The organism is Nocardia sp. bgisy134, assembly GCF_057708325.1.
On sequence record NZ_JBYIRW010000004.1, the window covers coordinates 114,874 to 342,159 of the forward strand.

The 227,286-nt window shown below is 68.1% G+C and carries 213 protein-coding genes and 7 pseudogenes (2 of these 220 cut by a window edge); 107 read left to right on the forward strand and 113 right to left on the reverse strand.

Annotated features, from left to right (window positions below; translation table 11 throughout):
- Positions 1–405, reverse strand: partial view of a 23S ribosomal RNA methyltransferase Erm gene (gene erm, locus AC3ERS_RS09425; RefSeq protein ID WP_431965618.1) — the start only. 408 nt of this gene lie to the left of the window's left edge; only the first 405 of its 813 coding nucleotides appear in the window; the start codon lies at positions 403–405; its stop codon lies beyond the left edge, outside the window.
- Positions 406–750: 345 nt separating this feature from the next.
- Between erm and ybiA the strand changes: the two genes are divergently transcribed.
- Positions 751–1,320, forward strand: a complete 570-nt coding sequence (gene ybiA, locus AC3ERS_RS09430; protein ID WP_431965620.1) for a riboflavin biosynthesis intermediates N-glycosidase — start codon at positions 751–753, stop codon at positions 1,318–1,320.
- On the opposite strand, the gene AC3ERS_RS09435 is transcribed toward ybiA, so the two are convergent.
- The gene (locus AC3ERS_RS09435; protein WP_431965622.1) at positions 1,314–2,462 is read right to left on the reverse strand and encodes a hypothetical protein; all 1,149 of its coding nucleotides are present in this window, start codon (positions 2,460–2,462) and stop codon (positions 1,314–1,316) included. The genes ybiA and AC3ERS_RS09435 overlap by 7 nt on opposite strands.
- 425 nt (positions 2,463–2,887) lie before the next feature.
- Between AC3ERS_RS09435 and AC3ERS_RS09440 the strand changes: the two genes are divergently transcribed.
- Together AC3ERS_RS09440 and AC3ERS_RS09445 are read left to right on the forward strand one after the other, a co-directional pair.
- Positions 2,888–3,967 (forward strand): NAD(P)H-dependent amine dehydrogenase family protein, encoded by a 1,080-nt coding sequence (locus AC3ERS_RS09440; RefSeq protein ID WP_431965624.1) that lies wholly within the window; start codon positions 2,888–2,890, stop codon positions 3,965–3,967.
- Positions 3,964–4,446, forward strand: a complete 483-nt coding sequence (locus AC3ERS_RS09445) for a carboxymuconolactone decarboxylase family protein (RefSeq protein ID WP_431965626.1) — start codon at positions 3,964–3,966, stop codon at positions 4,444–4,446. The genes AC3ERS_RS09440 and AC3ERS_RS09445 overlap by 4 nt, the downstream gene beginning before the upstream one ends.
- A 7-nt stretch (positions 4,447–4,453) precedes the next feature.
- Here AC3ERS_RS09445 and AC3ERS_RS09450 read toward each other — a convergent pair whose 3' ends face one another.
- The 5 genes from AC3ERS_RS09450 to AC3ERS_RS09470 all read right to left on the reverse strand — a co-directional run bounded on the left by AC3ERS_RS09450 (position 4,454) and on the right by AC3ERS_RS09470 (position 9,595).
- Positions 4,454–5,146, reverse strand: coding sequence for a hypothetical protein (locus AC3ERS_RS09450; RefSeq protein ID WP_431965628.1), 693 nt, complete (start codon positions 5,144–5,146; stop codon positions 4,454–4,456).
- A gap of 145 nt (positions 5,147–5,291) precedes the next feature.
- A complete protein-coding gene (locus AC3ERS_RS09455; protein ID WP_431965630.1) occupies positions 5,292–6,164 on the reverse strand; it encodes an SGNH/GDSL hydrolase family protein in 873 nt (290 codons plus the stop codon).
- A 112-nt stretch (positions 6,165–6,276) separates the two neighbouring features.
- On the reverse strand, positions 6,277–7,473 hold the full coding sequence (locus AC3ERS_RS09460; RefSeq protein WP_431965632.1) for an IS4 family transposase: 1,197 nt from the start codon (positions 7,471–7,473) through the stop codon (positions 6,277–6,279).
- A 120-nt stretch (positions 7,474–7,593) separates the two neighbouring features.
- Positions 7,594–9,147 carry an amino acid permease gene (locus tag AC3ERS_RS09465; protein WP_431965634.1) on the reverse strand — a complete coding sequence of 518 codons (1,554 nt, stop codon included), beginning with the start codon at positions 9,145–9,147 and terminating at the stop codon, positions 7,594–7,596.
- 118 nt (positions 9,148–9,265) lie between these two features.
- The gene (locus AC3ERS_RS09470) at positions 9,266–9,595 is read right to left on the reverse strand and encodes a hypothetical protein (protein WP_431965636.1); all 330 of its coding nucleotides are present in this window, start codon (positions 9,593–9,595) and stop codon (positions 9,266–9,268) included.
- Positions 9,596–9,830: 235 nt separating this feature from the next.
- Between AC3ERS_RS09470 and AC3ERS_RS09475 the strand changes: the two genes are divergently transcribed.
- Complete coding sequence (locus AC3ERS_RS09475) at positions 9,831–11,204, forward strand: FAD-dependent oxidoreductase (RefSeq protein ID WP_431965638.1); 1,374 nt, start codon at positions 9,831–9,833, stop codon at positions 11,202–11,204.
- Positions 11,205–11,210: 6 nt separating this feature from the next.
- Here the strand turns inward: AC3ERS_RS09475 and AC3ERS_RS09480 are convergent, their stop codons facing one another.
- Positions 11,211–11,624, reverse strand: coding sequence for a nitroreductase/quinone reductase family protein (locus tag AC3ERS_RS09480; RefSeq protein WP_431965640.1), 414 nt, complete (start codon positions 11,622–11,624; stop codon positions 11,211–11,213).
- 67 nt (positions 11,625–11,691) lie between these two features.
- The gene (locus AC3ERS_RS09485; RefSeq protein ID WP_431965642.1) at positions 11,692–12,081 is read right to left on the reverse strand and encodes an ankyrin repeat domain-containing protein; all 390 of its coding nucleotides are present in this window, start codon (positions 12,079–12,081) and stop codon (positions 11,692–11,694) included.
- Positions 12,082–12,176: 95 nt separating this feature from the next.
- On the opposite strand from AC3ERS_RS09485, the gene AC3ERS_RS09490 reads away from it, so the two are divergent.
- Positions 12,177–12,410, forward strand: coding sequence for a hypothetical protein (locus AC3ERS_RS09490; protein ID WP_431965644.1), 234 nt, complete (start codon positions 12,177–12,179; stop codon positions 12,408–12,410).
- A 57-nt stretch (positions 12,411–12,467) separates the two neighbouring features.
- Here the strand turns inward: AC3ERS_RS09490 and AC3ERS_RS09495 are convergent, their stop codons facing one another.
- Both AC3ERS_RS09495 and AC3ERS_RS09500 read right to left on the reverse strand, forming a co-directional pair.
- Positions 12,468–13,094, reverse strand: coding sequence for a UdgX family uracil-DNA binding protein (locus AC3ERS_RS09495; protein WP_431965646.1), 627 nt, complete (start codon positions 13,092–13,094; stop codon positions 12,468–12,470).
- 29 nt (positions 13,095–13,123) lie between these two features.
- Positions 13,124–14,287: a glutamate--cysteine ligase 2 gene (locus AC3ERS_RS09500; protein WP_431965648.1), complete on the reverse strand. Its 1,164-nt coding sequence runs from the start codon at positions 14,285–14,287 to the stop codon at positions 13,124–13,126.
- Between the two features lie 139 nt (positions 14,288–14,426).
- Here AC3ERS_RS09500 and AC3ERS_RS09505 point away from each other — a divergent pair, with 139 nt between their 5' ends.
- The gene (locus AC3ERS_RS09505; protein ID WP_431965650.1) at positions 14,427–17,330 is read left to right on the forward strand and encodes a UPF0182 family protein; all 2,904 of its coding nucleotides are present in this window, start codon (positions 14,427–14,429) and stop codon (positions 17,328–17,330) included.
- 34 nt (positions 17,331–17,364) lie between these two features.
- Here AC3ERS_RS09505 and AC3ERS_RS09510 read toward each other — a convergent pair whose 3' ends face one another.
- Positions 17,365–18,477 carry a CapA family protein gene (locus AC3ERS_RS09510; RefSeq protein WP_431965652.1) on the reverse strand — a complete coding sequence of 371 codons (1,113 nt, stop codon included), beginning with the start codon at positions 18,475–18,477 and terminating at the stop codon, positions 17,365–17,367.
- A gap of 39 nt (positions 18,478–18,516) precedes the next feature.
- Between AC3ERS_RS09510 and AC3ERS_RS09515 the strand changes: the two genes are divergently transcribed.
- The gene (locus tag AC3ERS_RS09515) at positions 18,517–19,275 is read left to right on the forward strand and encodes a Mut7-C RNAse domain-containing protein (protein WP_431965654.1); all 759 of its coding nucleotides are present in this window, start codon (positions 18,517–18,519) and stop codon (positions 19,273–19,275) included.
- 2 nt (positions 19,276–19,277) lie between these two features.
- On the opposite strand, the gene AC3ERS_RS09520 is transcribed toward AC3ERS_RS09515, so the two are convergent.
- From AC3ERS_RS09520 to AC3ERS_RS09540, 5 genes are all read right to left on the reverse strand, one after another.
- The gene (locus tag AC3ERS_RS09520; RefSeq protein ID WP_431965656.1) at positions 19,278–19,721 is read right to left on the reverse strand and encodes a nuclear transport factor 2 family protein; all 444 of its coding nucleotides are present in this window, start codon (positions 19,719–19,721) and stop codon (positions 19,278–19,280) included.
- Positions 19,722–19,898: 177 nt separating this feature from the next.
- Complete coding sequence (locus AC3ERS_RS09525) at positions 19,899–20,600, reverse strand: TetR/AcrR family transcriptional regulator (protein WP_431965658.1); 702 nt, start codon at positions 20,598–20,600, stop codon at positions 19,899–19,901.
- Positions 20,601–20,699: 99 nt separating this feature from the next.
- Complete coding sequence (locus AC3ERS_RS09530) at positions 20,700–22,295, reverse strand: GMC oxidoreductase (RefSeq protein WP_431965660.1); 1,596 nt, start codon at positions 22,293–22,295, stop codon at positions 20,700–20,702.
- A gap of 87 nt (positions 22,296–22,382) precedes the next feature.
- Positions 22,383–23,666, reverse strand: a complete 1,284-nt coding sequence (locus tag AC3ERS_RS09535; protein WP_431966159.1) for a lipase family protein — start codon at positions 23,664–23,666, stop codon at positions 22,383–22,385.
- Positions 23,667–23,970: 304 nt separating this feature from the next.
- Entirely contained in the window at positions 23,971–24,114 is a 144-nt protein-coding gene (locus AC3ERS_RS09540) for a hypothetical protein (RefSeq protein WP_431965662.1), read from the reverse strand.
- Positions 24,115–24,282: 168 nt separating this feature from the next.
- On the opposite strand from AC3ERS_RS09540, the gene AC3ERS_RS09545 reads away from it, so the two are divergent.
- Positions 24,283–24,951, forward strand: a complete 669-nt coding sequence (locus AC3ERS_RS09545) for a cyclase family protein (RefSeq protein ID WP_431965664.1) — start codon at positions 24,283–24,285, stop codon at positions 24,949–24,951.
- 31 nt (positions 24,952–24,982) lie between these two features.
- Here the strand turns inward: AC3ERS_RS09545 and AC3ERS_RS09550 are convergent, their stop codons facing one another.
- Both AC3ERS_RS09550 and AC3ERS_RS09555 read right to left on the reverse strand, forming a co-directional pair.
- On the reverse strand, positions 24,983–25,306 hold the full coding sequence (locus tag AC3ERS_RS09550; RefSeq protein ID WP_431965666.1) for a hypothetical protein: 324 nt from the start codon (positions 25,304–25,306) through the stop codon (positions 24,983–24,985).
- 32 nt (positions 25,307–25,338) lie between these two features.
- Entirely contained in the window at positions 25,339–27,105 is a 1,767-nt protein-coding gene (locus AC3ERS_RS09555; RefSeq protein WP_431965668.1) for an FAD-dependent monooxygenase, read from the reverse strand.
- Between the two features lie 397 nt (positions 27,106–27,502).
- Between AC3ERS_RS09555 and AC3ERS_RS09560 the strand changes: the two genes are divergently transcribed.
- Positions 27,503–28,150, forward strand: coding sequence for a response regulator transcription factor (locus AC3ERS_RS09560; protein WP_431965670.1), 648 nt, complete (start codon positions 27,503–27,505; stop codon positions 28,148–28,150).
- 228 nt (positions 28,151–28,378) lie between these two features.
- Here the strand turns inward: AC3ERS_RS09560 and AC3ERS_RS09565 are convergent, their stop codons facing one another.
- The 4 genes from AC3ERS_RS09565 to AC3ERS_RS09580 form a co-directional block, all read right to left on the reverse strand.
- Positions 28,379–28,666, reverse strand: coding sequence for a hypothetical protein (locus tag AC3ERS_RS09565; RefSeq protein ID WP_431965672.1), 288 nt, complete (start codon positions 28,664–28,666; stop codon positions 28,379–28,381).
- A gap of 244 nt (positions 28,667–28,910) precedes the next feature.
- On the reverse strand, positions 28,911–29,870 hold the full coding sequence (locus tag AC3ERS_RS09570) for an Acg family FMN-binding oxidoreductase (RefSeq protein WP_431965674.1): 960 nt from the start codon (positions 29,868–29,870) through the stop codon (positions 28,911–28,913).
- 180 nt (positions 29,871–30,050) lie between these two features.
- Positions 30,051–30,953: a DUF302 domain-containing protein gene (locus AC3ERS_RS09575; RefSeq protein WP_431965676.1), complete on the reverse strand. Its 903-nt coding sequence runs from the start codon at positions 30,951–30,953 to the stop codon at positions 30,051–30,053.
- An 18-nt stretch (positions 30,954–30,971) separates the two neighbouring features.
- Complete coding sequence (locus tag AC3ERS_RS09580; protein ID WP_431965678.1) at positions 30,972–31,496, reverse strand: flavodoxin family protein; 525 nt, start codon at positions 31,494–31,496, stop codon at positions 30,972–30,974.
- A 534-nt stretch (positions 31,497–32,030) separates the two neighbouring features.
- On the opposite strand from AC3ERS_RS09580, the gene AC3ERS_RS09585 reads away from it, so the two are divergent.
- Both AC3ERS_RS09585 and AC3ERS_RS09590 read left to right on the forward strand, forming a co-directional pair.
- Positions 32,031–32,498, forward strand: a complete 468-nt coding sequence (locus AC3ERS_RS09585; protein WP_431965680.1) for a CBS domain-containing protein — start codon at positions 32,031–32,033, stop codon at positions 32,496–32,498.
- A gap of 740 nt (positions 32,499–33,238) precedes the next feature.
- A complete protein-coding gene (locus AC3ERS_RS09590) occupies positions 33,239–33,955 on the forward strand; it encodes a metal-dependent hydrolase (protein ID WP_431965682.1) in 717 nt (238 codons plus the stop codon).
- Positions 33,956–34,102: 147 nt separating this feature from the next.
- Here AC3ERS_RS09590 and AC3ERS_RS09595 read toward each other — a convergent pair whose 3' ends face one another.
- The gene (locus tag AC3ERS_RS09595) at positions 34,103–34,555 is read right to left on the reverse strand and encodes a MarR family winged helix-turn-helix transcriptional regulator (protein ID WP_431966161.1); all 453 of its coding nucleotides are present in this window, start codon (positions 34,553–34,555) and stop codon (positions 34,103–34,105) included.
- A gap of 210 nt (positions 34,556–34,765) precedes the next feature.
- On the opposite strand from AC3ERS_RS09595, the gene AC3ERS_RS09600 reads away from it, so the two are divergent.
- Positions 34,766–35,770 carry an SMP-30/gluconolactonase/LRE family protein gene (locus AC3ERS_RS09600; protein WP_431965684.1) on the forward strand — a complete coding sequence of 335 codons (1,005 nt, stop codon included), beginning with the start codon at positions 34,766–34,768 and terminating at the stop codon, positions 35,768–35,770.
- A 45-nt stretch (positions 35,771–35,815) separates the two neighbouring features.
- Positions 35,816–37,066: a lipase family alpha/beta hydrolase gene (locus AC3ERS_RS09605; RefSeq protein WP_431965686.1), complete on the forward strand. Its 1,251-nt coding sequence runs from the start codon at positions 35,816–35,818 to the stop codon at positions 37,064–37,066.
- Positions 37,067–37,073: 7 nt separating this feature from the next.
- Here AC3ERS_RS09605 and AC3ERS_RS09610 read toward each other — a convergent pair whose 3' ends face one another.
- Positions 37,074–38,165 (reverse strand): hypothetical protein, encoded by a 1,092-nt coding sequence (locus tag AC3ERS_RS09610; protein ID WP_431965688.1) that lies wholly within the window; start codon positions 38,163–38,165, stop codon positions 37,074–37,076.
- Between the two features lie 94 nt (positions 38,166–38,259).
- On the opposite strand from AC3ERS_RS09610, the gene AC3ERS_RS09615 reads away from it, so the two are divergent.
- The gene (locus AC3ERS_RS09615; RefSeq protein WP_431965690.1) at positions 38,260–39,057 is read left to right on the forward strand and encodes a HugZ family pyridoxamine 5'-phosphate oxidase; all 798 of its coding nucleotides are present in this window, start codon (positions 38,260–38,262) and stop codon (positions 39,055–39,057) included.
- Between the two features lie 460 nt (positions 39,058–39,517).
- Here the strand turns inward: AC3ERS_RS09615 and AC3ERS_RS09620 are convergent, their stop codons facing one another.
- On the reverse strand, positions 39,518–40,132 hold the full coding sequence (locus tag AC3ERS_RS09620; RefSeq protein WP_431965693.1) for a TetR family transcriptional regulator: 615 nt from the start codon (positions 40,130–40,132) through the stop codon (positions 39,518–39,520).
- Between the two features lie 137 nt (positions 40,133–40,269).
- Here AC3ERS_RS09620 and AC3ERS_RS09625 point away from each other — a divergent pair, with 137 nt between their 5' ends.
- Both AC3ERS_RS09625 and AC3ERS_RS09630 read left to right on the forward strand, forming a co-directional pair.
- Positions 40,270–41,145 (forward strand): TIGR03619 family F420-dependent LLM class oxidoreductase, encoded by an 876-nt coding sequence (locus tag AC3ERS_RS09625; RefSeq protein ID WP_431965695.1) that lies wholly within the window; start codon positions 40,270–40,272, stop codon positions 41,143–41,145.
- 18 nt (positions 41,146–41,163) lie between these two features.
- Complete coding sequence (locus AC3ERS_RS09630; protein WP_431965697.1) at positions 41,164–42,009, forward strand: fructosamine kinase family protein; 846 nt, start codon at positions 41,164–41,166, stop codon at positions 42,007–42,009.
- A gap of 11 nt (positions 42,010–42,020) precedes the next feature.
- On the opposite strand, the gene AC3ERS_RS09635 is transcribed toward AC3ERS_RS09630, so the two are convergent.
- The 3 genes from AC3ERS_RS09635 to AC3ERS_RS09645 all read right to left on the reverse strand — a co-directional run bounded on the left by AC3ERS_RS09635 (position 42,021) and on the right by AC3ERS_RS09645 (position 44,281).
- Positions 42,021–42,800: a helix-turn-helix domain-containing protein gene (locus AC3ERS_RS09635; RefSeq protein WP_431965699.1), complete on the reverse strand. Its 780-nt coding sequence runs from the start codon at positions 42,798–42,800 to the stop codon at positions 42,021–42,023.
- Positions 42,801–42,869: 69 nt separating this feature from the next.
- On the reverse strand, positions 42,870–43,229 hold the full coding sequence (locus AC3ERS_RS09640; protein WP_431965701.1) for an RsbRD N-terminal domain-containing protein: 360 nt from the start codon (positions 43,227–43,229) through the stop codon (positions 42,870–42,872).
- Positions 43,230–43,585: 356 nt separating this feature from the next.
- On the reverse strand, positions 43,586–44,281 hold the full coding sequence (locus AC3ERS_RS09645) for a S1 family peptidase (protein WP_431965703.1): 696 nt from the start codon (positions 44,279–44,281) through the stop codon (positions 43,586–43,588).
- 181 nt (positions 44,282–44,462) lie between these two features.
- Between AC3ERS_RS09645 and AC3ERS_RS09650 the strand changes: the two genes are divergently transcribed.
- On the forward strand, positions 44,463–46,049 hold the full coding sequence (locus tag AC3ERS_RS09650; protein ID WP_431965705.1) for a serine hydrolase: 1,587 nt from the start codon (positions 44,463–44,465) through the stop codon (positions 46,047–46,049).
- Positions 46,050–46,056: 7 nt separating this feature from the next.
- Here the strand turns inward: AC3ERS_RS09650 and AC3ERS_RS09655 are convergent, their stop codons facing one another.
- Entirely contained in the window at positions 46,057–46,566 is a 510-nt protein-coding gene (locus tag AC3ERS_RS09655) for a mycothiol transferase (RefSeq protein WP_431965707.1), read from the reverse strand.
- A gap of 182 nt (positions 46,567–46,748) precedes the next feature.
- Here AC3ERS_RS09655 and AC3ERS_RS09660 point away from each other — a divergent pair, with 182 nt between their 5' ends.
- Positions 46,749–47,108 carry a hypothetical protein gene (locus tag AC3ERS_RS09660; protein ID WP_431965709.1) on the forward strand — a complete coding sequence of 120 codons (360 nt, stop codon included), beginning with the start codon at positions 46,749–46,751 and terminating at the stop codon, positions 47,106–47,108.
- Positions 47,109–47,182: 74 nt separating this feature from the next.
- Here the strand turns inward: AC3ERS_RS09660 and AC3ERS_RS09665 are convergent, their stop codons facing one another.
- A complete protein-coding gene (locus tag AC3ERS_RS09665; protein WP_157119503.1) occupies positions 47,183–47,344 on the reverse strand; it encodes a hypothetical protein in 162 nt (53 codons plus the stop codon).
- A 196-nt stretch (positions 47,345–47,540) separates the two neighbouring features.
- Here AC3ERS_RS09665 and AC3ERS_RS09670 point away from each other — a divergent pair, with 196 nt between their 5' ends.
- The 5 genes and pseudogenes from AC3ERS_RS09670 to AC3ERS_RS09690 all read left to right on the forward strand — a co-directional run bounded on the left by AC3ERS_RS09670 (position 47,541) and on the right by AC3ERS_RS09690 (position 50,361).
- A complete protein-coding gene (locus AC3ERS_RS09670; RefSeq protein ID WP_431965711.1) occupies positions 47,541–48,365 on the forward strand; it encodes a DUF72 domain-containing protein in 825 nt (274 codons plus the stop codon).
- A 48-nt stretch (positions 48,366–48,413) separates the two neighbouring features.
- Positions 48,414–48,662 (forward strand): annotated as a pseudogene (locus tag AC3ERS_RS09675) (DMT family transporter); the annotation flags it as partial.
- A gap of 6 nt (positions 48,663–48,668) precedes the next feature.
- Positions 48,669–49,013 (forward strand): DMT family transporter, encoded by a 345-nt coding sequence (locus AC3ERS_RS09680; RefSeq protein ID WP_431965713.1) that lies wholly within the window; start codon positions 48,669–48,671, stop codon positions 49,011–49,013.
- 54 nt (positions 49,014–49,067) lie between these two features.
- Entirely contained in the window at positions 49,068–49,829 is a 762-nt protein-coding gene (locus AC3ERS_RS09685) for an enoyl-CoA hydratase/isomerase family protein (protein ID WP_431965715.1), read from the forward strand.
- Between the two features lie 25 nt (positions 49,830–49,854).
- Positions 49,855–50,361: an SLOG cluster 4 domain-containing protein gene (locus AC3ERS_RS09690; protein WP_431965717.1), complete on the forward strand. Its 507-nt coding sequence runs from the start codon at positions 49,855–49,857 to the stop codon at positions 50,359–50,361.
- Between the two features lie 2 nt (positions 50,362–50,363).
- On the opposite strand, the gene AC3ERS_RS09695 is transcribed toward AC3ERS_RS09690, so the two are convergent.
- The 3 genes from AC3ERS_RS09695 to AC3ERS_RS09705 all read right to left on the reverse strand — a co-directional run bounded on the left by AC3ERS_RS09695 (position 50,364) and on the right by AC3ERS_RS09705 (position 54,084).
- A complete protein-coding gene (locus tag AC3ERS_RS09695; protein ID WP_431965719.1) occupies positions 50,364–52,217 on the reverse strand; it encodes a DUF4153 domain-containing protein in 1,854 nt (617 codons plus the stop codon).
- A gap of 92 nt (positions 52,218–52,309) precedes the next feature.
- Positions 52,310–53,242 carry a HAMP domain-containing sensor histidine kinase gene (locus AC3ERS_RS09700; RefSeq protein ID WP_431966163.1) on the reverse strand — a complete coding sequence of 311 codons (933 nt, stop codon included), beginning with the start codon at positions 53,240–53,242 and terminating at the stop codon, positions 52,310–52,312.
- Positions 53,243–53,367: 125 nt separating this feature from the next.
- Complete coding sequence (locus tag AC3ERS_RS09705) at positions 53,368–54,084, reverse strand: response regulator (RefSeq protein ID WP_431965721.1); 717 nt, start codon at positions 54,082–54,084, stop codon at positions 53,368–53,370.
- A gap of 251 nt (positions 54,085–54,335) precedes the next feature.
- Between AC3ERS_RS09705 and AC3ERS_RS09710 the strand changes: the two genes are divergently transcribed.
- From AC3ERS_RS09710 to AC3ERS_RS09725, 4 genes are all read left to right on the forward strand, one after another.
- Entirely contained in the window at positions 54,336–54,533 is a 198-nt protein-coding gene (locus AC3ERS_RS09710; RefSeq protein ID WP_431965723.1) for a hypothetical protein, read from the forward strand.
- A gap of 175 nt (positions 54,534–54,708) precedes the next feature.
- Positions 54,709–55,320, forward strand: coding sequence for a nucleoside deaminase (locus tag AC3ERS_RS09715; RefSeq protein ID WP_431965725.1), 612 nt, complete (start codon positions 54,709–54,711; stop codon positions 55,318–55,320).
- Between the two features lie 378 nt (positions 55,321–55,698).
- Positions 55,699–57,099, forward strand: a complete 1,401-nt coding sequence (locus tag AC3ERS_RS09720; RefSeq protein ID WP_431965727.1) for an FAD-binding oxidoreductase — start codon at positions 55,699–55,701, stop codon at positions 57,097–57,099.
- A gap of 59 nt (positions 57,100–57,158) precedes the next feature.
- On the forward strand, positions 57,159–57,839 hold the full coding sequence (locus AC3ERS_RS09725; protein WP_431965729.1) for a S1 family peptidase: 681 nt from the start codon (positions 57,159–57,161) through the stop codon (positions 57,837–57,839).
- Positions 57,840–57,879: 40 nt separating this feature from the next.
- Here the strand turns inward: AC3ERS_RS09725 and AC3ERS_RS09730 are convergent, their stop codons facing one another.
- Positions 57,880–58,665, reverse strand: a complete 786-nt coding sequence (locus AC3ERS_RS09730; RefSeq protein WP_431965731.1) for a helix-turn-helix domain-containing protein — start codon at positions 58,663–58,665, stop codon at positions 57,880–57,882.
- A 441-nt stretch (positions 58,666–59,106) separates the two neighbouring features.
- Here AC3ERS_RS09730 and AC3ERS_RS09735 point away from each other — a divergent pair, with 441 nt between their 5' ends.
- From AC3ERS_RS09735 to AC3ERS_RS09755, 5 genes are all read left to right on the forward strand, one after another.
- Entirely contained in the window at positions 59,107–59,928 is an 822-nt protein-coding gene (locus AC3ERS_RS09735) for a hypothetical protein (protein WP_431965733.1), read from the forward strand.
- 62 nt (positions 59,929–59,990) lie between these two features.
- Positions 59,991–60,773 carry an SGNH/GDSL hydrolase family protein gene (locus AC3ERS_RS09740; RefSeq protein WP_431965735.1) on the forward strand — a complete coding sequence of 261 codons (783 nt, stop codon included), beginning with the start codon at positions 59,991–59,993 and terminating at the stop codon, positions 60,771–60,773.
- Between the two features lie 136 nt (positions 60,774–60,909).
- Positions 60,910–61,437 carry a hypothetical protein gene (locus tag AC3ERS_RS09745; protein ID WP_431965737.1) on the forward strand — a complete coding sequence of 176 codons (528 nt, stop codon included), beginning with the start codon at positions 60,910–60,912 and terminating at the stop codon, positions 61,435–61,437.
- A gap of 420 nt (positions 61,438–61,857) precedes the next feature.
- Positions 61,858–62,427, forward strand: a complete 570-nt coding sequence (locus AC3ERS_RS09750; RefSeq protein WP_431965739.1) for a copper chaperone PCu(A)C — start codon at positions 61,858–61,860, stop codon at positions 62,425–62,427.
- The gene (locus AC3ERS_RS09755) at positions 62,420–63,619 is read left to right on the forward strand and encodes a Dyp-type peroxidase (RefSeq protein ID WP_431965741.1); all 1,200 of its coding nucleotides are present in this window, start codon (positions 62,420–62,422) and stop codon (positions 63,617–63,619) included. Before AC3ERS_RS09750 ends, AC3ERS_RS09755 begins: the two co-directional genes overlap by 8 nt.
- Before the next feature lie 50 nt (positions 63,620–63,669).
- On the opposite strand, the gene AC3ERS_RS09760 is transcribed toward AC3ERS_RS09755, so the two are convergent.
- The 5 genes from AC3ERS_RS09760 to AC3ERS_RS09780 all read right to left on the reverse strand — a co-directional run bounded on the left by AC3ERS_RS09760 (position 63,670) and on the right by AC3ERS_RS09780 (position 68,732).
- On the reverse strand, positions 63,670–64,020 hold the full coding sequence (locus tag AC3ERS_RS09760) for a hypothetical protein (RefSeq protein WP_431965743.1): 351 nt from the start codon (positions 64,018–64,020) through the stop codon (positions 63,670–63,672).
- 323 nt (positions 64,021–64,343) lie between these two features.
- The gene (locus AC3ERS_RS09765) at positions 64,344–66,545 is read right to left on the reverse strand and encodes a serine/threonine-protein kinase (RefSeq protein WP_431965745.1); all 2,202 of its coding nucleotides are present in this window, start codon (positions 66,543–66,545) and stop codon (positions 64,344–64,346) included.
- A 339-nt stretch (positions 66,546–66,884) separates the two neighbouring features.
- Positions 66,885–67,286, reverse strand: coding sequence for a nitroreductase/quinone reductase family protein (locus tag AC3ERS_RS09770; protein ID WP_431966165.1), 402 nt, complete (start codon positions 67,284–67,286; stop codon positions 66,885–66,887).
- Positions 67,287–67,628: 342 nt separating this feature from the next.
- The gene (locus tag AC3ERS_RS09775; RefSeq protein ID WP_431965747.1) at positions 67,629–68,024 is read right to left on the reverse strand and encodes a VOC family protein; all 396 of its coding nucleotides are present in this window, start codon (positions 68,022–68,024) and stop codon (positions 67,629–67,631) included.
- A 405-nt stretch (positions 68,025–68,429) separates the two neighbouring features.
- Entirely contained in the window at positions 68,430–68,732 is a 303-nt protein-coding gene (locus tag AC3ERS_RS09780; RefSeq protein WP_431965749.1) for a GlcG/HbpS family heme-binding protein, read from the reverse strand.
- Positions 68,733–68,960: 228 nt separating this feature from the next.
- On the opposite strand from AC3ERS_RS09780, the gene AC3ERS_RS09785 reads away from it, so the two are divergent.
- The gene (locus tag AC3ERS_RS09785) at positions 68,961–69,575 is read left to right on the forward strand and encodes a TetR/AcrR family transcriptional regulator (protein WP_431965751.1); all 615 of its coding nucleotides are present in this window, start codon (positions 68,961–68,963) and stop codon (positions 69,573–69,575) included.
- Positions 69,576–69,786: 211 nt separating this feature from the next.
- Here AC3ERS_RS09785 and AC3ERS_RS09790 read toward each other — a convergent pair whose 3' ends face one another.
- Entirely contained in the window at positions 69,787–70,107 is a 321-nt protein-coding gene (locus AC3ERS_RS09790; protein ID WP_431965753.1) for a hypothetical protein, read from the reverse strand.
- Positions 70,108–70,248: 141 nt separating this feature from the next.
- Between AC3ERS_RS09790 and AC3ERS_RS09795 the strand changes: the two genes are divergently transcribed.
- Together AC3ERS_RS09795 and AC3ERS_RS09800 are read left to right on the forward strand one after the other, a co-directional pair.
- On the forward strand, positions 70,249–71,190 hold the full coding sequence (locus tag AC3ERS_RS09795) for an ATP-binding cassette domain-containing protein (RefSeq protein WP_431965755.1): 942 nt from the start codon (positions 70,249–70,251) through the stop codon (positions 71,188–71,190).
- A complete protein-coding gene (locus AC3ERS_RS09800; RefSeq protein WP_431965757.1) occupies positions 71,187–71,936 on the forward strand; it encodes an ABC transporter permease in 750 nt (249 codons plus the stop codon). The genes AC3ERS_RS09795 and AC3ERS_RS09800 overlap by 4 nt, the downstream gene beginning before the upstream one ends.
- Here the strand turns inward: AC3ERS_RS09800 and AC3ERS_RS09805 are convergent.
- Entirely contained in the window at positions 71,920–75,114 is a 3,195-nt protein-coding gene (locus AC3ERS_RS09805; RefSeq protein WP_431965760.1) for an ATP-binding protein, read from the reverse strand. The genes AC3ERS_RS09800 and AC3ERS_RS09805 overlap by 17 nt on opposite strands.
- Before the next feature lie 151 nt (positions 75,115–75,265).
- Between AC3ERS_RS09805 and AC3ERS_RS09810 the strand changes: the two genes are divergently transcribed.
- The gene (locus AC3ERS_RS09810; protein ID WP_431965762.1) at positions 75,266–76,486 is read left to right on the forward strand and encodes a cytochrome P450; all 1,221 of its coding nucleotides are present in this window, start codon (positions 75,266–75,268) and stop codon (positions 76,484–76,486) included.
- A 5-nt stretch (positions 76,487–76,491) separates the two neighbouring features.
- Positions 76,492–76,686, forward strand: coding sequence for a ferredoxin (locus AC3ERS_RS09815; protein WP_431965764.1), 195 nt, complete (start codon positions 76,492–76,494; stop codon positions 76,684–76,686).
- Positions 76,687–76,886: 200 nt separating this feature from the next.
- Here AC3ERS_RS09815 and AC3ERS_RS09820 read toward each other — a convergent pair whose 3' ends face one another.
- The 4 genes from AC3ERS_RS09820 to sigJ all read right to left on the reverse strand — a co-directional run bounded on the left by AC3ERS_RS09820 (position 76,887) and on the right by sigJ (position 80,486).
- A complete protein-coding gene (locus AC3ERS_RS09820; RefSeq protein ID WP_431965766.1) occupies positions 76,887–77,480 on the reverse strand; it encodes a GNAT family N-acetyltransferase in 594 nt (197 codons plus the stop codon).
- Between the two features lie 87 nt (positions 77,481–77,567).
- On the reverse strand, positions 77,568–77,966 hold the full coding sequence (locus AC3ERS_RS09825) for a GtrA family protein (protein WP_431966167.1): 399 nt from the start codon (positions 77,964–77,966) through the stop codon (positions 77,568–77,570).
- A 309-nt stretch (positions 77,967–78,275) separates the two neighbouring features.
- Positions 78,276–79,463 carry an NAD(P)/FAD-dependent oxidoreductase gene (locus AC3ERS_RS09830; protein ID WP_431965768.1) on the reverse strand — a complete coding sequence of 396 codons (1,188 nt, stop codon included), beginning with the start codon at positions 79,461–79,463 and terminating at the stop codon, positions 78,276–78,278.
- Between the two features lie 81 nt (positions 79,464–79,544).
- Positions 79,545–80,486 carry an RNA polymerase sigma factor SigJ gene (gene sigJ / locus AC3ERS_RS09835; protein ID WP_431965770.1) on the reverse strand — a complete coding sequence of 314 codons (942 nt, stop codon included), beginning with the start codon at positions 80,484–80,486 and terminating at the stop codon, positions 79,545–79,547.
- A 91-nt stretch (positions 80,487–80,577) separates the two neighbouring features.
- Between sigJ and AC3ERS_RS09840 the strand changes: the two are divergent.
- A pseudogene (locus AC3ERS_RS09840) lies at positions 80,578–80,721 on the forward strand (helix-turn-helix domain-containing protein); the annotation flags it as partial.
- A gap of 303 nt (positions 80,722–81,024) precedes the next feature.
- Positions 81,025–81,195, forward strand: a complete 171-nt coding sequence (locus AC3ERS_RS09845; protein ID WP_431965772.1) for a hypothetical protein — start codon at positions 81,025–81,027, stop codon at positions 81,193–81,195.
- Positions 81,196–81,680: 485 nt separating this feature from the next.
- Here the strand turns inward: AC3ERS_RS09845 and AC3ERS_RS09850 are convergent, their stop codons facing one another.
- Entirely contained in the window at positions 81,681–82,406 is a 726-nt protein-coding gene (locus AC3ERS_RS09850) for a TetR/AcrR family transcriptional regulator (RefSeq protein ID WP_431965774.1), read from the reverse strand.
- Positions 82,407–82,559: 153 nt separating this feature from the next.
- On the opposite strand from AC3ERS_RS09850, the gene AC3ERS_RS09855 reads away from it, so the two are divergent.
- Positions 82,560–83,477: an NAD-dependent epimerase/dehydratase family protein gene (locus AC3ERS_RS09855; RefSeq protein ID WP_431965776.1), complete on the forward strand. Its 918-nt coding sequence runs from the start codon at positions 82,560–82,562 to the stop codon at positions 83,475–83,477.
- 79 nt (positions 83,478–83,556) lie between these two features.
- Here AC3ERS_RS09855 and AC3ERS_RS09860 read toward each other — a convergent pair.
- Both AC3ERS_RS09860 and AC3ERS_RS09865 read right to left on the reverse strand, forming a co-directional pair.
- A pseudogene (locus tag AC3ERS_RS09860) lies at positions 83,557–83,780 on the reverse strand (glycosyltransferase family 39 protein); the annotation flags it as partial.
- A 50-nt stretch (positions 83,781–83,830) separates the two neighbouring features.
- Positions 83,831–84,490, reverse strand: a pseudogene (locus AC3ERS_RS09865) (carotenoid oxygenase family protein); the annotation flags it as partial.
- Between AC3ERS_RS09865 and AC3ERS_RS09870 the strand changes: the two are divergent.
- Together AC3ERS_RS09870 and AC3ERS_RS09875 are read left to right on the forward strand one after the other, a co-directional pair.
- Positions 84,377–85,174 (forward strand): TetR/AcrR family transcriptional regulator, encoded by a 798-nt coding sequence (locus AC3ERS_RS09870; RefSeq protein WP_431965778.1) that lies wholly within the window; start codon positions 84,377–84,379, stop codon positions 85,172–85,174. The pseudogene AC3ERS_RS09865 and the gene AC3ERS_RS09870 sit on opposite strands and share 114 nt — an antisense overlap.
- A 403-nt stretch (positions 85,175–85,577) precedes the next feature.
- Positions 85,578–86,549: an NAD(P)-dependent alcohol dehydrogenase gene (locus AC3ERS_RS09875; RefSeq protein ID WP_431965780.1), complete on the forward strand. Its 972-nt coding sequence runs from the start codon at positions 85,578–85,580 to the stop codon at positions 86,547–86,549.
- Here the strand turns inward: AC3ERS_RS09875 and AC3ERS_RS09880 are convergent.
- A complete protein-coding gene (locus AC3ERS_RS09880) occupies positions 86,539–87,495 on the reverse strand; it encodes a phytoene/squalene synthase family protein (RefSeq protein WP_431965782.1) in 957 nt (318 codons plus the stop codon). The genes AC3ERS_RS09875 and AC3ERS_RS09880 overlap by 11 nt on opposite strands.
- A gap of 12 nt (positions 87,496–87,507) precedes the next feature.
- Positions 87,508–87,699: a hypothetical protein gene (locus AC3ERS_RS09885; protein WP_431965784.1), complete on the reverse strand. Its 192-nt coding sequence runs from the start codon at positions 87,697–87,699 to the stop codon at positions 87,508–87,510.
- A 345-nt stretch (positions 87,700–88,044) separates the two neighbouring features.
- On the opposite strand from AC3ERS_RS09885, the gene AC3ERS_RS09890 reads away from it, so the two are divergent.
- Positions 88,045–89,535 (forward strand): SDR family oxidoreductase, encoded by a 1,491-nt coding sequence (locus AC3ERS_RS09890; RefSeq protein ID WP_431965786.1) that lies wholly within the window; start codon positions 88,045–88,047, stop codon positions 89,533–89,535.
- A 142-nt stretch (positions 89,536–89,677) separates the two neighbouring features.
- Positions 89,678–90,523, forward strand: coding sequence for an alpha/beta fold hydrolase (locus AC3ERS_RS09895; protein ID WP_431965788.1), 846 nt, complete (start codon positions 89,678–89,680; stop codon positions 90,521–90,523).
- A 163-nt stretch (positions 90,524–90,686) separates the two neighbouring features.
- Here AC3ERS_RS09895 and AC3ERS_RS09900 read toward each other — a convergent pair whose 3' ends face one another.
- On the reverse strand, positions 90,687–92,009 hold the full coding sequence (locus tag AC3ERS_RS09900) for a phosphoribosyltransferase family protein (protein WP_431965790.1): 1,323 nt from the start codon (positions 92,007–92,009) through the stop codon (positions 90,687–90,689).
- Positions 92,010–92,233: 224 nt separating this feature from the next.
- On the opposite strand from AC3ERS_RS09900, the gene AC3ERS_RS09905 reads away from it, so the two are divergent.
- Positions 92,234–93,640: a wax ester/triacylglycerol synthase domain-containing protein gene (locus tag AC3ERS_RS09905; RefSeq protein ID WP_431965792.1), complete on the forward strand. Its 1,407-nt coding sequence runs from the start codon at positions 92,234–92,236 to the stop codon at positions 93,638–93,640.
- A 35-nt stretch (positions 93,641–93,675) separates the two neighbouring features.
- On the opposite strand, the gene otsB is transcribed toward AC3ERS_RS09905, so the two are convergent.
- The 6 genes and pseudogenes from otsB to AC3ERS_RS09935 form a co-directional block, all read right to left on the reverse strand.
- Positions 93,676–97,644, reverse strand: coding sequence for a trehalose-phosphatase (gene otsB / locus AC3ERS_RS09910; protein WP_431965794.1), 3,969 nt, complete (start codon positions 97,642–97,644; stop codon positions 93,676–93,678).
- 86 nt (positions 97,645–97,730) lie between these two features.
- Positions 97,731–97,850, reverse strand: a pseudogene (locus tag AC3ERS_RS09915) (hypothetical protein); the annotation flags it as partial.
- A 187-nt stretch (positions 97,851–98,037) separates the two neighbouring features.
- Positions 98,038–99,648, reverse strand: a complete 1,611-nt coding sequence (locus AC3ERS_RS09920; RefSeq protein ID WP_431965796.1) for an ABC transporter permease — start codon at positions 99,646–99,648, stop codon at positions 98,038–98,040.
- Positions 99,645–100,562, reverse strand: a complete 918-nt coding sequence (locus AC3ERS_RS09925; RefSeq protein WP_431965799.1) for an ABC transporter ATP-binding protein — start codon at positions 100,560–100,562, stop codon at positions 99,645–99,647. The genes AC3ERS_RS09920 and AC3ERS_RS09925 overlap by 4 nt, the downstream gene beginning before the upstream one ends.
- Before the next feature lie 69 nt (positions 100,563–100,631).
- Entirely contained in the window at positions 100,632–102,449 is a 1,818-nt protein-coding gene (locus AC3ERS_RS09930; protein WP_431965801.1) for a sensor histidine kinase, read from the reverse strand.
- Positions 102,450–102,627: 178 nt separating this feature from the next.
- Positions 102,628–103,533, reverse strand: coding sequence for a universal stress protein (locus tag AC3ERS_RS09935; RefSeq protein WP_431965803.1), 906 nt, complete (start codon positions 103,531–103,533; stop codon positions 102,628–102,630).
- 300 nt (positions 103,534–103,833) lie between these two features.
- On the opposite strand from AC3ERS_RS09935, the gene AC3ERS_RS09940 reads away from it, so the two are divergent.
- The 3 genes from AC3ERS_RS09940 (at position 103,834) to AC3ERS_RS09950 (ending at position 106,384) form a co-directional block, all read left to right on the forward strand.
- Positions 103,834–104,277, forward strand: coding sequence for a pyridoxamine 5'-phosphate oxidase family protein (locus AC3ERS_RS09940; RefSeq protein ID WP_431966169.1), 444 nt, complete (start codon positions 103,834–103,836; stop codon positions 104,275–104,277).
- A gap of 12 nt (positions 104,278–104,289) precedes the next feature.
- The gene (locus AC3ERS_RS09945; protein WP_431965805.1) at positions 104,290–105,210 is read left to right on the forward strand and encodes a universal stress protein; all 921 of its coding nucleotides are present in this window, start codon (positions 104,290–104,292) and stop codon (positions 105,208–105,210) included.
- A 295-nt stretch (positions 105,211–105,505) separates the two neighbouring features.
- Positions 105,506–106,384 (forward strand): universal stress protein, encoded by an 879-nt coding sequence (locus tag AC3ERS_RS09950; protein WP_431965807.1) that lies wholly within the window; start codon positions 105,506–105,508, stop codon positions 106,382–106,384.
- Positions 106,385–106,399: 15 nt separating this feature from the next.
- Here the strand turns inward: AC3ERS_RS09950 and AC3ERS_RS09955 are convergent, their stop codons facing one another.
- The 3 genes from AC3ERS_RS09955 to AC3ERS_RS09965 form a co-directional block, all read right to left on the reverse strand.
- Positions 106,400–107,299: a universal stress protein gene (locus AC3ERS_RS09955; RefSeq protein ID WP_431965809.1), complete on the reverse strand. Its 900-nt coding sequence runs from the start codon at positions 107,297–107,299 to the stop codon at positions 106,400–106,402.
- 266 nt (positions 107,300–107,565) lie between these two features.
- Complete coding sequence (locus AC3ERS_RS09960; RefSeq protein WP_431965811.1) at positions 107,566–108,789, reverse strand: globin domain-containing protein; 1,224 nt, start codon at positions 108,787–108,789, stop codon at positions 107,566–107,568.
- Position 108,790: 1 nt separating this feature from the next.
- A complete protein-coding gene (locus tag AC3ERS_RS09965) occupies positions 108,791–109,264 on the reverse strand; it encodes an RrF2 family transcriptional regulator (RefSeq protein WP_431965813.1) in 474 nt (157 codons plus the stop codon).
- Between the two features lie 131 nt (positions 109,265–109,395).
- On the opposite strand from AC3ERS_RS09965, the gene AC3ERS_RS09970 reads away from it, so the two are divergent.
- Positions 109,396–110,736, forward strand: a complete 1,341-nt coding sequence (locus AC3ERS_RS09970; protein WP_431965815.1) for a wax ester/triacylglycerol synthase family O-acyltransferase — start codon at positions 109,396–109,398, stop codon at positions 110,734–110,736.
- 67 nt (positions 110,737–110,803) lie between these two features.
- On the opposite strand, the gene AC3ERS_RS09975 is transcribed toward AC3ERS_RS09970, so the two are convergent.
- Positions 110,804–111,094 carry a PLP-dependent aminotransferase family protein gene (locus AC3ERS_RS09975; RefSeq protein WP_431965817.1) on the reverse strand — a complete coding sequence of 97 codons (291 nt, stop codon included), beginning with the start codon at positions 111,092–111,094 and terminating at the stop codon, positions 110,804–110,806.
- 59 nt (positions 111,095–111,153) lie between these two features.
- Here AC3ERS_RS09975 and AC3ERS_RS09980 point away from each other — a divergent pair.
- Together AC3ERS_RS09980 and AC3ERS_RS09985 are read left to right on the forward strand one after the other, a co-directional pair.
- A pseudogene (locus AC3ERS_RS09980) lies at positions 111,154–111,402 on the forward strand (hotdog family protein); the annotation flags it as partial.
- A 172-nt stretch (positions 111,403–111,574) separates the two neighbouring features.
- Positions 111,575–112,054 (forward strand): GNAT family N-acetyltransferase, encoded by a 480-nt coding sequence (locus AC3ERS_RS09985; protein WP_431965819.1) that lies wholly within the window; start codon positions 111,575–111,577, stop codon positions 112,052–112,054.
- On the opposite strand, the gene AC3ERS_RS09990 is transcribed toward AC3ERS_RS09985, so the two are convergent.
- A complete protein-coding gene (locus AC3ERS_RS09990; protein WP_431965821.1) occupies positions 112,030–113,079 on the reverse strand; it encodes an Acg family FMN-binding oxidoreductase in 1,050 nt (349 codons plus the stop codon). The two genes, AC3ERS_RS09985 and AC3ERS_RS09990, sit on opposite strands and share 25 nt — an antisense overlap.
- Positions 113,080–113,376: 297 nt before the next feature.
- Between AC3ERS_RS09990 and AC3ERS_RS09995 the strand changes: the two genes are divergently transcribed.
- Entirely contained in the window at positions 113,377–113,805 is a 429-nt protein-coding gene (locus tag AC3ERS_RS09995; protein ID WP_431965823.1) for a pyridoxamine 5'-phosphate oxidase family protein, read from the forward strand.
- A 64-nt stretch (positions 113,806–113,869) separates the two neighbouring features.
- On the opposite strand, the gene AC3ERS_RS10000 is transcribed toward AC3ERS_RS09995, so the two are convergent.
- Entirely contained in the window at positions 113,870–114,829 is a 960-nt protein-coding gene (locus AC3ERS_RS10000; RefSeq protein WP_431965825.1) for an acyl-ACP desaturase, read from the reverse strand.
- A gap of 9 nt (positions 114,830–114,838) precedes the next feature.
- Positions 114,839–115,285 (reverse strand): sigma 54 modulation/S30EA ribosomal C-terminal domain-containing protein, encoded by a 447-nt coding sequence (locus AC3ERS_RS10005; RefSeq protein WP_431965827.1) that lies wholly within the window; start codon positions 115,283–115,285, stop codon positions 114,839–114,841.
- Positions 115,286–115,541: 256 nt separating this feature from the next.
- Between AC3ERS_RS10005 and AC3ERS_RS10010 the strand changes: the two genes are divergently transcribed.
- The 3 genes from AC3ERS_RS10010 (at position 115,542) to AC3ERS_RS10020 (ending at position 118,764) form a co-directional block, all read left to right on the forward strand.
- Positions 115,542–116,015 carry a nuclear transport factor 2 family protein gene (locus AC3ERS_RS10010; RefSeq protein WP_431965829.1) on the forward strand — a complete coding sequence of 158 codons (474 nt, stop codon included), beginning with the start codon at positions 115,542–115,544 and terminating at the stop codon, positions 116,013–116,015.
- A gap of 131 nt (positions 116,016–116,146) precedes the next feature.
- Positions 116,147–116,326 carry a hypothetical protein gene (locus AC3ERS_RS10015; protein ID WP_431965831.1) on the forward strand — a complete coding sequence of 60 codons (180 nt, stop codon included), beginning with the start codon at positions 116,147–116,149 and terminating at the stop codon, positions 116,324–116,326.
- Between the two features lie 221 nt (positions 116,327–116,547).
- Positions 116,548–118,764, forward strand: coding sequence for a molybdopterin oxidoreductase family protein (locus AC3ERS_RS10020; RefSeq protein WP_431965833.1), 2,217 nt, complete (start codon positions 116,548–116,550; stop codon positions 118,762–118,764).
- A 123-nt stretch (positions 118,765–118,887) separates the two neighbouring features.
- Here the strand turns inward: AC3ERS_RS10020 and AC3ERS_RS10025 are convergent, their stop codons facing one another.
- On the reverse strand, positions 118,888–120,090 hold the full coding sequence (locus AC3ERS_RS10025) for a lipid-transfer protein (RefSeq protein WP_431965835.1): 1,203 nt from the start codon (positions 120,088–120,090) through the stop codon (positions 118,888–118,890).
- Positions 120,083–120,529, reverse strand: a complete 447-nt coding sequence (locus AC3ERS_RS10030; RefSeq protein ID WP_431965837.1) for a Zn-ribbon domain-containing OB-fold protein — start codon at positions 120,527–120,529, stop codon at positions 120,083–120,085. The genes AC3ERS_RS10025 and AC3ERS_RS10030 overlap by 8 nt, the downstream gene beginning before the upstream one ends.
- 130 nt (positions 120,530–120,659) lie before the next feature.
- On the opposite strand from AC3ERS_RS10030, the gene AC3ERS_RS10035 reads away from it, so the two are divergent.
- The gene (locus tag AC3ERS_RS10035; protein ID WP_431965839.1) at positions 120,660–121,454 is read left to right on the forward strand and encodes a GTP-binding protein; all 795 of its coding nucleotides are present in this window, start codon (positions 120,660–120,662) and stop codon (positions 121,452–121,454) included.
- A gap of 49 nt (positions 121,455–121,503) precedes the next feature.
- Here the strand turns inward: AC3ERS_RS10035 and AC3ERS_RS10040 are convergent, their stop codons facing one another.
- Together AC3ERS_RS10040 and AC3ERS_RS10045 are read right to left on the reverse strand one after the other, a co-directional pair.
- Positions 121,504–123,738: a molybdopterin-dependent oxidoreductase gene (locus AC3ERS_RS10040; protein WP_431966171.1), complete on the reverse strand. Its 2,235-nt coding sequence runs from the start codon at positions 123,736–123,738 to the stop codon at positions 121,504–121,506.
- A 35-nt stretch (positions 123,739–123,773) separates the two neighbouring features.
- Complete coding sequence (locus AC3ERS_RS10045; RefSeq protein WP_431965841.1) at positions 123,774–124,748, reverse strand: enoyl-CoA hydratase/isomerase family protein; 975 nt, start codon at positions 124,746–124,748, stop codon at positions 123,774–123,776.
- Positions 124,749–124,948: 200 nt separating this feature from the next.
- On the opposite strand from AC3ERS_RS10045, the gene AC3ERS_RS10050 reads away from it, so the two are divergent.
- Positions 124,949–125,452 (forward strand): GNAT family N-acetyltransferase, encoded by a 504-nt coding sequence (locus AC3ERS_RS10050; protein WP_431965843.1) that lies wholly within the window; start codon positions 124,949–124,951, stop codon positions 125,450–125,452.
- A gap of 129 nt (positions 125,453–125,581) precedes the next feature.
- Here AC3ERS_RS10050 and AC3ERS_RS10055 read toward each other — a convergent pair whose 3' ends face one another.
- From AC3ERS_RS10055 to AC3ERS_RS10065, 3 genes are all read right to left on the reverse strand, one after another.
- Complete coding sequence (locus AC3ERS_RS10055; protein ID WP_431965845.1) at positions 125,582–126,373, reverse strand: SDR family NAD(P)-dependent oxidoreductase; 792 nt, start codon at positions 126,371–126,373, stop codon at positions 125,582–125,584.
- A 137-nt stretch (positions 126,374–126,510) separates the two neighbouring features.
- A complete protein-coding gene (locus AC3ERS_RS10060) occupies positions 126,511–127,116 on the reverse strand; it encodes a TetR/AcrR family transcriptional regulator (protein WP_431965847.1) in 606 nt (201 codons plus the stop codon).
- A 56-nt stretch (positions 127,117–127,172) separates the two neighbouring features.
- Positions 127,173–128,063, reverse strand: a complete 891-nt coding sequence (locus tag AC3ERS_RS10065) for an alpha/beta fold hydrolase (protein WP_431965849.1) — start codon at positions 128,061–128,063, stop codon at positions 127,173–127,175.
- Between the two features lie 117 nt (positions 128,064–128,180).
- Between AC3ERS_RS10065 and AC3ERS_RS10070 the strand changes: the two genes are divergently transcribed.
- The gene (locus tag AC3ERS_RS10070) at positions 128,181–130,034 is read left to right on the forward strand and encodes a Na+/H+ antiporter (RefSeq protein ID WP_431965851.1); all 1,854 of its coding nucleotides are present in this window, start codon (positions 128,181–128,183) and stop codon (positions 130,032–130,034) included.
- Here the strand turns inward: AC3ERS_RS10070 and AC3ERS_RS10075 are convergent.
- Positions 130,010–130,597: a TetR/AcrR family transcriptional regulator gene (locus tag AC3ERS_RS10075; protein WP_431965853.1), complete on the reverse strand. Its 588-nt coding sequence runs from the start codon at positions 130,595–130,597 to the stop codon at positions 130,010–130,012. The genes AC3ERS_RS10070 and AC3ERS_RS10075 overlap by 25 nt on opposite strands.
- Positions 130,598–130,799: 202 nt before the next feature.
- Here AC3ERS_RS10075 and AC3ERS_RS10080 point away from each other — a divergent pair, with 202 nt between their 5' ends.
- Both AC3ERS_RS10080 and AC3ERS_RS10085 read left to right on the forward strand, forming a co-directional pair.
- The gene (locus AC3ERS_RS10080; RefSeq protein WP_431965855.1) at positions 130,800–131,438 is read left to right on the forward strand and encodes a TetR/AcrR family transcriptional regulator; all 639 of its coding nucleotides are present in this window, start codon (positions 130,800–130,802) and stop codon (positions 131,436–131,438) included.
- A 31-nt stretch (positions 131,439–131,469) separates the two neighbouring features.
- Positions 131,470–132,123, forward strand: a complete 654-nt coding sequence (locus AC3ERS_RS10085) for an enoyl-CoA hydratase-related protein (RefSeq protein WP_431965857.1) — start codon at positions 131,470–131,472, stop codon at positions 132,121–132,123.
- Positions 132,124–132,383: 260 nt separating this feature from the next.
- Here the strand turns inward: AC3ERS_RS10085 and AC3ERS_RS10090 are convergent, their stop codons facing one another.
- Positions 132,384–133,070 carry a TetR/AcrR family transcriptional regulator gene (locus AC3ERS_RS10090; protein WP_431965859.1) on the reverse strand — a complete coding sequence of 229 codons (687 nt, stop codon included), beginning with the start codon at positions 133,068–133,070 and terminating at the stop codon, positions 132,384–132,386.
- A gap of 237 nt (positions 133,071–133,307) precedes the next feature.
- Here AC3ERS_RS10090 and AC3ERS_RS10095 point away from each other — a divergent pair, with 237 nt between their 5' ends.
- The 4 genes from AC3ERS_RS10095 to AC3ERS_RS10110 all read left to right on the forward strand — a co-directional run bounded on the left by AC3ERS_RS10095 (position 133,308) and on the right by AC3ERS_RS10110 (position 136,427).
- Positions 133,308–133,796, forward strand: a complete 489-nt coding sequence (locus AC3ERS_RS10095; protein WP_435593239.1) for a DUF6841 family protein — start codon at positions 133,308–133,310, stop codon at positions 133,794–133,796.
- The gene (locus tag AC3ERS_RS10100) at positions 133,789–134,694 is read left to right on the forward strand and encodes an alpha/beta hydrolase (RefSeq protein ID WP_431965863.1); all 906 of its coding nucleotides are present in this window, start codon (positions 133,789–133,791) and stop codon (positions 134,692–134,694) included. Before AC3ERS_RS10095 ends, AC3ERS_RS10100 begins: the two co-directional genes overlap by 8 nt.
- 104 nt (positions 134,695–134,798) lie before the next feature.
- Entirely contained in the window at positions 134,799–135,527 is a 729-nt protein-coding gene (locus tag AC3ERS_RS10105) for an alpha/beta fold hydrolase (protein ID WP_431965865.1), read from the forward strand.
- 48 nt (positions 135,528–135,575) lie between these two features.
- Complete coding sequence (locus tag AC3ERS_RS10110; protein WP_431965867.1) at positions 135,576–136,427, forward strand: MBL fold metallo-hydrolase; 852 nt, start codon at positions 135,576–135,578, stop codon at positions 136,425–136,427.
- Between the two features lie 152 nt (positions 136,428–136,579).
- Here the strand turns inward: AC3ERS_RS10110 and AC3ERS_RS10115 are convergent, their stop codons facing one another.
- Both AC3ERS_RS10115 and AC3ERS_RS10120 read right to left on the reverse strand, forming a co-directional pair.
- Positions 136,580–137,308, reverse strand: a complete 729-nt coding sequence (locus AC3ERS_RS10115; RefSeq protein ID WP_431965869.1) for a dienelactone hydrolase family protein — start codon at positions 137,306–137,308, stop codon at positions 136,580–136,582.
- A 151-nt stretch (positions 137,309–137,459) separates the two neighbouring features.
- The gene (locus AC3ERS_RS10120) at positions 137,460–138,134 is read right to left on the reverse strand and encodes a histidine phosphatase family protein (protein WP_431965871.1); all 675 of its coding nucleotides are present in this window, start codon (positions 138,132–138,134) and stop codon (positions 137,460–137,462) included.
- A gap of 202 nt (positions 138,135–138,336) precedes the next feature.
- On the opposite strand from AC3ERS_RS10120, the gene AC3ERS_RS10125 reads away from it, so the two are divergent.
- Positions 138,337–139,176, forward strand: a complete 840-nt coding sequence (locus AC3ERS_RS10125) for an SDR family NAD(P)-dependent oxidoreductase (RefSeq protein WP_431965873.1) — start codon at positions 138,337–138,339, stop codon at positions 139,174–139,176.
- A gap of 23 nt (positions 139,177–139,199) precedes the next feature.
- Here AC3ERS_RS10125 and AC3ERS_RS10130 read toward each other — a convergent pair whose 3' ends face one another.
- Entirely contained in the window at positions 139,200–140,924 is a 1,725-nt protein-coding gene (locus AC3ERS_RS10130; protein ID WP_431965875.1) for an aminotransferase class V-fold PLP-dependent enzyme, read from the reverse strand.
- Between the two features lie 148 nt (positions 140,925–141,072).
- Between AC3ERS_RS10130 and ligD the strand changes: the two genes are divergently transcribed.
- Together ligD and AC3ERS_RS10140 are read left to right on the forward strand one after the other, a co-directional pair.
- Positions 141,073–142,041, forward strand: coding sequence for a non-homologous end-joining DNA ligase (gene ligD / locus AC3ERS_RS10135; protein ID WP_431965877.1), 969 nt, complete (start codon positions 141,073–141,075; stop codon positions 142,039–142,041).
- Between the two features lie 59 nt (positions 142,042–142,100).
- Positions 142,101–142,952, forward strand: coding sequence for an SDR family NAD(P)-dependent oxidoreductase (locus AC3ERS_RS10140; RefSeq protein WP_431965879.1), 852 nt, complete (start codon positions 142,101–142,103; stop codon positions 142,950–142,952).
- A gap of 271 nt (positions 142,953–143,223) precedes the next feature.
- On the opposite strand, the gene AC3ERS_RS10145 is transcribed toward AC3ERS_RS10140, so the two are convergent.
- Positions 143,224–143,721 carry a DnaJ family domain-containing protein gene (locus AC3ERS_RS10145; RefSeq protein WP_431965881.1) on the reverse strand — a complete coding sequence of 166 codons (498 nt, stop codon included), beginning with the start codon at positions 143,719–143,721 and terminating at the stop codon, positions 143,224–143,226.
- A gap of 146 nt (positions 143,722–143,867) precedes the next feature.
- On the opposite strand from AC3ERS_RS10145, the gene fadD11 reads away from it, so the two are divergent.
- The 3 genes from fadD11 to AC3ERS_RS10160 all read left to right on the forward strand — a co-directional run bounded on the left by fadD11 (position 143,868) and on the right by AC3ERS_RS10160 (position 148,216).
- On the forward strand, positions 143,868–145,685 hold the full coding sequence (gene fadD11, locus AC3ERS_RS10150; RefSeq protein ID WP_431966173.1) for a fatty acid--CoA ligase FadD11: 1,818 nt from the start codon (positions 143,868–143,870) through the stop codon (positions 145,683–145,685).
- A gap of 130 nt (positions 145,686–145,815) precedes the next feature.
- Positions 145,816–146,871: a multicopper oxidase domain-containing protein gene (locus AC3ERS_RS10155; protein ID WP_431965883.1), complete on the forward strand. Its 1,056-nt coding sequence runs from the start codon at positions 145,816–145,818 to the stop codon at positions 146,869–146,871.
- 73 nt (positions 146,872–146,944) lie between these two features.
- Complete coding sequence (locus AC3ERS_RS10160) at positions 146,945–148,216, forward strand: ZIP family metal transporter (RefSeq protein ID WP_431965885.1); 1,272 nt, start codon at positions 146,945–146,947, stop codon at positions 148,214–148,216.
- Positions 148,217–148,344: 128 nt separating this feature from the next.
- On the opposite strand, the gene AC3ERS_RS10165 is transcribed toward AC3ERS_RS10160, so the two are convergent.
- The 4 genes and pseudogenes from AC3ERS_RS10165 to AC3ERS_RS10180 all read right to left on the reverse strand — a co-directional run bounded on the left by AC3ERS_RS10165 (position 148,345) and on the right by AC3ERS_RS10180 (position 152,253).
- A complete protein-coding gene (locus AC3ERS_RS10165) occupies positions 148,345–149,418 on the reverse strand; it encodes an MBL fold metallo-hydrolase (protein WP_431965887.1) in 1,074 nt (357 codons plus the stop codon).
- A gap of 134 nt (positions 149,419–149,552) precedes the next feature.
- Positions 149,553–149,648 (reverse strand): annotated as a pseudogene (locus tag AC3ERS_RS10170) (hypothetical protein); the annotation flags it as partial.
- 96 nt (positions 149,649–149,744) lie between these two features.
- Positions 149,745–150,983 carry a cysteine--1-D-myo-inosityl 2-amino-2-deoxy-alpha-D-glucopyranoside ligase gene (gene mshC / locus AC3ERS_RS10175; protein ID WP_431965889.1) on the reverse strand — a complete coding sequence of 413 codons (1,239 nt, stop codon included), beginning with the start codon at positions 150,981–150,983 and terminating at the stop codon, positions 149,745–149,747.
- Positions 150,984–151,233: 250 nt separating this feature from the next.
- Positions 151,234–152,253: an aldo/keto reductase gene (locus tag AC3ERS_RS10180; RefSeq protein ID WP_431965892.1), complete on the reverse strand. Its 1,020-nt coding sequence runs from the start codon at positions 152,251–152,253 to the stop codon at positions 151,234–151,236.
- Between the two features lie 69 nt (positions 152,254–152,322).
- On the opposite strand from AC3ERS_RS10180, the gene AC3ERS_RS10185 reads away from it, so the two are divergent.
- Entirely contained in the window at positions 152,323–153,189 is an 867-nt protein-coding gene (locus AC3ERS_RS10185; protein ID WP_431965894.1) for an LLM class flavin-dependent oxidoreductase, read from the forward strand.
- 144 nt (positions 153,190–153,333) lie between these two features.
- Here the strand turns inward: AC3ERS_RS10185 and AC3ERS_RS10190 are convergent, their stop codons facing one another.
- The 4 genes from AC3ERS_RS10190 to AC3ERS_RS10205 form a co-directional block, all read right to left on the reverse strand.
- Positions 153,334–154,140: an SCO1664 family protein gene (locus AC3ERS_RS10190; protein ID WP_431965896.1), complete on the reverse strand. Its 807-nt coding sequence runs from the start codon at positions 154,138–154,140 to the stop codon at positions 153,334–153,336.
- A gap of 3 nt (positions 154,141–154,143) precedes the next feature.
- Positions 154,144–154,728 (reverse strand): DUF3090 domain-containing protein, encoded by a 585-nt coding sequence (locus tag AC3ERS_RS10195; RefSeq protein ID WP_067783416.1) that lies wholly within the window; start codon positions 154,726–154,728, stop codon positions 154,144–154,146.
- A gap of 83 nt (positions 154,729–154,811) precedes the next feature.
- Positions 154,812–155,558, reverse strand: coding sequence for a histidine phosphatase family protein (locus AC3ERS_RS10200; RefSeq protein ID WP_431965899.1), 747 nt, complete (start codon positions 155,556–155,558; stop codon positions 154,812–154,814).
- Positions 155,559–155,661: 103 nt separating this feature from the next.
- The gene (locus AC3ERS_RS10205; protein WP_431965901.1) at positions 155,662–156,717 is read right to left on the reverse strand and encodes an undecaprenyl-diphosphate phosphatase; all 1,056 of its coding nucleotides are present in this window, start codon (positions 156,715–156,717) and stop codon (positions 155,662–155,664) included.
- A 128-nt stretch (positions 156,718–156,845) separates the two neighbouring features.
- On the opposite strand from AC3ERS_RS10205, the gene AC3ERS_RS10210 reads away from it, so the two are divergent.
- From AC3ERS_RS10210 to AC3ERS_RS10225, 4 genes are all read left to right on the forward strand, one after another.
- Positions 156,846–157,811 carry an aldo/keto reductase gene (locus AC3ERS_RS10210; protein WP_431965903.1) on the forward strand — a complete coding sequence of 322 codons (966 nt, stop codon included), beginning with the start codon at positions 156,846–156,848 and terminating at the stop codon, positions 157,809–157,811.
- A gap of 86 nt (positions 157,812–157,897) precedes the next feature.
- Positions 157,898–158,938: a heme/hemin ABC transporter substrate-binding protein gene (locus AC3ERS_RS10215; protein WP_431965905.1), complete on the forward strand. Its 1,041-nt coding sequence runs from the start codon at positions 157,898–157,900 to the stop codon at positions 158,936–158,938.
- Positions 158,939–159,088: 150 nt separating this feature from the next.
- The gene (locus AC3ERS_RS10220) at positions 159,089–160,252 is read left to right on the forward strand and encodes a FecCD family ABC transporter permease (protein WP_431965907.1); all 1,164 of its coding nucleotides are present in this window, start codon (positions 159,089–159,091) and stop codon (positions 160,250–160,252) included.
- 289 nt (positions 160,253–160,541) lie between these two features.
- Positions 160,542–161,405, forward strand: a complete 864-nt coding sequence (locus AC3ERS_RS10225) for a heme ABC transporter ATP-binding protein (protein WP_431965909.1) — start codon at positions 160,542–160,544, stop codon at positions 161,403–161,405.
- A gap of 28 nt (positions 161,406–161,433) precedes the next feature.
- On the opposite strand, the gene AC3ERS_RS10230 is transcribed toward AC3ERS_RS10225, so the two are convergent.
- The 3 genes from AC3ERS_RS10230 to AC3ERS_RS10240 are packed head-to-tail and all read right to left on the reverse strand — an operon-like array spanning position 161,434 to position 164,443.
- Positions 161,434–163,527, reverse strand: a complete 2,094-nt coding sequence (locus AC3ERS_RS10230; RefSeq protein ID WP_431965911.1) for an MMPL family transporter — start codon at positions 163,525–163,527, stop codon at positions 161,434–161,436.
- A gap of 16 nt (positions 163,528–163,543) precedes the next feature.
- On the reverse strand, positions 163,544–164,080 hold the full coding sequence (locus tag AC3ERS_RS10235) for a WKL family lipoprotein (RefSeq protein ID WP_431965913.1): 537 nt from the start codon (positions 164,078–164,080) through the stop codon (positions 163,544–163,546).
- Between the two features lie 6 nt (positions 164,081–164,086).
- On the reverse strand, positions 164,087–164,443 hold the full coding sequence (locus AC3ERS_RS10240) for a hypothetical protein (protein ID WP_431965915.1): 357 nt from the start codon (positions 164,441–164,443) through the stop codon (positions 164,087–164,089).
- Positions 164,444–164,591: 148 nt separating this feature from the next.
- Between AC3ERS_RS10240 and AC3ERS_RS10245 the strand changes: the two genes are divergently transcribed.
- The 3 genes from AC3ERS_RS10245 to AC3ERS_RS10255 are packed head-to-tail and all read left to right on the forward strand — an operon-like array spanning position 164,592 to position 166,959.
- On the forward strand, positions 164,592–165,629 hold the full coding sequence (locus AC3ERS_RS10245) for a YncE family protein (RefSeq protein ID WP_431965917.1): 1,038 nt from the start codon (positions 164,592–164,594) through the stop codon (positions 165,627–165,629).
- Positions 165,629–165,877 (forward strand): DUF5703 family protein, encoded by a 249-nt coding sequence (locus tag AC3ERS_RS10250; RefSeq protein ID WP_067783446.1) that lies wholly within the window; start codon positions 165,629–165,631, stop codon positions 165,875–165,877. The genes AC3ERS_RS10245 and AC3ERS_RS10250 overlap by 1 nt, the downstream gene beginning before the upstream one ends.
- A gap of 5 nt (positions 165,878–165,882) precedes the next feature.
- Positions 165,883–166,959, forward strand: a complete 1,077-nt coding sequence (locus tag AC3ERS_RS10255) for a quinone-dependent dihydroorotate dehydrogenase (protein WP_431965919.1) — start codon at positions 165,883–165,885, stop codon at positions 166,957–166,959.
- 13 nt (positions 166,960–166,972) lie between these two features.
- Here AC3ERS_RS10255 and AC3ERS_RS10260 read toward each other — a convergent pair whose 3' ends face one another.
- Both AC3ERS_RS10260 and AC3ERS_RS10265 read right to left on the reverse strand, forming a co-directional pair.
- A complete protein-coding gene (locus AC3ERS_RS10260) occupies positions 166,973–167,371 on the reverse strand; it encodes a hypothetical protein (RefSeq protein WP_431965921.1) in 399 nt (132 codons plus the stop codon).
- A 14-nt stretch (positions 167,372–167,385) separates the two neighbouring features.
- On the reverse strand, positions 167,386–167,652 hold the full coding sequence (locus AC3ERS_RS10265; protein WP_357457543.1) for a hypothetical protein: 267 nt from the start codon (positions 167,650–167,652) through the stop codon (positions 167,386–167,388).
- 459 nt (positions 167,653–168,111) lie between these two features.
- Between AC3ERS_RS10265 and AC3ERS_RS10270 the strand changes: the two genes are divergently transcribed.
- The 4 genes from AC3ERS_RS10270 (at position 168,112) to AC3ERS_RS10285 (ending at position 173,228) form a co-directional block, all read left to right on the forward strand.
- Positions 168,112–169,596, forward strand: coding sequence for a PfkB family carbohydrate kinase (locus AC3ERS_RS10270; RefSeq protein WP_431965924.1), 1,485 nt, complete (start codon positions 168,112–168,114; stop codon positions 169,594–169,596).
- A 209-nt stretch (positions 169,597–169,805) separates the two neighbouring features.
- On the forward strand, positions 169,806–170,441 hold the full coding sequence (locus AC3ERS_RS10275) for a GTP cyclohydrolase II (protein ID WP_431965926.1): 636 nt from the start codon (positions 169,806–169,808) through the stop codon (positions 170,439–170,441).
- A gap of 174 nt (positions 170,442–170,615) precedes the next feature.
- Positions 170,616–171,233, forward strand: a complete 618-nt coding sequence (locus tag AC3ERS_RS10280; RefSeq protein WP_431965928.1) for a GTP cyclohydrolase II — start codon at positions 170,616–170,618, stop codon at positions 171,231–171,233.
- Between the two features lie 162 nt (positions 171,234–171,395).
- Positions 171,396–173,228: an AMP-dependent synthetase/ligase gene (locus AC3ERS_RS10285; RefSeq protein WP_431965930.1), complete on the forward strand. Its 1,833-nt coding sequence runs from the start codon at positions 171,396–171,398 to the stop codon at positions 173,226–173,228.
- A gap of 66 nt (positions 173,229–173,294) precedes the next feature.
- Here AC3ERS_RS10285 and AC3ERS_RS10290 read toward each other — a convergent pair whose 3' ends face one another.
- A complete protein-coding gene (locus AC3ERS_RS10290) occupies positions 173,295–173,819 on the reverse strand; it encodes a YbhB/YbcL family Raf kinase inhibitor-like protein (protein WP_431965932.1) in 525 nt (174 codons plus the stop codon).
- Between the two features lie 46 nt (positions 173,820–173,865).
- A complete protein-coding gene (locus AC3ERS_RS10295; RefSeq protein WP_431965934.1) occupies positions 173,866–175,227 on the reverse strand; it encodes a M20/M25/M40 family metallo-hydrolase in 1,362 nt (453 codons plus the stop codon).
- A 322-nt stretch (positions 175,228–175,549) separates the two neighbouring features.
- Between AC3ERS_RS10295 and AC3ERS_RS10300 the strand changes: the two genes are divergently transcribed.
- Together AC3ERS_RS10300 and AC3ERS_RS10305 are read left to right on the forward strand one after the other, a co-directional pair.
- A complete protein-coding gene (locus tag AC3ERS_RS10300; protein ID WP_431965936.1) occupies positions 175,550–176,059 on the forward strand; it encodes a CD225/dispanin family protein in 510 nt (169 codons plus the stop codon).
- On the forward strand, positions 176,056–176,478 hold the full coding sequence (locus tag AC3ERS_RS10305; protein WP_431965938.1) for a DUF2752 domain-containing protein: 423 nt from the start codon (positions 176,056–176,058) through the stop codon (positions 176,476–176,478). The genes AC3ERS_RS10300 and AC3ERS_RS10305 overlap by 4 nt, the downstream gene beginning before the upstream one ends.
- A 2-nt stretch (positions 176,479–176,480) precedes the next feature.
- Here AC3ERS_RS10305 and AC3ERS_RS10310 read toward each other — a convergent pair whose 3' ends face one another.
- Positions 176,481–178,007 carry a cytochrome P450 gene (locus AC3ERS_RS10310; protein ID WP_431965940.1) on the reverse strand — a complete coding sequence of 509 codons (1,527 nt, stop codon included), beginning with the start codon at positions 178,005–178,007 and terminating at the stop codon, positions 176,481–176,483.
- Positions 178,008–178,272: 265 nt separating this feature from the next.
- Between AC3ERS_RS10310 and AC3ERS_RS10315 the strand changes: the two genes are divergently transcribed.
- From AC3ERS_RS10315 to AC3ERS_RS10325, 3 genes are read left to right on the forward strand one after another with little or no spacing between them, the layout of a single operon-like run.
- Positions 178,273–178,902, forward strand: coding sequence for a GNAT family N-acetyltransferase (locus AC3ERS_RS10315; protein ID WP_431965942.1), 630 nt, complete (start codon positions 178,273–178,275; stop codon positions 178,900–178,902).
- Positions 178,903–178,915: 13 nt separating this feature from the next.
- The gene (locus AC3ERS_RS10320; protein WP_431965944.1) at positions 178,916–185,662 is read left to right on the forward strand and encodes an SDR family NAD(P)-dependent oxidoreductase; all 6,747 of its coding nucleotides are present in this window, start codon (positions 178,916–178,918) and stop codon (positions 185,660–185,662) included.
- Positions 185,659–187,077, forward strand: a complete 1,419-nt coding sequence (locus AC3ERS_RS10325) for an aminotransferase class I/II-fold pyridoxal phosphate-dependent enzyme (RefSeq protein ID WP_431965946.1) — start codon at positions 185,659–185,661, stop codon at positions 187,075–187,077. Before AC3ERS_RS10320 ends, AC3ERS_RS10325 begins: the two co-directional genes overlap by 4 nt.
- Before the next feature lie 2 nt (positions 187,078–187,079).
- On the opposite strand, the gene AC3ERS_RS10330 is transcribed toward AC3ERS_RS10325, so the two are convergent.
- Positions 187,080–187,460, reverse strand: coding sequence for a DoxX family protein (locus tag AC3ERS_RS10330; RefSeq protein ID WP_431966187.1), 381 nt, complete (start codon positions 187,458–187,460; stop codon positions 187,080–187,082).
- Between AC3ERS_RS10330 and AC3ERS_RS10335 the strand changes: the two genes are divergently transcribed.
- Positions 187,383–187,709 carry a helix-turn-helix domain-containing protein gene (locus AC3ERS_RS10335; RefSeq protein ID WP_431965948.1) on the forward strand — a complete coding sequence of 109 codons (327 nt, stop codon included), beginning with the start codon at positions 187,383–187,385 and terminating at the stop codon, positions 187,707–187,709. The two genes, AC3ERS_RS10330 and AC3ERS_RS10335, sit on opposite strands and share 78 nt — an antisense overlap.
- Positions 187,710–187,712: 3 nt before the next feature.
- Here AC3ERS_RS10335 and AC3ERS_RS10340 read toward each other — a convergent pair whose 3' ends face one another.
- The 3 genes from AC3ERS_RS10340 to AC3ERS_RS10350 all read right to left on the reverse strand — a co-directional run bounded on the left by AC3ERS_RS10340 (position 187,713) and on the right by AC3ERS_RS10350 (position 189,567).
- Positions 187,713–188,045 carry a hypothetical protein gene (locus tag AC3ERS_RS10340; protein ID WP_431965950.1) on the reverse strand — a complete coding sequence of 111 codons (333 nt, stop codon included), beginning with the start codon at positions 188,043–188,045 and terminating at the stop codon, positions 187,713–187,715.
- Positions 188,046–188,617: 572 nt separating this feature from the next.
- Positions 188,618–188,929 carry a DUF3303 domain-containing protein gene (locus tag AC3ERS_RS10345; protein WP_431965952.1) on the reverse strand — a complete coding sequence of 104 codons (312 nt, stop codon included), beginning with the start codon at positions 188,927–188,929 and terminating at the stop codon, positions 188,618–188,620.
- A gap of 206 nt (positions 188,930–189,135) precedes the next feature.
- Positions 189,136–189,567, reverse strand: coding sequence for a T6SS immunity protein Tdi1 domain-containing protein (locus AC3ERS_RS10350; RefSeq protein WP_431965954.1), 432 nt, complete (start codon positions 189,565–189,567; stop codon positions 189,136–189,138).
- Positions 189,568–189,692: 125 nt separating this feature from the next.
- On the opposite strand from AC3ERS_RS10350, the gene AC3ERS_RS10355 reads away from it, so the two are divergent.
- Positions 189,693–190,316, forward strand: a complete 624-nt coding sequence (locus tag AC3ERS_RS10355) for a TetR/AcrR family transcriptional regulator (protein WP_431965956.1) — start codon at positions 189,693–189,695, stop codon at positions 190,314–190,316.
- A 40-nt stretch (positions 190,317–190,356) separates the two neighbouring features.
- Positions 190,357–191,919 (forward strand): FAD-dependent monooxygenase, encoded by a 1,563-nt coding sequence (locus AC3ERS_RS10360; protein ID WP_431965958.1) that lies wholly within the window; start codon positions 190,357–190,359, stop codon positions 191,917–191,919.
- A 619-nt stretch (positions 191,920–192,538) separates the two neighbouring features.
- On the opposite strand, the gene AC3ERS_RS10365 is transcribed toward AC3ERS_RS10360, so the two are convergent.
- Entirely contained in the window at positions 192,539–192,928 is a 390-nt protein-coding gene (locus tag AC3ERS_RS10365; RefSeq protein WP_431965960.1) for a winged helix-turn-helix transcriptional regulator, read from the reverse strand.
- 77 nt (positions 192,929–193,005) lie between these two features.
- Here AC3ERS_RS10365 and AC3ERS_RS10370 point away from each other — a divergent pair, with 77 nt between their 5' ends.
- From AC3ERS_RS10370 to AC3ERS_RS10425, 12 genes are all read left to right on the forward strand, one after another.
- Complete coding sequence (locus tag AC3ERS_RS10370) at positions 193,006–193,974, forward strand: NADP-dependent oxidoreductase (protein ID WP_431965962.1); 969 nt, start codon at positions 193,006–193,008, stop codon at positions 193,972–193,974.
- A 473-nt stretch (positions 193,975–194,447) separates the two neighbouring features.
- Positions 194,448–195,032, forward strand: a complete 585-nt coding sequence (locus tag AC3ERS_RS10375; protein WP_488186840.1) for a hypothetical protein — start codon at positions 194,448–194,450, stop codon at positions 195,030–195,032.
- Positions 195,033–195,037: 5 nt separating this feature from the next.
- Entirely contained in the window at positions 195,038–196,240 is a 1,203-nt protein-coding gene (locus tag AC3ERS_RS10380; protein WP_431965966.1) for an SRPBCC family protein, read from the forward strand.
- Positions 196,237–196,635, forward strand: coding sequence for a gas vesicle protein GvpJ (gene gvpJ, locus AC3ERS_RS10385; protein WP_431965968.1), 399 nt, complete (start codon positions 196,237–196,239; stop codon positions 196,633–196,635). The genes AC3ERS_RS10380 and gvpJ overlap by 4 nt, the downstream gene beginning before the upstream one ends.
- Positions 196,635–197,426 carry a GvpL/GvpF family gas vesicle protein gene (locus AC3ERS_RS10390; protein ID WP_431965970.1) on the forward strand — a complete coding sequence of 264 codons (792 nt, stop codon included), beginning with the start codon at positions 196,635–196,637 and terminating at the stop codon, positions 197,424–197,426. Before gvpJ ends, AC3ERS_RS10390 begins: the two co-directional genes overlap by 1 nt.
- 3 nt (positions 197,427–197,429) lie before the next feature.
- Positions 197,430–197,687 carry a gas vesicle protein GvpG gene (locus AC3ERS_RS10395; RefSeq protein ID WP_431965972.1) on the forward strand — a complete coding sequence of 86 codons (258 nt, stop codon included), beginning with the start codon at positions 197,430–197,432 and terminating at the stop codon, positions 197,685–197,687.
- Positions 197,688–197,692: 5 nt separating this feature from the next.
- Positions 197,693–198,028 carry a gas vesicle protein GvpO gene (gene gvpO / locus AC3ERS_RS10400; RefSeq protein WP_431965974.1) on the forward strand — a complete coding sequence of 112 codons (336 nt, stop codon included), beginning with the start codon at positions 197,693–197,695 and terminating at the stop codon, positions 198,026–198,028.
- Complete coding sequence (locus tag AC3ERS_RS10405; RefSeq protein WP_431965976.1) at positions 198,025–198,417, forward strand: gas vesicle protein; 393 nt, start codon at positions 198,025–198,027, stop codon at positions 198,415–198,417. Before gvpO ends, AC3ERS_RS10405 begins: the two co-directional genes overlap by 4 nt.
- Positions 198,410–199,201 (forward strand): GvpL/GvpF family gas vesicle protein, encoded by a 792-nt coding sequence (locus tag AC3ERS_RS10410; RefSeq protein WP_431965978.1) that lies wholly within the window; start codon positions 198,410–198,412, stop codon positions 199,199–199,201. Before AC3ERS_RS10405 ends, AC3ERS_RS10410 begins: the two co-directional genes overlap by 8 nt.
- Positions 199,198–199,413, forward strand: coding sequence for a gas vesicle protein (locus tag AC3ERS_RS10415; protein WP_431965980.1), 216 nt, complete (start codon positions 199,198–199,200; stop codon positions 199,411–199,413). Before AC3ERS_RS10410 ends, AC3ERS_RS10415 begins: the two co-directional genes overlap by 4 nt.
- Entirely contained in the window at positions 199,406–199,699 is a 294-nt protein-coding gene (locus AC3ERS_RS10420) for a gas vesicle protein K (RefSeq protein ID WP_431965982.1), read from the forward strand. Before AC3ERS_RS10415 ends, AC3ERS_RS10420 begins: the two co-directional genes overlap by 8 nt.
- Positions 199,700–200,212 (forward strand): methyltransferase, encoded by a 513-nt coding sequence (locus AC3ERS_RS10425; RefSeq protein ID WP_431965984.1) that lies wholly within the window; start codon positions 199,700–199,702, stop codon positions 200,210–200,212. It begins immediately after the preceding gene.
- 262 nt (positions 200,213–200,474) lie between these two features.
- On the opposite strand, the gene AC3ERS_RS10430 is transcribed toward AC3ERS_RS10425, so the two are convergent.
- The 4 genes from AC3ERS_RS10430 to AC3ERS_RS10445 all read right to left on the reverse strand — a co-directional run bounded on the left by AC3ERS_RS10430 (position 200,475) and on the right by AC3ERS_RS10445 (position 210,984).
- Positions 200,475–201,545 (reverse strand): serine hydrolase, encoded by a 1,071-nt coding sequence (locus tag AC3ERS_RS10430; protein ID WP_431965986.1) that lies wholly within the window; start codon positions 201,543–201,545, stop codon positions 200,475–200,477.
- A 10-nt stretch (positions 201,546–201,555) separates the two neighbouring features.
- Positions 201,556–206,055, reverse strand: a complete 4,500-nt coding sequence (locus AC3ERS_RS10435) for a hypothetical protein (protein ID WP_431965988.1) — start codon at positions 206,053–206,055, stop codon at positions 201,556–201,558.
- Positions 206,056–206,058: 3 nt separating this feature from the next.
- On the reverse strand, positions 206,059–209,298 hold the full coding sequence (locus AC3ERS_RS10440) for a hypothetical protein (protein ID WP_431965990.1): 3,240 nt from the start codon (positions 209,296–209,298) through the stop codon (positions 206,059–206,061).
- A gap of 1,068 nt (positions 209,299–210,366) precedes the next feature.
- On the reverse strand, positions 210,367–210,984 hold the full coding sequence (locus AC3ERS_RS10445) for a TetR/AcrR family transcriptional regulator (RefSeq protein ID WP_431965992.1): 618 nt from the start codon (positions 210,982–210,984) through the stop codon (positions 210,367–210,369).
- Positions 210,985–211,046: 62 nt separating this feature from the next.
- Between AC3ERS_RS10445 and AC3ERS_RS10450 the strand changes: the two genes are divergently transcribed.
- Positions 211,047–211,931 (forward strand): SDR family NAD(P)-dependent oxidoreductase, encoded by an 885-nt coding sequence (locus AC3ERS_RS10450; RefSeq protein WP_431965994.1) that lies wholly within the window; start codon positions 211,047–211,049, stop codon positions 211,929–211,931.
- Here the strand turns inward: AC3ERS_RS10450 and AC3ERS_RS10455 are convergent.
- Positions 211,928–213,505, reverse strand: coding sequence for a serine/threonine-protein kinase (locus tag AC3ERS_RS10455; protein WP_431965996.1), 1,578 nt, complete (start codon positions 213,503–213,505; stop codon positions 211,928–211,930). The two genes, AC3ERS_RS10450 and AC3ERS_RS10455, sit on opposite strands and share 4 nt — an antisense overlap.
- A gap of 106 nt (positions 213,506–213,611) precedes the next feature.
- Positions 213,612–213,929 carry a pentapeptide repeat-containing protein gene (locus tag AC3ERS_RS10460; protein ID WP_431965998.1) on the reverse strand — a complete coding sequence of 106 codons (318 nt, stop codon included), beginning with the start codon at positions 213,927–213,929 and terminating at the stop codon, positions 213,612–213,614.
- Between AC3ERS_RS10460 and AC3ERS_RS10465 the strand changes: the two genes are divergently transcribed.
- A complete protein-coding gene (locus tag AC3ERS_RS10465) occupies positions 213,845–214,816 on the forward strand; it encodes a hypothetical protein (protein ID WP_431966189.1) in 972 nt (323 codons plus the stop codon). The two genes, AC3ERS_RS10460 and AC3ERS_RS10465, sit on opposite strands and share 85 nt — an antisense overlap.
- A gap of 179 nt (positions 214,817–214,995) precedes the next feature.
- Here the strand turns inward: AC3ERS_RS10465 and AC3ERS_RS10470 are convergent, their stop codons facing one another.
- From AC3ERS_RS10470 to AC3ERS_RS10480, 3 genes are all read right to left on the reverse strand, one after another.
- Complete coding sequence (locus AC3ERS_RS10470; RefSeq protein ID WP_431966000.1) at positions 214,996–216,141, reverse strand: PIN domain-containing protein; 1,146 nt, start codon at positions 216,139–216,141, stop codon at positions 214,996–214,998.
- 397 nt (positions 216,142–216,538) lie between these two features.
- Complete coding sequence (locus tag AC3ERS_RS10475; RefSeq protein ID WP_431966175.1) at positions 216,539–217,000, reverse strand: DoxX family protein; 462 nt, start codon at positions 216,998–217,000, stop codon at positions 216,539–216,541.
- 324 nt (positions 217,001–217,324) lie between these two features.
- Positions 217,325–218,446 (reverse strand): PucR family transcriptional regulator, encoded by a 1,122-nt coding sequence (locus AC3ERS_RS10480; RefSeq protein WP_431966002.1) that lies wholly within the window; start codon positions 218,444–218,446, stop codon positions 217,325–217,327.
- A gap of 187 nt (positions 218,447–218,633) precedes the next feature.
- Between AC3ERS_RS10480 and AC3ERS_RS10485 the strand changes: the two genes are divergently transcribed.
- Complete coding sequence (locus AC3ERS_RS10485; RefSeq protein WP_431966004.1) at positions 218,634–219,011, forward strand: nuclear transport factor 2 family protein; 378 nt, start codon at positions 218,634–218,636, stop codon at positions 219,009–219,011.
- Positions 219,012–219,474: 463 nt separating this feature from the next.
- Here AC3ERS_RS10485 and AC3ERS_RS10490 read toward each other — a convergent pair whose 3' ends face one another.
- The 4 genes from AC3ERS_RS10490 to AC3ERS_RS10505 form a co-directional block, all read right to left on the reverse strand.
- Entirely contained in the window at positions 219,475–220,077 is a 603-nt protein-coding gene (locus AC3ERS_RS10490; RefSeq protein ID WP_431966006.1) for a hypothetical protein, read from the reverse strand.
- A gap of 206 nt (positions 220,078–220,283) precedes the next feature.
- Positions 220,284–221,180, reverse strand: a complete 897-nt coding sequence (locus tag AC3ERS_RS10495) for an SGNH/GDSL hydrolase family protein (protein ID WP_431966008.1) — start codon at positions 221,178–221,180, stop codon at positions 220,284–220,286.
- A 307-nt stretch (positions 221,181–221,487) separates the two neighbouring features.
- Positions 221,488–222,552: a magnesium and cobalt transport protein CorA gene (locus AC3ERS_RS10500; protein WP_431966177.1), complete on the reverse strand. Its 1,065-nt coding sequence runs from the start codon at positions 222,550–222,552 to the stop codon at positions 221,488–221,490.
- Between the two features lie 177 nt (positions 222,553–222,729).
- Complete coding sequence (locus tag AC3ERS_RS10505) at positions 222,730–223,899, reverse strand: acyl-CoA dehydrogenase family protein (protein ID WP_431966010.1); 1,170 nt, start codon at positions 223,897–223,899, stop codon at positions 222,730–222,732.
- An 83-nt stretch (positions 223,900–223,982) separates the two neighbouring features.
- On the opposite strand from AC3ERS_RS10505, the gene AC3ERS_RS10510 reads away from it, so the two are divergent.
- Positions 223,983–225,110, forward strand: coding sequence for a CaiB/BaiF CoA transferase family protein (locus tag AC3ERS_RS10510; RefSeq protein WP_431966012.1), 1,128 nt, complete (start codon positions 223,983–223,985; stop codon positions 225,108–225,110).
- 42 nt (positions 225,111–225,152) lie between these two features.
- Positions 225,153–225,842 carry a GntR family transcriptional regulator gene (locus AC3ERS_RS10515; RefSeq protein ID WP_431966014.1) on the forward strand — a complete coding sequence of 230 codons (690 nt, stop codon included), beginning with the start codon at positions 225,153–225,155 and terminating at the stop codon, positions 225,840–225,842.
- A gap of 161 nt (positions 225,843–226,003) precedes the next feature.
- Here the strand turns inward: AC3ERS_RS10515 and AC3ERS_RS10520 are convergent, their stop codons facing one another.
- Positions 226,004–227,286 carry the 3' portion of a PucR family transcriptional regulator gene (locus AC3ERS_RS10520; RefSeq protein ID WP_431966016.1) on the reverse strand. 217 nt of this gene lie beyond the right edge of the window, so 1,283 of the gene's 1,500 nt are visible here — the last part of the coding sequence; its start codon lies off the right edge, out of view — the gene reads right to left on this strand; the stop codon is at positions 226,004–226,006.

Consider the following 227,286-nt stretch of genomic DNA (forward strand, 5'->3'; position numbering starts at 1 on the left):
GTGTCGCGCGGCCAGACACCAGCGAACGATGTCGGTTGTGCTGGCGAACGGGATGTTGGCGACGACCGCGAACGGCTCACGCGGCGCGGTCACCGCCCGGAAATCCGCCTGGAAACAGCGGACCCTGGCGTCGCCCGTGTAACGCTTGCGCAGCAGCGCCGCATAGTGCGGGTCGATCTCGTAGGCCAGCACGCGACCGGCCGCGTCGGCCAGCTGACGGGTCAACATGCCCGAGCCGGGGCCGATCTCGAGCACGAGGTCTTCGGCGCCGATACCCGACGCGCGCACCAGCAGGCGCGCGGTGCCCGCGTCGGCGAGGAAGTTCTGGCTCAGCCGCTTGCGCGGGCCGATGCCGGGGTGGTCGCGCGCGTCGCGGGCGCGCGGCAGGGAACGATTGCGGGACATGGGTGTCCTCCGAACGGAGTGGCCGAATCAGGAAAAGGTGATTCGCCCGGACCCATGCCAGGGCACATGCGACAGACCGCCGAGTGCGGTCGTCGGGCGGCGCGATCAGCGCCGAGAGAGCCGGATCAGAGTGATACCGGAGCGGTGCGGTCCGCTGGCAAGGCCCAGGCCTCCGCGCGCAGCCGGATGAAGTACGCGCCGACCGCGCACGCTCCGTTGATGCCTGGACCTCCCATGGCCGCCAACCTACCGAGCCGCCCGGACCCGATGCCACTTCTTTTTCCGGCGCCCCGGGTCTCGATTAATCGGAGGCGTTGGCCGTGCCGGTCGGGCAGACTCGCGGCCATGCGTTCGGTCGAGGATCTGATCCGTTTCAAAGCGGCGGGTGGCGCCGTGAAGTATCTGCCGTTCTGGGGCCATCGTCCGCAGGCCGACGGCAGTGTCGGCAAGGGCTGCTTCAGTCAGTGGTGGCCCGCGCCGTTCGAGGCGCACGGCGCATTGTTCCCGACGGCCGAGCACTACATGATGTGGCGCAAGGCGCTGCTGTTCGGCGACGCCGAGACCGCGGCGAGAGTGCTCACCGTCGAGCACCCCAAGCAGGCGAAGGACCTGGGCCGCCTGGTGCACGGCTTCGACGAGAAGCGCTGGGAAGCCGAGCGTTTCGAGATCGTCGTCGCCGGAAATCTGGCGAAGTTCGGCAGCAACGACGATCTGCGCCGATTCCTGCTCGGCACCCGCGACCGCGTGCTCGTCGAGGCCAGCCCGGTGGACCGGATCTGGGGAATCGGGTTGGCCGCCGATCACCCCGATTTCGCGGAGCCGACGCGCTGGCGTGGAGCCAACCTGCTCGGTTTCGCGCTGATGCGGGTGCGAGAGGAGTTGCGGGAAAGGGACGAGCCGAGCGCGGTTCAGTAGGGGCCGACGGCCTGACCGGCTTCGGCGGCTCGCTCTTCGGCCGCGCGGGCGCGCCACATTCGGGCTTCCGCATGATCCCCTCGCCGGTCGAGCAGTTCGGCGAGCCCGGCCATCGCGCGCAGGTCCCGCAGTTCGGCGGATGTGCGCCACCAGCCTTCGGCCGCGACGAGATCACCGCGCCGGAACAGCACGACGCCGAGATCGTAGCCCGCGCCGGGATGCCCGGCCTGGGCCGCCTGCGCCCAGAGTCCGCACGCCTGGTCTTCCTCGCCGCGGCCGAACATGGCGACCCCGAGATCGTAGAGCGCGCCGCGATATCCGGTCTCGGCTCCGCGTTCGGTGGGCAGTCGGCGCTCGTCGGAGTCGCCGAGCGGATCGGCCGTGGCCACGGTGGACCCGGGTGTTTCCGGTACGGCCGTCGGCGAATGCCGGTTTGTCGCAGTGTTTTCCATGTCCTCGACGTGCGCTGGTGCGGCGATGGTTCTCCTCGGCGTGGTGGTCGCGGAGGACGACGTCGCGGCGTATCCGGCCGGCGTGCCGTTGGGATACGGCACGGAGCTCGGAGTCACGGCGGCCGGCATTTCGGTGTTCGTAATTGTTTCTGCCACAGGTTCTTTCGGTGTTTCGACAACGGGGGCGGCCGTGGTACCCAGACCGACGACCAAATTGGCGAAGTTGGGCGGCCCCTCGCCGACGCTGCACCACAGCGCGATCCGGCCGTCCGGGGTGTCTTCGACGAGGATGCCGTAGTTGCCCATCCACGAGCGCTGCACGCCGGAGCGGTCCACCCAGACCGGCGTGAGCGTGAACAGCGCGTCGGGTCCGGTCGGCACGAGCGTCACGGTGGTGCCGCGGGCAAGCGCGTCGCTCCACAGGTCGATGCCTTCGAGCTTGCGCCCTTCGAGGTCGATGTACCCGTCGATCACGGAAAGGCCCATGCCGTGGCCGCGCAGTCCGGCGGGCGGCGCCGCGGACAGCAGCGTCATGCTGAGCAGGGTGGTGGCGTGCCCGAACCGCTCGGTGTACATCGGGTAGACCATGCTGCCGTTCCAGCGAATCGGATCGGCGCTCCGATAGCGCGCGGCGAGAGGTGGGTCGGTGGCCGAATTCTGGGCATGCCACTGCGAATACGGCTCGTTCATGTGCTGGCGTCCCGCCTTTCCGCCGGATGCTCGTCCTCATCTGCGCCTCACGGCGGGCTATACCGTACTAGCCGAGACCACCGTCGGCGGCCCAATCCGGCGCCGATCGGCCCTCGCGCGCAGGACTGTTACGAAGATGAGTTCTTTGCCCGCTCCGGAGGCGATTTCGCGGCGTGGCACGCGGCGCCGGATCCTTCCCGAAACCGGGCGCGATACGAGAGAAGTGCGTGTAACTTCAGGTTACATGTAACCTCGGGTTGCAGATAATGTTCTTCCGATTTCGAAGATGCCGAGCGGCTGACGCGCCATCATCGGGCGCTTGATGGTCCTCACGGTACCCCAAGCACACCGATCCCGCCCACCGAAAGTGAGCTCGATCTCGCGAACCGGCGGACACCGAACCAAGCGCTTGCTACGCTCGCGCGATGATCCCCACGATCGTCTGGGGCACCGGCAATGTCGGCCGCGCCGCCATTCGTGCCGTCGACGCCCACCCGGCGCTGGAACTGTCCGGCGTGCTCGTCCACGATCCCGCCAAGGTCGGGCGCGACGCGGGCGCGCTCGCCGATCTCGACCGCGAACTGGCCGTCACCGCCACCGACGACATCGATGCGGTGCTCGCCGGCCGCCCCCGCGCAGTCGTCTACGCCGCCTCGGGCGACGTTCGGCCCGGCGACGCCCTCGCCGACATCGTGCGTGCCATCCGCGCGGGCGCTGTCGTCGTCACCCCGGCGCTCTACGCCCTCTACGACCCGCGCAGCGCGCCAACGGAATTGCGCGATCCGGTGCTGGCCGCCATCACCGAGGGCGGCGGGTCGCTGTTCGTCTCGGGCGTCGACCCCGGCTGGGGCAACGACGTGCTGCCTCTGCTGGTCAGCGGACTCGCGAGCACGGTGGACGTGGTGCGCTGCCAGGAGATCTTCGACTACACCACCTACGACCAGCCCGACTCGGTCCGCTACCTCGTCGGCATGGGCCAGCCGATGGACTACCAGCCGCCGATGCTCGCCCCGACGGTGCCGACCATGGTGTGGGGCGGGCAGATTCGGCTGATGGCCCGCGCTCTCGGAGTGGAACTCGACGAGATCCGCGAGACCCTGGACCGGCGCGCGCTGGAGACCACCGTGCAGACGGCGAAGATGGGCGAGTTCGCGGAGGGCACCCAGGGCGCGGTGCGTTTCGAAGTGCAGGGCATCGTCGGCGGCGAACCGCGCATCGTCATCGAGCACGTGACCCGCATCCACGCCTCCTGCGCACCCGACTGGCCCGCGCCGCCCGACGGCGACGGCGCCCACCGGGTGATCATCGAGGGCCGCCCGCGCATCGAGGTGACGGTCGAGGCCGCCGACGAGGGCGGCAATCGCTCCGCAGGAGGCAACGCCACCGCGGTGGGCAGGCTGGTCGGCGCGATCGACTGGCTCGTCGCCGCGGAACCAGGACTCTACGACGCACTCGACGTCCCGCTGCGCCCAGCGGTCGGCAAACTCGGAAGGAAACACCCATGATCGTCGACATCCCCGAGGGCAAGGATCCCATCGGCTACGTGTGGGGCGAGATGGTCCCCGGCATCGGCATCGCCGCGTCCGGCTTCTCGCTCGCGGTATACGAGCACAGCACGCTGGGCCTGCGCGAGTTCGAGGCGGCCCGGCTGCGCATCGCCCAGATCAACGGGTGCATCTTCTGTCTGGACTGGCGCACCGAGCGCGACGGCGTCAAGGTCGAGGAGGAATTCGCCGACGCGGTGACCGACTGGCGCACCACCGACGCTTTCGACGACCGCACCCGCCTGGCCGCCGAGTACGCCGAACGCTACGCTACCGACCACCACAATCTGGACGAGGAATTCTGGGTGCGGATGAAGGCTCACTACAGCCAGACCGAAATCGTGGAGCTCAGCATGAGCATCGGTTCCTGGCTCGCGTTCGGGCGGCTGAATCACGTACTCGGCCTGGACACCGCCTGCGTGCTGCCCGGCCACTCCTGATTCCGGTCTATTTCCCTTCCCGAATCCACTCCACGCGGTCCAGCGTCGACCAATCGTCGTTGGCCCATTCCCAGATCAGCTGCGCGACAAGGCGTGGATCGGAGAACACCGCGGCGAAGAAATGGTCGGTGTGGGCGCTGTCGTGGATTTCCAGGGTGTAACTGGTCGGCGCGTCACGGTAGGTCTGGATGAAAGTCTCCCGGTCGGCGGTGCGGCTGGCGATCAGAAACGGCGTCGAAGCGAGTTCGGCGAGCTTCGGAATCCACGAGAACACTTGGCTTTTCGTCATCGAGCGATAGTTGCGTTCGCCGCCGATATCGACATCGACGACGCGGAATTCCGGCGCCGGAGTGAGGGTGCGCTGGAGCCCGTCGTACAGCTCGTAGTCGAAACCCGTGATCAGATCCTCGAGCAGCTGCCGGACCGGACCTGCCGCGTAGTCCACCGCCGACCCCCTGCTCCGCCGACGATCCAGATCGTCGGCGGCGGTGACACGGACCGCGGCGCCCGCCGCCTCGATCCGTATGGCGGCGTGCCGCCGCGCGGCCGGGATCGCCGCATTCCACGCCACCAACCCGGCGAGCACGACGATCCGTAGATCGTCGTCGACGGGCCGCCCCTGTTGTGACCGGAAATAGGACGGCACTTCGACCGCCGATGCGACGACCCCCGCGGGTACGACGACGTACTCGTAACTCACCCAACCAAACTAGCCGCGCCGCGCCGCCGATGCACCCTGGCGAATATGTGAAATACACGGAGCCACAAACTTTTACGCGATCCTTAGCGCTGCGGAAAGTTCGCTCGTCGAATCGCTAACAATTGGCAACGGCGGCGCGGTCTTGTCAGCCGCCGATCGCGGCCAATGCCTGTTCGGCCATCTTCTGCATGCCGAGCGCGTTCGGGTGGATCGGCACGAAGTTCGTACCCCACACGGCGGGTTCGACCCAGCGGGTGCCGATGGGCTTGCAGGCGTCGTGGCCGACGGAATTCTGCATGCTGACGAAGGTGGTGCCCGTCTCGTCGGCGGCGCGCTTGACGACACCGTTGAGGGTGTCCTCGATGTTGTTGATGTAGGGGACGTCGCCCTTGGCGATCGGCATCGTCAGGAAGCAGTTGCTGTTGTCCGCGGGCATGACCTGGGGGTACGCCAGAATGACGACCTTCGCGGACGGCGCCTTGGCGTGGATGTCCACGAGCGCCTTCTTCACGTCGGGGTAGGTCTTGTTCAGGATGTCGTTGGTGAACTTGTCGCCGTAAAGGGTCTCGCAGGGGTTGCCGAAGCCGGCGGTCCCGGTCCCTGCGGTGATGCAGGAGGAGATCACCTTGATCAGGGTGTCGTTGTTGTTTCCGCCGATGGTCAGGGTGACGAGCTTGGTGTCCTTGGTGACGGCATCGAGCTGCGGGATCAAGCTGGGATATTGCTTCCCGTAGAAGTCCTGGGTCTTGGCGTTGGCGCAAGTGACGTCGGTGAACGCCTCGATGCCGAGGGCATCGGCGATGAGGTTCGGGTAATTGCGGGTGGTCCGCGCGCACACCGGGGTGACGGTGGGATCGGTCGGAAGGATCCCCGATCCCGCGCTGTAGCTGTCGCCCATGGCGACGTAGGGGCTCAGGCTCGGAGCGGCCTGGGCCGGGGCGGCCGCAGCGAGGGCGAGACCCGCGGTGATTGCCGTAGCGAACGCAGCAGCGATCCGCGTGCGAACGTCCTTGACCATGTAAAACTCCTGCATCAGACACTCTCGGTTACCGATCGGTAACGATTTGGCGGAGGAACTGTGACACGGCGCACACAGCATGTGCAACTGGCATCACGAGAGGTCTGTTTACTTAATCGGCGCTGCGGTGCGGCGAGCTTCCCGGAAGGGGGCTACCGAATGACAGCCCGGCTGGGTCGTCACCGGAATCGGTTGCCGCCGAACGCATCAGGCTGCAGATCGCGTAGTGGACGCACAGGTGGCCGTAGACCTCCTGGATCACGCCGTCGGGCGTCTTCGACCGCAACACCCCACCGCGGCCGTGCTGGTCGGTCTCGAGCCTGTCGAACGCGGTCTCGATCTCCTGTCGCTGCGCATACAACCGGGCCAGCTCGTTCGCGGGTGCCGTCTCGGGATCGGTGATGGTGGTCAGCAGTCGGTGAATTCGCTCCTCGTCGGCGTCGGCCGTGGTGCCCGCGACCTTGATGACGCGCACGGCGATCCCGTCGATGTCGTCGTGGCGCGTCCTCGTTCCGGGATACACATGGGAAGCGAAAGATCCATCTGGATAACGTTTTTCGACAGGAAGTACAGAATCGGACGGCATTCGCCACAGCAGGTCCGCGCCGGAGGACCAGCACAGGTCCCACAGGCGGTCACCGAAGAAGGCGCGGTCGGCCAGCAGCAGCATTCCCGGGCGCAGCGATCGCACCACCGATTCGGCCAGGGCCTGCACGCGATGCTCGCAGGTTCCCAGCGCGACATCGACGATCGCGTGCGAACCGCACTCGACCAGCCCGAGGACCCGCACCCGAGGGAACGTCCCGCCCCGGCCATCCCGAAAAGACGGCGGCCGTCCGAAGTGCTCGATATTCGCGTTACTGGCGGGCGCGTCCATGGTTGATTCGTGGATGCTCATCAGCCGCCAGGACCGGTAGGAACTTCCCGGAACCCGCGCCTCGGACAGCGGCACCGCCACCTTCTCGTACACCGCGCGCAGCGGTTCCGAGCCGAGGCGCTTACGGGCCTGGAACAGGGCAGCCTTCGTCGGGATCGTCGACTGGTGGGGCCATATGGACGCCCACTCGAGCCCGGACACGAGCTTGCGCATCACGTCCTCGTATGAGCAGGACGGGAACAGCGCCAGCGCGAGCACGTAGTAGACCACCACCCGAGCGGGCAGCAATCGGTTCCGGCGCTCGACCCGTCCGCGCTCGATCAGCACCTCGTCGACCACCTCGGGGGTGAAAACCCTGGTCAACACGCCCAACGCGAGGTGATCGGACAACCGCTGATCGGTCGCCAGCTGCACCCATCCCGCACGCGGCACAGCTGCGAAAATACCGACAAGTCGGTTCTAAGTAAACAGAATCGACGTCAAGATTGTGTCTCATCCAGTGTGGCCGACGATCGGCGACGGCGGCGCGGGTGCGACCCGCGCCGCCGCGCGTCAGGCGACGACGGGTGCCGCGTCGCCGGTCGGATCGGTGGGTTCACCGACCGTGCGCTTGGGCCCGGTGAACCAGCGGCGGGCCGAGGCGAACCACCAGATGGCGATCGCGCCGACCACGCCGACCAAGGTCAGTGGCGCGTAATTCACCGTGGTCCACGTGAATTCGCTGTTCCACGGATAACCTCGGTCGTCGGTGGGCAGGATGAACAGCACACTGATCGCCGCGATCCAGAGCAACGCGACGATCCCGACGGGCCGATACCACGTCCCGAGCTGCCACGGGCCGGTCTGGAATCGCGCACCGTGCCGCTGTCGCAGCAGAATCGGAATCCCGTAGGCGATGTAGAGGCCGATGGTGGCCACCGAGGTCGCCGCGGCGTAGGCCGTCGGCGCGTTCGCCGCGGGCACCAGCATCGAGGGAATCAGCAAGACGAACGCGAAGAACGAGATGAACAGCACCGCGTGCACCGGCACCTTCTTCGCCGAGAGCGTCGACCAGTAGGCCGAACCCGGCACCGCGCCGTCGCGGGAGAACGCGAACAGCATCCGCGAGGCGGAAGTCACCGAGGCGTATCCGCAGAACAGTTGCGCGACGGCCGCGATGATCAGCAGCAGACCCGACCAGAACGAGTCGAGCGAATTCTCCAGAATGTAGATCACCGGATAGCCGCTGTTCTGCGCCGGATCCAGCGCGTCGTTCAGATTCGGAATGGCGAAGGTGACGGCCATGATGAGCAGATAGCCCGCGACCGCGGAGACCAGAATGGTGTTGATGATGCCCTTCGCCGCCGCGCGCGCCGCGTCGTGGGTTTCCTCGGACATGTGCGCGGAGGCGTCGTAGCCGGTGAACGTGTACTGCGCGTGCAGCAGGCCGAGCAGGAAACTGAACGCGACGCCGCCGAAGCCGACGGCGCTGTTGTCCACGGTCTCGGTGAACACGAAACCGGCGCTCTGATGGTTCTTCGCGCCGAAACCGAGCACCAGTACGAAGATCGCGACGCCGCCGACGTGCCACCACGCCGAGATATTGTTGATCACCGCCGACAGGTGCGGGCCGACCGCGTTCAGCACCGCGTGCAGCACCAGGATCACCGCGAAGACCAGGAAGATCGCCGTACGGTCGGTGCCGATATCGATGCCGATCACGTTCAACACGACGGTGGTGAAGATCGCGGCGCCGTAATCGATGGCGGCGGTCACCGCGATCTGGCCGATCAGATTGAACCAGCCGGTGAACCACCCCCACACCGGGCCACCCAATTCCGCGGCCCACCAGTACAGGCCGCCGGAGGTGGGGTAGGCCGAGGCCAGTTCGGCCATGGCCAGACCGACGAACAGCACCATGATCGACACCAGCGGCCATCCCCAGGCCATGGTGATCGGGCCGCCGTTCGCCAATCCGATACCGTAACTGGCCAATCCGCCGGTCAGAATGGACACGATGGTGAAACTGATGGCGAAGTTGGAGAATCCGGACCAGGATCGCGCGAGATCCTGTTTGTAACCGAGTTCGGCGAGCCTGCGTTCGTCGTCAGACGGGGTTTCGGTCATGATCGCTCCCGAAGTGAAAACGCTGCCCTCATACAGCGTTTGCCAGAAGCTCAGTGTGAAGTAAACCCGGGTCGTTCACAGTGCAAACGGATGACCGCGGCGTAAACCGGCATTCGGCTCAGCGGGCCGGATCGCCACCCGCACGCGCGCACTCATCGGTGGTCCGGTGTTCCCAGCCGAGCTTCGCCGCCGGGACCGGGCACGGACCGTCCGGCTCGCCGCCGCCGGGAGAACGCACCGGAACCAATCCCGCGACGGAGGCGACGATGCCCACCGCCGCAAGCACCAGACCGAGATCGACGAGTCTGCGGTCCCAGCGCGCAGCCGGATCGGTGTGCGCGGCAAGCGGATTCGCCAGCCGCCAGCTCGCGGCCAAAACGAAAGCGACCGCGGCGAACACCAGCAGCGGGATTCCCACGCCCGCGAGCAGTACCCGTGCGCCGTCCATCGACCTTCACCCCTGTTTCGTCCGGGCGAATCCGGACGACCCGCGGCGACCCCCGGCGGCGGCCGTCCCGCGGACGACCCCGCCCCCAGCGACGGGCAACCTATCGCACCCGTATCCGGCCCGCAAGCCGCGGCGGCCCGCCACGTAGCGTGACCGTAGTGAGCGAACGGAGTGAGCGAACCATGTGCCAGCGCGCTTCGCGCATGCCCGAGCCGAGCGTCAGCGAGGCGCAGGCATGAGCGAACGTCTGGTCGTCATCGGCGCGGACGCGACAGGTATGTCGGCGGCCTCCCAGGCCCGCCGCATGGCCGGTCCGCGCGAGCTGGAGATCGTCGTGTTCGAGCGCGGCGGCTTCACCTCCTATTCCGCGTGCGGGATCCCGTACTGGGTGGGCGGTCTGGTCGCCGAACGCGACGCCCTCATCGCGCGCACCGCCGCCGAACATCGCGCCCGCGATATCGATCTGCGCCTGCACACCGAGGTGCTCGAGATCGATGTGGCCGAGCGACGGGTTCGCGTCCGTGACCTCGGGTCCGGCGACGAATCGTGGACCGGCTACGACAAACTCGTGATCGCCACCGGCGCACGCCCGATCCGTCCCGCGCTGCCCGGCATCGACGCCGCCGGTGTGCACGGTGTGCAGACCCTCGACGACGGGCAGGCGCTGATCGACACGCTCACCTCCATCGAGGGCAAGCGGGCCGTCGTGGTCGGGGCGGGCTACATCGGCGTGGAGATGGCGGAGGCGCTGATCCATCGCGGGTACGAGGTGACGGTGCTCGATCGCGGCGCCGAACCGATGTCGACGCTGGATCCGGACATGGGCGCGCTGGTCCGAACGGCCATGTGCGGGTTGGGCATCGAGATCGTCGGCGAAGCGGAGGTCACCGCGATCCGGACCGACGAGGCGGGCCGCGTCCGCGCCGTCGCCACCGCCGAGGGCGACTATCCCGCCGACGTGGTGGTGCTCGGCATCGGCGTGCGGCCCGAGACCACGCTGGCTCGCGTGGCGGGTCTGCCGCTCGGCGAGCACGGCGGGCTGCTCACCGATCTGTCGATGCGGGTGCGCGGCCACGAGAACATCTGGGCGGGCGGCGACTGCGTGGAGGTGCTCGACCTGATCTCCGGCCGCAGCCGCCACATCCCGCTCGGCACCCACGCGAACAAGCACGGCCAGATCATCGGCGCGAGCATCGGCGGGGGATACGCGACCTTCCCCGGCGTGGTCGGCACCGCTGTCAGCAAGGTCTGCGATCTCGAGGTGGCCAGGACCGGGCTGCGCGAAAAGGACGCGCGGGCGGCGGGATTGCAGTACGTGACCGTCACCGTCGAGTCGACCAGCCGCGCGGGCTACTACCCCGACGCCGCGCCGATGACCGTGAAGATGCTGGCCGAACGCCGCACCGGGCGATTGCTCGGCGTGCAGATCGTCGGCCGCGAGGGTGCGGGCAAGCGGGTCGACATCGCCGCGGTCGCGCTCACCGCCCGGATGACCGTCGAAGAGATGACCGCCCTCGATCTCGGCTACGCGCCGCCCTACTCGCCGGTGTGGGATCCGGTGCTGGTGGCGGCGCGCAAGGCCGTGTCGGAGGTGCGGCGGCGCGGCTGAGCCGGGTCAGGCCGCGCTGCGCCGGACGCCGACTATCGGGATAACGCGGGTGGTCTTGCGGCGGTACTCGCCGAAGGCGGGCATGAGCTCCACCATCCGGTCGTAGAGTTCGTCGCGTTCGGGTCCGGTGACGAACTCGGCGGCGGCGCGGAACTTTTCGGTGCCGACCTCGATGGTGAGCTCCGGCGTCGCCCGCAGGTTGTGATACCAGGCGGGATGGCGATCGGCGCCGCCGTTGGACGCGACGAGCACCATCCGGTCGCCGTCGGGCAGATAGACCAGGGGATTGGTGATCTGCCGTCCGGACTTGGCGCCGGTGGTGGTGATCAGCACCATGTTGGTCCTGCCCTCGAACATGCCGCCGACGCGCCCGCCGTTGGCGCGGAATTCCTCGATCACCTGTGCGTTGAAGTCGCTCATCTCGTTCCTGTCCGGTCGCGGTTGCTCCACGGCCAACCTCGGGCCGGCCGTGGAAATTCCGCCCGGCTCAGTCGAGCGCGTCGAGTAGCTCAGTCTTGCCGAACATGGTCGCCGCGTCCCTCGCCGACGGTGTGCCCGCGTCCGGATCGGCTCCCGCGGCGACGAGCAGGCGGACGATCTCGTCCTCGCCTTTGAACACGGCGCCCGCCAGCGGTGTCTGGCCCTTGTCGTTGGCGCGGTTGGGGTCGGCGCCGCGTACCAGCAGTACCGCGACCGCGTCGCGGTGACCGTGGTAGCTGGCGAGCATGACCAGGCTGTCGCCGTGGTCGTTGGTGAGGTCCGCGGGTACTCCGGCGTCGACGTGAGCGGCCAGCGCGTCGGCGTCGCCGTGACGCGCCAGGTCGAAGACCTTGCTCGCCGATTCGATCACTTTGTCCGCATCGGAATCGTGGCTCACCAGCCCTTCCTACCAGGTTCCCGGTTTCGCCGGGCCGACGTCGGGTACCGCGCCAGCAGATCACGCCGTACCACGACAACCAGGAGGTGAGCTCGATGCCGGTATGCGACACCTGCGGCAACGATTACGACAAGACGTTCACGGTCACCAGGAACGGCTCGTCGGCGACGTTCGACAGCTTCGAATGCGCGGTCACCGCGCTGGCGCCGACCTGCGAGCACTGCTCGTGCCGGATTCTCGGTCACGGCGTGCAGGCCGGCGAGCGGATCTTCTGCTGTGCGCACTGCGCGCGGGTGGCGGGTATCAAGGAACTCGTCGATCACGCCTGAGGCGAGCGCGTTTCCTGAAGCGGGTCGAGCGTCGGGCCGAGCGTGGACGATCCGCGCTCAGCCCGCGCCGATCGCGGCGCGCACCGCCCGCAGATCCGCGACGAAGCCTTCGTAGGCCTTCGCGCGGTCGGGTGCGCGCAGCACCGCCGAAGGATGCACCGTGGCGACGACTCGATAGTCGTCGGCGAACACCACTTGGCCGCGTTCCTCGCTCACCTTGAACGAGGAACCCAGCACCGCTTTGGCCGCGACCGCGCCCAGGCAGACCACGAGCTCCGGCCGCACCGCGTCCAGCTCGGCGGTGAGCCACGGCGTGCACGCGACCACCTCGGTGCGCCCGGGCGTCTTGTGGATGCGCCGCTTGCCGCGCTCCTCGAACTTGAAGTGCTTGACCGCGTTGGTCACATAGACGGTGTCGCGAGCGATGCCGACCTCGTCCAGCGCCTTGTCCAGCAGACGCCCGGCGGGGCCGACGAAGGGGTGTCCTTCGATGTCCTCCCGGTCGCCTGGTTGTTCACCCACCACGACGACGGACGCGGTCGCGGGACCTTCGCCGAAAACGGTCTGGGTCGCGTCGCGATACAGCAGGCAACCGTGGCAGCCGCACGAGGCCGCGCGCAGCGTGTCCAAGTCCGCGCCTTCGGGGACGAATTCCTCGGCGCCCGGCACTTTTCGGGTAGCCATCAACGGCTCCCTCCGCCGACGATCGGCAATTACCTGAGCGGGCTACCCGCGCCTGCCTCGCCGAAACCGAGCGGCGGCTCCTCGGGCAGCGCACAGCCCTCCAGGGTGGCCTCGGACAGTTCGGCGATCACCGCGGCGACGTCGTCACCACCGGCACGGAAGGCGCGCAGCTGACGCATCGCGCCGTTGCCGCGCTCGAGCACCGCGGCGATGGTGTCGGCGACGAACTCGCGATCGCCGAGTTCCTTCAGGGCGGGTTCGACGTGTTCCACCAGTTCCGCCAGCAGGTCGCGGGCCGGCAGCACGCGCCCGTCCATCGGCGCGACCGCGTCGCCGTCGATGCCGCTTCTCGCCGCCTTCCAATAGGCCGCGCGCAGCATCTCCGCCGCGACGGCCGGTGCCGTCCTGCCCTCGTCCAGCGACTGGCGCGCCATCATCACCGTCGCGCGCACCAGGGTGGCGAGCAGCGTCGTCTCGGCCACCGTCGCGGGCACATCGCTGACCCGGATCTCCACGGTCGGATAGGTGATCGACCGGCGCACGTCCCAATAGACCATCCGCTCGTCGAGCATGATGCCGCTGGACAGCATCATCGCGACCAGGTCGTCGTAGTCGTCCGCGCAACGGAAGTACGGCGGCGGTCCCGCACTCGGCCAGCGTCGCCACAGAATGTTGCGCCAGCTCTTGTACCCGGTCTCCGCGCCGCGATAGATCGCCGAATTGGCGGTGAGCGCGAGAAACAGCGGCAGCCACGGCCGCAGGTAGTTGCTCACCTGCACGGCGGTCTCACGATCGGGCACGGCCACGTGCACGTGGCAGCCGCACAGTCCCTGCTCTTGGGCGAGCATCCCGAAGCCGTCGGCGATGCGGCGGTAGCGCGGGGTGTCGGTGACGGGGTAGTGCAGCGGAATCGTCGGCGGGATCGCCACGGCGAGCAGGCGGGCGTCGTTCATCTCGGCGCAGGAGGCGACGCCGCGGCGCAGATCGCGCAGTTGCTGTGCGAGATCGCCGGTGCGGGTGTGCACGCCGGTGTTCGTCTCGATCTGACAGCGCGTCAGCTCCAGCTGTAGGTCGAGCCCGAGGTCCCCGGCGGTCCGAGCGACCGCGTCGTTCTTGGCGGTGGGCGCCCCTGTGCGTGGATCAGCGAGGAGGAATTCCTCCTCGACTCCGACCGTAGACGAGTCCACGTCCATGTGGGTAGGTTACCGCGCTGACCTGAGCTTACGTATCGAGCTCCTGCTATTTCGCACGTCGGCCCCGGTAGAATCGGACCAGTCGGTCACGCGTCGGCCGTGCACCCCTTCGGCCTGCGCAGCCACGGGAGAGTGGGATATGAGCGCACGCGACGGCCTCGGTCTGCGGCGGTTGCCGCGCGGCATTCGGGTACTGGTGATCACCGCCGCGCTGTTCGTCGCGACGTTGCTGATCCTCCCGCGATTGGTCGGGGTCTACGTCAACTGGCTGTGGTTCGGCGAAGTCGGATTCCGCGGCGTCTGGCTCACCGTGTTGCTCACCCGGCTGTCGCTGTTCGTCATCGTCGGGCTGCTCATCGGCGGCGCCCTCTTCGGGGCCATGTGGCTCGCGTTCCGCTCCCGGCCGCTCGTCGTACCGGCCTCCGAGGAGGAAGACGTTCTCCGTCCGTACCGCGACATGGTGCTCCGGCGGCCACGGCTGTTCGGCGTCGGGATCGCCGCCGCGCTGGGGATTCTGTGCGGTCTCATCGGACAATCCGGCTGGGTGACGGTTCAACTGTTCCTGCACGGCGGATCCTTCGGCATCACGGATCCCCAATTCGGCCACGACATCGGCTTTTACGTCTTCGACCTGCCCTTCTACCGGTTGCTGCTGAACTGGTTGTTCGTCGCCACCGTCCTCGCGTTCCTGGCTTGCCTCGCGGCGCACTACCTGTTCGGGGGACTGCGGTTGTCGGGAAGCTCTCCAGGGCTGACCCACCCGGCCCGCGTCCAACTCGCGGTGCTCGCAGGCACATTCGTCACGTTGAAAGCGGCCGCCTACTGGCTCGACCGCTACTCGCTGCTCTCGACCCGCAGCAAGGAACCCACCTTCGCCGGCCCCGGCTACACCGATATCAACGCGGTGCTCCCCGCCCGGCTCATTCTCTTCGCGATCGCCGTCATCTGCGCCGCGGCGGTCTTCGCCGCCGTGGTGGTCCGCGACCTGCGCATCCCGGCGATGGCCGCGGCGCTGCTGCTGTTGTCCTCGATCCTGGTGGGCGCGGTCTGGCCGCTGGCCGTCGAGCAACTCTCGGTGCGCCCGAATGCCGCCGATATGGAGCGCGTCTACATCGAACGCAACATCACGGCCACCAGGCAGGCGTACGGAATCGGCAGCGACCATGTCGAATACAAGGACTATCCCGGGATCGGCACCAAACCGCCGCCGGAGGTGCCCGCGGATGTGACGACGATCGCCAACGCCCGCCTGCTCGACCCGAACGTGCTCTCGCGCACTTTCACCCAGCAACAACAGCTGAAGAACTTCTACAGCTTCCCCGCGCATCTGGACCTGGATCGGTATCCCATCGAGGGACAGTTGCGCGACTACGTGGTGGCCGCCCGCGAGCTCACACCGACCGCGCTGAGCGGCAACCAGCGGCACTGGGTCAATCGGCACACCGTCTACACCCACGGCAACGGGTTCGTCGCGGCGCCGGCCAATCGCGTCAACGCCGCGGTCCGCGAGGCGGCGGGCGACGCCGCGAGCAGCAACAGCGGGTACCCGATCTACACCGTGAGCGACATCGCCTCGCAATCCTCCGGGCACCAGGTGATTCCGGTGGATCAGCCGCGCATCTATTTCGGTGAAGTGATCGCCCAGGACGATCCCGACTACGCCATCGTCGGCGGCGGCACCGAATCCCGCGAGTACGACACCGATACGACCAAGTACACCTACACCGGCGCGGGCGGGGTGCCGATCGGGAACTGGTTCAACCGCTTGGCATTCGCACTCACCTACAGCGAGCGAAACATCGTCTTCTCCAAGGCGATCGGTTCCGGATCGAAGATCATCTTCAATCGGGATCCGCGCCATCGCGTCGAACTGGTCGCGCCGTGGCTGACCACCGACCACAACCCCTATCCCGCCGTCGTGAACGGCCGGATCGTCTGGATCGTGGACGCGTACACCACGATCGACGGCTACCCCTACGCCAAGCACACCTCCCTCGAGGCCCTCGAGCCGGGCGAGCAGCCCGGCACGGGATCGCATCGGGATATCTCCTATCTGCGGAACTCGATCAAGGCCACCGTCGACGCCTACGACGGCACGGTCACCCTCTACCAGGTCGATCAGCACGACCCGGTCCTCGCCGCGTGGATGAAGGTGTTCCCCGGTACGGTCGAACCCGAGTCGTCGATCAGCCCGGAACTGCGGGCCCACTTCCGTTATCCGGAGGACCAATTCGAGGTGCAGCGCGAGATGCTGGCCAAGTACCACGTGGACGAACCGCGAGAGTTCTTCACCACCAACGCTTTCTGGTCGGTGCCCAGCGATCCGACCGTCGAGGCCAATCCGCACCAGCCCCCGTTCTACGTCCTCGCCGGTGATGCCGACACCGCCAGGCCGACGTTCCGGCTCGCCACCGCGATGGTCGGGTTCAACAGGGAGTTCCTGTCCGCCTACGTCTCCGCCGATTCCGATCCGCAGAACTATGGCAAGATCACCGTTTTGCAGCTGCCCACCGACAGCATCACCCAGGGCCCGCAGCAGATCCAGAACTCGATGATCTCCGACACCAGGGTGGCGTCCGAGCGGACGTTGCTGGAGCGATCGAACCGGATCCAGTACGGCAACCTGCTGACGCTGCCGATCGCCGACGGCGGTGTGCTCTACGTCGAACCGCTGTTCACCGAACGGATCTCGACGACGCCGGACGGATCGACGTTCCCGCAGCTGGCGCGGGTGCTGGTCAGCTACCGCGAGCCCGGCACCGGCGGCGTGCTCGTCGGCTACGCGCCGACCATCGCCGAGGCGCTCGACCAGGTGTTCGGCCCCGCGACCGGCAGGCTGGCCACTGCGCCCGGCGGCGGGCCGGGGGCGCCGCCGCCGCCTGGCCAGCATCCGTCACCGGCGCCGTCGCCGCCACCTCCGCAGGCCCCGCCGCCGGTGGATCAGGCGAAGATCGCCGAACTCAACGCGCAGATCGACGCCATGCGCGAGGCGCTGAATCGTCTTCAGCAGCAGCTCAACGAGCTCGGTATTCCCGGTCGATAGTCGTTGTCCCCGAAGGCGTTCACCGCGTCGATCCTCAGTGATACGCCGCCGGATACACCACCGGAAGGTCGTCGGGCCGCGCGGCGACGCGGGTGTCGAATCCGCGGCTGATGTCCGCCATCGTGTCGCACAGCCAACGGGATTCGTCGTATCCGGCCGATTGGAGGCGCATGTTCCGCATCCGCAGCGGAATCAGGCGCACCTCGATCTCGGAATCCACCGTGACGAGGAACAACAGCCGAAGATCGGTGCGGTATCGCGCATGGCCCCCGATGCCTTCGTAGTCGTCGACGACGTCGCCGCACCCGTACAGAATCGGTTTGCCGCGGTAGAACTCGATCGGCCGCGGATGGTGTGCCGAATGCCCGTGCACCACATCGACTCCCGCATCGATCAACCGATGCGCGAAGCGTCGTTCGCTCGGTGTCACCCGGTAGCCCCAATTGGGTCCCCAGTGGATGGAGACGATCGCGACGTCCTGTGGGCGGGTGTACGCCGTCACCGTCTCCGCGATCTCGTCGGTCGCGGCGAGGCTCGGGGCGTCGCCGACCCGCCACAGTCCCGGCCGGTCGTGCTGCGCCGCCCAATATTCCGGAACCCCGCTCGATCCCGCGGCGACCGACACGATCACCGCCCGTCGCCTGTCGTCGAGTTCGGCTGTCGCGGGGGCACGGGCGCCGTCGAGATCCTCGCCGGCTCCGGCGTGGTCGACGCGAGCGGCATCGAGCGTGCGGAGGGTGTCGGTGAGTCCGCGCACGCCGAAATCCAGCACGTGGTTGTTGGCCAGCGCGCAGACGACCGGCGCGATGACGGTCAGCACCGGCACGTTGCGCGGGTTCATCCGATAGTGGATGCCTTTGGCGGGAGCGAACGTCCCGCCCGCGGTGATCGCGGTTTCCAGATTGATCAATCGCACGTCGGCCAGCGCGAGAAACGGCAGGGCGTCACCCCACGGCGCGCGGAAGTCCACGGGACGGGTGAGCGGGCCGTTGGCATTCTCGGCCAGCTGCACATACGTTCGCGCGTCCTCGACGAATCGTTCGCGCAGCGCCGGGTCGCCGGGATGCGGCAGGACCTGATCCATCCCGCGGCCCAGCATGACGTCGCCGCCGAGTAGCACCGTCGGCATACCACCATTGTCGATCACCGATCGGTCGCGCGCCTCGACCGGGACGACAATGGTCCTATGACCGCCGGTGTCGAACTGCGCGTGTACGCCGAGCTGAACGATTTCCTGCCCCCGGACGTCCGGTTCACGGCGCAGCGGCGGCCGATGCGTCCGCATCAGACCGTGAAAGACATCGTGGAGGCCGCGGGCATCCCGCACACCGAGGTCGATCTGTTGCTGGTGAACGGCGCGTCGGTCGGCTTCGGCCACCACCCGTGCCCCGGCGATCGGCTCGCCGCGTACCCGATGTTCGAAACGCTGGACGTCGGGCCACTGACTCGGGTGCGCGCCCGCCCGCTGCGCGATCCGCGCTTCGTCGTCGACGTCAATCTGGGCGGGCTCGCGCGGCTGCTGCGGCTGCTGGGAATGGACGTCCGCTGCGAATGGGACGCCGAGGACGCCGTGCTGGCCGAGATCGCGGCCGCCGAGCACCGGATCCTGCTGACTCGCGACCGCGGACTGCTCGAACGCCGCAATGTCACCCACGGTGTGTTCGTGCACGCGGACCGTCCGTTCGAGCAGGTCGTCGAGGTGATCCGCCGTCTCGACCTGACCGGTCGGCTCGCGCCGTTCAGTCGCTGTGTGCGCTGCGGCGGCGTCGTCACCGATGTGGCCAAGGACGACGTCATCGATCGGATCCCGCCGCTGACCCGCCGCTACTACGACGACTTCCGGCGATGCGCGCAGTGCGGCCGCGTCTACTGGGCGGGCTCGCATCAGCGGCGGCTCGACGACCTGGTCGCCCGCGTTCGCGCCGCGACCGGGTCACCGCGCTGAGGTCAGAGACCCTTCTCCTGGCCCGCGAGGAACATGTAGCTCTTCTCCTCGACGCGCCGCCGAATGCGCCACCGCCCCTCGACGCGGGCGAAGGTGTCGAGGTACCACAGCCCGCACAGCATCAGGCTCTGCGCGCCGTTCTCGCCCGCGACGAGCATCGGGTTGTGGCACATGGTGCGCGCGGTCGCGGTGTCGCCGTCCACCGTGATGGAGGAATTGCCGACCATGTGCTGGAAAGCGGGGAAATTCGGGAGGACGTCGGCCAGGAATTTCTTGGTCGAGGCCAGATCGCCCGCCGGTCCGCCCATCGCGGTGTAGTCGATGTGCGCGTCGGCGGTGAAGATCTCGTCGAGCAGATCCCACTGCCGAGTGTCGACCGCGTGCGAATACCGGACCATCAGATCCTCGATCTCGAGCCGATCCGAAATCTCCTGCAACGACAGCATGGGTGCCTCCGAAGGTGCGACGGCGGGGCCTCGCCCCACCCTAGAACACGTTCCTATCTCCTGGACCGGTCCGCGCGCTGCCGTTCGTCGGAAATACCGGACCACACGGAGCCACGCGAGCGTCACCTCGCCCCACCCGCTAAACCATCCGCGCGGGCCTCATCGAGCCGTGACGCGCTACGGCTGGTCCGTGGCGACCGGGTCGTGCGGTGCCTGCTCGCCGGTGTCGGGGCCGGGGGAGTAGGGCGAGACGATCGCGGGACTCCAGGTGAAAGGTGCTGTGTCGGCGGTGAGCGGGCGTCCGGCGGCCGCCGCGAAAGGCTCGTTGTTCCCCGTCATCCGGGTGATCGTGCGTTCGAGCGCCGGGAGGATCTCGGTGATCTCGAGATCGTCGTGCGCGAAACGGCCGACCAGGGCGTAGACCATATTGCTCAGCACGAGCCCGACGTCGGCGATGTAGTCGGCGTCGATGCCCGCGAACAGGGTGCTCGCGGCGGGCAGGACGGCGTCGAAGCCCTGGGTGTCGAGTCGCTGGCCGCCGGGTCCGGAGCGCGCGCGGTAGTAGGCCACCAGCATCCGGGGATTGTCCTCCCACGGCTCGAACACGTACCGGACCATCCGCACCAGACCGTCGGCCAGCGACTCGTTCTCACGCGGCGGCGCCATCTCGGTGTAGATGTTGGCGGCCATCCACTGTTCGACCGCGGCCAGGATCAGCTCGTCCCGGGTCGGATACAGCTTGTAGACCGTGGCCAGCGAGACGTGCGCCTGTTTCGCGACAGCGCGCAACTGGACCGCGTCGTAGCCGTCGGAATCGAGCAGCGACAACACGGTGTCGATGATCTTCGTTGCTGGATCGCTCTCGCCTGTCCTGGCCACCTCGCTACGGTAATCCAGGGCGCCGGTGCGTCCCGGCATCTCGCGAGTGCGCCGAGGCCGCCGCCCCCCTCCACAGTGCGGCGGCATCGGCGCATCGCGTCAGATACGTGTACCCACGTCGCGGGCGACGAGGTTGTCCAAGGCCCGTTCGGCGACCGCCGCGATGGTCATCGAGGGATTGCAGGCGGCGGTGCTGCCGGGCATCAGCGCACCGTCGAGCACGTAGAGCCCCGGTTGGTCGTGGACCCGGCCGTCCAGGTCGCACACCGCGCCCATGCTCGCCCCGCCCAGCGGATGCCAGGTCGAGGGGAACAGGGCGTTGGTGTCCAGCAGGACGCCGCCGGGTCCGGCGATCTCGTGGACGGCCGGACCGATGTGGTTGTCCTGGATGCCGCGGTCACCGTCCTCCGGCCAGTGCAGTATCGCGTCGTCGCGCGCCGCGTCGTAGCCGAACGCGCCGCGCCCGTCGCTGACGCCGTAGCCGACCATCATGGTGCTGGCGACGTCGAGCGACAGCGGCGGGATGGACGCCTGGATCACGGTGTAGGCGGCCCGTGGATCGGCCCAGTTCTTGCTGCCGTAGATCACCGGGCCGCCTTGCGGCGCACCGAATCCCGAGGCGGGATCGGCCCACACGTAGATGCGGTCGGCGTTGGTGCCCCAGCCTTGGCCGAGGCCGTCGGGCAGGTCGGGGATCAGGCCCTTGGCGCCTGCGCGCACCAGCAATCGGGTGGTGTTCAGGCTTCCGGCGGCCATGATCAACGCACCGGTGGTGAGGACCTTGTGCTCGACCACGGCGCCGGTGGTGTCCAGGTGTTGCACGTGCACGATCCAGCGACCGTCGGGTCCGCGTTCGACGTCGGTCACCTCGTGCAGTGTCTCGACCCGCACCAGCCCGGTGGCTTCGGCGGCGGCGATGTAGGTGACGTCGACGGAATGCTTGCCGCCGTTGTTGACGCCCATCGCTCCATCGCCGTTGGTGTAGGACGCCTTCATCTCCCCGCGCAGTTCGGCCAGCGCGAAATCCCAGTCGATCGGCATCGGGATCTTCGACAGCGGCATCCCGGCCGCACGCACCCGGTCGGCGAAAATCCTTGCTGCCCGGTAATTCTCGGTCGCGATCAATTCGTCCGGCGCTTCGGCCAAACCGAGCATCCGTGCCACCCTCGGGTAGTGCACCTGGTTCATGGTGGCCCAGTCCAGCTCTTGCGGAAAATGCGCGTCGAACACGTGCTCGGCGGGTTGCAGCGACATGCCCTGGTAGACCAGCGACCCGCCACCGACTCCCGCGGCGCACAGCGCCGTCATGTTCACGCCGGGCACCGCCTCCACCAGACCGGTGTAGGGCTCGAACGCGAGAGGCTTGCCGAACAGGTTCGGGCTCGACCTGCACCACAGCAACCGTTTGTCCGGCGCGGAGGCGCGGGGAAAGGTCTCCGCGTTCGGCCCGGTGGGCCAGCGCAGGCCGCGCTCGAGCACCGTCACCGGCACGCCTGCTTGCGCCAGGCGCAGTGCGCTGACTCCGCCGCCGAACCCGGAACCGACCACGACGACGCGGTGCTCTTCATAGGTCAGCGGAACGCTGTTGACCCGCGCGGCGACCGGAGCGGGCACCCCGATCGAACGAGCGCCGAACAGTACGGCGCCCGCTGCGGCGGCGCCGGTCAACATCGACCGGCGCGAGATTGCTTTCATGACAGGACCTTCGGGGTGATCGTCGGCCACCGCGCGGTTCGGCGGCGGCCCGTTGGCGTGCGCCGCGTCGTTGCGGCGCACGGGGATTCAGTCGAGGGTGCAGCCGACGACCGGTTTGCCCGCGAGGCGATCGAGGAGGTAGGTGATCGCGTTGTCGGGGCCGAAGCCGTCGATCAGTTCCGGTCCGAAGTGGTTGGGGATCGTGGCGCCGGAGAAGATCGGCGGCAGATCGTTGGTGCGGAAGGTGACGGTGGCCCCGTTGGCGCACCAGTCTTCGGCGAGGCGGCGGGCCTGGTTGTAGGGGACGGTGTCGTCGTTGAGGCCGCTGGTGATCAGTACCGGTGTGGTGGGCGTCAGGGTGCCGACGCGGAGTTCGCTCAGCGCGCGCGCCGCCTCGGGAATCGCGTGCAGATGTTCGGTGAGAGATCGGCCGTCGATCGTCAGCGAGCTGGTCTGCAGGAAGGGGTGGTGGGTGATGACGTCGCCGATACACGAGGTGCTGAGCGTGTCCAGCATGGCGCGTCCGGCGGGACTGGTCACCCGGTCGACTGCCGTGTGCAGCTCGGGGTAGCGCGCGAGCATGCCGTTGATGGCGAATCCGATGGCGCCGCCGATCAGCGCGCCGTCGATGCGCTCGAGGATCTTCGCCAGATCCGCGACTGGCCCGCCTGCCCAGGTGCCCTTCAGATTCAGCTCCGGCGCGTAGCTCGGCTGCATCTCCGCCGCCGCGGCGGCCGCGCCGCCGCCTTGCGAGTAGCCCCAGAACACCAGGGGGGTTTCCGGTCCGACGCCCGCCAGGTTGTTGGCCGCGCGTGCGCCGTCGAGCATGGCGTGTGCGCCCTCGATGCGATTGGCGAAGGTGTGGATGCCCGGGGTGCCCAGGCCGATGTAGTCGGTCACCAGAACTCTGGCGCCGAGCGCGCTCCACACCGCGGACGACGGGAGTTCTTGATTCGCCGACAGCCCGGGCGACGGGTCGGTGAACAACGCCATTCCGGTCGAGAACGCCACCGACATCGCGCACCGATCGGCCTGACCCGAGGTGCCGGGGCCGATGACAACGGTCGGGCGCGGACCCTCGCCCTGCCAGGGACCGGTGGCGTCGATGAACGTTCCTGTCACCGCGACCGGCGACCCGTCCTGGAGCCGCGTCGTGTACATGACGTGCTGCGCTTGCCCCGGCCATCCCGCGACCGTGGGGGCGGTCGCGAACAGCGGCATCGGCTGGGTCTTGATGATCGCGCCTGGGCCGGACGGGATCTGGGCGGGCGGAGTGTAGAAGGCGCTGACCTCGTCGGCCGCCGCTTCCTTGATGTCCATCCCGACCCCGGCTACGGCGGTGGCACAGGCCAAGGCCACCGCCGCCGCCATTCGACCGGCCCGCGGTAGCGACCCGGACCGCGAACGTCCTTCGTGCTGTCGAAGCATCGATAACTCTCCGTGAACTCCGCCCCCGGCGCCGTCGCCGGAGTGCCCTGTATCGCATCGCGTCTGCGGGATGACACCCGTCACAGCCGCGATGCGGTGTACAGTAACATGGTTACTGCAAGGTGCGAATCCAATCGGTCCCAGAATCTGGGGAGTCACTCGAACGAAGAAGCCAGATCCAGCCGTGCCGGGACGTGCCGGATGACCGTAGCGTCGGTCAACGCGAAAAGTGATGTGCGCGAAGGAATTACGGCAGCGTTGCCAGCGCGTCCGCCGCGAGGGCGGCGAGGTCGCGGGGCAGCACACGGGTCACATCGAGGGCGCCACTCGCCTCGACGATCCGGGCGACCTCGTCGATATCGCCGGCTGTGAGGCACTCGCGACGAATCATGTTCGCCAACCGGCCATCCCGCGAGCGGCCGGGCGAGGAAAGGCCACTCGTCGCGGACGGCGGCCGCCATCAGCACGCTGAGCAGATCGGCGCACACGTCCACGCCGGGCGTCATCAACGCGCTTCGAGTGACCGCCACGGACCTGTTCGCCCGGTACGGTCGCACATATGAGCAAGGCGATCGTGGAGCTGTCCCACCCGATCTCCGACGGCATGCTCACCTACCCCGGTCTGCCTGGGCCGCGAGTCACCACGGAGGTTTCGCGGGAGCGGTCGCCGCTGGTCGACATGATGTACGACATCGCACGCGTGAACATGGTCGGCAACACCGGGACCCATATCGATGCACCGTTCCATTTCCATGCCCGCGGCGTCGATATCGCCGAGCTGCCGCTGGAGCGGCTGCTCAACGTGCGAATCGTCATGATCCGTGCGGAGGGGGTCCGCGCGGTGGGACCGGATGCGCTCGGCGACCCGGCACGACTGTGGGGCAGGGCGGTGCTCGTGCACACCGGATGGTCGGCCCGGTGGGGCTCGCCCGCCTACCTCGGGCCGGGGCATCCGTTCCTGGTGGGCGAGGTCGCGGAGGCGCTGGTGGCCGCGAACGTGGCGCTGGTCGGCATCGATTCGCTCGATATCGACGACACGTCCCTGCCGACGCGACCGTGCCACCACACACTGCTCGGCGCGGGCATCCCGATCATCGAGCACATGACGAACCTCGACGCGGTCCCGAACACCGGCGCCCGGCTGGTCGCGCTGCCCGCGCCGATACACGGGATGGGCACGTTCCCGGTGCGCGCGGTCGCCTGGACCGACCACGGCGTCGGTCGCTGATCAGGCGTCGTTCGTGCCGTGCGAGTGTGCGTCAACCACAGCAGAAGGGGTTGTCGCATGGATCGCCGATTTCACTGGCGTAGGCGACGAAGTCTCCGATGGGCTCCAGGATCTCCTCGACCGTCCCTGGCTCCAGCGCCGGAGCGGAAGGGTCGAACGGCTTGCCCCACGTCGATGGCGTGTCATCGATGTCGAAACGGCGCAGCCCGTCGACGAAGAGCGTCCAGAGCGGGTGATCGGGAAAGCAGTTGAGCCGCAACACCCACCACGATCCGTCCACACAGGCCGCGACCGGGAAATGCGCTTTCCCGGTCTTGCTCCACCGAGGCCGTGCGTTCAACTCCGGGTACGACATGCCCACAGTCTCGTCGATCGAGCCGTCACCCGTCACGCGCGACCGTTCGGGAGGGTCGCCCCGGGCGCGGCCCCGCGAACGCGGTCCAAGACGTCGGCGGGCCGATCGGGAACGGTGTCACCGCGCCAGGCGACGTGCTGGTCGGGGCGGACGAGCACGAGGTTCCGCTCGTACTGGATGCGCGCGTGCTCGTCGCGGATGTCCACGACATCCAACGGCAGATCGCGTTCGGCCGCGGCCGTCACGAAGGCGGTGACGTCGCTGTCGTCGAAGCGCAACAGGGTGAAACCGCGGCCGAACAGATCGAAGACGGCTTGGCCATCGGCGAGGAACAGACTCGGTGGCCGGGCCCCGGGAAGTGTGCCGGGGAGGTAGGTGTGCATGCTGTCGGTCGGCGCGGGGTGTCGTTCGTGACAGATGACGGGTGAGTTGTCGTAGCGGTACCCGTATTCGATTCCGTCGGCTTCGTTTTCCAGGTTGCCCAGATCCAGGATCTCCCGGCCGGCACGACGACGGTCGCGATCTCCCGACCAACCCTCGTCGTGAATTCGCTTGCGGTAGCCGGTCTTGATCGCCAGGCGCACCAGCGTGTGCCGCGCGGAGGCCGTCCGGTTGCGCACCGCGACCGGACGGCGCTCGGCTTCATACGCGTGCAGCAGGCGAGGATCCGCCCATCCCTGCACGACGGCGGCCAGCATCCAGCCCAGGCCCACCGCGTCACCCACTCCGGTGTTCATGCCGTATCCGCCTGCGGGGACGACCTGATGTGCGGAGTCGCCTGCCAGCCAGACCCGCCCGCTGCCGTAGCTGTCGGCCAGCGACAGCCGCGGACGCCAGGCGTTGGCAACGACGATGTCGCAGTCGAACTCGATTCCCAAGCGCGCGAACAGAAACCGCTTCGGATCGATCGCCTCGGCATCGACGCCCTGACCGATGGGCATGTGCAGTGTCCAGGTGTCGCGATCGTTCTGCGAGATCAGCGTCCATCCCTCGGGTGACTGGGTGTGCCAGGCCGTGCCGAACCGTTCGAGCAGCCTGCGGTCGGGCGAGGTGAAGTGGATCAGGTAGACCCTGCCGTCCATCGGCCTCTCGCGCTCTTCGCGATAGGCGCGGACTGCCGCCGCCACTACACGTCCCAAGCCCAGTTCGCGCGCGGCGAGGCGGCGCAGATCGATGTCGTCCAGGTCGATGCCCAACCCTTTGCGCACGATGCTCCCCGCACCGTCGCATCCGGCGAGGAACTGCGCGCGCACCGTGCGGGTCCGCCCGGTCGCCGAGCAGCGGATCACCGCGTCGACCCCCGCGTCGTCCTGACGAAACGACTCGAGCCCCCAGCCGTAGCGGACGTCGATGCCTCCCGCCCGGGTCTCGAGAATCTCTTTCAGCGCGGGCTCGAGCAGCGCCTGTGACACCCGCATCGGGGGTTCCAGCGTGGTCGTGCCGTCGTTGCGCTCGCGAATGAGCGCACGACCTTCGGCGACGGTCGGGTAGCGGAAGCGCGCCAGTTCCCACCCGCTGAGCTTGGTCACCCACGACACGTCGAACGGATGATCCTCCGGCACCGCGACTTTCCGCACGTCCTCGGCCACACGCAGCTTGCGGAACAGTTCCATGCTGCGGCCATTGGTGATGTCCATCTTCGGGTGCGTGGTCGTGGACGGGTTTCGTTCCACCAACATCGCGGCCACACCGTGGTGCGCCAATGTCAACGCCAAGATCAGACCGACCGGACCGCCACCGACGACAAGGACCGGAACCTGCTCGTCCTCCGCTTCCGTCGCATCGGCATTCGAACTCATGGTCACGCCCCTTCGGTACCGTGGTTGGGATCACCCACGAGCAATATTGAACACTACTGTTCAATTCGGATCAAGTTTGCCTATCGTCAGAGCATGGGTCGATCAGGCTCGTCCAGCTGCCGTGTCACTGCCCGCCGTCGATTGCCGATCGCCGCATGGAGCACCGGCCTCGAGGCGACTCCCGCAGATCGCCACCATGGCGGGGACGGCGGCGAATTGGCCGGAAGCGGCGTCCATCGGCACCGGCCTGTTGCGCGCTGATGTCGTGGCGGCGGCACGCCGGGAGTGAGACGGCGAGCGGTCAAGGGGCTTCGGTCACCACTCCGAGGGCGAACTCCGGCACGATCCGGCGAATACCTTCGTACGCTGAAAGCATGGCTGACGGAGGTGCATGGACATGATCAAGGTGTTCCTGGTCGATGATCACCACATCGTGCGGCGCGGGGTGGCCGACCTCATCGATACCGAGTCCGACATGGACGTCGTCGGCGAAGCGGGCAGCATGTCGCAGGCGCTGGCGCGAATCCCCGCGCTGAGACCCGATGTCGCGGTGCTGGACGTGCGGTTGCCCGACGGCAACGGCATCGAGCTGTGCCGCGAACTGCTGAACCAGCAGCCGGAGCTGCGCTGCCTGATCCTCACCTCGTTCACCGACGAGCAAGCCATGCTGGACGCGATCCTGGCCGGGGCCAGCGGCTATGTGGTCAAGGACATCGGAACGACCGACCTCGTCGACGCTATCCGCGATGTCGGATCGGGCAAATCACTCCTGGACAACCGAGCCGCGGCCGCGTTGATGGCGAAGTTGCGCGAAGAGGCCGAGGCCAAGACGGGACCGCTGGCCGCGCTCACCGATCAGGAGCGTGTTCTGCTGGGTCTGCTCGGTGAGGGGTTGACGAACAGGCAAATCGCCCAGCGAATGTTCTTGGCGGAGAAGACGGTGAAGAACTACGTGTCCCGGCTGCTGACGAAACTGGGTGTCGAACGACGCACCCAGGCCGCGGTGCTCGCTTCCAAACTGAATGCCTCCGACAACCGGAACTGACATTCGCGGCGGTGCACGAGCGCGTCTATCCGGGGTTCGTATTCCGTAGCGGCCGGGTGGATGTCAATCGTGCCTCCTGTCATCTGTCTGTTCCTCCGTTCAACTCAGCGGGCCCGATCGCGGTTCGACAGGGCCGATCGTTCCTGTCGAACCGCGATTCGTCACCGAGAATGTCAGCGACTTCGGGCACCTTCCGGACAACCTCGGCGGTAGACGTAATCGTGCTCGTCAATCGCGAGGCTGCTGCTCGGTCCGGACCGGACCCCGGCGTTGGGCGAGACGGCGCAGCCGCTCGTGCTCGAGCCAGAACACCGCGACGCTGGAGATGAAGCACAGCGCGGTAACGGTGGCGCCGACCGCGACCCATCGGGTGAATCCGTCTCCCGCTGCGGTGAGCGTGGATGCCAGGCTCACCACACCCGCGATGAACAGCACGATGCCGGGCATGTTGTAGATGTCGGCGAGGCTTTCTCCCGGCTTGGCGTGGTACTGCTGGCCGGATGTCGTGTCGCTCACGGTGATTCCTCTGGTGTCGGTTCGAGCAAGCCGCCGCTGGGAGGTGCCGCGGCCCGTCATCACCATGCCCGCCGAGGCGAACCCGAGCGCAGAGTCGTTGGTCCTTGTGCGGCCGGACCAAGGTCGACACAGCCTGGTGACTTACCCTCCCGCACCGCAGGAAAACGCCTCGAGGCAAGCCTGTTTTGCAGCGCTGGCGTCGCACAACCGGCCGCTGGGATGCGTCGGCCCGCTGGCGACGGTGTCAGGCGTGGACGGGAGAGAGCAGTACCTCCGCGAGCGATCGGCGTGGGGTGATCGGCGGCGGCTCAGTGGTGTCGGGAGCCTGGCCCACACGCAGGATGACTTGGGGGTGTGCGGAGTTGTCGAGGATGTCGCGTCGCAGCTGAAGGCGTCGGTCGGCGCTGTCGAGAGGGGCCGAGAGCGGGCAGGTGGCCAGCCCGATGTTGGTCGCGGTCAGCAGTACCGCGCTCATCGCCTCGCCAGCACGCAGTTGCGCGAGTGGGTCGTCGTCGGAGGTGGCCAGCAGAAGCAGGTCGGCGTGATCAGGCCCTTCGGTCGCATCGGCCCAGTCAGCGGTGGTCAGCGCGCGTTCAGAGGCAAAGTCGGCCCAGGTCTCCTGGGTGCGGTATGCCGTCGCGTCGTCGAGGTCGTAAGGTCCTCGGCTGCCGGATGCGGGGGAGTCGTCTGCCCAGCCTCGCGTCGCTGATCGCGTCCCGACAGTCGAGCGCTCGGCGATACGGTCGTGAAGCGGTCGAATCAGTGCGCCCAGAGCCGCGGCACGTTCGGCCAACAGCCCAAGGTATCCCGGTGGGACGGCCCAGTCGCTGTAGCGCCTGCGGTCGCTGCGCCGACGGGTGATCGCGGCGCTCATGGCGATGTCCTGGCCGGTGGGCCGCCGCGCCACGGCTGCCACGGTGGCCAGATGGTCCGGGTTGTCCGGACTCGGCATCCGATGCACGATCGTCGCCCAACCCAGCGCGGCGAAGGCCACCGACAGATGATGCAGTGCCGCCCCGCAGCCGAGTAGCACATCACGCCGGTCGCCCACGGACAGCGATCGTGTCCGATCCAGATACAGATGCACACTGCCCGGAGCGATCCGCCAGCGCCACGGCTGCATGTTGCCTCTCGACGGCGCGCGCAAGGCCAGCGCCAAGGCGGTGGCGACGGTGTCTTCCTCCGGTAGTCCGCGGTCGTCCATGGGTGTCGTAGCCCTTCGCGGGTCGAATCGCTTTCCTCCACGATCCCCCTGCCGCAGCGCCCTGCGGCAGGGCACGATGACCCCTGATGAGCGGACTTCCGCCCGACACGGCCGGGACTCGGCCAGTTCGATCTCATCGGGCCACCGGTGTGGGGATCGGCTCGTCGCCAGGATTGCGGATCAGTGGCCGTCGCCGGGGATTTCCGCGGTCGGCTCGGCCGAGGAGGCGCGCACCCGCGCCAGCGCAGCGACCAGACTGTGGCGGACCTGTCGCGCGATGGGGTTCCATGCGTGCGTGTGGGTCTGCTCGACCATGGTGAGCGGGTCGGCTGCCTCGATGACGCTATAGCGGCCCTCCGCGCGCACGACGAGGGTGCAGCCCATCATCAGTCCGAGACGTCGGTCGATGTCCAGTGCTCGGGCGGCCAGTTCCGGATTGCACGCGCCGAGAATCACGTAGTCGGCGATGTGCCGACCGGTGCGGGCGGCCACGGTGGCACGCACGTCGAGTTCGCTGAGCACGCTGAAGCCGTGTTCGACGAGTGCCTCGCGGACGAGAAGCACGGTGTCGGCGACCGACGCCGCGACAGTCGCGCTCAAATCCGTGGGTGCGACCGGGATACGGATCTCGGTGACCAGGTCGTGAGCGCTCACCGCCTGCTCGGGCGCGACCAGATACACCTCGGTAGGCGGCCCGACCGCCCGGTACGGCGCTGCGCCGAGCCAGGTTTCGAGCGCGCGGTAGGCGCGGGTGATCGTCTGGTAGCCGCCGCGGTGGACGGTGCGCGCATACCAGCCGAACTCAGTGGCTCGCATCGTCGGCTCGTCGGCGACCCCCGAAGGGGAATCGGCCGTGCCGACAGGAAGCGCGAAATCGACCTCGACGATGGTTCCGGGGCGAAAGTCGCCATGGTAGGTGGTCGACGGCGGCCCCGAGGCCGTCAGACCGGCGGAAGCGGCGAGAGCATAGAGCGCGTCCATGCCAGCGCCGATGTCGTCGCCGGCATGGTCGGCGCGGATCGTGCGGTGCAGCTGGAGCACCGTGTGCGGAACCGACTCGACCACCGCGACCTGGTAGGGCATGACCGAGATGCCTTTCGCTCAGCTGCGGTGAGCGCTGCGCTCGAGTTCGTGAGCGAGCTCTTCGCCCCACCGGCGGGCACGATCGAGTTCGCCGGCACTGAGCGGCCCGGTCATCCCGTCGACCAGGAAATCGGCGGGCTCGCTGACCAGCTGGTAACCCAGACCGCGCAACCGTCGTGCGATACCGCGCGCTGCCGAGCCCGTCAGCCACCGCGGGTGGGCGGTCTTGGTTCCGAACGCCGCGGCGCGGGCGCCCTCGGGAACCGGCAGTGCGCTGCCGAGCCACTCACGGATACCGGTTTCTACCGCGACCGGTGCGGTGGTGCGGGTGGCGGCGTCACGACGTGTACGGGCCCGGCTGAGCCCGAAGACGTGGGTCGGGCCGCCGACCACCAGAAGATCGACCGTGGGCGCGGGCGACTGGGCCGCAGTGGTCACCTCGAGCAGGTCGACGGCGGCGTGCGCACCCGCCCCCTTGGCGATCGCCTCGGCAATCGTGGCGGTATTGCCGAACATCGACTCATAGACAACACGGACCCTCATCGGAGTCTCCTTCATGCCTCGGATTCGCGGCTCTGCAGGACTCGACGCTACGGCGGGCATCCCTTCGGCCGACAGTGCCGAACCGCCATCGCGGCGAGGACCTTCGTCGCCGAACGAGCCGCATCGCTGGCCCCCTCCCGGCTCGGGCCGGGCGATGTCACTACTGCATGCGCCCCGCGGTCATCGGTTCTGCCGCCCAAGCGCATGTTCGAGCAGGCCACGATGTCCATCTCACGCTGCGCCACGGTCGATCCGTCGTGCAAGCCGCTGCACGCTCGGCTGATGACAGTGACTGTTCTCCCGCAGCCTGCACCCATGACGTCGACCGGTCCCGGCAGCAGAGACGAACGGCCCTCGCAGTCGGGTCGGCGGGCCCTTGCGCCGCACGGCAGAAGCTTGGTCGAATCGAGGTTGCTTCCCGATTCGACCGACTGCGAGCCGATGCCTCGCCCCGGATGTGTGAGGGCGGTTTCCGTGCGGCGCGCCGGTGGGCGACTGCCGACACAACCTCGACGCGAACGACAGGAGATATCGATGACCACGGCACAGATGATCATGCATCCCGGCGCGGCCTGTATCAGCGTGCGCGACACCATGCAGACCGTGGCGGAGCGGATGCACCAACTGGATGTGGGTGCGATGCCGATCTGCGACGGAGAGGGGCGCCCCGTCGGCATAGTCACCGACCGCGACATCGTCGTCAAATGCCTCGCAATGGGCCACTCGCCCCACACCACGACCGCGGGCGAGCTGGCTCAGGGCATCGAGGGACTGCACACCGTCGAGGCGGGCGAGGACATCGGCAATGTGCTCGCTGTCATGGAGCGCCACCAGATCAGGCGGCTACCGGTCACCGAGCACGGACGCCTCGTCGGCATCATCACCGAAGCCGATCTGGCGCGACGAATGCCCGATGAGACGGTAGGGGAGTTCGTCGAAGCGGTGTGCGCGCAGCATCTTCCGACCCCCGCCTCGCAGACCACCGAGAGCACCACGCTGTAGCGACAACGGAAATCAGAGCGGCATTGGTGTCACGCGACCGCAGCCGCCGCGCACGCCTGCCGTGCTGTCCCCACCGCGCCCAGCGACACCGTCGAACAGGTCCTCGCCGGAATTCGAGGGCGCAGGTTTCGCCATCCGAACCGACGAATCATCAACGCCGAACGCGTTTTTTGTCACTGTGACGTTATTAGACCGGCTGGCCACAGGGCGGGGAAGTAGCCTTTCGAGCCAAATCTTGGCAATTTCCAAGACATTAGAATGATTCCGACGATCGTCGGAAAATTTACGGCCGTAGAAAGATGCGCCGAGGGGACAACGGCGACGTTCCGTGACACAGAGTCACACCTCAGGAATTACGAGAAACGGCGGATGCCGACGAGCGCCGGACACGAGACGCAACAGCAAGCAAATCAACGACATTCGACGGCGACCGAACCCCTTCCCCCGACGCCGTTCTCGCGCCGATAATCGACATTATGTCAAGTAACACCCGTGAAGCGTGACCCCCAAACCGCCACTGCGCCCTCTCGCCCAACACCCCGGGCCTCGTGCTCGAACCGACAACGACATGCTCGATGCACCCGTACATCGTGCCGCTCCACGAACATTGCACACCCACCCGAGGCCCTCGACCGCGCCCGTCACTCGCGCCGCACAACGCGCACCGGCCGAGCATGCCAATCCGCTGGCGGACAGTCCGATTACGCCGTGTGGTCACCCGTTCAACTAACCTCCAAGCGGTGCTTGGACATTCACATGCGACCAGCGGCGCGCTCGCCTGGTCGGTGGCGGCGGCGACGCTGCCTCTCGCGGCGTTGACCTATCCGGTATTGCAGACCAGCGAGGCTCGGCTGGGACCGGTCGACATCCTCCTCGGCGTCTTCCTGACCGCGGGCGCGGCGCTGCTGCCCGATGCCGACCATCCCAAAGGAACGATCGCGCATGTGCTCGGCCCACTCTCCTATTTCCTCTGCAAAGTCATCTCGACCGTCGCGGGCGGACACCGGCAGGCCACCCATTCCTTTGCGTTCGTGATCGTGGCCGCGTACGGCACCTGGGCCGGAATGCACTGGATCGGACGAGGATTCACCCTCGCACTCGTGTTCTTCCTGCTCGCCTTGGCGGTGCGGGCCCTGCACCTGTACCCGCCGGGCGACGGAATCCGCTCGTGGGGCACGGTCGTCGTCCTCGCCACCGCGGGCACCTTCGCGATGGACAACTGGATCAGCGACCGGCCCGCCTGGTTGCCGTTCTGCGTCGGCCTCGGCGCCTTCGCCCACCTCGTCGGCGACTGCCTCACCGACCGCGGCTGCCGGCTGTTCTGGCCGTTCAAGCTGCGTACTCGCCTGCCGATCATCGAACGAACCGGGAACAAGCTCGAAACCTGGATTCTCACACCGCTGTTCGCGGTAGCCACGCTCGGCGTGCTGTGGCACGTGTTCACCACGAGTCCGTAGCGGAACGGGTGGGTCGCCACGGTGACCCACCACTCCCCTCGTCTATGCGTCTTTCAAGTCGTAAGAGGTCGAAAGAAGTTGCCCGTCTTCAGGGTTGCAATATAGATCGATATGCATATCTAGATATCGGTATCTTTTATCAGACCTTCACGGCCGAGGCCAAGGCCGTCGTCCGGCGAAAGCCGCCACGTCGGCCGCCGACCACTCCCTCAGGACGGCCTCCAGCGCCGCGACGTTGTACGCGCGCTCCTCCTCGAGACGTCGCTCCCCTTCGGCTGCGACGCGAAACTTGCGGGCCATCCCGCCCTCCGGATCGGGAATGCGTTCGATAAGACCGGCTTTCATCATCGCGGTCGTCTGCCGGTGCAGTGTCGAGGTGTCCAACCCGAAGGCATCACTCAACTCCCCCACCGACATCGGACCCTGCACCTGCAACCGGCACAGCACGATGTAAGCGCTGCGATCGAGGTGGCCGGTTGGCCCGGCGCGTCTTGGTGCGGAGTCGCGGCCCTCGCCGCCCTCGCCATCCCGGGACGCCGCGCGCCGGCCGTGGCGACGGAGAAGGACGCACGAGACATGGCCGCCGCCAACGCTTGACATTCGACGCGGGTGGATTCGGCTTGGCACAGCGTCGAATCCACCCGCGTCCGGATGGCACCCCCCTTCCCTGTCCTTGCTTCGCCCGGCTTGCCGGGCGCTGAAGGGCTATCGATGTCCCATGGTTAGATGCGCATATCTCCATAGCGAGATGTAGTTTTCCGTACTAGATTCTTCAGCTATTCCGGCTCCGCCGCGGATACGCTGGCCGCCATGTTCGCAGGCTCGACCATGCAACCGCACCGCTGGACTCCGCCGTCCGCCCCCGAGAGGGCGCGCGAGAAACGCAGCACTCCCCCACTGCCGCCGGTCACCAGGATCGAACTCCCCGGCGCAGCACCCGAAGACGTGGTGCGCACGCCGGACGGAAGGGTGATCGCCGGCCTCGAGAACGGCGCGATCGTGAGCATCGACCCTGCCGGCGGGTCGGTGCGCGAAGTGGCGAACACCGGCGGCCGCCCGCTCGGACTGCACGCCGATGCCGACGGCTCCGTGTTGATCTGCGATTTCGCGCGCGGACTTCTGCGCATGGACCCCGACGGCGCGCTCGAGGTACTCGTCGACGAGATCGACGGCGAGCGACTCGCGTTCGCCAGCAATGTGGTTCGCGATGTCGACGGCACCATCTATTTCTCCGCGTCCTCGCGCCGCTATCCCCTCGACCAGTGGATGGGCGATCTGCTGGAGCACTCCGGCACCGGCCGCCTGTTCCGGCTCGACCCGTCGGGCAAGGTCGAAACCCTCCTCGACGGGCTGCAATTCGCCAACGGCGTGGTGCTCGCCCCCGATCGCTCCTGCGTGTTGGTGGCCGAGACCGGCGCGTATCGTGTGACCCGCTATTGGCTCACCGGGCCGCGGGCGGGCGCTCACGATCGGCTCATCGAGAACCTGCCGGGTTTCCCGGACAATATGGCGCTAGGTAGCGATGGTCTGGTCTGGATCACGTTGCCCGCCCCGCGCGATCCCCTACTGGACCGCCTGCTTCCACTGCCGGGCGTGCTGCGCCGCGTGGTGTGGTCGCTGCCGGCATGGGCGCACCCGAAACCGCCGCGCACGGTCTGGGTGCAAGCGGTCGATTTCGACGGGACGGTCGTGCACGATCTCCAGGGCGAGGGCGCGGATTTCTCGATGGTCACCGGGGTGGTGGAACACGACGGCACGTTGTATCTGGGCAGTTTGACGGAGTCGGCCGTCGCCGTCAGTCGCGTGCCGAGCTGAACACTCCCCGCGACAGAATTCAGTGCACATATGTACACTGAATGCATGTCGGAGAGAATCCCGCAGCGCCGGGCGGAGGTTCGCGCCCTGGCCCGTTTGGCGGGCGACGAACTGGGTGGCGCGGTGGACGGCATCGCGACGATCCATCGGGCGGTGTCGGATCGCGTGTTCGCGGCCGTGCGCTTGGGTGTCGGACCCGCCGCGGAGCCGGTCAAGGTGGTGCACGACGCGATCACCGACGGCGTGTACCGGATCGTCGGCGGTGCGGCGATGACCGCGGGCGCGGTGGGCGAACGAGCGGCGGACCTGCCGGGCGCTCCCCCGTCCCGCACCGTATGGGGTGCGGGATTCCTGGCGGCATTGCAGGGCCTGATCGGCGACAGCCTCGAGGAAGGCACGCCGATCCTCGCCGGTCCGATGACGTTCCGGGTGGACGGCAATCCCGTTGCGCCGGAGTCGATCTCCAAGCATGTGCCGCCGCGCGATCATCTGGTGGTGTTCCTGCACGGCTTGGTCGAGACGGAGCACGCGTGGCGGTGGGGCGGGCGGGCGACCTATGCCGAGCGCTTGGCAACGGACCTGGGGTGCGCGTGCGTGCAGGTGCGCTACAACAGCGGGCTGCACATTTCCGAGAACGCCCGGGAGTTCGCCGATCTGATGCAGCGGCTCGTCGAGCACTGGCCGGTGCCGGTGCGGCGCATCTCGCTGGTCGGGCACTCGATGGGCGGGTTGATCGCGCGAGCGGCGTGTTTCGATGCGGCGGAGCAGAATCGGGCATGGGTGCGGCTGGTGCGCCAGATCGTGTGTCTTGGTTCGCCACATCTGGGTGCACCGCTGGAGCAGGTGGTGCATCGGTTGTCGGCGGCGCTGGTGTGGTTGCCGGAGACCCGTCCGGTGGGCCGGATGCTACGGCGGCGCAGCGCGGGGATCCGGGATCTGCGGCACGGCTCGCTGGTGGACGAGGATTGGCGCGGTGTGGACGCGGACGCGCTGAAACGGCGTGCGGTGCGGGAGGTTCCGCTGCTGAAGGGTGCGGACCACTACTTCGTGACCGCGTCGTTCACGCGGAGTCCGCGTCATCCGCTCGGCCGGTTCATCGGTGACGGGCTGGTGCTGACGCCGAGCGGCGCGGGCCGGAGCCGGGCCAGACGGCTCGGTTTCGCGGAGGACAACGGTCTGCACGTGCCGGGCGCACATCATTTCGCCCTGTTGAATCACGACGCGGTGTACGCCGCGTTGTGTCGTTGGCTCGGCGGTGCGCCCGCCGCGGCCCTCGGTCCGGGCCGGGCGGGGTGAGACCGGTTCAGAAGAGCCGTTCGGAGTGGGTGTCGGCGGCGCGGCGAACGTCGGCGGCGAAGCGGTCTTCGATGTCGGTGTCGTCGTCGTGGTGGGCCGCGTAGAGCAGCAGGCAGCCGCGAATGCCGTCGAGCAGGTCTTCTAGCAGGTCGAGTGCCGGGCGGGCGGGATCGAGCCTGCTGACGCGGAATTCGGCGAGCAGGGCGGCGCGGGTGGCGTTGTCGATCTCGTAGCGGCGGGCGTGCTCTTCGAGTTCGGCGACGCGGGCGACGACGGCCCACGGGGCGGGCAGGTGGCCTTCGGAGACGGCGACGGCTTCGGCGATGAGGTCGACGACGATGTCGGTGGCCGTTTCGCCGCTGTCGAGTCGTTCCAGGACGAGGGTGGGGGTCGCGACGGGGATGGCTTCGATCTCGTCGGCTTCGGCGATGACGTCGGTGATGGGGAGGTCGGCGAGTTCGCCCGCGATCTCGGCGGCGGCGTGCAGCCAGTGGGCGGCGGCGACGGAGGCCGAGGCGGGGTCGAGTTCGGTGAACAGTTCGGGTGCGCCGAGCGGGTCGGTGCGCAGCAGTGCGTCGGCGGCGTGGACCTGGGCGGGCGAGACGTCGGGGCGGGAGAGTTCGACGGCTTGGCGGGCGCGGCCGGAGAGGTCGCCGAGTTCGGCGGCTTCGATGGCGGCCTGTTCGCGATGGATCTCGGTGACGATGGTTTCGGTGAGCTCGGCGGTGTCGATGCTGTGCAGGCAGCGGCCGACGCGGTGGGCGGATTCGACGACGCCGCTGTAGGAGACGAGCAGACCTGCCTCGGTGGGCAGGTTCGGGTTGCGCAGCCCGCTCTCCACCACGGTGAAGTTTCGGCGTTCTTCGGCGCGGCGCCAGGCTTCGCTGTCGGGGACCTCGGGGTCGCCTGCGGCGGCAGCGGGGTGGGTGTAGGTGCGCCAGTGGAAGCGCGACAGCGTGGTCAGATTCGACGCCAAATCCGTTGCCAGCTCGGGTGCTGTCGGCGGCAGCATGGCTACCGTCTGGGCCTGGTCGCCGCGTCCGGTCGCCCAGATGGCGACGAGTGCGTTGCGGTCGGCGTCGAATGCGTATCGGGTCACGACGCCCATCCTCACGCATCGGGTGGCGGCGCGTGGGTGTTGGGTTGCTTTGGTTGTGCCGTCGACGGCGTTTCGGCATGGCACGCTGGTGGCCATGACTCTCGATCATGGTGATCCCGGGGATACGCCGTCGATGCCCGGCCCGCTCGGTCCGGTGGTGAATCCGGTGCGTCCGTCGGCGGCGGAGGAGGCGAGAACGGTTGCGGCGTCGACGAATATCGCGACGTTGGCGAGTTCGAGCGAGGACGGGACGCCGTGGGCGTCGTTCGTGACGTACGGGCTGTTGGACGGTGCGCCGGTGCTGTGTGTGTCGCGGATGGCCGAGCACGGGCGGAATCTGGCGGCCGAGCCGCGGGCCAGTCTGTCGATCGTGGCGCCGGAGCTGCCCGCGGATCCGTTGGCGGGTTCGCGGATCACGGTGGCGGGCGTGGTGGAGCGGCCGGTGGACGCGGAGCTGGCGGCGGCGCGCGAGGCGCATGTGGTGGCGGTGCCCGCAGCGCGGATGTATGTCGATTACAGCGATTTCGCGCTGTGGGTGTTGCGGGTTCGGCGGGTTCGATGGGTCGGCGGGTACGGGCGGATGGATTCGGCGACGGGTGCGGAGTATCTGGCGGCGGAGCCGGATCCGGTGGCGCCGGTGGCGGCGCGGGCGATCGCGCATCTGAACGACGATCACGCGGATGCGTTGCTGTCGATGGCGCGGGCGCTCGGCGGTTATCCGGATGCGACGGCGGCGCGGTGTGAGCGGGCGGATCGGTACGGGCTGGATTTGCGGGTCGAGTCGCCGCGCGGGGTGGCGCGGACCCGGGTGGGTTATGCGGAGCGGCTCGATGGGATCGATGGCTTGCGGGCGGCGACAGTGGAATTGACGCGGCGTGCGCGGGAGGGTTGAGTAGTCCTACGCTTCCGGCGGCGTGCGGCATCGGTGATGCTGACGGTCATGGAGCGGTATCGGGGGTTGTGGTGGGCGGTCGGTCGGCCCGCCGTGTGTTCGTTCGCCGGTGGTCGGCGAGGTGGTGTGTGATGCGGCCGCGGATTCTGGGGCGGGTCTGGCGAGATCACTGCGCGATGGCGGCACCGGAGGCGCCGGTCGATCGGCAAGGTGTTCCGCGGCCGAGGCGGCGTGGCTCGATGATCGCGCGAGCGACGTCGTGCTCTGCGCGCGGGTCCGGCTGAAAGGGTTCGCTTCCCAGGCGACCTCGTGCGGCTCGTCCGAGACCGTCAGCTCACCGCTCACCGGTCGCCCGAGCAGGCAGATCGAGAACTCTTGCCGCACTTTGCCGTGGTCGTAGGAGAAGACGTGTGTCCCGGCACCGACCCCAGCCGGGCGCGCGACGCCCGAGCACGGGATCTCAGCGCGGGGGCACGGTGAGCATCGCGACGAGCATGTCGGCGATCTCGGCGGTGTCGTCGTCGAGGTGTGGGGTGCGGGTGCCGTCCTGGAGTGCGCGTTCGTAGTCGGCGACGAGTGCGAACAGCACGGTGGTCATGGTTTCCATGCGCCGGCGGCGTTGGCGGGGCTCGAGGTGCGGGAGGGCGGTGTCGAGGCGGGTGGCGATGATGCGGACCGCGGCGCGGTCGGCGCCTGCGAGGCGGCGTGCGTCGGCGATGACGGGGTGGGTGCGGACGACTTCGAGGAAGCGCCCGTAGTGGCTGGTGCGGTCTTGTCCGACGAGTTCGAGCATGGGGCCGACCAGCATGCCGACCAGGGCGTGCGGGTCGGTGCCGGTGCCGTCGGCTTCGTGGGCGGCGAGCATGTTCATGCGGCGTTGTTCGAGCCGGTTCATGCGGCGCTCGACGATGGCTTCGATGAGTCCGTTGCGGGAGTCGAAGTAGTAGTGGACGGCGGAGTTGTTGCGCTGGCCCGCGGCGGCGGCGATGTCGCGCAGCGGGACGTCGACGCCGCGTTCGGCGATGAGCCGCTCCCCCGCGGCGAGGAGGGCGGCGCGCGAGTCCTCGGCTTGCATGGACACCCACTGTACTGAACCCGAGTCTTGACCTTGTTAAGCACCAGTGATTAATTGGCTGGGAGATGTTCGCGTGGGCGTACCGCGCTCACCGACGACCCGTTGCCCGGCGACGACCGAGCAGGAAGGCTGGTCCCATGCGGTTCACGTACGCGGAGACGATGACCGACCCGTCCTACTACGTGCCTTTGGCGCAAGCCGCCGAGGCGGCCGGGTACACGTCGATGGCGGTGGCCGACAGCGTCGCCTATCCGCGCGATTCCGACGCCACCTATCCCTACACCCCCGATGGCAGCCGGGAGTTCCTCGAGGACAAGCCGTTCATCGAGGCGTTCGTGCTGTCGGCGGCGATGGCGGCCGCGACGACCACGCTGCGGTTCACCCCGTTCGTGCTGAAGCTGCCCATCCGCCCGCCGGTGCTGGTGGCCAAGCAAGCGGCGTCGGTGGCGGCGCTGAGTGGCAACCGGTTCGGTCTCGGTGTCGGGATCAGCCCGTGGCCGGACGACTTCGAGATCATGGACGTGCCGTTCGAGAAGCGCGGCGCGCGCATGGACGAGTGCGTCGACATCGTGCGCGGACTCACTGCGGGCGGCTACTTCGAGTACCACGGCGAGTTCTACGACCTGCCGCCGATCAAGATCAATCCGGTGCCCACCGAGCCGATCCCGATCCTGATCGGCGGGCACAGCGGTCCGGCCCTGCGCCGGGCGGCCCAGCGCGGCGACGGCTGGATGCACGCGGGCGGCGACCCCGCCGAACTCGATCGGCTGTTGCTCGAGTTGGACGCGCTGCGGGCCGAGTACGGGACGCGCAAGGATTTCGAGGTGCACGTCATCTCGCTGGACGGTTTCACCGTCGACGGCGTGAAGCGTCTGGAGGACAAGGGCGTCACCGATGTCATCGTGGGCTTCCGCAATCCGTACACCCGCGACCAGGACACCGAGAGCCTGGACACGAAGATCGCGAACCTGTCCCGGTTCGCCGAACACGTCATCGCGCGCACCGCGTCCTGAGGGGCATACCGTGGTGCGGTGAGCATCGCGGAGCGGCTGGGTGAGTCGCTGGGTGTCGGGGTCCGTGCGGTGACGGATCTCGGGTCGGGTCACGGGTGGACGCTGCACCGGGCCGAGCTGGACGACGGTCGCATCGTGTTCGTCAAGGCCGCCGCGGACCGGGCCGGGGTGTTCGCGGCGGAGGCGGCGGGCCTGCGCTGGCTCGGCGCGGGAAACCCCGCGCTGGTGCCGACGGTGCTGGCCGCCGGTGGCGGGATGCTGGTGCTGCCGTGGTTGCCCGATGCCGCGCCCTCCCCCGCCGCGGCGGACCGTTTCGGCCGGGATCTCGCGCTGCTGCACGCGGATTCGCCGGGCGCTTTCGGGGCGCCGTGGCCCGGGTGGATCGCCGAGCTGCCGCTGGACAACACACCGAGCGAGGGGCCGTGGGCGCGCTGGTACGCCGAGCGCAGGCTGCGCCCGTTCGTGGCGCGCACCGCAGACGTGCTCGGCGCGGACGGGGTGCGGCTGCTGGAGCGGGTGATCGACGCGGTCGAGGAGCTGGCGGGGCCGCCGGAGTCGCCCGCCCGCATTCACGGCGATCTGTGGTCGGGCAACCTGCGCTGGACCGAGGCGGGCGTGGTGCTGATCGATCCGTCGGCGCACGGCGGGCACCGGGAGACCGATCTGGCCATGCTCGCGCTTTTCGGCGCACCGTATCTGGACCGCATCCTGGCCGCCTACGAGCGGGCTTGTCCGTTGGCGGCGGGCTGGCGGTCGCGGGTTCCGCTGCACCAGTTGCATCCGCTGCTGGTGCACGTCGCGCTGTTTGGTGCGGGCTACCGCGCGCAGACCCTCGCCACCGCACGCGCCGCGCTGACCGGCTGACGGCGCAATCCTCAGGAAGCCAACGCGCTCAGACGTTTCCGTGTTTCCGCGTCGGCGGGGAAGAACGATTCGATGGCGAGTTCGGCGACGGTGACGTTCATCGGCGTGCCGAACACGCTGGTGACCGACAGGAACGACAGTTCCGCGCCGTCGTGGCGCAGCCGCAGCGGAACGGCGGCCTGATCCGGTTCCGGGAGCGCGACCTCGGTCTCGCCGCCCGGGTAGCCGCGCAGTTCCTCGCGCAACGCGACCAGGTCCGGCGCGCCGGTGACCTCGATCTGCCGGGACAACCGGGCGAACAGGTGCCCGCGCCATTCGGCGAGATTGACGATCCGCGGCGCGAGGCCGCCGGGGTGCAGGCTCAGCCGCAGCGCGTTCACCGGCGCGGTCAGCAGCCGCGAGTCGATGCCGGTGAGCATCACGGCCACACCGGCATTGGCATCGACCATGTTCCAGTCCCGGTCGATGGCCAGCGCCGGGTAGGGCTCGTGGCCGACCAGGATCTGTCGCATCGCCTGCCGCACCGCGTCCATCTCGGGGGTGTCCATGGTCGGTTCGGCGTAAGCGGGGGCGTAGCCGGCCGCCAGCAGCAGGCGGTTGCGTTCCCGCAGCGGAATGTCGAGGTGATCGCACAGGTGCGCGAGCATGGCGCGGCTGGGGGTGGCGCGCCCGGTCTCGATGAAACTGAGGTGGCGCGCGGAGGTTTCGGCGCGACCGGCCAGCTCGAGCTGACTCAATCGACGCTCGAGACGCCAGTGCCGCAGCAGATCGCCCGCCGTCCGAGTACTCACCCCGTCGATCCTACGAACCGTCCGGGCGTCGCACGATTACCCGGCGGGTAATGGCCGCGCCTCGCCCGCCTAGCGTGCAGTGCCGCGCGTCGCGCGATCGGCCGTCAGGTACGCCCGCGACACGGTCGAGGTCATGATGTCGAGCAGATCGACGACGAGCAAACAGTCCAGCACCGGGCCTGCGTCGTCGCGCAACTGGGCGAGCCCCGATTTGACGCCCTCGTGGACCGCGTGCTGGATCTCGTCGATCGGCACGCCGTCCAGCGCCCACAGCGCGGCGTTGCGCTCGAGGGTGCGCAGCATGGCGTCCAGCGACGGGTCGGCATCCTCCACCAACGCCAGGGCGAGATCCAGGCCCATGCGGATCGCCGTGCCGAAGTCACGCACCGGAGCCGGTTTGCCGTCGTCCTCGGCGTTGTTGGAGCCCATGTGGATTCTGCTTCCTCTTCCTCCAGATGTGCCCCCACGGTATCGACCGGCAACCATCGAGGCGATTCGGTGGCGTGAATTCGGCAAACACCCCCGGTTGAGTGTCCGGTCATTGTGACCAACCCCAAACCGGAGCGGATCGAGTTGCGATTCATGCGTCACTTGACTAGTGGGATTCATCCGTAATCTGTTGTGGTCTCGTACAAGTCGGCACCGATTGGGGAGCGACTCATCCAGATCGGTGATTCACTTCGCGCACGCTGCCGCGGCGGGCGAGAGACCGTCTCTCACATCGCTGTCCTCGGACAACGATGAACACCCGGCGGGCTCGTCGAGAGCCGGGCCGCGCGAACCGATCAGATCGGCTGGAAACCCGCGCCGACCTCTCCGCGCGCATTCAGGTCGGTCACCACCGCATGAATGTCGGTACCCACTTCCGGGCCGAAGCAACCCACCCCGAGGTAGGCGTTCACCATGCCGACGAGAGTGGAGCCGATCAGCACCGGCGCGCCGGAATCGCCTTCCAGCACGCACAGCTGCGTCCAGGATTCGGTCGCGGGGCCGACGGCGCCCCACGCGACGCCGCAGGTGGTTCCCGTGGTGCGGCCCTTCTTGCACACGACCGCCGGGAACCGCGCGGGCGCGCCGATACCGGTGATCGCGATATCGCCCAGCTGCCGCACCGGCGTGACGCGGTCGGCGTCGAATTCGATGACCGCGTAGTCCAGGACGGGATCGGAGTGGGCGAACCTGCCGACCACGCCGTAATTGGGATCGTATTCGGCCAGCACCGTCGCACCCGGCGCACCGCAGTGCCCGGCGGTGAGACCCACCAGCCGTCCGGCGCGGTCGTGACCGATCGCGGTGAGCGTGCACTGGGCCTGATTGCCGACGACGATGCCAGAGCCGCCGCCGAGTACCGGCGGATCGGCCGCGGTCGCCGTGCCCGCGACCGGCGCGAGACACACCGCCGCCGCGATCAAGGTGGATGCGCCGCGCACCGCGGCGGTGCGCCGCCTGGTGTCGCGGCGGTCTTTCGGTAGCCGGCTCATCGAAGCTCCTCTCCGCGGGTCGGCAGCCGGACGTGCCCGCCGACGGTCCTTGGTTCGGATGAGGACTACCGCCAAACCCGCGGCGGCAAACAACCCCTGGATCCGGCGGGCTTCCACCACAAGATCGGTTGATCTACGCTCTAGGGTGGGTTTGTGTCGAAGACGACCCCCGGGAGTGGCCGTGCGGAGAGATCGGCGGAGAATTCCGGGTCTCGCGGCGCTGCTGGCCGCGGGACTGCTCGTCGGCGGCTGCGTCGACGCCCCCGCACCCGAGTCCCCCGCTATCACCTCGCCCGAGATGCCGAATCAGGTCGCCGGGGTGACGATTCCCGACGGACAGATCGATCAGGCGGTGCAGCGCCTGGACGGGCTCGCCGAGAGCCTGTTGCAGTCCTCGCGCATTCCCGGACTCGCCGTCGCCGTCGTCCACGACGGAAAACTGGTGTACCGCAAGGGATTCGGTGTGCGCGCCGTGGGCTCCGACGCCAAGGTCGGCCCGGAGACGGTGTTCCAGCTGGCGTCGGTGTCGAAGTCGCTCGCCGCGACCGTCGTCGCCAAACAGGTCGCCACGGGCGCCGTCCAATGGAATACGCCGGTGCGCGAGCTCATGCCCTCGTTCGCGCTGAACGATCCGTACGTCACCGAGAAGGTGACCGTCGGAGACCTTTTCGCGCACCGGTCCGGTCTGCCCGATCACGCCGGTGACCTGCTCGAGGACCTCGGCTACGACCGGGATCAAGTGCTCGAGCGCCTGCGGCTCCTGCCGCTCGACCCGTTCCGCGACTCCTACGCGTACACCAATTTCGGACTCACCGCCGCCGCCGTCGCGGTCGCCGAGGCCGCGGGCACCGACTGGGAATCGTTGTCGGACAAGGAGATCTACCAGCCGCTCGGCATGGGCTCGACCAGCTCGCGGTACAGCGACTTCCGCGCCCGCGCCGATCGCGCCGACGGCCACGTGCTCGTCGACGGCACGTACCGGGTCGCCGACCCGCCCCGTCAGCCCGACGCCCAGTCCCCCGCGGGCGGAGTGAGTTCGTCGGTGGACGATCTCACCGAATGGATGGCGATGGTGCTCGCCGACGGAGCAGCGGGCGGGCGGCCGTTCCTCGCGCCCGACGCGCTGCAACCGGCCGTGTCGCCGCAAGCGGTGTCGGCGCCGCCGAAGACCTTCGACTCGCGCGCCGGGTTCTACGGTTACGGCTTCAACGTCGGGGTCTCCCCGGCGGGACGGGTGGTGCTCGGGCATTCGGGCGCTTTCGATCTCGGCGCCGCGACCGCGTTCACCCTGATCCCCTCCGCGAACGTGGGCATCGTGACGCTCACCAACGCCGCGCCGATCGGGGTGCCGGAAACGCTCAACGCGGAATTCGCCGACCTCGTCCAGTTCGGCACCGTCCGCGAGGACTGGCGCGCGCTCTACCGCGAGGCGTTCGCCCCGTTCAGCAAGCCGAGCGGCGGTCTGGCGGGCGCGACGCCACCTGCTCAGCCCGTACCCGCCCAGCCGTTGCCGTCCTACGCGGGTCGCTACGACAACCCGTACTACGGGCCTGCCACGGTCACCACCGAAGGCGATTCGCTCATCCTCACCCTCGGGCCGAAGGACATGCGTTTCCCGCTGCGCCACTGGGACGGCGACACCTTCGTGTTCACCCCGAGCGGCGAGAACGCCACCACCGGCTCGGTCTCGCGCGCCACGTTCGCCGGAAACACCCTGACCCTCGAGTACTTCGACGCCGATGGTCTCGGCAGATTCACGCGGCCCTGACGGGGTTTCACCTCGTCCGGTCGAACACTCCGCGCAGGAACGCCGCCTGACCGGCGTGCTGGAGGTCGTCGGAGATCACGCTGACCAGACGCACACCGAGGGTGACCGGCGGGTCCCAGCGGACGTCGACCACCTTCGACAGGTCCTCGTCGGACAGGTCGCGCACGAACGCGAGGGTTCGCTCGTGGACGGCGTCGTAGTAGCCGCTCAGCAGTTCGGCGGGGGCGCGGATGACGGCGACGTCGTCGGGGCCGTCGCCGTAGCCGGTCGCCCGTTCGTCGAGCGGCAGGCCGAAACGGCCGTGCCAGTCCTGCGCGGTCCACGCCTGCTCGGTGCCCGCCACGTCGGCGAGGTGGTCGTCCTGGACGCGGGTCAGATGCCAGATCAACCAGGCGATCGTGTTGGCGCCCGGATCGATCCGGAAGGTCAGCGCGTCCTCGCCGAGCCCGTCGACGGCCTCGTGCACCACCTCCTTGACCCGCTCGTATCCGTCGGTGAGCAGCTGTGCGCTGGTCATCGCCACCGCCTTCCTGGGTCGTCGATGTGCTCCGTGTTCGGAACTACCCACTGCCGCGCGCGCCACGCCGCGATGTCACAGCGGCGGACCGGGAGGCGATATGCACTGCACGCCGCCGAACCAGATCATCCTTCACCGACCGGAGCCCCCGTTGCATCGACGCAGTTAGTGAGGACACCGTGATGTCACCCGAATTCCCGCACCTCGGACCTCGCCTCGACGACATCGACCAGCTGCGCAATCAGGCCCGGCTGTCGGTCCGCCGCCGCGACCCATTGGGCGCGGTGCGCGATCTGCGCCGTGCCCAGACCATCGCCGAAGAACTCGCAGGCGACGCCGAACGGCGGATACCGGGCCACGCCGCGCTGCTGACCGTGCTGGTGCGCGTGATCGAACTGGAAGCCGAGATCGCCCGCGGTATCGACGACGGCACCCTCGGCGATGTCGGCGCGTTGAGCGAGGCGCTGATCAGGTTCTCGGTGCGGCCGTGTGTGCACGGCCACCCGAGTGTCAGCGGCAAGTGCGGGCCGGAGTGCGAGTGAATCGTGCGTCGATCCGAAATCCGGCCGGCGGAACTGTCCGAGCCGACCCTGCCATCGGCCACGACGAGCGCGCTTCAGGCGCCGTAACGCCTGCGCTGTGCGTCCTCGGCGATGAGGCGCAGGCAGGTGTCGTGCTCGGTCTCCGCGGGATAGCGTTCGTTGCGCAGCCGCAGCATCGCCTGCGCCACATCGATGCCCAGTACGCTCGACAGCCGCACGGCATCGACCTTCGACATGTGATTCCTCCGATTGAACTCTGTTGAAAAGCGAATGATCCGACCATGACGTACCCGAACCACGGGCCGCCGAACCCTCGGAGATATTGCCGCGTACGGATTTCCGGCTCACAACCGCCCCCGGCACGTCCGCCCTCCGCGTTCGGATCGCGCTTGTCCGGCACGCTCCTGCGCAACGGATGCCACCATGGATGCCATGGGCGACATCCGGATCGGCACCTCTGGATGGGTGTATCGACCGTGGCGCGGCGTGTTCTATCCGCAAGGGCTGACCCAGCGGCTCGAACTCGCCTACCTCGCCGAGCGACTGAACAGCGTCGAGATCAACGGATCGTTCTACTCGCTACAGCGACCGTCGAGCTACCTGCGCTGGGCCGCGCAGACACCCGACGACTTCGTGTTCGCCGTGAAGGGCAGCCGCTTCATCACCCACATGAAGCGGCTGCGCGACGGCGACACGCTGCTGGCGAACTTCCTCGCCTCCGGCGTGCTCGCGCTCGGCCCCAAGCTCGGCCCGATCCTCTGGCAACTGCCGCCGACCATGCCGTTCGACCCGGAACTGCTCGCCGAGTTCTTCGCACACCTGCCACACAGCACCGCGCGGGCCGCCGACATCGCGCGCCGTCACGATCACCGCGTCGGCCCGGCCCACACCGCCATCGACGCGGACCGCCCGCTGCGCCACGCGCTCGAGATCCGGCACCCCACCTTCGTCACGCCGGAGTTCCCAGAATTGCTGCGCGCACACGGAATCGCACTCGTCGTCGCGGACGCGGCGGGCAAGTATCCACTCCTGGAGGACGTCACCGCGGACTTCGTGTACGTCCGGCTGCACGGGCACGACGAGCTCTACGTCAGCGGATACACCAATGCCGGACTGGACATGTGGGCCGAGAAGATCCGTGCGTGGGCGTGCGCCGGGGACGTGTACGCCTATTTCGACAACGACGCGAAAGTGATGGCGCCGCGCGACGCGCTCGCCCTGCGCGCCCGGCTCGCCGACGCGACCGAGTCTCGATAGACGCCACGCCGGCATCGAAGGCAACGTCGCGGTGCATCGCTCGCCGAGTCCCGCGGTTTCCGGCGTCTCGTTCCCACCCTCGTTTTCGCGGCGGCGCTCGCCGCCAGCATGCTCGGCCTCGCGTTCGCCATGGGCAGCCTGCCCACCGGCACCGCCTACGCGGTGTGGGTCGGCGTCGGCGCGGTGCTCACGGTCGTGTGGGCCGTGGTCACCGGCAAGGAGCGGGCGAGTCTGGGGCGCACGCTGCTGCTGTGCGGGCTGGTGGGCTGCGTCGCGGGCCAGAAGGCGGTGAGCTGAGATGCCGTGAGCGCGGTGTTCGAGGCCGTGTGGGCGACCGCGCTCGGCATGTCGGCCGGGTTCTCGCGACCGGCGCCCACCGCGGGGTTCGGAATCGCCTTGGCCGCCAGCATGATCGGGCTGGCGCTGGCCACTTGGCGGATCCCGATCGGCGTGGCCTACGCGGTCTGGATCGGCGTCGGCGCGGCACTCACCGTCGGCTATGCCATGGCCACCGGCGCCGAGACCGTCTCGGCGGGCAAGATCGGCTTCCTCGCGGGCATCATCGCCTGCGTCGTCGGCCTGAAGTTCGTGAAATCCCCTCCCGCGCGGTCCCGCCCGCGGCCTTCCGCACACGAACACGCCGACTAGGGTGCGACAGACGCCGGCGTGGCGTGCACGGCGGTGTGAACACGGAGGTGACCCATGAGCGAGCGAGGCGAAGGCATGAGCGACGACCTGGTTCTCTGTTCGATCGACGGCGCGATCGCCACGGTGACGCTGAACCGGCCCGACAAGCTCAACGCGCTCACCGCCGACTCCTTCGACCGACTGCGCACCCACCTGGAAACGCTCGCCGCCGACGACACCGTGCACGTCGTCGTGCTCACCGGCGCGGGCCGATCCTTCTGCGCGGGACACGATCTGGCCGCGCTCGCCGAGGGCGACGCGCTCGCGCACCGGTTCCGCGAGGCGGAGACCATCGGACTGCTCGAGGCCCTGCCGAAACCCACCATCGCCAAGATCCACGGGCACTGCTTCACCGGCGGCCTGGAACTGGCCCTCGGCTGCGACCTGCTGGTGGCGGCCGAATCCGCGCAGCTCGGTGACACGCACAGCCAGTGGGGGCTCGTTCCGCTGTGGGGCATGTCGGTGCGGCTGCCCGAACGAGTCGGCATGTCCAGGGCCAAGGAACTCAGCTTCACCGCCCGCAGGCTTTCGGCTGCCGAGGCGGCCGACATCGGGCTGGTCGACCACTGCGTGCCCGACGCCGAGCTCGACCGGCACGTCGCCGATCTCGCCGCCCGCATCGCCGCGAACTCGCCCGGCTCGAACCGCATCTACAAGGCGCTCTACGCCAACACCCGGTCGATGGACCGGGCCGCCGCGTTGCGCGCCGAAACCGAGATGACATTCGGTTTCCCGGACGACGCCGCCGCGCGACTCGCCGGAGGAACCCGCGGCTGACCACCGCACCCGGCAGACTGTCGGTATGGCAGCGCTGACGATCCGCCGCACCCACGCCAAGCAGGTCGCCGTGTGCGGGCCCACCGCGTGCACCCGCGCCGACGCCGCGAACGCCACCGAGGTCGGCAGATTGCTCGCCGCCGCGGGCGCGACCGTGCTGTGCGGCGGTGGCGAAGGGGTGATGGCCGCCGTCGCCGACGGCGCGTCGCGGGCGGGCGGGCTGGTGATTGGAGTGCGCCCCGATCTCGACCGCGACGCGGCCTGCCCCGGTCTGTCCGCCGTGCTGTTCACGAACATGGGCGAGGCGCGCAACGCGATCCTGGTGCGCTCGGCCGACGCGGTGATCGTCATCGGCGGCTCCTGGGGCACCCTGTCCGAACTGGCGCTGGCCCGCCACCGCGGCGACATCCCGGTCGTCTCGCTCGGCGGCTGGCAGATCCTGGACGCCGCCGGCGAACCCCTGCGGGCCACGCTCACCGCCACCGACCCCACCGACGCGGTGCGGCTCGCGATCGGCACGCACAGGCGCTGAGTTCAGCGCGCGGCGGCGCGGGACAGATTCCAGCTCTGCCAGGTGTCCGCGGGCAGGTCCTCCCGGATCGGTGCGAACACCTCAGCCCGCATCGGCTCGGGAAGCCGGTCGAGCGCGGGCAGGACATCGGGCGAGAGTGTGCTCAGATACTCCGTGTCGAGCCGCTTTCCGTCCACCCAGCGGTCGATGTTGCGCTCGGCGACCAAGCGTTCCGGATTCAGGATCGCCAGCGCCAGCAGTGTCGCGAGGGCCGTGCCGACCGCGGCGCGCGGCAGCCACGCGCGGCGCAACCGGACCACTGCGGCGAGCACGAGCACGTAGATCAGCCCGAGCCACAACTCGCTGACCTCCACCAGCAGGCGAAGCACCGTGAACCCGTAGGCCTGCTGATAGATCCACATGCGGCCCAGCGCGGACGCGACCAGCACCAGCGACAGCGTGCTCACCGCGCCGAGCAGCGCGCGCAACCACGTCCGGTCGCGCGCCGAATCCTGGGCCGCCCACCGCAGCACCGCGAGGATCACCGCCAGCGCCAGCATGGTGACGATGGACAGCTGCCAGAATCCGCTGCGCGCGTACTCCGCGTAGGTGAGGCCCGCGGTCTCCTGCACGTAGTCGTCGCCGCCGAACAGCGCCGCGAACTGCGCGGCGACGAACGCCGCGAACAACGCCGTCAGCGCGCCCACCGGCAGTGCCCACTCCCACCGGCTCAGCGTGCGACCCGAAACCGCTTCGCGCGCCGCCGAATCCGCCGACATCGGCGGCCCGGCCAGCAGGAACATCGCGGCGACGCAGCCGAGTGCCACCGCCCCGGAGACCAGCGTCCACCGCACGAGCGGCTCCGCTTCCACCGTGGGTACCAACCGGTCGAGCATCGAGCCGAACGTCGCATCGGCGCTGCCGAGCAGCGGCGCGAACACCGCGAGCAGCGCGATGGTCGCGCCCACCGACAGCCCGGCCCGCCACGTGCGCGCCGTCCGCACATCGGGCAGGCGACGCGCGCCGTCGTACACCCACAGCGCCGCAGACACCGTCTCCAGCGGCACCGCTATCGCGTCGTACCCGAGGCCGTGCACCGACCGGCGCGGCACCACCGCCAGCGAACCTGCGATCACGGCGGCAAGCACGCACAGCGCGAACAACCATCCCGCCGCCCGCACCACTCCCACCGCCAGCAGTGTCAAGGCGAGCGCGGTCCACCACAGCCGCGCCGGATTGCGGCGCAGCAGAGCGAGTATCGAACGGTCGGCGGCTTTCTGTTCGGCACCCTGGCGCGCACGGCGATCGACCTCGAACACAGCGCCCGCGGCGATCACACCCGCGAGAACCCACCCGATGCCGGGACGATCCCACGGAATCGTCACCGCCGCGGCGACGCCTGCGACGGCCGCGGCGGGGAGCACCGCGCGCGGATAGTTGACCTTGCGCCATCGGGGTATCGGCGGTGGGCCGAAGCGCACGGTGACCGGCGTCATCGGCCGGGGCATGCCGTCGTGCGAATTCGACGAGGTGGCAGGATCTTTCGAGACGGGGTCCGCGGGTTTCTCGGGATTGTCGACCGTCTCGGATGTCTCGGTGTGGGTGTCGGCGATCGACGCGACCTTCCCCTCGGCCTGCGTGCCTCGAGGAGCGACGGTCTCGGCGTCGGCGGAAATGCTGGCGGATGTCCCGCTCTTCGGTGCCACGGCCTCTGCCGAGGCCGCCGCCTCGCTTTCGGTCACCGTGGTCCGAGATTTCGGCACGCCGGTTTGCGCGCCGATGGATTCGGCGGCACCGGGTGCGGCCGAAGACGTCGGAACACCTTCTTTCGATGACGAATCAGACGAATCGTTCCGTTCGGTCTGTTCTTTGGTCATGTTCCCCTCCGTCTTTCGGGTGTGCGTGATCGCCCCGGGACCTCGTGGCGGTCCAGGTTGCGGTGGATGGATTGCCGGTCGGGTCCGGCCCGTCAGGGGGCGGGCAGGACCACGCGGATGCGGGAGCCTGGGTCGGCCACGGCGATGGTGCCGCCGTGCAGGTCGACCAGCCAGCGGGAGATGGCGAGACCGAGTCCGGTGCCGCCGCCGTTGCTTCGCCCGCCGCGGGTGAAGCGATCGAAGACGGCGGCCCGTTCCGCGAGCGGGATGCCCGGCCCCTCGTCCTCGACGTCGATGAGGAGTTCGCCATGCTGCGCGCGGGCGGTGATCCGCACTTCACCGCCCGCCGGGCCGTGCCGCGCGGCGTTGTCGAGCAGGTTGATCAGCACTTGATGCAGACGTGCGCGGTCCGCGTCGACGCGCGCGCTGCCGGGCTGGACGTCGGCGCTGAATCGCACGCCGCGGCCGAGCGCCGCCGCCATCACCTCGGCCTCGGCGACCACCTCGGCGAGTAGCGGCGCGACCGGCAGGTCCTCGCGGTCCAGCGACCGTGCGCCCGCCTCGATGCTGGACAGGTCGAGCAGTTCGGAGACCAGCAGCCCGAGCCGTTCGGTCTGCGCGAGCGCGGTGCGCAGGGTGCCGGGATCGGGTTCGGAGACACCGTCGACCAGGTTCTCCAGCACCGCGCGCAAGGCGGTGATCGGTGTGCGCAACTCGTGCGAGACGTTGGCGATGAGGTCGCGGCGCTGCTGGTCCACGGCCGCGAGGTCGGCGGCCATCCGATTGAACGCCTCGGCCAGCTGACCCACCTCGTCACGGGAACTCGCTCGTACCCGGCGGGTGTAATCGCCCTGGGCCATGCGCTGGGCGGCCGCGGTCATCTCACGCAGCGGCCGTGTGATACCGTGCGCCAGAACCTGCGAGGTTGCCAGGGCGATCAGAACCGCGGTCAGGGTCGTGCGCGGCGGCAGCCAGCCGATCTGGAAGCGGAAGAACGCGAACGCGACACCGCCCGACACCACCATCAGGATTGCCAGCTTCAGCTTGATCGACCGGATCGGATCCAGCGGCCGCGGCAACACTTCCGCCACCACGTCAGCGAACTCGCGGCAGCGGCGAGCGAGAAGTTCGGACCGCGAAGCGTCGGAATTCATCGCGCCTCCAGGGCGTACCCGACGCCGTGCACCGTGCGAATCAGGTCCGCGCCGAGCTTGCGCCGCAACGCCTTCACGTGGCTGTCGACCGCGCGGGTGCCCGCGGCATCGGCCCAGTCCCACACCTCCTCGAGCAGACGTTCCCGAGCCAGCACCGCGCGCGGCCGCCGCGCCAGCCGGACGAGCAGCTCGAATTCGAGCGGGGTCAGTTTGGCTTCGGCCTCGCCGCGCCAGACGCGATGCTGCTCCAGATCGATGCGCAGATCACCGACGACGATCGCGGCGTTCTCCCGGTCGGCGGCGCGCTCGACGCGGCGCAGCAGAGCGTGGACCCGCGCCGCGAGAACGCGCAGCGAGAACGGTTTCGTGAGGTAGTCGTCCGCGCCGACGCCGAGACCGACCAGCTGGTCGGTCTCGTCGGTCCGGGCGGTCAGCATGAGCACCGGCACTCCGCGCCCGGCTTGGATGCGCCTGCACACCTCGAGTCCGTCGAAGCCGGGCAGCATCACGTCCAGCACCACCAGGTCGGGCTCGCTCGCCTCGACCGCGGCCACCGCGCCTGGGCCGTCGTGCGCCAGTTCGACGGTGTACCCCTCCGCCCGCAGCCGCGCGGCGACGGATTCGGCGATGGTCACCTCGTCGTCCACCACCAGAATCCGCCGCGCCGCGTGCCCGTTGGCCGCGACGCCGCGCTCGACATTCCGAAGCTCCATGCTCGGAACCCTAACCACCCGCTGTGGAGAGCAGTGTCGGCAATTGTGGAGATTCCGTGCGCGCCACCACGAAATGTTCGAAAACCATTCGAACAGATTCTGTACTTGCAGATGTGCTTACAGCTGTTCTTGCATCTCGCTCCTGGTCGACCTAGGCTCTCCGATGATCGGGGCGATGCGCCCGCCTGACCTCCCGATCGAGCCCAATTACGTGATACGTCAAGGTGTTTCACAAACCGAGGAATTCCACAATGGAGAGCAATTCCAGGGGCCCGGTGATCGTCGGCTTGGTCGTGGTGGTGCTGATCGCCGTCATCGTCGGGCTGGTGGCGGCAATCTGCGCCAGGGCCGCGAGCAACCCGGTTCCGAAGGCCATTCTCATCGGCGGCGGGGCGTTCGTCTCCGCGGCGACTGTCGGAATGATGGGACTATCGCTGCTATACGGCTAGGCGCAAGCCCCCATGGCGGCACCGACCTGGCGTGCCTCGTCATCAAGCCCTGACCCTCCGCGACGGGAAACCCAAGGTGGAGCCCGTCATCCGGAGGACTCGAACCGGCAATGGCCCCGCAATCGATCGTCTCTAGCCTGGTCGTGAGCAGCACCGCCGAGGAAAGGGGAGCGCCGTGGACGTCTCGCGGATGCCCTGCTCGTATGGGGCGCGGTTACCGGAATGGGTGATCGAGGAACTGGCCGCCGCGCCCGCGACACTGCCCACCGATGCCGATCGCATGGCGCTCGCGCACCGCCTCGCCGCCCGCAATCCCGTGGAAGGCTCCGGCGGGCCGTTCGCGGCCCTCGTCGTCGACACCGATTCGGGAGAGTTGCTCGCGGCCGGGGTCAATCTGGTGCTCGACAGTCGCATTTCCGCAGCGCACGCCGAGATCGTCGCCCTGTCGCTCGCGCAGACCAGGGTCGGCGGCTGGGACCTTGGCGCGGCCGGATCGCCCCGGCGGGAACTCGTGGTGAACTGGCGTCCGTGCGCGCAGTGCTACGGCGCGGTGCTCTGGTCGGGTGTGCGACGGCTCGTCATCGCGGGCGAAGGCCCGGAGCTGGAACAGCTCACCGGGTTCGACGAAGGCCCGATGCGCGCGGACTGGTCCGAGCAACTGGAACTCCGCGGCATCGCGGTGACCTCCGGCGTGCTGCGCGAGCGGGCGGTCGAGGTGTTCGGCGAGTACCGCCGGATGACGGTCGAGCGCGGGCTCACGGTGTACAACGCGCGCGGCGCGGGCTGACCCGACCTTCGCGACCGTCCCGAGACCGAACCGTGTCCGCGCCGCAACGGGACGACCGGGTCCGGTCTCGGCATCGCCACGCCCGCCGCCGACGGCCGCCGGGACCGACCGGACGAGCGAGCCGCGCCGCGCGGTACACCGAACCCATTGGTAGCCAGCCATTTACCGCGCGCATCAGCCTGCACTGCCACCGGCCCGATCCCCCACGACACCCCTCCGCACCGAGGCGCCCGCCGCCCCGAAAGGCCCCGTCGCGGCCGGATTGCATCTCGGCATCGCTCTCGACAACCACGCCAACCCCCGCATCCGCGCGCGTAGCGTGACTGACCCGACCGAAGTTTGCCGACACGATGCCCACGCCGGTGACACGGAGGCGATATGACCACGCACTCTCCTTACGCAGCCGCTGCGGACCTGCGGCACCAGTTCGCTGGTTCGGTGCTGACACCCGACGATCCCGGTTACGACGCGGCGCGGACGATCTTCAACGCGATGGTCGACCGCAGGCCCGCGATGATCGCGCAGTGCACCGGCACCGAGGACGTCCGCGCCGCGCTGGCCTTCGCCGACCGCACGGGTCTGGAGGTGGCCGTGCGCGGCGGCGGCCACAGCGTCGCAGGCGCGAGCCTCACCGAAGGCGGACTGGTCATCGACCTGCGCGGCATGCGCTCGGTCACCATCGACCCGAACGCGCGCACCGCCGTCGTCGAGGGCGGCGCCACGTGGTCGGACTTCGATCGCGCCTGCCAGCCGCACGGCCTCGGCACCACCGGCGGCCGGGTGTCGAGCACCGGCGTGGCCGGGCTGACCCTGGGCGGCGGCTCCGGGTGGTTGGAGCGCAAGTTCGGATTGGCGTCCGACAGCCTGCTCGCCGTCGACCTCGTCACCGCCGACGGCATCGAGATCCACGCATCCGAGGACGAACATCCCGACCTGTTCTGGGCGCTGCACGGCGGCGGCGGGAACTTCGGGGTGGCCACCCGACTCACCTTCGGGCTGCACCCGCTGCCGGTGACCTCGCTGGCCCTGTTGTTCTGGGAAGCCGAGCACGGACCCGACGTCCTCGCCGCCTACCGCGACCTCGTCGTGCGCGGCGTCACCGAAGACCTCGGCGGGGCCGTCGCCTACCTGACCGGACCACCGGAGGAGTTCGTCCCCGCCGAACTCCAGGGCAAGCGATTGGTGGTGTGCATCGGCATCTATGCGGGCACCGCGGCCGAACTGCGCGACGTCCTCGCGCCGATGCTGGCGCTGAAACCGGACGGCGAGCTGCTCACCGAAATGCCCTACTGCGACATCCAGTGCGCGCTCGACGATCCACCGGGCCTGCGCAACTACTGGTCCGGCGAACACCTCACCGCCCTGCCCGACGAGGCACTGCGACGGTTCGACGAACAGGGGATGACCATGCTCGTCCCCACCGCCTCGCAGAGTCTGCTCCTGCCGTGGGGCGGCGCCGTCGCGGCCGGCGCGCAGAACTGGCCGCAACCCCACCGAAGCGCCGCGTGGGTGGTCCATCCGTTCGGTCTGTGGGAGGACGCCGCCGACGACGCGGCGGGCATCGCATGGGTCCGCGACTCCATCGCCGCGATGCGGCCCTTCTCCACCGGATCGGTGTACCTCAACTTCATCGGCGACGAGGGGATGGACCGGGTGATCGCAGGCTACGGCCGGGAGAACTATGCCCGGCTGGCGTCCGTCAAGCTGGAATACGACCCGCGCAACGTCTTCCACCTGCATCACAACATCCACCCCGCGGCCGCGGCCCGACGCTCATGAATCCGGCGCCAACGCAACAGGTCCGGCCCACAACGCGACGGTCGGGTGTCACTCGCATCGTGCTGACCGCGGTGTCCGCGATGCTCATCGCCATCATGTCGCCAGGGCGCGCGTCCGCGGTCGAGCCCGCCGTCCTCGGCGGCGGATCGGGCATCGTGCTCGGCCAGTCGGCGGCCTGCACGCTGACCACGATCGGCTACGACAACGCCGGGCGTCTCGTCGGATTGACGGCCGGACACTGCACCATGCCGGGCATACCAGTGCGGGCCGAGCACGCGCCCTGGGTGGGCCCCGTCGGCACCGTAGTACAGGTCGACCGCTGGGACGACTATGCCGTCATCGAGTTCGACCGCGAACGCGTCGTCCCGCTGCGCAGCGTGGGCGGGACCGTGATCGCCGACATCGGCGGACCGCCCGCGCCGGGCACGATCGTCTGCAAGAACGGACGCACCTCCGGCCACGGCTGCGGCGTCGTGTGGGATCAGAACGAGGAGTGGTTCCGCAATCAGGTCTGTTCGCAGCCAGGTGATTCCGGCGGGCCTGTCACGGTCGGTGATCGCCTGGTGGGCATGAACATCGGCCACACGGGCGTCTCGGCGTTCGGGGTGACGGTGTTCGACGTGGCGTGTCAGCATCCCCAGGTGGCGGTGCACGATCCGGCGGTGGCGACGCAAATCGGCAAGGTGCTCCACGATATCGATCGGGCGGGCGGGCCCGGAGCCGGATTCGAGCCGTTCTGACCGATCCTCCGGCGTCCATCGCTCAACCGATTTCGATCGGCTACGGCAGGCGGGTGCCGACGAAGAACTGGATACGGCCGGGATAGTTTCCCGAATCCAGGCGAAAGACTTGGACGGCGACGCGATCGGCCCGGCCGGTGGCGGGGTCGGCGATCAGCATTTCCGGTCGATCGCGCCCGTAGGCGACATTCCCCTCGTGCCACAGCCGGCGAAAATCCGGATACTCCGCCAACTCGGCGAGCACATCGCCCGGCCATGTGGCCTCCGGTTCCTGTCCGGACAGCCCGCGCAACCAGTGCACGAAAACCCGGGCTTCCGCCTCCCATTCGACCAGCACGCCGCGGGCGATATCGCTGCCGAACAACCAATGCAGCAGACTGACTTCAGCGTCGATTCCGGGAAAGGCAGCGGCGAAAGAATCGTTGCACGCCAGCACATTCCAGCGGGTGTCGAGATAGGCGGCCAGCGTCGGTTCGTGCAACGTGAGACGGTGCCGCATATCCGAGGAGATCTCGGCTCGCAACGCGTCGACGCCCGGATAGTCGATGGTGCTGAGCCCGGCGAGATCGAACAGGTAGCGGAGTTCCGCTCCGCTGATCGCGCGGATGTTCCGCAGGTAACGCACCAGCGCTTCCACCACCGAACGGGTGGGATTCGCGCGCACGCCGTTCTCCAGGTGACTGATATAGCTGGTGCTGACCCCGGTTTCGAAGGCGAGCTTTTCCCGGGAGATCCGGCGCTCGTCGCGTAAACGACGCAGCACGCTGCCGAAAGTCGGGAAGGGTAGTTGTCTGATTTCGGCTCCCCCGGCAGGTTGAATCGGCAAGGCGATGCTCCTAGGACAATGGTTCGACGAACCCCGACATACGAACCACAGCGAGGTTCGGCTCCCACTCGCCGACCGCCTCCGGCGATGTTTCCACGCCGTCGTCGAGCTGAATCCCCCAAGCCTGCTGGGCACGCATAATTAAAAGCAAAACGTCCGGTATTCGCAAGACGAGGAGGCTGGTGTTGCGCAACTCACATTCTCGGCGCGAGCCCTTCTAAGACCGTGTGCCGCACCATGTTTCGGCCCTACTCGACTATCGATGACTACCGTCGTCCGGCGACGATTCCCCTGAGAAAGGCATTCTTCGAACCCCCGCCATTCCGATACCAACCGGAGCAGGTACCCGACAGTGCAATTCCGATACCGGCGAGTGTATGGACTCTTCCGCTGTTCTCGATTTGGATCAGTTTGTCGGACGCCATCGAACGGGGAACAGGTATGACGACCAAGAATGACGCACCGGCCCGAGAAATCACCCTCGCGGTCGCCGGAGACATCGTGGCGGGCACCTTCGCGGTGACCGATCGCTACGGACGACCGCTCTGGTACGGCCCGCTCGGACGCGACGCCGGCGGCGGCGAACGCGTGGTGCCCGCGACGATCGCGGCCCTGCACGGCATCCGGCTCGCGGCGCAAGCCAGAACCGCGGCCGGAGTCGCGCACGCGAGGCTTCGCCTGCTCGTCTCCTCCCGCCAGGTGGACGCACGCAGGCTCACCGAAGCCGCCGCGAGCGGGGAGCTCGATCTCGACCTCGTCGTCGAACCCGACAACCCCGCCCACGCCTGGTGCGCCACTTACGGCCGGCTGGAATGGGATCCGACCACCGTGGCCGAGCTCGTCGAATACGTGGTGCGCCCGGCCGGGCCGGAAGATCTCGACGACACCCTGCCCTTGCGCGAGGCCCTCGAACGCCTGCTGTTGGACCATTGCGTCTTTCACACCGACGACAGACACGCGATCGCCGCCGCCGTGCACCTCGCGGTCGACGCTCCGCCGACGCCGCCGCGGGACGCGGACGAATTCCTGCTGCGATTCGACGCGGGCTGGCTCGGCACCGCCTGGGAAGGACACGACGTGGAACTGTCGCTGCTCGACACGCTCGCCCGGGGCGCGAACCCGGCGCTGTCCTGGTGCGAACTCATGTTCATCACCGCCCTGGCGCCCTGGTCCACCGCCGAGCCCGCGGTGCACGGACGTGGCCTCTTCGCACACACTCCGGAGCCCCGCGCTGGAATGGCCCGAACCCTCCCGCGCTCGTAGGATGTTGCTGCACCGGAGGTGACCGGTGCGCGCGCGTCGCCGCCTACCTGCAGGAGCCGAACGTGGACACCGGATCCGCCCCCTCCTACCACCGCTTCGTCGCGCTCGGCGACAGCCAGACCGAGGGCATCGGAGACCCCGACGGCGCGGGCGGACACCGCGGCTGGGCCGACCGCTTCGCCGCACTGCTCGGTGCAGGCACGCCCACCCTGCGCTACGCCAACCTCGCCATCCGCGGCCGCCGCGCCGCCCAGATCCGCGACGAACAACTCGGCCCCGCCGTGGCGCTTCGACCGGATCTCGTCACCGTGATGGCGGGCATGAACGACCTCATCCGGCCGCGCTTCGATCGCGCCGCCCTGCTCGCCGATCTGCACGCCATGTTCGGCGAACTCACCGCCACCGGCGCCCGCGTGATCACCTTCACCTACCCCGACATCGGCGGCGTCGCGCCCTTCGTGCGACCGCTGTCCCCGCGCGTGCGCGAGCTCAACGCCGAGATGCGCCGCCTCGCAAGCCGATACAGGCTCACCCTGATCGATTTCGAGCCCGTCGCCGCCACCACGCATCCGCTGGTATGGTCCGCCGACCGCCTGCACCTGAGCCCGCTCGGCCACGACCTCGTCGCCCGCGCGGTCGCCGACATCCTGACGCTTCCCGGCGCCGACGCGACCTGGCGCGACCCGTTGCCGCCGGTGCGACGCACGGTGGCCGAGACCGTGGCGACCGAATTGGCCTGGACCACACAGCACATGCTCCCGTGGGTCGTCCGCCGGGTGCGCGGCCGATCGTCCGGCACCGGCATCCAACCGAAACGGCCGGATCTGCTGCCGATGCTCGCCTGAGACCGGCGTAGCGGACGACCGGCTGGGCCGTTCGGCCCAGTGCCGGAGTCGCGACGACTGCTGCGCGGGACGGCGTGTCGTCCACCGCGAGGGAGTGTGTCTGGTCGACGACTACGACCGGCGGTAGTATGGGCCGGTGCGTAAACCGGCGGTGGGAGCGACGCGGCTGCGCGGCGCCTTCGTCGGATCCGCCTCGGGGGCGGTCAGCATCGCCGCGCACGCGCTCGGCGGTGGTGTGATCTCGCCCGAGCAGTCGTCGGTCGCCCTGCTGATCGGGGCCTGCGCGGCGGTGGGCGTGCTCGTCGGCTCCCTCCGGACGCGGGCCGGGCTGCTCGAACTCATGGGACTGCTGGCAGTCGGACAGGCCGTCGGCCACACCGCGCTCACGATGTCCCCCGGTCATCACCACGGAGCGCACGCGACCGCGCTGATGCTCCTCGCCCACCTCGCGGCGATTCCCGTGGGGGCGTTGCTGATTCGCGGCGCCGAAGCGGCAGCGGGCAGGGCGGCGTCGAGTGTGCGGCGTGCCGTGCGGGTTCTCGGCGCGATGCCTGTGCCCGCGCTTCGCGCGGTTGTTCTCGTCGCCACGCGCGACGCCGTGATGCCGCGAAAACTGCTCCTCGGCTCCGGGATGGGAACCCGGGGGCCACCGGTCTATCGGTAGGCCTCACACCGCCATCGAGTTCCAGGCGTCGAATATTCGCCGACGCCCCTGCCCGACAAGGGATTTGCCGCCATGTCTGCTGGACGTGGTGAAGGCCGATCCCGTGTGTACTCGCGCTCGCACCGTCGATCCGAGGCAGCTGTCGGCGACGGACGCGCGGTAACTCCAGTCGAGCTGGTTTATGCGGTTCGCGAATCGAGCCGTCCGAAAGCTCGATTCCGAGTTCCGGCCGCTCAGCGACACCACGATGCCCTGTTGTCGCTCGTTGCCGATGAGCTCGGCCGTTCGCGACCGGTCGGCAAATCAGCTGTGTGACAAGACAAAGCGCACGACGACCGGTGTCTGCCGCGCACGAACGCGACGCCGGCCCAGACCGATGGCGGTCCCCTCTCACTTCCCGATTTCGAACGGAGCTTCTCCATGTTCTCCACCAACCGAACCCGCCGCCCCTCCCGCCTACTGCGCGGCACCGCGGCACTCGCCGCCGCTCCCCTCCTGCTGGTCGCCTGTTCCTCCACCGACAGCACGCCCGCCCCGGCCCGGGCCGCCGACGCCGTCACCATCCAGGACCAGTGGATCAAGGCCGCGGACAGCGAGATGTCGGCCGCGTTCGGCGAACTGACCAATACCGGCGACAAGACGCTGACCGTGGTGTCCGCGACCAGTCCCGCCTCCGCCAGGGTGGAGTTGCACGAGGTGGTCGCCGACGCGAGCGGCACCAAGACGATGCGTCCGAAGAAGGGCGGTTTCGTCATTCCCCCGCACGAGTCGCTGGCGCTGGCGCCCGGCGCCGATCACATCATGTTCATGGGGTTGAACGGCCCGCTGCGCACCGGTTCCGAAACTCCGGTCACGCTCTCCTTCGACGACGGTTCGACCATGACCTTCACCGCGCAAGTGCGTGACTTCCCCGGCAACCAGGAGAACTACGTGCCCGACGGCGACCATCACGCGGGCGCGCCCGCACCGACCCACACGCCCGGTGCCTGAGCCGATCAGACCCCGGGGCTTCACCCGCAGGCGCCTCCTCGGTGGGGGCGCCGCTACGGCGGGCGCCGTCGGCCTCGGGGCCGGTGCGGTCGCACTCACCGGGCGCGACACCGGCGCGCACGGGGCCGCGCCTGCGACCGCACCGTTCTATGGGCCGCACCAAGCGGGCATCGCGACCGCACCGCAGTCACACGCGGCATTCGTCGGATTCGATCTGCGACCGGGGCTGGATCGCGACGACATCGCGGGCATCATGAGGATCTGGACCGGCGACGCCGCCCGCCTCACTCAGGGCACCGCGGCGCTCGCCGACACCGAACCCGAGCTGGCGGCGCGCCCGGCGCGGCTCACGGTGACGGTCGGCTTGGGTCCCGCGGTGTTCACGGCCGCGGGTCTGGAGCACCGCAGGCCCGCCTGGCTGCGGCCGCTGCCGCCGTTCACCATCGACCGGCTCGAACCGGTCTGGAGCGACGGCGATTTGCTGCTACAGATCTGCGCCGAAGAGGCCACCGCGGTCGCGCACGCCGTTCGGGTGCTGTGCCGGAGCGTGACCTCGCTGCTCACGGTGCGCTGGGTGCAGCGCGGGTTCCGCGACGCGGCGCCCGGTCAGACCCCGCGCAATCTGATGGGCCAGGTCGATGGCACGGTCAATATCGCCGCGCGAGACTTCGACCGGCTGGTCTGGGACGACGGCGCCGCCCAGCCCTGGCTCGCGGGCGGCACCTCGCTGGTGCTGCGGCGCATCGCGATGGCGCTGGACACCTGGGACGAAATCGACCCGGAGGGAAGGGAACTCACCATCGGGCGCAAGCTCGGCAACGGCGCCCCGCTCACCGGCAGCCGGGAATCCGACGACCCGGATTTCGCGGCCGTCGACGCGCACGGCATTCCGGTGATCCCGCCTTCCTCGCACATCGCTCGCGCCCGCCACACCCACGACGGCGAGCGATTCCTGCGCCGCGGCTACAACTACGACGACGTCCCCGCGCCGGGCCAGACCTCCAACTCGGGTCTGCTGTTCGCCGCGTACCAGCGCGACGTGGACGCTCAGTACCTGCCGGTGCAGCAGCGGCTGGCCGATTTCGATGCGCTGAACGTCTGGACGACGCCGATCGGATCGTCGGTGTTCGTGATTCCACCCGGCGTCCCGGAACCCGGCGGCTACCTCGGGCAGACTCTGTTCGAGTCGTGAGGTTGCTCGGGGCCCGCCGATCAGCGGGCCCCGAGCGCTTCCCGCCTCGATCAGCTCCAGAGCACCGCCACGAACACGTTCACGATGCCCAAACCGCCCGCCGCGTGCGTCATCCAGGGCACGTCCTTGCCCCGCTTGGCATCGGCGCGCCCCATCTCGGCGAACGCGGCGACCAGCACGGAGATCACCAGCTTGACGCCGATCTTCACCATGTTCAGGTCTTTGTCCAGCGAAGCGATCGACTCGGCCATCCCGACCAGGATGATCCCGGTGATGATCTGGGCCCGCGCACCCCACACCATCACCTCGTTGACCTTGGGCTGCCCAGCCGCATACCCGCCGATCACCGCGGCCATACCGAGCAAGTGCGTCACGACCACGACGTTGTAGACGAAATCCATAACGCCACACGCTAGTTCATCCCGCCACCGTCTACTACGCGGTGTCGTGAATTCACTGCCGTGTCGCCGGACCTCCCGCCCTCACATCCGGCCACCGGCGGTGCACCCGTGCGCGATCCGACGCCTGCACAAGGGTGGGCACCATATCCGAGGCGGCGTTGCACACGGTGATTCCGCTCGAGGTCTCAGCTCAGACCCCCGGCAGAATGATCAATCGGCGTGGACTCCGGTCCCGCCCTCGCTGCGCGCGGCGCCCTGCGGTGGGCCTACGACGTGGCGGGCCAGCCGGCGCGATCGGCCAAGCGGGCAGCGTTGTCCAGCGGTCAGGACTGGGGATTGGGCTCCACGATGCGAGCGAGGGCCGCCAGGTCCGACTGCAGGGCGTAGAAGGTGCGCAGGGCGACGGCGAAGCCGATGAGCCCACCGATACAGAGGGCAACGATCGGGGTGGTCACCGCTGCCTGCTGATGTGGAGTCAGGAACATCAGCCCTGCCGGCACACCGATCAGCGGAACCGACGCTGCCACACCCAGATACACGCGGCTGCGTCGGGTCAGCCGATGGAGGCGGATGGCGTCGTCGGGGGAGGTTTGCCCAGCGACGACCAGACCGGGGTAGTACCAGCGCATGACGAAGAAAGTGGCGGGAAAGTACGTGTACACGACCGCCACCGCGGCCGCGACGAGGATCGAGGCGATCAGATTCGCCAGCAATCCGATCGGCATCGGCCCGAGCGACAGGAGCTTCACCACGAAGATGATCGTGGCCAGGGTCCATCCGATGAATGCGACCGCCGCGATTCGGTCGCCGCAGGCGAGGGTGTCGGCGCGCGCCTGCGCGAGGGTGGTCTCGTCGAAGTACCTGCCCTTGCGCAGGCCGTCAGGCACCAGGAAGACCTTGCGGCACCAGTACAGCAGGCCGACGACGGCGACCGGGTAGGCGATTGCCATCACCACGTATCCCAGGTGGGTCATCTGCCCGGCGGCGTTTTCTCCCAGTTCGAGTTCGATCAGCCGGACGTCGTGATAGGACAGGTAGAGCCCGGCCACGATCTGGCCGAATATGCTTGCCGGAATCACCACTGGTATCGGCCGCATGTGCAGCCGCGCCCGCAGGGTGTGTGCGGGCGGGTCGACCAGGTCGCGAGCGGTCCGGTCCTGACTCAATTCCAGTCTCTTGGCCAGTTCGGCGCCGTTGGGGTATCGGTCGGCGGGGTCGGGTGCAAGGCAGGTGAGCAGTGCATGATGCAGTACGGCCGGGCAGTCGGGGGGCACCTGGGCCTCCAGGGCCGCGTCGATGGGCCGGCGGCGTCGATCGATCATCGCTTGTAACGACTGCTCCGATTCGCCGGCCCTGTGCCCATCGTCGAACGGTCGCCGTCCGGTGAGTAGTTCCCACAGAAGCACTGCCAGCGAGTAGAGATCGCTGCGGGTGTCCAGATCGGCGGCAGTAGTGGCCAGGTTGGGGTGGCAGGCTTCGAGCTGCTCAGGGGACATGTAGGCCAGGGACCCACCGAAGTAGGCGACCGGGTTCGCGCCGGGCAGGTGCCGACTGAAGCTGATGTTGAAGTCGGCCAGTTTGGGCTGGCCATCGGCGGCGAGCAGCACATTCGCGGGTTTGATGTCGCGGTGCAGGACACCATGGCGGTTGGCGTAGTCCAGAGCGGTCGCGAGGCGGCTGCCCAGCCACGCGACCGCTTCCGGCCAGGTGAGCCGTTCCAGACCCGCGCGCGCAGCCGAGAGCTGAGGCTCGAGCACGCCGCCGGTCGTGATGGCGGCGTCGATGGCCTCCAGCAGCAGCTTGCCATCGCGTTGGGCCGGTGGACAGCGTCGCAGCAGTCCCAGCACGTCCAGCAAGGTGCCGCCGGGTACGTACTGCATATACATGAGTTTCAGATGCTGTTCGGCGATCTGACGCTGATCGAAGACCCGGACGATGTGGTCGTGGTCGAGCTGGGCCAGCGTCTGTGGTTCGGTACCGCGATCGTGGGAGATCTTCACCGCGACCAGTCGGCTCATCGACCGCTGCCGAGCCAGGAATACGCGCGCGAAGGCACCGCGACCCAGCGACAGCAGCAGATCGAAGTCATCGACGGTATCGCCCGGATTGATGGAGTCGAGAGCGTCGAGCGCCTTGGGCTCGGCCAGCAGCGTGGTACGTGGGCCGCCGACATCGAAACCCTCGGTGATGCGGGCCAGCTGGGTAGGGTACTCGTCCTCGTACTCGCTCAAGTCGACGTCGTTGCGGCGACTGCGGGCGCTGATCTCCTCGTAGACGAGATCGGGCGGCAGCGGGGTAGCGCACAGTTCTGGGAACTGTGCGCGATAGTCGGCAAGGCGCGGCGCGGCGCCGCTACGCCGCCAGCGTTCGTGCAGATCCACTTTGATCAGCTCGATCAGCGCGGTCCGCCGCAGCGCAGGATCGCCCGGCAGGTGGGCCGACAGATTGGGCGGTTCGTTCGATGATTTCCAGTGCTCGGCGAACTGGGCAACCAAACCCGTCAACGCGGTCTGCGTTGCCGTCACGCGACCACCACCGGGTGCGGCCGCGCCGGGGCCCTCATCCATCGTCGCTCGCTTTGAAGTGGTTGACTCGGACCTCCGCACCGAGTGCATCGGATCCTAAGGCGAGTATCGGCACTGCCCCACTAGCCTTACTCCGCTGCTGCCCAGCTGTCCACCCCGACCACGGCCACCGACGAATGTCCACAGTGACCGCCGTGTCGCCGGACCTCCCACCCCCCACATCCGGCCACCGGCGGTGCACCGTGCGCCGATCCGACGCCTGCACAAGGGTGGGCATCATGTCCGAGGCCTGCGCGCATACCCGACACCCGAACCCGCCAGGTGTGCGGCATCCACTACTCAGGCCCGCAGCTCACAGATCACCACGGGGATGTCGCGCGTGGTTCGTTGCTGATAGTCCGCATAGCCCTTGTATGCCGCAATGATCTGCGGCCAGAGCTCCGCCTTCTCCCGCGGACTCGCGGTACGTGCGTGCACTTTGCGCCGACGGCCGAAGATGACCAGCTCAGCGTCAGGGCGCGACTGGAGATTTCGATACCAATCAGGGTTCCGATCGTCACCGCCCTTCGACGCGACGAGCACTACCCGATCGGAGTCGTGCACCGGAGCGGTCAGGTAGCACGACCGCGGAAGCCCTGACTTGCGCCCGGTCGTGTGCAACTCGACCACCGGCATACCGAATGGGTTCGCCAGCAATCTGTTCCCGCTGACCGTGAGGACGAACCGATGGGCAAGGTTCATCAGCTTGGCCCCGCCATCTTTCACCGTGTACTTGTTCACCGCGTGCTCCTTGTCCCGACCACACCGAAGCCTTTCGCAGACCGCCAGAGTCTAGTTAGCGGCGCATACATTACCAGAGGTGTGAGCAGCGCCAACATACATCGAAGAGCACGATGCCAAGCATCGGTAGAGCTGCCTGAACCTACGGTGGACATGCGGTAAGTCCAATCAGGAGATACGCATCGGCGGCCGAAGCCCCGCGTCTCTGTCGCCATCCACGAGAGCGATTCGCCATCCACACTCCGCTCATCGCACGACCCGCGGACGGGCGGCGGAGCCGATGACAGGATGCGCACCGGAGATTCAGCGGTCGGCGAAGATACCTTCGAGCATGCCGGTGGCTTGGCCGATCTCGATGAGGTAGCCGTCCGGATCACGCAGGTAGCAGCGAATTTCGGCTTTGCGGTCGAGGGGCTCGGTGAGGAACTCGGCACCCTTGCGGCGTGCGTCGGCATAGAAGGCGGCGATGTCGGCTACACGTACGTTCAGGAACGCCGAAACGGCATCGGTGGGCTCGGGGGGACGCAGGACGATATCGGGTTTGTCGGGGGTCGGTCCACCGCCGGGGTTCATGATGATCCAGCTGTTGGCGACTTTGACGATGCACGGGTTCTCCTCGAGCACCACCCGGCCGTGGAAGATGTCGGCGTAGAAGGCCCGGGAGCGACCCACGTCGGACACGGTCAAAAAGTGCGTCACCAGTAGTCCCTGGTCAGGGGCAGGGAAATCGGTACCGTTCATGAACGCTGCCTGCTTTCACGGTCGGTCGGTGGAATGCGGTGTGCCATGAACTGCGCCCTCGGATCGCCGGCAACCCCATCGTGCCACGCCACCACCAGCGATTATTGGTGCCACACCGCCATCAATACTCGAGCAGTCGGGCCGTCGACTCGCTATAGGCGATCGCCACGCTGTTCTCCCCCTCCCGCTCGGCGGGTACCACAACATCTCGGCGCCCGGAGCGAAGGGGCCGCCAGCTGGCGAATTTCGGCGGCCGTCAATCCAATTGGGCGACGGCAACTGTGCCGATCTTGTGGTCGGCGATCGAGGAGGCCGCGCCGTATACGCCCAGCGCGCCGATAACCGTGCCGCGGACCCAGATGATCACGCCACCGCCCCGTTGGGCACCAGTGAGTCTGCACCCGACTGCTGCGGTCCACCGACCAGCGGCTGTCCCTGTGGCGTGGCGGTGGTCATGTGCACTGTGTCGAATCCGAGCGCAATGGCCGTGTCTGCCTTGCGTTTTGCGATTTCGGTCGTATACCGAGGTGCGCCGTCCATACACGCGAAGGCCACCAGTTTGCCGCCGGCCTCCACGACCGCAAGCGAGACGGCCTCCCCCAGCTCGGCTGCCGCCTGACGAGCGGCCGAGATCACCGAGTCGGCCTGGTCCAGCGAAATAGCCACGAGCCACTACTCCCTCACCCGCAACATCCATCGGCCCGCTCGTCGGCGGCACCTGCCGCCGGAGTGCACCGTAGATGACGACAGCGCTAAACGGTGCGCCTCCCCGCCAGATCAGGACCCTCCAGCCGCTAATTGAACAATGGTGTTCAATTATGCGTCCACTCGTTCGATCCTGCTACAGTCTCAGCTGATTGGACACGAGCGGGCACTGGATCGGAACCGGGGCGCATGACACCGACGGAAGAGCGAATTTTCATCGCAGCTGTTCAGCTGTTCGTGGACAAGGGGACCACCCAGATCACCATCAGCGAGTTGGCACAGCAAGCCAATGTCGCCCGAGGCACGCTGTACCGCAACATCGGTTCGATCGAGGGCCTGTTCGATCGCGTCGTGCACGACATCAGTACAGACATGCACCAGCGTGTCGCCGCGACGTTCACCGGCATGGACGACCCCGCCGCCCGGATGGCAACGGGCGTACGGCTGTGGATTCGAACCGGCCACGACAACCCGTTGATGGGTCGCTTCGCTGTCGAGTTCGGCCTGCTCACCAAGGAAATACTCCGAACATGGTTGGCCGGGCCGCCGCAGGAAGATTTCCAGGCCGGAGTTGCCTCAGGGCGCTACATACTCGGCTCGGCCAGCATCGAGAGCGTCATCTCCATGGTTCTGGGCTCCACATTGAGTGCGATGTGGATGGTGCTGGAAGGTCATCAAACATGGAGAGAGGCAGGGGCGTCGACCGCAGAGCTGCTGCTGCGCGCACTGGGCATCGATCCTGAAGAGGCGCACGAGATTTCGACTCGAGAACTGCCAGCACTCGCTCCCAGCACAGTCCTGTAGACCACCACCATCACCGCCACCGTGGACGCCGACGCCTCGTCGCTCACAGTTCGCGGCACCGATGACGACCGAGGTTCGACTCTGGTTCACCGTTGTCCTGAGCTGATCGGAAGCAGTTTCGCAGATCGGTTTCCACGCGGAGATCGCTGACATCTGTGCACCGACAACGACTTTCCGTCACGGTGGATCGCCGACCCCGCCGGACCGGAGCTCACACGCCCGGACCACCGCCACCGTAGCCGTGGTGCCCGCCTCCCGCCGGACCACCACCGCCGGGACCACCCGGCCCCGGCTGGTGCGGGCCGCCGTAGCCCGGAGCTGCGCCCGGCCCGCCCGGTACACGACGCGTGGACCGGCGGGTCACCAGCACGACGATCAGCGGAATACCGATCACCACGAGCGCGATCAGCCCGATAACAGCGAGCCAGACCAGGTACCGACTGAGTTGCAGGAACTTCTCCGACTCCGGCGGCGGCTCGGGAGTGGGATTGCCGACTTGCGCCAGAATGTCGTACGCGGTGGCGAGAAGCATTGTCGTGCTGCCGATCTGCTCAGCGGATACGGAAATCCTCGACGGATCGTATCGTCTCCCGGAGCGGTGTGAACGTCAATGCGGAACTCCGTGTCAGGGGCGTGACAGGCCGGTGTCAGGCCGGGTGCCGATGGTGGTCGCATGAGTAATTCAGCGATCGCGGTTTCCGGGCTGCGGAAGGCATACGGGGACAAGGTGGTGCTCGATGGCATCGATCTGGATGTCCCTGCGGGAACGATCTTTTCCCTTCTCGGCCCGAATGGGGCGGGTAAGACGACGACGGTGAACGTGCTGAGCACGTTGATCACGGCCGATGGCGGGACGGTACGCGTTGCCGGCCACGACGTCGCGACCGAGGCCAAGGCGGTGCGCGCGGCGATCGGGGTCACCGGTCAATTCGCGGCGGTGGACGAGCTGCTGACGGGGCAGGAGAACCTGCAGCTGATGGTGGACCTCAACGGGATTCCCGACCAGGCAGGCAAGCGGACCGTCACAGAACTGCTGGAACGCTTCGAGCTGGTGGAGGCGGCGCACAAGCCCGCGTCGACCTACTCCGGCGGTATGCGCCGCAAGCTCGACCTGGCGATGACGCTCGTCGGCAACCCGAAGATCATCTTCCTCGACGAGCCGACCACCGGACTCGACCCGCGCAGCCGCCGCACGATGTGGTCGATCATCCGCGACCTGGTGGCCGACGGCGTGACCATCTTCCTCACCACCCAGTACCTCGAGGAAGCCGATCAACTCGCCGACCGGATCGCGGTACTCGACCAGGGCCGCCTGGTCGCTCAGGGCACTCCCCACGATCTCAAGCGCCAGATCCCCGGGACGCACGTCCGGCTCCGGTTCGCCAACGGCTCACAGCTCGGCGCGGCCGCGCGTCTGTTCCCCGACTCCACGCAGGACGACGAGACACTGACCCTGCGGATTCCCAGCGATGGCGGCACGAAATCGCTTCGGGTGCTGCTGGACCGGCTCGACGAGTACGGACTCACCGCCGACGAGTTCTCCGTGCACACACCCGACCTCGATGACGTTTTCCTCGCCCTGACGGGCCACACCACGGAGGTAGTCGCGAAATGACCGCCAAGTCCCCTTCGATTGTCATGTTGCGCCGCAACTTCAAACACATCGCCAGGAACCCGACCTCGGTGTTCAACGCGGTCCTGATGCCGATCATCATCATGCTGATGTTCGTGTACATGTTCGGCGACGCTTTCGACGTCGGCGTCGACTACATCGACTACGCCACGCCCGGCCTGATCCTGTTGGCGGTCTGTTACGGGCTGGGGGCCACCGCGACAGCGGTGAACTCCGATATGACGAACGGCATCATCAACCGGTTCAAGGTCATGGACGTCTCCCGCGGCGCGGTGTTGAGCGGTCATGTCATCGCCACTGTGCTGACCAATCTGATCGCCATCACGGCCCTCGTCGGAGTGGCGTTCCTGCTGGGATTCAGTCCGTCGGCGAATGTCCTCGACTGGCTCGGTGTGGTCGGCATCGTCGTGCTGCTCGGTGTCGCGGCCAGCTGGCTCACGGTCGCCTTGGGATTGGCGGCGAAGTCTCCGGAAACGGCGGGCATGGCCTCCGTGCCGCTGGTCATGCTGCCGTTCTTCAGCAGCGCGATCGTGCCTGCGGAGAAGATGGGACCGGGCTTGCGGCAGTTCGCGGAGTACCAGCCCTTCACGCCGATCATCGAAACCCTGCGCGGGTTGCTCGACGGCGCACCGAACACCGGCGATGCGATCACCGCCATCGCCTGGTGCGTCGGGATCGCGGTCGTCGGGTACCTGTGGGCGCGTTCGACATTCAGCAAGCGAGCGTGAACGCGGCCAACTCGTGCCAGCTCGCCCACGCCCCCTCCTGTGCCGCCTCGGTGAACCGCGTGTCGCCGAGGCGGCTTCGCGCGGCCTGCTCGATCCTGACCACATCCGGTTGAGAGTGATCCGCCAGACCACGCACGCCTGCGCTCGCCGCGAGCAGCCGCGCGGCTTGCTCGTAGTTTTCGTCACGCAGCGCCAGATCCGCGATCCCGACGAGCGCCCGGGCGATCAGGGGTGCGTGCCCCGCCTCGGACGCCGCTTGCAAGGCCGCGACGCGGTGTGCGCGCGCCTCGTCGAGATCCTCGGCGAGATAGCCGAGCAGATCCTGTTTCATCGCGCGGCCGATTGCCCGCTCGGCGTCATCGCCGAGCAGCGTTGTCGCGATGTCGAGTTGCCGGTATGCCTGCTCGGCATCGCCGATCCAGCGCGCGAGTTCCGCCTTCGACAGCGCCAGCTCGGCAAGCACATTCGGCCAGGCGACTCGTTCCGCGGACCGCTGCGCCTCGGCCATGGCCGCCGCGCTCGACTCCTCGTCGCCCGACAGCCAGTACAACTGGGCCTGCCGCGACCGCAACGGCACGACATCCTCGATGGCGCCGATCTCGGTGACGACCGCGATCGCCTGTTCGTAATGCTCACACGCACTGGCGAACTCGCCGCGCATGGCGATGCGATTCGCCAGCTCGGTCTGGGCGAACGAAATCCCCCACCGTTCGCCGAGCGCGCGAAACTCGGTGAGCGCCGCCTCGAGATAGGTGTCCGCATCCCGGCCGCCATAGCCGAGCTGGATCCGCAATTTGCCGAGCTGCAGCCTGCCCAGGGCGCGCACCCAGGGGTCGTCGTCGGCCAGCAGTGATTCCCACGCGGGCAGGAACGCGTCCGGCCCTTGCAACATGCGTTCCAGCGGGGCGGCAAACCTCAGCACCGGGTGACGGCTCTGAACACGCCTGCTGGATTCGTAAGCTTTGCGGATCCACTCCTCCGCGTTGTACTGGTCACTCTGCGGCCCGGAGATCACGAACTGAACGACGAACGCGTACACCACTGCCCGGATCTCGTCGGCCACCTCGCCGGGCATGGCCGTGGCCGCCAGGATCAACTCGTTGCCCTCGGCCTTGTGCCCGCCGAGCCACCAGTACCAGCCTGCGGCCGCGGCGAGCCGCATCACCCCGTCGGCCTCGCCGGCCGCGAGCGCACCACGCATCGCGGCAGCGATATTGTCGTGCTCGGCCTCCAGCGTTGCGAGCCATTCCAATTGCTCGGCGCGGCGCAGATGCGGATCCGAGATTTCGGCGAGTTCGGTGAAATACGCGAGATGCGCACGACGCGCCGAATCCGATTCCCCCGCCTCCGTGAGACGCTGTTCGGCGTACTCCCTGATCGTGCCGAGCATCCGGTAGCGTGGCGCCAAGTCGCCCTCGGTGAGCACCAGCGATTTCTCGGTCAGCGCGGTCAGCAACTCGAGTACCTCACCCGCCTCGACCGCCTCGCTCCCGCAGACCCGCTCGGCTGCTTCCAGGCTCGCCCCGCCCGAGAACACCGAAAGCCTGCGCAGGACAACCCGTTCCGCGTCGGTGAGCAGCTCCCAGCTCCAGTCGACCACCGCGCGCAGCGTCCGGTGCCGCGGCAGCGCGGCCCGGCTGCCGCCGGTGAGCAGGCGGAACCGATCGTCGAGCCGGTGGGCGAGCTGATCGAGGGACATGGTGCGCAACCTGGCCGCGGCGAGTTCGATCGCCAACGGCATCCCGTCCAGTGCCCGGCAGACGCGCGCCAACGTCGACAAGGTGTGGGCGTCGGTCGTGAGGTCCTTGCGCACCGCGCGGGCTCGGTCCAGCAGCAGCAGGATGGCCGGAGCCGACGCGATCTCGCCGGGGTCGGCGTGTTCCGCGGGTAAGGCCAACGGTGCGACCGGCCACAGTGCCTCACCAGTGATGCCGAGGGGTTCCCTGCTCGTCGCGAGGATCCGCAGCTGCCTGCACTCTCCGAGTGCTCGATGGGCGAACGCTGCCGCGGACTCGATCACGTGCTCACAGTTGTCCAGAACGAGCACCATCGCCCGCTCGCGGACCGCGGCGATCACCCGATCCGTCGGCTCCGCGTCCGGCGCCTCGCCGAGCAGCGCATCCCGCAGTTTGAGCGCGGCGAGCGTCGCTTGCGCGATATTGTTCCCGCTTCCCTGCCCTTCGGGCCCATCCCCCGTGCGCCCGCCTCCGGTGTCACCGTCGGCGCCGATGGCCGCGAGTTCGACCAGCCAGGCACCGTCCGGCAGGTCGCCGAGCAGCGTGCGCGCGGTTTCCGTGGCCAGTCGGGTCTTTCCAGAGCCGCCCGGCCCGATCAGGGTGGTGAGCCGGTGTTCGGCGATGAGTTCGCCGACCGCGGCGACATCGGCGTCCTTGCCGACGAAGCTGGTCAGCTCGGCACGTAAGTTGGTCTTCCGGTTGTCCTCCCGCCGTCCCAGCTCGCCCCGCAGCAGCGCGATGTGCAAGGCGGACAGCTCCGGTGCGGGGTCGACGCCCAGCTCGTCGGCCAGGGTTTCTCTCGCCCGCTCGTACACCAGCAGCGCCTCGGTGTCGCGACCGGTCGTGACGAGGGCACGCATCAATGCGGCGACGAGCCGTTCTCGCACCGGATGCGCGGCCACCGAGTCGGTCAGTTCCGTGACCAGCTCCGCACCGTGGCCGAGGCTGATCTCGGCGTCGAACCGATCCTCCATGGCGGTCAGGCGTAGCCCCTCGAGACGGGTGACGACCACGTCGAACGCCGCACTGTCCTGCAGACCGACGTCCTGCATGGCCGCGCCGCGCCACAACGCGAGAGCCTCGCGCAGCCGCCGTACTCCCTGGGGACCCTCGTCATTGCGGGCCTGGGCGACGAGGCGTTCGAACCGCACGGCGTCGACGGCATCGGGTTCCACCCGCAGCCGATAGCCGTCCGTCTGCCCTTCGACCATCCCTTCCGGCAGCGCCTTCCGCAGCCGGGAAACCAAGCGGTGCAGCGCATTCGCCGCGTCGGAAGGAGGTTGTTCTCCCCAGATCCAGTCGATGAGCGTCGCTTTCGGGACCGCGTGACCTGGTTCGAGCGCGAGGGCGATCAACAGCCCGCGCAGCCGCGCGCCCGGCACGTCGGCGTAAACGCCGTCTGCCGTGCGTATCTCGAATGGTCCAAGTATCCCGATCTGCACCTGGCTGATCTTGCCATGGGCGGTCTGCGGGCCTGTGCCGCTGACGTGGTGCGGAAGCCGCGCGTGCGCTGGTCGGTGTCAGAGCCGTGACAGTCGCATGTCAGGTCCGTCGGCGAGTGTTGCCACAACAACCGCCACGAAAGGAAATCCGATGAGTCAGACGGTTCCCATCCCGCACGGCCTTCCCATGGAGCGCGATGCGGGCCCCTTCGACCCGCCCCGCGACATCACCCGGCTGCGCGAGGCTCGCCCGGTCAGTCCCCTGGTCTTCCCCGATGGGCACGAGGGCTGGCTCGTCACCGGCTACGACGCGGTCCGCCAGCTCATGGCCGACACCCGGTTCAGCTCCCGCCAGGACATCGGCATCGTCCACATCCCGTACGAGACCCCCGGCATGCCCGCGGCAACCGAACCGTCCCCACAGATTCCGGGTCTGTTCATCGCCATGGACCCGCCGGACCACACCCGGCTGCGGCGCATGCTCACCGGCGCCTTCACCGTCAAACGCATGAAGCAGCTCGAAGAGCACATCATCGACATCGCCGAGCGGCAACTGGCGGAGATGGCACGCCTGACCCCGCCGGTCGACCTCGTCAAGGAGTTCGCCCTGCCGGTGCCCTCGCTGGTGATCTGCGAAATGCTCGGTGTCCCTTACGAGGACCGGGAGACCTTCCAGACCAACTCCGCCCAGTTCTTGGTCAAGGACCAGTCGCTCGACGAGAAGATGGCCGCGTACGGCGCGATGACCACGTATCTCGCCGAACTGGTCACGCGCAAACGCGCCGAACCCGGCGACGACCTCCTGTCCGACCTGGCCCGCCAGGACGACCTCAGCATCGAGGAACTGATCGGCATCGCCTTCCTGCTGCTGCTCGCCGGCCACGAGACCACCGCAAACATGCTGGCGCTCGGCACTTTCGCGCTCCTCGAGCATCCCGAGCAGCTGGCCGCACTGCGCGCCGACCCCGATCTGGTCCCCGATGCCGTCGAGGAACTCCTGCGCTACCTGTCCGTTGCCGACATCTTCTATCGCTACGCCACGGAGGACATCGAACTCGGCGGCGAACTGATCGGCAAGGGATCGACCGTCGTCGTCTCACTGCTGGCCGCGAACCGCGACCCCCGGCGCTTCGACAACCCCGACACCCTGGACATCCGCCGCGAGGCCCGCGGTCGTCTGGCCTTCGGCCACGGCATCCACACCTGCCTCGGCCAGCAACTGGCCCGGATCGAGATGCGCGCCGGGTTCGAGGGGCTGCTGCGTCGCTTCCCGACCCTCGAGCTCGCCATCCCCGCCGACGAGGTGAAACTCAGGACCGACATGAACATCTACGGCGTCCACGAGCTGCCGGTCACCTGGACGAGGAAGTGACCGGGATGCGAATCTCCGCGGATCGGGAGCGCTGCATCGGCGCGGGCATGTGCGCCCTTGTCGCACCGGAGGTCTTCGATCAGGACGAGGGCGACGGCCGGGTGCGGTTGTTCGCCCCGAGACCACAGGGCGGTCACGCAGCGGTGCGGGAGGCCGTGGATGCTTGCCCGTCCGGGGCACTGGAAATCGACGAGTCCTGAGACCGGAGCCTGATACCGTCCGCGATCACCTGCCGGGACGCACGTGTCCCGCAGGTGGATCCGGGGACCGCTGGTGCGTTGCCGACACAGCACCCAGCCTCGTGACCGATTCGCCGTGCCGACAAGGAAAACCGCTGTTCGGCACAGGTCTGTACTCGCCGACCCGGAGGGGAACGAATTCTGCCTGCTCCGGGCCCGTGTCACGGCGGTGGAGAGCCACCCGAACCCTGCTTGATCCAAAACATCCCGCGACCGGACTCTGCGGGAGCGCGCTTTTCGCGAGGCTCGATCCGATCGAGACGATAACCGAGCCGGCGAGCGACCGCAGCGCTGCGAAGGTTCGCTTCATCGCAATGGATCTCGACCTGGTCGACACCGGGCAAAGTCAGTGCGATGCGGGTCAACTCAGCCACGCTACGGGTCACCACACCACGACCGGTGTGCTCGACATGGCACCAGTAACCGATCTCGACCGCTGGAGGACCGAGGCCGTCGAGCAGGCCGATCCCGCCGAGCAGCCTGCCATCGCCGTCGAAGATGCCGTAATGGAAGCCTCGATCGGCAGTAGGCCAGCTCTCGGCGACCGCCGCACCGAATGCGCGTTGCCGCTCCAGCGTGGTCGGCTCGGCAAGCCAGTCCATCCAGGGATGGATGTGTTCATAGGACGCTGTGATCGCATCGAACTGTGGCACCAGGTCCTCCGGCAGCCATCGTCGTATCAGCAGATCTCCCAACTCGATCCGCTCCGGCGGACCGACGCCCGGTGCGAGTGCAGGCAGCAGTTCGACATCCATGCAGGCATCGTGGCAGCCCAACTGGTCCGCCAGTGTCTCGTCCCCCAACGAGGTTGACGCCAAACCTGATTCGAAATGGGCGAACTTTCAGAAGACGAAGCCGCGCAGTACCAGGAACCGCACACCGCCGACCGCCGCCATGACGGCGGTCACGGCGCCCGCCTGTGCGATCTCGCCGAGGCCGGGCGCCAGGAACTCCAGTCCGGCCAGCGCCGCCGTGCTGATCAGAAGGCCGATCAGCGCCAGCCCGCCGCCTTCCCACTGTGCGGTGAACCAACCGACTCGTCCGGCCGCGCGAAAGGTGAGCCGCCGGTGCAGTTCGTTCGCGATCACCGTGCTGACGATCGAGCCTGCGATATTGGCGACCAGCGGGCTGATCCCGTTCGTGGCCATGAACAGCAGGACATAGGCGATGTTGCTGGAGCCGCCGACCAGGGCGAACCGGATCAACTGGGCGAAGGCGTGGTCGCCGCGCAAGTACCGCATCACGCGGGCGAGTCGGTCGAGCCATTCCGTGCGCAGGCTCGGGTAGGGGCCAGCACCGATGTTCTGAGCGATGCCATCGAGGATCGTCTTGTCCCCGTATGCCTTCCGGAGCCCATAAGCCGCAATTGCTGTGCTGTTCACAGGAATACTGTCGCCAGCCCGGCTTACACCGAGCTGACGTCGGCCTGACAGTCCACTTACACGATGTTCGGCCTGATCACAGCGGGCAAGCACCGGCTCGAAGCCATCGAGACCCGCCCCAGTTCGTTCCCGCTGGGGCGGACCTGCACCGGCTCCGCACCCGCGCGCTCAGACGGTCGCGACCGGAGCCGCCGCGCCGGTCTCGACCAGGCTTCGACGCCGGCTCGGCACCATCAGGGTCGGATGGTTGACGCTCCACACGGTGGCCTTGCAGATCAGCTCCTTCACGCGGGCGGCCTTGTGGCCCACGTCGACCTTCGAGGTCGGCTGATCCTCCTTGGTCACCTTCTGCACGATGGCATCGCGGCGGCCGAGGCTGATGCACTGGCTGTTGTAGCCGATCGGGGCATCGGGGACTTCACGTCCGGTCAGTCGGGCGGCAATGGCGTCGGCGCCCAGCCAGGCCATCGGGGAGGCGGTGGCGCAGCCCATGCGCAGCGTCTTGCCGCCCACTCCCGCGGCGTGCGCGGCGTCGCCGAAGGCGTACACGTCCGGGTGCGAGACCGAGCGCTGGGTGGCGTCGACGACGATCCGCCCGGCCTCGGAGACGGTGAGTGTGCTGGCGGCCGCGATCGGGTGCACGGCGAATCCCGCTGTCCAGATGGTCATTTGCGCGAGGATCTCCGCGCCCGATCGGGTGGCCACGCCCTCTTCGGTGACCCGGGTGACGTCGGCGTGCTCGTGGACGGTGATACCGAAGCGTTCGAACGCGCCGTGCAGGTGGCTCTGTGCCTTCTCGTCGAGCCAGTCGCCGACACCGCCGCGCGCGGCCATGGCGACCTTCAGATCCGGGCGCGCCTCCGCGATCTCGGTGGCGATCTCGATGCTGGTCAGGCCGCCACCCACGATCAGCACGGTCTCGTCCGCCCGCAGCTGGTTCAGGCGTTCCCGCAGCCGCAGCGCGGCCTGCTTGCTCGCCACCTGGTGGGCGTGCTCGACGACGCCGGGGACGCCGAAATCGGCGACGGTGCTGCCCAGGGAGTAGACGAGTGTGTCGTAGGCGAGGGTCTCGGCCCCCTGCTCGCCGATCAGTTCGACGGTCTTGCGGTCCGCGTCCACCGAATCGACCCATGCGATGCGCACCTGAACGCCGGTGCCCGCGAACATCTTCCGCAGTGGGCGGACCGGCAGGTCCTGCCCGGCGGCGAGCTGGTGCAGGCGCACCCGTTCGACGAAGTCGGGATCGGCGTTGACCAGGGCGATCTCGACGTCGTCGCGGTGCAGTCGCTTGGCCAGGCGGCCGGCGGCGATGGCTCCGGCGTACCCGGCTCCGAGGACGACGATGCGGTGCTTCATGGTGTTGCTCCTGTCTCGGTGGGTTCGGACCTTGAACCGGACAGCCTCACGAATGCTGACAGGAGCGGACTGTGATGTGGTTCACCATAGATCGGGCAGGGGCGCTCCCGGTGCGTACGTGGCCCACTGGCGGTTGGCGTGCGCCAGCTTGTCGGGATTGACGTGGGCGTGCACGGCGGCGATGCCGTCGGTGGTCACCTCCAGCACCACGACGCCGACGATCCGATCCTCGGCCGCCAGGACCAGCGCGGGCCTGCCATTGACGATCGCGGCGAACGGCGTGGGCTTGCCGCCGAGCTTGTCCCACTTGGTGCCCGAGGGTTTGATGGCGAGCCGCACGAACAGCGCGATGCGCTCGGCGCCGACGAGCGGCCTGTTCAAGGTGGCGAAGAAGGCGCCGCCGTCGCCGATGATGGCGGCGTCATCGGTAAGCAACCGCACCAGCTCGTCGGTCCGGCCGCTGACCGCCGCGGCCAGGAATTCCTCCACGATCCGGCGGGCGGCGGCCTCGTCCACCTCGATGCGCGCCCGTTCCACGGCCAAGTGCTGTTTGGCGCGGCGATAGACCTGCTGGCAATTGGATTCGGTGATGTCGAGCAGGTCGGCTATCTCGTGGTGCGGATAGCCGAAGGCCTCGCGCAGCACGTACACCACGCGCTCCTTGGCGGTGAGCCGCTCCATGAGCGTGAGCATGGCGATCGACACCGATTCACGCTGTTCGACGGTGTCGGCCGGGCCCAGCATCGGGCCACCGGCCAACACCGGCTCCGGAAGCCATTGCCCCACATAGGTTTCCCGGCGCGCTCGGGCCGAGGTGAGCTGGTTGAGGCAGAGATTGGTGAGCACCTTGGTCAGCCACGCCTCGGGCGTCTCCACGTACTCGCGGTCGGCGGCCTGCCAACGTAGATACGTCTCCTGCACCGCGTCCTCGGCGTCGCTGGCCGAGCCCAGCAGGCGGTAGGCGATCGCCTCCAGGCGGCCCCTGGAGCTTTCGAACAGATCGGCCTCGCGCGTGAGCAACATGTCAGCCATGGTCGGCTATGCGCACCGGTCGCGTCCAGCCGTACCGGACCTTCGCATCCGCGCGAGAACAAGGCTTCCTCGGAGTGCACTCACCCGGATGGCAGATCGGCTCTACACCCACCGCGGCACGGTCGTGCGTCGCCTGGCACGGGTCGACGAGCTACTGCCTCGACCCTTCGCGACCAACACAGTCGCGGTCGGCGCGACACTCGAGGTTCTCCGCTGGTCCAGGTGACACAAGTACGCAGACCTGACCACCTGCCGTCGCCCTTGCCTCTGGTCGGTTGCACCTCACGAAGCCGCCGAGGGCGGTGGTCTAGGCGCGAGTGGGAGTCGGTTCGCGGGCCGCTTGCCGGGCCGCGTCAACGTCGATATCGGCGCCCGGCCGCTGTTAAACGGATTAACACAAACTTTCGCCGATACTTTGTTAACTCCACAGGGCGACCGCACAGGGCTACCCGCGGGTAATGAGAACGTGTTCTGATGGGCCCCGTCCCGAACCTGGGACGCATCACATTGCACGACCAGAGGATGAAGTATGACCTCCAGAATTGCCCGCCCACTTGCCATCACCGCCCTAGCGCTGTCCGCAGGCGCTCTCAGCGCCGGCACCGCCGCCGCACACCCCATCGCCACTCCCACGTCGGGTTCGGTGGAAGTGTGCACCGGTATCCCGGTCGGCCAGATCGAGATCAGCTTCTGCCTGTAACCGCCTGGGTCCAGCTGAGCCAGCGGTAGTTGCGAAACCGTTCGTGGTGAAACCGCCCGCTCAATCGGTCCGGAATCGCCACCACCGCAGAGTGTTCGGACGCATCTCCGCCTGGGGCCGCACGACCCCAGGCGGAGACCGCGTCCGCGCCGAGCGCAACGGTTCGCGTCGAACAGCCCGCGTCGCGGATCGCGCGCTTCACCGCCCGGCGCACTCGATTCGCCTGCCGCAGCACGCCACCCGGGCACCCTCGGCCGCGAACGGCGGCGACGAGATCGTCGTCAATGGCAGCGAGCGCTTCATCACCGACGCACCGGATTACGACCTGCCCATCACCTTCGCGCAACTGAACGCGACACCGGGAGTGAAGGGCATCGGCGCGGTGGTCGCCGAAAAGGGGAGGTTCCCACAGCCTTTGGACGTTTCCGTCGCCAAACTGCATGCCGCCGACATGGGCCGCGACGTGTGCTGGAGGGTGGCTGGAGCTACATGGCCTGGGCGTTCGGCAGTCCGACGAGGTCGGCCATCAGGTTCATCTGGTGGTGGAAGTAGTCGGCCCGGGCTTCGATGGTGCCTTCGAGGCGGCCGTAGATCTCGAAGCTGACGAGGCCGAAAAGCTGTGTCCAGGCGGCGAATACACGGCCGAGTGTGTCCTCGGGGAGGTCGGTGGTAAGTTCTTCGGCCTGTGCTCGTTGGTCGATCAGCGCACGGAGATCCGCGCGGACGGGTGCGGGGAGCAGTGTTGGCACTGACGGGGGGTCGATGCGTCCCGCGGCCGTCGCAGCGATCGCTATGTCGGAAAGCAGGAGGACGACGGTCGAGGCTGGGCGGATGGTGTCTTGCGGGGCGTTGTATCCAGGGACCGGGCTGCCGTAGAGCAGGCCGTATTCGGTCGGGTGGGCCAGCGCCCAGTCGCGAACAGCGGTGCAGACGGCGATCCATCGGCCCCGGTAATCACCCTCCGGCACTGCCGCCGCAGCGGAAGTGGCTGCCGCGCCGAGGGATTCGTAGCCTTCCAGGATCAGCGCGGTCAGCAGGTCGTCGCGGCTGGGGAAGTACCGGTAGAGCGCCGAAGCGACGATGCCCATATCGCGCGCGACCCCGCGCAGCGAGAGAGTGGCCCCGTCCACCGCCAGTCGGCGGCGCGCGACGGCCTTGATCTCCTCGATCATTTCCGTGCGAACACGGGCTCGTAGCGAAGGGGCGGACATACCGCCAGTGTAGAGAACGCGTGGCCAAAAAGAGAACAGTAGGCCGTTTCGAGAACACTGTTCTTGACAGCCTTCGACCTCGGCATCTAGCGTGAAAGCGTCGCGAGAACGCTGTTCTCGAAACGGAACACTTGAACAGGATCGAGGACCACCATGTCCCTGCACGTCGTCGTCGGAGCCGGCCCCGTCGGATCGGCCGCCGCACTCCTGCTGGCCGAGCGGGGCGACGATGTTCGCCTGCTCACCCGCAGCGGATCGGGACCCGAGCATCCGCGCATCGCACGCATCCGGGTCGATGCCACCGACGCCGCGAACCTCACCGCCCAGTGCGCGGGAGCGACCGCACTGCATCACTGCGCCGGGCTCGAATACGCCCGGTGGGCCACCGGCTTCCCGCCGCTCATCCACGCCGCGATCGACGCGGCCGAAGCCTCCGGCGCGCTCCTGCTCACCGTCGGAAACCTCTACGGCTACGGCGAATTCGACGGCCCGGTCGACGAATCCCACCCCCTGCGCCCCAACTCCACCAAGGGGCGGATCCGCGCCGATCTCTGGAACGAAGCCCTGACCGCGCATCGCGACGGCCGCATTCGCACCGCGGAAGTCCGCGGATCCGACTACCTGGGAGCCGGAGCCAACTCGACTTTCACCGCCGTGGTCCTGCCCGCCGCCATCGCAGGCAAGACCGCACTGTTCCCCGGCGACCCCGACGCTCCGCACAGCTGGACAGCCATCCACGACGTGGCACGTACCCTCCTCGCGGTGGCCGATGACGAAACATCCTGGGGCAGAGCATGGCACGCGCCCACCGCCGCTCCCCTGTCGGTCCGCGCCCTCGCCGATCTGACGGCCACGCTCGCGGGCGCGTCCCCGGCACGAGTCCGCCGCATGCCATCGGCAATGCTGCGGGCCGCCGGCCTGTTCAACGCCGACGCCCGTGAAATACGCGAGTTGCGCTACCAGTTCGATCGCCCGTTCGTGGTCGATTCCACGGCCGCGACCGAGAAATTCGGTATCGAATCCACATCGACCCGAGCGGCGCTGCAAGCCACACTCGAGGTGCGGCCGTGACCGACGGTCTCCTTACTCATTTCGCCGGGATGGCAACAGTCCCAGAGATCCGCACCTCGTAAAGCCGACGCACGCAACGGTTCACAGCTTCTTCGGCGCAGTACCCGGCGACCACCATCAGGAACGTCAACAGCGCATCGGGGTTGTCGTACCGGAACATCAGCGCCGCGACGGGCGTGCCAGCCAACGCGACCCCGGCGATCAACCCCGCCGCCGGGGTCGCTGCACCGCGGCATACACCAAAGCCACCGAGCCGATGCCCATCAGCGCTTGCGACAGCATCACCGACCACCCACTGAATCCGACTGGCAACAAGCTGGGAGCGCCCTCTCCTCACCGATCCGGGTGGGGCATCAGGTCGCTGTGATACTGGCGGTCGGAACCCAGTTCCCGTGGAAGCCGGCCGGAACGCGATGTGGCAACGGAATATTCGCGATCGTCTCCAGCGTCCCGGCGTCGAGGATCGCCAACTCGCTGCGGTCGGCGGGGAGATCGGTGACATACCCCATCAGAACGCCATCGTCTTCACCGGAATCGGCGGCAGCAGGCTGGAAGACGAACTCCCCCACGACCTTTCCCGCACCGAATGATCGGGTGCGCGACGTCCTCGCGTCGAGGTCGTGCTTCAGCAATACCGGGCTTCCTCCCAAACCTGTCCCGACCGCGGACGCGTACCCGTACCGATGCCGCCTACCGACCAGGCGTTCGTCGACGCGCGGGAACTCCTGCGCCCGATCGTCGAGCCGCGACTCGCGGACCCGCCCTCCCGCCAGGTCCACGACCCAGCGATCCAGCGTGGGCGGCCCTTCCCACGGGCCTGCGGTATTCCGGTCGAACATCTTCGGATGACGCACGACATCGAGCACGACGGTTTCGCCGTCGTCGTAGGCGTTCATCGGGTGGAAGACGTAGCAAGGCTCGATATCGAACCAGCGGACATCGGCATTGTCGCCGTCTCGGGGCAGCACGCCGATGCGGGCCGGATAGCGCGGATCCCAGCTGAACGGAAGCCGAAAGGACAGCCCGCCCAGAGCCCGCGAGCGCGACTGATCGAGGCAAGCATCCGGTTACTGGAAGAGGTGGGACCGGAGGCGTTGCGGGCGCGCACAGTCGCCGCCGAGATCGGTGCGTCCACGATGGCCGTGTACACGCATTTCGGCGGCATGAACGAACTGCTCGACGCCGTCGCGGCGGAGGCATTCGCACGCTTCGGCGCCGCACTCGCCGTTCCCGAGACGAACGATCCGGTCGCCGACTTCTTCGCGGCGGGCAACGCGTACCGCAGCTACGCACTCGCCAATCCGCAGCGCTACCGGCTGATGTTCGGGCTGGTCTCCCCGCAGACCACCCGCCCGGCGGCCGGGAACCTCAGCGCCACCGGCACGCCCGCCGAATCCGCCGTCGAAGCAACGTCTTTCAACCAGATGATGCACGTCGTCGAGCGGATGATCGAGGCCGGTCGCATCCGCGCGGACCCGGTCGCCGATGTCGCGGGACGGCTCTGGAGTTTGGTGCACGGCGTGGTCCTGCTCGAAATCACCGGCTACCTCGGACACGAAGGGCACGCCGCCACCAATATCCTCGGCCCCGCGACCGTGGACCTGCTCGTCGGCATGGGTGACGAACGGAGCCGAATCGAGCAGTCGAGGGCCTACGCGGCAGATCGGCTCGCCGAGCAGGCACCGGGCAGCTCGTAGCCGCTGCCGCGCGTCCGGCGGACAGGCGCCGGACGGCCTCGTGCTGCACCGCGGTGAGTTCGGCGTCCGGCAACGGCGGCATCCGATCGGCTCGGCCGGGTGCGGACGCGAGGGATTCGCTCATCGATACCTGCTTCAGTCGGTTCGCATTCGGGCCGGGCCGGAGCGTGGGCCGCCGGGCGAGTGCAGGAGCGAACTCGCCCGGCGGCGGCAGAGTGCAGCGATCGACGATCTTGGGGCTGCTGTCCTTGGCGGTGTGCTCGGCCAACACGACGACCCGCCCCGCATCGCAATCCGGTCGAGCACTGAAATCAGTGCTCGTCTCAGGGGCTTCCCCGATGTCCGGCCCTGGCGTGTCGATCTACGGTTTCGGCACCAACGGGTAGCGCGAATGGAGAACCCAGTGAAAGCGATCATGCAGGACCGGTACGGATCACCGGAGGCTCTCGAGTTCGGCGAGATCGCCGTCCCGGTGCCTGGTGACGACGAGGTTCTGGTCCGGGTGTACGCGGCCGCGGTCAACGCCCTCGACTGGCATGTGATGCGGGGAGATCCGTACCTGGCCCGGCCGATGATGGGACTGCGCGGGCCGCGGGCGAAGATCCGCGGCCGCGATTTCGCGGGCCGGGTGGAGTCCGTTGGGCGAAACGTGACGCGGTTCAAGGCCGGTGACGAGGTGTTCGGCGAGTCCGATGGCGCCTTCGCCGAGTACGTGGCCGCCCCGGAATCCGTGGTCGGGCACAAACCGGCTCGCCTGACGTTCGAGCAGGCGGCCGCGGTTCCCTTGGCGGGCAACACCGCACTCATAGGACTGCGTGACCTCGGCCAGGTCCAGCCGGGGCACCGGGTACTGATCAACGGTGCGTCCGGCGGCGTCGGCACGTTCGCAGTGCAGATCGCCAAAGCCTCCGGCGCGCACGTGACCGGCGTGTGCAGCACCAAGAACATCGAGCAGACGCGGTCGCTCGGCGCGGACCAGGTCATCGACTACACCGAGGACGACTTCACCAGCGGCACAGTGCGTTACGACCTGATCTTCGACCTGGTCGGTAACCACTCGTTGTCCGATTTGCGGCGAGTGCTGACACCGGATGGAAGGCTCGTTCTGTCCGGCGGCGGTGTGTACCGCGGGGGTTCGGTTGTCGGGCCGATGGCGCTCATGGTGACGGGAATGGTGTTGGCGCGCTTCGCTCGCTGGGTGGACGTCCTCCAAGTAGTGCAGCGCGCCGACAATCTGACCGCGCTCGGCGAGCTGGCCGAAGCCGGGAAGCTCACACCGGTGATCGAACGGACTTACCCGCTCAGCGAGGCGGCGGCGGCCATCCACTACCTCGAAACCGAGCATGCGCGAGCGAAAGTCGTCATCACGGTCTGACACAACCGCCGCACTGCTTGCTGCGCGCCACCCACGCGCGCAGCAGGCCCTCGGTACCCACTCGAACTCGCCGCCGGGTGCCGACGGTGGCGCGATGGCCGAACACTTCGAAATCGACGTCCTCGATGCGGTCGAGAATCTCGGAGTACAGCAGTAGCGCGGTCGCCACGCAGGGACGAGACCGCGGTACCAGCCGTTCGATGCCTCCACGCGCAAAGTCGTATATCTGCCTGGTGATTTCGTGCTGCGCGGCGAGTGCGCGGCGCACCCGGACATCCGCGCGGCCGTACCGGCGGCACCACACGAGCAGTTCCCGGTCCACGCCGTGAGCGGCCAGTTCGTCGGCGGGCAGATAAACGCGGTCGCGGGCTAGATCCTCGTCGATATCGCGCAGAAAGTTGGTGAGCTGAAACGCCTTTCCCAGCGCGGCCGCATACGGCGCCGCGTCCTGCTCCGATGCCGTCGTGCCCAGAATCGGCAGCAGTTGCAGACCGATCACTTCGGCCGATCCGTAGACGTAGCGATCCAATGTCACGCGATCGGGATAGTCGGTGACCGACAGATCCATTCGCATCGACGCGAGAAAGGAGTCGAAGAGATCTTCCGGTATGTGGTAACGGTCGGCGGTGTGCAGCACCGCGGCCAGCACCGGATCGCCGGCCGTATCACCCGCTGTGAATTTGGCTGCCAGACTGTCCAATTGGGATGCTCGCTCGGCGGTTCCGAGCCGTGGATCCAGATCGTCGAGAATGTCGTCCGCCCGGCGGGCGAAGCCGTAGAGCGCGTGCACGCCGGGTCGCTGGTCGGGAGCGAGCAACCGGGTGGCCAGAAAGAACGTCTTGCCGTGCCGGGCATTGAGCGCCCGGCAGTGTTCATATGAACGTCGTAGCGATCGATCGGTGATACCTGCCGCATCCAGTTCGACGCGGCCTGTGACAGTGCGCATCGTATGCCTCCTCTACCGCTGCCGCGCGGTGCACAGCATCGCCATCTGTTCCAGCGCCACCCGCTGCCCGATCCCGAACGAGCTTTCGCTGAGCGCGTCCGTGGCCGTTTCGACGCGATCGGCAATCATCGCCTCGACGTATGCGGGCGCGCCGGATGCGGCGATCAGCGCGCGGCAACGGTCGATCGCGGCACGATCGACCACCGGGCGGCTCGTCGGTTCCGACAGTTCGCCAGAGCGGTCTCGTCCATCGTACCGCGAAAACGATGCATATTCGATTCAATCAGGCATTCCCTGCGGAAGCGCAGCTGGATCGCGACCACGGCGGCACGGTGGAACGGCACAACTCGATCGTGCTCGACAGTGTGTCGCGAGAATTGTCATCACACCAACCCGCCCGCGCACGGCGGTCGACACCTAAGCGACACAGGCAGCCGAGCGGAAACGCACCGAGTCGGCGGGAACATCGGGACTCGCCGTTCAACACCTCTCGGGGTAGCGTCGAATTGATGCACAGACGATGCGTATATGAGGATGCGAGGTGCGGACATGCGATGCGTGGTGTTCGGAGCGAGCGGATACATCGGAGGCCGTCTGGTTCCGGAGCTTCTCCGAGCCGGTCACTCGGTACGCGTGGTCGCGCGTAGCCCGGGAAAGCTCGCCCACGCTCCCTGGCGGGATCGGGTCGAGATCATGCGCGGCGATGTCCTCAGCGATGAGGATGTCCGCGATGCCGTCGCAGAGCAGGAAGTGCTCTACTACCTCGTACATTCGCTCGACCGTGCGGATTTCGGAGAGATCGACCGTGCGGCCGCAGCTCGCGTCGCCGCTGCCGCCGCGACGGCAAGGGTGAGTCGCATCATCTACCTCGGCGGCATCACTCCCCCGGGACAACCGCTCTCGCGTCACCTGGCATCGCGCGCGGAAGTCGGACAGATCTTCCTGGCCTCGCCCGTCCCGACGCTGGTGCTGCGCGCGGGTGTAGTCATCGGGTCCGGCTCCGCGAGCTTCGAGATGCTTCGCTACCTCACCGAGCGGCTACCCGTCATGGTCACGCCCCGGTGGGTCCGGAACAGAGTTCAACCGATCGCTGTCCGCGACGTCCTCTATTACCTGGTACAGGGCGCGGAATTGGCGCCGGATCAGGTCGGCGCCTTCGATATCGGAGGCCCGGACGTCGTCACCTACGAGGAAATGATGAGGACGTATGCCGAACTGGCGCAGCTGCCTCGTCGTGTCGTCATCCCCGTACCTCTCCTGACGCCCTGGCTGTCTGGCCAGTGGGTCAACTTGGTGACACCGGTGCCACGCGCGATCGCGATTCCGTTGATGGAGTCGCTGATCAACGACGTCGCGTGTTCCGACCATGCCGTTTCACTGATCATCCCGGACCCGCCGGCCGGGCCGATACCGTTCCGCGAGGCGGTGACGCTGGCACTCACCAGAATTCGAGATCTCGACGTTCCGACCCGCTGGTCGGATGCCAGTCCACCGCAAACACCCTCGGATCCATTGCCGTCGGATCCCGATTGGTCGGGCGGCTCGCTGTACCGCGATCTCCGCGAACGACCGACTCACGCGGATCCCGACGTTCTGTGGTCGGTGATCGAATCGGTCGGCGGGGAACATGGCTGGTACTCGTTCCCGCTCGCGTGGGCACTTCGTGGGTGGCTGGATCGAATCGTCGGCGGTGTCGGTCTACGTCGGGGACGGCGACATCCACATACCCTCCGCCAGGGTGAGGCGCTCGATTGGTGGCGCGTCGAAACCCTCGAACGTCCACGGTTGCTGCGGCTGCGCGCGGAGATGCGCATTCCCGGACGGGCGTGGCTCGAACTATCCGTCACACCGACACCCACGGGCGGCGCGCTGTACCGCCAATGCGCGGTGTTCGAACCACGAGGACTGGCCGGACATGCGTACTGGCAGTCCGTCGCCCCCTTCCACGCGCTCGTGTTCGGCGGCATGGCACGCAACATCACGGCAAAGGCGGAAGTCACAAAACACGCTCCGCGATCGATCGCACCGCTGCCTGGCTAGCGATGCGCCAGGTTTTTGCTGGCAGCTGACCGAATATCGCCGCCGCTGACGTGTCCACGTTGATTTAGCGACGATTTCGCATCACAACGTACTGCTTGCTGTATGTTTGCCATCGTCGTACACAACTTTCGGGAGGTTTGTCATGATCGATGAGCGCGACCGATTCGCTGATCTGTCCGAGGTCAGGATGTGCTACCGCGACGAGGGTGATCCGTCGGGGAAACCGCTGCTGATGATCATGGGGCTCAGCTCGCAGCTGATCCACTGGCCCCAGGAAATCGTCGACCGCCTCGGCGAGCGCGGCTACCGGGTGATCCGTCCCGACAACCGCGACAGCGGTCTGACCGAGTGGAAGATCACGCCGCGCCAGTACTTCCTGAGGGCGATCGCGCGCGACTCCGTCGAGCTGCTCGATCATCTCGGCATCGAGCAGGCGCACGTCGTCGGCGCCTCGATGGGCGGGATGGTCGCCCAGCTACTCGCGATCGAGCACCCCGCGCGGGTGCTGTCGCTGTGTTCGATCATGAGCACCCCGCACATCAGCATCGGCATGGCCGATGGGGAGGTACTCCAAGAGCTGACCAAACCGCTGCCCTCGGATCGTGAGGAGGCGATCGAGCAGACCGTCGACCTCTACACCCTCATCGGCTCGAAGACCTACGCCGACAGGGAGCGCCGCCGCGCGCTCGCGACCCAGGCCTACGACCGCGCGCGCCACCCCGACGGCCCGGCACGCCAGGTGACCGCGGCCGTCATCGCTCCCGACCGCAGGAGGCGCCTCCAGCAGTTGCAGCTGCCCGCGCTGGTCATTCACGGCGCCGAGGATTCGCTCATCAAGATCGCCGGCGGCGAGGCCACCCACGCGGCGATCCCCGGATCGATCTACCTGCCCTTCCAGGCGATGGGCCACGACATCCCCGCGCCGCTGTTCGACGAAATCGTCGCGGCCATCGCCGACAACGCCGCCCGCCGCCCCGCGGTCGTCTAAGGCTCTCACCGCTCCTCCACGTTTTTGCCGGGTGGCCTCTGCCGGAGGCCACCCGGTGTCGTATTCGTGCAAACTGCCTTCTTCGCTCCGCCGGCGGAAGCTCGAGCAAGCGCACGGCCTCCAATGATCGGCGGCAACCAGGCCAGTAGGAACTGGCTGGTCATCAAGCGCCGGGCTCGGGCGACAGCCGGCCGACCAACCAGTCGCGGGCGAGTTCGGCGACCTGCTCCAGTGCGCCGGGTTCCATGAACAGATGTGTGGCGCCGGGCACTACCTCCAGCGCTGTCTCACACGACATCTCCTGCGCTGCGCGGCGGTTCAGCTCCAGCACGGCATGGTCGTCACCGCCGACGATCAGCAGTGTCGGTGCGCGCACCGCGGCCAGTGCCGGACCGGCGAGATCCGGTCGGCCGCCGCGCGATACCACCGCGGCGATCTGCACGTCAGGGGCGGCCGCCGCCCGCAACGCCGCGGCGGCACCGGTACTGGCTCCGAAGTATCCGATCCGCAGGCCGGCGGCCTCGTCTCGACCGGTCAGCCGGACGGTGGCTTCGATCAGTCGCCGCGACAGCAGCTCGACATCGAAAACCCGTGCCCGATAACCCTCTTCGTCCACGGTGAGCAGGTCGAACAGCAGCGTGCCCAGCCCGGATCGGTTCAGCACCTCGGCCACGTAGCGGTTGCGCGGGCTGTGACGGCTGCTGCCGCTGCCGTGGGCGAACACCACCATCCCGATCGGGTTCTCCGGAATGGTGAGATGCCCGGTCAGTTCGACCTCTCCGGCTCGGAAGCGCACCTCGTCGTCGCACAGGGGCGGATCGCTCGCAGAACCTGGTTGTAGCTCCCGCGGATGATCGGACGACCGGCGCAGCAGCTCGGTGACCTCGGTGTCGCGGACCTGGCCGAACCGCCGGTACCAAAAGCCGACGGCGCCGAACCGAGTCGGTGTGTGCAGGCATATCAGCTCGTCGGATTCGTCCTTCAGCATCGCCAGCGTGTCGCCGGGCGCGACCGGCACGGCCAGCACGACGCGGCGTGCACCGTGCGCCCGCGCCACCTGGCAGGCGGCCCGCGCTGTGGCACCGGTGGCGATGCCGTCGTCGACGACAATTACGGTGCGACCCGCCAGCGGGACACGCGGGCGTGTGCGCCGCAGCAGTTCGACACGTCGCGCCAGTTCCTCGCGTTCGCGGCGCTCCACCGTCGCCATTTCCTCGGGCGTGAGCTTCGTGTGGGCGACGACGTTGTCGTTGATCACGAGGACGTCGTCCTCGCCGATCGCTCCGAAGGCGAGTTCCGGTTGATAGGGGACGCCGAGTTTGCGCACCACGATCGCATCCAGCGGCGCATCCAGAGCCTGAGCGATCTCGAAACCGACGGGGACTCCGCCCCGCGGCAGGCCGACTACGACGGCATCCTCGCCGCGGAGGTATTCCAGCCGCCGCGCCAGCTGGCGTCCGGCGTCACGGCGGTCATCGAACAACATCGCAAAAACCTTCACGGATCCTCTCGACATGGACTTTCCCGTGCTACGTCAACGTACACGCGGCCTGGTAACTACCACTGTGCTCCCGCGTCGGGCGCTGCGGCAGGGGCCATCGACACCGGCAGCAGATGACCTATGCCCTTATCAGCGGAGCGAGCAGACTTGGTAGTACGGAACTACGACGAACACGAAGGCAACAGACGATGGGCCCCCGCGAATCTCACATGTCGCAATCGGACCTGTTCTCGTGGAAGATGGAGCGGGATCCGGTCCTGCGTTCGACGATCGTCTCGGTCCTGGTCCTCGATACCGATCCGGACTGGGATCGGCTGGTGCGCACGATCGAGCGTGGCACCCGTCTCGTGCCGAAGTTGCGGCATCGGCTGGTCATCGCGCCGTTCGGGTTGACTCCGCCGCGCTGGGCCCTCGATCCAGGTTTCGACCTGTCCTGGCACCTGCGACGGGCGGCGTTGCCGGCATCGGCGAACATGTCGACGGTCCTCGAATTCGCGCGCACCGAGGCGATGACGGCCTTCGATCCGGCCCGCCCGCTGTGGCGCATCACCCTGCTCAGCGGTTCGACGGGTGGCTGCGCGCTGGTGATGACAGTGCACCACAGCCTCACCGATGGCATCGGCGGCATTCAGATCGCCACGGCGCTGTTCGACGTCGATCGAGCCGAGACCGATCGCGGCCATCCGCCCGAGCCGCCGCGCGAGAGCGACGGTGTGCTGCGTGACATCGTGGCGTGGAATCGGTCGGTGGGTTCGGATCTTGTCCGCGGCGGGATCCGTACGACGCGGCAGATCGCATGGCGCGTCGTCGCGCATCCCGCGCGGGCGGCACGCGACGGCGTCACGCTCGCGGCCTCGCTGGCTCGCCTGGTCAAGCCCATTACCGCGACGATGTCGCCGGTGATGACCGAGCGCGGTCTGGGTCGTCGGCTGGCGGTGCTCGATGTGCCCGTCGAGCAGCTGCACCGCGCGGCGCGGGCCGCGGGTTGCACTATGAACGACGCTTTCCTGACCGCGGTGATCATCGGACTACGCATCTATCACTACCGGTACGGGGCGAAGATCGGTCGGCTGCGGCTGACCATGCCGATCAGTCTTCGCACCGCCGATGATCCGCTCGGCGGCAACCGGATCACTCTCGCGCGTTTCTCGTTGCCGGTCGACATCCTCGCTCCCGAGGAGTTGATGCGGGCCGTCAACGGCACGGTCGATGGTTGGCGACGCGAGCCGGCGATACCGCTGTCCGGCGCCGTCGCGGCGGCGTTCAACCGGCTGCCGGTCGCGATGGTCACCGGGATGCTCAAACACGTCGACTTCGTCGCCTCGAACGTCCCCGGTTCCCCGGTGCCTCTCTACCTCGCCGGGGCGCGGATCGATCGGATGTACGCCTTCAGCCCCACCATCGGCACGGCCGTCAACGTGACCTTGATGTCGCACGCGGGAACCTGCTACATCGGCGTCAACGCCGACTCCGCCGCGGTCCCCGACATCGCGAACCTGACCGATTGCCTAGCCACCGGATTCGCCACCGTGCTGGGTCTCGCAGACGCGCGCGACCGGGAAGCCGGTGCCGACGTCACGGCCGAACCCCTCGATCGGCACCGCTCCCATCGGTGACCGGATTCCAGGCACCTGCCCGGCGACAGAGTCCGTCAGGTTCCTGGTTCCGGCGGCAGACGGAGCGTCTCCCCCGGCGCGAGGCGTGCGATCTCACCACGGCAGTCGATCTCGATCGGCGGTGACGCGCCGGGATCGGAGCTGATCTCGATGCTGTCGCCACTGACGCGCACGGTCAGGCGGTGGCCGCGATACACGATCGGGAACGACAGCGCACCGAGCGAGACGGGCCAGTGTGGACAGAAGATCAGCCGGTCGGAACGGATCTCCAACCCGGCGAAGCAGCGCTGCAACAGATCGATACTGCCCGCCATGGCGCCGAGGTGAATCCCCTCCGCGGTGGTGCCGCCCTGAATGTCGGCGACATCGGATTCGAGGACGAGGTCGAAGAATTCCACCGCGCGGTCGCGGTTGGCTCGCGCGAGCACCCACGCGTGCACCAGGGCGCTGAGCGTCGAGCCGTGCGAGGTGCGCGCCAGGTAGTAGTCGATGGTGCGTGGGATCATCTCGCCGGGCAGCTCGTATCCGAGGTGGGCAAGCAGGTCTCGCAATTCGTCGGCGGAGAGCAGGTAGAACAGCATCAGCACGTCGGCTTGTTTGGCCGCGCGGTAGCGGTTGACGTTGTCGCCCTCGGCTTCCAGGATGCGATCCAGCCGCTGAATGTCGCCGTAGCGCTGCCGGTAAAGGTCCCAATCCAGTTCGGCCAACTGCTCGTAGCCTTCGAACTGGCTGATGACGCCGTCGTGGAACGGGACGATCATGCGGCGGGCGACATCGTGCCAGTGCGGCGGTTCCGAAGGCGGCACGGATAGTGATTGCAGCAATTCGGTCCGCGTGCGCGGGGCGAGCAGGTCCAGAGCGTCTATCGCCCGCAGGATCACCCAGGCTGCCATGACATTGGTGTAAGCGTTGTTGTCGATGCCTGCCTCGGGCGCCTGCGGATACCCGGAATGGAATTCGTCGGGACCGATCACACCGCGGATCGTGTAGCGGTCGCGCGTGGCATCGTAGGTCGCCAGGCTCGCCCAGAATCGAGCGATCTCCACCAGCAGTTCGGCTCCGCAAGCGGTGAGGAATTCGAGGTCCCCGGTGGCCTGGTAGTACTGCCAAACGGTGTAGGCGATCGCGATTCCGCTGTGGTACGCGCGCCTGCTCGGATCCGGATTCCAATGTCCCGACAGCGGGTTCAGATGCATCCGCTGGCTTTCTTCGCGACCGTCGCTTCCCGACTGCCACGGGAACAACGCTCCGCTCAGCCCGGCCGCGGCGGCCGCCTGTCGCGCCATGGGCAGGCGGCGGTATCGGTAGCGCAGCAGCGCTTCGGTCACGGCGGGGAACCGCAGATTCAGCACCGGGAAGACGAACAGCTCGTCCCAGAACACATGCCCGCGATAGGCCTCACCGTGCAGACCGCGCGCCGGGACACCCACATCGAGATCGGTGCTGTTGGGTGAGACGGTTTGCACCAAGTGCAGCAGATGCAGCCGCAGGATCCGCACCGCGTGCTCGCGGCCGTCGAGATCGAAGCGCAACCGCCGCCACAGCTGCTCCCACGCATCGGCATGGCCCTCGCGCAGTTGCGCGTAACCACCGGTGGCGGCGAGCCAGCGGACGGCCGCATCGTCGGGTGCGGAGATCGCGCGGTCACGTCCGGTGAAGACCGTGACGATCTTCTCCAGCACGACCGAGGTACCGGCGTCGATTTCGACGGTCAGATCGTGTCCTACGAGGCCGTCGCGATCCACGAGTTCTCTTGCCGCACAAACTGTTTCGCGCAGCGAGGTGCGGGCCGCCATAGCCACCGAGACTTCGGACTGATTGGTGCGGACTGCCAGCAGTACCGAGTCCGGCGACAGCGGTCGCGTCCGTACCGCCGTGAGATGCTCGTCGGACAGGTCACGATAACGCGCGACCAGGCTGTTGCGGACATTGCCATCGATGGCCGATCGGATGATCAGCCGACCCGACCAATTCTCGGCGGCGATCGTTGTCTCCAGCGCGCCCACATGCGGACGATGCATGGCGACGAACCGTCTTTGGGTCACCGAGGTGATGCGCCCGGCGCTGTCACGGATCCGGAACCGGCGGATCAGCTCGGCGCGGCGCAGATCAAGTTGCTGGCGGTAGCACAGGATTTCGGTGGAATCGATGTCGAACCAGTCGCTGTCTTCGATTCGGAAGGTCACCGGCAGCCAGTTCGGCAGGTTCACCGAACTCTCGTTGTCGATCGTGTGCCCGGCGATCTCGTCGCGCAGCCGGTTGTAGACGCCTGCCACGTACATGCCGGGATAGTGGTGTTCTCCGGCTCGGGATTCCGGGGCGGCCCCGCGGACCGCGAGATAGCCGTTGCCGACGGTGCACAGTGCCTCACGCAGCTTCTCGCGCCCGGGGTCGTACCCGTCGAAGGTGAAGAGCCAGGCATCGGATGCTGCGGAATCCGCCGCGGCGCTCAACTGGCGGGCCAGACGGTCCAGGAAGACACCGACTGCCGCCGGGTCGGTCACGGCGAAGCGCGCCGCGGTGTGTCGATCGCCGTTCTCGCCGTGGCCCACCACGATGCCGAGTCCATCGGGTTCGACGGCGTCGAAGGCGTCTTCGTCGGTCAGATCGTCGCCGAGGTAGATCGGCAGCACCGGGACGGTGAGCTGCTCCAGAACCCACCGCAGCGCAGTACCCTTGTCCCAGTTCACATCCGGACGCAGCTCGGTGACCTTGCGCCCGGTGCTCACCCGCAAACCGGTCGCCCGCGCGATCTCGTGCACCGCCGCCACGACCGGACCGACATCGTCGAGGTCCGCACGGCGATGGTGGACAGCGACAGCGAATCGCTTGCGCTCCACCACAACTCCCGGGACCGAACGCACCCGTTCACGTAGTCGCTCCGCGGCCCGCTTCAGCGCCTGCTCGACCCCCGGCGCGGCGGCGTCGTGCACATGCCGGGTGCCGTCGGGAGCGAGCAACTCGAAGCCGTGGCTTCCGGCGTACCAGATCCCCTGCACCCCGACCCGGTCGCGGACATCCCTCAGATCGCGGCCGCTGACCACGGCGACCGGGCACAGCGCGGCGAGCTTCGCCAGCGCGTCGCCTGCCCCCTCGACCAGGGCCGCGGCCGCCGGATCGGCGACGATGTCGGACAGCGTCCCGTCGAAATCCAGGAGCACCGCGGGTGTTTCGGTGTCGAGCAGATCGACCAGACGCGTCCAGGACCGCAGCGCATCCGGCAGCTGCGAGATCCGCCGGAACCCGCCTCGCAGCGCCACCCGCGCCGCATCATCGATGACAGCATCGGCGCCACCGGCCCGCAGGCGTTCGGCATGCCCACCCCGATCGATGCCGATCACCAGCGCGAACCCACCCCGATGTCCGGCCGCCACCCCGGCCTCGGAATCCTCCACGACGACCGTCCGATCCGGCGCGGCCCCCAGCCGGTGCGCCGCCTCGGCGAGCATCGCCGGATCCGGTTTCCCCGTCAGCCCGAGCTCCTCGGCGACGAGACCGTCGACCCGGACCTCGAACAAATCCCCGATCCCCGCGGCAGTGAGCACCGGAAGACAGTTGCGGCTGGCCGAGAAGATCGCGGCGCCGATGCCCGCCGCACGCAGCCTCCCGACCAGCGCGATCGTGGATTCGAAGACTCGAACCCCGTCGCGGGCGAGCCGGTCGTGGAAGATGCGGTCCTTGCGGTTGGCCAGCCCGCATACCGTCTCGGCTTCCCCGGAATCGGTCGTTTCACCCCAGGGCAACGAAATACCCCGTGAGGCAAGGAAATCGGCGACGCCGTCGTAGCGAGGCTTGCCGTCGACACAGCGCAGGTAGTCGCTGTCGGTGAACGCGGAAAGATCCTCACCTTCGGCCGGTGCACGACGGGCCATGAACGAGTCGAACAGTTGTGCCCAAGCCGCGGCGTGAATGGACGCGCTATCGGTGACGACCCCGTCCATATCGAAGATCACCGCGTCATAGCGGCGGGAATCGATCAGTACCGCGGAGTCGCTGCCGACCACCCTTTCAGCGTGAACCGATCGCCCCGGCGGCAGCAAGAGCCGAAAGCCGCCGACTATCCACCTGCCCCTCGCCCACCTGACCGAACTCACCCGCGGCCGCGCGGTCGTGCGCGAACTGACCGGCCGCATCCAGCAACCACCGCCAGCAGCGAGCCGTCACCGCACCCGAGATCGAGCACACGCCGGGCGCCCGCGACCCGTTCGGCGAGGAACTGCCAAGTGCCACGTCCGAGTCAGCACAGTCCCGCAACCCGAGAAAGACACCTGGCGACACCATGGCGCCCACAATCGGAAATCCTCGAGTCGACAGCCCCACGATCGCCGACCGGGGCACTGAGCACTCCGGTTTCCCGGATCAGCAGTTGTCGTCAACCGGAGACCCCCACGTCGCAGTCAGTATCCGGTGTCGCGGCGGCGGAACCCGGCGAATCCGGCCGCCAGCCCGGCCACCGCTATCGTGGTGACGACGAGTATCGGTGCGGCGGTCACGGTTTCGAGCGGCGTCCTCGGAACGTGTGTGAAGGGTGAGGCATCGTCGAACCAATCGGGCAGGTCGAAGGCAGTCGTGAAGAGGGCGGCCACCGCGCAGTAGGCGAAGACCGACCACGCCAGCGGGACAGCGGCCCTCGGCGTCCAGCCACAGGCGATCGTCGCGATCGCGACGATCGACCAGACCGCAGGTGCGGACGCGAGCGCCGCACCGGTCAATCGAAGCGGCTGGACGGCGTCGGCGATCGACAAGCCGTAGGACAGCCCGGCGCCGAAGCCCCCGCAGAACAGCACGAACACACTGCCGGCCAACGCGACGGTGAGGTGGCTCGCCAGCCAGCGATCTCGGCTCACGGGTGCGGCCAGGATCGGCTCCGCGCGACCCGCGGTCTCCTCCCCACGGGCGCGCAGCACACTGGAGACGCCGTATGCGGCGGTGAGCAGCGCGACGATCGACATGGCGAGTGACAGATACGAATCCACCGCTTGGGCGGCGCCGCCCGGCAGGTAGGCGGCGATCTCAGGGTTGTCGGTGAGAAAGTCCTCGATACTGTCCGCGAACGAACCGTACGCCGCGCCCAATGCGACAACGCCGACCGCCCAACCCGCCAGCGACCCGCGCTGCAGCCGCCACGCCAAGCCCAGCGGCGACCCCAGCGCCCAAGAAGCGGTCGCACGCCCCGTGCCGTAGGGGAGAAGTCCCGCGCCGAAGTCACGCCGGTCGAGCAAGAAGAACGCGACGGCGGTGAGCACGGCGGTCGCGGCAGCGAACAACAGCACCGTCCACCACCGGTCACCCGTGTACGGGTAGCTGCGTTGGCCCCACCCGATGGGTGAGGTCCAGGAGGCGACTCCGTTGCCGACATCTCCGACCGCGCGTGCCACATACGCGGCCGCCAGCGCGAGCCCGACCGCCCCGTACACGGTGCGTGGGTTCTCGAACACCTGCGCGGCGACGGCGGTGACTCCGGCGAAGGTGACCCCGACTCCCGCGGTGACGACACCCAGCAGCAGCGACCCGGCCATCGGAAGCCCGGTACCCACCGCGGCGGCGAAGACCACCAGCACCACGGCGATATCGGCCAGCCCGGCCAGTGCGATCGAGGCGACAGCGGGAGCCCAGCGCCCCACCCGCGCCGAACGAAGCAATTCCGCCCGCCCCGTTTCCTCGTCCGAACGAGTGTGCCGGCCGACCAGGAACATATTCATCAACACGACCACGACCGCCAGGTAAGCGAAGACCTCGAACACGATCTCGCCGCCGATCGTGTTCAGCAGCCGGGTCGGTCCGCCCATGGCGATGGTGGCCGCGCTCGCGCTCATCGTCTCGCGAATCTGCGCCAGCTTCTGGGGCGTGTCATAGAAACGCTGACTGCCGAGGGACTGCAGGGTGATCAGCGCGCCCGCGCCGAGCAGCCAGCACGGCAGCGTGAATCGCTCGCGCAGGAACGCGAATCGCAACAACGTGGCCACGCCGGAGGTGTTCGCCCGCAGCGGCGTCGCGAGGGCGTTCACGGTTCGTCCTTTCCCGTCTGCTCCGGAGTGGCGCCGTAGTGACGCAAGAAAATGTCCTCGACGGTCGGTGGTGCGCTGGTGAGGCTACGCACGCCCAGATCGGCGAGTATGCGCATGGCGGTGTCGAGGTGAGCGGCGTCGACCGCGAACTTGGCGTGTGTGCCGTTGCGGACCAGATCGTGCACACCCGCCGCCGTGTGCAGATCCGTCGGTGGCCGGGCGGTTTCGACGGTGATGGTGGTGCGGGTCAGATGCCGGAGTTCGGCGAGCGTGCCGGATTCCACCGTGCGCCCGAGACGGATGATGCTCACCCGGTCGCACAGTGCCTCCACTTCGGCGAGTATGTGGCTGGACAGCAGCACGGTCCGGCCCTCGTCCTTCGCTTCCGCGATGCAACGCTGGAATTCGGCCTCCTTGAGCGGGTCGAGGCCGACGGTCGGTTCGTCGAGCAGCAGCAGTTCCGCGTCCGAGGCCAGCGCCGCGACGAGCGCGACCTTCTGCCGGTTGCCCTTGGAGTACGCGCGCGCCTTCTGCCGGGGGTCGAGGTCGAACCGGTCCAGCAGTTCGTCGCGACGCCGCCGGTCGATGTCGCCGCGCAAGCGCGCCATCAAGTCGATGACCTCGCCGCCGGTGATCCCGGGCCACAAGGTGACCTCGCCGGGCACATAGGCCAACCGGGCGTGCAGCGCGACCGCGTCGGTCCAGGGGTCTCCACCGAGCAAGCGCACTGTGCCGGAGTCGGCGCGCAGCAGTCCCAGCAGGATCCGGATCGTCGTCGTCTTGCCCGCACCGTTCGGCCCCAGGAATCCGTGAATCTCACCGGTGTGCACGGTCATGTCCAAGCCGTCGAGGGCTTTGGTCGCGCCGAACGATTTCGTCAGGGCCACGATCGAAACAGCAGCGTCCCCGGTCATCGCGGCATCCTTGGGTCGGTGAATCGCGTCTTCGGATCTCTCACAGAGTATCCATCCGAGCGCGTCGGATCACCGATCGGTGGCGTTGTCCGGCGTCGTGGCGTGAGGGATATGGGCGCCACCGGACGACACCGGGGGTAGCGGGACCGACCAGCGAATGACGGTCCCCTCGCTGGGGCCTCGACCGGCGCTGAAAGTTCCACCGGCCTCGTAGGCGCGCGCGGCGATGTTGGCCAGTCCGCTTCGGCGAGGAATGTCTTCCGGCAGGCCGATGCCGTTGTCGGTGATTTCGAGGATGACGTCGTCGCCGATGGTGAGTTTGACCGAGACCGCGCTGGCGTGGGCGTGCCGGACCACGTTGCTGAGTGTCTCTCGAAGCACTGCTTCGACATGGTCGAACATGGTGGAGGTCAGCACCGAGACCGGTCCGGCCAGCCGGATCGAGGTCCGCAGGTCCGTTTCGGCGGTCATCTCGGCCACCACAGCGTGCAAGCGCTTGCGCAGGATCGGTGCTTCGGCGGAGGTACTGGAGTGCAGATCGAAGATCGAGTGGCGGATGTCCTGCACGATGGTCTGCACGTCGTTGATGGTCTCGCTGAGCCGGGACTTGACCTCCGGCGCTCGAGCGCGCTGCGCGGTCCCCTGCAGCGACAGCCCGACCGCGAACAACCGCTGGATGACGTGGTCGTGCAGATCGCGGGCGATGCGGTCGCGTTCCGAGACGACGTCGAGTTCGCGCATCCGGCGCTGGGTGTTCGACAACTGCAACGCCAGCGCCGCTTGGTTGGCGAACCCTGCCATCATCATTTGTCCTGCGGCATCCAGCGCGGGCATCTCGGCCGAGCGCAGGGTGGCCAGCACGCCGATCACCGCCTGCCCCGCCCGCAGCGGCGAGGTCAACACCTGCCCGTACTTCACCGGCGAATCCAGCTCCGGTTCACCGCAGGGTTCGTCGGTGGGAACGTACTGTTCGTCGCGGAACGCCGCGCCGGTGCGCGACCCCCGAACCGGGATCCGCTGTCCGACGATCTGCTGGGCGTCGAGTCCGGACGCCGAGACCACGACCAGTTCGCCGACTTCCTCCGACGGCATGTCGGGATCCTCGGGCAAGGCGAGATAGGCGCAGGCCGCCCCGGTCAAAGTCAACGCGCGGGCGGTGATCAGTTCGAGCGCTTCGTCCGGGTCCCCGCCTGCCAGCACGACAGCGGCGACATCCTGAGTGGCTTCCAGCCATTGCTGGCGGATCCGGGATTCTTCGTAGAGGCGAGCATTGGCGATGGCGATACCGGCGGCCGCGGCCAAGGCCTGCACGACCACTTCGTCGTCTTCGGTGAATTCCTGGCCGCCGGATTTCTCGGTCAAGTACAGATTGCCGAAGATCTCGTTGCGTACCTGGACAGGCACACCGAGGAACGTGCTCATCGGTGGATGATTGGCGGGGAAACCGACCGATGACGGATGTGCGGACATATCTGCCAGCCGGATCGGTTTGGGTTGCTCGAACAGCAGCCCGAGCACACCGTGCCCACGCGGCAGATCACCGATCATCACCCGCGTGCGGTCATCGATACCCTCGTATACGAACTCGGCCAACTGCTTTGAGCTCTTGTCGGTTTCGCGGACACCGAGGGCACCGTAGCGGGCATCGACCAACTCGATCGCGGTGTGAACGATCGTTCGAAGCGTGTTGTCCAGGTCCAGGCCTGCGGTGACAACCAACATCGCCTCGATGAGCCGATCCATCTGGTCGCGCACGCCGACGATCTCCGCGATGCGGTCTTGAACCTCGGCCAGCAGCTCGCGTAAGCGGGACGGGGCCAACGTTCCGATCACCGGGGGCCTGTCGTCTGGGCCGAAGTCGCACGATGGACCATGCATACCCAGCATTCTGGCATCCCCGCCATCGCTCGAGCCGTGCGATACCCACCGTAGAAGATCGCCACCGGTCACACAGAGGCGCGTTCTCGCACATGCGTCGCGGCGGCTGTTCACCCCGGCTCCACGGTGGATGCACACGATGGGCCGCCGCGGTAGCGGCAACAGCGTGGACCGACCGAGCAGCGGCCTATCCAACGGTTGTGGTGCGGTGTCGGCCGAGGTGTTCGCTGCCGGTGGCGGCCCGGCCGCCCTGTGGCACCACCAGCACCGGGCAGTGCGTGTGATGCAGGGCCAGGTGCAGCATCGGATTCAGGTGCGCTCGCCATCGGTGGTGCTCGTCGCGGGCGATCACCAGCAGTTGCGCGGCGGCGCTGAGACGTTCCAGCGCCGTGTGGCGATCACCGGCGACCGTCGCGCACTGTGTTGTCACGGTCGCGAACTGCTCGCGGTAACGGTTGATCAGGGCGTCGAGGTCGTCCGTGGCCACGGCGCGGTGGCGGAGATCGGCGACCAGCAGCGAACTGTGGTGGGTAGCGGCAACGCGAAACGCCGCGGGCAGCGTCTGCTCCGCGGAGACGGTGTCCTCGACCGCGACCAGCACCGGACCGACCGCAGACGCGGCGTTGTGCAAAGGTCGTATCAACGCGACCGGGCACCGCGAAGCGCCGGCGAGTGTGGCCGCTACCGAGCCGTGCAGAATGCCTGCCAACGGTCCTGCCTGGGTGTCGCCGACTACCAGCAGGGCCGCTGTCGCGGACAACTCTTCGAGCCGGACGGCGGGGTCGCCTACCAGCACCTGCGGCTCGATCACCGGCGCCGAACGCTGCGAAGTCCGGCTCCATCTGTCCAGCACGGCCTGGCGAGTGGCCAGCAGCACTTCCATGCCTTCCACGCCGACCTCGTCGCGTGTGGCGATATGCACCAGGTGCACCGGGGCCTGCCGTGCGTCGGCTTCGACGGCGGCCCAGTACGCTGCCCGCACTGCCAATTCCGATCCATCGACCCCGGCGACGACCGGTGACAACGCGACCGGGACGGCGGAGGCGTTCTCGGCGGGTTCAACGCGAATGTCGGATCCCATGACTGCCAGCATGAGTGAATCCTTCGGACGCGGACAGGGCCTCGATGCTCCAACCCGAAGGACCTTCGCCACACACCGAAGCCGGTCCGGGCGTGGGAAGTCGTTGGTCCTTCTTCCCGGCGACTTTCGGCCCTAACAGGCGGATCCGCACAGTTGGTCACATGAAACGGTCACCGCCGAGGTGAGCACATGCGCTGAGGGATAGGGCATCACGTGGAACCTTACGAACCGACCAGCACGGTGGTGGGATTCACCGGCTGCGAACAGCGTTCCCGCCCGGTCGGTCGAAGCGACGTCGGCCGCGGCGCGGCGGTGAGCGGATCCTCCTCCACCGCAAGCCAGTTCGACGGCAACGTCGTCGAACTGGATCGCGAACAGGCCCTGTCGCTGCTCGCGCAAGCCCCCTTCGGGCGAGTCGTGTACACCCGCGACGCGCTACCCGCGATCCGCCCCGTCAACCATCTTTTCGACGACGGCCTTGTCATCGTGCGCACCCGGCTGGCATCACAGTTCTCCACCGCCGTGCAGAGACGAACGGGGGTCGTGGTGGCCTACGAGGCCGACGACATCGACATCGACCGGCGCACCGGGTGGTCGGTGGCGGTGACCGGAATCGCGCGTCCGGTCACCGATCCCGCACGTATCGCCCGCTATCAGCGGCTGCTGCAGCCGTGGATCGGTTCGCCGATGGACGGCGTAGTCGAGATCGAACCCACGATCGTGTCCGGCATCGAACTCGTCGACGAGACCTACTGAAAGGCAGCAGCAATGACCGACCGGCACCGTCGCGACCTCCACAATTCGGCCTCGTCGGCGGTGGTGGTCGGGACCGACGGCTCACCCGCCAGCTCCCACGCGGTAGCGTGGGCCGCCCAGACCGCGGCCGATCGAGGACGGCGCCTGGTCATCACCCACGGCTACGATCTGGCTGCCACCCGCGCGGTGCTGGGTTCCTACGAGGTGCTGGTGCCCTCGGTCGTCGAGACCCTTCGCGACTACGGGCTCCAAGCTTTGGACAGCGCGCAGCGCATCGCGCGCGAGGCTCACCCGGACCTCGAGGTCGCTACCGAATTGTCCGAGCGCAACCCCGCCGAATTGCTCATCGAGTTGTCCCCGGCTGCGCACCTGGTCGTCCTGGGCGCCACCCCCGGAGTGGGGTCCTTCGCCCATCTGGGCTCGACCCTGCTGGCGGTGACCAGCCAGGCCAAGGGGCGCATCGTGGTGGCCCGCCACGACGGCAAGAAACAGCAGGTCCGCCGCAGCGGCCCGGTGGTGGTGGGCGTGGACGGCAGCCCGGTCGGCGAACCCGCGATCGAAGCCGCGTTCAGCGAGTCGTGTGAGCGGGACGCCGAGCTGGTGGTGGTGCACGCGTGGAGCGATCTGTCGGAGGGACGGTTCGCCGGAACCAGTTATCTCGACATCCCGATCGCCGAGCTGGAAACCGGCGAACATGCGCTGCTGGCGGAACGACTGGCAGGCTGGCAGGAGAAGTACCCCACCGTCGCGGTCACCCGCCGGGTCTCTTTGGCCGGGCCCCGTAAGAAGCTCGTCGAGTGGTCCGAGACCGCGCAATTGGTCGTCGTCGGCAGCCGCGGCCGCGGTGGGTTCCGCGGGCTGCTGCTCGGCTCGACCAGCAATCATCTTGTCCAACATGCCCATTGCCCGGTGATGGTCGTGCACCCGGACTGATCGGCCCACGGCGCCGGGCGATCAGCAGACCGACTCGCGCCGGGCGGACGAGCCGGGGACCCTGCCGATGCGGGGCACCCGGCGCGGCTGGGAGCGAAGCCGAGCGAGGGCACGGGCGGTGGAATCCGCAGGGCCGGAATCCCGAGGACGAGGTGGTCGGGGCTCGAGAACTGTCGATACGGTCGTAGGTCCCGGCAGTCGGTGACCAACGGCAGGCGCGAGCAGGAACATGCGCCGCTTAGCTTATGGATAGCTGGTCACGCCCAATCCTCGTGGGACAGAGAGGCACACGCCGATGTCGGCCACCAACCCGCCCGTCGTCGTCGGAGTCGACGGGTCCGAGCAGTCCCTCGCGGCCGTGCGCTGGGCAGCGCAGTACGCCGCCCGCCACCGAGCCCCGTTGCGCCTGATCCACGCCCTGGGTGTGCCGATCGATTTCAGCCCGGGGATGGCAGGCCCGGTCTTCGACCTGGAGTCCTGGCGCCGCGCCGGGCACGACCTGCTCGCCACGGCCCGCGACGCCGCCCGAGCCGCGGCCGCGCCGATCGCGCCGATCGCGCCGATCGAGATCTTCTCGGTCGTCGCCGACAGCGCACCGGTGCCGACGCTGCGCAACCACGCCCAAGACGCGCGCCTGCTCGTCGTCGGCAGTCGCGGCCTCGGCGCGTTCGGCCGGGTCGTGCTCGGGTCGGTGAGCACCGCGCTGGTCCGCCAGGCTCCCTGCCCGGTCGCGGTGATCCCCGAATCGAAATCCCCGGCCTGGCATGGGCCGGTGGTCGTCGGAGTCGACGGCTCGACCTCCAGCGCGCAGGCCATCGCGATGGCATTCGAGGAGGCCTCCGAGCGCGGCGTCGAGGTGATCGCGGTCCACACCTGGTCGGAGTTCTACCGCTACGAATCACGGGCGGAGATGCAGACCGAGGCCGAGGCACTGCTGGCCGAAGGCCTCGCCGGATACGGTGAGAAATATCCCGAGGTGCCGGTGACCCGCATCGTCACCGAAGACCGTCCCGCCCGCAGCCTGCTGCGCGAGGCGGCCACGGCCCAGCTGATCGTGCTCGGCAGCCACGGCCGCGGCGCGTTCCCCGGAATGACCCTCGGCTCGGTCACCCACGCTGTCCTGCACCGCGCCGAATGCCCACTCCTCGTCGTCCGCCCTCGCACCCAGCACTGATCTCGTCGGCGGCGTTCAGCGTTGACGCAGCACCACGATCGGGCATTCGACGACGTGCAGCAGCGCGTTGCTGGTGGATCCGAGCAGCATGCCGGTGAAGCCGCCTCGGCCGTGGCTGCCGACGACCACCAGCTGGGCGTCGGCCGATGCCTCGAGCAGCGCGCGAACCGGCCTGTCCGACACCACGATTCGGCGCACGGTCACATCGGGGTATTCCTCGCCGAAGCCCGCCAGCCGCTCGGCGAGCAGCGCCCGCTCCGACTCCCGGATCGAATCCCAGTCCGTCACAGGCAGATCGACGCTGCTGGTGTCGCGCCACGCGTGCAGCGCCACCAGCTCGACTTTGCGGCGCGCGGCTTGGTCGAACGCGTAACGCACGGCGGGCACACTGTTCTCGCTGCCGTCGACGCCGACGAGGACCGGTTTGGTCAGTGACACCGCGTCGGTCGCGGAGCGATCGTGGACTACCGCCACCGGGCAGTGCGCGTGCCTGGCCACCGCGGTGCTGACCGAGCCGAGCAGGCCACGCTGGAATGCGCCGAGACCGCGGCTGCCGACCGCGAGCGTGCGCAGGGTTGTGGATCGTTCGACGAGGGTGGGAATCGGCAGGTCGAAGGTGACCTCGGTGGTGAGGTCCAGCTCCGCGTCCTGCACCGCTTCTCGTGCGATGCGCGCGGCTTCGGTCACGATCCGTTCGCCGTCGGTGCGCAGCCACGTCATCTCCGCCTCGGGCAGGCTCATCGCCGGTCCGAGGCCACCGATCAACGCTATCGAGGTGAACACATGCAGCCGGGACCCGTGGGTGACCGCGTCCACCGCGGCCCACGCGGCGGCCTGGTACGAGCTCGCCGAGCCGTCGACCGCGACGAGAACCGGTCGGTCGGCGGTATCGGCGCGGAGATTTCCCTCGGTCATCTCGAATCCTTTCCCGGGCGGCGAAACTTCCACGGCCTCGCTGTCATCTCCCACAGCTTTGCTGCGCAGAGCATCGACCGCCAGTGACGAATGTCCGCGATCGCCGGGACCACTGTCACCAGCCCGCGCCCGGCGGCTTCCCGACGATCCGGCCGCGCTTCGTGGCGGCCGGAGGGGCGAATTCGGCCCGGCGCCAACGGCGCTCGCCGGATTTCGAACGCGCGACCGCGAGTTGCCGCTGCCGAATTCGCCCCGAAGATCGCCGCTTATGCCGGGGCGGCCGCCCAGCTGTCCGGCCCGAAGACCTCGTAGTGGATGTTCTGCGCCGCCACGCCCTTCTCCAGCAACGCCTCGCGCATGCCGAGCATGAACGGCAGTGGACCGCACAGGTAGGCGCGAGTGTCGGCGGCGATGGTGATCTCGCCCAGGTCGGCGCGGCCTTCCCGCAGCCGGTCTTCGGGGCTGCGGGCGCCGAGGTTCTCGTACCAGCGATGCATGATCGCGAACGGCAGGCGGTCGACGAGTTCGGCCAGTTCGGCCCGGTGGGCGTGGCTGCTGTGCGAGCGGTCGGCGTGCAGCACCGAGATCGGGCGGGGGTCGGCGGTGTCGGCGAGGTGGCTGAGCATTCCCATCATCGGCGTGCATCCGATGCCCGCGGAGACCAGCAGCAGCGGCGCGTCGTCGTCCTGGAGCACCAGGTCGCCGAACGGGGTGGTCACGTCGAGCACATCGCCTTCGAAGACGTTGTGGTACAGGAAATTCGACACTTCACCGGCCGGTGCGTGCGAGCCGTCGGGCAGGATCTTGGCGTCGACGCGTTTGACGGTGATGCGCCAGTCGGCGTTCGACGGCGCCGAGGACAGGCTGTACTGGCGGATCTGGCGGGCGCCGTCTTCGAGGTGCACGCCCACCGACAGATACTGTCCCGGCGAGAAGGACGGCAGGGGTGCGGCGTCGACCGAGGTGAGCACGAAGGAGACCGTGTCGGCGGATTCGTGGCGCCGCTCGCGCACGCGCACCTTCCGCCAGACGTCGCCCACCGCGACACCGGCGGATCGGTAGAGGCCTGCCTCCATCGCGATCAGCGTCTCGGCCATCAGCCAGTACACCTCGTCCCATGCCGCGGCGACCTCGGCGGTGACGGCGTAACCGAGGACTTCGACGATGGCTTCGAACAGGTACTTGTGCACGATCTGGTACTGGGCGGGCTCGATGCCCAGCGAGGCGTGCTTGTTCGCGATCCGCGACAGGATGAGGTCGACGCGCGCCTGATCGGGTTCGAGTTGCAGTGCCGCGAAGGCGGCGATGGCGCCGGCGAGCGCTTTCTGCTGACCGCCCTGCTGCTGGTTGCCGCGATTGAACAGGTCCCGTTCGAGTTCGGGGTGGGCGGCGAACATCTTGCGGTAGAACAGCGTCGTGATGTCGTCGATGGCCGCACCTACCGCAGGTAGGGTGGCGCGGATCGTCTCCTTCGCGGTGGCCGAGAGCATGTCATTCTCCGTTCGTTGCTGAAATCTGTGGGTCGGCGCCGCCGAATCGGGGCAGGGCGAGCAGGACGGCGCCGGTGGGACTTCGGGTGAGGTCTTCGATGGTGAGGGTGTCCAGGGATTCGAAGAACGCTTGCTGGGCGCGGCGCAGCGCCGAGCGCAGCCTGCACCCGGAGCGCAGCGGGCACGGGGTGGCTCCATCGCATTCGACGACTTCGGCGTCACCCTCGAGGCGGCGTGCCAGCCATCCGACGGTGGCGGTGCGGCCGAGTTCGGTGATCGCCAGGCCGCCGCTGCGTCCGCGGCGCGCGTCCACGACGCCGAGCTCACCGAGGCGGGTGATCACTTTCGCGGCGTGCGCGTAGGACACCGACAGTTCCTCGGCGATCTCGCGGCTTCCCGGGCGAACACCCTCCCCCGCCACCGCCAAGCGCATGACGACTCGAAGTCCGAGGTCGGTGAAGCGGGTCAGCTGCATGCCCCGACGCTACGATAATTCGCATACGAGATACCAATTATGTGAGCGGGATAACCGGGGCGGTAAACCGCGGCGACCGGGTATGCCAGAGGTAGCCAACCAAGGAGTCAGCGACCGAGAGGGATGATCGGATGAGTGAGCTCGGTCCGTTGGATTCGGGATTCATGGAACTCGAAGACAGCGATCAGCACGTCAACGCCGGTATCGGCGCGGTGGCGATCCTCGACGGAAACCCCGGCACGCGTGCGGAATTCACCAGCCGCATGGCCGAGCGGATCGGGGTGGACCCGCGCCTGCACCAGAAACTGCGGCGCGCACGCTGGGATCTGAGCGCCCCGCAGTGGGTCGAGGACCCGCACTTCGATATCGGGCATCATCTGCGCTGGGTGGCCCTGCCGCAACCGTGCGACGAACGAGCGCTGTGGGAGATGGTGGCCACCGTGATGGAGCAACGCCTCGACCGCGACCACCCGCTGTGGCGCTGCACCGTGGTCGAGCACCTCGACGGTGAGCGATGGGCGCTGATCGTCACCGCCCACCACAGCATGCTCGACGGCGTCTCCGGCATCTCGCTGTTCCAACGCTTCTGCGACCCGACCTCCGACACTCCGATCCCGAACCGCCACGAGCCGGACAGCGACCGTGACGACGGCTGGAATTGGCGAACGATGCTCGCGGACGGACTGCGACTGCCGGTTCAGGCACCCGCCGCGCTGCTGCGCACCGTGCGCGCGGCGGCGCCGCTGGCGTGGAACGCGATCGTGCCCGAGGGCGAATCCTCGCTGACCGGGTCGATCGGACGCCAACGCCGCTACGCCGTCGCCCGCGTGTCGCTGGCGCAGGTCAAACAGATCGGCGCTGCCTTCGAGGTGACGGTCAACGACGTCGCCCTCGCCGCGGTGACCGCCGCGTTCCGCGCGATGCTGCTCGCCCGCGACGAGCAACCCGACACCGAGACGGTGCGGATCCTGGCGCCCGTGTCGGTGCGCACCGCCGATGCCGACGGGACGCTCGACAACCGGGTCTCGGCGATGCTGCCGCGGCTGCCGATCGAACTCGACGACCCGGTCGACCAACTGCGCAGCGTGCACGCAAGCCTGAGCAAACACAAGGCCAGCGGCGAAGCCGGCGCGGCGAATTCGATTCTGTCACTGGCCCGCTGGGTGCCCTTCGCGCCCCTGGCGTGGGCGGTGCGCACCGCGTTGCGTTTCCCCCAGCACAGCATCGCCGGACTGGCCACCAACGTCCCCGGCCCCACCCGCACCCTGCGAATGCACGACCGCGAAGTCCTCGAAATCCTGCCCTTCGCGCCCATCGCGATGCGGCTGCGCACCGCCATCGCCATCCTCAGCTACCGCGACCACCTCGGCTTCGGCATCACCGGCGACTACGACACCACCCCCGACCTCGACCTGCTCGCCGACACCATCACCACCACCGTCGACCGGCTCCTCGACCACTGCCCCCGATAGGCGAGGGCCCCCGCAGGCTGCACGTCAGGCCGTTTACGCTGCCACCTGCCACCGGAATGGCAACTCGTCAGCCCAGCGGCACGACGTCGAGGGCGCCGCGAACGGCGGCGAGCGCCGCGACGAGACCGGGCGGGCTCGCCATGTGCACCCGCAGCGTATGTTTCATCGTGACCTGCCCCGACGGCGGGGTGACGAGCAGCCCGAAGCGTAATCCGGCTGCCACGCTCTTGGACAGGCTCGACAGCCAGAACGTGCGTTCCGGCGCCCGCGAAACCAAAGGCGCGGGAGCGGGTTCGGCGAGAAACGCGTACGCCGCGTCCTCGATGACGATCAGGTCGTTGGCGCGCGCGATGCGCACTCAGTGAGGCTCACTGCCGGACGGTAGCAAGGCAAACGGTTAGCGGACAAGGGAAATAGATGGCCGAGGCCGCCGAGGGTAAGAAACGTATCGCCAGCCACAAACGACTCGGGTGGAAGTCAGGTTCGTGGTGTGGGGCCGCTGATGATGTCGGTGGATGGTGCAGCGGCGGCAACAGTCCGGTTTCGGAGCCGTTGGATTCGTCCCTCGTGCAGCCCGGCGAGTCGTTCACCACCATCGAACTGCGCACGGTGTTCCTGCGCCCGGTCTGGCGCGACACCCTGTGCTCCACCGCTCGCGCCGTCCACACCGCCCGCACCCTCACCCACTACACCTGCGAGGTCACCCGCGCGGACGGCAAACCCGTCGCTACCGCCTCCAGTATCGTCACCACCCTGCGACGGCGACCGATCCCTCGGACGTTGACCGAACCGCGAGCCGGTGGTGGCAGGAACCCGGCGGCTGGCACAATCACCGTCCGTGCAGGGCCCAGTTCGGTTGCGACCGGCCACATCCGGAGATTACGAGGCGGTCGTCGGCGTCGTCGACGCGTGGTGGGGGCGCCCGGTGGCCGCGGCGCTGCCCAGATTGTTCTTCGATCATTTCGCCGCCACCAGCCTCGTCGCCGAATGCGACAGCGAGCCGGTCGGGTTCCTCGTCGGCTTCTTCTCACCCGATCACTCGGACGAGGCATACATCCATTTCGTCGGTGTCCACCCCGGCCGACGCGGCAGCGGCTTGGCGCGACGGCTGTATCAGCGGTTCATCGATGCCGCCCGGCGGGACGGGCGCACGGTGATCCGAGCGATCACCTCGCCCCGCAACACGAACTCCATCGCCTTCCACGAAGCGATGGGATTCGAGGTCCACGACACGGTGCGCGACTACAACGGCCCGGGACGCGACATGGTGACGTTCGTCCTGTCGCTGTCCGATCAACGGGTCGCAGAGCCGAGGTGAGATTCGCTCGGAGGATGCTCCTCGTGGTCGCGAAGGGTGAGGATCTCGCTGACGGGGCGTCGCGGCGTCGGTGATGGCGCTGTGGTGTCGACGGACGCGGCGCCGACGCGGAGGACGACCTGCGGTATGCCCGCACCGGTCAGCACCCCGTGGATCGACTCACGGGCGGCGGGCAGCTCGGTGATATGGGTCAGCGCGCAGGTCGCCAATCCCATCGAGGTGCATTCGAGCAGCACCGCGGAAAGGGCTTCGCCGACGTGGAGCCAGTCGGAGACGGTGTGGCCGGGCGAGCTGAGCACCAGTAAGGCGGCTTGGTCGTCGAGGTCGCCGCGGCGTTCGGAATGCGCTGCCGAAGGGAACTTGCGGGCGATCGGCACGTGGGCGGCCTCGGCGTCGGAGGCCAGGGCCGTGCCGGGCACCCCTTCCTTGACATCGGAATGTCCTGCCCACCAGTGCAATTCGGTCTGGTAGTCCATGTCGTAGCGGCGGTTGGCGTCGGCGTGCTCGGAGGCTGCCGCCAGCAAGGGACGCGCGCTGTCGTCGAGGACGTCGAGCTCGACGTCGTGCGGGCTGGCCAGCATCCGCGCGGTGTGCACCAGCTCGCCCAACCCCGGCGGCGGAGTCAGCGGCAGCCGATCGGTGCGACGGTGCTCGATCGCCTGCGCGCGAGTCAGGACCCCCGCGGGCGGGTCGGGCCATGCGCGGAAGGTGATGGCGGCCAGCAGGTCCGGCCGGGTCGGCACGGGCACGCGCTGGGTGTCGGTGTGCCAGCCGCGGGCGGCAAGGGCGGTGCGCAGATGGTGCAGCATCGCGCCGCAGCTGATCACCAGCTGGCGTCCGTCAGGGTCGGCGGAGGTCAGCAGCCGGTCGTCGTCGCGGAACAGGTCGAGCCGGGTGCCGTCGAACTCCCAGCGCCACGGCTGGGTGTTGTGCACCGAGGGGGCGCGGGCGGCGAGCTGCAGCGCCGCCAGCAGGGTGGGCGTATCCGGCACGGAGGATGCGGGAAGTACGGTGCTGTCGGTCATGATTCCAGTGTCGGCGCGGCGCGGGCGCATCGAGACGGCCATAGTGCCGCTCCTCCGGGGCCGATCGTCACATTCCCAGCCGATCGGCATCGCATGAGCGGGCCGTTGGTCCTCCGCTGCGGCGACCTTCGACCCTAGGGGGCATTCGGGCGAGCTGGTGGCATGAAACGACCGGCACACACGCGCGAACGGATGGGGGCATCACGTGAGACCTTCCGAACCGGCCGTCACGGTGGGATTCGCCCGCTGCCAACGGCGTTCTCGCCCGGTCGGCCGCGTCGGACGAGGCGCGCACAGATGACCGGCCTACCCGCCGCGGGCCGCACCGTCGTCGAGCTGGATCGCGAGCAGGCGCTGTCGCTGCTCGCCCAAGCCCCGTTCGGGCGAGTCGTCTACACCCGCGACGCACTGCCCGCGATTCGGCCGGTCAACCATCTGCTCGAGGACGGGCGGGTCATCGTGCGCACCCGGATCGCCTCGCAGTTCTCCACCGCCGTGCAGAAACGAGCGGGCATCGTGGTGGCCTACGAAGCCGACGACCTCGACATCGACCGCCGCACCGGATGGTCGGTCGTGGTCACCGGAATCGCGCGCCCGATCACCGACGCCACCCGAATCGCCCGCTACCAGCAGGTGCTCCGGCCCTGGATCGACGCACCGATGGACGGCGTGATCGAGATCGAGACCACGATCGTCTCCGGAATCGAGCTCGTCGACGAATTGTGATCGGGCAGCGGGCTCGCGCTCCACGCGTGTCGAGCGCGGCCACCTACCCGCCGTAGATCATGGTTCAGGCCCTGGCCCGCTCCCGCGCGAGGGCTCGCTCACGCTGTTCCTCGAACCGTGGGATCCGCACGCGCTCCAAGTCGTCGAGGAACGCCGCCAAACGTTCCCTGACGATCTCACCGCGAGGCCCGAAGTCGGTGCGCTCGAAGATGTTCCACTGCCGCAGCACCGGTTCGAGTACCTCCTCCAGATGCTGGCGCAGATCGTAGACACCGTGCTTGGCCATGAGTACGCCGTTGCGCCGGAAATCCGGCATGCCCGCCCCCGGCATGCGGAAGTTCTCCACGATGGCGTCGATGGCGTCGATGGCCTGGTCGGGCACCAGATCCAGCGCGGCCGCGCAGATGGTGCGGTAGAAGATCATGTGCAGGTTCTCGTCGGCGGCGATGCGTTGCAGCATGCGGTCGGCGACCGGATCGTGGCAGACCCTGCCGGTGTTGCGGTGGGTGATGCGAGTGGCGAGCTCCTGGAAACTGACGTAGGCGACCGAATGCAGGAAACCAGCGCCGCTGTCGACCTCGGTGCGCCCGATGCCGGGGTCGAAACCGTGGGTCATGTGCGCCATCCTGGCCTGTTCCAGCGCGACCGGATCCACGCCCCGAGTCACCACCAGGTAGTCGCGAATCACCGTGCTGTGGCGCATCTCCTCGGCGGTCCAGCGACCCACCCAGGTGCCCCAGGCGCCGTCGCGGGAGAAGTTCTCGGCGATCTCGCGGTGGTAGGAGGGCAGGTTGTCCTCGGTCAGCAGGTTGGTCACCATCGCTGCCTTGGCGACCTCGCTGAGCGCGGATTGGCCAGGCTCCCAATCCGATCCGCCGAGTGCGGCGAAATTGCGGCCCTGGTCCCACGGCACGTAGTCGTGTGGCTGCCAGTCCTTCGCCAGCGACAGGTGCCGGTTCACGCAGGTCTCGGCGACATGCTCCAGCTCGGTGAGAATCTCGCGCTGCGTCAGATCGCGTGTCATCGTGGTGATTCACCTTCCCGTTTCGGTGGATCGCGGCGCCACGACGATCAGATCGCCGTCGTGGCCTCGGTAGAGCAACCTGCCCCGCCCGTCGCCCGGGTCGTTGAAGAACACGAACGACAACCCGAACCGGCACAGCCGCTCCACGGCCTCGGATTCCTCCAGATACGGCGTCGGGCGCGCGTCGACGGTCAACGCGGGCGCCTCCGAGTCGCCGGGCAAGCCTCGGCGGTGCTGGCGCGCCAAGCGCACGCCGTAGGGCCCGCCCCGATACAGCACCGCGTCCATACCGGTCTCGATGTCGGTGAACAGCAACGCCTCCCGGCCGCGGGCGACCAGTTCGGCCGCGGCCTCGGCGACCGAACCCACCAGCAGCACACGGTGTTCGCGTCGAACCACCGGCCTCGCGGTCCCTGCCGCATCCTCGATCTCGCTGATCGCTATGTCGGAACCCACCGAATCCTGCCTCCTCGCTCTGGCAATGCGCCGTCCCCATGCCACCAGCGAGCCGCCCGCGAACCCAGGGTCGAAGGTCATCGCGGGCGGGGACCGAGGACCTGCACCTGCACGAATCGTGTGTTTGCCCGCAGTGCGACGTGCGAGCCGGTCAGCTCCAGAGGAGCAGTCGGCTATTGTGGTCCCGGCTGGAAACGCTTGTCCGAGAGCCGGAATCGGTCTGTTCGTCACCGGTTCTGCTCGACATAATGTGGTGATGATCATGTCGACTGTGGAGAGCGCGCACCCGGAGAACGTGAACGTGGAACTCGTGCGTGCCGTCTTCGATCGAATGGCCCGCGGCGATATGCGCGCGCTCGGTGAAGCCATGGCCGAGGACTTCGCGTGGACCTTTCCCGGCGACTGGTCCTGGTCGGGCACGTGGGCACCGAAATCCGTAGTCCTGCACGGTTTGCTGGGGCCGCTGATGGCGCAGTTCGTCAGCTATCGCCTGGAGGCGGACAGTGTTCTCGGCGACGGTGATCGCGTCGTCGTGCAGGCTCGCGGCCACGGCGTCACCACGCGCGGCGAGGCTTACGAGCAGACGTACTGCATGATCTTCCGTGTCGCCGAGGGGCGGCTCGCCGGGGTCGTCGAGTACTGCAACACCGCGTTGGTGGAGCGAGTACTCGAGCCGATCGGCCCTCCGCCGGGCGGGGTGATCGAGTCGACACAACACGATCGACGGTGAAACGGGTGCGGGCTCAATATCCCACCGGTGGCCTTGCGATGTGGCGGCAAGCCTTGTCCCCGCCATGGAAGCGGCGCACGATCTAAGGGAGTCGGGTTTGTTGTAGTCGCTCTCAGCAAAGGATTATGGAAATGCTCGCCAAGGCTGCCGCGGCCCTCGCCGCGATTGTGATCCCCTTGTCCGTCTGTACCCTCGCCGCTCCCACCGCCTCGGCCGCGCCGGCACCCGAGACGACCCCCGCGTTCCTCGGGCCGGTGGCGATCTGCCTGAACATTCCGCTCGGGTCGGTGTCCGTCAGCTTCTGCCTCTGAGACCCCGACAACCTGGGACCTGGCCTTCTCTACGGCCAGGTCCCGATTTGTGTGCAAGTCCGTTGCCGGGCCGCGAGGTTCGGACGCCACCGAGCGCCGGAGGCCGAGAACTCCCCTGCCGCATGCCCTGTCGGCTGAAAATTCCGACCGTAAGTGGATCTACGGCGGCGGGCGTGCGCGGTAGCCTGGGGCCAGCGACCGGCGGAAGGTGTCGAAAACCCATGAGCGCTACCACAATCGCCCGGCAATGCACGTTGTGCGAGGCGCACTGCGGGATTCTTGTGACCGTCGAGGACGAGCGCGTCACGCGCATCGAAGGCAATCCCGAAGACGTGCTGTCGAGGGGGTACATCTGCCCGAAGGCGACGGCGATGGGCGGATTGCACCACGACCCGGACCGGTTGCGGACGCCGGTGCGGCGAGTGGGCGAGACCTTCGAGCCGATCGGCTGGGACGAGGCGTTCGCCGAGATCGGGCGACGGCTGCGGGCGGTGCGCGCCGAGCACGGATCGAGCGCGATCGGGATGTATCTCGGCAATCCGGCGGCGCACAGCTCGTCGGTGCTCTACGGCGCGCTGCTGCGCGCGGTGCTCTTGACTCGCAACTTCTACACCGCGTCCTCGATCGATCAGTTCCCGCAGGAGTTCGCGGCGTGGCGGATGTTCGGGTCGAACGTGCTGATGCCGGTGACCGACATCGATCGGACGGATCGGCTGGTGATCCTCGGTGCGAATCCCGCGGTGTCGAACGGGTCGATCACCACGATGCCCGGTGCGAAGCTGCGTATCAGGCAGGTGCGCAAACGCGGCGGCACGGTCGTGGTGATCGACCCGCGCCGCACCGAGACCGCGCGCCTGGCCGACGAGCACGTGGCCGTGGCGCCGGGTGGTGACGTATATCTGCTGCTCGGCATGCTGCACGTGCTGGTGACCGAGGAACTGTGCGACCAGCAGTCGATCCGTGCGCAGTGTTCGGGGTGGCCGGAGTTGCGTGCGCTGGTGGCCGGGGTGACGCCGGAGGCGATGGCCCCGCACGCGGGCGTGGCTGCCGAGACGATCCGCAGGCTGGCGCGTGAGCACGCGGCGGCGCCGTCGGCGGTGCTGTACGCGCGGATCGGGGTGTGCCAGCAGGTGACCGGCACGCTGACGCATTGGTTGGTGAACACCATCAACGCCGTCACCGGGAACCTGGATCGGCCGGGCGGGCAGATGTTCGCGACCCCGCCGATCGACGCGGCCCGGTATGCCAAGTATCTGCCGATGGGATACGGGGCGTGGACCGACAGCTCGGGCGCCTACAAGTCCTTCCGCTCCGAACTGCCGGTGGCGGCGCTGGCGGAGGAGATCCTGACCGAGGGGCCGGGCCGGATCCGGGCCATGATCACCTACGCGGGCAATCCGGTGTTGTCGACACCGCAGCGCGGTCGGTTGGGTGCGGCGCTGGAAACGCTGGATTTCCATGTGGCCGTGGACATGTACGTCACCGAGACCACAAGGCACGCCGACATCGTCCTGCCGCCGGTCTCGCCGCTGGAGCGGGAGGATCTGAACGTCCTGTTCCCGGTGTTCAGCGTGCGCAACAACGTGCGCTACGACGCGCGAGTGTTCGAGCCGCCCGCCGACGGGTTGGAGGATTGGCAGATTCTGGCGCGGCTGGTGACCGAGATATTGCCGTTGCCGGTGCGCGGGGTCACCGGGCGCGTGGCGAACGCGGTGTTCCAGCGGCTGAGCCCGGTGCGGCTGGCGTCGGCGGCGATGGCCGCGGGCCCCTACGGTGTGTTGCGGAAGGGGCTGGCGGGGTTGACCGTGGCCAAGGTGCGCGAGTCGGCGGGTGGCATCGATCTGGGTCCGCTGCGTCCGCGGTTGCGCGAATTGATCGGGACGTGGGACAAGCGGGCGCGCTTGGCGCCGCCGGACTTCCTGGCGGCGGCCCGCGAACTGGTACAGAACGCGAGCCGAGGCCGGTCGTTGACGGCGCCGTCGGAAGATTTCGACCTGAAGCTGATCGGGCGAAGGCACCTGCGCAGCAACAACTCGTGGTTGCACAATGTGCCGTCCATGGTGAAAGGCAAGGACCGCTGCACGGCCCTCATGCACCCGGACGACGCCGCAGAGCGCGGGCTGCTCGACGGCGCCCCGGTGACGGTCACCTCGGCGACCGGCGCGATCACCGTCGCGCTGGAGGTGAGCGACGAAATCCGGCGCGGCGTCGTCGCGATCCCGCACGGATGGGGACACCGCGAGCCGGGCGTCGGCTGGACACTGGCCGCATCGCTGCCCGGGGCGAATGTGAACCTGCTCCACGACCCTGCCGCGATCGACCCGTTCTCCGGCGCCGCGGCGGTCAACAACACCTGGGTCCGCGTGACACCCAGCCCGGTCGTGCCATCCGACGACCCGGAGTCCGAGGCTCTCGCGGAGTCCACGCCCAGCGCCTGAGCCGCTGATCCCGAAGACGCTCGGCGCCACGGACGCATCAACCAGAGCACCCTCGATCGACCTGGACCACGAAACCCGGGCATGGCCCGGGTTCTCGGAAAGCGACCCGGAAGACCCGCGATGTCAGCGGGTGGCGATGATGGCCGAGCCATGGCCGAAGAGGCCTTGGTTCACCGCGATACCCGCGCGAGCGTTGTCCACCTGGCGGCCGTCGGCCTGACCGCGCAGCTGCCACGTGAGCTCGCAGATCTGGGCGATGGCCTGTGCGGGGATCGCCTCACCGAAACAGGCCAGTCCGCCGCTGGGGTTCACCGGCACGCGCCCGCCCAACGTTGTTGCGCCGCTGCGCAACAGTTCCTCCGCGCCGCCCGTCTGGCAGAGCCCGATGTCCTCGTACCAGTCCAGCTCCAGCGCGGTGGACAGGTCGTAGACCTCCGCGAGAGACAGGTCGGCGGGACCGAGCCCAGCCTCCTCGTACGCGGCGTGCGCGAGGGCGGAACGAAACGCGCGGGGCGGGGCCTCGACGGCCACAGTGGAGTCCGTCGCGAAATCCGGCAGGTCGAGAACGGTTTTCGGGAACGTCGGCGTGACCGTGGACAGTGCCCGGATGCGGACCGGATCGGCGACGCCGTGCCGACGCGCGTACTCCATCGACGTCAACACCAGTGCGGCCCCGCCGTCGCTGGTCGCGCAGATGTCGAGCAGCCGCAACGGGTCCGAGACGATCGCCGAGGCGGCGACCTCCTCGACCGAAACCTCCTTACGATAGCGGGCATACGGGTTGTTCAGGCCGTGCCTGGCGTTCTTCACCTTGACCGCGGCGAAATCGTCGAGCGTGGCACCGTGCAGCGCCATCCGGCGGCGGGCATACAGCGCGAAGTAGATGGGATTGGTAGCGCCGAGCAGATGGAAACGCAACCAGTCCGGATCATCGCGTCGCTCACCGCCGACCGGCTGGAAGAAGCCCTTCGGGGCGGCATCCGCGCCCACCACCAGCGCCACGTCGCACAACCCCGCCAGGATCTGGGCGCGTGCGTTGGCGATGGCCTGCGCACCGGAGGCGCAGGCGGCATAGCTGCTCGAGATCCGCGCACCCGACCAACCCAGCGCCTGAGCGAAAGTCGCGCCCGAGACGAAACCGGGGTATCCGTTGCGGATGGTGTCCGCGCCCGCGATATAACCGACGTCGAGGTGGTTCACCCCTGCATCGGCCAGCGCCGCGCGGGCGGCGACCAGCCCGTATTCGACGAAATTGCGCCCCCATTTGCCCCACTGGTGCATGCCCGCACCGAGGACGGCGATGTCGCGGTCGTTCGTGTCAGTCATTGACCGGCCTCCACATCCACACCGTGTGCTCCGCTTCCTCGTCGGCGTACAACGTGCCGAGAGTCAATTCGACCGGCATGCCGACGGCCAGGTCGTCCACCGTGAGGCCGCGCACGACCTGCCCGAGAATCACCATCTGCTCGACCTCGAGCTCCACTGCCGCAACGACATACGGCTCGAACGGATCGGGCGACACATAGGGCGCCGGAGGTTTGTACCGGGCGTCCGCATACGACCAGATCCGCCCACGTCTGGAAAACAGATGCTCGACGAGCTCGGAGCCATCCCTCGGACCGGAACACTGCGGATTCCGACAGGCCAAAGTGTTTCGCGGGAAATACGGTGTGGCGCAATCCTTGCAGCGACTTCCCTTCAGACGCACCACACCGTCGTCCGCAGTGAACCAGTCTGCCACAGCGGGCCGTTGTTCTTTCTGCACAGCCCGACGGTATAGGAACACGTTCTACTTTGGGGCCGAATTTCGCTCCAGCAATCCGCGGGCGGAGGTACGGTGAGTCTGGATCGAGGACGTCCCGACACCTCGAATCAATCTGGAGTACCACGACGCAATGGGCGCCAAAGCCATTGATCCACAGACAATCCGCAACGTCACCATCATCGGCGACCCCGACGAGACGACCCGAGTGGCTCACCTCCTCTGCCGCCGCCGCTCCGGTCAGCCCGGCTCCGGCACCCGGGCCACGGTCGATTGGACGACGGGCCGCGTAGAGCACACGATTCGTATCGCCGTGCTGACGAGCCACGCGCCCATCGCGGACCTGGAGCGGTCCATCCGCGTAGCCGACGGTGTGATCGCGGTCATGAACGCCGCCGCGAACCCCACCCCGCGCCTCGAGACGATGTTCCGGGTCGCCGACGACTACCAGGTCGCCCGCCTGTGCCTGATCAACGGACTCGACCACCCCGCCGCGGATTTCGACCGCTGCGTCCGCACGATCGCCGACACTCGCGGCGCTGTCCCACTGACGCTACAGATCCCCCTCGGCGCAGACCCCACGTTCGAAGGCGTCATCGACCTGCTCCCGCTGTGGGCACTCGAACCGCTGGCCGCCGAACTCTACGGCAGCCATTGGGAAGTCGCCGAGCGGTGGTACGGCGAACTCGTGAAAACGGTCATGGAACAATCCCCCTCGGATCCGAACGCCTCCCCCGCCCTGTGCGACATCTCGCTCGACCAGTTGCATCAGCGCATCCGCTACCTCACCCGCATCGGTGACGTCGTGCCCGTCCTATGCGGTGCAGCCCCCACGAGCGATGACATCGCCACGCTCCTGGACGCCATCGCCCGCTATCTGCCCTCCCCCATGGATGTCTGCCAACCGGAACACGCCCTCGACTATTGAGGCCCTGCGAGGCGGGCGCAGCGTCTGCGAGTAACTCCGTGAGCCGGGGTCAGCCGGCGGGTTCGATGCGGGCGGGGACGTGTTTGTGCCAGGGCGTGCCCGCGATGGCGTCGCGGAGGGTGGCGTCGGTGAGTTCGTTGAGTGCGACGCCGGTACGGGCGTGGCCGGGCAGGTCGAGGCCGAAACCGTTGGGCAGGGACGCGTGGCCGGGCTGCATGCGGTCGGTGAGTTCGACGGTGGTGACCGCACTGCCGCGGCGGGTGGTGACGCGGGCATGGTCGCCTGCGGCGAGGCCGAGCCGCGCGGCGTCGTCGGGGTTCATGCGCAGCGCGCCGTCCGTGTCGCGGCGGCGCCAGCTGTCGTCGCGGAAGATGGTGTTGGCGGTGAACGAGCGCCGCTCCCCCGCGGCCAGCACGAACGGGTACTCGGCGCTGGTGTGCGTGGTCGGCGTGGTGTCGAGTTCGCCCAAGGCGTGCAACAGTTCCGGAATAGCCAGCGGGATGCGTTTGCCGGGGTGCGGGATGTAGTCCCAGGCGTCGGCGTAGTCGTCGACGGTGAAGGTGACGCCGGAGCGTCCCGCGAGGATGGCATCGAACAAGGCGTCGGCGTCACGGTGCCCGGCGCGGCGCATGGCGGCGCGATGGGTGCGGGCGACGCGTTGCGCCAGCGCCCAGAGCACGGCGGCGGCGCGAGCGTTGCCGGGCAGAGTCGGGCCGAGGGTTTCGTAGAGCAGATAGGGCGCCAGGCCTGCTGTGTTCTTGTCGGCGGCCAGCAGTGCCGCGAAAGCCAGTGCGTACGGGCGGCGCCCGAGACGCGCGGCAGTGCGCAGTAGCGCCAGCCGGGTGCGGGAGACCGCGCCGAGTTCCCGCAACAGACGGGCGTAGATCTCGGGTTCGGGCAGGGTGCCCGGCAGCGGATCGAGCAGCGGCGCGCGCAAATGGAAAGTGTTGTGCGGGAATTCGAGGGTGAAGAAGGTGGCTTCCCACTTCTCGAACTGGCTGGCGGCGGGCAGGACGTAGTCGGCGTGGCGGGCGGTTTCGGTGAACGCGACGTCGATGACGACCACCAAGTCCAGTGCGTCGAGCGCGGCGCGGAAGGAGGTCGAATCGGCAAGGGAGTGCGCGGGATTGGCGGATTCGACGATCATCGCGCGAAACCGATCGGGGTGATCGGTGAGGATTTCCTCGGCGATGGAGTTGCAAGGCAGCATGCCGCCGAGGACGGGTGCGCTGGTGACCGGGCTGCGGCGGATGTCGCGGCTGTAGCCCGCGAGCGGGACCATCCAGGAGTGCGGCTGCATGGCGCCGGGCGCGGCGAAATTGCCGGTGAGCAGCCACAGCAGCTTGTTCAGATAGGAGATCAGAGTGCTGTTGGGGCTTTGCTGAACGCCGAGGTCTTCGTAGGTGGCGACACTGGCAGCCGTGCCGATGCGATGGGCGGCGGTGCGCAGCAGGTCGACGGGCACGCCGCAGCGGTCGGCGTAGTCGGCGATGTCGATATCGCGCAGCGCGGCGGTGACCTGCTCGCCCTGGGCGGTGTGGGCGGCGAGGAAGGCGTGGTCGAGCAGATCGTCGCGGACCAGGATCGCCAGCAGCGCGGCCAGGCACCAGGCGTCGGTGCCCGGGCGAACCTGCAAGTGGATGTCGGCGAGATCGGCGGTCTCGGTGCGCACCGGGTCGATGACGATCATGGTCCGGGCCGGATCCTTGGCGATCTGCTGCAGGATGGTGCGGGCGCGGGGCACGCCGTGGGACTGCCAGGGGTTCTTGCCGAGGAACACCGACACTTCCGCGTGTTCGAAGTCGCCGGTCGTGTGGCCGCCGGTCAGGTGGGCGTCGACCCAGCCTTCGCCGGTCTTCTCCTGAGCGAGCGCGGTGGAGCGATAGCGGCTGCCGAGAGCGCGGCGCAGGGCTCCGCTGTAGGCGCCGCCGAGGTGATTACCTTGCCCGCCGCCGCCGTAATAGAAGATCTTGTCGCCGCCGTGCAGGTCACGCACCTGCGCCAGACGCGAGGCGACCTCGGAAATGGCGGTGTCCCAGTCGATTTCGGTGAAGGAGCCGTCGGGTTCGCGGCGCAGCGGGCTGGTCAGGCGGGCGCCGCCGTTCTGGTAGTGGTCGAGGCGCAGCGCCTTGTTGCAGGTGTAGCCTGCGGAGGCCACGTGGTCTTTGTCGCCGCGGATCTTGGCGAAACGGCGGCCGTCGAGCTGGATGAGCAGACCGCAGTTGTTCTCGCACAGGATGCAGGCGGTCTTGTGCCACTGGGCTGGGTTTTCGGCGGGAGCCATGTCGCGGGCGGGAGCCGTGTCGGCGGCGCGGGCGTTCATCGGCTCACCTGGTCGACGCGGGTGCCGTCCAGCCACGGTTTCGGGTCGGCAAGGAACGGGGTGTCGCCCAGGCGGGCGAGATCGTCGAAGAAGGCGCGGGTGGTGCGCGCCGCGGCCGCGGTGGTGCCGACGGAGACGAATCCCGCCTGTTCGCGGTCGAGGCCACGGGCCAGGCGAGTATCGGTGCCGAAGTAGACGGCGCGTTTGAGTTCGGCGACCACGACCGGGTTGCGTGCGGCCAATCGGGCTGCGGTGGCCTGGGTTTCGGCCAACAACTGGTCCTCGGGGACGACGCGGTGCAGCAGTCCGAGGCGGTGGGCTTCCTGCACCGACAGCGGCGCGCCCTCCAGGGTGACCTCGAGGGCGGCGGCCGCGCCGAGCAGTCTGGTGAGGCGCTGGGTTCCGCCGCCGCCGGGGATGAGGTTGGCCATGGTCTCGATCTGACCGAGCTTGACGTGCTCGGCGTCGGCGGCGTAGCGCAGGTCGCAGGCCAGCGCGATCTCGTGACCGCCGCCGAGCGCGGGCCCGTTGATGGCCGCCAGGTACACCGCGTGAGAGCGATTCATGCGCAAGGTGGTTCGTTTCCAGCGGTGTCCCCACACCAGGCCGACGCCGAGACCGCCGCCGAATCGCTCCACCGCCGAGGTCGCTCCGGGAATACGCAGCGCAGCGCTGGCGGCGCGCAGCAGCGGTGCGGCGACGCGGGCGGGTACGAACGGGTGCGGCAGTTCGATCATGCCGGTCAGTGCGCTGGGGTCGGCGTGGGTGAGGAACCGTCCCGGCAGTCCGCCGGTGAGCACGACCGCGCCGACCGTGTCGTCGGTGTCGACGGTGGCGGTGAAGCGGTCGAGGTCGCGGACGAACTCGGTGGTCACGAAGTTCAGCGGCGGCGCGACGGCGCGGGCGGTGAGCACCCGCCCGTCCTGGGTGAGGTCGATGGTGTCCAACCGGAGGTCGGCTGCGCGGGACATCGGCGGCTCCTAACGGCGCGCGACGGCGGGCGGTGCGGAATGCGGCCTCGGCCCACGGGGGTCGGCCACGTCGGCAACTATGGCATACACCATAGTCCTCCTGTCAAGAGTCACCGCTCGCGCAGGTCCGTACCGCGCCGCCGTCGCGCGACGGGAAATGGTGTGGCCGCGCTGGGTGCGGCTGTCCTATCGTCGCGTCCGTGACCACCGCTCTGCTGCGACCGGCCCTGACCGCCGACGAACCCTTCCTGTGGGAAATGCTGTACGAGGCATCGCATGCCGCCGACCAAGGACTCGCGGTCGCCGACCTCAGGACGATCCCCGCGCTCTCGCGCTACGTCGACGGCTGGGGCGCCGAGGGCGATCTCGGTGTCGTCGGCGGCCCGGCCGAATCCCCCTGCGGGGCGGCCTGGGTGCGGCTGCTCACCGGCGCGGACGCCGCCTACGGCTACGTCGACGACGCCACCCCGGAACTCGCGATCGCCGTCGCACCGCGGGCGCGCGGTACCGGACTCGGCACGGCCATGCTCGAACGGTTGATCGCCGACGCCGCCGGACCCTTCCCGGCGATGAGTCTCAGTGTGCGCGAGGATAATCCGGCGCGCCGCCTGTACCAGCGCTTGGGCTTCGTCGAGGTGCCTCTTTCGCAGATCGTCAACCGGGCGGGCACGACCAGCATCACCATGGTGTTGCCGCTGCGCTGATGTTTTGGCAGCTGCGCTGATGTTTTGGCAGCTGCGCTGGGATCGATCGGCTCCTCGAGCGGCCCGCAGAGCAGCAGAGCACTCAACAGCGGCGCGGGACAGTTTCTGGCGCGATGTCGATGTCGCGCTTCACCGTTTGGCGCGCTGCGCGTCGGCCAGTGTCGCCGCGATCTTGTCCGCGCCCCCGAGCCGCTGCACCCGCGCGGCCAGGCCCGGCGCGATGCCCGCCAGCAGCACGCCGACGCGCACCTGGAGCGAGGCCACGTCGATCTCGCCGATATCGCGTTCGACGGCGCGGCGCACCGCGGCGGCCACCTGCTCGGGGCTCGAGGTGCCCATGCCGGGGGCGGCGGGGACGCCGGCGTCGGCGAACATGCCCGCGTCGCGGACGAAGCCAGGGAAGATCGTCGACACGCCGACGCCGTGCGGGGCGAGATCCTGCCGCAGCGCCTGGGCGAAGCCGCGCAGCCCGAACTTGGTGGCGTTGTAGAGGGAGGCGCGTGGCGAGGCGAGTTTGCCCGAGATGGAGGAGATGAACACCAGGTGGCCGTGTCCCTGGGCGATGAGGGGTTCGGCGAGCAGGCGGGCGGTCACGATCGGGGCGCGCAGGTTCACGTCGAGCGCGCGGTCGATCTCCTCGATCGAATAGTCGGTGAGCAGCCCGCTGGCGGGCAGAGCCGCGTTGGCGACGACGATGTCGACCGGTCCCGCGGCCGCGAGCAGCGCCGCGACGCCCTCGCGGTCGGCCAGGTCGGCGGGCACGGCGCGGGCGCCGGTCTGCTCGGCCAGCGGGCCGAGCACGTCGACGCGGCGACCGGTGAGCACCAGTTCGGCTCCGCGGTCGGCGAACGCGTGGGCGATGGCGTGCCCGATGCCGCCGGTGGCGCCCGTGATCAGGACTCGTGAATTTTCGATCTTCATCCGCTCTACCGTCCCCTGTCGCCGCGGTACTGGAAAGCGGGTCTGTCCCGCTCTGGGATGCACGGTAGCGAGCCGACGCCGCCCGCACATCCGCGTGCGGTCGGATCCGCGGCTCCGCCCACGGTAGGGGGGCGGGATCAGCGCGGGGTGGCCGCGTAGAGGGTCCGCAGTTCCGCCACGGCGTCGTCGAGGGGCTCGATGCTCTGCTGCACCCGGCACAGCGCGATCGCACCCTCGAAAGAGGCGACGGTGAGGATCGCCAGGCGCCGGGCCCGGTCGGCGGGGACCTCGTGCCGGGTGAGGACGTCGATGAGCGCGGCGTGCCACCGGTCGAAGACCGCCGCGGCGGCGCGTGCGAATTCCGGTGCGTCGTCGTTGGTCTCGACGGCGACCGCGAAGATCGGGCAGCCCGCGCGGAACTGGCTGTCGCGCAGCGTGGTGCGCCACATGTCGGCGAACTTCTCCAGCGCCTCGACCGGGTCGCTGTCGCGGGTGAGCCGTTCGATATAAGTGGACATGATGTCGCCCGCGGTGGTGACCGCGTCGTTGATGAGCTGGGTGCGGCCGCCGGGGAAATGGTGGTACACCGAGCCGCGCGGCGCGCCGGTGCTGGCGAGCACCCGGTCGACGCTGGTCCCGCTGGCGCCGTGCACCCGCAGCGAGTCGATGGCGCCCTCGATCATCCGCCGTCGCGCGTCGGGCAGGCGGGTGCGAGAACCGTCGGTATTGGATCGGCGTACCACGCGTCTATTCTATGGGGCTGCCCATAGTGCGCGGTGTTCGCCGGTGCGGTCGGCGATCACCTGACCCTCGTGCGGTGGAATTCGAGGAACGCGTCCAGGGTCCGCTGCGGCGCCTCGATCTGCGGGTAGTGGCCGATGTCCGGCAGCTCCACCACGTCGGGTCGCTCGATCAGCTCGCGATAACGCTTCACCATGTGCGCGCCGGAGACCGGGTCGCGCAGCCCGTCGATCAACCGCACCGGCATCTCGGCCCGTTGCAATGCGCCGACCCAGCGTTCCCGGTTCTTGCGACGCTCGGCCATGTAGCGGATCAGCTTGTGCCCGTTGCGTTTACCGTGCTTGCTTGCCCACAGCAACCAGAACTGGTGCAGCTCGGTGGCGCTTGGCCTGGTGTCGGGCCCGAAGATCGCGGACAGGCTGCGGCTGAACGTTTCCTCGCCGCCGAGGATTCCGACCAGCGGTCCCAGCGGCCCCGCCAGCAGCCGCTGCACCGGGCGCGGATGGTGGGTCTCGGGGAACAGTCCCCCGTTGAGCAGGCACACCGATTCGATGGTCAGCGAGTCGTCTCCGGACGCGCGGCGTTCGGCGGCGCGGGCGAGCATCTCCTGGGCGACGGTGTCGCCGTAGTCGTGGGCCAGCAGGTGAAAACGCTGGACGCCTTGTTCGCGCAGCAGTTGTTCCTGCAGGTCGGCTTGGTCGGCGATGCTGTAGTCGTAGGTGCGTGGTTTGGCCGACCAGCCGAAGCCGATCATGTCGGCGGCCAGGACCCGCGCGAATCGTTGACACAGGCCGGGCCACACGGCATGCCAGTCCCAGGACGCGGTCGGGAACCCGTGGACGCACAACAGGACCCCTTCGGGTCCGCCGCCGCCCTCGGTCCAGAAGATCTGGTGCCCGCGATGGGTGAACCTATGTCCGTTCGCACGCCAATTCGCAAACTCCTCCATATCGAATAAGCATTGCGTGTGCGGGGCGGCACGGCAGGGATTCGCGGGAATCGGCGTGGCGAGGGTGTCGTCCACCGCAGGGCCGACCCCGCGGTCGCCTTTTGCGAGAATGCTTTCGTGCATGTCGCGATTGGCCTGGTGGTTCTCGTCGCGTCGGCGGCCGCGCTGGCGGCCCTGGCGCGCCGGTTCGGCGTCTCCGAACCCTTGATACTGACCCTGGCCGGGGTGGCCGCCTCCTATCTGCCGTTCGTGCCCGCGGTGCACCTCGAGCCGGAAGTGGTGCTGCTCGGCTTGCTGCCGCCGCTGCTGTACACCGCGGCGATCAGGACCTCGCTGGTGGACTTCCGCGCCAACATCGGCACCATCGCGTCGCTGTCGGTGGGTTTGGTGCTGTTCAGCACCTTCGCGGTGGCCGCGGTGGTGTGGTGGCTGCTGCCGGTGCCGTTCGCGGTGGCGGTGGCCCTCGGCGCGGTGGTCGCGCCACCGGACGCGGTCGCGGCGACTGCGGTGGCGCGCCGGATCGGGATGCCCCGGCGGATCGTCACCATCCTCGAGGACGAATCGCTGTTCAACGACGCGACCGCGCTGGTGGCGTTGCGGACCGCGATCGCGGCCTCGGCGGGTGCGGTGTCGGTGTGGCAGGCGGGCGGCGATTTCCTGCTCGCCGCCGGCGGCGGCGCGCTGGTCGGTCTCGCCGTGGCCGCGCTGCTCGCGCTGCTGCGCAGACGGATCACCGACCCCGTGCTGGACACCACGCTGTCGTTCCTCGCGCCTTTTGCCGCGTATCTGCCTGCGGAAGGTATCCACGCCTCCGGCGTGATCGCGGTGGTGACCTGCGGCATGATCCTCGGGCACGGCGCGCCGGTATGGCAGTCGGCGGCCTCGCGCATCGCCGAACGCACCAACTGGCGCACCATCCAGTTCATCCTGGAGAGCTCGGTGTTCCTCATCATCGGCCTGCAGGTGCGGGCGATCCTGGAAGGCGCGTGGGGCAGCGGCCTCGACCACACCACCCTCATCGTGTCGGCGATCACGGTGCTGCTCACGGTGATGGTGGCGCGGCCGCTGTGGATCTTCCCGTGGTCGTTGCTGTTCCAGCGGCTCGGGCGTTCGACGACGCCGCTGAGCTACCCGACGGTGGTGTCGTGGGCGGGCATGCGCGGCGTGGTGACGCTGGCGGCCGTGCTGCTGTTGCCCGAGGACACCCCGCAGCTGCCGGTGCTGAAGCTGCTCGCGCTGGTCGTGGTGGCGGGAACGCTACTGCTGCAAGGCACCTCGCTGCCCTGGCTGGTGAGCCTCCTGCAGCTGCGCGGTCCGAGCCGGTCCGAGGACGCGCTGCAAAAGGCCAATCTGCTCACCCAGGCGAGTACCGCGGGGATGGCGGCGCTGGACGCGGCCGTCGGACCCGACACCCCACCACAGGTCGTGCAATCGCTACGGGATCGGCTGACCTGGCGGACCAACGCCGCCTGGGAACGGCTGGGCCGCGCGGAATCCGAACAGCGCACCCCGACCGCCGAATACCGCAGGCTGCGGCTGGAGATGCTGCGCGCCGAACGCGAAACCGTGCTGCGGGTGCGGGATTCGGGCGGCATGGACTACGAGATCCTGCAGCACGTGCTGGCCAGGCTGGATCTCGAGGAATCCATGATCGACCGTTTCGACGAGACCGAGGAAGAACGCCGCGAACCCCTCGCCGCGCCCGTCTCGACCGCGGACTGCGAGCACCTGCGGGCCGCGCCGCTGGTGCTCGAACCCACCGAGCCCGACCGGTGCGCCGAATGCGTCGCCGAGGGCCTGACCTGGGTGCACCTGCGAATGTGCCTGTCCTGCGGGCACATCGCCTGCTGCGACTCCTCGCCCGGCAATCACGCCACCAAACACCACGCCGCGACTGCCCATCCGGTGATGCGCAGCGTGGAACCGGGCGAGGCGTGGCGCTGGTGCTACGTGGACGAGCTGCTGGGCTGAGCGCCGACCGCCACCGAGCGGCGGGCATGCGAGTAGATCAGCCGGGCGTACTCGTTGAGCAGCCGCTGCAGTGACACCTCGCCCCCGCACGCGCTGATCTGCTGGTAACCGATCAGCATCGCCATGCCGAGCGAGGTGACCACGGTGGCGGTCTCGTCGTCGCCGACCACGCCGTTGATCACCTTGTGGACGGTGCGGCGACGCGACTCGTCGACCCGCTTGACCGCGAGATTCACCGATTCGTCGTTGGCGGCCCAGGCCCGGATCGCCGCCTCGGCCTCGTGATGCAGGCCCGCCGCGAGATCGGACATGGCGCGCACGTCGTCGTCGGGATCGCCCTGATTGAACTTCAACGTGCGCAGGATCAGCACCTGCCGGTTCTCCCAGTGCTCGAGCAGCGCGTCGACGAAACCCTGCCAGCTGCCGAAGTGGTGATAGAACGAGCCGCTGGTGACCCCCAGCCGGCGGCACAGCAGCCCGATGTTGAGGCCCTTGAAACCGAGTTCGGCCAGCACCTCCAAAGCGCTGTCGAAGTACTGCTCCTTGGTGACCACTCGTGACATGCGGAAGCCGTTCTGCTCGTGCGGGCAAGGGGGGAGGGCCAGAACAGTACCGCATCGGTTCGGTCGCGCGTGCGGGCACAAGCGAATCCGCTAGGTGACTCGAAGTAGCTGTTACCTGGCGAAATACGCAGTGCGCGTATGGAACCCGCACCCCTTCCCGGCACCTTGCATAACAGAGCACTTGCTCTGTTATAGTCGTCGCATGCCGCGCCCCCGCATACACGACCCCGATACCGCGCTCGACGCCGCGGAATCGCTGGCGGTTCGTGGCGGTCCCGCCGCGGTCACCATCCGCGCCGTCGCCGCGGCCACCGGCATGTCGAACGGCGCGCTGTACCACAGTTTCGGATCGCGGTCCGGCGTGCTGGGGCGTGCGTGGTTGCGGGCCGCGCGGCGATTCGTCGCCGTGCAGAACGAGCTGGTCGACGCGCGATCGGACGCCGAAGACAGTGCGGCCGAGGATGATGCGGCCGGGCTCGACGCGGCGACCGAGGCGATCGTGGCCGCCGCGGAGGCGCCGAGCGTGTTCGCCGAACGCTTCCCCGACTCCTCTCGGCTGCTGCTCACCGTCTCCCGCGAGCAGCTGCTCGGCGAGGACCTACCCGAGGACGTGGCCGCCGACGTGCGCACCGCCGAACGTGCGCTGATCGATCTGATGGCGCGCCTCGCGCAGCGGCGATGGGGCCGCCGCGATCGCCGTGCGGTCGAGGTGCTCACCACCTGCCTGGTCGACCTGCCGACCGCCATCCTGATCCACCGCGACCGGATCGCCGAACCCTTTGCCCGCGAACAACTTCGGGCCGCCGTGCGCGCCGTGCTCGCGGTCGGACCGCCCCCGTGACCCTCGACAGTCCCCTACCGAAGGAACCATCATGCCCACCCTGGAATACCACGACAAGATCGCCGTCCTCGACCTCGGCGGTGACGAGAACCGCTTCTCCCCTGGCTTTCTCGACGAAGTGAACGCCCACCTGGACACTGTCCTGACCGAAGGCGCGCAGGGGTTGATCACCACCGCCAGTGGCAAGTTCTACTCCAACGGCCTCGACCTGGATTGGCTCAGCGCGAACATGGACCGCGGCCAGTGGTACGTCGGACGCGTACAGGCCCTGTTGGCGCGGGTGCTCACCCTGCCGGTGCCGACCGCGGCCGCGCTGCCCGGCCACGCCTTCGGTGCGGGCGCCATGCTCGCCATCGCCCACGACTACCGCGTGATGCGCGCCGACCGCGGCTACTTCTGCTTCCCCGAAGTCGACATCCGCATCCCCTTCACCCCCGGTATGGCCGCCCTCATCCAGGCCAAGCTGTCTCCGAAGGCCGCGGTCGACGCCATGACCACCGGCCGCCGCTACGGTGGCGAGGCCGCCGCCGAGCTCGATATCGTCGATGCGGCCGCCGCCGAAGGACAGGTGCTCGCGGGGGCGCTGGAAATGCTGATTCCGTTGGGCGGCAAGGACTCCGGCACGCTCGGTGCGATCAAGAACACCATGTTCGCGCCGGCCGTCGCGGCGTTGGCCACGCCGTAGGACCCTCGAGTCTCGGACACCTCCGGCGACCAGGCTTCCACCCCGATGCCCGGTCGCCGGACGCGTCCGCCCCACGTCGTCGGCGCACCGTCTCGGTCGAGGCATGCTGTCGCAGACCTCTCATACGCCTCGCACAGGTGGCAAGTTGTGCGAGGCGTATGAAAGACCTGCGAGGCCTGAGGATTTCGCGAGTGCTGGTGTCACTCGAGCGTTGGTGCCGATCGCGAGATCGGGTCGGTGGCGCGTTCGTGTGGGTGGGTTCAGTCGATCGACGAGCTCGCCGTCCAGGGCGAGTAGCCGACGAGGAAGACCCGCACCGCCCGCCGCACCACGGCGTCGATCTCGTCATCGGTGACGGCCTCCCCGAGCAGTGCCTTCTCACGGAGCCCGCCGTAAGCCAGCATTCCGAACTGGCGGGCGGCGGCCTCGGGATCCGGAACGCTCAGGGTGCCCAGCGCGCACTGTTCGCGCAGGTACGAGGCGAGGGTGGCGCCGAAACGTTCCATGACGTCGCGGTAGACCGCCGCCAATTGCGGAAAGCGAATCGCCTCGGCGGCGACGAGCCGATAGAGCCCGACTTCGGCGGGAGAGGTCCAGGCGCGAGCTATCTGTGTCCCGAAGAGAGTCAGCACGTGCTCGGGGTCGCCGTCGGAGGTCGCCATCGCGGCGGTGATCGCCTCGTGTGAGCGGGCGGCCAGATCGCCTGCCGCCGCCAAGAGCAACTCGTCTTTGCTCGGATATCGGGCGTAGATCGTCTTCTTCGACACCCCAGCCTCGCGCGCGATGCGAGCGAGGTTCGCCTCGGCGTATCCATGGGTCACGAACTCCGCCGACGCGACCGCGATGATGTGACGCCATCGCGCGGCCAGCGTGGACGCAGGCGGCCGACCGGGGCTCACTGTCCGCGGCCGGGATTGCTCCGACGATGCGCTCCTTCCTGCTGTCACGTTCTCGACCATCGCACACCCGCCCGCATTTCGGCCAACCAACCCTTGACAAATGGAACTCACGAGTTCCTATACTACAAAGGAACCCGTTGGTTCCGTTAATGCGCGGCCAGTACGGAGTCGCCGCGGAGAGGCCAGGACCCGCCGCATGACTCCATGACTGCGCGCGACGCCTCGAACATTTCCCCGGATATCGAGCTGATCGGTCGTTCGCCGACCGTGTGGAAGGACGCTGCAATGCCCATCGACCAGATTTCGGCGACACGCGCCGAAGTGACGAGTTGGTTTTTCGAGGACTATCTGCCGCGATGGGTCGGCGTTGCCGCCGGGACCTCCTCGGACGGACCCGAGTGCATCCTCGACTACTGGGGCACACCCATGCACGTGACCGTATCGGACCAGTCGTTCTGGTGCCTCGATCACGCCAGCGTTCTCGCATTTCTGGAGCTCAACCTCGCGCCGTTGCGCGAGTCGGGCTACAGCCACACCGTGGTGCCCGATCGCCGCGTCACCGTCTACAACGCCGTCGGCGCCGCGATCGAGGTGATCTGGTCTCGTCGCCGCGCGGACGAAAGCGAAATCCAGCGCTGGGCCGTTCATTTCGAAGTCGCCAAGTCCGCCGCCGGGTGGCGGGTGATCGCTGTCCAAGCCATCGACACCGCCACGAGCGTGCTCGGGGAGATCTGGTCCTGGGAATCGTCGACCGAGGTGGCCAGCCATGGCTGAGCAGAAGTATCCACCGCTGGTCATGCCCGAGGGTGTCCTCCGCGAGAAGTCCACGATCTGGAGCAACGGCATCCCGCTCGACGCGGACGTGTACCGCCCGGCGACCATCCCTTCCGAGGCCGCGCTACCCGCGGTGGTGTTGTGTCACGGCTGGGGCGGTAGCAAGCACACCGCCGAACGCTATGCCGCGCTGTTCGCCTCCGCGGGCATGATCACTCTCACTTTCACGCAGAGCAGCTGGTTCGGCTCCGGATCGCCACTGCATCTGGTCGGCGACGCCCCCGAACGTGACGACAACGACGAGGCTCTGGCCCGAGTGCGGTTCGTCCGAGATCTGGTCGACCCGTTCGCGTGGACCGCGAATCTCCTTGCCGCCCTCGACTACCTCGAAGGCGAGCCCAACGTCGACACCGCTCGTATCGGAGTCTGGGGAACCAGCTACGGCGGCGGCATCGCCGTCTACACCGCCGCCCACGACACCCGCGTCAAAGCCTTGACCGTTCAGGTGCCCGCCATCTCGCTCGGGCAGGGACCGCTCTTCGAATTCGCCCGCAAATACGCGATCGACACCGCCCGCGGCAATGCCGACGCCATCCCCAAGGGCATCGACCGATTTCCGACCGCGGAGGGCACCCCGTTCCTGGCCACCATGGCGCACTTCGATCCACTCACCCAAGTCGAGCGGTTGCAGGTGCCGACCTTGATCATCGATGCCGGCGAGGAGGAGTTGTTTCCCACTCCCGACAACGGGCGCCGCGCCGCCGAGATCCTCGAGGACGCGGGCGTCGTCGTGGTCGACTACCAGGTCATCCCCGGCATCACCCACTACGGCATCTATTTCGACGGCTACGAGCCCGGCAGCCGGGCCGCACTCGACTGGTTCGAGCGCTACCTATGACACCGTCACGGGCCCGCGGTCTCGTGGTGCCGACCGCACTCGGCGGGCTTCATGTGCACGACGCCGGGCCGGAACACAGTCCCGCAGTATTACTTTGGCCAAGTTTGTTCACCGACGGACAGACCGGCTGGGGGACACAACTCTCCGTTCTGCACAAGCTCGGGTGGAGAACGCTGCTGGTCGACCCCTACGGCACCGGCGAAAGCCCCTCGCCGCCACGGCTGTTCACGATGGAGGAATGCGCCGACGCAGCGGTACAGGCACTGGACGCCGCCGGTGTCGACCGCGCCGCCATCCTCGGGCTTTCCTGGGGCGGCTTCGTCGGATTGCGGGTCGCGCTCGCCGCACCCGAGCGTGTCGTCGCGCTGGTGCTGTCGAATTCCAGCGCGCGCCGAATGTCCCCGCTCGAACGTCAGCGCGATCGTGTGCTGTCGCTGCTCGTGCGGATCGGAATTCCCAGCCGCCCAGGCAAATCGGTGGTGGCTCAGTTGCTGGGCGAGTACACCCGAAGGCACGACCCCCAATTCGCCGCCGAACTTGCCGATTCCATCGATCGCCTCGACAACGTCGGCCTGTCCAGAGCCATGCGCTCGGTGCTGGCCGAACGCACCAGCGTGGTCGACGCCCTGGCGCGGATCACCGCCCCCACCCTGGTGATCGACGGCGCCGACGATCCCGCGTTCACCCGTGGCCACTCCGCGGAATTGGCGAAACGCATACCTGGCGCACAACTCGAAATACTCCCCCGCACCGGCCATCTCGCGCCGCGCGAATCAGCCCTCGCGGTCTCGAAACTCATCGAACAGTTCCTGACCGGACTGAACCCACGGTGACTTTACGCAGCAGCCTGTGCGAGCTGCACTGAAAGGAGCAAACAAATCATGACGGAATTGCGCTACGAAGTGCTGGTGAGCGACGGGGTTACCCGCAACCGGCCGGAACGCCTGCCCGACGGCGGGCCCATCGTGTCGTCCCCGTTGGCCTCGACGCTGATCATGGGCGAAAAGACGGCCGTGCTGGTCGACCCGCCGTTCACCCGCGAGCAGACCCGGCAGGTCGGCGAATGGGTGGCGAGCTTCGGAAAACAGCTGACCTATATCTACGCGACCCATGGGCACGGTGACCACTGGTTCGGCACCGGCGAACTGCTCGAACGATTCCCCGGCGCGATTCCGTATGCCACCGAAGGAACCATCGAAATAATGCGCAAGAATGTCGAGCTTCGGGAGTATTTCTGGGATTCCGACTTCCCGGGCCTGATTCCCGACACTCCCCTGGTCTACCAGCCGATCCCGGCCGAGGGATTGGAGCTGGAAGGTCATCGGATCACCGCCGTCGAAGTCGGCCACACCGACACCGACGACACCACCGTTCTGCACGTTCCTTCGATCGGCCTGGTCGTCGGAGGCGACGTGGTCTACAACGGAGTGCACCAGATGCTGCTGGAAACGGGTGGTGGCGGATTCGAATCATGGCTTGCCGCACTCGATATCGTGGAGTCGCTCGAACCCCGCGCGGTGGTGGCCGGACACAAGAACCGCGATCTGCCCGACGATCCCAGCATCATCGACCAGACTCGCCGATACCTGCGCGACGCACAACAGCTGCTCGCGGACAAGCCGACGCCACAGCAGTTCTTCGACGACATGGTCGCCCGCTATCCGGAGCGGCTCAACCTCGGCCCCGTCTGGTACGGCGCGCACGGCCTACTGGGGGTTCCTCTGCCGCACTGATCGCGGCGAGACCACGGAGTTGTCCGCAAGCCGTGGCGCGAACCAGTGCGCTACCGCAGACCTTCCGCACGCCTCGCACAGGCCACAAGCTTTGCGAGGCGTGTGAAAGGTGTGCGAGGCAAGCGGTGATCGTGCGGGCTCGATCTCGGCGGTTACCGCGACGGCGGGTTCTCCTGATCCGCCAAGTGGGTCTCGAAGAAGGCGAAGATGCGACGCCAGGCGTCGGCGGTCGCGTCGGCGTTGTAGCCGAGCCCGGTGACGCGCAGCAGCCGGTCGCCGGGGAAGGTGTTGGCGAAGCCGTGGGTGACGCCCGGGTACGTCTTGATGTCGTGGGCGACACCGAATTCGGTGAGCGTGCGCTCCAGTTTGGCGGGTGCGCCGACCAGGGACGGGTCGAGGCGGCCGTAGCTGGCGACCACCGGGCAGATGCCGTCGAGCAAGGTCCGGTAGTCGCCGTAGAGGCCCGGATAGAAGGGGGCCGCCGCGTCGAAGCCGCGGGGTGCGGTCAGTAGCGCGAACCCGCCGCCCATGCAGAAACCGATCACGGCGGTGCGGCCGGTGCACGCCGGATCGGCCACCAGGCGATCGCGTGCCGCGAGGATGTCGCGCAGCGGGACCGCGTCGGCGTCGGATTTGCCGCCGGTGAACCACAATGCGCGCATCACCGCCCGCATACAGCGTGCGCGGCCGCGCGAGAACAGATCGGGGGCGATCGCCAGGTAGCCGTGCTCGGCGAGCATCGCCACGTGCCCCTCGAGATCCGGGCCGAACCCCAGCACGTCGTGCACAACGACGACGCCCGGCCACGGACCCGCACCCGAAGGCCGGGCGATCAGCGCGGGCAGGGGGCCGTCCGGTGCGCTCAGCTCGACCGTGTCCATGATCGGAAATGTACGCCGTGCGGGTCGAGGGCGGGCCGCGTTGACGGAAGCGCGATTCGCCGGGCCTCGGCGGTTGCCCGGAGGATGCGGGCCCGACCGAAACTGGACCACCGACCGATCCGGCGCTGGTGCGGCGGGTTCGTCATCGCCTTCAGCAGGATGTCGTCGAAACCGGCGCCGGAGAAGGTCGCGACGCCGCTACCTCGAGATGGTGAGTGTCACCGAGGCTCGATACCTCGCGGTTGTGAAAGAAGTCGTCCTCGGTGAGCACGGTGATACTGCCCGACGCCGCTCGGAAGGCGACGTAACCCGCCGAATCGATCGGCATCCCGATCCACGCCGCCACCACGAATGTCATTGCGCCGCCGTGCGTCACGATCACTTGGTGCTCGCCGGGGCTGTCCAGGATCTCTCCCATCGCGGCGTAGATGCGCTGCGCCAGAGACATTTTGGTCTCCGCACCCGCGATGCCCTCGCCGTGGCGCAGACGTTCGCCGACCGCGGGCGGCGGAACGAATCGCCGATCCAGCCACGCCTGCGGCCGTCCGCCCGCCTCGCCGTAGGACTTCTCGCGCAGTCTCGCGTCGAGAATCGGCGCCACGCCCAACGCCTCGCCGATCGCTTCGGCCGTCTGCGCGGTGCGCAGCAGATCCGAGGAGTACACCCGCACATCGGCGTCCTCGGGTATCCGCGCCCGCAGTGCCTCGCCGATAGCCGCCGCGGCGCACAGGCCCGCCGCGGTGAGCTGCGAGTCGTACCAACCGCCGACCACCCGGTCGACGTGATGGGTCGCCTCCGGGTGCGTGACGACGTAGATCTTGCGCACCGAATCTCCTTCTCGCGCGGGCTGCCCGGAGCAGTTCGGGTGGCGCGCACGGCCGATCGCCGACCGCGCTGAAAGGGACTCCCACCCACTTTCACAGTAACGGCTCGGACAAGGAAAAACATCGGCCCGCAGGGCGATGTTCGATGGGAGGCACTTCCCTAGCCTGGTGACCTCTACCCGGATCGATCGATACGGAGGAACAGTGGACAATCTGGACGACAAGGTCGCCGTGGTCACCGGCGCCGGCAGTGGTATCGGGCGCGGGATGGCCGAAGCGTTCGTCGCGGCGGGTATGCGTGTGGTGCTCGCCGACATCGAGGAAGCCGCGCTCGGCGCCACCGCAGCCGAGCTGCGCGACGCGGGCGCCGACGTGCACCCCGTGGTCACCGACGTGTCGGTACCCGGCGACGTCGCCGGCCTGGCCGAATCCGCGTTGCGCGCCTACGGCGCCGTGCACGTGCTGTGCAACAACGCGGGCGTCTTCGCGGGCAGCAAGCCCAGCTGGGAGAGCACGCTCGACGACTGGGCGTGGGTGCTCGGCGTCAATCTGATGGGCGTGGTGCACGGCATCCGCGCGTTTCTGCCCGTGATGATCGAGCAGGGCGAGCAGGCGCACATCGTCAACACCGCGTCGATCGCCGGATTGATCGCGGGCGGCTCGGTGTACGGGGCGTCGAAAACCGCTGTGGTCGCGCTCTCGGAAACCGTCCAGTTCGAACTCGTCGACGGCGGATACCGGCCGCGCGTCTCGGTGCTGTGCCCCGGACTGGTCGACACCGGTATCTACATGTCCGAACGCAATCGCCCGGCGCGATATCCACGGGTCGGCCCGCGCCCGAGTGGTTGGTCGATCGACGCGGCCAGGCAGGCGTTCCAGCAGGGCCTCGATCCGCGCGGCGTCGGCGACCTGGTGGTGGAGGCGATCCGCGAGGAACGCTTCTACGTCCTCACCGGCACCGGATACCTCGAGCACATCCGGCACCGCGCCGAACAGATCGTCGAGCAGGAGAACCCGACGATGCCGCCGATGGTGGCGAACTGATCCACCCGGGTGCGCACCAGCCTTCACCGAGAATCGGGCGCCAGGCATTGCGGCGGCAGCGGGAACCAGCGCAGCGCTTCGAAATGCGATGGGAGGCCGGTGTAACCGTCGGGGACCTCATCGGGGCGTGCCTCGAACAGGGCGCGGGCCGTACGGAGGTGTTCGGCCAACGCGTCCTCGTCGAGGGTCTCGCGGTCTGTCGAATAGTGCAGCGCGCCCGCGCTGTCGTACCAGAGGTCCGCCAGACGCAGCGGGGGCTGGTGGGTCCCCTCGCGGTGGCGCCACAGGCCGGTGTCCGGACTGAAGACGTAGTCGGTGAGGAGACGGTGGCCGAACGAGGCCAGCAGTTCCACGGCCTCGATCAGATAGTCGCGCACGGTGTCGGAAATGAAGTAGTTGAAGTTGACACGTGTCCAGCCGGGTTTGATGCCTTCGCAACCCAGGGCGATCTCGTCTCGGTAGGCGGCCGAATTCTGCGCATCGATCGCCAGGAGCCGGTGCCCGTACGGGCCAGCGCAGGAGCAGCCGCCGCGAGCTTGGATGCCGAACAAATCGTTGAGCAGCGCGACGACGTAGTTGTGGTGCAGGTAGCGATCCACACCGGACCGGACGCGGAAGGACACGATGGACAGTCGTCGGGCACGAGGGTGGCCGAGGATATCGATGTTCGGGTGATCGCGCCACCGGCCGAAGGCATGACGCCACAGCCGCTGTTCCCGTTGCTCGATGAGGTCGGTACCGACCGCGTCTTTGAGCGCGAAGACCAGACCGGCACGGATCGACTCGATGATCGCCGGGGTTCCGCCCTCTTCCCTGGCAACGGGATCATCCAGGTAGCGGTGCCCGATCGGGTCCACGAACGCCACCGTGCCGCCGCCCGGCACGGTGGGCACGGCGTTGCGCACCAACTCACGACGGACCACCAGAACGCCAGGAGTCTGCGGTCCGCCGACGAACTTGTGCGGCGAGAGGAAGATCGCGTCCTTGTGGTCGCCACGACCGGGAGCGCTCTCCCGCACCCGGATCGGCACGTAGGGACCGGCAGCAGCGAAGTCCCAGAAGGACAACGCGCCGTGCTCGTGAAGCAGGGCGGCGATCCGGTCGGTATCCGATAAGACGCCGGTGACATTCGAGGCGGCCGAGAAGCTACCTATGCGCAACGGCCGGTCCGCGTAGTGGATCAGCCGCTGCTCGAGTTGTCGCTGATCGATCTGACCGTCGGCGTCTTCGTCGATCACCACCAGGTCGGCGATGGATTCCCGCCATGGCAACTCGTTGGAGTGGTGTTCGTAGGGACCGATGAAGACCACCGGTCGCTGCGCATCGGGAATCTTCCCGTCCCACCGGTAACGCTCGACCAGCCCGGACGGAACGCGGAGCTCGAGAATGCCCACCAGCTTGTTTACCGCCGCCGTGGCCCCGGACCCGCAAAAGATCACCAGATCGTTCTCGGTGCCGCCGACGGCGTCGTGGATGATCCGGCGTGCGTCCTGCCGCAGCAGTGAAGTCTGCAATCCGGTGCCGGAGCTCTCGGTGTGGGTGTTGGCGTAGCGCGGCAACACCTGCCCGCGGATGAAGTCTTCGAGGAAATCCAGCGACCGGCCCGAGGCGGTGTAGTCGGCGTAGGTGATCCGGCGCCGACCATAGGGTCCGTCCAAGACCGCGCCTTCACCGATAACCCCCTGCCGAACTCGCTCGAGCAACGGTGAGGTGGGGACCGGCGCGGCCGAGACATCCACACTTCCCATTGTCATGTCCATGCCGTCCCTCTTTTCACCGTGGAGCACCGATACCCGGCTACCAACCACCGTGCCCCGGAGCCACGCGCCGCGCCAGGGCCATTGGTCCGCCTGCTGAATTATTCGAGCAACTATTTGCTGAAGATATGCTGTATCGGTGGTGTCCGCGCCGCCGCCGATGCTGGCCCGTTCCGGACGACCGCCCGCTGACCCGGACGGTTGGGCTTTCGAGATGAAATGGGACGGCATGCGCGCCATCGCCGCGGCGGCCGAAGGGACGTGTCAGCTCTACAGCCGCAACCGCAAACAGGTCACCGGCTCGTTCCCCGAGATCGCCGCCGCCGTCGCCGCCGCGGCAGGCGATCACCGGGTGACCATCGACGGAGAGATCGTCGCGCCGGAGCGAGCGAGCGGCGCACCGTCGTTCTCCCGGCTTCAGCGACGCATGCACGTGCAGACGCCGTCCGCGCAGCTGATCCACGACGTTCCCGTGCTCTACATGATCTTCGACCTGCTCGCCCTCGACGGGCACGCCACCGTCGCCGTGCCGTACTCGCAGCGGCGAGAACTGCTGGCGCGGCTCGACCTCGCCCGCCCGCCGATCCAGTTGTCGCCCTATTGGACCGACGTCGATCCCGAGACGCTGGCGGCGGCCGCGGCGGAGAACGGGCTAGAGGGCCTGGTCGCCAAACGCCTCGACTCCACGTATCAACCCGGCGAGCGGACGCGCAACTGGATCAAGACGCCGTTCCGGAAGACCGCCGAAGCCGTCATCGCCGGATGGTTGCCGGGAAATGGCCCGTTCGCCAAGACATTCGGCTCTTTGATACTGGGAGCACACAATTCGGCGGGGCGGCTGGTGCCGATCGGGAACGTCGGCACCGGATGGACACTCGTCGAACGCCGCAGCCTGCGCGCCCGCCTCGACGAAATCGCCCGTCCCGATACGCCTTTCGATGTGCCGCCGCCGCGCGCGGTGGCAGCGGCGGCGCACTGGGTCGAGCCCGAATTGGTCGCCGATATCGAATATCGCGAGGCCACATCCGAGGGATTGCGTCATCCCAGCTGGCGGGGGCTGCGCATCGACAAGACTCCCGCCGAGATCACTTGGGAAGCACCAGAGTAGAAGCAACGAACGCTCACGCTCAGCGCCTCTCACCGCTGACCTCACCCGGAGAACGAATCATGAGCCGCTACAGCCTGCGAGACAAAGTCGTCCTGATCACCGGCGCCACCGGCGGCATCGGAGCCGCCTGTGCCCGTGAACTGCTCGACCGTGGAGCTCGGCTGGTCCTCGTCGACCTGGACCAGGCCGCCCTCGACGCTCTCGCCGCCGAGCTGGGGCGCGACGCGGTGCTCGCGGTCACCGCCGACGTGACCTCCCTCGCGCGGATGCGCTGGGCCGCCGATCAGGCGGTCGCCCGCTTCGGCCGCATCGACGTCGTGTTCGCCAACGCCGGTATCGCCGTCGATCCGCCGGTCACCGTCGCCACCGCCGACGTGGCGGCCTACGAAAAGGTCATCGAGGTGAACCTGCTCGGCGTGTGGCGCACCGTCAAAGCCTGCCTGGACGAGGTCGTCCGCAACGACGGCTACGTCCTGGTGAACGCGTCGATCTACGCGTTCATGAACGGACTCGCCAACTCCGCCTACGCCACGTCCAAGGCCGGGGTCGAAATGTTCGGCCGCTCGCTGCGAGCCGAGCTCGTGCACACCGGCGCTCGCGCAGGCGTCCTGCTTCCCGGCTGGGTCGTCACACCCCTCGCCCGCCCCGCGCTCGGCGGCAACCGGACCGCGACCACCATGGCCGAACGCGCCTTCAAAGGCCCGCTGGGAAAACCGGTACAGCCCGAACAGATCGCACGCGCGGTCGCGGCCGGTATCGAACGACGAGCGGCCCGCATCGTCGAACCCCGACGCTGGGTACCGTTCTCACTGCTCCGCGGCCTTTTCGCCACCGCAACCGACGCCTGGCTCGACCGGGACACCACCATGGCCACACACATTCAGCGTCTCGAATCCGAAGCGAAACGCTGACCCGGGCGCGGTCGGCGCATCCCGTACCACCCGGGCGCCGACGGGTTGCCGCGATACCCCGGTGGCCGGATCGCCCGGGCAGAGTTCGCCGAAATCGACGACGCCGGACAGTGTTCCGTCCGCGACGACGATGCCGCGCTGCAATCGCCACAGACGCGACCGGTGCGGGGTTTGCCGACCTCACCGCGCTCGATGCCATCGGTGCCGCGCTGCGGATCGGCACACGCGCAACCGGTGTGAAAACTGTCGATCTCGAGGCGGGTGGCGGACGTCAGCGGCGGAAACGCTGCCACCACCGGCGCGGCGGCGGACTCGCGGCCTCCGGCGCACGCCGCGGAGCAGCAGACGACGACGTCCCGGGCGCGAGTGTGTGGTCGGCACGCCAGTGAGCCACCACCGCGTCGGCGTCCACCGGCCCGACCGGCACGTGCGGCGGCGTCGGCGCCCGCAGATAGCGGACCACGCGCCGATTGAGTTCGGCGATCGCGGCGCGAACCTGACGCTCGGCATCGAATTCGGCCACCGTCTCCTCAATGCGCTCCACATCGCGGCGCAGAACGAGCGAGTCCGGCAGCATGCCGTCGGCGCGCACCCCTTCGCGCCGCAGGTAGTCGCGCAACCACCAGTTCTCGTCCACGGGGGTGCCCGCCCCGGGAATCGGGCGGCCCGCGCCGCGCAGATTGTCGAACTCGCCGCGCTCGGTAGCCTCGCGGACCTGTTTGTCGATCCACGATTCGAAGGTCAGATCCGGCGGTTTGCGCTCGGTCACGTCATCCAGCGTACCGAGGCGGGTGTGGCGGCTTCGCGACGTCGGAATGGGATTGTCCGAGAACAGGATTCGGGGAAAGTCCGCGCGTGACCGCTGGCGCGACCTACCGTCGAGGCACAGTGCCGGGCGTCGTGAGTGAGACCGAAATGACCGAACCGAACACCTCCTGTGCCGCTTTTCAGCGCGTGGCCGCGATCGATCCGGACGCCGTGGCCGTCCGATCGATCGGAGGGAAACAAAGCCTGACATGGCGCGAGTACGCCGACCAGGTCCGTGCCGTCGCCGGCGGACTCAGCGCGCTCGGCGTCGGGCGCGGCGACACCGTGGCGTTGATGATGGGCAACCGCGTCGAGTTCTATCCGCTCGAGGTCGGCGCGCAGCACACCGGCGCCACCTCGTTCTCGGTGTACAACACGCTCTCCCCCGACCAGTTGCGGTACGTGTTCACCAATGCGGGCAACCGGGTGGTGATCTGCGAGGAACAGTACGTCGAGCGGGTTCGCAGCTGCGGTGCGCCGATCGAAACCATCGTCTGCGTCGACGGCGCGCCCGCCGGAACACTCGGCGTCACCGAACTCATGGCCTCGGCTGCCGCCGATTTCGATTTCGAGGCGACCTGGCGGGCCGTGCGCCCGGACGACATCGTCACCCTCTGCTACACCTCCGGCACCACCGGCAACCCCAAGGGCGTGGAGATCACCCACGAGAATCTGCTGTTCGAGGCGCGCGCGTTCGCCTCGGTGCTGCCGGTCGAATTCGGCGACCGCCAGACCTCGTACCTGCCGACCGCGCACATGGCCGACCGATTCACCGCGCTGTATCTGCAGGAGGTGTTCGGCACGCAGATCACCGCCGTCCCCGATCGCGCCCAGTTGCCCGCCGCGCTGCTCGACGTGCGCCCCACCATCTGGGGCGCCGTGCCGCGGGTGTGGGAGAAGTTCAAGGCGGCGATCGAGTTCTCTGTCGCGAACGAGGCCGATCCCACTACCAAAGCCGCCCTGCAGTGGGCCCTCGACACGGCCCGCCGCAAGGCCGAGGCCCGGCTGCGCGGCGAGTCGCTCGATCCCGCCCTCGCCGAGGAATGGGCGCGCGCCGATGCCGCTGTGCTGTCGAAGCTGCGCGCGAAACTCGGCCTGGACCAGGTGAAGTGGGCGATGTCGGGCGCCGCGCCGGTGCCGCCGGAGACGCTCGGCTTCTTCTTCGGGCTCGGTATCCCGATCTCCGAGGTGTGGGGCATGTCCGAGCTGACCTGCGTGGCCAGCGTCAGCCCGCCGCAGCAGGCGCGCCTCGGCACCGTCGGCAAACTACTGCCCGGGCTCGAGGGCGCCGTCGCCGAGGACGGTGAATTCCTGGTGCGGGGACCGCTGGTGATGCGCGGTTACCGCAAGGAACCGGACAAGACCGCCGACGCGGTCGACGACGAGGGCTGGCTGCACACCGGTGACATCATCACCGTCGACGCGGACGGCTACCTGAAGGTGGTCGACCGCAAGAAGGAATTGATCATCAATTCGGCGGGCAAGAACATGTCTCCCGCCAATATCGAGAACGCCGTCAAGGCGGCCACGCCGCTGGTCGGATCGCTGGCCGTGATCGGGGACCGGCGGCCGTTCACCACCGCGCTCATCGTGCTCGACGCCGAATCCGCGGCACCCTATGCCGCACAGCACGGACTGCCGGATTCTTCGGCCGCCGCGCTGGCCGCCGACCCGGGCGTGATCGCGGCGATCGCGCGCGGCGTCGCGGCGGGCAACGCGACGCTGTCGCGGGTCGAGCAGGTCAAGCGGTTCACGATCCTGCCCGTCTTCTGGGAGCCGGGCGGCGACGAGATCACCCTGACCATGAAACTGCGCCGCAAGCCCATCGCCGAGAAGTACGCGGTCGAGATCGAGGCGCTCTACGCGGATCGGCCGGACGGTTCGGTGCACGAGCCGATCGAAGCGCTGGACATCGCGGTGAGCTAGGCGGCGACCGCCCGCACACCGAACCGACCGGCCTGAACGGTACCCCGCATAGTTGTATTAGTGTTCCCGCAGATCTAATTTAGGTAGTACGAAACTTTGCGGAAAGGCGTGAGCAGTGCAGCGGGACTCGATGAGGGGAGCTTCGCGGCGGGGTTTTCTGGCGGGCGGCAGCGCGCTACTCGGCCTCGGCGGCGCGGCGGTGGCGGCGCGGGCGGGCCTGTCGGAGGCACAGCCGCGCACGGAACAGACCGGCGGCGGACACGGCATGCACGGCGCGGTCGCCCACGGCGGCGGCGCCAGCGGGCCGACGTTCCGCATCGGCTCGACGGTCGACCACGACGCCAACGGATTCAACCCCACCGACATCCTGCGCGACTTCGACTACGGCACCGTCTCGAAAACCCGTGACGGGCGCACTCTGCGGGAGTGGGAGATCGCCTCCAGCGACAAGGAACTCGAGGTCGCGCCGGGCGTGAAGTTCCCGGCCTGGGTGTTCGACGGGCGCATCCCCGGTCCCACTCTGCGCTGCACCGAAGGCGACCTGCTGCGCGTCACCTTCACCAACGGCTCCCAGCACCCGCACACCATGCATTTCCACGGGATCCACCCCGCGGCGATGGACGGCACCCCGGGTCTCGGCGCCGGGCTCATCGAACCCGGGCAGACCACCGTCTACGAATTCGACGCGACTCCCTTCGGGCTGCACCTCTACCACTGCCACGTCGGGCCGCTCGCCGAGCACATCGCGCGCGGCATGTACGGGACGTTCATCGTCGACCCGCCGCAGCCGCGGCCCGCGGCCGACGAACTGGTCATGGTGCAGCACGGCTACAACACCACCTTCGACGCCGAAGGCAATCAGCTCTACGCCGTCAACGGCATCCCGTTCCACTACATGCACGAACCGGTGCGGGTGAAACGCAACGAGCTGGTGCGCATCTACCTGGTCAACGTGCTCGAGTACGACCCGATCAACAGCTTCCACGTGCACGGCAACTTCTTCGACTACTACCCCACCGGAACTCGCCTGCAGCCAACGGAATACACCGACACCATCGTCCAGGGCCAAGGCCAGCGCGGCATCTGCGAACTGCGGTTCCCGTATCCGGGCAAGTACATGTTCCACGCGCACAAGTCCGAGTTCGCCGAACTGGGGTGGATGGGATTCTTCGAGGTGACCGAATGAGCGAACGCAGTGAGCGAATCATGTGCCGGCGCGCCTCACGCATGCCGGAGCCGAGCGTCAGCGAGGCGCAGGCATGAGTGAGCGAACCGAGATCGAGATCGAGACCGAGCGCGAGCCGGTCACCGCACCCGAGATCGAGGCCGAGGCGAAGCGGGAACCGGCGAGCGGGTGGCGCGGCTGGGCGTCGACCGTCGCGGTGGTGCTGTTGCTCGGGTTGGCGTTGGCGGCGCTGGCCGTCGTCGGCGGGCGTTCGCTGCCCGAGCGGATCGGCCCGCCCGTCGAAGAGATCGCGGTCGAACAAGTTCGAATGTCGCCGGGCCGTATCGATCTCACCGTCCGCAATGCCGGACCCGATCCGGTGCAGGTGGCGCAGGTGTTCGTCAACGACGCCTTCGTCGACGTGCGCGGCGGCGAGGAACCGATCGGGCCGCGTCGCAGCACCGTGCTCACCCTGGACTACCCGTGGCAGGAGGGCCAGCCGTATCTGGTGTCCATGCTGACCTCCACCGGGCTGGTCGTCGAACACGAGATCGGCGCGGCCGTCGAAACGCCCACCGGCGGTCGCGACCTGTTCGCGGTGATGGCGCTGCTCGGCACCTACGTGGGCATCGTCCCCGTCGTGCTCGGCATGCTGCTGCTTCCGGTGCTGCGGCGAATCGGCAAGGGCGGCATCCGTTTCCTGCTCGCGGTGACCGTCGGACTGCTGATATTCCTTGCCGTCGACGCGGTCTTCGAAGGGTTCGAACTCGGTGACCGGTCGGCTGGCGCGTTCGGCGGGATCAGCCTGCTCGCGCTCGGGGCGATCCTCGCCTTCCTCGCGCTCACCTTCGTCGACCGCTGGCTGCACCACCGCACCGACGGCGCGGGCGGACGCGGCGGCGGACGGCTGGCGCTGATGATCGCCATCGGCATCGGCCTGCACAACCTCGGTGAGGGGCTGGCCATCGGATCCGCCTACGCGCTGGGCGAACTCGCGCTCGGCGCGGCGCTGGTGATCGGCTTCGCGCTGCACAACACCACCGAAGGGCTGGCGATCGTGAGCCCGCTGCTCGCGGCGCAGCGCCCCGGCGTGCCGCGACTGCTCGGGCTCGGGCTCATCGCGGGCGCGCCCGCGATCCTCGGTGCGGTGCTCGGGGCGGGCGTCAACAATGCCGAACTGTCGCTGCTGTTGCTCGGTTTGGGCATCGGTGCGATCGCGCAGGTCGTCGTGCAGATCGCGCCCGCGTTGCGCACCACCGACGATCGAGCGACCGGAACCGTGGCCGCGATGGACGCCACCGCCATCCTGGGCGTCGCTGTCGGCGTAGCGGCGATGTACGCGACCGGCCTCTTGGTGCTGGCCTGACCTGAATTGTGGCTGGACCACAGGTTTCGCACGCCTCACATAGACAGCGTCTGTGTGAGGCGTGCGTGCGGTGGGTGGGATCGCGGCAGTTCGTTGTCGCGGTTGGTGGGTGAAAGTGTTCTGCCGGTTCAGAGTGTGAAGGTGAGGCGGGCTGGGCTGAGGTAGTCGGTGGGGTCGTGCATCGTGCGCAGTTCCGGGCGTCGCCCGGGGGCCAGGCGCGCGAGTTCGGTACGTAGCGGTGCGTCGTAGGTGGCGGCGCTCGCCGTCAGGCCGGGCAACCAGTTGTCGTGGTGGGCCGGGACGAAGAGCGAGGAGCCCAGTGCCTCGATGTACTTACGCGGGTCGCGCAGTCCGTTGGTGATCTGGTTGTAGCCCTGCACCGCGCCGATGTGCACGTCGGTGCTCGGCAATCCCGCCAGCACGTCGAAGACGTCGGGCGCCTTCTCCGTCAGCGGGCCCGCCGAATCGTGCCAGGTCAGCGTGAAACCGGGCACGCGGAATTGGTACAGCAGGACACCGCCCTCCGGATCGAGCAGGCGCGGCAGCGTCTGGCGCAGATCGGTGAGCGTCGGACGATGGCGCCGGATCGGGCCCAGTTCGGGACGCGGGAAGAACCGCCGCGCCTCGTCGGCCGGGTCCTCCGGGGTGCGCGCCGAGTGCAGGTGCCGCACCGCGGTGATCTCGACCCCGGCCACGGTGACCTCGTGGCGCTGCCCGATGGGGGTGTGCGCGTCGCCGAGCGCCGCCGTCGGGAACGTCGCCTCGGGGACTTGGCCACGGATGGCGGCGCAGTGTTCGGCCGTGCCGTAGACGGTCGCGCCGCTCGCCTCGGCGATCGCGCCCGCGTCACCGGCGTGATCGAAATGGCCGTGGCCGATGAAGATCGCGGCGGGACGCAGGTCCGCCAACTCCTGCGGGGTCGCGGGCACGTAACCGGAGCTGGTCACCCGCGGCACCCACGCGTCGAGCAGGAACACCGAACCGCCTAGCGCGAGCGCGTACGTCGTGCACCCGACCCACGACAGCACCGCCCGATCGGCCTGCACCGCACCGGTCTCGGGATCCGCCGCGTCGCCGAAGAATCGCCGTCGCGCCGCCACCGTCCGCGCGTCCCCCGGCTCACCCACCGGGTCCAGCCGCAGCGGCCCGCCCAGTGCGCCACGGAGACCGGCGATCAGAGAACCAGGATGCAGATTGCACATTCGTGAACCAGATCACGGAACGCGACGTTCGGCAAGCCTTCGGAACCGGTCGCCCGCGGGCGAGTCCCCGTCGGCACAACCCGTCGCCTCGACGGAAAGCTTCGCGCCGAGAATGCGGTGGGTGACGACGCGGTTGCGTGTCCGTCGTTGTGCCGCAGACCCTCACCCGTCAGCGTGGTTCGCCCGGCGGTCGCTCCGAGCACGAACCCGCGCGCGAGCTGATCCGCGGCCCGCGTCGACACAATCGACGACCGGCCCAGACCGGCTCCCGTGCCCGGTTCGCGGGCTCTCATGGCCTCGGACGGGGCAGCGTGCGGGTCGAACCCCTAGAGCTCGACGCCGAGCAGCGCGTCGAGGGCCGTCGCGATCGAACCGGGCGCTGCGGCGTCGGGGCCGCCGTAATCGAGCGCCTGGGCGACCCAGTTGTCCACGGCGGCAAGGGCTTTCGGGGTGTCGAGATCGTCGGCCAGGTGTTGGCGCAGGCGGGCGACGGTGTCCTCGGCGGCGGGGCCGGAGGCCAGGGTGGTGGCGCTGCGCCACCGGTCCAGACGCGCCACGGCCTCGGTCAGGACCTGGTCGGTCCACATGCGGTCCTGGCGGTAGTGCCCGGCGAGCAGGCCGAGGCGGATGGCGGCCGGGTCGACGCCGGACTCGCGCAGCTTCGAGACGAGCACCAGGTTGCCCCTGGACTTCGACATCTTCTCGCCGTCGAGGCCGATCAGACCGGCGTGCACGTAGTGGCGGGCGAAGCGGCGGCCCGCGACGAGGGATTCGGCGTGCGCGGCGGAGTACTCGTGGTGCGGGTAGATCAGATCACTGCCGCCGCCCTGGATGTCGAACTCCGGGCCGAGGCGGTTGAGCGCGATCGCCGAACACTCGATGTGCCAGCCGGGACGACCCGCACCGAACGGAGCGGGCCAGGACGGCTCGCCGGGGCGGGCGGCGCGCCACAGCAGCGCGTCGATGGTGTCGCGCTTGCCAGGGCGGTCCGGGTCGCCGCCGCGCTCGGCGAAGAACCGTTCCATGGTCGCGCGGTCGTAGCCGGATTCGTACCCGAACTGATCGTTGGCGTCGGCGCGGAAGTAGATGTCGGGGTACTCCGCGTCGTCGACGACGTAGGCCGCGCCCGAGGCGAGCAGTTTCTGCACGAACTCGATCACTTCGTCCACCGACTCGATGGCGCCCACGTATTCGCGCGGCGGCACGATGCGCAGCGCCCGCATGTCCGAACGGAACAGATCGATCTCACGGGTGCCCAGGTCACGCCAGTCGATGCCGTCGCGGGCGGCACGCTCGAACAGCGGATCGTCGACGTCGGTGACGTTCTGCACGTAATGCACGTCGTGGCCCGCGTCGCGCCACAGCCGGTTGACCAGGTCGAAGGTCAGGTAGGTCGCGGCGTGCCCGAGGTGGGTGGCGTCGTAGGGGGTGATCCCGCAGACGTACATGGTGGCGGTGGCGCCCGGGGTGACCGGCCGCACCCGTGCGTCGGCGGTGTCGTACAACCGCAACGGTGGCCCTGCTCCGGGGATGGTTGGTAGGGCGATATCGGACCAGGACTGCATGGTTCGAGGGTAAAGGTGTGGCCGAGCTCATCACCGCTCGACCCGGCTCCCCGGGCCACCGCGGTACCCGCGCACCCCTGTCGGGACCAGCCAAAACGAGACGGCTACCAGAAGTCAATGGTTTTGCTCACGTGGACGGGAACATCCGATGAATCCGGGAGTCCACGGTTCGCCCAGCAAACTACCCCGGGTCGCGGAAGCCATCCAAACCGGAGCGTGGCGCCCGGTCGCCGCTCGGCGGCGTGGCAATCTACAGCGAAGCGCCGCGCCGCCTGTCCACCCTGGTCGCGGCGGTGCCGAACACGAACGGATGCGGTTCGCACTCGGCCAGGAAATCGCCGGGAAATCCGCGCTCGAACGGTGCGGCGGCCTCCAGACAGCGCACCGCGTCCTCCGGCAGCGTCAGCTCGGCGGCGGCCAGGTTCTCGGTGAGTTGTCCGACACTGCTCACCCCGACCAGTGGCAGCACCGCGGGCGACTTGTGCTTGGTCCAGGCCAACGCCACCTGTGCGGGCCGGGCGCCGAGCTCGGCGGCCACCTCGGCCACCGCCTCGGCGGCCGCACGCTCGCGCGCGGTGAGCGCGGCCGGATCGACCCGTCTGCCGGTCGCGCCGGACAGCTTTCCCGCGGCGAGCGGCGCCCACGCGGTGACGCTCATCCCGAACGCTTCGGCCATCGGCAACAGTTCGCGTTCGACGTCGCGGTGCAACAGGTTGTACGGCACCTGGAGCCCGGCGAACGGCGTCCGATCCCGCCACTGCGCCAGGGTGTTGGCGCGCGCGACGATCCACGCGGGCGCGTCGGAGATCCCCAGGTACAGCACCTTGCCTGCCGACACCGCGTCGTCGAGAGCGCGCACGGTCTCCTCCAAGGGAGTGTGTCGATCCCAGACGTGCACCCAGAGGATGTCGACATAGTCGGTGCGCAACCGGCGCAGGCTGCGCTCCAGCGAGAGCGTCAAGTTCTTGCGGTGGTTGCCCGCGGCGTTCACATCGTCGGGATCGCGGCTGAGGGTGTACTTGGTGCCGAGAACGAAACGGTCGCGCCGGGCGCCGAGGATCTCGCCGAGAATGTCCTCGCCGTCGCCGTAGGCGGACGCCGTGTCGAGCACATTGCCGCCCGCGTCGGCATAGGCGTCGACGATCTCGCGCGCTCGCGAAGGATCATCGAATCCCATTGTGCCGAGAACGATTTCGGATACGCGGAGGCCAGTGGTGCCGAACGGTCGGTAGCGCAGCATGGATCGAGTCTCGCGGAGGGGACGCGCCATAGGGAGGCCCTGAGAGGGTCACCCTCTGACCGGACGAACTTGTCGGCGCCGACCGCTACCTTGGGTCGAGTGACGGTACTCGGCGCGATCGCGCTGCCCCAGATCCCGCCCGAACGGCTGCCCGAGGTCGCGGCGGCGGCCGAACAGAGCGAGCTGGCCGAATTGTGGCTGTGGGAGGACTGTTTCTGGGCCGCGGGCAGCGCGTGCGCGGCCACGGTGCTCGCCCACACCGAACGTCTGCGTGTCGGAATCGGCGTGCTGCCAGCGCCGCTGCGCAACGTCGCGTTGACCGCGATGGAGGTCGCGGCGCTGCTGCGGATGCACCCCGGACGGGTCATCCCCGGCCTCGGACACGGTGTGCAGGACTGGATGGGGCAGGTCGGCGCGCGCGTCGACTCCCCGCTGGGTCTGCTGCGCGAACAACTCACGGCGCTGCGCGCACTGCTGCACGGCGCAACGGTCGACATGTCCGGCAGATACGTCCATCTGGATCGGGTCGCCCTCGACTGGCCGCCCGGCACACCGCCGCCCCTCGTCGCGGGTGCGAGCGGACCCAAGACCCTGCGGCTGTCCGGCGAACTGGCCGACGGCACCGTCCTCACCAGCGCGACGACCCCGGACGGTATTCGCGCCGCCCGCCGACTCGTCGACGAAGGCCGCGCGAAAGCCGGGCGCACCGAACCGCACGACATCATCGTCTACCTGCTCAGCGCCAGCGGGCCGAACGCGACCGAACGCCTCGCCGCCGCCCGCCGACGCACAGGTCTGCCCGACACCGTCGGCGTCGCGGGCGATGCCCACGCCATCGCCGACGCGGTCCACCGTTGGTCGGCGGCGGGGGCCGACACCGTCGTCCTCGAACCCCTCCCCGACGAGCCGGATCCCCTCGCCTTCGTCCGCTTCGCAGGCGAACAGGTGCGCCCCCTGGTCGAATGATGGCGACATCGGGTGATCGGCGCGAACCTGAGCCCGGCGTACAGGGTCCCTAGTTGATCGGCCGCAAACCCGCACTCACCGCATCCCGGCACCGAGTGCACTTCCCGCCCTTCGGTTTCCCACCGCCGGGAACGAACAGTGGGCTCAGAACGCAGGCCACGGGATAGGCCGCGACGTTCGCGGCAGCGGCATCACCGGCTGGTCCAGCAGTTCCTTCGTGCGGCCCGCGAGCGCGTCGATTTCCGCGTCGGTGATGTGCGCGGCCAGCGCGTCGGCGAGTTCGCCGGGCAGCGCGGCGGCGAAGGCGGCGATGTCGGCGACCACATCCTCGCCGATCGGTCTGCCCGCCCAACCCCACAGCACGGTGCGCAACTTGTGTTCACTGTGCAGGCAGATGCCGTGGTCGACGCCGTACACCTGACCGTCGACGCCTTCCAACGCGTGCCCGCCCTTGCGATCGGCGTTGTTGAGCAGCACGTCCAGCACCGCCATGCGCCGCAGGCGCGGGTCGTCGGCGTGGATCAGGGAGACCTCGTTGCCCGCACCGTCCAGCGCGCGCAGCACCTCGCAGAAGCCCTCGGGGACCGCGCCGGGCGGGCAGAGGTCGACCAGATCGAGCCGGTTGCCCCGGTCGGTGTGATTGTCGACCGACTCCACCCAGCGCTGCACCATGCCGGGACCGTACGGGCCGTCACGCAGAATCGTCTCGGGAATCACGCCCCAGCCGAGCGCATCGGAGATCAGATACGACGCCACCTCGCGCCCGGCGAGGGTGCCGTCCGGGAAATCCCACAGCGGCCGCTCCCCGCGCACCGGCTTGTACACCACACGCAGTGGATCCCCGTCGACATCCTGGTCCACATCGCAGACGAGCGTCACGTTGCTCGCGGTGCTCACCCGCCCGATCACGCTCAGCTCACCGGTGGAGAACCCCTCGTCGACCCGCGCCACGCATCACTCCTCTAGCTCGGCCGCGCCGAAGATGTCTCCGCGCTTGTAGCCGTTCGTCCGCACGCACATGTGCCCGCGCGACGAAAGCGGTTCCCCGCACAGCGGACACGGCGGACGGCCCGCCGCGATCACCCGCGCCGAACGCAGCGCGAACTCGCGAGCCTGGATCGGAGTGAGGAACACCCGGACCGCGTCGGGGCCTTCCTCGGTGTCGTCCAGCACCACCGACTCGTCCACCTCGGTCTCGGTGATCGCCAGCAGCTCCACCACGACGGCGCCCGCGTCGGCGTCCCAGCCCAGACCCATGGTGCCGACCCGGAATTCGGCGTCGATCGGCGTCACCAGCGGATCGGTGTCGGTCACGTCGTCGGCCTGCGGCGGCACCTGCGCGCCGAAGCGGCGCGCCACCTCGTCCAGCAGCAGTCCCATGCGGTCGGCGAGCACCTTCACCTGCTGCTTCTCCAGCAGCACGCTCACCACGCGCGGCTGCTGCACCGCCTGCAGATAGAAGGCGCGATCGCCCGGCTCACCGACGGTCCCGGCGACGAAACGATCGGGGGTGCGAAATACATGGATTGCTCGTGCCATCTGCACCTCCTGATGCGTGACCCTGATCGACTCTCCGCGGCGCCCGGACTCCCGAAACACCGACTACTCGTTTACAAGGAATCTCAGCGCTCCGCATTCCCATTATCCGCACTTGGGGTACCACCTAGCTCGCCGCCGGGAACGGGGCCGGACGTATCGGATCGATTCGCCTCCACGTCGTTCGCTTGCGGTCGGGGTCTGATCGCCTCCAGCGCGCTCAGATCCGAACCGGTGTCGTTGAGCCGCCACACGTAGGGAGCGTGCGGGGTGTAGCGGACGACGCTGATCGACGCCGGTTCCACCACGATGCGCTGAAATCCGTCCAGGTGCAGGCCCAGTGCGTCGGCGAGCACGGATTTGATCACGTCACCGTGCGTGCACGCGACCCATAGCACGTCGTGGCCCTGCCGCTCGGCGAAGACGCGATCGTGTTCGCGGATCGCGGCCACCGCGCGGGCCTGCACCTGGGCGAGACCTTCGCCGCCGGGGAACACCGCGCCCGAGGCGTGCCGCTGTACGACCTTCCACAACGGTTCGGTGAGCAGGTCGGCGATCGGCTTGCCGGTCCACTCGCCGTAGTCGACCTCGATGAGCCGGTCGTCGTACTCCGGTTCCAGCCCGAGCTTGTCGGCCAGCGGACCGACCGTGCGCTGGCAGCGCAGCAGCGGCGAGTGCACGATGTGCTGGATCGGGAGTGCGCCGAGTCGTTCGGCGACCGCGCGCGCCTGATCGGCGCCGTGCTCGGTGAGATCGACTCCGGCGCTGCGGCCGGCGAGTGTGCGGGCGGTGTTCGAGGTCGACACGCCGTGTCGCAACAGGATCACCGTCATGCGGCCAGCTTAGTGGGCGCTGCCGGGCGAAGTCCGCCCACAGACCTGCGCACGGCCGGAGCGAAAGTGGTATGTCCAGTGGGCGCTGCCGGAGCGAAGCGGCTCATGTCGCCTGCACCACCCCGCCCGCGAGCAGACCCATGATCACCAAGCCGAGCACGATGCGGTAGCCGACGAACCAGTTGAACGAGTGCTTCGACACGAACTTCAGCAGCCACGCCACCGAGGCGTAGCCGACGACGAAGGACACGAGCGTGGCGACCAGCAGCTGCGGGCCGGACGCGTTGAGTCCCTCACCGGCGGGCGCGAACGCGTCGGGCAGGCTGAACAGGCCGGATGCGGTCACCGCTGGGATGGCAAGCAGGAACGAGAAGCGCACCGCGGCCTCGCGTTCCAATCCGAGGAACAGGCCCGCCGAGGAGGTGGCGCCGGAGCGCGACACGCCGGGGATCAGCGCCAGGCACTGGGCGAAACCCATCACCAGCCCGTCTCGGTTGGTCAGCTGCTCGATCGGTCGCCGCTTGGTGCCGTAGTACTCGGCGGCGGCGATCACCAGCGCGAAGGCGATCAGCATGAACGAGACCAGCCACAGGTTGCGCGCGCCGGTGCGGATCTGGTCCTTCAGCACGAAGCCGATGACGCCGATCGGGATGGTGGCGATGATCACATACCAGCCGATGCGGTAGTCGAGATCGCGCTGCCGGTCCTCGTCCAGTCCGTACGGAACGCCGCCTGCGGTGACGATGGGCAGTTTCGTGGTGACTTGGTCGGTGATCGGCACCATCTCCCTGGACCTGGCGCTGACCTTCTCGGTCAAGGTGGTGAACCAGGCGACGACGATGCGCCAGATGTCCTTGGCGAAATACACCAGCACAGCCGCCTCGGTGCCCAGCTGGGTGACCGCGGTGAACGAGGCGCCCGCGTCGTCGCCGAAGAACACGGAGGACACGATCCGCAGGTGCGCCGAGGAGGAAACCGGTAGGAATTCCGTCAGACCTTGCACCAGTCCGAGTACCAGTGCCTGCAACCAGGTCATCGACTCGCCCACGCAACCTCCTCTTCCACTGCCCGAAAAATCCATTCCGACTGGGCAATTGGTCCAGCGACGACCCCGCTCGCCGGAAAAAAGCGGCGCCGCAATACGGCAGCGACAGTACATGTCGCCCGGTGAACGCGTGATTCCGGCCGCTGCCGTGCCCTCCGCTACGGCGGTGCGCGCCGTTGATGACGGCTTCCGGCGGGCTCAACCTTTAGGCTTGGCGCCGTGATGAATGCGCGGATCCGGTGATGGAACAGCGGACGGTGGGACGCAGCGGCCTACGGGTGTCCCGGATAGGGCTGGCGACACACACCTGGGGCGCGCAGACGGACGTCGACGACGCCGCGGTGCAGTTGGTGGCGTTCACGGAGGCGGGCGGCACGCTGGTCGACACCTCCCCCGCCTACGCGGGCGGCGCGGCGCAGCGAATCCTCGCCGATCTACTCGGCGACCTGGTGTCGCGCGACGACCTGGTGCTGAGCGGCTGCGCCGGTGTGCTGCCCCGCACCGAACCGGCACAGACCACCGTTCCCGGTCCCGCGCCACGCGCCGAGATCGACGCGTCCCGCCGTGGACTGCTGCGCCAGCTGGACCGGACGCTGCTCGAACTGGGCACCGACTACCTCGATATCTGGCATGTCGCGGCCTGGGATCCGCACACTCCGCTCGACGAGATCGCGGGCACCCTCGACCACGCGGTGCGTTCCGGGAAGGTCCGCTACGCGGGCGTGCGCGGCTTCAATCCGTGGCAGCTGGCCAGCCTCGCCGCCATCGCGCCGATCTCCGTCGCCCATACGCCGTATTCGTTGCTCGCGCGCAGCGCCGAAAGCGAATTCGTGCCCGCCGCACGGCATCACGGCGTCGGTGTGATCGCCTCGGCGCCGCTGGCGGGCGGCATCCTGACCGGCAAGTACCGCGACGGCGTGCCCGCGGACTCGCGCGGAGCCGACGAGGCGACCGCGGCCGAGATCCGCCACCGCCTCGACGAGCGCGCCACCCGGGTGGTCGACGCGCTGGTCACCGCCGCCGACGGGCTCGGCACCTCGCCGCTCGCGGTCGCGCTGGCGTGGATCCGGGACCGGCCCGGCATCGCCAGCATGATCGTCGGCGCCCGCGACATCGGGCAGCTGACCGGCGTGCTGGCGGCCGAGACCCTGGAATTGCCGCGCGCGATCGCGGCCGCGCTGGACGACGTCAGCGCGCGCGCCGAATGAGGCGGACCCGTACCTCCACCGTCGCTGCGGCCGTGCGCGGGTTCGCGGGCGGACTCGGTTCGACGGCGCATATTAGGCTTGCCTACATGACGTTCCTCGACCGTGTCCGTCCCGGGGTGGTTCGCTACCTTCTCGTCGCCCTCGCCCTGACGCTGTTCGCCGGAACCGCGGCATGCGGCAGCGACAGCGGCGCGGCGGGTTCCGGACAGCGTGGGCCGAGCACCGCGACGATCGCGAACCAGGAGCCGGTGCCGATCGGCCCGGCCCCGACCCCGGCGCTGCCCGCGACGGTGCGTTCCTTCGACGGCACCGAGGTCACCGTCACCTCGGCCGGCCGCATCATCGCCGCCGACCGTCACGGCACCCTCGTCCAGACCGTCTGGGCGCTCGGTCTCGGCGCCAATCTCGTGGGACGCAGCACGTCGGGGGTGTTCCCCGCGATCGAGAACCTGCCGATCGTGATCGGCGGCAGCGGCTCGCTGAACGTGGAATCCGTTCTGGCACTGCGCCCCACGGTGTTCCTGACCGACACCACCAGCGCGACGCCCGCGGTGCGGGAGCAGCTTCGCGCGGCCGGGGTGACGGTCGTCTACTTCGACCCGCAGCGAACCATGGACGGTGTGGTGCCGCAGATCGAGGCCGTCGCCGCCGCGCTCGGCGTCCCGGACCGCGGTCGCACTCTCGCCGACCGCACCCGTGACGAGATCGCCGCCGCCTCGGCCGGGGTTCCCGCCAAGGACAAGCCGTTGCGCATCGCGTTCCTCTATCTGCGCAGCACCGCCATCACGATGATCGCCGGGCCCGGCTCCGGCGCCGACGAGCTGATCACCGCCATCGGCGGCGAGGATGCGGGCACCGCGGCCGGATTGACCGAGCCGTTCACCGCCATCACCAGCGAGGCGATGATCAGCTCCGCTCCCGATGTGCTGCTCGTCATGACCGACGGCCTGAGCTCGGTCGGCGGCGTGGACGGGCTGCTGAAGGTGCCCGGCATCGCGCAGACACCGGCCGGGAAGAACCGCCGCGTGGTCGACATGGCCGATGGGGTGGTGCTCAGCTTCGGCCCGAACACCGGGCGCGTGGTCGCCGCGCTCGACGAGGCCGTGTACGGCCGTGCGCAGGCATGAGCGAACGGAGTGAGCGAATCGTGTGCCAGCGCGCTTCGCGCGTGCCGGAGCTGAACGCCGGCGAGGTGCAGACGTGAGCGAACGAAGTGAGCTGATCATGTGCCAGCGCGCTTCGCGCATGCCGGGGCCGAGCGCCAGCGGAGCGAAGGCATGAGTGATACGGCGGGCACGTCGTCCGTATCGTCGGCCAACGGCACCGGGCCCGTGCGGGAGAACGGCACGCTCGAATCGCAGCCAGGAGCGCGGCCGCCTGCCGCGCCGGTTCCCGCCGGCACCCGTTCGGTCTCGCGGATCACCGTCGCGTTCGCGGTGGCGATCGCCGCGTTGGTGGTGCTGGCCTTGGCGTCGGCCGCGATCGGTCAGGTGCCGACTTCGCCCGCAGAGGTCGCGGGCAGCGTCTTTCACCGGATCGGTCTGGACTGGGGGCCTATGCCCGCTCATCCGGCCGGTGACGTGACGCTGTGGGAGGTGCGTTTCCCCCGGGTGGTGCTGGCGATGCTGGTGGGCGCTGCGCTGGCGACAGCGGGTGCGTTGTTGCAGGGTGTGTTCGCCAACCCGCTGGCCGAGCCCGGCGTGATCGGCGTTTCGGCGGGCGCGGCGGTCGGCGCGGGCACCGTGATCGTGGTGGGCGGCGCGTTCGTCGCGGCATGGTCGGTCGCCGCCGCGGCGTTCGTCGCCGGACTGTTCACCACGCTGCTGGTGTATCTGCTCGCGCGTTCCAATGGCCGCACCGAAGTGGTGACCTTGGTGCTCACCGGGGTGGCGATCAACGCCTTCGCGGGCGGTCTGATCGCGTTCCTGTTGTTCGTCGCCTCCCCCGCGGCCCGCGATCAGATCGTGTTCTGGCAGCTGGGCAGCCTCAACGGCGCACGCTGGGAGTCGGTGGCGGTGGTCGCGCCGCTCGCCGCGCTGGGCGTGCTCGCGGCGATCGTCGTGGCGCCTCGTCTGGATCTGCTTGCCCTCGGTGAATCGGCCGCCCGTCACCTCGGCGTCGACGTGGAACGGCTGCGTCGCAATGTCATCGTCATCGTGGCGGTGCTCGCCACCGCGGGCGTCGCGTTCACCGGCATCATCCTGTTCGTCGGCCTGATCGTCCCGCATCTGGTGCGGATGATCGTCGGTCCCGGCCACCGCGTGCTGATCCCGCTCAGCGCCATCGTCGGCGCGGTGGTCCTGCTGGCCGCCGACGTCGCCGCCCGGTCCCTCGTCGACAACGCCGATCTCCCCCTCGGCATGCTCACCTCGCTCATCGGCGGTCCCTTCTTCTTCTGGTTGCTGCGCCGCACCCGCGCCCGCGCTGGAGGGTGGGGATGAGCGCGGCCCGCCCGGACCTCTCGCACGGCTCGGCAGTCGCTGCGCGGGTGCACCATGCGCCGTTCGAGTGGGATCGTCGAGCGCAGCCTGCTGTCATCGCCCGTGCACGGCGCGGTGTCGTACGGCACACAGACGCGTCGATCGATCGCACCGGTCTCGACCGAGATCAGCGGGTCGATCACGATGACGCCCGTGTCGCCCTGGACCAGCGTCATGTTCGGCAGGTCGCGGCCGCGGATCCGGCGCTCGGGCCTGCCGCCGCGGACGATCCGAGGATCGGAGGTCGCCGATGAGCGGGATGCGGCAAGGGTTGGGCGCGATGCTCGGGCGGGCGCACGAGGAGCCGCGGCGGCCCGAGCGCGGGACGGTGACCTTGCGGGCGCGCGGGGTGAGCGTCGACCGGCGCGGTGGCGCGAGCGGGCACGCGCGGCGGGTGCTCGACGCGGTCGATTTCGCGGTGGCCGCGGGTGAGGTCGTCGCGCTGGTGGGGCCGAACGGGGCGGGCAAGTCCACGCTGCTGGCCGCATTGGCCGGGGAGCTGGCGCTGAGCGAAGGGGCCGTCGAACTGGACGGCCGCGCGCTGGAGCATTGGACGCCGCTGGACATGGCGCGCAGGCGGGCGGTGCTGCCGCAGAGCCACACCGTGGGATTCCCGTTCACCGCCCGCGAAGTCGTGGCCATGGGCCGGGCGCCGTGGGTGCGCACCGCGCGTGGCGAACGCGACGACGAGTTCGTCGCGGCGGCCATGACATCGGCCGACGTCGCGCACCTTGCCGCGCGATCGTTCCCGACGCTGTCCGGCGGTGAACGCGCGCGCGTCGCCCTGGCCAGGGTCCTCGCCCAGGACACCGCCACCCTGCTGCTCGACGAACCCACTGCCGCACTGGATCTCGGCCACCAGGAAGCGGTGCTGCGGCTGGCCACCGAGCGGGCAGCGGCGGGCGCCGCGGTGGTCGTCGTCCTGCACGACCTCGGTATCGCCGCCGCCTACGCCGACCGCGTCGCCGTGCTGGACTCCGGCCGCGTCGCCGCCGACGGCCCGCCGCGCGAGGTGCTCACCACCGAACTGCTGAGCCGGGTCTACCAGCATCCGGTCGAAGTACTCGACCACCCGGTCACCGGTGCGCAACTGGTTCTTCCGGTCCGCCGTTGACCGAGGTCTGCTCCCCTCGCCTACCCGGTCACCGCCAGATCAGCTTCAACACCGCGGGGGTCAGCAACATCCGGATGACGGTCGCGTCGATGATCAGCGCCGCGATCATGCCGTAGGCGATGTATTTCATCAGCACCAGATCGGAGAAGCCGAACGCGCCGGTCACCACGATGAGAATCGCGGCGGCCGAGGTGATCACGCCGCCGGTGTGGGCGATGCCGTAGCGGATGGCCTCCGGTGCGCCGGCTCCCGCCTGCCGCGCCTCGGCGACCCGGGACAGCAGGAAGACCTCGTAGTCGGTGGACAACCCGAACACCACCGTCACGATCAACGCCAGCACCGCGAACATCAGCGGCCCCGGCGTGAACAGGAAGACCTCGGCCCCGTGCCCTTCCACGAAGATCCAGGTGAGGATGCCCAGCGTCGAGGCGAGACTCAACGCGCTCATGGCGACGGCCTTGAGCGCCAGCACGATCGAACGGAACGCCACGAACATCACCACCAGCGCGGTACAGGCGAGGATCGCGACCAGTGCGGGCAGACCCTCGAGCAATCCGTTGATGCTGTCGCGCTCCAGCGCGGGCACACCGGCCACCATCACCTGCACGCCCGGTGGTTCGGGGATGGCACGCAGCGCGGCGATCACGGCGTCGGCGTCGCGTTTGTCGGTCAGCCCGGCGCCGAGGACGTTGACGCCGTCCTTGGTCGTCGCCGCCGGTTCGAAGCGCCCGGTGAGGCCGGGAATCTGGTTGGCTTCGTAGCGGATGTCGCTGAGCTGCTGCGGATTCGCGCCGACCACCACGAGTTTCAACGGCTCGGTACGGAAGCTGGGAAACAGCTCGTCGAAGCTCTCCTGGGCGACGCGGGCCGGATTGTCCTCGGCGAGATAGCGTTCGCTGATTCCACCGAATTCGATATTGCGGAACGGGATGCTCAACGCGAGCAGCACCAGCACGATCGGCACCGCCACCGCCCACGGCCGCCGCATGGCGAACAGCGCGAGCCGGGAGAAGAATCCGGCGTCGATCTGGGCTTCGGTCTTGGTGCGGGAGAAGCGTTTCCAGCCGAGGAAGTCGATGCGGCGGCCGACGATGCTCAGCGTGGCGGGCAGCACCGTCACCGAGAGCAGCGCCGCGAGCAGCACCGAGCTGATGCCGCCGTAGGGCACCGAGCGCAGTACTCCGATGGGGAAGATGAACAGCGCCGCGAGGCTGATCGCGATGATCGCGGCGGAGAACATCACCGTGCGACCCGCCGTGGCGACGGTGCGTGCGGTCGCCTCCTCCACGCTGCGCCCGGCCGCCAGTTCCTCGCGGAATCGGGTGACGGTGAACAGGCCGTAGTCGATGGCCAAGCCGAGGCTGACCAGCGTCATCACCGCATTGGCGAAGACGTTGACCTCGATGTGATCGGTGAGTACACGCAACATGCCCTGGGTGCCCAGGATGGTCATGCCGCCGATGATCACCGGCAGCAGCGCCCCGATCACCCCGCCGAACACGAAATACAGCATGATCGCCACGATCGGCAACGCGATCAGCTCCGCGCGGTGGATGTCGTTCTGCATCCCGGTGTTGATGCCTTCGACGACCGGTTGCAGTCCCGCCAGTTGCACCGTGGTGCCGCCCGGTCCGCCGCCTTCGCTGCCCGCGCCGAGCGCGCTCTTGATCGCGAGATAGTTCTGAATGGTGGCGGTGCCTTCGCCGCGGAGTCCGACGCTGGCGAACGCGTGGGTTTTCGTGGCGTCGCTGGCGTTGGCCGTGAACGGGCTGTCCCAGTAGCTGTCGATCTTGAGTATCCGGTCCGGATAGCGTTCGAGCAGGCCGCGCAGCTGGGCGGTGACCGCGGCGCGCACCTCAGGAGAGTCGACGGTGCTGCCCTCGGGCGCGGTGTAGAGCAGGATCAGGTCGCTGTCGGTGTCACGGCCGAAGGTGGCGTCGGCCAGTTCGGACGCGGCCACCGATTCGCTGCTCTCATCGAACCAGCCCTCCTGGTTGAGCCGCTCGACCAGGTCGCGCCCGTACCAGCCGGACAGCAGCACGGCCAGCGCGACCCCGGCCAGCACGAGATAGCGGTAGCGGTGGACCAGCCGACCCCACCCCAGGAAACCGGAATGCAGCATCGAGAGGGCCGCGCCGCTAGCCGCACGCCGCGGTGCGATAGTCGGCCGAGCGCAGAATTCCGCACAGGTCGGTGCGGGAGATCTTCCAGCGGCCGTCGAGGTAGACGAAGTGCACCACGGTGGTGCGCACGGCGGTGCCGGTGCCGTCCCTGTCCAGTCGCATGGTGGCGGTCAGGGTGCCGTCGCGGTTGTCGAACACCGGATCGGTGACGCCGTAGATGGCGCGCGGGTTGTCCTGGAGCGCCCGGTACATATCGGGGATGGCGTCGCGGAAGGCATCGCCGTCCTCGATCAGCGCGGTGCGCTCGCTGTCGGGCAGCGCCGGGTCGAGCGCCCGCTTGATCTGGGCGTCGAGTTCGGCGGCGGTCGGCAGCGGCCGGTTGGCGATGGCGCTGGACGTGGCAGCGGCGGAGGAGGACAGCTCGGCGATGGCCTTGGAGCGGGCCACCTCGACCGAGGCCTCGTCCGGACCCGAATTGCATGCGGCGGTCGCGGCCACCGTGACACAGGCGAGCGCGGCCAGCGCGATTCGGGCGATTCGTGTGGAGTGCATCACTACCTACATACCATCGATGACGGAACTGATCCGTCCGAGCAGGGCGCGCACGGTCGTGACGTCCCGGTCCGCCGCCGCCTCGACCGGAACGGCGTCGGGGATCATGTCGCGCACCAGCGCGACCACGCTGCGCTCGTCGTCCACATCGACGTCGGTGACCCGCACCTCCGCCACCGCGACCACGTCCTCCGGACCCGGCACGTCGCTGTCCAAGTCGGCGCGGTAGATCTCGAGCGTCAGGATCTGCCGCACCGTGCGGAACGCGTACGGCCTGCCGTCGGCGGTGGTGCCGAACCCGTGAGCAAACGGACCAACGGTTATGTCATCGATGGCAAATCCCGATGGATGGTCGGCTTTCAACCGGATCTCCCTGAGTTGGACGCTGTTTGGTTACACGGTAACCCCCATCACTGGTAATTCGGTGCCGCCGCCACCCCGGTCGGTGGCGGTGTTGCGCCATCATGGTCAGATGGTGACGTCGGGTTGATTCGTCGGTAGGAGGAGTTCGGTGGTGCGCCCTCGCGGCTCGGTCCCCTCAGCGCTCGTCGTCCTTGCGGTGCTCGCCCTGCTGGCCGGATGCTCTTCCGACAAGGGCGAACCCGAAGGTCCGACCCGAGAACCCGCGACCGCCGCGATCGCGCCCGCACCGCAGACCCCGCCCACGGGCCAGGTGATCGGCCTGAGCGCGCCGATCCGCAGCCTCTTCGCCGAATCCGGCACCGGCCTGCTCGCCGCGCTCGACGCGAGCAGCGACAGCTCCACCCTGCTCTTCCTCATCGACCCCGCCGCCCCCGCGGGCGCAGGGCAGCGCACCGTCACCCTGCCCGCGCACGGGACCAGCCTGGCCCAGGGCAAGCCCGGTGAAATCCTGGTCACCGCGCCCGGCCGGATCATCCGCGTCGACGCCGCGAGCGACGCGGTCACCGAGACGCCCGTCGAGGGCGACGTCCGCTCGGTCCGGCAGCGTGAGGACGGCACGCTGGTCGTCGGCACCGCCGACGGCGCGGTCCGCATCCTCGGCTCCGGCGGCGACGTGCTCGACTCCGTCTCCGGCCTGGCCTCGGCCGACGTCGTCGCGCTGACCGCCGACCGCATCGCGGTGCTCGACCGCCGCCAGACCTCCGTCACCGAGATCGACCCGGCCAAGGACCACCTCGGCCTCGCCCTGCGCGCGGGCGACGGCGCCACCAACATGATCTCCGACCACTTCGGCAGGGTGATCGTCACCGACACCGCGGGCGAGGAACTGCTCGTCTACACCACCGGACCGCTCGTCCTGCGCCAGCGTTTCCCGGTAGGATCGTCGCCTTACGCGCTCGCCTACGATCGACGGTCCGAGACCGTGTGGGTGACGTGCACGCAGAGCAACGAAGTCGTCGGATTCGATCTGTCGACGGGTATACCGAAGGAAGTGGGACGCTATCCGACCGTCCGGCAGCCCGACTCGGTGACCGTCGACGACCGCACCGGTGATCTGTTCGTCGGATCCGCCACCGGTGACGGTGTCCAGCGGATCCGCGCGGACCAGCTGAAGAGAGGGCAGTGATGGCGCCGAAAAGCTCCCGCGCAGCATTACCGGCGAACTGGGAGACCAGCAGCGACGACTACGAATACGTCCCGCTGCGCTTACCGAAAGACGTGACCAGGGTGACCGCCTCGATGCGCCTGGCGATTCAGGCCGAATTCGGCGGATGGGAGCTCTCGCGCGTGCGCGCCTACACCGACGGCAGCCGCAAGGTTCTGCTGCGCCGTCGCAAGACCTCGCTACTACCCCAGCCCGAGCCGGGGATGTGACACGGATGTACGCACTGCTGCTTCGACTGATGTTCCTGGTTCCGCCGGAACGCATCCACCACCTCGCCTTCGCGGCCATGCGCGTGGCCGCCCGGTTCGCGCCGACCCGGCTGCTGCTGAAGCGGCTCGCGGTCGTCGACGACCCGATCCTGCGCAACACCGTCTTCGGCGTCGAGTTCCGCGCCCCGCTCGGTCTGGCGGCCGGTTTCGACAAGAACGCGGAGGGCGCCGACATCTGGGGTCCGTTCGGCTGGGGCTTCGCCGAAGTCGGCACCGTCACCGCCCAGGCTCAGCCCGGCAACCCCACACCGCGGATGTTCCGGCTGCCGGCCGACCGCGCCCTGATCAACCGGATGGGCTTCAACAACCACGGCGCCGCCCGCGCCGCCGACCAGCTGCGCACCAGGACCGCCACCGTCCCGATCGGCGCCAACATCGGCAAGACCAAGATCGTCGAAGCGGCCGACGCCGCCGCCGATTACGCGATCAGCGCCGCCCTGCTCGGCCCGCTGGCCGACTTCGTCGTGGTCAACGTCAGCTCCCCCAACACCCCCGGCCTGCGCGACCTGCAGGCCGTGGAATCGCTGCGCCCGCTGCTGCGGGCCGTGCTCGACACCGTCCAGGTGCCGGTCCTGGTCAAGATCGCCCCCGATCTGTCCGACGACGACATCGACGCGGTCGCCGACCTCGCCCTCGAGCTCGGTCTCGCGGGCATCGTCGCCACCAACACCACCATTCGCCGCGACGGCCTGCGCACCGACGCCGCCGAGGTCGCGGCCATGGGTGCGGGCGGCCTGTCCGGCGCGCCCGTGGCCGAACGCTCGCTCGAGGTGCTGCGCCGCCTGTATCGGCGCGTCGGTGATCGCCTCGTGCTGATCTCCGTCGGCGGGATCGAAACCCCCGACCAGGCTTTCGAGCGCATCCTCGCGGGCGCCAGCCTGCTGCAGGGTTTCACCGGCTTCATCTACGGCGGCCCGTTCTGGACTCGCAAGATCCACCGCGGCCTCGCCGCGCGTCTGCGCGACCACGGATATCGCTCGATCGCCGAGGCGGTCGGTGCGGACAACGTGGCGAGGACCTGAATCCGGCTTTCTCTCACCCGAACACGCGCGGTGGACCGCCCGCGCGCCGCGGAAGGCCGTGCGCGCGAGAACCACTGCCGCATGCGCCGACCGGGCCCGGAGCCGACTCGTCTGGCCGGTCGCGCAGTCGCGCGACGATCCGCTTGTGCAACAAGATGATCGCGTGATCGAGCAAGATGCCCAACCGGTCGGCGCGCTCGGCGGCGCGGGCGTGGGTCATGCGGTCGTGCACCATGTCCGGGTCGCTGAGCAATTCGTCCAGCTCCATGCCGGCGAACGCCTGCTCGCGGGAGAGTGTGCGACCTGGCAACCAGCTCAGCCGCCACGCATCGGCGCTGGGTTCGCCGTCGCGGTAGGCCGATTCGGGGGTCAGGTCGCTGATCATGGTCCACTCGGTGGTGTGAATGGTCATGGCTGCCTCCGGTACTACAGCCCGAGCAGAATCTGCTCCAGGGGAATTCCGAGTTGTCCGGCGTAGTGCACCGCCCGCAGGTGGGCGAGCCGATCATGCCGGTAGGTCTGGGTGCTGACGATCTCGGCGAGATCCATCCCCGCCAGTGCCTGCTCGCGAGTGAGCAGGCGGTCGGGCAGCCAGCTCAGCCGCCACGACTTGGGCCATTTGTCGGCGACGCGCTGCGCCGATTCGTTGGTGCAATCGCTGGTCATCGACCAGTCGGTGACATAGATGGTCACGAATGCCTCCTGTCGAGCATCCGAGGTCGAAGGGGGTCACCGAAGTTTTCGGAGAGCGGCGAGCCCCGGCGAAGTGCGCGAGAGGCGCACGGGCCGGGGCTCGCTGGACGGCGAAGCGGAACCGGCGGTGAAAGCAGTTCGGACGGTGCGGCGTTCGGCCGGGTACTATACGGCCGGACGGTTCGGTCCGAGTTCGGTGTCGGCCGCGCCGGGCTTGCGGCGCCTGCGCCGCCTGTCACGGCGTATCAGCAGAATCTCTTTCATCACCAAGGCCCTCCCGAGTCCGCTGGTGGGGACGACCAGATCGCCCAAAATCAGTGTGGCATTTGCCTTTCCCCCGGTCAATTGCCGGAGTATCTTGGGAATTGCCGGACTCATCGCCCGTTAAACCCGGGAATGAGGGCAATCTCCGCAAAGCACAACGAAACGACAACGACGTGATGGAGGGCGGACTCGCCGATGGCTCCGCAGAATCCCCGCACGATCGCGATTCGCGACATCCTCACCCGCTTGTGCACCTATTACGGTCTGCGGCCGGAACGCTTGGGCAACACCGAGATCGACGTCACCAGCCTGCTCGAGCTGCCGATCGTGCGCCAGCACGCGCAGCGCACCGGCCTGCCCGCGGGCGAATCCCTGTTACCGGTCGTGCGCGAGACGGCGCGCCGGCTGTCGCCGACCGATCGCCTCATCGCCGATTCGGCGTTGGCGCTCGGCCTTTTTCGTGACAACCCCCCTGACGGCGTCGATCTCGCCCGCCTGTACGCGGACAAGCTCGGCCCCCGGCGCGAATACCTCGTCGAGCACTGGCGGCGGCTGCACCAAGCGCTCGGGGTCGACCGCGTTCCCGAGGCGCCGACGGTGAAGCGGCTGCGCACGTCGTCGGAGGGCGACACCTTCACCGCGCTGGCCGACCTGCTCACCGCCGACACGGGTTACGTCATCCCCCAGGCCATGCCGAGCGGGAAAATTCTTGTCGCACTGCCCGATTCGGTTCGGCGGCCGAAATCGGTGACAGTGGTCGGCGACGCGGTCATCGATCACCTCTACCGCGTCGACGGTTTCCCCGCCGCGGACCGCGCGGCACGCGGCACCTTCACCAGGCCACCGGGTGGAAAGGGGTTGAATCGCGCGGTGGCCGCCGCGCGCCTCGGCTTGGACGTCGCGCTCGTTTCCGCGGTCGGCAACGACAAGGACGGCGCGGAGATTCTGAGCTTCCTGACCAACGAGAACGTCCGCTGCGATCTGGTGAAGATCGTCGACGGCGGCCGGTCCCCGGTGACGGCCGTGATCATGGATTCCAGCGGCGAGACGAGACTCATCGGATGCAAGGACGACAGGGTCAAACTCGATGTGGCGGACCTGCATACCGGCGCCGTGCAGGCGGCGCTGGCGAGCTCGGAGGTGGTGTTGCTGACGTTCGAACACCCCAAGGGCATCGCCGAGAACGTCCTCGCGATGGTGCGCGAGATGCGGCCGCGGCCGCAGGTCATCGTCTGCGCCACGCCGAGTCCGGCTGTGCCGCAAGATCTTTACCAGCACCTCGAGGTGGTGGACTACTTGGTGGGATCGCCGTCGGAACTGAAGGCGATGCTGCCTGCCGTGTCGACCGACTCGGCCGGGGACAGTGCGGAGATCTTGCTCGGGCTCGGGGTGCGCGCGGTGTGCGCGATCGACAAATTCCGCTGCTCGGTGCTCTCGGAACAGTTGAAGTTCGATGTCAGCCGGTTCCAAGGGGCGCTGAAGAATTCGGTGGGCGCCGCCGCCGCATTCTCCGCCGCGCTGGCATGCCGTGTCGTCGAAACCGGCGGCGAGCTGGCCGCGAAGGACTTCGTCTGGGCCACAGCGGCGATGATTCCCACCCAGCAGCTGGGTGCGGTGCCGCGCGCGATGCCGGACAAGGACCGTATCGACCAGGTGGTCCGGCAGGGCAACGAACGATGATCCGCGCGGCGCGGCAGCGTATTTTAACACAAAAGACCTGGTAGTAACATGCGTGTTACGTCACACGCAGGGTACGGTTGCGAGGTCATCTCGGATGTGCGGCAGCTGCTGCACCTGTTGAGTCGGAGGAGCGGTTGACGACGGTTGCGTCGGATCTTGCCGAAGCCGGTCATCGGTTCACGCGCAAGGGGCGTGACACTCGCGTTCGCGTGATCGAACTACCCGATCGCGGCGACGGAGGCGGCCACATTCTCGTCTTCGGAGACATCGTCGACGGATGTCTGGTTCGAGTTCATTCGCGTTGTCTCTACGGTGAGGCGCTGCGATCGGACGACTGCGACTGCGGTCCGGAACTGGACAAGTCCCTCGACATGATTCAGGAAGCGGGGTCCGGCGTGCTGGTCTATCTCGAGCAGGAGGGCCGCGGTGCGGGTCTGCTCGCCAAGGCGCGCGGGTACCTGGAGAGCGAACAGACAGGCGAGGACACCTTCACCAGCTACGAGCGACTCGGCTATCCGCCGGACGGACGCTCCTACGAGCAGGCGGCCCGCGCGCTGTTCGACGTGCTGAACCTACGGACGGTGCAACTGCTGACCAACAATCCGGCCAAGATGCACGCGCTGCGCGAGGTAGGCCTTGTGGTGGAAGTGGTTCCGCTGGTCACCGAGGCGTTGAGTCAGCGCGCCGTCGAGTATCTCGACGCCAAACGCCGGAGACGCCGGCACTGGATCCCCAACGGCGAATCGCCGTGGTCGTTGGAGCAGACGATTCTGCCGCGGGCGAATTCCGGCGGCGCGCTGCCGGACGGATCCGCCCACGAAAGCGCACCGCCCGTTCTGGTGTAGCCCCTGCTGCGATGCCCGGCCTCCCGCTACCATAGATGGATTGTGCGACTGGGGATTCCGCAGTTCGCCGACCGCTGCACTGTGCATCGGAGGGGCATGGACCGAGCGGCATCCGATCTCCGTGAGACCGGGCATCGTCTGACTCGCAAGGGGCGAGAACTCCGCGTTCGAGTCTTGGCGATCCCTGGCGCCGAGGACGGCGGGCACGCCCTCGTCTTCGGCCCGATGGTCGATGGCTGCCTGGTGCGTATCCACTCGCGCTGCCTGTACGGCGATGCACTGCGCTCCGACGACTGTGATTGCGGGCCCGAGCTCGACCTGTCGATGGACATGATCCAGGACGCCGGGTGCGGCGTGCTGGTCTACCTCGAACAGGAGGGCCGCGGCGCCGGATTGGTCGACAAGGCAAGGGGTTTGCGCACCAGCGAGGTGTTCGGGCTGGACACCTTCGACAGCTACGAGCGACTCGGGCTGTGCGTCGACACGCGCTCTTACGAACACGCGGCCCGCGCGCTGCTGCACCTCGGTCTCGGTTCGGTGCGCCTGCTGACGAACAACCCGGACAAGGTGCGCGCCCTGACCGACCTCGGCATCGCCGTCACCGTAGTGCCTTTGGTGACCCGGCCGCGCAGCGAGCGCGCCCGCCGATACCTGGAGGCCAAGCGGCGCCGGCGCGGGCACACGATTCCGGCCGAGGACGAGACATGGTCGGCGCTGGGACGTTCAGGCTGGCGGTTGTCGTCCCGGCGGTCCACGCCGGGGTGCTGGTGGCGTCGGCTGCTCGCGCTGTAAAGACCGTCACATTCGGCCCGCTCTGGCTACGATAAGTGAGCCGCGCCACTCGTTGACACCTAAATCAGTGAGAAGATGACATAGAGTCTGGCGCATTGCGTCAGCGGTTGGCGCCGAGCGTATCGAGTCGGTTCACCGACAGGATCATCGGGAACAGGGAATATGAGCACTACAGAAATCGGTTTCGCGCACGAATCAGGCAAGACGGTCTACACCGTTCCCGAGGCGTTCCAGGAGACCGTCAAGCTGCGGCCGGACGGGGTCGCGCTGCGCACGGTCGGCGGCACGACGGAGATCACCTGGCGGGAGTACGGCAAGCGGGTCGAATCGATCGCGGCAGGACTCGCCGCGCTCGGCATCGGCCGCGGCGACTCCGTCGGGATCATGCTCACCAACCGGCCCGAGTTCAACCTCGTCGACACGGCCGCACTGCACTTGGGCGCGACACCGTTCTCGATCTACAACACCAGCTCCCCCGAACAGATCACCCACCTGTTCACCAATGCCGAGAACACAGTGGTGATCACCGAGCGCGCGTTCCTCGACGTGATCACCGGCGCGGGTGTCGAACTCGCGCACACCGTCGTGGTGGACGGCCCGGCCACCGGCGCGATCACCCTGGAGGAGGTGGAGGCCAACCCGGCCGCCGACTTCGATTTCGCCGCCGCCTGGCAGGCCGTCGAGCCCGGCGATCTGGCCACGCTGATCTACACCTCGGGCACCACCGGCCCGTCCAAGGGCGTGGAGATCACCCACCGCAACGTGCTCGCCCAGATCATCGCGCTGGTGTCGGGGCCGCTGCGGGTCGGCTACGACGACCGCGCGATCTCCTACCTGCCCGCCGCGCATGTCGCCGACCGCATCTCGGGACATGCCATCAGCCTGCTCACCGGCATTCTCATCACCTGCGTTCCGGATCCGCGCGAGATCGCCGCGGCGCTGCCCGACGCGCGGCCGACCGTGTTCTTCGGTGTGCCGCGGGTGTGGCAGAAGATCAAGGCGGGCATCGACGGCAAGCTGGCCACCGAGCCGAGCCCGGTCAAGAAGTCGCTCGCGGCCTGGGCCATCGGCACCGGGATCGCCGCCGCGCGCGCCGATCTCGCGGGCAACGGTCGCGGTCCGGTGCTCGGCTTGCAGTACAAGGTCGCCGACGCGCTCGTGCTGTCGAAGCTGCGCCACGCGCTCGGCCTGGACAATCTCAAGGTCGCCGCCTCCGGTGCGGCCGCTATTCCGCCGGAGACCCTCGAGTACTTCCTCGGCCTCGGCTTCACCGTCACCGAGGTGTGGGGCATGTCGGAGACCAGCGGCGTGGCCACCTATACCGAACTGGACAAGCCGCGGCCCGGCTCGGTCGGCCGCGCGGTCGACGGGCTGGAGGTGCGCCTCGGCGAGGACGGCGAGTTGCTGGTGCGCGGCCCGATCATCACGCCGGGCTACCGCAAGCAGCCCGACAAGACCAAGGAGGCGCTCGATTCCGACGGCTGGCTGTCCACCGGCGACGTGGCGACCATCGACGCCGACGGCTACGTGCGGATCGTGGACCGCAAGAAGGAGCTCATCATCAACGAGGCGGGCAAGAACATCTCGCCCACCAATATCGAGAACGCCGTGAAGGCGGTGTCCTCGCTGGTCGGCCAGGTGGTGGCGATCGGCGAGGCCAAGCCCTACATCTCCGCGCTGATCGTGCTCGACCCCGACACGGTAGCGATCCGCGCCAAGGAGATCGGCGCTCCCGCCGAGGATCTGGCCGCGCTGGCCACCCGCAAGGAGATCGTCGACGAGGTGCTCGCGGCGGTCGAGACCGGTAACCGCAAACTGTCGCGGGTCGAGCAGATCAAGCGCTTCACGATCGTCGGCACGCCCTGGGAGCCGGGCGGCGACGAGCTGACCCCGACCATGAAGCTCAAGCGCAACCCGATCGCCGCGAAGTACGCCGAGGAAATCGGGGCGCTGTACGCCAACCCGCTGCCCGAGACGGTCGTCAACGTCTCCTGAGCCGCGACCAGATGACCGTGGCCCCGAGCCAAAAGCTCGGGGCCACGGTCTTTTTTTCGCGCAGGACTACTGCTCGTAGGTGCCGATCAGGGTGGCGCGGGCCAGGGTGTGGGAGAACAGGTTGAAGCCCAAGTAGGCGGGCGACGCGTCGGGCGCGATGCCGAGGCTCTCCACGTCCACCGCGTGCACCACGACGAAGTAGCGGTGCGGGCCATGCCCGGGCGGCGGTGCGGCGCCGACGAATCCGGCGAAGCCGCCGTCGTTGCGCAGGGTGACGGCGCCCGCGGGCAGCGACCCGCCCTCGCTTCCCGCGCCGCTGGGCAGGGAGGTGACCGACACCGGGATGTCGGCGACGGCCCAGTGCCAGAAGCCGGAGGCGGTCGGGGCGTCGGGGTCGTAGACGGTGACGGCGAAACTCTTGGTCTCGGCGGGGAATCCGGACCAGGACAACTGCGGGGAGATGTCCTTGCCTCCGGCGCCGAACACGCCGCTGACCTGATCGTTGCCGAGCGGGGCGCGGTCGGTGACGTCCCCGGAGGTGAGGGTGAAGCCGGGTACCTTCGGGAGTGCGTCGTAGGGGTCGTAGGTCATCGTTCCTCTTTTCGGAGCGTTGTATGTCGGAGCCGTGGTATTCGGATCAGCTGTGCAACAGGAAGTGTTCCAGCACCTGGGTGCCGAACTCGAGGGCGTCCACCGGAACGCGTTCGTCCACACCGTGGAACAGGGCACTGAAGTCCAGGTCGGGGGGCAGCCGCAGCGGTGCGAAGCCGAAGCAGCGAATTCCCAAGCGGGCGAAGGCTTTCGCGTCCGTGCCTGCGGAGAGCATGTAGGGCACCGTGCGGCCCTGCGGGTCGTGGGCCAGGATCGCGTCGTTCATGGCGTCGACCAGGTGCCCGTCGAAAGTCGTCTCGTAGGAGTCGAGCTTGGTGACCCACTCGCGTTCGACATCGGGGCCGATCAACTCGTCCACCTCGCGTTCGAAGGCGGCTTGGCGGCCGGGCAGCACCCGGCAGTCCACCACCGCCTCCGCGGTCTGCGGAATGACGTTGGCCTTGTAACCGGCCTGCAGCATGGTGGGATTGGCGGTGTCGCGCAGGGTGGCGCCGATGATGCGGGCGATGGTGCCGAGCTTGGCCAGCTGTCCCTCGATGTCCGGGCTGTCCGGATCGAAGGGGAAACCGGTCTCCTCCGACACGGCGGCGAGGAACTCGGCCACCGAATCCGAGAGCACCAGCGGGAAGGTGTGTTTGCCCAGCCGCGCCACCGCGTCGGCCAGGATGGTCACCGCGTTGTCCTCGTGCAGGAACGAGCCGTGTCCGGCGCGGGCCTTGGCGCGCAAGCGCATCCAGCCCAGGCCCTTCTCGGCCGTCTCCACCAGGTAGAACCTGCGTTCACCACCGTCGCGGCGCGGCACCGTCAGCGAGAAGCCGCCGACCTCACCCACCGCTTCGGTGACTCCGTGGAACAGGTCGGGCCGATTGTCCACCAACCAGTGCGAGCCCCACTTGCCGCCGTTTTCCTCGTCGGCCAGGAACGCGAAAACGATGTCGCGCGGCGGCACCGTGCCCTCGATCGCGAACTGGCGCGCCACCGCCAGCATCATGCCGACCATGTCCTTCATGTCGACGGCCCCGCGGCCCCACACGTAGCCGTCGCGGACCGCGCCGGAGAACGGATGCACGCTCCACTCCGACGCCTCGGCGGGCACCACGTCCAGGTGCCCGTGCATCAGCAGCGCGCCACGGCTGGGATCGGCGCCTTTCAGGCGCGCGAACACGTTGCCGCGGCACGGCGCACCGGATTCCACGTATTCGGTGGTGTATCCGGCCTGTTGCAGTTGGTCGGCCACCCACTGGGCGCATTCCCGCTCACCTTTGGTGGTGGCCAGGTCACCCGTGTTCGAAGTGTCGAATCTGATCAGGTGACTGACCAACTCGACGACCTCGTTCACCGCACGAGATCTGCTGTTCGGACTGGAGTCTTCGCCGTTGACGGACACGTCCCTTTCCTACCACTCGTCGCCGGTACGGCGCGTCGCGGCCGCGCCGCGAGTCCCCGCGCGGCGCGGTCTGGCGTGCGTGATCGCGCGTGCGGCCGATCGCGATCAGCGTGAGCCGAACCCGTGCCCGCCGAGCCGAAACACGCTGTCGCGGCCGCAAGCACGTCGGCGGGCGGTCGACGGGAGAGGGTGGCCGCGACCCACTACACTGCCGGAGACCTGGTCAACAGACTGTCAGGGTCGTTCGGGGGGCGCGCGCACTCGGAGTTCCACCGAAGCCCACATTCGCGCTCGCCGAGCGTCGACGACAAGTGAGGAATTGATGACGTACCCCCCGCCCCAGCCCGGCTTCGATCCGTACAAGCAGTCCGACCCGTACGCGCAACAGCAGCCGCAGCCGGCGAGCGACCCCTACGCGCAGCAGCAGCCCGGCTACCCGGCCGCGCCGGGATATCCCGCGGCGCCGGGATATCCGGCCGCGCCCGGCTACCCCGCGGCGCCGGGCTACCCGGCCGCGGGCGGCTATCCCCCGGCCCCCGGCTACCCCGCCGCCCCCGGTTACGGTCCCGGCTACAACCCCGGCACCCCGCCGGACAACAACATGGTCTGGGCGATCCTCGCGACGGTGTTCTGCTGCCTTCCGTTCGGCATCGTCGCGATCATGAAGGCGGCCAACGTCAACAGCCTGTGGGCGCAGGGTCAGGCCGCCGAGGCCTATCGTGCGGCCGAGGACGCCAAGAAGTGGACGATGATCGCCGCGGTGTGCGGCGTGATCGGCTTCGTGATCGCCCTCGTCCTCAATATCGCGCTCATCGGAGCCTCCGGGGTGTGAGCACCCCCGTCTCCGTCTCGCACCGGCTGGCCGCGCCCGTCGCGGTCGCCGGTGCGGGCGCGCTGGTCTGCGCGGCCGTGCTGTGGGCCGATCCCACCACGCCGGGCGGCGTCATCCCGGTCTGCCCGTCGAAGGCACTGCTCGGCATCAACTGCCCCGGCTGCGGCAGTTCCCGCATGCTGTATTCGCTACTGCACGGGGATCTTCCCGCCGCGCTGCACTACAACGCCCTCGGCCTGCTCGCGCTGATCGCGCTGATCGGCACGTTCGTCTTCTGGACCCGCGACCGCGTCCGCGGCCGTGATTCGGTGCGCTGGTATCAGTACCGGAACGCGCCGCACCTCGTGCTCGCCCTGGTGCTCGGCTGGCTGGTGCTGCGCAACATTCCGATCGCGCCTTTCACCGGTCTGCGCGTCTGAGCTCAGGTGCGCGGTGTCGCCGCCATCGGCACCGGCCCATCGGGCCCGCCGGTGAACGAAAGCGCCCGCCGAATCGGCTCCTCGGTCGCCAGATCCAGCTCCATGCGCTGCGCCAGGACCGCCAACGACAGCGTCATTTCCATGATCGCGAAGTTCTGCGCGATGCAGATGCGTTTGCCCGCGCTGAACGCCAGCGAGCCGTGTCGGCGTTCGGTGGTCAGGTTCTCCGGCAGATGCCGCGACGGGTCGAAGCGCTCGGGGTCCTCCCATACCGACGCGTTGTGGTGCACGCCGTGCAGGCTGATCACCACCGTCGTCCCCGGCTCGATCCGGTAGCCGGCCAGGACGTCGGGGCCCTTCGCCACCCTGGTCAGTCCGATGATCGGTGGATACAGTCGCATCGATTCGGCGAGAACGGCTTTCGTCCACACCAGCTTGTCCACGTCGGCGGCCACGGGGGTGCGATCGCCCAGCACGTCACGCAGTTCCTCGTGCATCCTGGCGCGTGCCCCGGGATGCTCGGCGAGCAGTGTCCAGGTCCAGGTCAAGGCGGTGGCCGAGGTCTCCATCCCGGCGCCGATGAAGGTCATCAGTTCGTCGTGGATCTCGGTGTCGCTGTAGGCGTGGCCGGTTTCCGGGTCCCTGGCGTCCATCAGCAGGCCGAGCAGGTTGTCCTTGCGCGCGATGCGGCCGCTGCGATGATCGGCGACGAGGATGTCCACGGCCCGCTCGATGCGGCGCAGCTCGAGCATGATGTGCGGTGCGGTGAGCCAGGTCAGCCAGCGCATGGCGCGGAGGGGGATGCGTGAACCGGCCCGCCGCTCTTCGGGTGTCGTGCACCGGACGACGAACGTCGACAGCGCGCGCAGCGGTCTGCTGATATTGGTGGCGAAGCCGATGCCGAAGAACTTCAGCAGATTCGTCAGCCGGATCTGGGAGATCGGGCCGGACAGATCGGTGCCGAACATGGTGCGCGCCACGATGTCCAGGGTCAGCCGGTTCATTTCCGTGCCGATGTCCACGGGGCCGTTCGCGGCGCAGGCTCGCAGGATGCGGTCGGCGGCGTCCCCGGCCGCCTCGGTGATCGGTCCGGCGAACTGCTCGATGTTGCCGCGCGCGAAGATCGGCTGCACGAGGCGGCGGTTGCGCTGGTAGCGCCGGTCGTCCATATCGGTGACCAGACCCTGACCGAAGGTCACCGCCATCATGTCGTATTCCGCACTCTTGCAATAGTTCTCCTGGTTCGAGACCAGGATGCGCCGGGCCAGCGCGGGATTGCGCACGACGGCGTAGCGCAGCAGCGGGATGCGGGCGACGAGCACGTCGTCGGCGCCGGGCAACTCGACGGTCAAGTAATGCACCAGCGTGCGGTCACGCCAGCGTGGGATCAGCGCGGCGGCGTAGCGCCAGGACTGCGCCCAGCCGACCTCGGTGCGATGCCAGCGCATGGGCGCGGGCTGCCAGCGCGGCGGGTGCAGGGTGCTGTCACCTGGGTGATCGGTGGGGTGCTCGGTTGCCGATGTCGTCATACGGCAGTCCTCATCGTGTGTGAATGCGTCTGCGCCGAAAGGCGTTCGGCCCGTGCGGGCTCGGTCGAAGAGTAGACGACGTGTCCGGTGTGGGAACGCCCCTCGCGGCCCGCCGAAAGTACCGGCTTGCGGGAACTTTTTTCCTCGATTACCGGCCGGCAGTTTGTCGCTGCGCGCCGCGGTCGATTGGTGTACGTTGCTGTTTGTAGATAGAAATCTGCTGCTGGGGTGGGGTTTTCACGCAGCACGTCACGAAAGTTTGCTTGTGACCGAGACATTCGACGACATTGTGGTTCGTCCGGCGACGAAACAGGATGTGCCCGAGCTGGTCTCGGTGCTGGATCGGGCGTTCGCCACCGACGACCCGTTCGGCGAGTACATGTTTCCCGACGCGGCGCAGCGCCGCCGCAACCAGCCCCGGCTGACCAGGGCGATGATCCGCCGCCAGTACCTGCCCGCGGGCGGGGCGCTGGTCGCGACCGCCGACGGGCGAATCGTCGGAGGGGCGCTGTGGCAGACGCCGGACTACCGTTTCGGTCCGCTGCGCTACCTCGCCTCGATCCCGGAATTCGTGTGGGCCATGGGTTCCGGCGGTCCGCGCGCCCTCGCGATGGATGCCACGATCACCGATCTGGTCAAGGGCCTGCCGCACTTCTTCGGGGTGACCCTCGGCGTCGATCCCGTGCACCAGCGCGGCGGGGTGGGCCGGGCGGTGCTCGCCTACGCGATCGCGGAGATCGAGCGGGTGGGCGCGCCGATGTTCGGGGTGTGCAAGGACGGCAATGTCGCCTACTACCGGGCGCTGGGTGCGCTGCGGGTGGGCCGGGTGCGGATCGGCCGCACCGGCCCGCTGGTCAACGTGATGATGTGGCTGCCGCGCAGCCTGGCCGAGTGAAGGAGCACGTTCCGTGACGGACATCGCGATCGTCGGCGTCGGCTGCCGCTACGCCGGTGGCATCGACTCGCCGGAAGCGTTCTGGGATTTCGTGGTGAACAAGCGCGACGCGGTCACCGACATCCCGGCCGACCGCTGGGACTACCGCCGCTACTACGACACCGACCGCCGCGCGCCCGGCCGGATGTACACCAAGCGCGCCGCGTTCCTCACCACCGACCCGTGGGCCTTCGACCCCGATTTCTTCGGCATCTCCCCGCGCGAGGCCACCGCGATGGACCCGCAGCAGCGGTTGGTGCTCGAGGTCGCGTGGGAGGCGCTCGACGACGCGGGCATCGCAGGCCGCACGGGCGAGGCTCCGGTCGGTGTCTACATGGGCGCCTTCACCCTGGACCAGCTCGCGGTCGGTTTCACCGGTGAGGCGGTGCCGCACATCGATATGCACTCCTCGGCGGGCGCGTCCTACACGATGCTGTCCAATCGAATCTCCTACGCGCTCGACCTCGGCGGGCCCAGCGTCACCGTCGACACGGCGTGCTCGTCGTCGCTGGTCGCGCTGCACCTGGCCTGCCAGGCGCTGCGCGACGGCGACTGCCGCACCGCGCTGGCGGGCGGAGTGAACCTGATGCTGCAACCGGGCACGTTCATCTCCATGTGCAAGGGCGGTTTCCTCGCCGGGGACGGACGAAGCAAGTCCTTCGGCGCCACCGCCGACGGCTACGGGCGCGGCGAGGGCGCGGGCATGGTCGTGCTCAAGCCGCTCGCCGATGCCGAAGCCGACGGCGACCGCGTCTACGCGGTGATCAAGGCGACCGGCTCCAACCAGGACGGCCGTACCACCGCCATCACGGTGCCCAACGCCGAAGCCCAAGAGGCGCTGGCGAAATCGGTGTGCGAGCGGGCGGGCATCGCACCGCACGAGGTGACCTACGTGGAGGCCCACGGCACCGGAACACCGGTCGGCGACCCGCTGGAGCTGCGGGCGATCGGGCGAGCTTACGGCGCCGTCGAAGGACGCGCCGCGCCGTTGGGTGTGGGGTCGGTGAAGGCGACCCTCGGTCACACCGAGGCCGCCGCGGGCATCGCGAGCGTCATCAAGTCGGCATTGGCCATCTCCCATCGCACGCTACCGCCGCAGGGCTGGCTCGACGACGAGCTAAATCCCGACCTCGCGCTCGACGAGCTGCGATTGACCATTCAGACCGAGGCCGAACCGGTCAGGCCCGACGAGCGGATGACGGTGGCGGTCAACGGATTCGGCTACGGCGGCACCAATGCCCACGCCATCCTGCAAGAACACCGCCCCGCCCGGGGTCGTGGTGCAACGGCTGCGCGCTCGAGCGCAGCCACCGAGCCGATCGGCCACGCGCCCGCGTCGGTTCGCCCAGTGCTCGCAGCGGTCGAGATCGCACCCGCAGCGGCTGCCCCAGCCCCCGCAGCAGCCGAAACCACACCCGCAGCCGCTAACCCAGCCCCCGCAGCAACCACACCCGCAGCCGCTAACCCAGCCTCCGTAGCGGTCGAGACCACGCCCGCAGCAGCTGACTCATCGTCCACAGCGGTTGGCCGGGTGCTCGCTGCGGTCGAGACAACCCCGGCGTCGGTCGGCCGGGCGCTCACCTTGGTCGCCCACGCTCCGGCCGCGTTCGATACAGCTCCCGCATCGGCCGACATGGCAGCCACATCGACCGACGCAACACGCGCGCCGGGCGATGTAGCTCCCCCAGCCGCCGCCACCATAGCGCCACCGCGCGCAGACACCACCCGGCGTCACCGCGGCGTGCTGCCCATTTCGGCGCGCAACGAGCAGGCCGTGCGGCATCTCGCGGCCGATTTCACCGACCTGCTCGCCGCAGGCGCAGACCCTGACCACGTGGCCGTCGCCGCCTGGACTAGACGGCACCACCACCCGTTTCGCATCGGCGTGCCATTCGCCGACACGGCCGAATTGATCCACGCCCTGCGCGGTTTCGCGGCGGGCGAGGGGCGCGCCCCAGTGCGTACCGTCGGAAATGCCACTACCGGACCGGTTTTCGTGTTCACGGGGATGGGTCCGCAATGGTGGGGCATGGGACGCGAGCTGCTCGCCACCGACCCGGTCTTCGCCGCCGCTGCCGAGCGCGTCGATGCGGCGTTCACCGCGCTGGCCGGTTGGTCCATCCGCGCGGAATTGGCTCGTCCCGAGACCGAGTCCCGGATGACCGCGACCGAGATCGCCCAGCCCGCGAACTTCCTCGTCCAGGTAGCGCTCTTCGAAACCCTTGCGGCGCTGGGGGTCCGGCCGTCCGCCGTGGTCGGGCACAGTGTCGGCGAGGTGTCGGCCGCGTACGTCACCGGCATGCTCTCGCTGACCGACGCGGTCGCGGTGGCCTATCACCGCGCCCGCCTGCAAGCCACGACCGCGGGCACCGGGGGCATGCTCGCCGTCGGACTGCCCGCCGAGCAGGCGGCCGACCTGCTCGGTGCGGGCGTCGACATCGCCGCGATCAACAGCCCCACCGCCGTCACCCTCTCGGGCGCGGTCGACCGGCTGGATGCGATCGCCGAAACACACACCGGCCAGGGTGTTTTCGCGAAGCGCCTACAGGTCGAGGTCCCTTACCACAGCGCGCTCATGGATCCGATCCTCGAACCACTGCGCGCCGCCCTCGCAACGCTCACCCCGCGACCTCCGTCGATCCCGCTCTACTCCACCGTGACCGGTGACCGGGTGAACGAGGCGGACTGGGACGCCGACTACTGGTGTGCGAACGTACGTCGGCCGGTGCGCTTCGCCGCGGCGATCCGCGGCCTGATCACCTCGGGCGAGCGTGTCTTCCTCGAGGTGGGCCCACATCCGGTGCTGGCCGCCAACCTCCGTGAGCTGTTGCTGCACGTGGGCGAGAGGGGCGCCACCATCGCGACGCTGCGGCGCAAGCAGTCCGACGCGGTCAGTGTGCGCGAAACAGTCGCCGGGCTGTACGCCGCGGGCGCTCTCGACATCCCCGCCCTGGTCGGTCCGGCACCGGTCGCACACCTGCCGCTCCCCCGCTACCCGTGGCAGCGCAAGCGTCTGCGCTCCGACCTGCCGGAATCGTCGCAGCAGCGCTACGGCACTCCCGGCCTGTACACCATGCTCGGCGATCCTGGCCTGGACGAGGAGCGGCACTGGACCGTCCAGATCGCTGCCGAGGTGCTGCCCTGGATCGACGACCACGTCGTCGACGGCGCCCGAATCCTCCCCGGCGCCGCGTATCTGGACGCGGCATTGAGCGCGGCCGCCGTCGAATACGGCGCGAGCGCCGAGCACGGCATCGCCGCGGTGGAGCAGGTGCGGTTCATCGCGCCGCTGGTCGTCGAACCCGGCGACGTCCCGGTGATGCAGTTGCGCGTCGAGGAGTCGACCCGCCGCTTCACCATCCGCTCCCGAACCGCGGTGGGGACGGCATGGACAGTGCACGCCACCGGCCGACTGGTCGAGGGCGCGTTCGAACCGGTCAAGATCGCGGTCCCCGACACGGCCTCCATGACCCCCGTCGCACCCGAGACCCTCTACGACGACCTGACCGCGACCGGCGTCGCGCACGGCCCGGCCTTCCGGCTGGTCAGCGAAGCGTGGGTGGACGGCGACACCGTGGTCGCGACGCTGGATGCGGGCATCGCCGGGCGAAGCGGGCATCTGGCGCACCCGTGTGTGCTGGACGCGGCCTGGCAGATCGTCTCACTCGGCGACGCGGGCGGCCCCGAGCTTGCGGGCGCGGTCATCCCGATCGGCGCGGCCACCGTGCGGATGTTCGCGCCGCTACCGTCGCGCGCGGTGGTGGTCGCCCGGCTCACCGAACCGTTGCGCGCCGACGTCGCGGTGCTGGACGCCGAGCACAATCCGATCCTGCAGATCGTCGGCGCGAAGTTCCAGGCGGTGCCGTTCGGCGGCGGGCTACTGCGCGGGCTCGAAGACCTCTACTACGAGGAACGCTGGACCCTGCGCGACCCGCTCGACCGCGCCGCGCTCGACCGGACCGCCACCGGGTACACCCTCGTGGTCCCGCTGACGGGTGCCGCACGCGCCCGCGTCGAGCAGCTCACGCGCTCGACCGAGTCGGCCGAGATCATCGATCCCGCAACCGATTTCGAGGAGACGCTGGCCGATCGGCTGCACGCCGCGCACGCCAGTCGCGGCATCGACCGCGTGCACGTCTGTGTGGTCGCCGGGACGGGCGCGGACCCGGTCGCCGACCTGTGGCTGCTGAGCAGGCTGGCACTGGTCCTCGCCGACGTCGCCGATGCCGTGCACCCCGAACCGCTGCCGTTGACCGGAGACGGCTCCTTGCACGTGACCCTGGTGACCGAACGCGCCTTCGCGCACCCGGAGGACGCGACCCTGCCCAACCCCGCCCACGCCGCCCTCGCGGGCGCACGCCGGGTGCTGCTCAACGAGCAGCCGTCGCTGCGCTGGCGTCTGGTCGATATCGAACCGGAGACCTCCGAAGCCGAGCTGCTCGCCGAACTCTGCGTGCCGGGTGCGTTCAGCGCCGACGGCACCGACGAGGTGTTCCTGCGCAACGGATTACGGTGGTGCACCGTCGTGACGCGCGCGCTGCCCGACCGGCTCGCCGCCCTCGACGAGCCGGAGCCGCTGAACGACCCCGAGGCCAACTTCGTCCTCGACATCCCGCGCTCGCGCGTGCTGTCCCAGCTCGGGTGGCGCCGTGCCGCGCGCCGGGCGCCAGGTCCCGGCGAGGTCGAGGTGCGGATGGCCGCGATCGGACTCGGCTTCAAAGATCCGCTCAAGGTTCTCGGTGTGCTCGGCGCGGACGACTTGGCCGACACCCATTTCGGCGTCGCGCCGGGCATGGAGGGCGCGGGCACGGTGGTGCGGGTCGGCCACGATGTCACCCGGTTGCGCGTCGGCGATCGTGTCGGACTGGCCTCGGCGGGCATGATCGAACGCTTCCACGTCGCCGATACCGAGGTGGTGGGTCCGGCGGCGGAGAGCATCCGCCCGGAACTGTGCACCTCGACGGTCTCCCTCGTCACCGCCGAGTACTCGCTGCTCGACCTGGCCCGGTTGCGGTCCGGGGAGACGGTGCTGGTCCACGGCGCTGCGGGCGGCGTCGGCGCCTGCGCGATTCAGGTCGCCAAACGGCACGGCGCCAGGGTGATCGGCACCGCGAGCACCGACGAACGCCGCGCCTACGCGCTGGAGCAGGGCGCGGACGAGGTGGTGAACTCGCGGTCGCTGAACTTCGTCGACGATGTCCTCGGCCTGACCGGTGGCCGCGGCGCCGACATCGTCATCAGCACCGCGCCCGGCGAGATCGTGCACCAGAACTTCAAGGCCGTCGCCGAGTTCGGTCGCATCGTGGAGGTCGGCAAGGCCGACATCTACTCCGGCGGCGTGCTCGATCTGCGCAACTTCGACAAGAACGTCGCGTATTTCTCCTTCGATCTGGACCGCATGCTGAAACTGCGTCGCGCCGAGGTGGTGGCCAGGGTGCAGGCGGTGAACGAGAAACTCGCCGACGGCACCTACCGCCCGCTGCCGTACCACCGTTTCGGTGTCGACGAGGTCGGGGCCGCGTTCGAGGAGGCCCTGCGCTCGACCCGCCTCGGGCGCATCGCCCTCGACCTCACCGGCGAAACACCGTCGGTGCGACCGCAATCCGCCGACGTGACCATCGACCCGGCGGGCCGCTATCTGATCACCGGCGGCTTCGGCGCTTTCGGCCTGGCCACCGGCCGCTGGCTTGTCCGCCGCGGCGCGCGGCACTTGGTGCTGATCGGTCGAAGCGGCGCGGGCACCGACGCCGCCCGTGCGCACCTGGACGCCTGGCGCGCCCAAGGGGTGCAAGTGCTCGTCGAGCGGGCTGACGTCACCGACGCCGACGCCATTCGCGAGGTCGTGGCGCGCGTCCACACCGAAGCGCATCCGCTGCGCGGCATCTTCCACGCCGCGGGCGTTCTCGACGATCAGCGCATCGCGACGATGGACCGAGCCAGTCTGACCGCCGTCTTCCGCCCGAAGCTCGACGGAGCGCTGGCCTTGCACGCAGCCCTGACCGCCGCCGATGTGCGACCCGACCTGATCGTGCTGTTCTCCTCCGGCAGCGCCATCATGGGCGGAATCGGCCAATACTCCTACACCGCGGCCAATCTCGCGCTCCAATCGTTCGCGGACCGGTTGGCGCGCCGCGGCGAGCGGGTGCTGTGCATCGGATGGGGCGCGATGTCCGGTGGCGGCATGGTCGACGCCGACGAGAACGTGCAGCGCTACCTGCGGATCGCGGGCTTCGACGCGATCGACATGGACGATGGCACCGAATACCTCGGCGAGGCACTGCGTCTCGGTGTGCGGCAGGCCGCGATCATTCCGGTCGACTGGAGCAAGGTGGTGCTCGCGGCGCCGCAGCTGGCCGACACCGCGCGGGTCGCCGACCTGATCGCCTCGGCCTCCGAGGACAATTCGGCGGCGGCGCGGCTGCGCGGCGAGATCATCGCGCTGGACGAGGCGCCGCGCGCGGCCGTCGTCGGTTACGTTCTCGCCGAACAGCTCGCCGAGGTGATGGGTGTGGCGCCGGATTCCATCGACCTGTCGGTTCCACTGCCCGAGCTCGGCCTGGATTCGCTGATGGCGGTCGAGTTCGGCGCGCTGGTCGGCAAGACGCTCGGTGTGGAGATGAACAGCATTCAGCTCGGTCGTTCGTTCAGTCTGGCGCAGGCCGGGGCCAGGATCGCCGACATCATCGTGGGATCCGCGGGCGCCCAAGAGGTCGCGGCATGACCGACGAGCGGGCTATCGCGCGACGGCTGCTGGCCGGTGCGCGTGAACGCAACACCACGACGTCGACCGGAACCGATCGGCCCGCGGCCGCGCAGACGGGCGCCCGCACGACAGTGCGGCGCGGGCCGGGACGCCAGTTCGCCGACCATCCGGCGGTAGTGGCGGCGCTGGAGAAACAGGCGGCGATCCAGCGCCTGATCGACGCCACCGGGCTGCCGCATCCGCTGTTCTTGTCACCGGAAGGCCACAACGGCGCGGTGATTCGTTCCGGCGGAAACGAATTGGTGAACTACAGCTCCTACAACTATCTGGCACTGGCCGCGCACCCCCGGGTTATCCGCGCCGCCAACGAGGCCGCCGAGCGGTACGGCACCTCCGCATCGGCCACCCGCATCGTCACCGGGGAGATCCCGCTCTACGGCGTCCTCGAACGCCGCCTCGCCGACATCTACCGCGCGGGTGCGGCACTGGTGACCTCGAGCGGGTTCCTCACCAACGCCGCCGTGATCGGGTTCCTGCTCGGCGAAGGCGATGTCGCCGTGTGCGATTCGCTCGCGCACGCCAGCCTGGTCGCGGGCACCCAGTGGGCGGGGTGCAGGCGGGTCACCTTCCGGCACAACGATCCCGAGTCGCTGGCTGCGTTGCTGCGGTCGTGCCGTCACCAGTTCGATCGGGCGCTGGTGATCATCGAAGGCCACTACAGCATGGACGGCGATCTCGGTGCGATCGCCGAAATATCCTCCGTGGCAAGGGCATACGATTGCGCCGTGCTCGTCGACGAGGCGCACGCCATCGGTGTCCTCGGACCCACCGGCCTCGGCAGCAGGGAACACTTCGCTCTGCCCGGCGACCTGGTCGACATCTGGGCGGGCAGCCTGTCGAAGGCGCTCGGCAGCACCGGAGGATTCATCGCGGGCGACGCCGACCTGGTGCGGGCCGTCAAGTACGCCGCGCCGGGCATGGCGCTCTACACCGCCGGACCGTCCCCGTCCAACGTCGCCGCCGTCCTGGCCGGACTCGACGTCCTCGCGGACGAACCCGACCGGCTGGCTCGCCTGTGGTCGAATGCTGGCCTGTTCACCGACGCGCTGCGCGCGCGAGGCATGAATCTCGCGGACTCCCAATCGACTCCGATCGTGCCGGTCATCGTGCCCGGCGAGATCCGCGCCGGATACGCCGCGGCGGCGCTGCTGCAACGCGGCTACAACGCGGGCGCCATCCTGTCTCCCGTCGTGCCCGCGGGCACCGAACGCCTGCGCTTCTTCCTCACCAGCGAACACACCGAACGCCAATTGCTCGACACCGTCGACCAACTCGGCGACATCCTCGACATCGTGCACCATATCCCCGACCTCACCATCGGAGCCCCCGAAACCCCGGATCAACTGGGCTCCTTCCCCATCCCCGGCCGCTGAGATCACTGCGCGAGGGCGACGTACACGGCCCAGGCGATATAGCCGATGTTCACCAGCAGGCTCGTCAGCGCTCGCCCGGTTCGCAAAGGCGGGTGATCGGCGCGGGCACGCCGGAGTGCGTCGAGCCAGACCGCCAGGAATGCAGTGATCAGCGCGGCCGCAGCCCACCCGCCGAGCGCCCGTGTCTGCGGCAGATACAGCAGGCTCGCGACCACGAGTTCGGCCAGACCACTCGCGACCACGACGAGGCCGGGCGCGGGCAGCCACGGCGGCACGAGCGAGCGGTAGTAGTTCACCGCGACGAAATGACTCAGGCCGGTGATGGTCGAATAGATCGCCAGCAGAACGGAAGCGAGGGGGCCCACGTTCTGCGGCGCTGCCATCGGACGAGCCTCGGCGACGCCGCCACGGAAGCGGGACTCTCCGCGCCTCGGCTGCGGACCTTGGCTCGCGAAACGATCGGCGTCCCCCTCGTCCGAGTCCGGCAGTGGCAGCGGTTGCGGACCGCGATCGCCGCATTGCCACACCACCGGATCAGCGAGGTCGCCGCACACGCCGCCTTCGCCGATCAAGCCCACCTGACCAGAACCGCGCAGCGAATGCTGGGACGTAGCCCCGCCTCGTTGCGCTGAGCGTCACGAGCTCTTGCCCGCTGACGGCAATCGCACCGCATCCCACGGCACCCAGTGCCGCAGCGTCGTCTCGGTGAGCTTGTTGCGGGTCCGGTAGTCGACCGCGACCTCGGCGTACCACGCGACGTAGTGCCCGAGGTGCAGCCGGACCCAGCCGTACTGGGTCGCCTGCACCCACGGCTCCTGGAACCTCGGATCCAGGCTGTTCGACGCGACACCCAGCGACGGCCGCTGGGGTCCCGGTTTGTTCGGCAGCAGCCAGATCCGCTTGGGATCGACCAGCACCGGGCGCGGGCGCGGCAGGCGCCGGACCGCCGAAAAGGCATCCTCGCTCACCGTCGACCACCCGACCCGACCGCGCCGCAATTCGAACACATGTTCCCATCATGACACGTCTACGAACCGGTCGGAATGGCACCCGCTACTAAAGTTGCTGCGCTTGTGCGACGAGCTCCAGAAACGCGTCGCCGTAGCCGCCGCGGCCACCCGCGCCTGCCTCGAGAGCGGGTTTCTCTCGACGCAGGCGCGGGCTGGACAATCGCTGAGCGGGTCGAGGATCACTTCCTGCGGTCAGCGCCTTTGCAGTCGTTGGCGGCTTTGGCGGCGTCCTCGGCGGCTCGCGTGGCTTCGGCGGCAGCCGAGACTGCGTCTTCGATCGACTACGAACATCTGGCCCGACAGTCTCGGTTGGCCGAACACATCATCACGGTGTCGGTGACGGGCCCGGTTCGCGACTGCTCAGGTACGGGTTCGGAAGCATGAAACATACGGTGCTCACAAATCCGCAGAAGCGGCGTGGAGCGAGTATCGGCACGCCGCTGCGTCGCGATCAGGATTCGGCTGATCGCGACAGCGTTTTCGCTCGAGCGCGCCCGCGCTCAACGGGTATCGGAGCTGATCGGCGAGGTTCAGCCGATCGATGCCCTGAAGTCCGCGCCTTGCTGGAAGGCTTGCGCGCCCTCCGCGATCTCGACGACAGGGTAGATCTCGTACTCCGCGAAGAAGCCGAACTTGGACGGACCGTCGGCCAGGTCGATCGGATTATCGGTCTCGACCACTGCGAATCCGCCTCTGCCGTCCAGCCGACCGACGAATTGGTGGTACTTCGTGGTGGGGGACGGCTTCCAATTCGCGAACACGTCCAACGCGCGCTGCATGCCGGCTTCATTCTCGGCCGCGGAGCCGTTCCAACGGTAGGTCCAGGAAACCACGTACTTCATTCCATCCTCCTAGGGATGCATCGAAGTTGCTGGTCTGGCGCGGATACCCACAGCGGAGCAAGACATACCCGCACGTTCTCGTCGCGCTGTGGCCCCGTCGGGCGGCACGGCACCACCGCGGCGGATCGTTGCCGTAGGACCGGATCGTGACCGGTCGCTTGTGCGCAACCTGAAGCTGCGCGAAATACGCTGCGACCGGCTGGCAACTAAAGTTGCTGCGCTTGCGCGACGAGTTCCAGGAACGTCCACAGTTCGCCCGTGTCGTAGGACTCGGGCTCCTCGCTGCCGCCGAGGAACGGGTATGGCGTGGCGATGTACACCTGCTCCGGATCGAGCGGCCCGAGCCGGTCGCGAATCCGGGAGACGTGATCGGTGCGCAGCACGAACGTGGCGAACCCCGGCTCGCGCAGGACCTGGTCGGCGAAATCGGCGGGATCGGCGAACGCGCCGTACCCCTTCGCGGCGGCGCGGTACGGATGCAGCACCGCACACTCCCCGGACTGGCTGTTCACCAGGAACGCGTGCCCCAGGTCGGAGTATCCGAACACGAGGTCGAACTGGGGAAAGTGCGGCGCCCACGCGGGCATCGCCTCGAGCATCGGCCGCTGCGCGATCAACTGAAAACCCTCGATTGTCACGCGTCGATCCAATCAGCCAAGGTGCGAGTTGTCTCGACGGCCCAGACGGTTCCGCACTCTTGCGGCAACAAATCTGCCCAAAGCGCAAACTTGCACAATCGGCAACTATTGCTACGGTTGCTGACATGGCGGTGGAGGAAGCTCCCGGTCTCCGGGAGCGCAAGAAGCGGGAGACGCGACTCGCGTTGAGCCGCGCGGCGATTCGGCTGTCGATCGAGCGCGGCTGGGACAACGTGACCGTGGAAGCCATTGCGGCGGAAGCGAATGTCTCCGTGCGCACTTTTCGCAACTACTTCGCCAACAAGGCAGAAGCGATCGCCGCCAGCCACGTCGAGCGAGCGCTGCGCATCGCCGACGAGCTTCGAACGCGACCGCGTGACGAGCCGCTGTGGGATTCGATCGCCGACGCGGTGCAGGCTCAATACGCGGCGGGCAAGCGTTCCGGCGCCGAGGCCGAGGACGACCGACGGTGGCGTGACGCGTTGCGGCTGATGCTGGCCGAGCCCGCATTGCACGGTGAGGTGGTCAAGGCCAACGCGGTCGCGCAGAACGCGCTGGCGGCGGCGGTCGCGGAGCGCACCGGCACCGACCCGGCGCGGGACGTGTACCCGCAACTGGTCGCCGCGGTGATCGGCGCGGGCACTGCCGTGGCCGTGGAGCATTGTTTGCGCGCCGACGAACCGATTCCGCTCGCGCGGGCGCTGCGTGAGGTTTTCGACCGAATCCGCGCCGGACTCCCTGTCCCGTAACGCTTTCGAACGATCCGTTCTCAGCCGAGGAGTAGATCCGATGAACACCGATGTCGTCATCGTCGGCGGCGGCCCGGCCGGGCTGATGCTGGCGTGCGAACTGAGTCTGGCCGGCATCCGGCCGATCGTGCTCGAGCGCCTGCCGGAGCCGAGCGTCGAGCCGAAAGCGAACGGGCTGCTCGGCCAGGTCGTGCGCATGGTCGATCGCCGCGGCCTTTTCGAGCGCTTGGGCGGCGGTTCCGTTCCGCCGCAGCCGAACTCCGCGTACTTCATGTTCGCGGCCATGGATCTGGACCTGACCCTGCTCGACGACAGCCCGATCTACGCCCTGCCTGTGCCGCAGCGTCGCCTCGTGGAAGTGCTCGCCGATCGAGCCTCCGAGCTCGGAGCCGAAATCCGCTGGGGTAACGAAGTTCTCGGTGTGCGGCAAGACGACGAGGTCGACGTCGACGTCGCGGGCCCGGACGGAACGTATCGGCTGCGCGCACGCTATCTCGTCGGCGCGGACGGTGCGCACAGCGTCACGCGCAAGCTGTCCGGCATCGAGTTTCCCGGTGTCACCTACGATCGGACCACGACGCGATCGGCTCACGTCACACTCCCGGCGACGTCGGTCGACCCCGACACTGGCGCACTCCGCGTGCCCGGCTACGGCACCGTCCGGCCTTTCGCGCCGCACCGCACCGAGCGCGGCGGATTCTCCTACGCGCCACTGCCCGGTCATCCACCGCTGGTGAGCACCACGGAATGGGACCAGCCGCGCACCGACGCGCCGATGACCCTCGACGAAATGCGAGCCAGTATCGGCCGCGTACTCGGCGCCGATGTGCCGCTGGCCGCACCGGAAGGCGCAGGCCCGCATGTGCTGCGCCGGTTGTTCGGCGGAAACACCCGCGTCGCGGAGCGATTCGGGCACGGCAGGGTATTCCTGATCGGCGACGCCGCCCACGTCTACGCATCGGGCGGCGGTCCCGGCCTCAATCTAGGCCTCCAGGACGCGGTCAACCTCGGCTGGAAACTCGCCGCCGAGATCGTCGGCCACGCGCCGCCCGGACTGCTGGACAGCTACGAGACCGAGCGCGGGCACGCCGCCCACCGCATGGTGATGAACGCGCGGGCGCAATCGGCGCTCATCGCTTCCGGCCCCGACGTCGGCGGGCTGCGCGACCTGTTCACCGAACTCCTGCGCGACCGGAACACCGTGCGACGCCTCGCGGATCTCATCGCGGGCGCGGACGTCCACTACGACATGGGCGCCCCCGATGCGCACCCGCTGGTCGGCAGGTTCGCCCCCGACATGGATGTGCGCACCGCCGCCGGAACAGTGCGCCTCGCCGAGCTGGTCAGATCCGCCCGCCCGCTGCTGCTCGACCTGACGGTCGACGCTTCCGCCGCGAAAGCGCTCGCCGAAGTCCGTGCCGACGACCGCATCGAAATCGTCACCGGTGGAACGGAATCCACCGATGTGACGGCAGTGCTGCTCCGACCCGACAGCTACATCGCCTGGGCGTCCTCGTCGGCGAAACCGACCGCCGCGGAACTGGATGCGCTTCGTGCCGCCGTGCGGCGCTGGTTCGGTGAGCCGGTCGGCTCACGACCGTAGCGGCGTCGGTTTCGGAAGATCATTTTCCGTTCGCGGCCGGACGTATCGGCCGGGATGTCATGCAGTGTTGTGCGAATTGATGAAGGGAATGCGTCGGATCTCGGTCATATATCACGAATTGTGCGCGGCGGTGGCGGTTTTCGAGAAATCGTCGGCAAACTGATCGCCATTCCCGCGCATACCGCGGCACTCGCCGCGAATGCCCAGGTCAGCGAGCCCGTCAATAGTGCTACGCCGCAGGCCAGAGCCGTGGCGATAAGAGCGCACAGCACGGCCGTACCGCGCTCCATGCCGATGATTCGGCCGGCTCGGTCGTTCCGTGGGGTCATATTTCGGTATTACCCAGCACGGCTCGTGATCAAACCGTGATTCACGAACGGAGCTGTCGCGGCGCGTGGCGGGAAACCGAAATATGCTGCGCCGGACGCCAACTCGCCGCCGCCGCACCTCGAATCGATGACGGCCGCCCACTCCCTCCGCACGCGAGCGCGCGATAGTGCACGAAACCGCTGCACGAAGGCTTCCCGCAGCGTCTCGGCCGACCCGAAACCGCAGCGCGCCGCCGGAATTCGTCGCGGTCACGGCCGGTGTACCCGCGCGGCTTTTCACGAGACCGCCGCTATCCCGGGGCTGTCGCGGTGTCGTATGCCGCGCGCGCCGTCGTCACCGCGTCCATGTGCTCCTCCGCCCATGCTTTGATCTCCCGCATCAGCGGCACCAGACTCTCCCCGAGCGGGGTCAACGGGTAATCGACGCGCACCGGCACCGAAGGGGTGATGGTGCGGGTGAGCAGACCATCGCGCTCCAGATTGCGCAGCGTCTGGGTGAGCATCTTCTGACTGACGCTCACCAGCGTGCGCGACAGGTCGCTGTAGCGTTGCGGGCCCTCCGCCAGCGCGTTGACGAGCAGACTCACCCACTTGTCGCTGATCCGATCCAGCAGTTGCCGTGCGGGACACCCCGCGAGATAGGCGTCGTAGGCGGCGCGCGCCTCGTCCCGTGTCCGCACAACTCTCCTTCGCGTGCCTACCGCACTTCGAAGTGCGTTCTTCCCATCAGAGAGTAACTCTCCATACGATCGCCGTCATGACGAGCTTGCAGAACGACAAAGAAGCCACGATGCGCGCCGTGGTGGTGCGGACGCCCGGCGGACCGGAAGCGTTGACGGTGACCGAGGTCCCGATTCCGGCGCCGGGCGCGGGTCAGGTGCTGGTGCGCGTCGAGGCCGCCGCGGTCAACCCGGTCGACGTCGCGACACGGACCGGAATGCTCATCGATGCCGGGCTCATGTCGCCGCGGCCAGTCATCGGCATCGGCTGGGATGTCGCCGGTCGAGTCGACGGCGTCGGCGAAGGTGTCACCGAGTTCGCCGTCGGCGATCGGGTCATCGGCCTGCGCGACAGGCTCGACCTCTCGATCGGCGCCTATGCCGACTACCTGGTGCTCGACGCGGCCGCGCTCGCACCCGCGCCGCACGGGCTGTCGGCAGTTGAAGCGGCGACCCTGCCGTTGAACGCACTCACCGCTTCGCAAGCCCTGGATCTGCTCGACCTGCCACCGGGCGGCGCCGTCCTCGTCACCGGCGCGGCGGGCGCGCTGGGCGGCTTCGCCGTCGAACTGGCCGCGCACCGCGGGTGGCGGGTCGTCGCGAACGCGGACGCATCCGACGAGGAATTCCTCCGCGCGGCGGGTGCCGAGTGGTTCGTCCCGCGCACCGACGATCTCGCCGACGCCGTGCGGCGACTCGTCCCCGGCGGTGTGGGCGCCGCGGTGGACGCGGCCGTGCTCGGTCTGCCTGTTCTCGGGGCAGTACGGAACCGCGGCACCTTCGTCTCGGTGGTCGCAGGCGCCGCGCCCACTCCCCTGCGCGGCATCACCGTCCGCGAGCAGTGGGTCGCCGCCGACGGGGCGGCGCTCGCCCGGATCGCCGTGCTGGCGGAGAATCGTCGATTGACGATCCGCGTGGCCGAGACCTTCCCGCTGGCCCACGCGGTGAAGGCTCACCACCGACTGACCGAGGGGAAGCTGCGCGGCCGTCTCGTGCTGGTGCCATGAACCGGCGATAGACAGTCGCCGAGCCCCCACGGCGCGGATGACGAGTTCCGCTGACCCGCAGCGCTTTCCGCCGCCGACGCGACTGCGCCCGGTTCGTTCCCGGCGGCGGTGCAGTCGAAGATCGCTCTCGGGAAACGAGATTCACTCCGGGCGGACACTCGGTCCGCCTGCCGGACCGTAGCGCGAGAGGTTGCGCGAGAAACCATCTGGCTATCGCGCGGCTCGCAGCAGGGCTGCGGCAGCATCGACCTCGCCGCCTGTTGCGACGCGGCGAATGACATTCAGGGCCTCACATCGGGTCATTTCAGGTTTTCCCAGCAAGAACGCGGTTACACCCCACTCGTATAGGGCGTAGCGTGCAAGTTTGGGGCCGTTGTGTGATCTGACCCACTTTTGTATACGCGAGGCTATAACTCGACTCTATTTCGCGCGCTCGATGAGAGACGGAGTAGATGGCAAACCAGGAGTGACCAATGAAGTGTGGAGTGAGGATGGCGGCGGGGGTGGGGATCGGATACTTGCTGGGACGCACGCACAAAATGCGATTTGCGCTGATGTTGGTGGGCGCGGGATTGAGCAGGCAGGCGGGGGGCCCGCAGGCGCTGCTGCAACGCGGTGCCTCGGTGCTCGGGTCGTCGACTGAACTGACCAAGATCACCGACACGATTCGCGGCGAGCTGATGGATGCGGCGCGGGCCGCGGCGGTCACCGCCGCGAGCAACCGTATCGATGCCTTGAACGCTCGCCTCCAGGAGCAGGGCGAGATCTCTGAGGCGGACGAGGACGAGCGCCCCGAAGGCGCGGAGGACTATGCCGAAGAGGACTACGAATCCGCGGACGAGGACCGGGAGGACGAGGACGACACCGAGCCCGAGAAGGCCAAGAGGTCGTCGTCGACCCGCGCGCGGCCGTCCACCCGCCGTCGAGCGGCGGCATCCAGCTCCCGGACACCGGTCAAGAAGTCCGGCTCCGGGGAGCGTAAGCCGACGGGCGCCCGACAGCGTCGCGCCCGTGCCGGTACCGCGGACAGCGCGCCGGTACGACGCACGAGGAGGTGATGGTGATGGCCGCGAAAGCTCTAGGAGACGTCACCCGCACGGTCGGCAAGACCGCGACCGGAGCCGCAGGCCGAGCCAAGAAGGCGGCCGCGCCTGCCACACCGCAGGGGCAGTTGCAGGACTCGTTACGGAATCTCACGGAAACCATTGCCGAACGCGCTCTCATGAGGGTTGCCGGCCGGGTAGCCGGGACGGCCGATCGCCTCACCCAGGTGGCTGAAGGCGGCGGTGGCAGCCTGTTGTCGGCGTTGACCGGCGTCGAGAAGCTCGCCGAAGGCAAATCACCGATGGGCGCGGCGATGAGCGCGGGCATGGACAAGCTCAAGCACACCGCCACGGAGAAGTTCCAGGACGTCAAGGAATCCTTGACTGGAGGCAAAGGTAAGGGCAGCGGCGGCAAGAAGCTCAAGTTGACCAATATCGTCGAGCACATCGATGTCGGTGTGCCGATCGAGCTCGCCTACGACCAGTGGACCCAGTTCGCGGACTTCCCGAAGTTCATGAAAAAGGTCCAGCAAGTCGAGCAGGTCTCCGACGAGAAGCTCGAATGGTCCGGCAAGGTGTTCTGGTCCAAGCGGACCTGGAATTCCACCATCATCGAGCAGGTGCCGTTCGAGCGGATCGTGTGGCGTTCGAAGGGCCACAAGGGCTACATCGACGGCGCGGTGACCTTCCACGAACTCACCCCCGATCTGACGCGGATCATGGTGGTACTCGAGTACCACCCGGCTGGGCTCTTCGAAAAGACCGCCAACCTGTGGCGGGCGGCAGGCCGCCGGGTTCGACTCGAGCTCAAGCATTTTCAGCGTCACGTCATGACCGAGAGCGTGCTGCACCAAGACGACATCATGGGCTGGCACGGCGAGATCCGCGACAAGAAAGTGGTCAAGGACGACGAGACCGCTCGTCGCGAGGAGCAGGAAGAGACCGAGGACGAAGAACGCGACGAAGCCGCCGGAGACGAAGAACGCGACGAAGACGAGGACGAGGAGACCGACGAAGACGAAGAACGCGACGAAGACGAAGACGAAGTGCGCGACGAAGACGAGGAACGCGACGAATTCGACGAAGACGAGGAAGACGAGCGCCCTGCCCGTCGGCCCGCGGCGCGCCGTCGGACCGCGTCGACGAGTCGTCGCACCACGTCGGCGAGCAGGCGCGCCACACCGGCACGCCGATCGACCGCGCGGAGGAGGCAAGAGGCATGACTATCGAACCTGCCGGTGGCGGTGGCGTGGCCACCCGCCCGAACGCTTCGGGCTTGGCCGACGTCATCGACACCATTCTGGACAAGGGACTGGTCATCGACGCGTTCGTGCGCGTGTCGCTGGTCGGTATCGAACTGGTGACCATCGACGCCAGAGTCGTGGTGGCCAGCGTCGACACTTATCTGCGATTCGCCGAGGCCGTCAATCGACTGGAAATCTCCGACACCGAGCCGAAGGGACTGCCTGACCTGGTCGGGGAGGTCGCCAGCGGCGGAGCCAAGCACAAGACCCAGGGCGCACTCGAGGCCGCGGGCGAGAAAGTCCTGAACTTCATGGACGACGTCGAGGCGAGGCGCCAGAAGCAGAGCCGGTCGTCGAGACGCAAGGAGGATTGATGTCCACCGAACAAGCGACCGAAGCGCGAGGAAAAGAAAGCGCTGGGCGTACCGCGGTGTACGTCTACGGCATCGTGCCCTCGGACGTGGAGCCCGAAGAGCATGCCTCCGGTGTCGGCGACCACGGCGTCAGCGTGGTGCGACACGGGGAGATCGCCGCGTTGGTCAGCGAGATCTCGACCGACCGCCCGCTCGGCACCCCTGCCGACATGACCGCGCACGCGGAGCTGCTGGACGGCTCGGCCGCGGTGACGCCGGTACTGCCGCTGCGGTTCGGCGCCGTCATGTCCGACGCGGAGGCGGTGGAGAAGGAGCTGCTGGAAGCCAATCACGACGAGTTCCGCACAGCGCTGGAGGAATTGGAGGGCCGCGCGCAGTTCGTGATCAAGGGTCGCTACGTCGAAAAGACGATCCTGCGGGAACTGCTTGGCGAAACCCCCGAAGCGGCTCGGTTACGCGACGAAATCCGAGACAAGTCGGCGGACGCCACCCGGGACGCCCGGATGGCACTCGGCGAGATCATCAACCAGGGCATCGAGTCGAAACGCGCCCAGGACACCCGTCGGGTGCTCGATGCGCTCGAACCGCTGGAACCCCTCGTCAACGAGCGGACGCCGACCCATGAGCAGGACGCCGTACACGTGGCGGCCCTCATCGAGCTGTCCAAGCAGGGCGACCTCGAGGATGTGTTGGCCGGGCTCGCCGACGAATGGGACGACCGCGTCGACCTATCTTTGCTCGGCCCGATGGCAGCCTACGACTTCGTGATGAAGCGCGCACCGGAGGGCTGACCCGTGGGTTTGCTGTCGTCGATCTTGACGTTGCCGCTCGCCCCGGTCCGCGGCGTGATCTGGGTCGGTCAGATCATCCAGGACGAAGTCGAACGACAGCTGCACGATCCGGCGACCATCCGGCGTGAGCTCGAGGCGATCGACGAGGCCGCGGCGGCCGGGCAGCTGTCCGAGGAAGAGCACGCGCAGGCCCAGCAGGCCGTCCTCGACCGGATGATGCGCCCGAGCGGCGGCACGGCACCACCTGACGGGAAGGGATGATCCGAGTGAGCGCCAGGAAAGCGGACGACGACACCGAGGACGGCGGCGGCCGATCGGATCGATCGGGATCCCGGACGGCCGCACAGGCCGCCGCGGCAGCGATCGCGCAGCTGGCCGAGCTGACCTCGAAGGACGCCGAGGGGGCGACCTCGGCCGAGCCCCTCGAGGAGGGCTGGCTGGTGGAGGTCGAGGTGCTGGAGGACCGCCGCATCCCCTCGTCGGCGGACATGCTCGCGCTCTACGAGGTGGAGCTCGACCTGGACGGGAACCTGTTGGCGTATCGCAGAACCCGGCGTTACAGCCGCGGCAGCACCGACATCGGAGTCAGGGGTACGCCATGACTGTCGTGAACAGCGGATCGTCGGTGCCAGAGCCGTACGGCGCAGGCCACCGGTCGACGAATCTCGGCGACATCCTCGAGCGGGTCCTCGACAAAGGGCTGGTCATCGCGGGCGACATTCAGGTCAATCTGCTCGACATCGAGCTCCTCACGATCAAGCTGCGATTGGTGATCGCGTCGCTGGAGACAGCGAAGGCGGTGGGCATCGACTGGTGGGAGACCGATCCCTGGCTCAACAGCAAGGCTCGTAGCCTCGAGCGGCAGGATCACGATCTCGAACTCGAGAACCAAAAGCTGCGCGATCGGATCGCGGAACTGGAGCAGCGCGATGTCACCCGCAAGCCCATCGAGCGCGCACGCGAACCGCAGGAAGAGCGGGACCGTGACTGACGGCTCCGGAGTGTGGCTGTACGCGGTGACCAGCGCCGAGGACCTCGGGGATGACGTGGGCGACCTGACCGGCGTGGCCGGGGAGGCGGTGCGCACGGTGGTATCCGGCGATCTCGCGGCGGTCGTGGGGTCGGTGCCGCTGGCGGTCTTCGGCGACGAGCCGCTGCGCCGGAATCTGGAAGATCTGGCATGGCTGGAGGCGACGGCTCGGGCCCACGACGCCGTCGTCTCCGCGCTGGCGCGACGCGGCACGGCCGTGCCGTTGCGATTGGCCGTCGTCTTCCTGGACGACGATCGAGTGCGCGGCATGCTCGACGAACGCCACGCGGCATTCGAGTCGGCTCTGGACCTGATTCGCGGACGGACCGAGTGGGGCGTCAAAGCCTACGGCGACCGCGCCGCGCTCACCGCCGCGGTGGCCGAGGCCGATCTGGCCCGGACCGAAAGAGGCGGCGCGGGAACGGCTTATCTGCTGCGGAGGCGCGCGCAGTTGTCGGCGCAGGAAACCGTCGAACGCGACGCGGCCGAGCGCGCCGATCGAATCCACGAACTGTTGGTCCGGCAGGCGGCGGCGGGTCGGCGTCAGCCGGTGACGGATCCCGTACTGAACGGCCGCCGGGACTGGATGGTGCTCAACGGCACCTACCTGGTCGACGACGACCGCGCGGACGAATTCGCCTCGGCGGTCGAGGATCTCGGGAACCAATTTCCGGGTATCCGGCTCGAGCTCACCGGACCGTGGCCGCCGTATTCGTTCGCCGGCGCGGAACGGGAGACGCCATGACGCGCACCGACAGCGAGCGCCGCGTCGCGCTCGTCGACCTGCTGGATCGGGTGCTGGCGGGCGGCGTCGTCATCACCGGCGACATCAAGCTCTCCATCGCGGACGTCGACATGGTCCAGATCTCGCTGCGTGCGCTGATCTCCTCGGTCAGCGCCTTGTCCCCGCTCGAGTCCGCCTCGCACAGCGCACTGGAGCCACCCCCGGATGACTGAGTTCGACGGTCTTTCACCGCGTATCGACACCGATCCCGAATCCGTCGAACGCGGACTCGTCACGCTCGTGCTCACCCTCGTGGAACTGTTGCGCCAGTTGATGGAGCGCCAGGCGTTGCGTCGCGTGGACGACGGCGACCTCAGCGAGGAGCAGATCGAGCGCATCGGCACCACCCTGATGCTGCTCGAGCAGCGCATGGCCGAACTGCGCGACCATTTCGGACTCACCCCCGAGGATCTGAACATCGACCTCGGACCGCTGGGAACGCTGCTCCCCGAACGGTGAATGTGTCCAATTCTGTGGACACGCGAGCTCGGCGACATCTTCGACGACGCCATGACCACCGTCACGAACATGTCGATCCCCGCGATTCTCGCCGTGTACGACTTCCACGCGTTTCGCACGATCGTCGACGTGGGCGGTGGTCACGGTCGCCTGCCGGCCGCGATCCTGCACCAGGCGCCGCAAGCCGACGGAATCCTGTTCGATCTACCCTCGGTGACCGAAGGCGCACCGGCGCTGCTGAACGAGCACGGCGTCGCCGACCGCGTCACCATCGAATCGGGATCTTTCTTCGACACCGTCCCCGCGGGCGGCGATGCCTACGTCCTCAAGCACGTCGTGGAGAGTTTCGACGACGCCGAAGCAGTGCAGATCCTGCGCAACGTTCGCAGCCGGATCGCACCGGAAGGCCGAGTGCTGCTCATCGAAATCGTGCTTCCCGAGGACGATTCACCACACTTCGGCAAGCTGCTCGACATGGAGATGCTGGTGTCGGTCTGCTGCTCGGCCCGCTGATGCTGACGCCACGCATACACCAGGGCGGCGATGACGGACAGCCAGGCCGCAAGCGCGGTCCACGCACCGGCGGAGATGTCAGCCATATTGCGGGCCAGGTCCTCGAGCCAGACCACGCACCGCAGTAGACCACGGTCCGGCCGTCGGGACAGCATTCGTCACCCCGGGGCGACTGTATTTTGCTGAGACGTGGTTGCTGGTGGGAAAAGCAGAGACTGAATCGCCTTACCGGGCTGACGGGAGATTGCCGTCGACGGGCTGGTCAGGGGCCGGCGAGGAACAATTCGATGGCGCGCTCGACGATGAAACCCATGGCGAACACGGAATCGTCGTCCTTGAAGGTGTTCTGCCACACCGCGATGAACCTGCGGTCGGTCCCCATGTGCTCGACCACCGTCCCCTCCGACAGCACGGTCCTTCCGTCCTTGAGGGGGCCGCTGCCGATCTTGGTGTGGGTGACGGAGAAGTTGCGGAAGGGCAGTTGCGGTCGCCGAGTCTTGTCCATGAACGAGGGGTCCGCGCCGGCCGACGCGGACACCTGCAGGTGCGCGCTGAAGTCGTCGGAGCTGGCCGCATCGACCAAGGTGCCGTTCAAGATGTGCGCGTACATGTTCGCGACATCGAAGGTGCTCGCCCCCTGGGCCGTGTCGACGTCGTTCACGCACGGAATCCGCACCGGTGGAAAGGCTCCGGTGAAGGTGCCGCCCAGCCAGATTCCGTCTCGCGCAGGTGGGAAGAAGAATCCGCCGGCCTGCAACGTGCCGTTGATCCAGCTGTACCCGAGCGCCTTCACACACTCCGCGGCTGCTGCGTTGTCGCTATTGACGATCATCCGGCGCATGTTGGTGCGGAAGGTGTTCGTGAAATCGGCAACGAGGCCGGCACCCGTATCGCCGGCCGTGAAAATCTGGGTGTACTTGGGCACCTTCATGTCTCGGGTGATACCCGGCGTGCTGTTCACCTGAGGTACTGCATCCGCGATCGTGTCGTCGAAACTGGCCTTCACACCGTTGAACAATTCCGCCGCTGTCCCGGGAGACTGCTCTGCCGAGAAATCGTTCACCTGCTTGCGAAGCTGAAAGGCTGCGTACATCGCGGCGACCTTGAGCAGGCTGGCGGAGAAGAAGGTGCGCCCGAACGCCACCCCGCCGTGCTGGAAGCTCGTCGGCGACGTCGTTTCATCCACTGCAACCAACGAGATCGCGGTTCGGAACGGCCGCTCGAGGCTGGGGAATTCTACAAGTGCCTTTTCGATCGCGGTTTGCAACGACACCGTCATCACCGGGTCGTCGGCAAGCAATGTCTCGAACGGTGTGGGAAATGGTTCTGCCACGGCTTTCTCCTTACAGTGCGATGTGATCCGCATAGACCAGCCGCTCGGTGGTAGACAGCGTCTGCTCACCGGGCTTCGGGTCGGCGGCCAGCTTCTCGAACTCCTCGACCAGCACACGCAGGTCGTCCGAGGTGCCCGGGGTGAGCAGCTGCTCGGCGGGCTCCAGTTTCAGCACGCCTGTCCAAGAAGTCTTGAACGACGTCGCGTCGACACCGGCCAATTCGCAGTCCACGGAACGGACGTCGGTCCAATCGAGGTCGGACTTGGCGCCCGCGGCTCGCGCCTGCAGGGTCGCCGTCACTCGCCGCGACTTCGTCAGCCCTGTCCGCAGCGACGCGGTGTCGGTGGGCTTCACCGGCTTCTCGGCGCCCGGCTCGGCCGTCACGGCGGTCACACCCGTGACCGTGACTCGGACTTCGTCGGACTCCGGCCGGCTCAGCGTCGCGATCCGCTCGGGCGCAAGCTGCACGAAGTCCGTCGCAACGATCTCCGAGAACTCCATCCCGACAATCGAATTGGGTTGATACCGAGCCATCGACAGCCGCAGGAACGGCCAGACCGCATTCCCCGAATCGAGGATCACATCGACGAACCACAGTTTGCGCCCGTCGTGGAACTCCGGCCGGAACATGTACGCGTTGACGACCTTGTCCCGATCCGCGAACTTGTCCGACTTGCGTTGCCTGACGACATGCATCACGGGCCGGCCCGGCTCGCCCAACGGTGTCAACGCCAGCTGTGCGGCACGTTGCTGCCATGCCGGAAGAACGGGTACCTCATAGGTGTTCGTCATCTTGGGTCCGGCGATGATCGGATCTCGCGCCCACAGGCTGACCTTCTCGTCCGGCGTGAGTCCCGGCTCACCGGTGGTGAGCACGGCCAACAGCTCACCGTCGCCGCTCGAATACCACCCGCGCTCGAGCCAAATGCGGACTCCGCTGCGACGGATCCGCCGGATCGCGAACGGATGCTCGGGCTCGGTCGTCTGCTCCCACATGAACATCGGGATCACCGAATGCACGACCGGAAGACTGGGCCGTGCGCTACTTGGGATGTTCACCGCGACCTCGTTGCCGCCCGATGCTTCGTCGTCGGCCGGCGGAAGTTCGTTGGGCAGGAAGAACTCCCGATAGCGCGACGTGCCGAACAACCGATAATTGACCGTGCGTGCCTTGGTGTCCGGCAGCTTGTGGATGGCGGTCCGTATGTTGACCTCGCTGCGCCGCTTCCCCACGTTTTCGGCATCCGGCTGCAAAGTGAGCATCGAGTACCGCTCGTGCTCCTCGATCCGATGGTCGACGACGATCTCCTTCGACGTGGAGACCTTGGGCTGCTCGCTGGCCGGATCGTCGATCAGATCGTCCCACCGGGCACGCAGTTCGACCTTCTCGGTGCTGGCCCCGTGAACGTCGATCACACCGTCGAGATTGGCGGTCGGGATGTTCGCCGAGCGCGGTTCTGCGACCAGCCGCGTGATCACCGGCGGCCGCGCCGGCCGCGCGGTGGCGTGCACCAGGCGAAGCTTCTCGTCGGGGGTCAGCCACCACAACCAGCCGTCCCGGGCGGCCTGTTCGAGCGTTTTCCGGTCCGCCTCAGGTACATTCGGATCCTGCACCGGATGTAGCTTCCACAGCGCCATCTTCTCCAGGTGCTCGGCATCCAGTGTCGTGGAGAACGCCACCGCCACCTGCTCACCCGGGGGTAGGCCGACGTTGATCACGTTGCCGTCCTGCTTGGCGTCCAGCCGCGGAGCGTTGTGCAGCACCAGACGCAGAGGTTGCAGCTCCGGCCACTGGCCGGAGTACTGGATGACGACCGACTGCAGCACACGGGGATTGGCCATGCGGTGGTCCGCGCCGGACTCATAGAACACCAGCGCCACACCGTCGGCCATCGGGTCCGGCAGATATGGCAGCACGAGATTGTCGACGTCGTGCACGACGTACTGGCCCTCGGCCGGCTGGCTGTTCGGTCCATTCGGAACCTGAAGGTCGTCGAGCGTCACCAGATCGGTCGCGCCCGGAGTGGCCAGCAGCGCCATCCCCGGCTGCGTGATGGTTCCGGTGGGGGAGTTCAGGTCCTGAATCCGGGTATTGAAGAGGTTGCCTCGCTCCTTGAGCGCGACGGCATATGCGCGGGTGTGATTCCCGGCCCGCATCAACGCGTCGAAGCGTCCGTCGAGTTCGGCCTCCATCTGGCTGCCCTTCGGCGGCACCACGTGACGCTGACACAGGCCGGGACTGCCGACCAGCCCGGTGCGGATGACCATGCGCTGCAACGATTCACCCGGCGTGTACGCGACCCGCGGAACCAGCGTCGGCGCCGGGATCGGGTCCCACCGGAAGAACGGTCGCGGTGTGCTCACCGTGTCCGGATCACCCGAGTCGCTGAAGAGCCCGGCCAGCTTCTCGGGTTCGATGTCCAACTGCGGGTTCATCCGCCCCGACAACGCGTGCTCGACCGCCGACGCCGTCGCGCGTTCGATCTCGCCGGGCACGCCTTCGGGATGCGGCGCCCGAGTCTGCGCGAGATCGGTACGCAGCGTTACGAACACGCCGGCCTCTTCCCGTTGCCTGGCATCGGCGCGCAGCACGTCGAGATGGGCAGACGCGGCCGCAACCATCCCGTCCGCCGGCTCACCGGTGGAGAGAGGATCCATGGGAACGCTGTTGCCCGCCAGGTCGACTCCCGAGATGCGGAACGAATACTTCCGCCCATAGCGCAGCGCCGGAAGCGATTTCGTCTCGGCGGTCGACCGCACCTCGATGCCGGGTGGCTGGCCGGATTGGTCGGTGACGTCCTCCGGCTTCGCGGTGACCTCTTCCCTGCCGTTGCGGTGGATGATCATCTTCCCCGGCCGCGGCGCCGAGAGGCTCCAGCCATCCCACCCTGCGAGCACCTCGTGGATGTAGTACGGGTTGTTGGCGTTGCCGGGCACCCGATTCATCGGCGGGTTCTGCAGGTAGCCGACGTCGCGGACGCCGTCGAGGATGGACTTGTCGTCGAACGACGCGCGCACTCGCCGCTCGTGCAGGCTATGCCACATCTTGGTGACGTCGTCCCACACCTCGACGCGGTTGCCGCGATGCAGCCCCTCGAAGTGGAATTGATGCCGCGTCTGCGCGGTGCCGGGCACCTCCACGACCGGGTCGAGATCTTGGGCCTGTTGCAGCCGGACCCGAAGGTCGTCGGGCCGACTCAGCTCGGCGAGGCAGAATCCCGTCGCCCGCAGTGCTGCCGGGGCGAATGTTGCCGGATCCCCGTTGGCCTCGGTCGCCAGCGCCCGCACCACGTCGCGCAGCAGTTGCTCGAGGGACAGCCCGGCCGCATCGGGATCCAGATCCATCACCCGATACCGCTCTGGGTCACCCAGCCCGAGACGCCCGACGCGCCACCGGTCGCTGGCCGGCTTGGCCAGGAAGCGTGAACCCACTGTCATGCAATGCGTTTCGGGCGACAGGTACTCCTCGGCACCGTCGACGATCACATCGCACCGGATCAGGGTGGCGTTGCGCAGGGCATCCAGATCCTGCACCCGCACGTCGACGACGAAGCCCAGCTTGCGGGCGAGGGTGGGAACGTTGGCCGTCGACGACGCCCGTTCGTGGAAATCCGGGGTGTCGTGCGGTGTGCGCGGCGGTTCTGGCTGGCCTGCGACGGGCTTGTCCTTGTACTCCTTGGCCTCTTCCGGCCGGTTGTAGTATTTCTGCGCGGCGTGCACGTCGGCCAGCATTCGCTTCATGGGACTGTTGATCAGTTGCGGTTCGGCTAGCAGGCGGTCCAGGAACGCGGTGATGTCTGCATCGAGCGTTCGATCGGCGAGCAGAAGTTCGATGGGGGAACGCCAGGGTTGCGGCGTCACGACATCGAAAACGTGAAGATCGGGACCGGCGTCGGGGTCGAAGATCGCCGGTGTCGGACGGGGCGGATCGATCGCCGCACGGGAGGCGTTGTCCTGGCCGACGGTCAGGTCGTTCCGGTGGCCGGCGACGGCCTCCGGATAGCGGCTCAACGCGTCGATCAGACCGTTGCCGGGCCTGGCTTCTCTGAACACGTCGAGTGTCGCTTCGGCCAATCGATTGCCGGCGACGCTGGGACGGTTGACCGGGCACGAGCATGCCGACGTGTAGTGCGCGTCGAGGGCGTGGTCGCGCATTCTGTTCGCCGGGTACGAACGCCATGGGGTCTCGGTCACGACCGGCTTCGGGAAATCGCGGACCTTGGTGCTCGCGGGAAACGCTGTTGCCCAGGCGGATTCACTGGGCGGCACGATGCGTGGATCGGGATCCGGATTCAGCAGCGGCGTGCAACTGATGGCCGACGGGCTCGAATCCGTGTGCAGCCGGAACGTCGCCTCACGCAACGACTTCACCCAGTTGACCATCACGGCGTAGTCGGCGAGCGTGCCGCCGCCCTCCAGCCGATGAGTGAAGTACAGCGAAATGTGGAATGGGTCGTTCGGGTCGACCGAGTACGGCAGGACGGTCGTCATCACCCGGGTGGTTGCCATAACCTACGCTCCGATCGCAAAGGTTGAGAAGTATTGATCCCACATCGCTTGACCACCCTCGGTCGGCGGCATGATCATGGCCAGCGTCGGATCTCCCTTGGAGCCGGCCAGTTTTCGTTCGCAGGTGATTTCGACGGACGCGGAAAAGAACGCGATCTCGATCTCGACCCGAAGGCTGGCCCGGCCGACGAGCTTGCCCGAGGCAAAGTCATACGTCAGTGACAGCTCGAGGGTGATCGACGCCGACGCGATGCCGAGCACCTCGACCTCACCGCGGATGCGGAAGTATCCGGTCAGCTGGCCCTTTTCGCCTTCGAGCCGCAAAAACACGCCGATCATCACAGACACCGAACCCGAGGCCACGCCGAGGTCGACGCTCAGCGACGCGCCGGCCTCCAGCCCCATCTCGAGCATCACCAAGCCCTTGGGCGCCAAGCGGATAGCGACCCATCCGCCGCCTCCGATCGCCATGACCGTCAGCCGGAACGGGGATTCCTTGCTGCAGAAGCCGAAGCCAACGGTGACGGCCTCGCCGAGGAACGGCACCCGGCAGTCAGCCGACAGCGCGATGTTTTCCAGCGTGAACACACCGACCGCGACGCTGGGCAGCGCGAGCTCGAACCCCGCGGTGGCGCCCGCCGGGGAGATGTCGACGTACGGCGGGTCGGCGAAGCCGTCGAACGGGATGAGTCGGCGCAGTTTCTCGATGAAGCCAAGCGCTCCGAGGAACTCCAGCTTGTCGAACTGAACGTCGACCTCGGGTTTGCCCCCGGTGGCGACACGGAAACCGATGCGGCTGAACGTCATCGACATCAGCGGTGCGCCGGGCAGCAGCTGCAGCCGGAAGTTTCGCAGCTGCGCACTGACGTCGGACTGCGGGTCACCCTCCTTCGGGACGCGGACCTCGACGGCGATCGTCAGGGCCTGGTCCGGCCTTGCGGGAATGAACACGAGGTTGTCGTCGCCCGGCGCCGGTCCCCAACCCTTGATCGTCGGCGTCCACTCGTACCGGACCGTCGACCCCTCCAGCGGATTCTTCAGCGCCTCGATCAATTTGTTGCCCTGCGCGAGTGTCAACGCGCTGTCCAACGCCTTGTACGGCCGCTCGATCAGCGCGCGCAGATAGGCAGGCAGGAACTGGTTGGCCGTCAGTGCCTTCACCTCACCCAACGCTTGCTGAAGCTCAGACGGCAGGTTTCCGGCGGAGTTCGCTTCGCCCTTGGCGATCTTGATCAGCGAATCGACCAACGGTTGAACGGGTTTGGCGGCCAGCTTGTCGATGGCGAGCTGCGTCTGGTTGCGCAGGGCCTGCAGCCGCTGTTCGGCGCCTGCGGTGGTGGCCGCCGCGATGTCGACGTCCAGCGTCGCGCGCGCCTTCTGGAGCCCGGCGACCAGGTTTGCGTAATCGGCGCCGACGGAGCCGATGAAGTCGAGTTGGTCTGCGATGAGCTTCGGGGCCTCGCTGAGCGGACGGCCCTCGAGCAGGATGTCTTTCAGGTCGAACAGACCGAACAACTTCGGCAGCGCTTGGCCCAGGAAGGCGCCGGGATTGAATTTGTTGTCCTTGATGCCGTTGGGTGCGCCCTTGTCACCGACCGCACCCTGTGTACGCGAGATCGCGTTGATCGCCACGTTCGGCTCGACGAATCCGCCGCCGCGGTCGCTGCCACCGGAGAAGTTCAGCTTGTTCTCCTGGTCGAGGACCAAGAAGATCTGCGCCGGATCGTCGTTCTCGAAGCCGGCGGCCGTGTACGCGTCCTCGTACTTGACGGCCACAGGACCACCGCCCCGATTCACGGTCGCCAGAGCGGGAATCGTGATGTGCGCCTTCACCATCCACGGCGTGCTGGTGAGCGGGAAGGGGTCGCCGGTGAGGTCGAGGAACTGTAGCCGAGCCGTGGTGTCGCCGGGGGTCTTCGCCTTGGCGAAAGCGACCTCGACACCGCCCACGTCAATCGACTTGTGTTTGGCGATTTCGTCATTCCACGTTGTCAGCGCGCCCCCTGGGGCACCCTCCGGCACGGCCACAAGCGCTGTCGCCATGGTGATCACGCGGTCCGCCCAGTCGACGGCGGTGATCTTCCACAGATACTGGTCGGCCCCCACTTCGGGCACGAAAGACGTCGTCGCCGGGTCGGGCGGTTGGTTGATGTCCGGAGACACCAGCGGGTCGATCGATACCCTCTTGAACGGCAGCCGGTTCAGTCGCTCGTTCTCGTAACTCCTCGTGTGCTCGCGCAGCACAATGAAATAACGCTTGAACAGGTGCGCCGCCTGATCACCGTCGGCCGCCTTGATCCTGCGCTCGGTGAGCTTGACCAGCGTGCCGCGGTGTCCGAACGGGAAGAGGTAGATCGGTGTTTCGACGCGGACGTAGCTGTCGCGGCCCATCGGCGCCAGATGGCGGTACGCCGACAAGTGAAACCCGGTGTACTCGGCCGACCGCGGCCACGCCACCCGCCAGTCGACCCACGCGCCCAGCGCGGAAAGGAACAGCTTCTCGACCGTGAGTGGTTCGGGCTCGATGACCGTCTGGCCGTCGTTCGGCTTCGGATTCGCGGTCTGCCGGACAATGGCCCTTCTGTCGGCCGGCGTCAGCGAGCCGTAGTCGGGGTCGGCGTCCTGGGTGTCGTCGTCGTCCCGCGTCCACACGGCACGGACCGTTCGAAGCTTGTCGTCGTTCTCGTCGACACCGACGAACTTGCCGTCGACAATCCGGCGCACTCCCAACCGAGAGTGCCACAGCTCGACCCGGTTGGAATCGCTTGGCGCCGTTGCGGCATCGGCCGCGTGGGTGAAACCGCCGTTCACGTCCGGCGAGACGATCAGCCGATACGGCGCCTCGATCGCCGTCTGGTCGTCTTTGGGTGCCGCGGGCGGCACCAGCGCCTCGGGTGGTCGCTGTTGGTTGGCCTCCAGTCGGGGCACCGCCAGCGGCGGCACCCGCAGACCGAGCGTGCTCAACGCCTTCAACACCCCGGACACGGTGAACGGAATCTCTGTTTTCTTGTGGAGTTCGAACACCACGCGCGAATCGGTGGCGGCGCGTGCCCGAGCAACATCAGGGGTATTGGGTGGCTGGTGCAGCGGATCGTCGAGCGTTGCCTCTTCATAGACGTTCTGCGGGCCGAAGGTGACGATCAGATGTGCGTTGTCGGTAACGGCGACCAGACGGGTAACCGTTGGCGGCGGCGGGGGGCCGCCGATGCCGGGGATGACAAGGACCTGGCCGGGGAAGATCAACGACGGGTTGGCGATGTGGTTGGCGGCGGCGATCTCGCGATACCGGAACGGGTTTCCGTAGAAGCGCTGAGCCAGATCCCACAGCGTGTCCCCTGCGACTACGACGTGCGTCACCGGCGGAGGAGGCGGTGGCGGGCCTGGCCGCCGCGGAATGATCAGGACCTGGCCAGGGCGGATGAGGCTCGGGTTCGGGATATGGTTGGCCTCCGCGATCAGCCGATACAACCGGCCGTCGCCGTAGTAGTGGACGGCCAGATTCCAGAGGTTGTCGCCGTGGACGACAGTGTGCCGCGCCAACGGCTCCGTGGGAGCGGCCCCGTCGGCGACGACCCGGCACCCGATCGCGACGCACTGCACGTTCAACAGGTCCGCCGGCCGCAGCAACCGGAACTCGACCGGGTCGGGCGGTTCTTGCGGGTCGGGACCCGGCCCAGGATCCGGCGGCGTGAGGTCCGGAATCCGCAGCACCTGCCCCGGGAAGATCCGGCCGGGATCGGCGATGCCGTTCGCTCGGGCAATGATCGGAAACTTGTTGCCGTCGCCGTAGAACCGCTGCGCGATGCCGAACAATGTGTCGCCACGGATGACGGTATAGAAGCTGTCCATCGGCCCCTCCTGCCCTGCCGGTCCTCGCCGATGGCGAAGCTACGCGCGACGGAACACGTTTGACTTGAGTAGTGCGCTACTCGATTTCGGCGACGTAACGATGTGGAGTTCGTCGAGCACTGGTGCGTGCAGGTCGGGACACGGGCTGTGCCGGGTAGTCCGTTGCTCGGCCTGGCCGGCCTGTGCCTCGGACACACCGCTCGGCGTTTCGGGCATCTCAGCGAGGAAGCCCCTTGCACTGATGAAGTCACTGACGGCGCGTGCCGAGGCCGACCCGTCGGACGTGGACGGTCGGGCCCTCGACGGCTATGACGACGTCCGGAGCTTCCTGCACCTGTGGTGAGGTGCGGTCAGGCGGCGTTGCCTGCCGCGGATGACACGACTGACGGCCTAGGTCGTCTTGCGAAGTAGGTGGTCGTGGGGTCGGTGTGGGCTGTCGTTGGGGCCGCGATCCGTTCGACGTCACCGATCCGTGCGAACGGCCTGTGTCTCGACACAGGCGACGGCGGCGTCGAGCGCCGCCTCCAGCGGAGCGGGTTCGCGCTGGGCCCGGGAGACGAGCATGCCACCCTCGTAGGCGGTGACGACGACGAGCGCCAGGCGGTCGATATCGGCGTCCGGGCGCAGTTCTCCCGCATCGCGCATGGCGGTGAGGCCGTCGGCGACGGCGGCGGTGAGGCGGCGTAATCCGGCGGCCACCAGTTCGAGGAGTTCCGGGTCGGTATCGGGGATGTCCTCGGCGAAGGAGGCCAGCGGACACCCGGTGCGACAGCCGGTCGCGCGCGCCGCGGCGACCACCGCATCCCGCCACGCGCGCAGATCGTGTAGCGAGCGCATATCGAGCAGCCACTTGTTGGCGATCACGACCTCGGTGCTCGCTTGGATGACCGCCGCGAGCAGGTCCCGTTTGTTGTCGAAGTAGTGATAGAGCTGCGATGCGCTGACGCCCGCCTCGTGCTGGATCGCCTCCATCGTGGTGTCGTGCGCACCGTTCGCGAGCATCAGGCGCGTGGCGGCGTCGACGATCCTGGCGCGGCTACGTAGTCCTTTGGCGGTCAGGGTGTCGGGGGACGCGGGCATCGGACTTCTCCGGACTCGATTTTGGTATTGTCATTCCATTCTGTGCTCCGAGAATAAGAGCAATGGACACAACGAATCCATTGAGGGTCCCCTCGGCTTCGACCGCACTGGTGACCGGAGCGACCGGCGGTATCGGATTTTCGGTTGGTCGCACGCTGGCGCGGCTCGGCTGGACCGTCCTGGTGCACGGGCGCAGCGCGGAGCGTGCGCAAGACGCGGCAGCGCGCATGGGCGACGTGCCGGGCGGCCTGATTCCCGTCGATGCCGACCTCGAAACACGTTCGGGGGTGCGGCGACTGGTCGATCAGGTGCACCGCGCCGCGCCGGACGGCCTCAGCGTCCTGGTCAACAACGCGGGCGCCGCGTTCGATCGGCACGGCCTCACCGTGGACGGCGTCGAACGGACCGTTGCCGTCAATCACCTGGCGGTCGCCGGACTTACTCGCGGCCTCGAATCGCTCCTGAAACCGATTGGTGAACAGGGGAATTCACCAGCGCGGGTGATCATGATGACCTCGTACCTGGAAGCGCGGGCCCGCCCGATCCAGGACTGGGCGCTTCCGGGAGAGTGGACGCAGATGCGCGCGTACGCGTCGAGCAAACTCGCCAACCTCGCCTACACCTACGCGCTGGCCGAACGGTGGCGTGACCGGATCGCGGTGTACGCGGTGGATCCGGGGGTCGTGCGCACCGGATTCCAGCGCAGTGCGGGCGGTCCGCTGCACCTGATCGGCCTCGTCGGCGCACCGTTGATGTCCTCCCCCGAGCGGCCCGCGCGCACGGTGGTCGCCACGGCCACCCGCCCCGCCGCACACCCCAGCGGCAGCTATATCCGTGCGGTCCGCGCCGTGGACACCGGACGTGTCGAGCTGTCCTCGGCCCGCTCCCGCGATCGTGCCTACCAACGCGACGTCTACGACGCCACCCAGCGCTTCCTGGGCGGCTAGCGGATGGGCACGATCACGCCCGAGGTCGTCGGGCCGCCGTGCAGCTCCAGGTGGCTCGGAGCGTCCTGTTTCTTGTCGTTCTTCTTGTCGTTCTTTTTGTCTTTGCCCGGAAGGTCGAAGGCCAGCCGGATCGTGGCGGTGCGGCCGGGATCGAGCGCGATCGGGTCGGTGCCGGAAGGGTTGAGTTCGGCGGTCGCGGCGACCTCGGGTGCGACCGAGCGGCCACCGGCGGTGACCAGGCGCTGATCAGCGACGGTGAAAGCCTGCTGGTGATCGGACACATTGGTGACCGTCAACGTCACGATGGTGTACGAACCGCCCGCGGCAGCCGAGCCGCTGATGGGCACGCCGGAAACCGTGTCGGTCACGGTGAACGCGAAATTTCCGTCTCGCACGGTGCCTGCTGTGTCGAGGGGCGGTGCCTCGGCCGGAGAGGGCAGCGGAGCGGTCGTCGCCGGAGCGGCGGCTTCGGGGGTCGTCGTGTTCGGACCCGGGGCGGACCCGATGTCGATGCCGCCGGCCAGCAGCCACAGTGCCACCACGACGACGGCGGCTGCCCCGGCGGCGAAGGCAATCCACCTCGAAGGGCTTCGCCGATGATCGGGCTGTGGCGCGGGCGGGAATGGCGGGGACTCGCGTTTCTCGGTCGCCACTTTCTCGGTCGCTGTCGGGCCCACGGCGGTCATGACGAGAGTCGCGGGGCGCGTATTCGACGCGGCCTGGTGCAGCACCGGTGGGGGTGGTCGGGCCGGCGCAGGCAGGCCGAGGGCCTCGCGTGCCGCGGCGGCGAATTCCCCCGCAGTGGCGTAGCGGTCGCGCGGATCCTTGGCCATGCCGCGGGCGATCACGGCGTCGAGTGCGGCGGGGACGCCAGCGGCGGCACGCGAGGCCTGCGGTGGTGTGGAGACCAGGTGCGCGCGCATCTGCTGTGCCGGATTTCCGTCGCCGTAGGGCAGGCGTCCGGTGAGGGTTTCGTAGAGCACGCAGGCCAGCGAATAGATATCGGAGCGGGCGTCGAGCGTGCCGTCGAACCGTTCCGGCGCCATGTACTGCAACGTGCCGACGACCTGGCCGGTGCCGGTGATCGCGGTGCCATCGGCGCCCCGGGCGATGCCGAAGTCGATCAAATAGACGAAACCGCTGGTGTGCTCGAGAATGTTGGCCGGCTTCACATCCCGATGAACGAGCCCGGCAGCGTGCGCGGCATCCAGTGCCTCAGCGGCCTGGGCGATGACCTCTACAGCCCGGTCCGGTGCGAGCGCGCCCGACCGCAGCCGCGTGGCCAGATCGACGCCCTCGATATAGGCCATCTCCAGGAACAGGTGCCCCTCGACCGCACCGAAGTTGCGAATGGGCACGATGTGCGGATTGCGCAACTGCACTCCCAGCCGTGCCTCTCGCTCGAAGCGACGCTGATAGGCCGGATCCGCCGAATACGTCGTGGACAACACCTTCAGTGCGACGTTGGCACCGCTGCGGTCGCGCGCCAACCACACCTCGCCCATACCGCCACGCCCCAGCAACCGTTCGAGGTGGTAGTTCCCGAACGAGCCGCCGCCGCGCTGCCCGGACATACCCCGACCATATCGTCCGGAACACACCGACGCACGACCGTGACAGAGCGCCCGAGGGTTGAGCCGATACCGGCCGCCGCCGATGGGGCGTGAGCGGGCGCGGACGTCATCGAGGTACCAGCCCCAGCGCGTCGCTTCCGACCATGTCGGCCGACATCAGATCGACTGAGGTGAGATCCGCCCCCGCGAGCTCGACCCCGGCCAACCTCGCGCGCGCGGGATCGGCACCCGGTCCGATCACTACCCCGCCAGGGACATCGAGCACCGCGCGCAGCAACGCCGCCCCATTCCGCGACCGAACTGTCGGCAGCGCGTCGTGTTCTCGTGCAGGATCGAGGGGTGAGTGCACTCCAGAAGAAAGTGATGCTCTACGCGATCGCCCTGGCCTACGTGGTGACGTTCGCGGTGGGCATCTTCCTGGCACTGCTGGACGAGAGTCTCACCGGTCGCGAGATCGCTTCCGCTATCGGCTTGAACCTGGTTGCCTCGGCGATCTTCGCGACCTTCTTCGCGCTCATCGCGACACGCTCCCAGGACCAAACCGTGCAGGCGACGCTGCGGGAATCGTTCGCGGCGATGTCCGATCAGGTCATCGATCGCGCCTTTCAGGCCAACTCGACCTACCTACCACAGCGCACCTACCCGGCCACAACAGGATTCGATCCGGTCTTCAACCGTGATATGCAGCAAGCCATGGCGGGTTCCACCTTCTACGCGTGCAGTGGCCCGAACCCGTGGTACGTCCCAGCCAGGCTGCGGGAGAGCGACAATCCGCCCGATCAGGTTGTGGTGCGGATGATCTCACCGGCCTTCGACAAGGCGGTTCGGCGACGAGTCGCCGACCGGCGGCTGCTACCCCGCCTGCGCGGCGTACCGATGGAAGAGATGATCCGCGACTATCGCGATTCGCTGCTGACCGCTCTGGTCGCACTGTTCGACTGCCGCGACATCTGTCCGATCGACGTCGTGTTCGCCGAAGAGAGCGCGGTGACCCGCCACGAGATCTGCGACAACGGCGTCTTCATCGCTTGGTACCGGGGGCCGGACTCGCAGACGAAAACCTTTCCGCACGCCCTACACTTCTCGTCGGACGCCCTGCTCTACAAGACATTGCGGCTGGACATCCTGCGCGCCCGCGAAATCGCCGACCGCGTGCTGACATTTCGCGCCGCGACCACGGAGACCGACCTGATCGCGGCGCTCGCCACCTGTACCGGCGACATCCTCGACCACGACGACATCGCCCGCCGACGCTCGAAATACGCCACCGAGGCGGCGGCGTTCGTCCGCCACCTGCGCAGCCTCAACTGATCTCCCCTCCGTGCGGCGCGCAAGGGAGCAGAACGCAGGAACTCCAGCGTCCCGGCTCGATGACGATCGGCGAGCGCCGTCCCGCTGAGGGTCATGCGGGTTCACCGTCCTCGTCGTAAGGGTTTTCATCCAGACAGTGATGGCCGATCAAGGCGTTCGGCTCGGTGCCCACTGGGCTGCTAAAGCAACTGAACGTGCTCGATATCGAGAGCCATCACATTCTCGTGCTGATGGTCGATGACGAACGCGAACTCGACGACCGCCCCGAACTCCCCCTCGATGGCGACGTAATTCCTGTTGTAGTCCGGGTCGACCAGCGTCCAGACCGCATCGTTGTCCAGCGTGCTGTAGAACTCGCCCTTGTCCATGAGGGCCTCGTAGCCGAACGACGTCCTGACCTCGACGGTCCCGACCGAGGTACGGCCGCGATACGTTTCGACGACCGACACCACTGCGGATTCCCCCTCGAACCTCGCCGTGGAGATGGATGCGGCTTCGAGCTCTTCCGGCAGTTCCACGCCGGGCAGCAGGGATTCGGTCGAATCGTCGTAGACGTCGCGCGTCAGCGGGGCGCCGATCATGTCCGTATAGGCGTCCCGGATCGCCGCCATCAGCAGGTCTGTGACACGTGGCGAAGGCACCCTCGGCCACCAGGAGGTGTTCGTCATCGCGGCCCGGGCCACTTCCAGCCCTTCGAGGACGGTGCGAGCGAAGCCGACGGATTCCGTTCGGCCGATACTCGCCAGGTGGCCGGCGAGATCCTCGTGCGGCGTGGTCTTTCCACGCGCACAGTAATCGTTGTCGTCGGAGACCAGCACCACGAACCCGGCGCTGTCGGCGGCTGCCAGATCGCAGAAGGTGTGCCAGATCAGGGCATCTCGATATCCCTTGTCGGTGGCGTCGAACGGCCGATGCGACGCCAGCGACCAGTCCACGAGCTGATCGTGAGCCGCCTCGGGGATCGGAGCAACCGTGAACCCGAGCTCCTTGAACCGGTTACGGAGCTCGGACCGCAGTTCCTCGGTCGTGATCTCCGGCAGTTTGCGGAGTTCAGCGACCGACGGCAGATAGGTCAACGCAGGCGCGTCGAGGCGCGAGCTGCGCAGCTGATCGTGGATGGCGCGTACCGCGGTATTGAGCTCCCGGCGGGCACTCTTGATCCTCTGCTCCATATGGCGTGCCGATTCACGCACGACCACCTCCGGCACCGCGACGTCGACCTCTTCGGCCTCCACCGCCGCTACGAGCCCCTGCCATTGCGCGCTGCCGAAGTTCGGGTCCGACCTGATGATGTTGGTGTCGATGACCAGCAGCGGTCTCGGCATGTCGACATCATCGAATTCAGTTGTCATATCCCCTCATGCCCTCTCGATCCGGCGCCTTCCGATCGGCTCGGCGCTGACGATCATCGACCGATCTACAGCCGCCCTCCTAGCCACCGACCGCCAATGCCATTCTGAGCCTTGGCCGGTCGGCGAGGTCGGGTCGGCTCGCTGCACGGCATCCTCGGCGAAGCGGGCGCGCGGCGAGGAACAGCCGGCGCGGGCGGTTGCTCGCACCGGCATGGCCGGGATGATCCATTTCGGCCGTATCCAATTCGGCCAGCTCACCGTCGGTGACGCCGAGGATGCGCCCGGCGAGCGGGTCGGTGAAGATACGCGGCCCGTCTGCCGAGACCTGCCGGGCCTATCACTGCCGCTACCACCGGCAACCACACATGGACTACGGATTCATGGCGCTACTCCGCACCACCTCAACGCGGTGAGTGAGCCAGGCATCCAGCGACCAGCGGCCGGGCCCGGCCCACAACAGGAAGATCAGCCCGAGCAACATCGCGAAATCCGTTCGGGCGTCGTGCGCCATCCCCCAGAAGCCTTCCACACCTTGGAATCCACCGGGCTGTAGCTCACGCAGCTTGGTCAGCACGATCGCCAAGCTGATATCGATCAGCAGCGGCACCGCCGCCAGACGGGTCAGCAGACCTATGACTATCAAGGCGCCGCAGGCGATTTCGACGACACCGTCGAGATTGGCGAAGAACGTCGGCGCCGGTATCCCGATCCTGTCGAACCGACCCGGCCCCAGCTTGTCCGGGTAAAGGAACTTCTGGATCCCCTCGCTGAGGAACACCAGCCCCACCGCCACACGGATGCAGATCACCGCAGCCGGACCGTCCGCGCGCAGGATGTGCGTCCACGACCACCGATCCGTTCCCGCCATCGGCACTCGCCTCCCGTTGTCGTCACCCGATACGGCACGAGAGCCTACAGACGAGCACTACGCACGTAGGGTCTCCTCGCTCGGACCGGCGGGCCGCACGACAGACCTCGGCAATGCCCTCGTCACCACGATGAACAGCGCCCAAGACATTCCAGCCGTCCTCGCCGCGGGTACGCGGTCCGACAAAGCAGACCTCCACCTCGATATACGACCGCGGCGTTGCCGGGGCAGATTTGCACTGGCGTCGGTACACGCCTTGAACACAGAGATTCACGTGCCGCAGAGCGGTCAGGACTTGTCGCCGGGTGTTCGAAGCAGCCGTGTCTGCAGCGCCAGATACAGTCGCACCGCGTCGGCAGGCACTGCGAACGCTGCACCGGTGAGCCCTTCTATTCGCTTGAGACGGTGTAGGACCGTGTTGCGGTGCAGGTGAAGGCGCTCTCCTACCGCCGACGTGGAGCCGCCGAGTTCGTACCAGGCCAGGGCGGTTTGGACGAGAGCGTCGGCGTCGTCGGGATGGAGTCGATCGAATGCGGCGAGCGTGTCCGAGAGGACGTCCGCGGCGAGTCCGGGGTTAGCCGCGATCAAAGCGCGGGCCGGTGACGAAGAATAGGTGTGGATTCCGGTGTCCGCCGGGCCCAGGCACCGGAATGCGAGCCGTGCTTGGTCCAGCGCGGCAGGCGTCGATACGAGGTCGGTGAACGGTTTGCTCGCACCGGCTCGCGCCTGCACGGTACCTAGCGCGCGGTCGAGCGTGGCGGGCGAGACTGCGGCGGCAAGGGTCACTCGATCGTCGGAGAGAAGGGTGCGGACGGTGGTGACTCCGGTCGCGGCAAGGCGAACGTCGCCGACCAGGACGACAAAGATGGCTCGGGCTGGCAGGCGCATCCTTCTGCCCAAATCCTCGCGCTGCGTCGGCGGGAAGGCGGGATCGAGCAGCGCCCGCAGCAATCGTTGATCGGGTTGTTCGGTCCCGACGACGACTACGCGCCGGTAGGCGTCGGCCGCCGCGACGGAGTACTCGTCGACGGTGGCCCACATCAGCGTGGACAGCTGAGGCAGAGCGGAACGGTCGTCATGATCAGCGCGTTCGACGATCACCGCCCAGAACGCCATGCCCGCGAGGCGGAAGGCGTGCAGCAAACTGTCCAGCGGGATCCCGCGCTCGGCCTTGAGGCGTCCGGCTCGGCGAGCAGGCTCGAGCGAATATGGATCCCCGGCAAGGGAATCCAGCAATGCCGCGAGGCTGTCGGCCACCAGGGTGGCCAATTCGTGGTGATCGAGTGCGGCGTCGTCGTAGTCGCCGTCGTCCTGTTCGATTCTGGCAGTCACCATTTCGGAGATCGCAGCCAGGTCCGCGCGCAGCTCGCGAACGAGGCGCGGGCGCTCGGCGTGTGTGTCCTGGGTCACTGCCGCCAACCTAGCGTGCATTGTGCGTGCGCACAACGGAAGTGTTCGAAGTGGAGGCGTGCGCCCGTCGCCACGACGGACCGCTCCCGGCGACACTGAATTCCCTGATGAGTCACAGCATCCAGAGTGCTTCTCGCAGAACGCCTCTCAGGTCACATCGACACAACTACGATCGGAGTCGCCCATCATGTCCACTGCCACCCGCGAACTGTTCGAGCGCTACCACGCTTACTGGGCGGACCGCGACCCAGACCGAATCATCGAACTCCACACCACCGACTCGGTGTTCCACCTGCACTCGGGCCAAGAACCTGCCCGAGGTCGCGCCGCCATCCGCGAGGCCGCGGCGGGGACATTCGCCCTGGTTCCCGACCTGACCTTCCACCTGATCTCGTTGCGTGTCGGAGACGATTTCTGGGTGGTCCAATGGCAGCTGACCGGGACCTCGGCGACCGGCAATCGCGTGTGCGTCGACCTCGCGGACTACGTTCTGGTCGAGGACGGCGCAGTCAAGGAGAAGCATTCCTACGTCGACGGAGTCGCGATGCAGGCCGCGCTGAAGTGAAAGCGCCTCGGTCACATCGCAACCCCGTTGACCATGTCATCGAATAACGAAGCCCGGCCGCTGACGGTCCTCTCGTCGCGTTTGGCGAGCGGATCGGCCGGCTCGTGTGCGCGCGTTCGGATGCTCTGCCCCTCGACAGATTCGCGTAGGTGAGAGTTGCCCCCGCCCGCAAGGGTGGGGGCAACTCGAACACGTGGTGACCGGTTCTCCAGCTCGGACGTTCGAGGGGTGGGTCGCCCAAAACGTCTCGGCGTTCCGGTAGGTCGCACCGCGTCCGGCGCATGAGGTCGCGTGGACGACAGAATCGCATCTCTGGATCGGCTCGGTGGGCCACCTGAACTAGATCCTGTCCGCCTACATGGCCTCAGCCACATGACATCTCAACCATCCGCACATGGCGAGTCGAGGGTGTTCAGTTCGATCGGCCATCGGCCATCGGCCATCGGGCAGCTTTCGCAGTGCCTCAGAGCTTCCACACGTAGGTGTTGGGAGCTGGTTCGACATACTGCAACAGACCCCAATCGAAATGTGCCCAGTAGACACGATTACGCCCGGAGTCGGGGTCGATTGCTCTGAAGGCTGCCACGTCTCCGACCCCGCCGAATCCGTCGACGACGTCAGTCGGTCCCAAGGTTCCATCGTGGAACTCGTTCCGCGTGCACGACCAGGGGGTCAAGTCGGCAACAGATTCCAACCGCGGCCGTGGGCAGTCGGGGTGCCGAAGAAGCTGCCTGAACAGCCGGGGGTGAGGCGGAATCTCCATCCATTCAATCTGCAGACCGGGCCAGAACGGCAAATCCCACACCGCATACCGACCCTCGCGGTCGCCGTGGTGTTCGATCCGCTCCGAAGCCGGTGCACCCCAAGCTGTTATGTACTCAGCGATTGACCTGAAGTCGTTCGTCGCATCAGCGAACCACCACCGATGCTCGGCGACCGCAGCGTCGGCGCGGGTCGCACCGATCCGATCGAGCAGATCCGCCGCCTGAGCAGGAGCACTCGTGCACATCGCGTGAAGCATCGACAATTGGAAGTCATACAGCGTTGTCACAAGTTCGCCGGTCATCGTCCCTCCCCGTCGGCGCAATCCATGTCGAAAGTACCAGCTGACCGAAACGCACTGACATGCCACTGCGCGGGTGATCTGAGCAGTGAGATCGACTGCGGCGCAGACCGTCCGATGATGCCGCGGGACGCGCGTACCCTTGGTGACAGAGCCGACCGCATGTCCCCTGAGCGCCCTGAACCCGGCGCGTAGCGTCCTCGGGAACGCTACGCGCCGAGCGTCTCCAGAACCCGCCGCGCCTGGTAGTCCGCCCCGAGCTGATTGGGATGGAACGGCGCGGCGGGGCCGACCGGGGTGCTGGAGAACGGGACCAGCCCTTCCACCCAGCGCACGCCTGGGGGTTGGCAGGCGTCGTGGCCGGTGCTGCCGGTGTAGGTGTCGACGAATTCCACGCCGGTGGCCGCGGCGATGCGGGTGAGCATGTCATTGAGCTCGATGAGCTTGTTGCCCAGCCAGATCGCGTCGGCGTCGGAGATGGGGATCTCCGGGAAACAGCCGCCGGTGGTGCCGACGGCTTCGAAGTAGTCCAGCAGCAGGATGCGGGCGTGCGGGGCGCGTGCCCGGATGCCCACGATGGTCGCGGTCACCCGGGTGGCGGTGACATCGATGGCTTCGGTCATGACGTCGGTGTCACCGGTGATCATGGTGTCCAGGCAGGGCGTGGCGGCGGGATCGGTTGTCAGGCAGGTAAATACGGACTTGGCCAGGGCGGCGTCGTTGCCGCCGATGCCCAGGGTCACCAAATCCGTGGTAGAGGTGAGGCTGTCGAACTGCGGCGGATTGCTGCCCAGCGCCGTGGTCTCCGGGCTCGTCATATGTTTGGTCTCCGCACCGCCGCAGGTGGCGTCACGAAAGACCGGTGTCGACAGCGCGGCCGCCACTTGCTTCGGGTAGTTGCGCGCGCTTTGCAGGCAATGCACCGGCGTGAACTGCGTCGTGATCTGGCTGCCGGTGACATCGGCTGCCCACGAATCCCCCAGCGCCACATACTCCGAATAGGTGCGATCGGCGGCCGCCGACTCCGTGGCCAGTCCCGTCACTGCCGTCAGTGGCAGTATCGCCACCGCGGCGGCCGCCAGCAATGTACGCGTGGTCCCAAGCACTGTTTCTCCGCTCGAACTGCCCGACCCGGTGCGAATTGGACTAACGTCCAGCGGAAATCTAACACGGCCGTCGGGCATCGACCGACCGGAATCGCAACCAGCCATCCCGACGGCCCGAGCCCGCGAAATCTGCCGGTCTCTCTCCCTCTCCCCCCGCCAGCCGCAACCACGCTCGAGCGCCTCGGGGCCCGGTGCTGATCGCGAAGCCTTCGAGTTGACGTCCGGTTATCACTGAAAAGTCTTTGCGTACGCGGATTCCCGCCAGGTACCCCCAGCGGGCGCCGGGTAGGAACGTACGCCGCCGGCTTCAGAGCCATTCGATGCGGCGGAAGACGACATACAGCGTGCCGCAGAGCGTCGCCATGAGCGCGAGCACGGCCGGGTATCCCCAGACTTGCCGCAGCTCGGCCATGTGCTCGAAGTTCATGCCGTAGATCCCGGCGATCATGGTCGGGACGGCGAGGATCGCGACCCAGGCCGAGATCTTGCGCACGTCGGTGTTCTGCTGCATCGCGGTTTTCGCCAACGCGGCGCCGATGAGGGCGCTGAGGGAGTCGTCGAAGTCGTTGATGCGTTCGGCGACGGTGGTGTGGTGATCGGCGACGTCGCGCAGATAGCGGCGAACTTCCTTGGGCAGCGGTGTTTCCGGTTCGCTGAGCTGGTGGAGCGGGGCGGCGAGTGGCTTGACCGCGCGCCGCAGTTCGACGATTTCGCGTTTGAGCTGATAGATGGGTTCGATGGCGATCCGGCGGCGCGGGGTGAAAATCTCCTCTTCCATGGCGTCGACGTCGAGCTCGACCGCTCGGGTGACCTCGATGTACGAGTCGACGACGAAATCGGCGATCGCGTGCAGCACGGCGCCGGGGCCCAGCTGGAGTCGCTGCGGGTCGGCCTCGAGGTCGCGCCGTACTCCGGCGAGGCCGGAGTGCTCGCCGTGGCGGACCGCGACGACGAAGTCGGGTGCGGTGAAAATGAGGATTTCGCCGGTCTGCACGATTTCGCTGACGCTGTGGAGTTCGTGCTCGACGTAGGCGACGGTGCGCATCACCGTCACGAGAATGTCGTCGTAGCGTTCCAGTTTCGGCCGTTGATGTGCTTTCACCGCGTCTTCGACCGCCAGTGAATGCAGCCCGAAGGTCCGCGCGATGTCGCCCATCTGCGTCTCATCGGGTTCGTGCAGCCCTACCCATACGAACCCGGTACCGCGGGCGCGGACCTCGGCCAGCGCGGCGGCGTGGGTGAATTTGCCGGGGAGCCGCTGCCCGTCGACGTACACCGCACAATCGACGATCGCCCGCGCGGTGGGGATCGGGACCTTCGGCACCACCGGAACCTGCCGGTCGGACCGGCGGAACGACGGGAGATGCGGAATATGCGACACCTAACGATGCTAGTCGGTTGCACATTCTTCCGCGCTCTCTCAGTCGCAGCATCTACCAGCGAGTTGAGCGCGATCAGAGCGATTGCCGACCACTTGCCGACGGTGACAGATTCGGACGCGAGGCAGGGCGCATCGGAGGCGTCACCGCCGGAAAGCGGCTTGTGCGGATCAGCGGAAGGCGTCAATCCCGGTCAACGCCCCACCGAGGACGAGTGCGTGCACATCGGCGGTGCCTTCGTAGGTGACGACGGTTTCGAGATTGGTCAGGTGCCGCATGACGGGGTATTCGAGGGTGATCCCATTCGCACCGAGCACCTGTCGCGCGGTTCGAGCCACATCCAGTGCGGCGTTGACGTTGCCCAGCTTGCCCATGCTCACCTGTTCGGGCCGCAGCGTCCCGGCATCCTTCAATCGACCGAGGTGCAGCGCCAGCAAGGTGGCGCGGTTGACCTCGAGGGCCATCGTGGCGAGCTTGTGCTGCTGGATCTGGAACGACGCGATCGGCTTGCCGAACTGGACGCGCGTGGTGCTGTAGTCGATCGCGGATTCCAGACAGGCGCGGGCAGCGCCTGCCGCGCCCCACACGATGCCGAAACGGGCTTCGCTCAGGCAGGTCAGCGGACCACGCAAGGATGTCGCGCCCGGCAGCATCGCCGAGGCGGGCAGCCGAACCTCGTCGAAGATCAATTCGGAGGTGGTCGACGCGCGTAGCGACACCTTCTTCCGAATGTCGCGGGTGGTGAATCCCTTGGCGCCCTTGGGAACCAAGAAGCCTCGAATGCCCTCGTCGGTCCGCGCCCACACCACGGCCACATCCGCGAGCGAGCCATTGGTGATCCACATCTTCGCACCGCGGAGCACCCAATCGTCACCGTCGCGGCGAGCGTAGGTCCGCATCGAGCCGGGATCGGAACCCGAGTCCGGCTCGGTCAGGCCGAAGCATCCGACGGCGTCACCCGCGGCCATGCGCGGCAGCCACTCTTGCTTCTGATCCTCGGACCCCCAGTGGTGGATGGCGAACATGGCCAGCGAGCCCTGCACGGACACCAGACTGCGGATGCCGCTGTCGCCTGCCTCCAGTTCGAGACAGGCGAGCCCGTATGCCGTGGCGCTGGTTCCGGCGCAGCCATAGCCCTCGAGGTGCATCCCGAGCACCCCGAGTTTGCCCAGTTCGGTGAACAGTTCGCGAGGGACGCGGCCCTCGTCGAACCAATCCCCCACCCACGGCAGGATGCGCTCGCGCACGAACGCGCGAACGGTATTGCGTATGTCTCGTTCCTCGTCGGTGAGGACAGAGTCGATGGCGAGAAAGTCGAGTGGGGCCACTGCGGTGGACATGCTTGCGGATCTCCTTGACCTGACAGGCCGCGATACCTAGCCTAATCTTCGATTTTCGAAAATCGATGATTGGATCCTCACATATGGTCCCCGCGCTTGCCAACCTCCGCGTCCTGGACTTCTCCCGCATCCTCGCCGGCCCCTTCGCGACGATGCAGCTGGCCGACCTGGGCGCCACCGTCACCAAGGTCGAACGACCGGGCACCGGGGACGACACGCGCACCTGGAAACCGCCGCACGACGACCGAGGACAGGCGACCTACTTCCAGGCCGTCAACCGCAACAAGAGCACGATCGTCCTGGACCTGTCCGACCCGGCCGATCGCGCTCGAGCCCGGGAGATGGCGGTGACCGCCGACGTCGTCGTCGAGAATTTCCGCCCGGGACTGATGGCGGACTTCGGGCTCGACTACGACCAGCTCCAACCGGAGAATCCGGGCCTGATCTATTGCTCCATCACCGGTTTCGGACGCGGCCCCGGCGCCGGACTGCCCGGTTACGACCTGTTGATCCAAGCCCTCGGCGGCCTGATGAGCGTCACCGGGGCCCCCGACGCAGAGCCGCAGAAGGTCGGTGTCGCCCTCGTCGACGTGCTTGCAGGACTCTTCGCCACGACCGGCATCTTGGCCGCGCTGCACCACCGCACAGCGACGGGCGAGGGGCAGCGCCTCGACATCGACCTGCTGTCCTGCCTGCTCGCCGGACTGGTCAATCAAGCCAGTGCCTACACCTCGGCGGGTGTCGTACCGACTCGGATGGGAAACCAGCACCCCAGCATCGCGCCCTATGAACTGCTCACGTGCGCCGACGGTGAACTCGTCCTGGCCGTCGGAAACGACCGCCAGTTCTCCTCGCTGTGCGAGGTGCTCGGCGAACCTGAACTCGCGACCTCCCAAAGGTTCTCGACCAACACCTCTCGCGTTCGGAACCGGGTGGAATTGCGTGCCGACCTCGAGCGGCTGCTCGCCGCCCGGACCGCCGCCGAATGGACCGACCAACTGGCCGAAGCCCGTGTCCCGGCCGGAGTCGTCAACGACATCGCCGCAGCCTTCGCCCTCGCCGAGAAACTTGGCCTCCAGCCGACCGTCGAAGTGCCGCGCGCCGACGGCAGCACCGTCTCGCTCTGCCGAAGCCCCCTCAACCTCTCGGTGACGCCGCCGGTCTATCGGTCAGCGCCACCGGACCTGCCCACCACCACTTCTGAGCGGTAGAGGATTACCGATCGGGTGGGTGACTATGGGTAAGCTCGCCAGGTGAGTCTCCCAGCCGCCTCCGCAGGTCGTAAGGGTCCTGGTACTGCGGGCGAACATGCGCTCGAAGAGCTCCGGCGGGCGATCGTGTCGGGTCGGTACCGCCCGGGTCAGCAGGTGCGGCAGGAGCGGATCGCCGCCGATCTCGGCGTCAGCCTCGCGCCGGTACGCGAGGCTCTTCGCGCGCTCGAACAGGAAGGCCAGGTCGTCTATCGGCCTCGGCGTGGTTACTTCCTCACCGAGCTCCGGGTCGCGGATCTGCGTGAGATCTACGAACTGCGGACGTTGCTCGAGACGCGGGCCGCACTGCACACGGTGCCGCTCCTCGACGCCGACTCCCTCGACCGTGTCGCGCTGGCTGCCCGCGACTGCGCCGAAGCGGCCGAGCGCGGTGATGTGGCGGCCGAGCTGGAGGCGAATCGCCGGTTCCATTTCGGCCTGCTGGAATCGCCCGAAATGGTGCACACCATGCGGGTCATCCGGCTGCTGTGGGACTCCACCGAGGCCTATCGCGCAATGTATTACAACTCGCCCGTCGAACGTTCGCGGACCGTCGCAGACCATGAGGCGATTCTCGAGCTGGCACGCCGCCACGCGGTCGGCGAGGTGATCGTCGCACTCGACGAGCACCGGGACCGGGCGTTGCGCGTGCTGACGACGATCCTCGACGACCCGGCTGCGGACGGACGGTGATCGCAGCGCGGCGCGCGAACGCCGATGCCGGTGCGCGCATGGTCTCGCCGATCGCCGCGCCCGGGTGATCGACTACCTCACAGGCTGTTTCGAATCGCAGGACCATAACTCCATCCGCTACATGAATGCGACTGGGCCGCATAGGAATTCAGCCACAGCCGTTAACGGTCCACGTCGGAGTCGATCAGCTGGAGCTCGAGCCACAGCTCCGACCGACTCGTCGGCGACTCGAGACTGATCCCGAGCAAGCGTTCGATGCGGTCCAGTCGGCGACGCAGCGTATGCCGGTGTATGCCCAATGTCTTTGCCGCCGGATCGATCTGCCCATTGTGAGCAAGCCACACCTCGAGTGTGGAGCGGAGTGCTTCCGAACCACCGCGATCGCTGTCGAGCAGCGGCGCCAGATGAGCTTCGGCGTAGGCGCGTGCACGATCACGATCGAAGCAGGCACTGAGCCCCTCACTGATCACTGCCGTGAACTTCGTTGTCTCCTGGCGTCGCGCGGCATCGTCGGCCGCCTGGCGACTTTCCCGGATCGCGCGCGCGAGCTCGCCCCAACTCGCCTCGCCGGAAATGCCCGGGAAGAGGCCCGAAACCGATGTCAGGCGCGCGAGTGCGGAGTTCGCCGAGGCGTGCGAAGCGATCACCGACAGGTGATCGTCGATGAGAGCGAAGGCGATCGCTCCGTGCGGGTGCACCTCGAACAGCTCGCATGCTGCCGAGAGGCGTCGCGGATCTCCTTGCGCGGTGAACACCACGATCGGTTCGGTTGGCAGACCTCCCCACAACTCGTCGGCCATCGCCTCCACCGTGGAGATCTGTCCGGCGATCAGCATCTTCATCGCTGCCTCTCGCGCACGAGCGAGCGCATCTCGTGACTGCTCGGTTCGACGGACGAACAGGGTCAACAGCGACGCGGCGATGGTGACGACACCGTGGTCGAGAGAACCGACGACACCCTCGCGTCCGGCCAGCAAATAGCCAAGCACGCGGCCGTCCGCGGCGGTGAGTGGATGCGAGATGACATCCTCGCCACCTTCGGTCGAGAACACGATCTCACCAGGTCGGGACCGTCGAGCCCGTGCGGTCTGTTCGACCGCCCGTCGCGCACCGCGATGGGTGCTGTCGACGATGTCGCCTGCGGCGTCGAGCAGAGCCGCCCAGCCACCGATGAGCTTCGCGGTGCGCCGAACCAAGGTCTTGGCCCCGTCGGCTGCCAGTGTGGCGTGGATCAGTCGCCGCTGTTGCTGGTGGCTGAGCTGAAGCCGGGCGTGGTCTTCGGACGACAACGCCTGATAGACGGCCTTTTCCAGCAGGATGAACGGCACCTCGAGTGGCACCTCGAGCAACGGCAGACCTTCCGCGTGCGCGGTGTCGAGGACGGCCGCGGGTATCTCGTCATACCTGAGACCGACACCGAACCCCAGCGCCGCGACACCGGCGG

Bases quoted from the DNA above. Each gene is read 5' to 3' on its own strand.
- AC3ERS_RS09960 (WP_431965811.1), bottom strand. From the start codon at position 108,789: ATGCTCTCGGCCACCGCGAAGGAGACGATCCGCGCCACCCTACCTGCG.
- AC3ERS_RS09580 (WP_431965678.1), bottom strand. From the start codon at position 31,496: ATGAGGGTCCGTGTTGTCTATGAGTCGATGTTCGGCAATACCGCCACG.
- AC3ERS_RS09475 (WP_431965638.1), top strand. From the start codon at position 9,831: ATGAGCGAACGTCTGGTCGTCATCGGCGCGGACGCGACAGGTATGTCG.
- AC3ERS_RS09500 (WP_431965648.1), bottom strand. From the start codon at position 14,287: ATGGACGTGGACTCGTCTACGGTCGGAGTCGAGGAGGAATTCCTCCTC.
- AC3ERS_RS10470 (WP_431966000.1), bottom strand. From the start codon at position 216,141: ATGCCGAGACCGCTGCTGGTCATCGACACCAACATCATCAGGTCGGAC.
- AC3ERS_RS09800 (WP_431965757.1), top strand. From the start codon at position 71,187: ATGACCGCCAAGTCCCCTTCGATTGTCATGTTGCGCCGCAACTTCAAA.
- AC3ERS_RS09685 (WP_431965715.1), top strand. From the start codon at position 49,068: ATGAGCGAGCGAGGCGAAGGCATGAGCGACGACCTGGTTCTCTGTTCG.
- ybiA (WP_431965620.1), top strand. From the start codon at position 751: ATGCGTTCGGTCGAGGATCTGATCCGTTTCAAAGCGGCGGGTGGCGCC.
- AC3ERS_RS09435 (WP_431965622.1), bottom strand. From the start codon at position 2,462: ATGAACGAGCCGTATTCGCAGTGGCATGCCCAGAATTCGGCCACCGAC.
- AC3ERS_RS09795 (WP_431965755.1), top strand. From the start codon at position 70,249: ATGAGTAATTCAGCGATCGCGGTTTCCGGGCTGCGGAAGGCATACGGG.
- AC3ERS_RS09785 (WP_431965751.1), top strand. From the start codon at position 68,961: ATGACACCGACGGAAGAGCGAATTTTCATCGCAGCTGTTCAGCTGTTC.
- AC3ERS_RS09540 (WP_431965662.1), bottom strand. From the start codon at position 24,114: ATGATTCGTCGCGAGTGCCTCACAGCCGGCGATATCGACGAGGTCGCC.
- AC3ERS_RS09455 (WP_431965630.1), bottom strand. From the start codon at position 6,164: ATGGTCAAGGACGTTCGCACGCGGATCGCTGCTGCGTTCGCTACGGCA.
- AC3ERS_RS10250 (WP_067783446.1), top strand. From the start codon at position 165,629: ATGGCGCCGAAAAGCTCCCGCGCAGCATTACCGGCGAACTGGGAGACC.
- AC3ERS_RS10155 (WP_431965883.1), top strand. From the start codon at position 145,816: ATGAGGGGAGCTTCGCGGCGGGGTTTTCTGGCGGGCGGCAGCGCGCTA.
- AC3ERS_RS09925 (WP_431965799.1), bottom strand. From the start codon at position 100,562: ATGACCGGGGACGCTGCTGTTTCGATCGTGGCCCTGACGAAATCGTTC.
- AC3ERS_RS10110 (WP_431965867.1), top strand. From the start codon at position 135,576: ATGACGGAATTGCGCTACGAAGTGCTGGTGAGCGACGGGGTTACCCGC.
- AC3ERS_RS09825 (WP_431966167.1), bottom strand. From the start codon at position 77,966: ATGCGGTACTTGCGCGGCGACCACGCCTTCGCCCAGTTGATCCGGTTC.
- AC3ERS_RS10085 (WP_431965857.1), top strand. From the start codon at position 131,470: ATGCCCACCCTGGAATACCACGACAAGATCGCCGTCCTCGACCTCGGC.
- fadD11 (WP_431966173.1), top strand. From the start codon at position 143,868: ATGACCGAACCGAACACCTCCTGTGCCGCTTTTCAGCGCGTGGCCGCG.
- AC3ERS_RS10130 (WP_431965875.1), bottom strand. From the start codon at position 140,924: ATGGGAAGTGTGGATGTCTCGGCCGCGCCGGTCCCCACCTCACCGTTG.
- AC3ERS_RS10485 (WP_431966004.1), top strand. From the start codon at position 218,634: ATGTCCACTGCCACCCGCGAACTGTTCGAGCGCTACCACGCTTACTGG.
- AC3ERS_RS09490 (WP_431965644.1), top strand. From the start codon at position 12,177: ATGCCGGTATGCGACACCTGCGGCAACGATTACGACAAGACGTTCACG.
- AC3ERS_RS10510 (WP_431966012.1), top strand. From the start codon at position 223,983: ATGGTCCCCGCGCTTGCCAACCTCCGCGTCCTGGACTTCTCCCGCATC.
- AC3ERS_RS10095 (WP_435593239.1), top strand. From the start codon at position 133,308: ATGCCCATCGACCAGATTTCGGCGACACGCGCCGAAGTGACGAGTTGG.
- AC3ERS_RS09935 (WP_431965803.1), bottom strand. From the start codon at position 103,533: ATGCTGGCAGTCATGGGATCCGACATTCGCGTTGAACCCGCCGAGAAC.
- AC3ERS_RS09790 (WP_431965753.1), bottom strand. From the start codon at position 70,107: ATGCTTCTCGCCACCGCGTACGACATTCTGGCGCAAGTCGGCAATCCC.
- AC3ERS_RS09605 (WP_431965686.1), top strand. From the start codon at position 35,816: ATGTCGGAGAGAATCCCGCAGCGCCGGGCGGAGGTTCGCGCCCTGGCC.
- sigJ (WP_431965770.1), bottom strand. From the start codon at position 80,486: ATGTTGCTCACGCGCGAGGCCGATCTGTTCGAAAGCTCCAGGGGCCGC.
- AC3ERS_RS09515 (WP_431965654.1), top strand. From the start codon at position 18,517: ATGACCGCCGGTGTCGAACTGCGCGTGTACGCCGAGCTGAACGATTTC.
- AC3ERS_RS09555 (WP_431965668.1), bottom strand. From the start codon at position 27,105: ATGAGTTCGAATGCCGATGCGACGGAAGCGGAGGACGAGCAGGTTCCG.
- AC3ERS_RS09815 (WP_431965764.1), top strand. From the start codon at position 76,492: ATGCGAATCTCCGCGGATCGGGAGCGCTGCATCGGCGCGGGCATGTGC.
- AC3ERS_RS10310 (WP_431965940.1), bottom strand. From the start codon at position 178,007: ATGACGACATCGGCAACCGAGCACCCCACCGATCACCCAGGTGACAGC.
- AC3ERS_RS10210 (WP_431965903.1), top strand. From the start codon at position 156,846: ATGGAACAGCGGACGGTGGGACGCAGCGGCCTACGGGTGTCCCGGATA.
- AC3ERS_RS09945 (WP_431965805.1), top strand. From the start codon at position 104,290: ATGACCGACCGGCACCGTCGCGACCTCCACAATTCGGCCTCGTCGGCG.
- AC3ERS_RS09880 (WP_431965782.1), bottom strand. From the start codon at position 87,495: ATGCGCACTGTCACAGGCCGCGTCGAACTGGATGCGGCAGGTATCACC.
- AC3ERS_RS09575 (WP_431965676.1), bottom strand. From the start codon at position 30,953: ATGCCCTACCAGGTCGCGGTGGTCGAGTCGGTTCCGCACACGGTGCTC.
- AC3ERS_RS10260 (WP_431965921.1), bottom strand. From the start codon at position 167,371: ATGACCATTCACACCACCGAGTGGACCATGATCAGCGACCTGACCCCC.
- AC3ERS_RS10355 (WP_431965956.1), top strand. From the start codon at position 189,693: ATGGCGGTGGAGGAAGCTCCCGGTCTCCGGGAGCGCAAGAAGCGGGAG.
- AC3ERS_RS10080 (WP_431965855.1), top strand. From the start codon at position 130,800: ATGCCGCGCCCCCGCATACACGACCCCGATACCGCGCTCGACGCCGCG.
- AC3ERS_RS09550 (WP_431965666.1), bottom strand. From the start codon at position 25,306: ATGTCGTACCCGGAGTTGAACGCACGGCCTCGGTGGAGCAAGACCGGG.
- AC3ERS_RS09900 (WP_431965790.1), bottom strand. From the start codon at position 92,009: ATGTTGTTCGATGACCGCCGTGACGCCGGACGCCAGCTGGCGCGGCGG.
- AC3ERS_RS10180 (WP_431965892.1), bottom strand. From the start codon at position 152,253: ATGGCGCGTCCCCTCCGCGAGACTCGATCCATGCTGCGCTACCGACCG.
- AC3ERS_RS10360 (WP_431965958.1), top strand. From the start codon at position 190,357: ATGAACACCGATGTCGTCATCGTCGGCGGCGGCCCGGCCGGGCTGATG.
- AC3ERS_RS10000 (WP_431965825.1), bottom strand. From the start codon at position 114,829: ATGACACGCGATCTGACGCAGCGCGAGATTCTCACCGAGCTGGAGCAT.
- AC3ERS_RS10285 (WP_431965930.1), top strand. From the start codon at position 171,396: ATGAGCACTACAGAAATCGGTTTCGCGCACGAATCAGGCAAGACGGTC.
- AC3ERS_RS09625 (WP_431965695.1), top strand. From the start codon at position 40,270: ATGCGGTTCACGTACGCGGAGACGATGACCGACCCGTCCTACTACGTG.
- AC3ERS_RS10415 (WP_431965980.1), top strand. From the start codon at position 199,198: ATGACGCGCACCGACAGCGAGCGCCGCGTCGCGCTCGTCGACCTGCTG.
- AC3ERS_RS10345 (WP_431965952.1), bottom strand. From the start codon at position 188,929: ATGAAGTACGTGGTTTCCTGGACCTACCGTTGGAACGGCTCCGCGGCC.
- AC3ERS_RS09505 (WP_431965650.1), top strand. From the start codon at position 14,427: ATGAGCGCACGCGACGGCCTCGGTCTGCGGCGGTTGCCGCGCGGCATT.
- AC3ERS_RS10195 (WP_067783416.1), bottom strand. From the start codon at position 154,728: ATGGCACGAGCAATCCATGTATTTCGCACCCCCGATCGTTTCGTCGCC.
- mshC (WP_431965889.1), bottom strand. From the start codon at position 150,983: ATGCAGTCCTGGTCCGATATCGCCCTACCAACCATCCCCGGAGCAGGG.
- AC3ERS_RS10450 (WP_431965994.1), top strand. From the start codon at position 211,047: ATGGACACAACGAATCCATTGAGGGTCCCCTCGGCTTCGACCGCACTG.
- AC3ERS_RS10140 (WP_431965879.1), top strand. From the start codon at position 142,101: ATGAGCCGCTACAGCCTGCGAGACAAAGTCGTCCTGATCACCGGCGCC.
- AC3ERS_RS09535 (WP_431966159.1), bottom strand. From the start codon at position 23,666: ATGGCGGCGGCGGTGGCCTTGGCCTGTGCCACCGCCGTAGCCGGGGTC.
- AC3ERS_RS09955 (WP_431965809.1), bottom strand. From the start codon at position 107,299: ATGACCGAGGGAAATCTCCGCGCCGATACCGCCGACCGACCGGTTCTC.
- AC3ERS_RS09670 (WP_431965711.1), top strand. From the start codon at position 47,541: ATGGGCGACATCCGGATCGGCACCTCTGGATGGGTGTATCGACCGTGG.
- AC3ERS_RS09655 (WP_431965707.1), bottom strand. From the start codon at position 46,566: ATGACCAGCGCACAGCTGCTCACCGACGGATACGAGCGGGTCAAGGAG.
- AC3ERS_RS10455 (WP_431965996.1), bottom strand. From the start codon at position 213,505: ATGTCCGGGCAGCGCGGCGGCGGCTCGTTCGGGAACTACCACCTCGAA.
- AC3ERS_RS09970 (WP_431965815.1), top strand. From the start codon at position 109,396: ATGAGTGAGCTCGGTCCGTTGGATTCGGGATTCATGGAACTCGAAGAC.
- AC3ERS_RS10040 (WP_431966171.1), bottom strand. From the start codon at position 123,738: ATGGCTCCCGCCGAAAACCCAGCCCAGTGGCACAAGACCGCCTGCATC.
- AC3ERS_RS10290 (WP_431965932.1), bottom strand. From the start codon at position 173,819: ATGACCTACGACCCCTACGACGCACTCCCGAAGGTACCCGGCTTCACC.
- AC3ERS_RS09700 (WP_431966163.1), bottom strand. From the start codon at position 53,242: ATGGTGGTGTCGGGCGGTGTCGCGTTCGCGTTCTTCCGCTTCCAGATC.
- AC3ERS_RS09530 (WP_431965660.1), bottom strand. From the start codon at position 22,295: ATGAAAGCAATCTCGCGCCGGTCGATGTTGACCGGCGCCGCCGCAGCG.
- AC3ERS_RS09855 (WP_431965776.1), top strand. From the start codon at position 82,560: ATGTCCCTGCACGTCGTCGTCGGAGCCGGCCCCGTCGGATCGGCCGCC.
- AC3ERS_RS10015 (WP_431965831.1), top strand. From the start codon at position 116,147: ATGCTCGCCAAGGCTGCCGCGGCCCTCGCCGCGATTGTGATCCCCTTG.
- AC3ERS_RS09820 (WP_431965766.1), bottom strand. From the start codon at position 77,480: ATGGATGTCGAACTGCTGCCTGCACTCGCACCGGGCGTCGGTCCGCCG.
- AC3ERS_RS10205 (WP_431965901.1), bottom strand. From the start codon at position 156,717: ATGTACTGTCGCTGCCGTATTGCGGCGCCGCTTTTTTCCGGCGAGCGG.
- AC3ERS_RS10055 (WP_431965845.1), bottom strand. From the start codon at position 126,373: ATGAAGATCGAAAATTCACGAGTCCTGATCACGGGCGCCACCGGCGGC.
- AC3ERS_RS10065 (WP_431965849.1), bottom strand. From the start codon at position 128,063: ATGGAGGAGTTTGCGAATTGGCGTGCGAACGGACATAGGTTCACCCAT.
- AC3ERS_RS09665 (WP_157119503.1), bottom strand. From the start codon at position 47,344: ATGTCGAAGGTCGATGCCGTGCGGCTGTCGAGCGTACTGGGCATCGAT.
- AC3ERS_RS09950 (WP_431965807.1), top strand. From the start codon at position 105,506: ATGTCGGCCACCAACCCGCCCGTCGTCGTCGGAGTCGACGGGTCCGAG.
- AC3ERS_RS09830 (WP_431965768.1), bottom strand. From the start codon at position 79,463: ATGAAGCACCGCATCGTCGTCCTCGGAGCCGGGTACGCCGGAGCCATC.
- AC3ERS_RS10035 (WP_431965839.1), top strand. From the start codon at position 120,660: ATGGGCGCCAAAGCCATTGATCCACAGACAATCCGCAACGTCACCATC.
- AC3ERS_RS09845 (WP_431965772.1), top strand. From the start codon at position 81,025: ATGACCTCCAGAATTGCCCGCCCACTTGCCATCACCGCCCTAGCGCTG.
- AC3ERS_RS09645 (WP_431965703.1), bottom strand. From the start codon at position 44,281: ATGAGCCGGCTACCGAAAGACCGCCGCGACACCAGGCGGCGCACCGCC.
- AC3ERS_RS09615 (WP_431965690.1), top strand. From the start codon at position 38,260: ATGACTCTCGATCATGGTGATCCCGGGGATACGCCGTCGATGCCCGGC.
- gvpJ (WP_431965968.1), top strand. From the start codon at position 196,237: ATGACTATCGAACCTGCCGGTGGCGGTGGCGTGGCCACCCGCCCGAAC.
- AC3ERS_RS09895 (WP_431965788.1), top strand. From the start codon at position 89,678: ATGATCGATGAGCGCGACCGATTCGCTGATCTGTCCGAGGTCAGGATG.
- AC3ERS_RS10025 (WP_431965835.1), bottom strand. From the start codon at position 120,090: ATGACTGACACGAACGACCGCGACATCGCCGTCCTCGGTGCGGGCATG.
- AC3ERS_RS09735 (WP_431965733.1), top strand. From the start codon at position 59,107: ATGACGACCAAGAATGACGCACCGGCCCGAGAAATCACCCTCGCGGTC.
- AC3ERS_RS09600 (WP_431965684.1), top strand. From the start codon at position 34,766: ATGTTCGCAGGCTCGACCATGCAACCGCACCGCTGGACTCCGCCGTCC.
- AC3ERS_RS09465 (WP_431965634.1), bottom strand. From the start codon at position 9,147: ATGACCGAAACCCCGTCTGACGACGAACGCAGGCTCGCCGAACTCGGT.
- AC3ERS_RS10235 (WP_431965913.1), bottom strand. From the start codon at position 164,080: ATGCACTCCACACGAATCGCCCGAATCGCGCTGGCCGCGCTCGCCTGT.
- AC3ERS_RS09965 (WP_431965813.1), bottom strand. From the start codon at position 109,264: ATGCAGCTGACCCGCTTCACCGACCTCGGACTTCGAGTCGTCATGCGC.
- AC3ERS_RS09495 (WP_431965646.1), bottom strand. From the start codon at position 13,094: ATGGCTACCCGAAAAGTGCCGGGCGCCGAGGAATTCGTCCCCGAAGGC.
- AC3ERS_RS10420 (WP_431965982.1), top strand. From the start codon at position 199,406: ATGACTGAGTTCGACGGTCTTTCACCGCGTATCGACACCGATCCCGAA.
- AC3ERS_RS09640 (WP_431965701.1), bottom strand. From the start codon at position 43,229: ATGGGCTCCAACAACGCCGAGGACGACGGCAAACCGGCTCCGGTGCGT.
- AC3ERS_RS10230 (WP_431965911.1), bottom strand. From the start codon at position 163,527: ATGCTGCATTCCGGTTTCCTGGGGTGGGGTCGGCTGGTCCACCGCTAC.
- AC3ERS_RS09705 (WP_431965721.1), bottom strand. From the start codon at position 54,084: ATGGAGCTTCGGAATGTCGAGCGCGGCGTCGCGGCCAACGGGCACGCG.
- AC3ERS_RS09470 (WP_431965636.1), bottom strand. From the start codon at position 9,595: ATGGACGGCGCACGGGTACTGCTCGCGGGCGTGGGAATCCCGCTGCTG.
- AC3ERS_RS10010 (WP_431965829.1), top strand. From the start codon at position 115,542: ATGATCATGTCGACTGTGGAGAGCGCGCACCCGGAGAACGTGAACGTG.
- AC3ERS_RS10165 (WP_431965887.1), bottom strand. From the start codon at position 149,418: ATGTGCAATCTGCATCCTGGTTCTCTGATCGCCGGTCTCCGTGGCGCA.
- AC3ERS_RS10335 (WP_431965948.1), top strand. From the start codon at position 187,383: ATGACTCAGGCCGGTGATGGTCGAATAGATCGCCAGCAGAACGGAAGC.
- AC3ERS_RS10255 (WP_431965919.1), top strand. From the start codon at position 165,883: ATGTACGCACTGCTGCTTCGACTGATGTTCCTGGTTCCGCCGGAACGC.
- AC3ERS_RS09850 (WP_431965774.1), bottom strand. From the start codon at position 82,406: ATGTCCGCCCCTTCGCTACGAGCCCGTGTTCGCACGGAAATGATCGAG.
- AC3ERS_RS09480 (WP_431965640.1), bottom strand. From the start codon at position 11,624: ATGAGCGACTTCAACGCACAGGTGATCGAGGAATTCCGCGCCAACGGC.
- AC3ERS_RS09595 (WP_431966161.1), bottom strand. From the start codon at position 34,555: ATGTCAAGCGTTGGCGGCGGCCATGTCTCGTGCGTCCTTCTCCGTCGC.
- AC3ERS_RS10445 (WP_431965992.1), bottom strand. From the start codon at position 210,984: ATGCCCGCGTCCCCCGACACCCTGACCGCCAAAGGACTACGTAGCCGC.
- AC3ERS_RS09720 (WP_431965727.1), top strand. From the start codon at position 55,699: ATGACCACGCACTCTCCTTACGCAGCCGCTGCGGACCTGCGGCACCAG.
- AC3ERS_RS09890 (WP_431965786.1), top strand. From the start codon at position 88,045: ATGCGATGCGTGGTGTTCGGAGCGAGCGGATACATCGGAGGCCGTCTG.
- AC3ERS_RS10370 (WP_431965962.1), top strand. From the start codon at position 193,006: ATGACGAGCTTGCAGAACGACAAAGAAGCCACGATGCGCGCCGTGGTG.
- AC3ERS_RS10490 (WP_431966006.1), bottom strand. From the start codon at position 220,077: ATGACCGGCGAACTTGTGACAACGCTGTATGACTTCCAATTGTCGATG.
- AC3ERS_RS09445 (WP_431965626.1), top strand. From the start codon at position 3,964: ATGATCGTCGACATCCCCGAGGGCAAGGATCCCATCGGCTACGTGTGG.
- AC3ERS_RS09750 (WP_431965739.1), top strand. From the start codon at position 61,858: ATGTTCTCCACCAACCGAACCCGCCGCCCCTCCCGCCTACTGCGCGGC.
- AC3ERS_RS10425 (WP_431965984.1), top strand. From the start codon at position 199,700: ATGTGTCCAATTCTGTGGACACGCGAGCTCGGCGACATCTTCGACGAC.
- AC3ERS_RS10375 (WP_488186840.1), top strand. From the start codon at position 194,448: ATGAAGTGTGGAGTGAGGATGGCGGCGGGGGTGGGGATCGGATACTTG.
- AC3ERS_RS10405 (WP_431965976.1), top strand. From the start codon at position 198,025: ATGACTGTCGTGAACAGCGGATCGTCGGTGCCAGAGCCGTACGGCGCA.
- AC3ERS_RS09695 (WP_431965719.1), bottom strand. From the start codon at position 52,217: ATGACCAAAGAACAGACCGAACGGAACGATTCGTCTGATTCGTCATCG.
- AC3ERS_RS09990 (WP_431965821.1), bottom strand. From the start codon at position 113,079: ATGACCGACAGCACCGTACTTCCCGCATCCTCCGTGCCGGATACGCCC.
- AC3ERS_RS10325 (WP_431965946.1), top strand. From the start codon at position 185,659: ATGACCGACGAGCGGGCTATCGCGCGACGGCTGCTGGCCGGTGCGCGT.
- AC3ERS_RS10390 (WP_431965970.1), top strand. From the start codon at position 196,635: ATGTCCACCGAACAAGCGACCGAAGCGCGAGGAAAAGAAAGCGCTGGG.
- AC3ERS_RS10270 (WP_431965924.1), top strand. From the start codon at position 168,112: ATGGCTCCGCAGAATCCCCGCACGATCGCGATTCGCGACATCCTCACC.
- AC3ERS_RS09585 (WP_431965680.1), top strand. From the start codon at position 32,031: ATGACCACGGCACAGATGATCATGCATCCCGGCGCGGCCTGTATCAGC.
- AC3ERS_RS10200 (WP_431965899.1), bottom strand. From the start codon at position 155,558: ATGACGGTGATCCTGTTGCGACACGGCGTGTCGACCTCGAACACCGCC.
- AC3ERS_RS09520 (WP_431965656.1), bottom strand. From the start codon at position 19,721: ATGCTGTCGTTGCAGGAGATTTCGGATCGGCTCGAGATCGAGGATCTG.
- AC3ERS_RS09905 (WP_431965792.1), top strand. From the start codon at position 92,234: ATGTCGCAATCGGACCTGTTCTCGTGGAAGATGGAGCGGGATCCGGTC.
- AC3ERS_RS09560 (WP_431965670.1), top strand. From the start codon at position 27,503: ATGATCAAGGTGTTCCTGGTCGATGATCACCACATCGTGCGGCGCGGG.
- AC3ERS_RS10045 (WP_431965841.1), bottom strand. From the start codon at position 124,748: ATGTCCCGCGCAGCCGACCTCCGGTTGGACACCATCGACCTCACCCAG.
- AC3ERS_RS10505 (WP_431966010.1), bottom strand. From the start codon at position 223,899: ATGTCCACCGCAGTGGCCCCACTCGACTTTCTCGCCATCGACTCTGTC.
- AC3ERS_RS09770 (WP_431966165.1), bottom strand. From the start codon at position 67,286: ATGAACCTTGCCCATCGGTTCGTCCTCACGGTCAGCGGGAACAGATTG.
- AC3ERS_RS10115 (WP_431965869.1), bottom strand. From the start codon at position 137,308: ATGGACACGGTCGAGCTGAGCGCACCGGACGGCCCCCTGCCCGCGCTG.
- AC3ERS_RS10100 (WP_431965863.1), top strand. From the start codon at position 133,789: ATGGCTGAGCAGAAGTATCCACCGCTGGTCATGCCCGAGGGTGTCCTC.
- AC3ERS_RS10220 (WP_431965907.1), top strand. From the start codon at position 159,089: ATGAGTGATACGGCGGGCACGTCGTCCGTATCGTCGGCCAACGGCACC.
- AC3ERS_RS10160 (WP_431965885.1), top strand. From the start codon at position 146,945: ATGAGTGAGCGAACCGAGATCGAGATCGAGACCGAGCGCGAGCCGGTC.
- AC3ERS_RS09690 (WP_431965717.1), top strand. From the start codon at position 49,855: ATGGCAGCGCTGACGATCCGCCGCACCCACGCCAAGCAGGTCGCCGTG.
- AC3ERS_RS10225 (WP_431965909.1), top strand. From the start codon at position 160,542: ATGAGCGGGATGCGGCAAGGGTTGGGCGCGATGCTCGGGCGGGCGCAC.
- AC3ERS_RS09710 (WP_431965723.1), top strand. From the start codon at position 54,336: ATGGAGAGCAATTCCAGGGGCCCGGTGATCGTCGGCTTGGTCGTGGTG.
- AC3ERS_RS09545 (WP_431965664.1), top strand. From the start codon at position 24,283: ATGAGCAAGGCGATCGTGGAGCTGTCCCACCCGATCTCCGACGGCATG.
- AC3ERS_RS10020 (WP_431965833.1), top strand. From the start codon at position 116,548: ATGAGCGCTACCACAATCGCCCGGCAATGCACGTTGTGCGAGGCGCAC.
- AC3ERS_RS10330 (WP_431966187.1), bottom strand. From the start codon at position 187,460: ATGGCAGCGCCGCAGAACGTGGGCCCCCTCGCTTCCGTTCTGCTGGCG.
- AC3ERS_RS10380 (WP_431965966.1), top strand. From the start codon at position 195,038: ATGGCCGCGAAAGCTCTAGGAGACGTCACCCGCACGGTCGGCAAGACC.
- AC3ERS_RS09995 (WP_431965823.1), top strand. From the start codon at position 113,377: ATGACCGGCCTACCCGCCGCGGGCCGCACCGTCGTCGAGCTGGATCGC.
- AC3ERS_RS09620 (WP_431965693.1), bottom strand. From the start codon at position 40,132: ATGCAAGCCGAGGACTCGCGCGCCGCCCTCCTCGCCGCGGGGGAGCGG.
- AC3ERS_RS10300 (WP_431965936.1), top strand. From the start codon at position 175,550: ATGACGTACCCCCCGCCCCAGCCCGGCTTCGATCCGTACAAGCAGTCC.
- AC3ERS_RS10075 (WP_431965853.1), bottom strand. From the start codon at position 130,597: ATGTCACGAGTGGTCACCAAGGAGCAGTACTTCGACAGCGCTTTGGAG.
- AC3ERS_RS09440 (WP_431965624.1), top strand. From the start codon at position 2,888: ATGATCCCCACGATCGTCTGGGGCACCGGCAATGTCGGCCGCGCCGCC.
- AC3ERS_RS10215 (WP_431965905.1), top strand. From the start codon at position 157,898: ATGACGTTCCTCGACCGTGTCCGTCCCGGGGTGGTTCGCTACCTTCTC.
- AC3ERS_RS09930 (WP_431965801.1), bottom strand. From the start codon at position 102,449: ATGCTGGGTATGCATGGTCCATCGTGCGACTTCGGCCCAGACGACAGG.
- AC3ERS_RS09570 (WP_431965674.1), bottom strand. From the start codon at position 29,870: ATGGACGACCGCGGACTACCGGAGGAAGACACCGTCGCCACCGCCTTG.
- AC3ERS_RS10435 (WP_431965988.1), bottom strand. From the start codon at position 206,055: ATGGCAACCACCCGGGTGATGACGACCGTCCTGCCGTACTCGGTCGAC.
- AC3ERS_RS09660 (WP_431965709.1), top strand. From the start codon at position 46,749: ATGTCACCCGAATTCCCGCACCTCGGACCTCGCCTCGACGACATCGAC.
- AC3ERS_RS09760 (WP_431965743.1), bottom strand. From the start codon at position 64,020: ATGGATTTCGTCTACAACGTCGTGGTCGTGACGCACTTGCTCGGTATG.
- AC3ERS_RS09810 (WP_431965762.1), top strand. From the start codon at position 75,266: ATGAGTCAGACGGTTCCCATCCCGCACGGCCTTCCCATGGAGCGCGAT.